This window comes from Caulobacter sp. FWC2, assembly GCF_002742625.1.
Classification (GTDB): domain Bacteria; phylum Pseudomonadota; class Alphaproteobacteria; order Caulobacterales; family Caulobacteraceae; genus Caulobacter.
The window spans coordinates 4,775,167-5,000,847 of record NZ_PEBF01000001.1; the positions used below are offsets into that span (position 1 = coordinate 4,775,167).

Annotated in this window: 213 protein-coding genes, 1 tRNA gene, 1 other RNA gene and 5 pseudogenes (1 of these 220 only partly in view); 122 read left to right on the forward strand and 98 right to left on the reverse strand. The window is 67.8% G+C overall.

The window, feature by feature from the left end:
• The 4 genes from CSW62_RS22510 to CSW62_RS22525 all read right to left on the reverse strand — a co-directional run.
• Positions 1-498 carry the 5' portion of a hypothetical protein gene (locus tag CSW62_RS22510; RefSeq protein ID WP_143324447.1) on the reverse strand. It extends 1,668 nt beyond the left edge of the window, so only the first 498 of its 2,166 coding nucleotides appear in the window; it begins with the start codon at positions 496-498; its stop codon lies beyond the left edge, outside the window.
• 117 nt (positions 499-615) lie between these two features.
• Complete coding sequence (locus CSW62_RS22515; RefSeq protein WP_099581723.1) at positions 616-2,013, reverse strand: efflux transporter outer membrane subunit; 1,398 nt, start codon at positions 2,011-2,013, stop codon at positions 616-618.
• Positions 2,014-2,180: 167 nt separating this feature from the next.
• Positions 2,181-5,360, reverse strand: a complete 3,180-nt coding sequence (locus CSW62_RS22520; RefSeq protein ID WP_099581724.1) for an efflux RND transporter permease subunit — start codon at positions 5,358-5,360, stop codon at positions 2,181-2,183.
• 177 nt (positions 5,361-5,537) lie between these two features.
• Positions 5,538-6,716, reverse strand: a complete 1,179-nt coding sequence (locus tag CSW62_RS22525) for an efflux RND transporter periplasmic adaptor subunit (RefSeq protein WP_099581725.1) — start codon at positions 6,714-6,716, stop codon at positions 5,538-5,540.
• Positions 6,717-7,142: 426 nt separating this feature from the next.
• On the opposite strand from CSW62_RS22525, the gene CSW62_RS22530 reads away from it, so the two are divergent.
• Positions 7,143-7,784, forward strand: a complete 642-nt coding sequence (locus CSW62_RS22530; protein ID WP_099581726.1) for a TetR/AcrR family transcriptional regulator — start codon at positions 7,143-7,145, stop codon at positions 7,782-7,784.
• On the opposite strand, the gene modB is transcribed toward CSW62_RS22530, so the two are convergent.
• Both modB and modA read right to left on the reverse strand, forming a co-directional pair.
• Positions 7,781-8,461 carry a molybdate ABC transporter permease subunit gene (gene modB, locus CSW62_RS22535; protein WP_099581727.1) on the reverse strand — a complete coding sequence of 227 codons (681 nt, stop codon included), beginning with the start codon at positions 8,459-8,461 and terminating at the stop codon, positions 7,781-7,783. The two genes, CSW62_RS22530 and modB, sit on opposite strands and share 4 nt — an antisense overlap.
• 2 nt (positions 8,462-8,463) lie before the next feature.
• Positions 8,464-9,222 (reverse strand): molybdate ABC transporter substrate-binding protein, encoded by a 759-nt coding sequence (gene modA / locus CSW62_RS22540; RefSeq protein WP_099581728.1) that lies wholly within the window; start codon positions 9,220-9,222, stop codon positions 8,464-8,466.
• A gap of 69 nt (positions 9,223-9,291) precedes the next feature.
• On the opposite strand from modA, the gene CSW62_RS22545 reads away from it, so the two are divergent.
• Positions 9,292-10,062 carry a TOBE domain-containing protein gene (locus tag CSW62_RS22545; RefSeq protein ID WP_099581729.1) on the forward strand — a complete coding sequence of 257 codons (771 nt, stop codon included), beginning with the start codon at positions 9,292-9,294 and terminating at the stop codon, positions 10,060-10,062.
• On the opposite strand, the gene CSW62_RS22550 is transcribed toward CSW62_RS22545, so the two are convergent.
• Positions 10,059-10,607 (reverse strand): GNAT family N-acetyltransferase, encoded by a 549-nt coding sequence (locus CSW62_RS22550; RefSeq protein WP_099581730.1) that lies wholly within the window; start codon positions 10,605-10,607, stop codon positions 10,059-10,061. The two genes, CSW62_RS22545 and CSW62_RS22550, sit on opposite strands and share 4 nt — an antisense overlap.
• A 25-nt stretch (positions 10,608-10,632) precedes the next feature.
• Positions 10,633-11,325, reverse strand: coding sequence for a monofunctional biosynthetic peptidoglycan transglycosylase (gene mtgA, locus CSW62_RS22555; protein WP_099581731.1), 693 nt, complete (start codon positions 11,323-11,325; stop codon positions 10,633-10,635).
• A gap of 106 nt (positions 11,326-11,431) precedes the next feature.
• Between mtgA and CSW62_RS22560 the strand changes: the two genes are divergently transcribed.
• Positions 11,432-12,094, forward strand: coding sequence for a nitroreductase (locus tag CSW62_RS22560; RefSeq protein WP_099581732.1), 663 nt, complete (start codon positions 11,432-11,434; stop codon positions 12,092-12,094).
• 25 nt (positions 12,095-12,119) lie between these two features.
• Here CSW62_RS22560 and CSW62_RS22565 read toward each other — a convergent pair whose 3' ends face one another.
• Positions 12,120-13,166 (reverse strand): WD40 repeat domain-containing protein, encoded by a 1,047-nt coding sequence (locus tag CSW62_RS22565; protein WP_099581733.1) that lies wholly within the window; start codon positions 13,164-13,166, stop codon positions 12,120-12,122.
• 263 nt (positions 13,167-13,429) lie between these two features.
• Here CSW62_RS22565 and CSW62_RS22570 point away from each other — a divergent pair, with 263 nt between their 5' ends.
• Positions 13,430-13,879, forward strand: coding sequence for a biopolymer transporter ExbD (locus tag CSW62_RS22570; protein WP_099581734.1), 450 nt, complete (start codon positions 13,430-13,432; stop codon positions 13,877-13,879).
• Between the two features lie 240 nt (positions 13,880-14,119).
• Here CSW62_RS22570 and CSW62_RS22575 read toward each other — a convergent pair whose 3' ends face one another.
• Positions 14,120-15,229, reverse strand: coding sequence for a GTP-binding protein (locus CSW62_RS22575; RefSeq protein ID WP_099581735.1), 1,110 nt, complete (start codon positions 15,227-15,229; stop codon positions 14,120-14,122).
• Between the two features lie 58 nt (positions 15,230-15,287).
• Positions 15,288-15,917: a hypothetical protein gene (locus tag CSW62_RS22580; protein WP_099581736.1), complete on the reverse strand. Its 630-nt coding sequence runs from the start codon at positions 15,915-15,917 to the stop codon at positions 15,288-15,290.
• Between the two features lie 201 nt (positions 15,918-16,118).
• Between CSW62_RS22580 and rplU the strand changes: the two genes are divergently transcribed.
• The 3 genes from rplU (at position 16,119) to CSW62_RS22595 (ending at position 17,720) form a co-directional block, all read left to right on the forward strand.
• The gene (gene rplU / locus CSW62_RS22585; RefSeq protein ID WP_099581737.1) at positions 16,119-16,691 is read left to right on the forward strand and encodes a 50S ribosomal protein L21; all 573 of its coding nucleotides are present in this window, start codon (positions 16,119-16,121) and stop codon (positions 16,689-16,691) included.
• Between the two features lie 31 nt (positions 16,692-16,722).
• Entirely contained in the window at positions 16,723-16,992 is a 270-nt protein-coding gene (rpmA, locus tag CSW62_RS22590; protein ID WP_099581738.1) for a 50S ribosomal protein L27, read from the forward strand.
• Between the two features lie 194 nt (positions 16,993-17,186).
• Positions 17,187-17,720, forward strand: coding sequence for a GNAT family N-acetyltransferase (locus CSW62_RS22595; RefSeq protein WP_099582418.1), 534 nt, complete (start codon positions 17,187-17,189; stop codon positions 17,718-17,720).
• A gap of 15 nt (positions 17,721-17,735) precedes the next feature.
• Here CSW62_RS22595 and CSW62_RS22600 read toward each other — a convergent pair whose 3' ends face one another.
• A complete protein-coding gene (locus CSW62_RS22600; RefSeq protein ID WP_369827561.1) occupies positions 17,736-18,662 on the reverse strand; it encodes a hypothetical protein in 927 nt (308 codons plus the stop codon).
• A 249-nt stretch (positions 18,663-18,911) separates the two neighbouring features.
• Between CSW62_RS22600 and obgE the strand changes: the two genes are divergently transcribed.
• The 10 genes from obgE (at position 18,912) to CSW62_RS22650 (ending at position 28,027) form a co-directional block, all read left to right on the forward strand.
• The gene (gene obgE / locus CSW62_RS22605; protein WP_099581740.1) at positions 18,912-19,976 is read left to right on the forward strand and encodes a GTPase ObgE; all 1,065 of its coding nucleotides are present in this window, start codon (positions 18,912-18,914) and stop codon (positions 19,974-19,976) included.
• A complete protein-coding gene (gene proB, locus CSW62_RS22610; protein WP_099581741.1) occupies positions 19,973-21,103 on the forward strand; it encodes a glutamate 5-kinase in 1,131 nt (376 codons plus the stop codon). Before obgE ends, proB begins: the two co-directional genes overlap by 4 nt.
• Before the next feature lie 21 nt (positions 21,104-21,124).
• Entirely contained in the window at positions 21,125-22,654 is a 1,530-nt protein-coding gene (locus tag CSW62_RS22615; RefSeq protein ID WP_099581742.1) for a UbiD family decarboxylase, read from the forward strand.
• 42 nt (positions 22,655-22,696) lie between these two features.
• Positions 22,697-22,963, forward strand: a complete 267-nt coding sequence (locus CSW62_RS22620; RefSeq protein WP_099581743.1) for an AbrB/MazE/SpoVT family DNA-binding domain-containing protein — start codon at positions 22,697-22,699, stop codon at positions 22,961-22,963.
• A complete protein-coding gene (locus CSW62_RS22625; RefSeq protein ID WP_233206761.1) occupies positions 22,960-23,274 on the forward strand; it encodes a type II toxin-antitoxin system PemK/MazF family toxin in 315 nt (104 codons plus the stop codon). The genes CSW62_RS22620 and CSW62_RS22625 overlap by 4 nt, the downstream gene beginning before the upstream one ends.
• A gap of 29 nt (positions 23,275-23,303) precedes the next feature.
• Positions 23,304-25,133 (forward strand): M14 family metallopeptidase, encoded by a 1,830-nt coding sequence (locus tag CSW62_RS22630; protein WP_099582420.1) that lies wholly within the window; start codon positions 23,304-23,306, stop codon positions 25,131-25,133.
• A gap of 85 nt (positions 25,134-25,218) precedes the next feature.
• The gene (locus CSW62_RS22635) at positions 25,219-25,620 is read left to right on the forward strand and encodes an MAPEG family protein (RefSeq protein ID WP_099581744.1); all 402 of its coding nucleotides are present in this window, start codon (positions 25,219-25,221) and stop codon (positions 25,618-25,620) included.
• Positions 25,621-25,665: 45 nt separating this feature from the next.
• Positions 25,666-26,997, forward strand: a complete 1,332-nt coding sequence (locus CSW62_RS22640; RefSeq protein WP_099581745.1) for a TldD/PmbA family protein — start codon at positions 25,666-25,668, stop codon at positions 26,995-26,997.
• Complete coding sequence (locus CSW62_RS22645; protein ID WP_099581746.1) at positions 26,994-27,773, forward strand: 3'(2'),5'-bisphosphate nucleotidase CysQ; 780 nt, start codon at positions 26,994-26,996, stop codon at positions 27,771-27,773. Before CSW62_RS22640 ends, CSW62_RS22645 begins: the two co-directional genes overlap by 4 nt.
• A gap of 20 nt (positions 27,774-27,793) precedes the next feature.
• Positions 27,794-28,027 carry a DUF4170 domain-containing protein gene (locus tag CSW62_RS22650; RefSeq protein ID WP_199170677.1) on the forward strand — a complete coding sequence of 78 codons (234 nt, stop codon included), beginning with the start codon at positions 27,794-27,796 and terminating at the stop codon, positions 28,025-28,027.
• Positions 28,028-28,161: 134 nt separating this feature from the next.
• On the opposite strand, the gene CSW62_RS22655 is transcribed toward CSW62_RS22650, so the two are convergent.
• Entirely contained in the window at positions 28,162-28,827 is a 666-nt protein-coding gene (locus CSW62_RS22655) for a tyrosine-protein phosphatase (RefSeq protein WP_099582421.1), read from the reverse strand.
• Positions 28,828-28,971: 144 nt separating this feature from the next.
• Between CSW62_RS22655 and CSW62_RS22660 the strand changes: the two genes are divergently transcribed.
• The 5 genes from CSW62_RS22660 to lpxK are packed head-to-tail and all read left to right on the forward strand — an operon-like array spanning position 28,972 to position 34,781.
• Entirely contained in the window at positions 28,972-30,792 is a 1,821-nt protein-coding gene (locus tag CSW62_RS22660) for an ABC transporter ATP-binding protein (protein ID WP_099581748.1), read from the forward strand.
• Positions 30,789-31,487 (forward strand): lysophospholipid acyltransferase family protein, encoded by a 699-nt coding sequence (locus CSW62_RS22665; RefSeq protein WP_099581749.1) that lies wholly within the window; start codon positions 30,789-30,791, stop codon positions 31,485-31,487. The genes CSW62_RS22660 and CSW62_RS22665 overlap by 4 nt, the downstream gene beginning before the upstream one ends.
• 31 nt (positions 31,488-31,518) lie before the next feature.
• Complete coding sequence (locus CSW62_RS22670; RefSeq protein ID WP_099581750.1) at positions 31,519-32,520, forward strand: cation diffusion facilitator family transporter; 1,002 nt, start codon at positions 31,519-31,521, stop codon at positions 32,518-32,520.
• Positions 32,521-32,529: 9 nt separating this feature from the next.
• Complete coding sequence (locus CSW62_RS22675) at positions 32,530-33,777, forward strand: 3-deoxy-D-manno-octulosonic acid transferase (protein ID WP_099581751.1); 1,248 nt, start codon at positions 32,530-32,532, stop codon at positions 33,775-33,777.
• Positions 33,774-34,781 carry a tetraacyldisaccharide 4'-kinase gene (gene lpxK / locus CSW62_RS22680; RefSeq protein ID WP_099581752.1) on the forward strand — a complete coding sequence of 336 codons (1,008 nt, stop codon included), beginning with the start codon at positions 33,774-33,776 and terminating at the stop codon, positions 34,779-34,781. Before CSW62_RS22675 ends, lpxK begins: the two co-directional genes overlap by 4 nt.
• A 1-nt stretch (position 34,782) precedes the next feature.
• Here the strand turns inward: lpxK and CSW62_RS22685 are convergent, their stop codons facing one another.
• The 3 genes from CSW62_RS22685 to purD all read right to left on the reverse strand — a co-directional run bounded on the left by CSW62_RS22685 (position 34,783) and on the right by purD (position 38,509).
• Entirely contained in the window at positions 34,783-36,069 is a 1,287-nt protein-coding gene (locus CSW62_RS22685) for an amidohydrolase family protein (protein WP_099581753.1), read from the reverse strand.
• A gap of 6 nt (positions 36,070-36,075) precedes the next feature.
• A complete protein-coding gene (locus tag CSW62_RS22690; RefSeq protein ID WP_099581754.1) occupies positions 36,076-37,158 on the reverse strand; it encodes a phosphotransferase in 1,083 nt (360 codons plus the stop codon).
• Between the two features lie 67 nt (positions 37,159-37,225).
• On the reverse strand, positions 37,226-38,509 hold the full coding sequence (gene purD / locus CSW62_RS22695; protein WP_099581755.1) for a phosphoribosylamine--glycine ligase: 1,284 nt from the start codon (positions 38,507-38,509) through the stop codon (positions 37,226-37,228).
• Positions 38,510-38,621: 112 nt separating this feature from the next.
• Here purD and CSW62_RS22700 point away from each other — a divergent pair, with 112 nt between their 5' ends.
• Together CSW62_RS22700 and CSW62_RS22705 are read left to right on the forward strand one after the other, a co-directional pair.
• On the forward strand, positions 38,622-39,305 hold the full coding sequence (locus CSW62_RS22700; protein ID WP_099582422.1) for a hypothetical protein: 684 nt from the start codon (positions 38,622-38,624) through the stop codon (positions 39,303-39,305).
• Between the two features lie 23 nt (positions 39,306-39,328).
• Entirely contained in the window at positions 39,329-40,141 is an 813-nt protein-coding gene (locus tag CSW62_RS22705) for a LytTR family DNA-binding domain-containing protein (protein WP_099581756.1), read from the forward strand.
• 31 nt (positions 40,142-40,172) lie between these two features.
• On the opposite strand, the gene CSW62_RS22710 is transcribed toward CSW62_RS22705, so the two are convergent.
• The 7 genes from CSW62_RS22710 to CSW62_RS22740 form a co-directional block, all read right to left on the reverse strand.
• Complete coding sequence (locus CSW62_RS22710; RefSeq protein WP_099581757.1) at positions 40,173-42,086, reverse strand: methyl-accepting chemotaxis protein; 1,914 nt, start codon at positions 42,084-42,086, stop codon at positions 40,173-40,175.
• 490 nt (positions 42,087-42,576) lie between these two features.
• Positions 42,577-43,269 carry a phosphate regulon transcriptional regulator PhoB gene (gene phoB / locus CSW62_RS22715; RefSeq protein ID WP_099581758.1) on the reverse strand — a complete coding sequence of 231 codons (693 nt, stop codon included), beginning with the start codon at positions 43,267-43,269 and terminating at the stop codon, positions 42,577-42,579.
• A gap of 19 nt (positions 43,270-43,288) precedes the next feature.
• On the reverse strand, positions 43,289-43,981 hold the full coding sequence (gene phoU, locus CSW62_RS22720) for a phosphate signaling complex protein PhoU (RefSeq protein ID WP_099581759.1): 693 nt from the start codon (positions 43,979-43,981) through the stop codon (positions 43,289-43,291).
• Between the two features lie 16 nt (positions 43,982-43,997).
• A complete protein-coding gene (pstB, locus tag CSW62_RS22725; protein ID WP_099582423.1) occupies positions 43,998-44,840 on the reverse strand; it encodes a phosphate ABC transporter ATP-binding protein PstB in 843 nt (280 codons plus the stop codon).
• Positions 44,841-44,898: 58 nt separating this feature from the next.
• Positions 44,899-46,197 carry a phosphate ABC transporter permease PstA gene (pstA, locus tag CSW62_RS22730; protein WP_099581760.1) on the reverse strand — a complete coding sequence of 433 codons (1,299 nt, stop codon included), beginning with the start codon at positions 46,195-46,197 and terminating at the stop codon, positions 44,899-44,901.
• Positions 46,190-47,623 (reverse strand): phosphate ABC transporter permease subunit PstC, encoded by a 1,434-nt coding sequence (gene pstC / locus CSW62_RS22735; RefSeq protein WP_099581761.1) that lies wholly within the window; start codon positions 47,621-47,623, stop codon positions 46,190-46,192. The genes pstA and pstC overlap by 8 nt, the downstream gene beginning before the upstream one ends.
• A gap of 344 nt (positions 47,624-47,967) precedes the next feature.
• Positions 47,968-49,380 (reverse strand): cell wall metabolism sensor histidine kinase WalK, encoded by a 1,413-nt coding sequence (locus tag CSW62_RS22740; RefSeq protein WP_099581762.1) that lies wholly within the window; start codon positions 49,378-49,380, stop codon positions 47,968-47,970.
• Between the two features lie 163 nt (positions 49,381-49,543).
• Here CSW62_RS22740 and CSW62_RS22745 point away from each other — a divergent pair, with 163 nt between their 5' ends.
• The 9 genes and pseudogenes from CSW62_RS22745 to dapD all read left to right on the forward strand — a co-directional run bounded on the left by CSW62_RS22745 (position 49,544) and on the right by dapD (position 59,944).
• Positions 49,544-52,804: an autotransporter domain-containing protein gene (locus CSW62_RS22745; protein WP_099581763.1), complete on the forward strand. Its 3,261-nt coding sequence runs from the start codon at positions 49,544-49,546 to the stop codon at positions 52,802-52,804.
• 362 nt (positions 52,805-53,166) lie between these two features.
• The gene (locus CSW62_RS22750) at positions 53,167-54,627 is read left to right on the forward strand and encodes an OprO/OprP family phosphate-selective porin (RefSeq protein ID WP_099581764.1); all 1,461 of its coding nucleotides are present in this window, start codon (positions 53,167-53,169) and stop codon (positions 54,625-54,627) included.
• 87 nt (positions 54,628-54,714) lie between these two features.
• Positions 54,715-55,752: a sulfate ABC transporter substrate-binding protein gene (locus CSW62_RS22755; RefSeq protein ID WP_099581765.1), complete on the forward strand. Its 1,038-nt coding sequence runs from the start codon at positions 54,715-54,717 to the stop codon at positions 55,750-55,752.
• Between the two features lie 283 nt (positions 55,753-56,035).
• Positions 56,036-56,677 (forward strand): annotated as a pseudogene (locus CSW62_RS22760) (sensor histidine kinase); the annotation flags it as partial.
• A 15-nt stretch (positions 56,678-56,692) separates the two neighbouring features.
• Positions 56,693-57,157: a response regulator gene (locus CSW62_RS22765; RefSeq protein ID WP_099581766.1), complete on the forward strand. Its 465-nt coding sequence runs from the start codon at positions 56,693-56,695 to the stop codon at positions 57,155-57,157.
• Positions 57,157-57,429: a SemiSWEET family sugar transporter gene (locus CSW62_RS22770; RefSeq protein ID WP_099581767.1), complete on the forward strand. Its 273-nt coding sequence runs from the start codon at positions 57,157-57,159 to the stop codon at positions 57,427-57,429. The genes CSW62_RS22765 and CSW62_RS22770 overlap by 1 nt, the downstream gene beginning before the upstream one ends.
• An 87-nt stretch (positions 57,430-57,516) precedes the next feature.
• A complete protein-coding gene (gene argB / locus CSW62_RS22775; protein WP_099581768.1) occupies positions 57,517-58,431 on the forward strand; it encodes an acetylglutamate kinase in 915 nt (304 codons plus the stop codon).
• Positions 58,428-59,093 carry a pyrimidine 5'-nucleotidase gene (locus tag CSW62_RS22780; protein WP_099581769.1) on the forward strand — a complete coding sequence of 222 codons (666 nt, stop codon included), beginning with the start codon at positions 58,428-58,430 and terminating at the stop codon, positions 59,091-59,093. The genes argB and CSW62_RS22780 overlap by 4 nt, the downstream gene beginning before the upstream one ends.
• Complete coding sequence (gene dapD / locus CSW62_RS22785) at positions 59,090-59,944, forward strand: 2,3,4,5-tetrahydropyridine-2,6-dicarboxylate N-succinyltransferase (protein WP_099581770.1); 855 nt, start codon at positions 59,090-59,092, stop codon at positions 59,942-59,944. The genes CSW62_RS22780 and dapD overlap by 4 nt, the downstream gene beginning before the upstream one ends.
• Positions 59,945-60,081: 137 nt before the next feature.
• Here the strand turns inward: dapD and CSW62_RS22790 are convergent, their stop codons facing one another.
• Positions 60,082-60,438, reverse strand: a complete 357-nt coding sequence (locus tag CSW62_RS22790; protein ID WP_099581771.1) for a cell surface protein — start codon at positions 60,436-60,438, stop codon at positions 60,082-60,084.
• Between the two features lie 115 nt (positions 60,439-60,553).
• Here CSW62_RS22790 and fmt point away from each other — a divergent pair, with 115 nt between their 5' ends.
• Positions 60,554-61,480 carry a methionyl-tRNA formyltransferase gene (fmt, locus tag CSW62_RS22795; protein WP_099581772.1) on the forward strand — a complete coding sequence of 309 codons (927 nt, stop codon included), beginning with the start codon at positions 60,554-60,556 and terminating at the stop codon, positions 61,478-61,480.
• A complete protein-coding gene (gene truA / locus CSW62_RS22800) occupies positions 61,480-62,223 on the forward strand; it encodes a tRNA pseudouridine(38-40) synthase TruA (RefSeq protein ID WP_099581773.1) in 744 nt (247 codons plus the stop codon). The genes fmt and truA overlap by 1 nt, the downstream gene beginning before the upstream one ends.
• A gap of 120 nt (positions 62,224-62,343) precedes the next feature.
• Here truA and CSW62_RS22805 read toward each other — a convergent pair whose 3' ends face one another.
• Both CSW62_RS22805 and dapE read right to left on the reverse strand, forming a co-directional pair.
• Positions 62,344-63,264, reverse strand: coding sequence for a glutaminase (locus tag CSW62_RS22805; protein ID WP_099581774.1), 921 nt, complete (start codon positions 63,262-63,264; stop codon positions 62,344-62,346).
• 15 nt (positions 63,265-63,279) lie between these two features.
• Complete coding sequence (gene dapE / locus CSW62_RS22810) at positions 63,280-64,440, reverse strand: succinyl-diaminopimelate desuccinylase (RefSeq protein WP_099581775.1); 1,161 nt, start codon at positions 64,438-64,440, stop codon at positions 63,280-63,282.
• A 64-nt stretch (positions 64,441-64,504) separates the two neighbouring features.
• On the opposite strand from dapE, the gene CSW62_RS22815 reads away from it, so the two are divergent.
• Together CSW62_RS22815 and CSW62_RS27160 are read left to right on the forward strand one after the other, a co-directional pair.
• On the forward strand, positions 64,505-64,984 hold the full coding sequence (locus tag CSW62_RS22815; protein WP_099581776.1) for a cupin domain-containing protein: 480 nt from the start codon (positions 64,505-64,507) through the stop codon (positions 64,982-64,984).
• Positions 64,985-65,608: 624 nt separating this feature from the next.
• Positions 65,609-65,694, forward strand: a pseudogene (locus CSW62_RS27160) (hypothetical protein); the annotation flags it as partial.
• A 35-nt stretch (positions 65,695-65,729) separates the two neighbouring features.
• On the opposite strand, the gene def reads toward CSW62_RS27160, so the two are convergent.
• The 7 genes from def to ffs form a co-directional block, all read right to left on the reverse strand.
• A complete protein-coding gene (gene def, locus CSW62_RS22820) occupies positions 65,730-66,251 on the reverse strand; it encodes a peptide deformylase (protein ID WP_099581777.1) in 522 nt (173 codons plus the stop codon).
• Between the two features lie 8 nt (positions 66,252-66,259).
• Positions 66,260-67,531: a DNA recombination protein RmuC gene (rmuC, locus tag CSW62_RS22825; protein ID WP_099581778.1), complete on the reverse strand. Its 1,272-nt coding sequence runs from the start codon at positions 67,529-67,531 to the stop codon at positions 66,260-66,262.
• A gap of 70 nt (positions 67,532-67,601) precedes the next feature.
• The gene (locus tag CSW62_RS22830) at positions 67,602-67,754 is read right to left on the reverse strand and encodes a hypothetical protein (protein WP_099581779.1); all 153 of its coding nucleotides are present in this window, start codon (positions 67,752-67,754) and stop codon (positions 67,602-67,604) included.
• A 113-nt stretch (positions 67,755-67,867) separates the two neighbouring features.
• Positions 67,868-68,470 (reverse strand): recombination mediator RecR, encoded by a 603-nt coding sequence (gene recR / locus CSW62_RS22835; RefSeq protein WP_099581780.1) that lies wholly within the window; start codon positions 68,468-68,470, stop codon positions 67,868-67,870.
• Positions 68,471-68,596: 126 nt separating this feature from the next.
• Positions 68,597-68,926 (reverse strand): YbaB/EbfC family nucleoid-associated protein, encoded by a 330-nt coding sequence (locus CSW62_RS22840; RefSeq protein ID WP_099581781.1) that lies wholly within the window; start codon positions 68,924-68,926, stop codon positions 68,597-68,599.
• 151 nt (positions 68,927-69,077) lie between these two features.
• A complete protein-coding gene (locus CSW62_RS22845) occupies positions 69,078-70,934 on the reverse strand; it encodes a DNA polymerase III subunit gamma/tau (protein WP_099582424.1) in 1,857 nt (618 codons plus the stop codon).
• Positions 70,935-71,020: 86 nt separating this feature from the next.
• Positions 71,021-71,121, reverse strand: an RNA gene (ffs, locus tag CSW62_RS22850) — signal recognition particle sRNA small type.
• Positions 71,122-71,212: 91 nt separating this feature from the next.
• Between ffs and nudC the strand changes: the two genes are divergently transcribed.
• The gene (nudC, locus tag CSW62_RS22855) at positions 71,213-72,154 is read left to right on the forward strand and encodes an NAD(+) diphosphatase (RefSeq protein ID WP_099581782.1); all 942 of its coding nucleotides are present in this window, start codon (positions 71,213-71,215) and stop codon (positions 72,152-72,154) included.
• A 79-nt stretch (positions 72,155-72,233) separates the two neighbouring features.
• Positions 72,234-73,472, forward strand: a complete 1,239-nt coding sequence (locus CSW62_RS22860; protein WP_099581783.1) for an acetyl-CoA C-acetyltransferase — start codon at positions 72,234-72,236, stop codon at positions 73,470-73,472.
• A 155-nt stretch (positions 73,473-73,627) separates the two neighbouring features.
• Here CSW62_RS22860 and CSW62_RS22865 read toward each other — a convergent pair whose 3' ends face one another.
• Complete coding sequence (locus CSW62_RS22865; RefSeq protein ID WP_099581784.1) at positions 73,628-75,082, reverse strand: AMP nucleosidase; 1,455 nt, start codon at positions 75,080-75,082, stop codon at positions 73,628-73,630.
• A gap of 320 nt (positions 75,083-75,402) precedes the next feature.
• On the opposite strand from CSW62_RS22865, the gene CSW62_RS22870 reads away from it, so the two are divergent.
• Together CSW62_RS22870 and CSW62_RS22875 are read left to right on the forward strand one after the other, a co-directional pair.
• Positions 75,403-76,659 carry a dicarboxylate/amino acid:cation symporter gene (locus CSW62_RS22870; protein ID WP_099581785.1) on the forward strand — a complete coding sequence of 419 codons (1,257 nt, stop codon included), beginning with the start codon at positions 75,403-75,405 and terminating at the stop codon, positions 76,657-76,659.
• A gap of 149 nt (positions 76,660-76,808) precedes the next feature.
• Entirely contained in the window at positions 76,809-77,231 is a 423-nt protein-coding gene (locus tag CSW62_RS22875) for a DUF6491 family protein (protein WP_099581786.1), read from the forward strand.
• Positions 77,232-77,235: 4 nt separating this feature from the next.
• On the opposite strand, the gene CSW62_RS22880 is transcribed toward CSW62_RS22875, so the two are convergent.
• Together CSW62_RS22880 and CSW62_RS22885 are read right to left on the reverse strand one after the other, a co-directional pair.
• Complete coding sequence (locus CSW62_RS22880) at positions 77,236-78,108, reverse strand: 2-dehydropantoate 2-reductase (RefSeq protein ID WP_099581787.1); 873 nt, start codon at positions 78,106-78,108, stop codon at positions 77,236-77,238.
• 155 nt (positions 78,109-78,263) lie between these two features.
• Positions 78,264-79,304 (reverse strand): ribonucleotide-diphosphate reductase subunit beta, encoded by a 1,041-nt coding sequence (locus CSW62_RS22885; RefSeq protein ID WP_099581788.1) that lies wholly within the window; start codon positions 79,302-79,304, stop codon positions 78,264-78,266.
• A 136-nt stretch (positions 79,305-79,440) separates the two neighbouring features.
• On the opposite strand from CSW62_RS22885, the gene CSW62_RS22890 reads away from it, so the two are divergent.
• The 6 genes from CSW62_RS22890 (at position 79,441) to CSW62_RS22910 (ending at position 83,617) form a co-directional block, all read left to right on the forward strand.
• Complete coding sequence (locus CSW62_RS22890; protein WP_199170678.1) at positions 79,441-80,112, forward strand: glutathione S-transferase family protein; 672 nt, start codon at positions 79,441-79,443, stop codon at positions 80,110-80,112.
• Positions 80,113-80,184: 72 nt separating this feature from the next.
• Positions 80,185-80,517: a hypothetical protein gene (locus CSW62_RS22895; protein ID WP_099581789.1), complete on the forward strand. Its 333-nt coding sequence runs from the start codon at positions 80,185-80,187 to the stop codon at positions 80,515-80,517.
• Between the two features lie 10 nt (positions 80,518-80,527).
• Positions 80,528-81,598 carry an AraC family transcriptional regulator gene (locus CSW62_RS22900; RefSeq protein WP_233206762.1) on the forward strand — a complete coding sequence of 357 codons (1,071 nt, stop codon included), beginning with the start codon at positions 80,528-80,530 and terminating at the stop codon, positions 81,596-81,598.
• Positions 81,599-81,641: 43 nt separating this feature from the next.
• Positions 81,642-82,352, forward strand: coding sequence for a CPBP family intramembrane glutamic endopeptidase (locus tag CSW62_RS22905; RefSeq protein ID WP_099581790.1), 711 nt, complete (start codon positions 81,642-81,644; stop codon positions 82,350-82,352).
• 43 nt (positions 82,353-82,395) lie between these two features.
• Positions 82,396-82,473, forward strand: a complete 78-nt coding sequence (locus tag CSW62_RS26260) for a hypothetical protein (protein ID WP_143324468.1) — start codon at positions 82,396-82,398, stop codon at positions 82,471-82,473.
• Between the two features lie 97 nt (positions 82,474-82,570).
• On the forward strand, positions 82,571-83,617 hold the full coding sequence (locus CSW62_RS22910; protein WP_099581791.1) for an aspartate-semialdehyde dehydrogenase: 1,047 nt from the start codon (positions 82,571-82,573) through the stop codon (positions 83,615-83,617).
• A 123-nt stretch (positions 83,618-83,740) separates the two neighbouring features.
• Here CSW62_RS22910 and CSW62_RS22915 read toward each other — a convergent pair whose 3' ends face one another.
• A complete protein-coding gene (locus CSW62_RS22915) occupies positions 83,741-84,667 on the reverse strand; it encodes a LysR family transcriptional regulator (protein WP_099581792.1) in 927 nt (308 codons plus the stop codon).
• Between the two features lie 96 nt (positions 84,668-84,763).
• On the opposite strand from CSW62_RS22915, the gene CSW62_RS22920 reads away from it, so the two are divergent.
• The 5 genes from CSW62_RS22920 (at position 84,764) to CSW62_RS22940 (ending at position 89,603) form a co-directional block, all read left to right on the forward strand.
• The gene (locus CSW62_RS22920) at positions 84,764-85,930 is read left to right on the forward strand and encodes an MFS transporter (protein ID WP_099581793.1); all 1,167 of its coding nucleotides are present in this window, start codon (positions 84,764-84,766) and stop codon (positions 85,928-85,930) included.
• A gap of 37 nt (positions 85,931-85,967) precedes the next feature.
• A complete protein-coding gene (locus CSW62_RS22925) occupies positions 85,968-86,738 on the forward strand; it encodes a sulfite exporter TauE/SafE family protein (protein WP_099581794.1) in 771 nt (256 codons plus the stop codon).
• 127 nt (positions 86,739-86,865) lie between these two features.
• Positions 86,866-87,549 carry a hemolysin III family protein gene (locus tag CSW62_RS22930; RefSeq protein ID WP_099581795.1) on the forward strand — a complete coding sequence of 228 codons (684 nt, stop codon included), beginning with the start codon at positions 86,866-86,868 and terminating at the stop codon, positions 87,547-87,549.
• A gap of 9 nt (positions 87,550-87,558) precedes the next feature.
• On the forward strand, positions 87,559-88,821 hold the full coding sequence (locus CSW62_RS22935) for a patatin-like phospholipase family protein (RefSeq protein ID WP_099581796.1): 1,263 nt from the start codon (positions 87,559-87,561) through the stop codon (positions 88,819-88,821).
• Between the two features lie 146 nt (positions 88,822-88,967).
• Entirely contained in the window at positions 88,968-89,603 is a 636-nt protein-coding gene (locus tag CSW62_RS22940) for a DUF2799 domain-containing protein (RefSeq protein WP_099582426.1), read from the forward strand.
• Positions 89,604-89,609: 6 nt separating this feature from the next.
• On the opposite strand, the gene CSW62_RS22945 is transcribed toward CSW62_RS22940, so the two are convergent.
• From CSW62_RS22945 to CSW62_RS22990, 9 genes are all read right to left on the reverse strand, one after another.
• The gene (locus CSW62_RS22945) at positions 89,610-89,951 is read right to left on the reverse strand and encodes a hypothetical protein (protein ID WP_099581797.1); all 342 of its coding nucleotides are present in this window, start codon (positions 89,949-89,951) and stop codon (positions 89,610-89,612) included.
• Positions 89,952-90,057: 106 nt separating this feature from the next.
• Positions 90,058-91,044, reverse strand: coding sequence for a lipid A-modifier LpxR family protein (locus CSW62_RS22950; protein WP_099581798.1), 987 nt, complete (start codon positions 91,042-91,044; stop codon positions 90,058-90,060).
• Positions 91,045-91,234: 190 nt separating this feature from the next.
• The gene (locus CSW62_RS22955; RefSeq protein WP_099582427.1) at positions 91,235-93,124 is read right to left on the reverse strand and encodes a ribonucleoside-diphosphate reductase subunit alpha; all 1,890 of its coding nucleotides are present in this window, start codon (positions 93,122-93,124) and stop codon (positions 91,235-91,237) included.
• A 499-nt stretch (positions 93,125-93,623) separates the two neighbouring features.
• A complete protein-coding gene (locus CSW62_RS22965; RefSeq protein WP_099581799.1) occupies positions 93,624-94,847 on the reverse strand; it encodes an OmpA family protein in 1,224 nt (407 codons plus the stop codon).
• Positions 94,848-95,184: 337 nt separating this feature from the next.
• A complete protein-coding gene (locus tag CSW62_RS22970; RefSeq protein WP_099581800.1) occupies positions 95,185-96,348 on the reverse strand; it encodes an ABC transporter permease in 1,164 nt (387 codons plus the stop codon).
• A complete protein-coding gene (locus tag CSW62_RS22975; RefSeq protein WP_099581801.1) occupies positions 96,345-97,280 on the reverse strand; it encodes an ABC transporter ATP-binding protein in 936 nt (311 codons plus the stop codon). Before CSW62_RS22975 ends, CSW62_RS22970 begins: the two co-directional genes overlap by 4 nt.
• Positions 97,277-98,290 (reverse strand): HlyD family secretion protein, encoded by a 1,014-nt coding sequence (locus tag CSW62_RS22980; protein WP_099581802.1) that lies wholly within the window; start codon positions 98,288-98,290, stop codon positions 97,277-97,279. The genes CSW62_RS22975 and CSW62_RS22980 overlap by 4 nt, the downstream gene beginning before the upstream one ends.
• Positions 98,287-98,928 (reverse strand): TetR/AcrR family transcriptional regulator, encoded by a 642-nt coding sequence (locus CSW62_RS22985; RefSeq protein ID WP_099581803.1) that lies wholly within the window; start codon positions 98,926-98,928, stop codon positions 98,287-98,289. Before CSW62_RS22985 ends, CSW62_RS22980 begins: the two co-directional genes overlap by 4 nt.
• A gap of 53 nt (positions 98,929-98,981) precedes the next feature.
• Positions 98,982-99,815, reverse strand: a complete 834-nt coding sequence (locus CSW62_RS22990; RefSeq protein ID WP_099582428.1) for a class I SAM-dependent methyltransferase — start codon at positions 99,813-99,815, stop codon at positions 98,982-98,984.
• Positions 99,816-99,887: 72 nt separating this feature from the next.
• On the opposite strand from CSW62_RS22990, the gene CSW62_RS22995 reads away from it, so the two are divergent.
• Positions 99,888-100,310 (forward strand): helix-turn-helix domain-containing protein, encoded by a 423-nt coding sequence (locus CSW62_RS22995; protein WP_099581804.1) that lies wholly within the window; start codon positions 99,888-99,890, stop codon positions 100,308-100,310.
• A 41-nt stretch (positions 100,311-100,351) separates the two neighbouring features.
• Here CSW62_RS22995 and CSW62_RS23000 read toward each other — a convergent pair whose 3' ends face one another.
• Both CSW62_RS23000 and CSW62_RS23005 read right to left on the reverse strand, forming a co-directional pair.
• Complete coding sequence (locus CSW62_RS23000; protein WP_099581805.1) at positions 100,352-102,151, reverse strand: cation:proton antiporter; 1,800 nt, start codon at positions 102,149-102,151, stop codon at positions 100,352-100,354.
• A 17-nt stretch (positions 102,152-102,168) separates the two neighbouring features.
• On the reverse strand, positions 102,169-102,432 hold the full coding sequence (locus CSW62_RS23005; RefSeq protein WP_099582429.1) for a helix-turn-helix domain-containing protein: 264 nt from the start codon (positions 102,430-102,432) through the stop codon (positions 102,169-102,171).
• 71 nt (positions 102,433-102,503) lie between these two features.
• Between CSW62_RS23005 and ybaL the strand changes: the two genes are divergently transcribed.
• From ybaL to CSW62_RS23085, 16 genes are all read left to right on the forward strand, one after another.
• Complete coding sequence (gene ybaL, locus CSW62_RS23010; protein ID WP_099581806.1) at positions 102,504-104,171, forward strand: YbaL family putative K(+) efflux transporter; 1,668 nt, start codon at positions 102,504-102,506, stop codon at positions 104,169-104,171.
• Between the two features lie 84 nt (positions 104,172-104,255).
• The gene (locus CSW62_RS23015) at positions 104,256-104,660 is read left to right on the forward strand and encodes a DUF2946 family protein (RefSeq protein WP_099581807.1); all 405 of its coding nucleotides are present in this window, start codon (positions 104,256-104,258) and stop codon (positions 104,658-104,660) included.
• A 68-nt stretch (positions 104,661-104,728) separates the two neighbouring features.
• A complete protein-coding gene (locus tag CSW62_RS23020) occupies positions 104,729-106,774 on the forward strand; it encodes a TonB-dependent receptor family protein (RefSeq protein WP_369827525.1) in 2,046 nt (681 codons plus the stop codon).
• A gap of 11 nt (positions 106,775-106,785) precedes the next feature.
• On the forward strand, positions 106,786-107,307 hold the full coding sequence (locus CSW62_RS23025) for a YcnI family protein (protein WP_099581808.1): 522 nt from the start codon (positions 106,786-106,788) through the stop codon (positions 107,305-107,307).
• Between the two features lie 13 nt (positions 107,308-107,320).
• Positions 107,321-107,815 carry a copper chaperone PCu(A)C gene (locus CSW62_RS23030; protein ID WP_099581809.1) on the forward strand — a complete coding sequence of 165 codons (495 nt, stop codon included), beginning with the start codon at positions 107,321-107,323 and terminating at the stop codon, positions 107,813-107,815.
• 208 nt (positions 107,816-108,023) lie between these two features.
• Positions 108,024-110,144 (forward strand): M13 family metallopeptidase, encoded by a 2,121-nt coding sequence (locus CSW62_RS23035; protein ID WP_099581810.1) that lies wholly within the window; start codon positions 108,024-108,026, stop codon positions 110,142-110,144.
• Positions 110,145-110,390: 246 nt separating this feature from the next.
• A complete protein-coding gene (locus CSW62_RS23040; protein ID WP_099581811.1) occupies positions 110,391-111,449 on the forward strand; it encodes a DegT/DnrJ/EryC1/StrS aminotransferase family protein in 1,059 nt (352 codons plus the stop codon).
• A 115-nt stretch (positions 111,450-111,564) separates the two neighbouring features.
• Complete coding sequence (locus CSW62_RS23045) at positions 111,565-112,575, forward strand: ketoacyl-ACP synthase III (protein WP_099581812.1); 1,011 nt, start codon at positions 111,565-111,567, stop codon at positions 112,573-112,575.
• A gap of 10 nt (positions 112,576-112,585) precedes the next feature.
• On the forward strand, positions 112,586-112,810 hold the full coding sequence (locus CSW62_RS23050; protein ID WP_099581813.1) for a phosphopantetheine-binding protein: 225 nt from the start codon (positions 112,586-112,588) through the stop codon (positions 112,808-112,810).
• A 2-nt stretch (positions 112,811-112,812) separates the two neighbouring features.
• The gene (locus CSW62_RS23055; protein WP_099581814.1) at positions 112,813-113,901 is read left to right on the forward strand and encodes a 3-oxoacyl-ACP synthase III family protein; all 1,089 of its coding nucleotides are present in this window, start codon (positions 112,813-112,815) and stop codon (positions 113,899-113,901) included.
• Positions 113,898-114,659 carry an SDR family NAD(P)-dependent oxidoreductase gene (locus tag CSW62_RS23060; RefSeq protein WP_099581815.1) on the forward strand — a complete coding sequence of 254 codons (762 nt, stop codon included), beginning with the start codon at positions 113,898-113,900 and terminating at the stop codon, positions 114,657-114,659. Before CSW62_RS23055 ends, CSW62_RS23060 begins: the two co-directional genes overlap by 4 nt.
• 13 nt (positions 114,660-114,672) lie before the next feature.
• Positions 114,673-115,293 carry an acetyltransferase gene (locus CSW62_RS23065; protein ID WP_158235480.1) on the forward strand — a complete coding sequence of 207 codons (621 nt, stop codon included), beginning with the start codon at positions 114,673-114,675 and terminating at the stop codon, positions 115,291-115,293.
• Complete coding sequence (locus CSW62_RS23070) at positions 115,290-116,315, forward strand: Rieske 2Fe-2S domain-containing protein (protein WP_158235481.1); 1,026 nt, start codon at positions 115,290-115,292, stop codon at positions 116,313-116,315. Before CSW62_RS23065 ends, CSW62_RS23070 begins: the two co-directional genes overlap by 4 nt.
• Complete coding sequence (locus CSW62_RS23075) at positions 116,315-117,763, forward strand: hypothetical protein (RefSeq protein ID WP_099581817.1); 1,449 nt, start codon at positions 116,315-116,317, stop codon at positions 117,761-117,763. Before CSW62_RS23070 ends, CSW62_RS23075 begins: the two co-directional genes overlap by 1 nt.
• 47 nt (positions 117,764-117,810) lie before the next feature.
• Positions 117,811-118,971, forward strand: a complete 1,161-nt coding sequence (locus CSW62_RS23080) for a helix-turn-helix domain-containing protein (protein WP_099581818.1) — start codon at positions 117,811-117,813, stop codon at positions 118,969-118,971.
• 40 nt (positions 118,972-119,011) lie between these two features.
• Positions 119,012-120,478: a S41 family peptidase gene (locus tag CSW62_RS23085; protein ID WP_099581819.1), complete on the forward strand. Its 1,467-nt coding sequence runs from the start codon at positions 119,012-119,014 to the stop codon at positions 120,476-120,478.
• 31 nt (positions 120,479-120,509) lie between these two features.
• On the opposite strand, the gene CSW62_RS23090 is transcribed toward CSW62_RS23085, so the two are convergent.
• On the reverse strand, positions 120,510-121,187 hold the full coding sequence (locus CSW62_RS23090) for a hypothetical protein (RefSeq protein ID WP_099581820.1): 678 nt from the start codon (positions 121,185-121,187) through the stop codon (positions 120,510-120,512).
• A 180-nt stretch (positions 121,188-121,367) separates the two neighbouring features.
• On the opposite strand from CSW62_RS23090, the gene CSW62_RS23095 reads away from it, so the two are divergent.
• From CSW62_RS23095 to CSW62_RS23110, 4 genes are all read left to right on the forward strand, one after another.
• Positions 121,368-121,763, forward strand: coding sequence for a MerC domain-containing protein (locus tag CSW62_RS23095; RefSeq protein ID WP_099581821.1), 396 nt, complete (start codon positions 121,368-121,370; stop codon positions 121,761-121,763).
• Positions 121,764-121,828: 65 nt separating this feature from the next.
• On the forward strand, positions 121,829-122,296 hold the full coding sequence (locus CSW62_RS23100) for a DUF418 domain-containing protein (RefSeq protein ID WP_255408401.1): 468 nt from the start codon (positions 121,829-121,831) through the stop codon (positions 122,294-122,296).
• 893 nt (positions 122,297-123,189) lie between these two features.
• Positions 123,190-123,243 (forward strand): hypothetical protein, encoded by a 54-nt coding sequence (locus CSW62_RS27545; protein WP_143324469.1) that lies wholly within the window; start codon positions 123,190-123,192, stop codon positions 123,241-123,243.
• A gap of 341 nt (positions 123,244-123,584) precedes the next feature.
• The gene (locus CSW62_RS23110) at positions 123,585-124,211 is read left to right on the forward strand and encodes a glutathione S-transferase family protein (RefSeq protein WP_099581823.1); all 627 of its coding nucleotides are present in this window, start codon (positions 123,585-123,587) and stop codon (positions 124,209-124,211) included.
• Positions 124,212-124,638: 427 nt separating this feature from the next.
• Here the strand turns inward: CSW62_RS23110 and hisG are convergent, their stop codons facing one another.
• The 3 genes and pseudogenes from hisG to hisS form a co-directional block, all read right to left on the reverse strand.
• Positions 124,639-125,595 (reverse strand): ATP phosphoribosyltransferase, encoded by a 957-nt coding sequence (gene hisG / locus CSW62_RS23115; protein ID WP_099581824.1) that lies wholly within the window; start codon positions 125,593-125,595, stop codon positions 124,639-124,641.
• A pseudogene (locus tag CSW62_RS23120) lies at positions 125,592-126,766 on the reverse strand (ATP phosphoribosyltransferase regulatory subunit). Before CSW62_RS23120 ends, hisG begins: the two are co-directional and overlap by 4 nt.
• Positions 126,726-128,210, reverse strand: coding sequence for a histidine--tRNA ligase (gene hisS / locus CSW62_RS23125; RefSeq protein WP_099581826.1), 1,485 nt, complete (start codon positions 128,208-128,210; stop codon positions 126,726-126,728). Before hisS ends, CSW62_RS23120 begins: the two are co-directional and overlap by 41 nt.
• Positions 128,211-128,513: 303 nt before the next feature.
• On the opposite strand from hisS, the gene CSW62_RS23130 reads away from it, so the two are divergent.
• The 3 genes from CSW62_RS23130 to CSW62_RS23145 all read left to right on the forward strand — a co-directional run bounded on the left by CSW62_RS23130 (position 128,514) and on the right by CSW62_RS23145 (position 133,984).
• On the forward strand, positions 128,514-130,037 hold the full coding sequence (locus CSW62_RS23130) for an ATP-dependent endonuclease (protein WP_099581827.1): 1,524 nt from the start codon (positions 128,514-128,516) through the stop codon (positions 130,035-130,037).
• A gap of 1,353 nt (positions 130,038-131,390) precedes the next feature.
• Positions 131,391-131,675 carry a hypothetical protein gene (locus tag CSW62_RS23140; protein WP_099581828.1) on the forward strand — a complete coding sequence of 95 codons (285 nt, stop codon included), beginning with the start codon at positions 131,391-131,393 and terminating at the stop codon, positions 131,673-131,675.
• Between the two features lie 200 nt (positions 131,676-131,875).
• On the forward strand, positions 131,876-133,984 hold the full coding sequence (locus tag CSW62_RS23145; protein ID WP_099581829.1) for a TonB-dependent siderophore receptor: 2,109 nt from the start codon (positions 131,876-131,878) through the stop codon (positions 133,982-133,984).
• A 15-nt stretch (positions 133,985-133,999) separates the two neighbouring features.
• On the opposite strand, the gene pgi is transcribed toward CSW62_RS23145, so the two are convergent.
• Positions 134,000-135,619: a glucose-6-phosphate isomerase gene (gene pgi / locus CSW62_RS23150; protein ID WP_099581830.1), complete on the reverse strand. Its 1,620-nt coding sequence runs from the start codon at positions 135,617-135,619 to the stop codon at positions 134,000-134,002.
• A gap of 106 nt (positions 135,620-135,725) precedes the next feature.
• Between pgi and CSW62_RS23155 the strand changes: the two genes are divergently transcribed.
• Together CSW62_RS23155 and CSW62_RS23160 are read left to right on the forward strand one after the other, a co-directional pair.
• Complete coding sequence (locus CSW62_RS23155; protein ID WP_099581831.1) at positions 135,726-136,220, forward strand: hypothetical protein; 495 nt, start codon at positions 135,726-135,728, stop codon at positions 136,218-136,220.
• An 84-nt stretch (positions 136,221-136,304) separates the two neighbouring features.
• Positions 136,305-137,036, forward strand: a complete 732-nt coding sequence (locus CSW62_RS23160) for a DUF1353 domain-containing protein (RefSeq protein ID WP_199170679.1) — start codon at positions 136,305-136,307, stop codon at positions 137,034-137,036.
• A gap of 9 nt (positions 137,037-137,045) precedes the next feature.
• Here the strand turns inward: CSW62_RS23160 and CSW62_RS23165 are convergent, their stop codons facing one another.
• Positions 137,046-139,205: a protein-disulfide reductase DsbD gene (locus CSW62_RS23165; protein ID WP_099581832.1), complete on the reverse strand. Its 2,160-nt coding sequence runs from the start codon at positions 139,203-139,205 to the stop codon at positions 137,046-137,048.
• A 197-nt stretch (positions 139,206-139,402) separates the two neighbouring features.
• On the opposite strand from CSW62_RS23165, the gene CSW62_RS23170 reads away from it, so the two are divergent.
• Entirely contained in the window at positions 139,403-139,795 is a 393-nt protein-coding gene (locus CSW62_RS23170) for an acyl dehydratase (protein ID WP_099581833.1), read from the forward strand.
• Positions 139,796-139,879: 84 nt separating this feature from the next.
• Here the strand turns inward: CSW62_RS23170 and CSW62_RS23175 are convergent, their stop codons facing one another.
• Together CSW62_RS23175 and CSW62_RS23180 are read right to left on the reverse strand one after the other, a co-directional pair.
• Complete coding sequence (locus CSW62_RS23175; protein WP_099581834.1) at positions 139,880-140,689, reverse strand: SapC family protein; 810 nt, start codon at positions 140,687-140,689, stop codon at positions 139,880-139,882.
• A gap of 315 nt (positions 140,690-141,004) precedes the next feature.
• Positions 141,005-143,059, reverse strand: coding sequence for a TonB-dependent receptor (locus tag CSW62_RS23180; protein WP_099581835.1), 2,055 nt, complete (start codon positions 143,057-143,059; stop codon positions 141,005-141,007).
• Positions 143,060-143,205: 146 nt separating this feature from the next.
• On the opposite strand from CSW62_RS23180, the gene CSW62_RS23185 reads away from it, so the two are divergent.
• Positions 143,206-144,030 carry a phosphatase PAP2 family protein gene (locus CSW62_RS23185; RefSeq protein WP_099582432.1) on the forward strand — a complete coding sequence of 275 codons (825 nt, stop codon included), beginning with the start codon at positions 143,206-143,208 and terminating at the stop codon, positions 144,028-144,030.
• Here the strand turns inward: CSW62_RS23185 and CSW62_RS23190 are convergent.
• The 4 genes from CSW62_RS23190 to CSW62_RS23205 all read right to left on the reverse strand — a co-directional run bounded on the left by CSW62_RS23190 (position 144,027) and on the right by CSW62_RS23205 (position 149,180).
• Positions 144,027-144,554 carry a GNAT family N-acetyltransferase gene (locus tag CSW62_RS23190; protein ID WP_099581836.1) on the reverse strand — a complete coding sequence of 176 codons (528 nt, stop codon included), beginning with the start codon at positions 144,552-144,554 and terminating at the stop codon, positions 144,027-144,029. The two genes, CSW62_RS23185 and CSW62_RS23190, sit on opposite strands and share 4 nt — an antisense overlap.
• The gene (gene aguB / locus CSW62_RS23195; RefSeq protein WP_099581837.1) at positions 144,551-145,429 is read right to left on the reverse strand and encodes an N-carbamoylputrescine amidase; all 879 of its coding nucleotides are present in this window, start codon (positions 145,427-145,429) and stop codon (positions 144,551-144,553) included. The genes CSW62_RS23190 and aguB overlap by 4 nt, the downstream gene beginning before the upstream one ends.
• Positions 145,429-146,430 carry an agmatine deiminase family protein gene (locus tag CSW62_RS23200; RefSeq protein ID WP_099581838.1) on the reverse strand — a complete coding sequence of 334 codons (1,002 nt, stop codon included), beginning with the start codon at positions 146,428-146,430 and terminating at the stop codon, positions 145,429-145,431. Before CSW62_RS23200 ends, aguB begins: the two co-directional genes overlap by 1 nt.
• A gap of 158 nt (positions 146,431-146,588) precedes the next feature.
• Positions 146,589-149,180, reverse strand: coding sequence for a TonB-dependent receptor domain-containing protein (locus CSW62_RS23205; RefSeq protein WP_099582433.1), 2,592 nt, complete (start codon positions 149,178-149,180; stop codon positions 146,589-146,591).
• A gap of 187 nt (positions 149,181-149,367) precedes the next feature.
• On the opposite strand from CSW62_RS23205, the gene CSW62_RS23210 reads away from it, so the two are divergent.
• On the forward strand, positions 149,368-150,945 hold the full coding sequence (locus CSW62_RS23210; RefSeq protein WP_099581839.1) for a glycosyltransferase family 39 protein: 1,578 nt from the start codon (positions 149,368-149,370) through the stop codon (positions 150,943-150,945).
• 115 nt (positions 150,946-151,060) lie between these two features.
• Here CSW62_RS23210 and CSW62_RS23215 read toward each other — a convergent pair whose 3' ends face one another.
• Together CSW62_RS23215 and CSW62_RS23220 are read right to left on the reverse strand one after the other, a co-directional pair.
• On the reverse strand, positions 151,061-151,702 hold the full coding sequence (locus tag CSW62_RS23215) for a 3-oxoacid CoA-transferase subunit B (protein WP_099581840.1): 642 nt from the start codon (positions 151,700-151,702) through the stop codon (positions 151,061-151,063).
• Complete coding sequence (locus CSW62_RS23220) at positions 151,702-152,412, reverse strand: CoA transferase subunit A (RefSeq protein WP_099581841.1); 711 nt, start codon at positions 152,410-152,412, stop codon at positions 151,702-151,704. Before CSW62_RS23220 ends, CSW62_RS23215 begins: the two co-directional genes overlap by 1 nt.
• On the opposite strand from CSW62_RS23220, the gene CSW62_RS27175 reads away from it, so the two are divergent.
• Genes CSW62_RS27175 through CSW62_RS23230 form a run of 3 tightly spaced genes read left to right on the forward strand, consistent with a single transcriptional unit; the run spans position 152,315 to position 155,027 of the window.
• Positions 152,315-152,521, forward strand: a complete 207-nt coding sequence (locus tag CSW62_RS27175) for a hypothetical protein (RefSeq protein ID WP_233206764.1) — start codon at positions 152,315-152,317, stop codon at positions 152,519-152,521. The two genes, CSW62_RS23220 and CSW62_RS27175, sit on opposite strands and share 98 nt — an antisense overlap.
• Positions 152,521-153,117: an NAD(P)H-dependent oxidoreductase gene (locus CSW62_RS23225; RefSeq protein ID WP_099581842.1), complete on the forward strand. Its 597-nt coding sequence runs from the start codon at positions 152,521-152,523 to the stop codon at positions 153,115-153,117. The genes CSW62_RS27175 and CSW62_RS23225 overlap by 1 nt, the downstream gene beginning before the upstream one ends.
• Before the next feature lie 5 nt (positions 153,118-153,122).
• Positions 153,123-155,027: a monovalent cation:proton antiporter-2 (CPA2) family protein gene (locus CSW62_RS23230; RefSeq protein ID WP_099581843.1), complete on the forward strand. Its 1,905-nt coding sequence runs from the start codon at positions 153,123-153,125 to the stop codon at positions 155,025-155,027.
• 17 nt (positions 155,028-155,044) lie between these two features.
• Here the strand turns inward: CSW62_RS23230 and CSW62_RS23235 are convergent, their stop codons facing one another.
• The 4 genes from CSW62_RS23235 to CSW62_RS23250 all read right to left on the reverse strand — a co-directional run bounded on the left by CSW62_RS23235 (position 155,045) and on the right by CSW62_RS23250 (position 159,320).
• Positions 155,045-156,076, reverse strand: coding sequence for a helix-turn-helix domain-containing protein (locus CSW62_RS23235; protein ID WP_099581844.1), 1,032 nt, complete (start codon positions 156,074-156,076; stop codon positions 155,045-155,047).
• Between the two features lie 328 nt (positions 156,077-156,404).
• Positions 156,405-157,406, reverse strand: coding sequence for a sterol desaturase family protein (locus CSW62_RS23240; protein ID WP_099581845.1), 1,002 nt, complete (start codon positions 157,404-157,406; stop codon positions 156,405-156,407).
• A 53-nt stretch (positions 157,407-157,459) separates the two neighbouring features.
• The gene (locus CSW62_RS23245; protein ID WP_233206806.1) at positions 157,460-158,518 is read right to left on the reverse strand and encodes a fatty acid desaturase; all 1,059 of its coding nucleotides are present in this window, start codon (positions 158,516-158,518) and stop codon (positions 157,460-157,462) included.
• 118 nt (positions 158,519-158,636) lie between these two features.
• Positions 158,637-159,320 carry an OmpA family protein gene (locus CSW62_RS23250; RefSeq protein ID WP_099581846.1) on the reverse strand — a complete coding sequence of 228 codons (684 nt, stop codon included), beginning with the start codon at positions 159,318-159,320 and terminating at the stop codon, positions 158,637-158,639.
• A 179-nt stretch (positions 159,321-159,499) separates the two neighbouring features.
• Between CSW62_RS23250 and CSW62_RS23255 the strand changes: the two genes are divergently transcribed.
• The gene (locus tag CSW62_RS23255) at positions 159,500-160,435 is read left to right on the forward strand and encodes an isopenicillin N synthase family oxygenase (protein ID WP_099581847.1); all 936 of its coding nucleotides are present in this window, start codon (positions 159,500-159,502) and stop codon (positions 160,433-160,435) included.
• 54 nt (positions 160,436-160,489) lie between these two features.
• Here CSW62_RS23255 and CSW62_RS23260 read toward each other — a convergent pair whose 3' ends face one another.
• A complete protein-coding gene (locus CSW62_RS23260; protein WP_099581848.1) occupies positions 160,490-162,367 on the reverse strand; it encodes a TadE/TadG family type IV pilus assembly protein in 1,878 nt (625 codons plus the stop codon).
• Between the two features lie 142 nt (positions 162,368-162,509).
• Here CSW62_RS23260 and trmD point away from each other — a divergent pair, with 142 nt between their 5' ends.
• The 8 genes from trmD to CSW62_RS23300 all read left to right on the forward strand — a co-directional run bounded on the left by trmD (position 162,510) and on the right by CSW62_RS23300 (position 171,191).
• Positions 162,510-163,247, forward strand: a complete 738-nt coding sequence (gene trmD, locus CSW62_RS23265) for a tRNA (guanosine(37)-N1)-methyltransferase TrmD (protein WP_099581849.1) — start codon at positions 162,510-162,512, stop codon at positions 163,245-163,247.
• 2 nt (positions 163,248-163,249) lie between these two features.
• Positions 163,250-163,657 carry a 50S ribosomal protein L19 gene (rplS, locus tag CSW62_RS23270; protein WP_099582435.1) on the forward strand — a complete coding sequence of 136 codons (408 nt, stop codon included), beginning with the start codon at positions 163,250-163,252 and terminating at the stop codon, positions 163,655-163,657.
• 392 nt (positions 163,658-164,049) lie between these two features.
• The gene (gene leuC, locus CSW62_RS23275) at positions 164,050-165,486 is read left to right on the forward strand and encodes a 3-isopropylmalate dehydratase large subunit (protein WP_099581850.1); all 1,437 of its coding nucleotides are present in this window, start codon (positions 164,050-164,052) and stop codon (positions 165,484-165,486) included.
• On the forward strand, positions 165,486-166,094 hold the full coding sequence (gene leuD, locus CSW62_RS23280; RefSeq protein WP_099581851.1) for a 3-isopropylmalate dehydratase small subunit: 609 nt from the start codon (positions 165,486-165,488) through the stop codon (positions 166,092-166,094). Before leuC ends, leuD begins: the two co-directional genes overlap by 1 nt.
• A gap of 136 nt (positions 166,095-166,230) precedes the next feature.
• On the forward strand, positions 166,231-166,533 hold the full coding sequence (locus CSW62_RS23285) for a putative quinol monooxygenase (RefSeq protein WP_099581852.1): 303 nt from the start codon (positions 166,231-166,233) through the stop codon (positions 166,531-166,533).
• Positions 166,534-166,551: 18 nt separating this feature from the next.
• The gene (leuB, locus tag CSW62_RS23290; RefSeq protein ID WP_099581853.1) at positions 166,552-167,604 is read left to right on the forward strand and encodes a 3-isopropylmalate dehydrogenase; all 1,053 of its coding nucleotides are present in this window, start codon (positions 166,552-166,554) and stop codon (positions 167,602-167,604) included.
• Between the two features lie 94 nt (positions 167,605-167,698).
• The gene (locus CSW62_RS23295; RefSeq protein WP_099581854.1) at positions 167,699-169,507 is read left to right on the forward strand and encodes a methyl-accepting chemotaxis protein; all 1,809 of its coding nucleotides are present in this window, start codon (positions 167,699-167,701) and stop codon (positions 169,505-169,507) included.
• Between the two features lie 64 nt (positions 169,508-169,571).
• The gene (locus tag CSW62_RS23300) at positions 169,572-171,191 is read left to right on the forward strand and encodes a long-chain fatty acid--CoA ligase (protein WP_099581855.1); all 1,620 of its coding nucleotides are present in this window, start codon (positions 169,572-169,574) and stop codon (positions 171,189-171,191) included.
• A 7-nt stretch (positions 171,192-171,198) separates the two neighbouring features.
• On the opposite strand, the gene CSW62_RS23305 is transcribed toward CSW62_RS23300, so the two are convergent.
• A complete protein-coding gene (locus CSW62_RS23305; RefSeq protein ID WP_099581856.1) occupies positions 171,199-171,630 on the reverse strand; it encodes an acyl-CoA thioesterase in 432 nt (143 codons plus the stop codon).
• Between the two features lie 20 nt (positions 171,631-171,650).
• Positions 171,651-171,920, reverse strand: a complete 270-nt coding sequence (locus CSW62_RS23310) for a zinc-finger domain-containing protein (RefSeq protein ID WP_099581857.1) — start codon at positions 171,918-171,920, stop codon at positions 171,651-171,653.
• A gap of 155 nt (positions 171,921-172,075) precedes the next feature.
• On the opposite strand from CSW62_RS23310, the gene CSW62_RS23315 reads away from it, so the two are divergent.
• The 4 genes from CSW62_RS23315 to CSW62_RS23330 all read left to right on the forward strand — a co-directional run bounded on the left by CSW62_RS23315 (position 172,076) and on the right by CSW62_RS23330 (position 175,063).
• Positions 172,076-173,038: an ABC transporter ATP-binding protein gene (locus CSW62_RS23315; RefSeq protein ID WP_099581858.1), complete on the forward strand. Its 963-nt coding sequence runs from the start codon at positions 172,076-172,078 to the stop codon at positions 173,036-173,038.
• A 4-nt stretch (positions 173,039-173,042) separates the two neighbouring features.
• Entirely contained in the window at positions 173,043-173,474 is a 432-nt protein-coding gene (locus CSW62_RS23320; RefSeq protein ID WP_099581859.1) for a hypothetical protein, read from the forward strand.
• Positions 173,475-173,583: 109 nt separating this feature from the next.
• A complete protein-coding gene (locus CSW62_RS23325) occupies positions 173,584-174,906 on the forward strand; it encodes an NCS2 family permease (protein ID WP_099581860.1) in 1,323 nt (440 codons plus the stop codon).
• A gap of 80 nt (positions 174,907-174,986) precedes the next feature.
• A tRNA-Arg gene (locus CSW62_RS23330) sits at positions 174,987-175,063 on the forward strand.
• 39 nt (positions 175,064-175,102) lie between these two features.
• On the opposite strand, the gene CSW62_RS23335 is transcribed toward CSW62_RS23330, so the two are convergent.
• The 4 genes from CSW62_RS23335 to CSW62_RS23350 all read right to left on the reverse strand — a co-directional run bounded on the left by CSW62_RS23335 (position 175,103) and on the right by CSW62_RS23350 (position 178,387).
• A complete protein-coding gene (locus CSW62_RS23335) occupies positions 175,103-175,558 on the reverse strand; it encodes a response regulator (protein WP_099581861.1) in 456 nt (151 codons plus the stop codon).
• Positions 175,555-176,631 carry a sensor histidine kinase gene (locus CSW62_RS23340; protein ID WP_233206765.1) on the reverse strand — a complete coding sequence of 359 codons (1,077 nt, stop codon included), beginning with the start codon at positions 176,629-176,631 and terminating at the stop codon, positions 175,555-175,557. Before CSW62_RS23340 ends, CSW62_RS23335 begins: the two co-directional genes overlap by 4 nt.
• Positions 176,632-176,899: 268 nt before the next feature.
• Entirely contained in the window at positions 176,900-177,496 is a 597-nt protein-coding gene (locus CSW62_RS23345; protein ID WP_099581863.1) for a polysaccharide biosynthesis/export family protein, read from the reverse strand.
• 102 nt (positions 177,497-177,598) lie between these two features.
• Positions 177,599-178,387, reverse strand: coding sequence for a metallophosphoesterase family protein (locus CSW62_RS23350; protein ID WP_099581864.1), 789 nt, complete (start codon positions 178,385-178,387; stop codon positions 177,599-177,601).
• A 292-nt stretch (positions 178,388-178,679) separates the two neighbouring features.
• Between CSW62_RS23350 and CSW62_RS23355 the strand changes: the two genes are divergently transcribed.
• Positions 178,680-179,483 carry a transglutaminase-like cysteine peptidase gene (locus tag CSW62_RS23355; protein WP_233206766.1) on the forward strand — a complete coding sequence of 268 codons (804 nt, stop codon included), beginning with the start codon at positions 178,680-178,682 and terminating at the stop codon, positions 179,481-179,483.
• 151 nt (positions 179,484-179,634) lie between these two features.
• On the opposite strand, the gene CSW62_RS26480 is transcribed toward CSW62_RS23355, so the two are convergent.
• Positions 179,635-179,787, reverse strand: a complete 153-nt coding sequence (locus CSW62_RS26480) for a hypothetical protein (protein ID WP_158235482.1) — start codon at positions 179,785-179,787, stop codon at positions 179,635-179,637.
• 291 nt (positions 179,788-180,078) lie between these two features.
• Here CSW62_RS26480 and CSW62_RS23360 point away from each other — a divergent pair, with 291 nt between their 5' ends.
• Positions 180,079-180,636 (forward strand): sugar transferase, encoded by a 558-nt coding sequence (locus tag CSW62_RS23360; protein WP_369827528.1) that lies wholly within the window; start codon positions 180,079-180,081, stop codon positions 180,634-180,636.
• On the opposite strand, the gene CSW62_RS23365 is transcribed toward CSW62_RS23360, so the two are convergent.
• The 11 genes and pseudogenes from CSW62_RS23365 to hrcA all read right to left on the reverse strand — a co-directional run bounded on the left by CSW62_RS23365 (position 180,630) and on the right by hrcA (position 195,580).
• Positions 180,630-182,564 carry an O-antigen ligase gene (locus tag CSW62_RS23365; RefSeq protein ID WP_099581867.1) on the reverse strand — a complete coding sequence of 645 codons (1,935 nt, stop codon included), beginning with the start codon at positions 182,562-182,564 and terminating at the stop codon, positions 180,630-180,632. The genes CSW62_RS23360 and CSW62_RS23365 overlap by 7 nt on opposite strands.
• Entirely contained in the window at positions 182,554-184,779 is a 2,226-nt protein-coding gene (locus CSW62_RS23370) for a polysaccharide biosynthesis tyrosine autokinase (RefSeq protein ID WP_099581868.1), read from the reverse strand. The genes CSW62_RS23365 and CSW62_RS23370 overlap by 11 nt, the downstream gene beginning before the upstream one ends.
• A 45-nt stretch (positions 184,780-184,824) precedes the next feature.
• Positions 184,825-186,087 (reverse strand): outer membrane beta-barrel protein, encoded by a 1,263-nt coding sequence (locus CSW62_RS23375; RefSeq protein WP_099581869.1) that lies wholly within the window; start codon positions 186,085-186,087, stop codon positions 184,825-184,827.
• A 67-nt stretch (positions 186,088-186,154) separates the two neighbouring features.
• Positions 186,155-186,751, reverse strand: coding sequence for a hypothetical protein (locus CSW62_RS23380; protein WP_099581870.1), 597 nt, complete (start codon positions 186,749-186,751; stop codon positions 186,155-186,157).
• Positions 186,752-187,106: 355 nt separating this feature from the next.
• Positions 187,107-188,229 (reverse strand): annotated as a pseudogene (locus CSW62_RS23385) (methyl-accepting chemotaxis protein).
• Between the two features lie 134 nt (positions 188,230-188,363).
• Positions 188,364-190,829, reverse strand: a complete 2,466-nt coding sequence (gene gyrB, locus CSW62_RS23390; protein WP_199170680.1) for a DNA topoisomerase (ATP-hydrolyzing) subunit B — start codon at positions 190,827-190,829, stop codon at positions 188,364-188,366.
• Positions 190,826-191,989, reverse strand: coding sequence for a DNA replication/repair protein RecF (gene recF / locus CSW62_RS23395; RefSeq protein ID WP_099581872.1), 1,164 nt, complete (start codon positions 191,987-191,989; stop codon positions 190,826-190,828). The genes gyrB and recF overlap by 4 nt, the downstream gene beginning before the upstream one ends.
• Before the next feature lie 36 nt (positions 191,990-192,025).
• Positions 192,026-192,397, reverse strand: a complete 372-nt coding sequence (locus CSW62_RS23400) for a VOC family protein (protein ID WP_099581873.1) — start codon at positions 192,395-192,397, stop codon at positions 192,026-192,028.
• Positions 192,398-192,581: 184 nt separating this feature from the next.
• Complete coding sequence (gene dnaN, locus CSW62_RS23405) at positions 192,582-193,700, reverse strand: DNA polymerase III subunit beta (protein WP_099581874.1); 1,119 nt, start codon at positions 193,698-193,700, stop codon at positions 192,582-192,584.
• Between the two features lie 155 nt (positions 193,701-193,855).
• The gene (gene grpE / locus CSW62_RS23410) at positions 193,856-194,491 is read right to left on the reverse strand and encodes a nucleotide exchange factor GrpE (RefSeq protein WP_099581875.1); all 636 of its coding nucleotides are present in this window, start codon (positions 194,489-194,491) and stop codon (positions 193,856-193,858) included.
• A gap of 12 nt (positions 194,492-194,503) precedes the next feature.
• Complete coding sequence (gene hrcA, locus CSW62_RS23415) at positions 194,504-195,580, reverse strand: heat-inducible transcriptional repressor HrcA (RefSeq protein WP_099581876.1); 1,077 nt, start codon at positions 195,578-195,580, stop codon at positions 194,504-194,506.
• A 149-nt stretch (positions 195,581-195,729) separates the two neighbouring features.
• On the opposite strand from hrcA, the gene rph reads away from it, so the two are divergent.
• The 3 genes from rph (at position 195,730) to CSW62_RS23430 (ending at position 198,356) form a co-directional block, all read left to right on the forward strand.
• Positions 195,730-196,446, forward strand: a complete 717-nt coding sequence (gene rph, locus CSW62_RS23420; protein ID WP_099581877.1) for a ribonuclease PH — start codon at positions 195,730-195,732, stop codon at positions 196,444-196,446.
• A gap of 116 nt (positions 196,447-196,562) precedes the next feature.
• Positions 196,563-197,540, forward strand: a complete 978-nt coding sequence (locus tag CSW62_RS23425; RefSeq protein WP_099581878.1) for a S1C family serine protease — start codon at positions 196,563-196,565, stop codon at positions 197,538-197,540.
• A gap of 30 nt (positions 197,541-197,570) precedes the next feature.
• Entirely contained in the window at positions 197,571-198,356 is a 786-nt protein-coding gene (locus CSW62_RS23430; protein WP_099581879.1) for a TIGR02281 family clan AA aspartic protease, read from the forward strand.
• Between the two features lie 22 nt (positions 198,357-198,378).
• On the opposite strand, the gene CSW62_RS23435 is transcribed toward CSW62_RS23430, so the two are convergent.
• The 4 genes from CSW62_RS23435 to CSW62_RS23450 all read right to left on the reverse strand — a co-directional run bounded on the left by CSW62_RS23435 (position 198,379) and on the right by CSW62_RS23450 (position 199,787).
• Complete coding sequence (locus CSW62_RS23435) at positions 198,379-198,702, reverse strand: hypothetical protein (RefSeq protein WP_099581880.1); 324 nt, start codon at positions 198,700-198,702, stop codon at positions 198,379-198,381.
• Between the two features lie 84 nt (positions 198,703-198,786).
• Complete coding sequence (locus CSW62_RS23440) at positions 198,787-199,026, reverse strand: helix-turn-helix transcriptional regulator (RefSeq protein WP_099581881.1); 240 nt, start codon at positions 199,024-199,026, stop codon at positions 198,787-198,789.
• A gap of 16 nt (positions 199,027-199,042) precedes the next feature.
• On the reverse strand, positions 199,043-199,576 hold the full coding sequence (locus CSW62_RS23445) for a DUF2975 domain-containing protein (RefSeq protein ID WP_099581882.1): 534 nt from the start codon (positions 199,574-199,576) through the stop codon (positions 199,043-199,045).
• Positions 199,577-199,670: 94 nt separating this feature from the next.
• Positions 199,671-199,787, reverse strand: coding sequence for a hypothetical protein (locus CSW62_RS23450; protein WP_099581883.1), 117 nt, complete (start codon positions 199,785-199,787; stop codon positions 199,671-199,673).
• A gap of 235 nt (positions 199,788-200,022) precedes the next feature.
• Here CSW62_RS23450 and rdgB point away from each other — a divergent pair, with 235 nt between their 5' ends.
• The 10 genes and pseudogenes from rdgB to CSW62_RS27550 form a co-directional block, all read left to right on the forward strand.
• Positions 200,023-200,625, forward strand: a complete 603-nt coding sequence (rdgB, locus tag CSW62_RS23455; protein ID WP_099581884.1) for an RdgB/HAM1 family non-canonical purine NTP pyrophosphatase — start codon at positions 200,023-200,025, stop codon at positions 200,623-200,625.
• Complete coding sequence (gene hemW, locus CSW62_RS23460; RefSeq protein WP_099581885.1) at positions 200,618-201,772, forward strand: radical SAM family heme chaperone HemW; 1,155 nt, start codon at positions 200,618-200,620, stop codon at positions 201,770-201,772. Before rdgB ends, hemW begins: the two co-directional genes overlap by 8 nt.
• Before the next feature lie 36 nt (positions 201,773-201,808).
• Positions 201,809-202,681 carry a 16S rRNA (cytidine(1402)-2'-O)-methyltransferase gene (gene rsmI / locus CSW62_RS23465; protein ID WP_099581886.1) on the forward strand — a complete coding sequence of 291 codons (873 nt, stop codon included), beginning with the start codon at positions 201,809-201,811 and terminating at the stop codon, positions 202,679-202,681.
• Positions 202,681-203,088 carry a YraN family protein gene (locus CSW62_RS23470; protein WP_099581887.1) on the forward strand — a complete coding sequence of 136 codons (408 nt, stop codon included), beginning with the start codon at positions 202,681-202,683 and terminating at the stop codon, positions 203,086-203,088. The genes rsmI and CSW62_RS23470 overlap by 1 nt, the downstream gene beginning before the upstream one ends.
• 1 nt (position 203,089) lies before the next feature.
• Complete coding sequence (locus CSW62_RS23475; RefSeq protein WP_099581888.1) at positions 203,090-203,905, forward strand: SirB1 family protein; 816 nt, start codon at positions 203,090-203,092, stop codon at positions 203,903-203,905.
• A gap of 73 nt (positions 203,906-203,978) precedes the next feature.
• Complete coding sequence (gene gshB, locus CSW62_RS23480; protein WP_099581889.1) at positions 203,979-204,932, forward strand: glutathione synthase; 954 nt, start codon at positions 203,979-203,981, stop codon at positions 204,930-204,932.
• Between the two features lie 108 nt (positions 204,933-205,040).
• On the forward strand, positions 205,041-206,585 hold the full coding sequence (locus CSW62_RS23485) for a YifB family Mg chelatase-like AAA ATPase (RefSeq protein WP_099581890.1): 1,545 nt from the start codon (positions 205,041-205,043) through the stop codon (positions 206,583-206,585).
• A gap of 36 nt (positions 206,586-206,621) precedes the next feature.
• Positions 206,622-208,169, forward strand: a complete 1,548-nt coding sequence (locus CSW62_RS23490; RefSeq protein WP_099582437.1) for a response regulator — start codon at positions 206,622-206,624, stop codon at positions 208,167-208,169.
• A gap of 34 nt (positions 208,170-208,203) precedes the next feature.
• Positions 208,204-209,889 carry an MFS transporter gene (locus tag CSW62_RS23495; protein WP_099581891.1) on the forward strand — a complete coding sequence of 562 codons (1,686 nt, stop codon included), beginning with the start codon at positions 208,204-208,206 and terminating at the stop codon, positions 209,887-209,889.
• Positions 209,890-209,898: 9 nt separating this feature from the next.
• Positions 209,899-209,984, forward strand: a pseudogene (locus CSW62_RS27550) (hypothetical protein); the annotation flags it as partial.
• An 11-nt stretch (positions 209,985-209,995) separates the two neighbouring features.
• Here the strand turns inward: CSW62_RS27550 and CSW62_RS23500 are convergent.
• The 6 genes from CSW62_RS23500 to CSW62_RS23525 form a co-directional block, all read right to left on the reverse strand.
• Positions 209,996-210,829 carry a serine protease gene (locus CSW62_RS23500; protein WP_099581892.1) on the reverse strand — a complete coding sequence of 278 codons (834 nt, stop codon included), beginning with the start codon at positions 210,827-210,829 and terminating at the stop codon, positions 209,996-209,998.
• A gap of 25 nt (positions 210,830-210,854) precedes the next feature.
• On the reverse strand, positions 210,855-211,283 hold the full coding sequence (locus tag CSW62_RS23505; RefSeq protein WP_099581893.1) for a DUF350 domain-containing protein: 429 nt from the start codon (positions 211,281-211,283) through the stop codon (positions 210,855-210,857).
• 110 nt (positions 211,284-211,393) lie between these two features.
• On the reverse strand, positions 211,394-212,608 hold the full coding sequence (gene rlmN, locus CSW62_RS23510) for a 23S rRNA (adenine(2503)-C(2))-methyltransferase RlmN (RefSeq protein ID WP_099582438.1): 1,215 nt from the start codon (positions 212,606-212,608) through the stop codon (positions 211,394-211,396).
• 218 nt (positions 212,609-212,826) lie between these two features.
• Positions 212,827-213,627: an SDR family oxidoreductase gene (locus CSW62_RS23515; RefSeq protein ID WP_099581894.1), complete on the reverse strand. Its 801-nt coding sequence runs from the start codon at positions 213,625-213,627 to the stop codon at positions 212,827-212,829.
• A gap of 177 nt (positions 213,628-213,804) precedes the next feature.
• Positions 213,805-214,413 carry a flavodoxin family protein gene (locus CSW62_RS23520; RefSeq protein ID WP_099581895.1) on the reverse strand — a complete coding sequence of 203 codons (609 nt, stop codon included), beginning with the start codon at positions 214,411-214,413 and terminating at the stop codon, positions 213,805-213,807.
• A 170-nt stretch (positions 214,414-214,583) separates the two neighbouring features.
• Positions 214,584-215,024, reverse strand: a complete 441-nt coding sequence (locus tag CSW62_RS23525) for an Rrf2 family transcriptional regulator (protein ID WP_099581896.1) — start codon at positions 215,022-215,024, stop codon at positions 214,584-214,586.
• Positions 215,025-215,224: 200 nt separating this feature from the next.
• Here CSW62_RS23525 and CSW62_RS23530 point away from each other — a divergent pair, with 200 nt between their 5' ends.
• The 4 genes from CSW62_RS23530 (at position 215,225) to CSW62_RS23545 (ending at position 219,683) form a co-directional block, all read left to right on the forward strand.
• Positions 215,225-217,246 (forward strand): potassium transporter Kup, encoded by a 2,022-nt coding sequence (locus tag CSW62_RS23530; protein WP_099581897.1) that lies wholly within the window; start codon positions 215,225-215,227, stop codon positions 217,244-217,246.
• A 13-nt stretch (positions 217,247-217,259) separates the two neighbouring features.
• A complete protein-coding gene (locus CSW62_RS23535; protein ID WP_099581898.1) occupies positions 217,260-217,622 on the forward strand; it encodes a hypothetical protein in 363 nt (120 codons plus the stop codon).
• Between the two features lie 95 nt (positions 217,623-217,717).
• Positions 217,718-218,944, forward strand: a complete 1,227-nt coding sequence (locus CSW62_RS23540) for an argininosuccinate synthase (protein WP_099581899.1) — start codon at positions 217,718-217,720, stop codon at positions 218,942-218,944.
• Positions 218,945-218,948: 4 nt separating this feature from the next.
• The gene (locus CSW62_RS23545; protein WP_143324449.1) at positions 218,949-219,683 is read left to right on the forward strand and encodes a hypothetical protein; all 735 of its coding nucleotides are present in this window, start codon (positions 218,949-218,951) and stop codon (positions 219,681-219,683) included.
• A gap of 9 nt (positions 219,684-219,692) precedes the next feature.
• On the opposite strand, the gene CSW62_RS23550 is transcribed toward CSW62_RS23545, so the two are convergent.
• A complete protein-coding gene (locus tag CSW62_RS23550; RefSeq protein ID WP_099581901.1) occupies positions 219,693-219,893 on the reverse strand; it encodes a KTSC domain-containing protein in 201 nt (66 codons plus the stop codon).
• Positions 219,894-220,084: 191 nt separating this feature from the next.
• Between CSW62_RS23550 and CSW62_RS23555 the strand changes: the two genes are divergently transcribed.
• The 3 genes from CSW62_RS23555 to CSW62_RS23565 all read left to right on the forward strand — a co-directional run bounded on the left by CSW62_RS23555 (position 220,085) and on the right by CSW62_RS23565 (position 221,859).
• Positions 220,085-220,492: an MAPEG family protein gene (locus CSW62_RS23555; protein WP_099581902.1), complete on the forward strand. Its 408-nt coding sequence runs from the start codon at positions 220,085-220,087 to the stop codon at positions 220,490-220,492.
• 43 nt (positions 220,493-220,535) lie between these two features.
• Positions 220,536-221,168: a LysE family translocator gene (locus tag CSW62_RS23560; RefSeq protein WP_369827563.1), complete on the forward strand. Its 633-nt coding sequence runs from the start codon at positions 220,536-220,538 to the stop codon at positions 221,166-221,168.
• A gap of 97 nt (positions 221,169-221,265) precedes the next feature.
• On the forward strand, positions 221,266-221,859 hold the full coding sequence (locus tag CSW62_RS23565; RefSeq protein WP_099581903.1) for a hypothetical protein: 594 nt from the start codon (positions 221,266-221,268) through the stop codon (positions 221,857-221,859).
• Between the two features lie 126 nt (positions 221,860-221,985).
• Here CSW62_RS23565 and CSW62_RS23570 read toward each other — a convergent pair whose 3' ends face one another.
• On the reverse strand, positions 221,986-222,768 hold the full coding sequence (locus CSW62_RS23570; protein WP_099581904.1) for an SDR family NAD(P)-dependent oxidoreductase: 783 nt from the start codon (positions 222,766-222,768) through the stop codon (positions 221,986-221,988).
• A gap of 55 nt (positions 222,769-222,823) precedes the next feature.
• On the opposite strand from CSW62_RS23570, the gene CSW62_RS23575 reads away from it, so the two are divergent.
• Positions 222,824-223,234 (forward strand): YkvA family protein, encoded by a 411-nt coding sequence (locus CSW62_RS23575; protein ID WP_099581905.1) that lies wholly within the window; start codon positions 222,824-222,826, stop codon positions 223,232-223,234.
• A gap of 14 nt (positions 223,235-223,248) precedes the next feature.
• Positions 223,249-223,734, forward strand: a complete 486-nt coding sequence (locus CSW62_RS23580; protein WP_099581906.1) for a hypothetical protein — start codon at positions 223,249-223,251, stop codon at positions 223,732-223,734.
• Here CSW62_RS23580 and CSW62_RS23585 read toward each other — a convergent pair.
• Positions 223,731-224,252, reverse strand: a complete 522-nt coding sequence (locus tag CSW62_RS23585; RefSeq protein ID WP_099581907.1) for a GNAT family N-acetyltransferase — start codon at positions 224,250-224,252, stop codon at positions 223,731-223,733. The two genes, CSW62_RS23580 and CSW62_RS23585, sit on opposite strands and share 4 nt — an antisense overlap.
• A gap of 129 nt (positions 224,253-224,381) precedes the next feature.
• Here CSW62_RS23585 and CSW62_RS23590 point away from each other — a divergent pair, with 129 nt between their 5' ends.
• Positions 224,382-225,563 carry a cyclopropane-fatty-acyl-phospholipid synthase family protein gene (locus CSW62_RS23590; protein ID WP_099581908.1) on the forward strand — a complete coding sequence of 394 codons (1,182 nt, stop codon included), beginning with the start codon at positions 224,382-224,384 and terminating at the stop codon, positions 225,561-225,563.
• Positions 225,564-225,681: the final 118 nt, after the last annotated feature.

Sequence of the window (225,681 nt, forward strand, 5' to 3'; positions counted from 1 at the left end):
CAGGCCATTGGGCACCTGGTCGGTCAGGATGGTGTTGATCAGGCCCGCCGCCGGGGCGAAGCCGAAGATCTCGCCATAGGCCTTGGTCGCCGCGGCGGCCAGGTCCAGCGCGCCATAGGCGGCGTTGAAGGCGTCCTTGCCCGCGCCGTTCTTGCCCAGATTGACCGCGAAGTTGATGAAGCGGTTATCGGTCGAGAACGACTGGTAGTAGGCCGAGTTCAGGTTGTTGGCGTTCCCGCCGTTCGGCGAGATCAGATAGTCCAGGCCGACCGCCGTCGGCGTCGCCCCAGTGAAGAAGTTGTACGAGAGATTGGCCACCGTCGTGGACGCGATCACCAGCTTGCCGATCTCGATCCGCGCATCGGCCAGGCTCAAGGTCGCGGCGTCGACGCGCCCGGCCAGGGTCTGCAGGGTGGTCAGGTCGGCCGCCGGGATATTGGCGAACGGCAGACGCGAGACGTCGCTATAGGCGGATTTCAAAAATTGAAGCGTAGCCATAACTCAACCTCCGGCACATGTCGCCAGGATTGGTATTGAGTTTGCTGTACATATGCAAGCGGAGCCGTGAAAAATAGTTCGCCCCGGTCGCGAAACGGCCGGGGCGAACCTTTGGTGTCAGGCTTTCCAGCCGCCGCCCAGGGCCTTGTAGATGGCCACGACGTCGGTGTTGACGCCGGTCTCGGCGACGCTGAGGCTGTCCTCGGCGGCCAGCAAGGTGCGTTCGGCGTCCAGCAGCACCAGAAAGTCGATGCCGCCTTCCTTGTACTGGATCCGCGCCAGCTCGGCCGCCCGGCGCGAAGCGGCGGCCTGGTTGGTCAGGCTGACCAACTGGGACTGCTGCTGACGGTAGGAGACCAGGGCGTTCTCCAGGTCCTCCAGCGCCCGCAGCACCGTCTGGTCGTAATTGGCCAGGGCCGCGTCGTCGCGGGCCCGCGCGGCGCGCAGGCGGGCGTGGGCGCTGCCCAGGTCCAGGGCCGGCCAGCTGACGCTGGGGGCCACCGACCAGGCCTTGCTGGCGCCGTTGCCGAAGCCGGCCGAGGTCCCCGACAGGAAGCCGACGAAGCCGGTCACCGAGACGCGCGGGAACAGGTCGGCCGTGGCCACCCCGACCTGGGCGGTCTGCGCGGCCAGGCGACGCTCGGCCGCCTGCACGTCCGGGCGACGGCGCAGCAGGTCTCCCGCGTCGCCGATCGGCAGGGCGGTGATCAGCGGACGGACGTCGGCCTCCCGCGCGACGAGAAGCGCGTCCAGCGCGCCGGGGCGCTGACCCGTCAGGACCGCCAGGCGGTAGTTGGCGCGCTTCTCGGCCGTGATCAGGACCGGGATCGCCGCCTCGGTGGCGTTCAGGCGGGCCTGGGCGCTGGCGACGTCGATGGGACTGCCGGCCCCGGCGTCGAACCGCACCTTGGTCAGGCGCACGGTTTCGCGCTGGGTCTCGAGGTTGCGGTTGGCGACCTTCAGCCGGGCCTGGGCGCCGCGCAGCTCGAGGTAGTTGCGAGCCACCTCGGCGGCGACCGTGACCTGGGCGTCGCGCAGCTCGGCCTGGGCCGCGCCGGCGTCGGCGCTCGCCGCTTCCACGCCGCGACGGACGCGGCCGAAGAGGTCGATCTCCCAGCCGGCGTCGAAACCGGCCTGGTAGGTCGAGCTCTCGACGCGCCGGCCGTTCGAGCCGGGCTGCTGCTGGTCGCTCTTCACATAGGTCCCGTCGGCCGTGACGTGCGGCAGCAGGTCGAGCTTCTGTTCGTTGAACAGGGCCCGGGCCTCGGCGACGCGCGCGACGGCGATCTTCAGGTCGAGATTGGCCAAGAAGGCTTGGCCGACCAGCTGGTCCAGCACCGGGTCGCCGAACGCCTTCCACCAGTCCGCTTCCGGATTGGCGGCGGTGAACACGGCCGGATCCGCGTTCTGGAAGGCCGCCGGCGGGGTCGCCGGCGCCTTGTAGTTCGGCCCCACCGCGCAGGCGGCGGCGGTCAGGGAGACGCCGGCGATAAGGGCGAGCTTGAGAATGGTCATGGGAGACCTCGACGATCTCCCTTCCCCCTTTGATGGGGGAAGGGCGGGGATGGGGGTTAAAGAGGTTCCAGAGGTGGCGCGGCCGAGCTGAAGCCCGCCTGCGCTGTCATCCCCACCCCTGCCCCTCTCCCATCGAAGGGGGAGGGAGGTGGACGTGCGGGCGCGCATCAGTGGCTCTCCACCGGCGTGGCCGCGATCCGCGCCGCCTTCAGCGCGGCCCGGCGGGCCGTGTTGCGGCGGATGACGTAGTAGAAGATCGGGGTCAGGATCAGGCCGAAGACCGTGACGCCGAGCATGCCGGAGAACACCGCCACGCCCATCGCCTTGCGCATCTCCGAACCCGCGCCGTGGCTGACGACCAGCGGCCACACGCCCATGATGAAGGCGATCGAGGTCATCAGGATCGGCCGCAGGCGCAGGCGACAGGCTTCCAGCACCGCTTGCAGCGGCGTGTCGCCATGTTCCTCGCGCTCCTTGGCGAATTCGACGATCAGGATGGCGTTCTTACAGGCCAGCCCCACCAGCACGATCAACCCGATCTGGGTGAAGATGTTGTTGTCGCCATGGGTCAGCAGGACGCCGGCCAGGGCGGACAGCAGGGTCATCGGCACGATCAGGATGACGACCAGCGGCAGGCTCCAGCTTTCGTACTGGGCGACCAGCACCAGGAAGGCCAGCAGCACGCACAGCGGGAAGATGTAGACCGCCGAATTGCCGGCCAGGATCTGCTGGTAGGTCAGCTCGGTCCACTCGTAGCCCATGCCGTTGGGCAGTTCCTTCTTGGCCAGGTCCTCCAGCGCCTTCTGGGCCTGGCCCGAAGAGTAGCCGGGGGCCGGACCGCCATTGATCTCGGCCGTGAGCACGCCGTTATAGTGGCTCTCGCGATCGGGACCGGTGGCTTCCTTGAAGCTGACGAAGCTGCCCAGCGGGATCATCTGGCCAGAGCCATTTCGCGTCTGCAGGCGCAGCATCTGCTCGGGCTGCAGGCGGAAGCTCTGGTCGGCCTGGACATTGACCTCGTAGGTGCGGCCAAAGCGGTTGAAGTCGTTGACGTACAGCGAGCCCAGATAGACCTGCATGGTCTCGAAGAGGTCGGTCAGCGACACGCCCGAGGCGCGGGCCTTTTCGCGATCGATATTGGCCTCGATCTTCGGAACGCTGACCTGATAGGTCGAGAACACCCCGACCAGGGCCGGATCCTTGCGCGCCTTGTCGATCAGGTTCTGGGTCTGCTTGTTCAGCTCGTCAGGACCCAGGCCCGCCTTGTCGACGATCTGCATGCGGAAGCCGCCGATCGTGCCCAGACCCTGCACCGAAGGCGGCGGGAAGACCGCGATCTGGGCGTCGGGGATGGCGCCGAACTTGGCGTTCAGCTCGCCGACGATGGCGTTGGCCGACATCGTCTTGCCGGTGCGCTCCTTGAAGTCGGCCAGCGGGAAGAACACCGCGCCGGAGTTGGGGCTGTTGATGAAGCCGTTGGCCGACAGGCCGGGGAAGGCCACCGAGTGCTTGATGCCCGGCACCTTCATGGCGATGTCGCCCATCTGACGGATGACGGCTTCGGTGCGGTCCAGCGACGCGGCGTCGGGCAGCTGCACGACGGCGACAACATAGGCCTTGTCCTGCTGCGGCACGAAGCCGCCCGGGGTCTTGGCGAAGGCGCCGAACGTCAGCAGCAGCAGCACGCCGTAGATGATCAGGCCGGCGGTCGACCTGCCCAGGCTCTTGGCCACGCCGTTGACGTAGCCGTTGGAAGCCTTGGCGAAGAAGCGGTTGAACGGGTTGAACAACCAGCCCAGCGCCGCGTCGATCATCTTCTGGAAGCGGTCCTTCGGCGCGTCATGCGAACGCAAGAGCACCGCGGCCAGGGCCGGCGACAGGGTCAGGGAGTTGAAGGCCGAGATCACCGTCGAGATGGCGATGGTCAAGGCGAACTGACGGTAGAACTGGCCCGACAGGCCGGTGATGAAGGCGGTCGGGATGAACACCGCGCACAGCACCAGGGCCGTGGAGATGATGGGTCCCGTGACCTCGCTCATGGCCTTGCGGGTGGCCGCCGCCGGTTCGAGGCCGTTGGAGATGTTCCGCTCGACGTTCTCGACCACGACGATGGCGTCATCGACGACGATGCCGATGGCCAGGACCAGGCCGAACAGGGTCAGGGCGTTCAGGCCAAAGCCCAGCATCAGCAGCACCGCGAAGGTGCCGACCAGCGACACGGGCACGGCGATCAGCGGAATGACCGAGGCGCGCCAGCCCTGCAGGAACAGCACCACCACCAGGACCACCAGGATGATGGCCTCGATCAGGGTGTGGACCACCGAGTCGATGCTCTCCTGCACGAAGGCGGTCGTGTCGTAGATGATCTCGTAGTCGACGCCTTCGGGGAAATCCTTCTTCAGCTCCTTCATCGTCTTCTTGATGTCGGCGGCCATTTGCAGGGCGTTCGAACCGGGACGCTGGAAGATCGGCATGGCCACGGCCGACTTGTTGTCGAGCAACGAGCGCAGGGCGTAGTTGTTGGCGCCCAGCTCCACGCGGGCCACTTCGCCCAGGCGGGTGATCTCGCCGTTCTCGCCCGAGCGGATGATCACGTCGCGGAACTGCTCCTCGTCGGTCAGGCGGCCAGGGGCGTTGATCGACAGCTGGAAGTCCGCACCCGTGTTGGTGGGCGGCGCGCCCAGCTGGCCGGCGGCGACCTGGACGTTCTGCTCGCGCAGCGCTTTCACCACATCGCCGGCGGTCATGTTCAGCGAGGCCAGCTTTTCCGGGTCCAGCCACACGCGCATCGAGTATGAGCCAGCGCCGAAGATCTGCACGTCGCCCACGCCATCGACGCGCTTGAGACGGTCGCGGACGTTCAGCTGCGCGTAGTTGCTCAGATAGAGCATGTCGTAGCGGTTGTTGGGCGAGATCATGTGCACGACCAGCGTCAGGTCGGGCGAGGCCTTGTCGGTGGTCACGCCGATGCGCTGCACCTCCTGGGGCAGCTTCGGCAGGGCCTGGGCGACACGGTTCTGCACCTGCACCTGGGCCTTATCGAGATCGGTCCCGAGGGCGAAGGTGACGGTCAGGATCATCGCGCCGTCGGAGGCCGACTGCGACGACTGGTAGATCATGCCCTCGACGCCGTTGATCGCCTGCTCCAGCGGAGCGGCGACGGTCTGGCCGATAACGGAGGGGTTGGCGCCCGGATAGGCCGCCCGCACGACCACGGTCGGCGGCACCACTTCGGGATATTCGCTGATCGGCAGCTTGGGCAGGGCCACCAAGCCGGCGATGAAGATGATGATGGAGAGCACGGCCGCGAAACGCGGTCGGCTCACGAAGAATTTCGAGAAGTTCATGGCGGTCGTTCCGGGGAGGAGACGTGTTTCGAAACCCCTCCCGTCGGCGGATGGGGGAGGGGCAGGGGTGGGGGTGGGGGTGGTCGCTGAGGGGGATGGCGAACGCGGCGCTAAGCTTTTGACGCCGAAGTCACCCCCATCCCCGCCCTTCCCCCATCAAGGGGGAAGGGAGATTGGTTAGTTCTGGCCGGCGGAGCGCCCGACGGCGATCTGGCGGCCGCCGACTTCCAGCTGGGAAAGGTCGGCGAGGTCGGTCTTGACCTTGACCGGGGCGACGGTGTCACCCGGCTTGACCTTCTGCAGGCCGCCGACGACCACCCGGTCGCCAGGCTTCAGGCCCGAGCGGATGATGCGCAGGTTGCCGGCCAGCGGACCCACCTCGACCGGGCGGTACTCGGCCTTGTTGTTGCCGTTCACCACCACGACGAAGCGCTTGCCCAGGTCGGTCGCGACGGCGCGATCGGGGGCCAGGGCCACGACCTGGCTCTCGGCGCTGACCAGGCGGATCCGCGCGAACAGGCCCGGCGTGAAGCGGCCGTCGGCATTGGCGAAGATCGCCCGGCCGTTGATGGTGCCGCTCTTGGCGTCCAGGGCGTTGTCGATGAACGACAGCTTGCCCTCGTGCGGATAACCGTCCTCGGTGATCAGGCCCATATAGACCGGGCTGCCCTTGCCGCGTTCGGCCGAGGCGTACTTGAGGAAGGTCTGCTCGTCGGCGTTGAACTCGGCGTAGATCGGGGTGTCGGACACCACGGTCGTGAGCAGGGAGGCCTGGGTGACCAGGTTGCCGCGCGTGATGATGGTCTTGGAGATCCGGCCGTCGATCGGCGAGGTCACCTTGGTCCATTCCAGGTTCAGGCGGGCGGTCTGGTAAGCCGCCTGGGCCGCGGCGACATTGGCCTGGGCCGCGCGCTCTTCCGAGGCGAGGCGGTCGAACTCGCTCTGGGCCAGGGCGTTCTGATCGATCAGGCGACGACCGCGTTCGCGGTTGATGCTGGCCAGGTCCAGCTGGGCCTTGGCGCGCGACACCTCGGCGGCGGCGCGGTCGGCCTCGGCCTTGTAGGGGCGCGGGTCGATCTGGAAGAGCACCTGGCCCTTACGGACGCGCGCGCCCTCGGCGAACTGCGCGCCGTCGATATAGCCGGAGACGCGCGGACGGATCTCGACGGTGTCGATCGGTTCGAGTCGGCCGGTGAAGTCGTCCCACTGGCGGAGCGACTTGAAGGCGACGTCGGCGACGGTGACCTGCACGGGCGGCGGGGCGGCGGCTTCCTGCTTGGCCTGGGCCGAGCAAGCGGCCAGCACGGCCACGGCGGCCAGGCCGGCGAAGGACGTGATGACGGGTTGGATACGCATGGGGGAGGACCCTGTCGGGAGATGAAGCGGGGAGGCGGAAGGGGAGGTTCTTGTTGTCATTCCCAGACTCTCGTCACTCGAAGACGGGCCGCCGTGCGGCGCGTCGGGTGCTTGAGGACCAGGTGTCACCTAAGGCGCGGACGGTGGATTGACCCATCCAGCGCCGATTGGGACCGGCCTGAGATTTAAAAAAGCCGAGCAAACCCTTTGCTGGCTCGGCTTGGGGCGCGGCGTCGTAAACGTTTGTTTGCGGTGGCATTGGCGCGCGCTCCTTTTTGGGGTTTAAGAAACTGAAATGTCGCAGGGGCTGTTACTTGACCCGGGCGACCGGAAGGACGATTTAGGATGTGACGAGACCGTTCGGTATCATCGACAAGCCGAGAGATACTGACCGGTAACTCGCACGTCAAGGAGAGCACTGCCAAAATGGCGACGAGAAATTCTGGGGACGTTGTCGGGGGCGACACGGAAACCGCTGTGGGGGCAACCCCAAGCGTGGCCGTATCCAAGCGTCCCGCGCGGGACCGGATCTTCGAGACCGCCCGCGAGCTGTTCTATCAGCACGGCATCCGCGCGGTCGGCGTCGAGACGATCGCGTCCGAGGCCGACGCGACCAAGATGACGCTGTATCGCAACTTCCCGTCCAAGGACGAGCTGGTCGCCGAGGTGCTGCGCGAGCAGGAGCGCGACTACTGGGCCTGGTGGGAAGAGGTGACGTCGTGCTGTTGCACCGAGCCGCGCGCCCAGCTGGAGGCGATCTTCGACGCCTTCGAAACCAAGGCCTGCAACGCCGACATCCACGGCTGCCCGCTGTCGAACGCCGCCATCGAGCTGCACGAGGAGAACCACCCGGCCCAGGTGGTCTCGGTCAACTACAAGAAAGAGCTGCACCGCCGCCTCAGCGACCTCACCCGGCGCGCCGGCGCCAAGGACGACGACCTGGCCGACTCCCTGATGCTGCTTATGGAAGGCGCCTACATCTCCCGCGTCACCCTGGGCGTGTCGGGTCCGGTGCGGGCGGTGGCGCGATCAGCGCGGACGCTGATCAAGGTGCATCTGGACGCCTAAAGCGTCCGCCCCTTGGGATCGAGGACTTTTGAACGGGCCTCGATCCCCAACAGGGTCAGCAGGACGATGAAGGCGAAGGCCAGCAGCATCAGCGATAGCTGGTGCGCTCTGCCCCACTCCATGCCCTCGACCAGGCGATAGATCTCGGTCGACAGCACGCTGGTCTCGCCCGGGATATTGCCGCCCAGCATCATCACCACCCCGAACTCTCCCACAGTATGGGCGAAGACGAGGATGGCGGCGGCGACATAGCCCGGGATCGACAGTGGCAGGGCCACCCGCCAGAAGCGCTGCCAGGGCGAGGCGCCCAGGGTGGCGGCGGCCTCCATCGGCTCGTCGCCAATCGCCAGAAACGCGTTGCGCAGCGGCTGCACCGCGAACGGCAGCGAATAGATCAGCGAGCCGATCACCAGCCCCTCGAAGGTGAAGGCCAGGGTGCGGATCCCGAACGGCTGCAACAGCGCCATCAGCGGACTCTTCGGCCCCAGCGCGATCAAAAGATAGAAGCCCAGTACGGTGGGCGGCAGCACGATCGGCAAGGCCACCAGCGCCGTCACCGGCGTACGTAACGCCGAGCGCCCGCGCGCCAGCCACCACGACAGCGGCGTGGCCAGGATCAGCAGCAGGACGGTGGTCAGCCCCGCCAGCTTGCCCGTCAGCCACAGGACCTCCGCCATGCTCAGCGGACCTCGTAGCCGTAGCGCTTGATGATCGCCTTGGCCTCGCCGCTCTTCAGGAACTTGAGGAAGGCCTTGGCCGCCTCGCTGTTCGCGCCGGTCTTCAGCAGCACGGCCTGCTGGTCGATCGGCGTGTGGTCGCCCGCCGGCACGACCCAGCGCGAGCCGCCCGGCTCTGTGATCACCTGCGACAGGGCCACGAAACCCAGCTCGGCCGCGCCCGTCTGGACGTACTGGAAGGCCTGAGTGATCGACGCCCCCTGCACGATCCTGGGCTTAAGGGCGTCGTAGAGCTTCAGCCTGGTCAGGGTCTCGACAGCCGCTTGGCCGTAGGGCGCGGCCTTGGGATCGGCGATCGACAGCTTCTCGAACTTGCCCCTGGAGAGCACAGCCCCCTTCCCGTCCACGAGGCCGGGGGTCTTGCTGAACAGCACCAGGCGGCCGGTGGCGTAGGTGAAGCGCGAGCCCGGAACCGCCAACCCCTCGGCCTCGGCCTTTTGCGGCCGCTCGGCGTCGGCCGACAGGAACACCTCGTACGGCGCGCCATTGGCGATCTGGGTATAGAACTGGCCCGAGGAGCCGAAGCTCAAGGTCGCCTCATGGCCGGTCCTGGCCTTGAACCTGGCGGCGATCTCTCGGGCGGCCTCAGTGAAGTTGGCCGCCACGGCCACCTTGGTCTCACCCGCCAGGGCGGCGCCGCCCAGGACCAGCGAAAGCGCCCCCGAAAGGGCGGCGATCAGCATCGGACGACGGGCGATCATCTGGTATTCCTGGGGCGGCGCTAGGGTTATGCAGATCAACTACATAACGATGAAATCGAGAACAGGCCAGTGAGCGACGACACCGCCTTCACCGCCTCCCTGATCCTCAAGCGCGGCGGCCTGGCCCGCGTGGGGCTGGAGCGCATCGCCCTTCTCGAAGCCGTCGCGCGGCTGGGCTCGATCAGCGCCGCAGCCAAGCAGGTCGGGCTCTCGTACAAGGGCGCCTGGGACGGGGTGCAGGCGCTGAACAACCTGTTCGACTCGCCTCTGGTCAGCGCCGCGCCGGGCGGCCGCAGCGGCGGCGCGGCCGAGGTCACGGCGCGCGGCCAGGCGGTGATCCGCGCCTTCCGCGCCGCCGAGCGCGAGGTCGGCGCGGCCTTGACGCGGCTGGAGGCCGACCTGTCGGGCGACGCGGAAATGCTCTGGAGCCTTGGCCTTCGCACCAGCGCCCGCAACGCCCTGCGTGGGGTGGTCTCCGAGATCCAGGGCGACGGCGTCACGGCGACGGTAATCCTGGCGTTGGGCGGCGACCTCTCCCTTCGCGCCTCGATCACCCAACGCAGCGTCGAGGACCTGGGCCTCGCGCCGGGTCGGGCGGCGATCGCCCTGATCAAGTCCAGCTTCGTGCGGATCGCGGAAGGCGACGGCGAAAATCGGCTCTCCGGCGAGATCGTCGATCGCGACGACACCGAAACCTCGGCGGAAATCATGATCGATCTGTCGGCGGGAAAGTCCCTCACCGCCACCTTGCGGCCAAGCGACGCCGCCTGGTCAACGCCCGTCGGCGCGAAGGTCGAGGCGCGGATAGCGGCGTCCGATGTGATCCTGGCCGTCGACTAGAGGGCCCGCCGCGCGCGCCACTCTGCCGCCGTCTGTCCCCAGGCCTCCACCTTCGAGGTCTCGTAGGGCGCGGGCAGGTTGCTCGGACCACGGTTGATCGAACCCAGTCGCTCGGCCACCTTCTGGGACGGGGTGTTCGCCGGGTCGATCAGGTGAATGATGTCGGTCCAGCCCAGGGACTCGAAGGCCCAGTCCATCGACGCCTCGGCGGCCTCGATCGCGTAGCCCTTGCCCCAGGCCGACGGATGGAGTCCCCAGCCGACTTCGGTTCCCGGCCAGCCTTCAGGAACCCACGGGCCAATGCGGCCGACCCAGGCGCCCGTCGCCTTCTCGACCACCGAGAACATGCCAAAGCCGTTCAGCGCCCAGGAGCCCGCCACGGACGCCAGGCCCCGCCACGCCTCGGAACGCGCCTGCACGCCGCCGATGAAACGCGCGGCGACCGGGTCGGCCATCATCTCCGCCCATCCATCGAGATCCGTATCGGCGGTGGGCCGCAGGATCAGACGCTGCGTCTCTAATGTCGGCCCCGGTGCGATTCCCATGGCGTTCTCCCCGTCCTTGTCTGTTCTAGTCGATCACGCACCCCGCCAGGCCGTCGCGGCGCACCGCGCCCGAGGCCTTGCCGATCTTCTGGGTCCGCTTGGCCACGTACTTGCCCGGCTTGATCACCCGCCACTTCAACGGGCTGGGCAGGATGGCCGCCAAGCGCGAGGCCTGGGCCTGGGTCAGCTTGTCGGCGTCGACGCCGAAATAGCGCTGCGAGGCGGCCTGGGCGCCGTAGATGCCCGAGCCGAACTCGATGGAGTTCAGATAGACCTCCATGATCCGCTCCTTGCCCCACAGCAGCTCGATCAGCACCGTGAACCAGGCCTCCAGGCCCTTGCGGACGTAGGAGCGCCCCGGCCACAGGAAGACGTTCTTGGCCGTCTGCTGGCTGATGGTCGAGCCGCCGCGGATCTTCTTGCCGGCCTCGTTATTGGCATAGGCCTTCTGCAGGGCGTTGAAGTCGAAGCCGTGGTGCTCGCAGAACCGGGCGTCCTCGGCAGCGATCAGCGCGCGCGGCAGCGCCGGCGCGACCTTGTCGATCGGCCTCCAGCGATGATCCAGCCCCCGCCCCTCGACGGCGCGGATGACCATCAGCGGCGTCACCGGCGGCGGGATGAAGCGATAGAGAATCACCGTCACCACCGGCCCGGCCACCAGCACGATGAACAGAGCCAGCGCGATATTCCGCAACAGCCGCCGCACGAAATCCCCCAAGAAGCGTCACTGAGAAGTCTACTTGTCTTGACCTTGCGGACGGATGCTAACCAGACGCATCGCCGCTGTCGCGCGGCATAGATACACCGGTTTAAGGGAGCCTTCGATGGACGTGATCGACGCCGTCAACCGCCGCATGTCGGTGCGCGCCTTCAAGCCTGATCCGGTCGAGGGCGCCGTGGTCCGCGAGCTGCTGGAAGCCGCCGCCCGCGCGCCGTCCGGCGGCAACCTCCAGCCCTGGCGCGTCCAGGCGGTGGCCGGCGAGCCGCTGGAAAAGCTGAAGACGACCATGCTGGCCCGCGTGGCCGCGCCCGACCCCACCGAGTACGACGTCTATCCGGCCAATCTGTGGGAGCCGCTGCGGACGCGACGCTTCCAGGTCGGCGAGGACATGTATGGCGCGCTGGGCATCCCGCGCGAGGACAAGCTGCAGCGCCTGCAGTGGTTCTCGACCAACGGGCAGGGCTTCGGGGCGCCGGTGCAGCTGTTCTTCTCGATCGACCGCCGCTGCGGCCCGCCGCAGTGGAGCGACGTCGGCATGCTGATGCAGACCTTCATGCTGCTGGCGGTCGAGCGGGGCCTGGACACCTGCCCGCAGGAGTTCTGGTCGCACTACAACAAGATCGTCGACGACCACGTTGGCCTGCCCGAGGGCTGCATGCTGTTCTCGGGCATGGCCCTGGGCTATCGCGACGAAGCCGCGCCGGTGAACAACTTCCGCTCGCGACGCGCCCCATTCGAGGAGTGGGGCGAGCTGAAGGGGTTCTAGGCCCGCGAACTCTACCCCGCGAACTTTACCCCCCGAACTGGCGCGGCCCGCTCAGGTCCGGGATCTCCAGAACGCCCGCCTCGCCGCTCTCGTCGCCCCAGGCGAAGAAGCGGCCGTCGGCGCTGGTCGAGAGGGCGCTGATCGGCGCGCCCTTCTCGGCCTTCAGGGTTTCGATGCGGCCGTTGCGCATGTGGGCGGCCCAGATCTTTCCGTTGTCCTGGGCGGCCAGGCAGACCGGCTGGGCGTCAATGCCCGCCACCCGCACGACCATCGAATCACGGGAGAAGCCGATCTCGGCGGCTTCCTTGCCCATGGGGCCGCTGGCGCCGGCGAACGGCCAGATGACCGCGCCCGAGGCGCCGGCCGTGGCCAGCAGGTTACCCTTGTCGAAGAAGGCCACGCTCTTGATCTTGGACGGATAGCCGCCCATGCGCATGTCCTTGCTGTCCGACAGCCGCCAGCCGTGCAGCTGGTTCTCCTGCATCGACGAGATCAGGAACTTGCCGTCCGGGCTGAATTCCACGGCGATGTGGCTGCCGGCCCACTTGAGGATGGTCGGCTTCTGGTCGGCGATGCGGGCGTACCACAGCTGGGCCCCGCCATAGGTGGCGCTGGCCAGACGGCGGCCCTTGGGCTCGAAGGCCAGGCCCGACACCGTCTTCTCGTGCGTGAAAGTCCGGGCGAAGGCCGGGTCGGCGGCGTCGCGGACGTGGACCTCCTTGCCGGCCGTGAAGGCGATCAGGCCCGAGGCGGCGCTGGTCGCCACGTGCTCGATCCACCGGTTCTTCACCTCGGCGATCAGGGTGGCGATGACCTCCCCCGTTCCCTTTGGACCGCCCTCGATTCGGCTCCAGACCACCTTGCCGTCGTCGCCGCCGGTGACGATGCCGACGCCGCTGGGGTGGACGGCCGCGGCCAGGACGGCGCCGCCCATCGCGCCGCCATGGGCCTCGACCGTGACGAATCCCTCCTCGGTCTGGAGGCGGACGGTTCCGTCGCCCAGGGCGAACATGGCGCGGCCCGAGCGGTCGAACAGGGCTTCGGTGACGAAGGCGTCAAAAGAAAAGATCATGCGCGCCAGATAAGGCGCCGGCCCCGCGACGACCAGACTCTTTCAGAAAGCCCGCCGCCGAGGCGCAATTCGCGCCTCAGGCGAAGCCGAGGGCCGCAAGCTGCACGTTCGAACGGCGTTCGGTCAAAAAGAGTCGAAAAGGGGGTTGCCATTGCGATGCGTCGTCGGGCTTTACTTCCGCGCCCGTCTACGCCAGACGTGGCGAGGTAACGACATTTCAGGCGCGCCTGTGTTGGCGCGGCCTTCTGGGAGACAGTCAGGCTATGGCGGCTAAACTTGCTGGCGGCGGCGGTGGCCGTTATTCGCTGGGCCAGAATTCCGAAATCAACGTCACGCCCTTCGTGGACATCCTTCTGGTTCTGCTGATCATCTTCATGGTCGCCGTGCCGATGGCCGTGACGTCCATCAAGATCGACCTGCCCCCGGCGGTTCCGCCGCCCCCGAACGCGCCGAAGCCGAAGGAACCGGTCTTCATCTCGATCCAGAAGTCGGGCGCGATCTTCATCGCCGAGAAGCAAACCAGCCTCGACGGCCTGGAAGCCGATCTGAACGCCAAGTTCGCCGCCAACGGCCAAGCTGGCCCGAAGGACGACCAACGCGTGATGATCCGCGCCGACGCCGACGTGCTGTACGCCGACTTCATGGGCGTGCTGAACCAACTCCAGACCTCGGGCTGGTTCAAGGTCGGCCTGATCAACGAAGACCTGCACTAGGCTCTTCGGCGACAGCCAAGAACACGAAAGCCCCGGAGCGCGAGCTCCGGGGCTTTTTGTTTGGCTCAGAGATTCCTTCTCCCCTTGCGGGAGAAGGTGGCCCGAAGGGCCGGATGAGGGGTCGCGCAGACAGAAACGCCGCGACGGCGGTGAAGCCTGTCGCGGCGGTTTCGTTCTTCAACCCCTCACCCGACCCACTGCGTGGGCCACCCTCTCCCGCGAGGGGAGAGGGACTGGTAACTACGCCGCCGTCGCCTCGAAGCCCTTGCGCAACTCGGCTTCGTCCAGGTCGCGGCCGATGAACACCATGCGGCTGTAGCGCTTGTCCTTGTCGGTCCATTCGCGCTGGAAGTCGCCTTCCAGGATCATATGGACGGCCTGGAACACGAGGCGCTTTTCCTCGCCCTTCACATCGATGATGCCCTTGGCGCGCAGGATGTCCGGGCCGCGCTTGGCCAGCAGGTCGTTGAGCCAGGCGGTGATCTTCTGGCCGTCGACCGGCTTGTCGAGGGTCAGGGAGATCCCCTTGACGCCATCGTCGTGGATGGCGCTGGCGTGGCCGTGATCATGGCCGTGGTGATCATGGCCGCAGTGTTCGTCGTGAACGTGCCCGTGATCGTGATCATGATGATGGTGATCGTGGCCGCAGTGCTCGTCGTGCACATGGCCCGCCTCGCCGTGGGCCGGGTTCAGGAACGACGGCTCCAGCTCGGTAATCCGCTCCAGGTCGAAGCTGTGCTTGCCCAGGATGGCGTCCAGCGGGACGTTGGAGCGCTGGGCGCGGTGGATCGGGGCCAGCGGGTTGATGCGGCGGATACGGGCCTCGACGTGGCGTAGGTCGTCTTCCGAGACCAGGTCGGTCTTGTTCAGCACGATCTGGTCGGCGAAGGCGATCTGCTCGACCGCTTCCTTGCTGTCGCCCAGGCGCAGCATGATGTGCTTGGCGTCGACCACGGCGGTGACCGAATCGAGGGCCGTGCGGGCCTTGACGTCGTCGTCGACGAAGAAGGTCTGGGCCACCGGGCCAGGATCGGCCAGGCCGGTCGTCTCGACGATGATGGCGTCGAAACCGCCCTTCCGCTTCATCAGGCCTTGCAGAACTCGGATCAGGTCGCCGCGCACCGTGCAGCAGACGCAGCCGTTGTTCATCTCGAACACTTCCTCGTCAGCCCCGACCACCAGGTCGTTGTCGATGCCGACCTCGCCGAACTCGTTGACGATCACGGCGTAGCGCTTGCCGTGCTCCTCGGTGAGGATGCGGTTGAGCAGCGTGGTCTTGCCGGCGCCGAGATAGCCGGTCAGCACGGTGACGGGGATCTTGCCGGAAGCGGCGGGAGCGTTCTGGGTCATGGCCGCTATTTAGGAGCGTGGAGGCCCCAACGGAAGCGGCTTACGGCGTGAAGCCCGTTTAGGTCTTCAGGAACGCCACCGCGAGGCCGACCAGGATCAGGGCCACGCCCAGGATGGTTTCCTCGTAGCGCTCGACCCATTGCAGGCCCAGGCGCTTGAAACCCGCCAGCGACAGGCTGGTGAAGATCAGCATGCCGGCCGAGGTGGCGGCCATCAGCACCGCGCTCAGCACCAGGAAGGCCTGCCAGCCGTGCTGCATCCCGGCCAGGTAGTAGGGCAGGAACGCCTCGCAGGGCGACAGGGTCAGCAGGGTGACCAGGGCGATGATCGCGGCGCGATCCGAGGTGTAGCTGCGCCGCCCGGCCTCCGGCAGGGCGTGGTTGTGACGCCCGCGCGCTATATAGAAGAGGCCCACGGCCACCATCAGGCCGCCCACAACCCAGTGGAACAGCCCGCCCAGCCTGGGTTCCAGCGCCAGGCCGGCCACTACCAGCCCCAGGCCAAGGGCGATGGTCAGGCCCACGTGGCCGAGGCCCGCCAGCAGGGTCACGCCGAGGGTTCGGCTCGTGGACCACTTCTGGGCGCGGCCGACCAGCACGAACGGCAGCCAGTGCGTGGGCAGCGCCGCATGCAGGAAGGCCACGGCGAAACCGGTCACGGCGATGGAGGTGAAAAAGGTCGAGTTCACGTCACGGCCTATAGCGCGTTATAAAGTAACGTCCCAGGGGGCGTGTCCGCCTAATCGCACTTAAGCGCCGTGTCGTCGGATTCCGGCCCAACGGCGTTGACTCCCGCCCTTCTGGCTGTATAAGTCGCGCCCTCATCGCCCGCCGGGTTTCCGAGCGGGCGTTCCCTATTTTGCGAACGCACGTTTTTAAGGCGCTAACCTATGTACGCGGTGATCAAAACCGGCGGCAAGCAGTACCGGGTTCAAGCCGGCGACCTGCTGGTTGTCGAAAAGCTCGAAGGTGAACCCGGCGCTGCCGTGGCCTTCGGTGAAGTCCTGATGCTTGGCGAAGGCGAGGCCGTGACGGTCGGCGCCCCTACCGTGGACGGCGCTGTCGTCTCCGGGACCCTGCTCGAAACCCGCAAGGGTGAGAAGGTGAAGATCTTCAAGAAGATCCGTCGCCAGGGCTATCGCCGCACCCGCGGCCACCGCCAATTCGAATCCGTCGTGCGCGTCACGTCGGTCGTCGGCGCTGGCCTGGAAGCCAAGTGGGAAGGCGCTATCGACCTGACCCCGAAGGTCATCCTGAACGCCCGCGCTCGCGGCCTCGGCGACGCCGCCGTGCCGGCGACGATCCCGACCGGCTCGACCGAAGCGGCTCCGGCTGCTCCGAAGAAGGCCGCCAAGGCTCCGAAGGCTGCTGACGCCGCCATCGAGCCGGCCGCCGAAGCCGCCCCGAAGAAGAAGGCCGCCCCTAAGAAGGCAGCCGCCACCACGGAGGAAGGCGAAGCCTAAGGGCGACGCCTTCTAAAGGTAGGAGAGCAAGATGGCTCACAAGAAATCAGGCGGCTCGTCCAGCAACGGTCGCGACTCAGAGTCGAAGCGCCTTGGCGTGAAGAAGTTCGGCGGCGAGAAGGTTCTCGCTGGCAACATCCTCGTGCGTCAACGCGGCACGAAGTTCTATCCGGGCGCCAATGTCGGCATCGGCAAGGACCACACCCTCTTTGCCCTCGTGCAAGGCGCCGTGGGCTTCGTGACCAAGAAGCATGACCGTACGTACGTGACGGTGACCCCGGCCGCTCAACCGGCCGAGTAAGCACGAACCAGAGTTTCTTCGGATCGTGCTTCTCACTCAGAAGACGATCCGGACAGACGATCTCTAGCGGGGAGTCCGGAACGCCGGACTCCCCGCTTTTGTTTTGTCTCGCCGCCCAGGAAAAGCAAAAGCTTCGCCATGGCGGCGTCACGGTCTCCAATCAGAAGGGGCCGGAAGAACTCTGGGAGGCGCCGATGTGCGTCATCGAAGAAAGACCTGTCATCGACACCCAGCGGCTGACGCTGCGCGCGCCGGCCAAGGCCGACGTCGAGCGCGTGGCGGCCTTCTGCGTCGATCATGATGTGGCGCGCATGACCACCCGCATGCCCGCGCCCTACACCCGCGCTCACGCCGAGGATTTCGTGGCCCGCTGCGGAACCCAGGACCGGTCGCGCGACAACACCTTCGCCATCGAACTGGCCGACGAGGGCCTGATCGGCGTCATCGGCATGTTCACCACGCCGGACGGCCAGGTCGAGTTGGGCTACTGGATCGGCCGCCCCTACTGGGGTCGCGGCTACGCTACCGAGGCGACGCGCAGTGCGCTGGACTGGGCCCGCTCGGCCTGGAAGAAGCGCTATGTCGTGGCCGGCCATTTCGCCGACAACGACGCGTCGGGCCGGGTGCTGGTCAAGGCCGGCTTCCTGTACACCGGCGTCGTCGAGCACAAGCCTTCGATCGCGCGCGGCGAACCGGCGGCGACGCGGATGATGGTGTGGCTGGCTTAGAGCTGTAGAGCGCCCCTAAGCCGCCCGGTGCGTGTGGATCACCTTCTGCGGCCCCTCACGGAAGCGCCGCTCGGCCGTGATGATCCGCTCGCACAGCGCGTCCAGGTCCGACAGCAGCGAGTAGGTCGCGTAGATGGGGATCTCCATCAGCGCCACCTGCGCGCGCGGCATGAACTCGGTGTACTTCTTCCATGAGACGTGGGCGTCGCGCGCGCTCGTCGCGCGCTGGCCCAGCGGGTTCCACAGGTCCAGGTCCATCAACTCGTCGCGGCACTGCTTCATGACCGGCAGGGCGATGTAGAGGAACAGGAAGGTCGGGGTCGCGGCGCGGCCGAACTGCGGCTGCACCTGCAGGTGCCAGATCCGGTAGGCCTCGAAGAAGCCCGCCTTGCGCGCCGGATCCGGCGGCAGCCAGGTGGCTTGATCGTTGATGAGGTCGTTGGCGGTGCTGGACCGCTTGACCAGTTCGTCGGCGGACGTACCGGCCGGCATGGTCTTGGACAGGGCCGAGACCGGGATGGCCAGCTTGCGGGCGACGTCGGTGAAGGCCACGGCCCGGCCGGCCATCGGCGTGAACTGGCCGAACGACGGCGCGCCGGGCGTGCTGGCGCGTTTGGCGGCGGCGGTCTTGTGCAGCAGCAGCTGTTCTTCGCGCTGCTGTTCCGCGCGCAGGCGGTCGAATTCGATCTCGTGGGCGGCCTGTTCCTCGGCCGTCATCCATTTGGCGCGCCCGGGGCCATAGGTGCGCTCGTAGCGATTCAGCAGGACCAAGGTGTGGTCGCTGGACGGCCGCAGACCGACTTCGGCGACGAAGGTCTTGAACTCGCGCCACTGCGGCGCGATGCCCGTGCCGCGCCCGATCAAGATGTTGCGGTGGACCGAGGCCTCGACGCTATACTTGCGGTGAAGGTCCTGCGTCGACAAATCGCGCAGGTCCGTCATCAGTATCGCGTTGCTGTCTTCTGCCGTAGCCAAGGTCAGCCTCCCACTCCGCCGAGAAAAACGGCGGTCACGCTGCCAAGACACTTTGTCGCACTAGGTGTTTTAACATTTCGTCACGATGACGAACAGCAGTGGCGCTTTTCACGCGACGAAGCGTCACGGTTTGAAAAGCCGGTTTGGCGGGCCGGTGTGAAGGCCGTGAGGCCATTTTGGCTCGACGCGCGGGACGCCTTGGGACTAAAGAGCGCCATGAAATTCTTGGACCAATGCAAGATCTACATCCGCTCGGGTAACGGCGGCGGCGGGTCGGTGTCGTTCCGCCGCGAGAAGTACATCGAGTACGGCGGCCCGGACGGCGGTGACGGCGGTCGCGGCGGCGACGTGTGGATCGAGGCCGTCGAAGGCCTCAACACCCTGATCGACTACCGCTACCAACAACATTTCAAGGCCGGCACGGGCATCCACGGCATGGGTCGCGCGCGCCACGGCGCCGCCGGCGACGACGTGCTGCTGAAGGTTCCGGTGGGCACCGAGATCCTCGAGGAGGACAAGGAAACCCTGATCGCCGACCTCGACCACGCGGGCGCGCGCCTGCTGCTGGCCAAGGGCGGCAACGGCGGCTGGGGCAACCTGCACTTCAAGGGCCCGGTGAACCAGGCGCCGAAATACGCCAACCCCGGCCAGGAAGGCGAGGAACGCTGGATCTGGCTGCGGCTGAAGCTGATCGCCGACGTCGGCCTGGTCGGCCTGCCCAACGCAGGCAAGTCGACCTTCCTGGCGGCCGCCAGCGCCGCCAAGCCGAAGATCGCCGACTATCCGTTCACGACCCTGACACCGAACCTCGGCGTCGTGGACCTGTCGAGCGACGAGCGCTTCGTCATCGCCGACATCCCCGGCCTGATCGAAGGCGCTTCGGAAGGCGCGGGCCTGGGCACCCGCTTCCTGGGCCACGTCGAGCGCTCGGCCACCCTGATCCACCTGATCGACGGCACGCAGGACGATATCGCCGGCGCCTGGACCACGATCCGGGGCGAGCTGGAAGCCTATGGCGAGGATCTCGCCGACAAGTCCGAGATCCTGGCCCTGAACAAGATCGACGCCCTCGACGAGGAAACCCTCGCCGAGAAGGTGGCCGAACTGACCGCTGTGGCCGGCATCAAGCCGTTCCTGGTCTCGGGGGTCTCGGGCAAGGGCGTCACCGAACTGCTGCGCGCCGCCTATCGCCAGGTCCGCATCCGTCGCGGCGATCTCGAGGAAGAGATCGACGATGACGAAGACCATATCGAGGAGACCCCTGGGGGCTGGACGCCGTGAGCCAGGCCGCCGAGGCGTTTTCCAGCGCCCGTCGCATCGTCTTCAAGGTCGGCTCGGCCCTGCTGGTTGATGCCGAGACCGGCCGCGCCAACCACGCCTGGCTCGAGGCGTTCTGCGCCGACGCCGCCGCCCTTCGCGACGCGGGCAAGCAGGTGCTGGTGGTCTCGTCGGGCGCGGTCGCCCTGGGCCGCCGTCGCCTGGGCCTGACCGGCCGCAAGGCGACCCTGCCGGAGAAGCAGGCCGCCGCGGCCGCCGGCCAATCCCTGCTGATGCGCGCCTGGGAAGAGGCCTTCGAGCCGCACGGCGTCGGCGTCGCCCAGATCCTGCTGACCCGCGACGACACCGAGATGCGCCGCCGCTGGCTGAACGCCCGCGCGACGACCGAGACCCTGATGGGCCTGGGCGTCGTGCCGGTGGTCAACGAGAACGATACGGTCGTCACCGAGGAAATCCGCTACGGCGACAACGACCGCCTGGCCGCCCGCGTGGCCCAGATGGCCAGCGCCGACCTGCTGGTGCTGCTGTCCGACATCGACGGCCTCTACACCGCCGATCCGCGCAAGAACCCGAACGCGGCGCACATCCCGCTGGTCAGCGAGATCACCCCCGAGATCGCCGGCATGGCCGAGGGCGCCAACGCCGCGGCGGGCGTCGGGACGGGCGGCATGGCCACCAAGATCGCCGCCGCCCGCATCGCCCGCGCCGCCGGCTGCGCCACGCTCATCACGCTGGGCTCGCGCCCGCGTCCGCTGGCCGCCATCGCCGACGGCGAGAAGGCCACGCTGATCGAAGCCAACGCCTCACCCGCCGCCGCCTACAAGGCCTGGATCGCCGGCTCGCTAGCCCCGCAGGGCTGGGTGACGGTCGACGCCGGCGCCGCCAAGGCCCTGGCCTCGGGCAAGAGCCTGCTGTCGGCCGGGGTCCGCGCCATCGAGGGTCCGTTCGAGAAGGGCGACGCCGTCCGCGTGCGCGACGAGACCGGCCGCGAGGTCGCCCGTGGCCTCGTCCGCTATGACAGCGCCGACGCCCACCGCATCGCCGGCCTTCGCTCCGACGCCATCGAGGCCGAACTCGGATTTACCGAAGGTCCGATGATCCACGCGGACGATTTGGCCGTAGCTAACTAGACCGCACGCACGAGTATCCCCATGGCCTACCGATCCCTCCGCGAATTCATCGACGTCCTGGAGGCCAAGGGCGAACTGGTGCGCGTCACCGAACCGGTCTCCAGCGTCCTGGAGATGACCGAGATCCAGACGCGCCTGCTGGCGACTGGCGGCCCGGCCGTGCTGTTCGAGCACGTGCTGCTGCCCGACGGCTCGCGCTCGTCGATGCCGGCCCTGGCCAATCTTTTCGGCACGGTCAAGCGCGTGGCCATGGGCGTCACCCTCGGCGGCGAGCCGCGCACCACCGCCGGCGAACTGCGCGAGGTGGGCGAACTGCTGGCCTTCCTGCGCCAGCCCGCGCCGCCGAAGGGGCTGAAGGACGCCCTGGACATGCTGCCCCTGGCCAAGACCGTGATGGCCATGCGGCCGGGCACGGTGAAGAAGGCCCCGGTGCAGGAAATCGTCCTGACCGGCGACCAGATCGACCTGACCAGGCTGCCGGTCCAGACCTGCTGGCCGGGCGAGCCCGCGCCGCTGATCACCTGGCCGCTGGTCGTCACCAAGGGGCCCGGCAAGGACCGCGAGGATGACTTCAATCTCGGCATCTATCGGATGCAGGTGCTGGGCAAGGACCGCTGCATCATGCGCTGGCTGGCCCACCGCGGCGGCGCCCAGCACTACGCCCGCCACAAGAAGGCGGGAAACAAGGACCCCCTCCCCGCCTGCGCCGTGCTGGGCGCGGATCCCGGCACCATCCTGGCGGCCGTGACGCCGGTGCCCGACACCCTGTCGGAATACCAGTTCGCCGGCCTGCTGCGCGGCGCCAAGGTCGACCTGGTGCCGGCCAAGACCGTGCCGCTGATGGTGCCGGCCCACGCCGAGATCGTCATCGAGGGCCATGTCCTGCTCGACGAGTACGCCGATGAAGGCCCCTACGGCGACCACACCGGCTACTACAACAGCGTCGAGAAGTTCCCGGTCTTCAAGGTGACCGCGATCACCATGCGCAAGGACCCGATCTATCTCACCACTTTCACCGGCCGGCCGCCGGATGAACCGAGCGTGCTGGGCGAGGCGCTGAACGAGGTGTTCGTTCCCCTCATCCGCCAGCAGTTCCCCGAGATCGTCGACTTCTGGCTGCCGCCGGAGGGCTGCAGCTACCGCATCGCCGTGGTCTCGATGAAGAAGGCCTATCCCGGCCACGCCAAGCGCGTGATGTTGGGCGTCTGGAGCTATCTGCGCCAGTTCATGTACACCAAGTGGGTGATCGTCGTGGACCACGACATCAACGCCCGCGACTGGAAGGACGTGATGTGGGCGATCAGCACCAAGATGGATCCCGCGCGGGACATCACGGTGATCGAGCACACCCCGATCGACTATCTGGACTTCGCCAGCCCCGAGAGCGGCCTCGGCTCCAAGATCGGCCTCGACGCCACCGACAAGTGGCCGCCCGAGACCAAGCGTGAGTGGGGCGAGGAAATCCGCATGGACCAGGCGGTGATCGACACGGTCAGCGAGAAGTGGGCGCGGCTGGGGCTTCCGGGGGATGGCAAGCCGATCTGGAAATAAGGGCGCGCCCGTGTTATCACTTCGTTATAACGAGGTGACGCCATGCGTTCGTCTGTCCGGAAGATTGGCAACTCCGCCGGCTTGATCCTGCCCAGGCCCGTCCTGGATGGCCTGGGCGTCGAAGTGGGCGACCCGCTGGAAATCACACTCAACGGCGACGAGGTGGTCGTGAAAGCCAGCAAGCGAAAGGTGCGCGAGGGCTGGGAAGAGGCCGCGAAGCAGATCGCTGCTCATGGCCTCAGCGAGGAAGAGGTCGAATGGCTGGAAGCGCCATTGACGGCTGAAACCGACGAGGATTGGACGTGGTGAACCGCGGAGAGGTCTGGCTTGTCCGCCTTGACCCGGCCGAGGGCGGCGAACTCCAGAAGACGCGTCCATGCGTGGTCGTGTCTCCGTCGGACCTGAATCCCTTCCGGGTATCGACGGTCGTGCCGCTGACCAGCGGCGGCTTTGCAGCGCCGTTCCGGCCGCCCGTGACCTATCAAGGACGCGACGGGTACGTTCTGACCGATCAGATCCGCACCGTCGCAAGGTCTCGCATGCTGCGACGACTTCCAGACATTGATCCTAAAACCCTGTCGGCCACCCTGGCGGCGCTAAGGGAAATGTTTGAGGAGTAGGCGTCGCACCGCCTTCGCCCGTGACCGAGATGCAGCATGCGTTCACTTGCCCTCGCCGTCGCCTTTCTCTGGGAGCCCCCGCCATGTCCCAAACGCCTCAGTCGAAAGCCCCTTGGGATCAGCCCTTCCTGCCGCCGGCCCCGCACTGGCAGGGCGCCAGCCAAGGCCTGATCCGCGACACGTCCGATCCTTGGGTCACGGCGTTCGAGGCCGACGCCGAGCATGACTTCTCGCCCAACTATGTCGACACCCGCGCCTGGTTCGACCGCCTGGACAAGGCCAGCAAGCTGATCCGGGTCGAGGACTTCGGCGTCTCGCCGCAGGGCCGCGCGATCTTCGCGGTGATCGCCAGCAAGGATGGCGAGACGCTTGACCAGAAGAAGCCGCTGCTGCTGGTCCAGTGCGGCATCCACCCCGGCGAGATCGACGGCAAGGACGCTGGCATGATGCTGCTGCGGGACATGGCTTTCCACGGCAAGGACGACCTGCTGGACAAGGTCAACCTGGTCCTGATCCCGATCCTGTCGGTCGACGGCCACGAGCGGGCGAGCGCCTATTCGCGCCCCAACCAGCGGGGGCCGCGCATCCAGGGCTGGCGCAACACCGCCACCAACCAGAACCTCAACCGCGACTTCATGAAGCTGGACCAGCCGGAGATGCAGGCGCTGAAGCGTCTGCAGGCCAAGTACAGGGCCGATCTCTATGTCGACGTCCACGTGACCGACGGCCTCGACTACCAGTACGACGTCACCTACGGCTTCAATGGCGAGAACGGGGTCTGGAACCGCTCGCCGGCCATCGCCCAGTGGCTGGACGACGTGCTCAAGCCGACCATGAACGCCAGCCTGGAGGCCGAGGGCCACATCCCGGGCGAGTTGGTGTTCGGCGTCGATGACCAGGACCCCAAGGCCGGCTTCAACGACGGCGGCCTGGGCGAGCGCTTCTCGAACGGCTGGGGCGCGGCCGCCCACGTCCCGACCATCCTGATCGAGAACCATAGCTTGAAGCCCCATGCGCAACGGGTGCTCGGGACCTATGTCTTCATCGAGACGGCCTTGAAGCTGCTGGCGGAGAAGGGCGAGACCTTGCGCGCCGCCATCGCCGCCGACAGCGCCCTGCGCCCCGCCGAGATCCCGGCCAACTTCGTCTCCGACGACCAGCCCAGCTATACGCGCCACTTCAAGGGCATCAGGTACGAGACCTATGACAGCCCCGCTTCAGGCCGGAAGGAGATCCGCTGGCTAGGCGAGGCCGATCCGGAGCTCTGGCAGGCGCCGTTCTACGGCTCGCACCCCACCCTGACCCTGACACGGCCCTCGGCCTACTATGTGCCGAGCTACCGCGCCGACCTGATCGAGCGGCTGAGGCTGCATGGCGTGACGCTGGAAACCCTGACCGAGGACAAGACCCTCGAAGTCGAGATGATCCGCCTGGTCGATCCCAAGCTGGCCGACCGCGCCAACGAGGGTCACGTCCAGATCAGCGTCGACAAGGTCACCACGGAGACCCGCGCCTGGATCTTCCCGAAAGGCTCGATCCGCGTGCCGACCGACCAGCCGCTGGGCGACCTGATCGTGCTGCTGCTGGAGCCGCAGTCGGGCGAGAGCTTCTTCGCCTGGGGCATGGTCCCCGAGGTGCTGAGCCGCGTGGAATATATCGAGTCCTACGCCATCGCTCCGCTGGCCGAGAAGATGATGGCAGCCGATCCCAAGCTCAAGGCCGAGTTCGAAGCCAAGCTGGCCGCCGAGCCCAGGTTCGCCGCTGATCCGGAGGCGCGTCTGGCCTGGTTCTACGAACGCACGCCCTTCTACGACGACCACTACTTGCTTTACCCGATAGCCCGCGAAATCGCGCGATAGGCGGGTCGGGTTGCCGAGACCGATCGGAAGGCTTCATATGCCCCCCTTCGCCGGGGGCGGGATAGTTACTAGGGCTTGAGCTACCATGGATACGATTGCTTCGGGCCACGCCGCCGCCCTTTGGGCCGGCCTGCACCTTTTCCTGCTGCTGATCCTTTCGCTGCTGGTCGTGCGCCTGCGCCAGAAGCACAAGGTGGCCCTGGGCGACGAGGGCATCCCTGAGCTGGCCCGCGCCATCCGCGCCTTCGGCAACGCCACCGAATATGTGCCGACCGGCATCGCGGCCCTGGCCGTGCTGGCCGTGGCCGGCGCCTCGCCGCTGGCCATCCACGTGGTGGGTTTCATTCTCTTCGCCGGCCGCGTGATCCACGCCGTCGGCCTGTCCACCAACGGCGGCGCCTCGATCGGGCGATCGGTCGGCATGGTGGCGACCTGGCTGGCCTACATCTTCGCTGGCGTGGCCCTACTGCTGTCGGCGATAGGCTGAATTGACGCGCTTGCTCCTTCGGGGGCCGGTCGTCCATAAGACCGCATGGACGATAATCTGCTGCATGACGTGGTCGCCGCCGCGCGCAAGGCCGGGGCGGACGCCGCCGAAGCCGTCTTCGCCGAGCGCCAGTCGCTCTCCGTCTCGGTCCGCCTGGGCGAATTGGAAGAAGTCGAGCGCGAGGAGGCCCGCGACCTGGGCCTGCGCGTCTTTATCGGGGCCCGCAGCGCCACCGTTTCCGGCTCCGACGTCTCGGCCGAGGCGCGCGCCAAGCTGATCGAACGCGCCGTGGCCATGGCCCGCCTCGCCCCAGAAGACCCCTATGCCAGCCTGGCGCCGCACGACCGCCTGGCCAGGGGTCCGTTCCCCGAGCTCGACCTGATCGACGCCTACGAGCCCACCGCCGAGACCCTGGAAGCCCAGGCGCGCCTGGCCGAAGAGCACGCCCGCGCGGTCAAGGGCGTAACCAATTCCGACGGCGGCTCGGCCACCTGGTCATCGTCGAAGTGGAGCCTGGTCACCACCGCCGGCTTCCACGGAACCCAAGCGGCCACCGGCCACTCGATCTCGGCCTCGGCCATCGCCGGCGAGGGCGCGGGCATGGAACGCGGCGGCGAAGGCCGCTCGGCCCGTCACTTCGGCGACCTGCCGGCCGCCGGCGACATCGGCATGGAAGCCGGCCGCCAGGCGGTCGCGCGTCTCAACCCGCGCAAGATCGCCACGACCACCGCCCCGGTGATCTTCGAGAACCGCCTGGCCATGAGCCTGATCGGTCCTCTGCTGGGCGCGATCTCGGGACCGGCAATCACCCGCGGCGCCTCATTCCTGAAGGACAAGCTGGGCCAGCAGATCTTCGCCAAGGGCGTCAATCTGCTGGAAGACCCGCACCGCGTACGCGGTCTGGGCTCGGCGCCGTTCGACGACGAAGGCGTGGCGACGGAAGCCCGCGCCCTGATCGACGACGGCGTGCTGACCACCTGGCTCCTGAACAGCTCCTCGGCCAAGCAGTTGGGCATGGTCACCACCGGCCACGCCTCGCGCGGCCTGGCCGGCCCCTCGGGCGTCTCCACCCACAACCTGACGCTCCAGCCGGGCGCGCGGGACCTGGCGGGCCTGATGCAGGACGCCGGGACGGGCCTGCTGGTCACCTCGATGTTCGGCCCCTCGCTGAACGGCAACACCGGCGACTGGTCGGTGGGCTGCTCGGGCGTCTGGTTCGAGAACGGCGAGAGCACTGGCCCGGTCACCGAGATCACCGTGGCCGGCAACCTGATCGACATCTACGCCCGCCTCGTGCCCGGTTCGGACCTGCAGTTCCTGGGCGCCAGCAACAGTCCGTCGATCCTGGTCGACGCCTTGGCGATCGCGGGCAAATGAACGACCTGGACCTGATCCTGAGAGCGGCCAGGGAAGCGGGCGAGCTGGCGCTCTCGGCCCGCGAGGGCGGCTTGAAGATCTGGTCCAAGGAGGGCGGCTCGCCGGTGACCGACGCGGACCTCGCCGTCGACACCCTGCTGAAGACCGGGCTCGGCGCGGAGCGCCCCGGCTACGGCTGGCTGTCGGAGGAGACGGCCGACGATCCGGCCCGCCTGACCACCCCACGCCAATTCGTCGTCGACCCGATCGACGGCACGGCGGCCTTCATGAAGGGCAAGCCGTGGTTCGCCGTCTCGATCGCCGTGGTCGAGAACGGCCAGCCCGTCGCCGGCGTCGTCCACGCGCCCGCCCTGAACGAGACCTACCTGGCCACGGCCGACGGTCCGGCGACCCTGAACGGCGCCGTCATCGAACCCAGCGCCACCGCTCACCTCGAAGGCTCGGCCATGCTGGGCGACGCCAAGATGTTCGCCCATCCGGCCTGGCGCGAGCCGTGGCCGGACATGCGGATCGAGAGCCGCAACTCGATCGCCTACCGCATGTGCCTGGTCGCGGCCGGGACCTTCGACGCCGCCATCGCCCTGTCGCCCAAGAGCGAGTGGGACGTCGCCGCCGCCGACCTGATCTGCCGCCGCGCCGGCGCCTGGCTCAGCGACCACAAGGGCCGCGATTTCGCCTATAATCGCCCCGTTCCGCTGGTTCCGAGCCTGGTTTGCGCCAATCGGACGCTTGCGCCATTGATCCTGTCACGCGTCGGGCATATCGAGCTGCCATAAAACCAATTCCTCGCAGGAACTTGCCCCAAATGCCCGATAAGCAGCTTCTTCATATCGTCGTCGGTGGCGAACTCTCGGATGTGGCTGGTGTCGAATTCCGGGACCTGTCCAAGGTCGAGTTCGTCGGCGCCTATCCCAGCTACGAAGACGCCCACAAGGCCTGGAAGGCCAAGGCCCAGGCGACCGTGGACAACGCCCACGCCCGCTACTTCATCATCCACGCGCACAAGCTGCTGGATCCGAGCGAGGGCTAAGGCCGCGCCAGCCCCCACCTGACCTCGCTTCGCGAGGTCTGTCCGCCCCCAAAGGGGTGGCGGAGAAAATCTCTCCTCCCCCTTTATGGGGGAGGGGGACCGCCGAACGGCGGTGGAGGGGGTCTGCGCCGCCCCTACTCCCGCCGCAGGATCTTGTCCGTCAGCACCTTCCCCAGCATCCCAGCGCGGAAGGTCTTCTTCATCGCGACGGGATCGTAGTCGTCGCTCTCGACCCATTCGCTGAACGTCAGCCCCTTGGGTTCGCCGACCTCCAGATATTGCTCGAACACATAGTCCAGCACGCCGGTGTTGCCGTGCTTGATATGCAGGTAGCGCGGCGACAGCTGCTCCATCGCCTCGCGGATCGGCAGGCCCAGGCGGTAGTGGGCGTAGAACACGCTCATGATCCCCGCCCGGTCCGCGCCCGACTTGCAGTGCATCAGGGCCGGATATTCGATCGTCTCGAACAGTTCCTTGGCGCCGCGCACCCGCTCGCGGATCGGGACCTCGCGCGAGGTGATGGTGAAGTCGACGAAGTTCAGGCCCAGGCGCTGGCAGGCGTCCTTTTCCAGCGCGTAGAAGCTGCCGTCAAAGCCGCCGCGCAGGTTCACGATGGTCTTGATCCCGCGCCGCTTCCACCAGGCCAGCTGGAATGGCCAGGGCTGGTTGGCGCGGACCAGCTCGGGGCTGATCCAGTGGGCGTTCGAAAAGCCCAGCCGCAGATAGGCGTGGTCGTTCCACAGATAGTGGAGATAGGTCTTGAACCGGCCCAAGGGCGTGGCGAGGTCGAACTTGGCCAAGGCGATGGGATCCTTCGGAAACTCGCCGCCTAAGTAGGGGTATCGGCCCCGAAAGGCAAAAGCCGCCCTCATGGTGTCGCTTTTCCCGGACACTGCGTCCGCCACGTCCTTGACAGCCCCGCCCACAAATCCGACCCCTCCGCCATGACCACGCCGGACACTCAACCCTCGAACCGCGCCTTGATGGGCCGGATGTGGCGTGAGTTCCTGAAAGCCCGCTGGAAGGGCCTGGTGGTTTCGGTCGTCAGCGCCGCGATCGTCGCCGCGCTTTCTGTGAAGCTGGCCAAGATCATCGAGCCGGCCATCGACCAGCTGATCACTCATCCCCGCGCCGGCGCGATCTGGACCATTCCGTTGACCATCGCCGGGCTAGCGCTCGCGCGCGGCGTCTTCCAGGTCATCCAGGCCAATGTCATCAACCGCATCGGCAACGGCGTCGTGGGCGACATGCAGGTGCGGCTGTTCGGCCGCCTGATCCGCTCGGACCTGCAGCGCCTGCGCGGCGCCCATTCCGGTTCCTACGTCGCCTCGGTGCTGTATGACGCCGGCCTGATCCGCGAGGCGGCGACGACCGGCGTGGTCAACTATGTGCGCGAAGGCCTGACCGTGATCGGCGCGTTGCTGGCGATGTTCAGCCTGGAGCCGATCCTGGCGGCCGGCGTGCTGGTCGTCGCGCCGCTGGCCAGCCTGATCATCCGCGGCTTCTCGAAGAAGACCACCAAGGCCGCCAAGGGCGCCATGGGCGAGACCTCCAATCTCTCGACCGCGATCATGGAGAGCCTGGACGGAGTCAAGATCGTCAAGATGGAGAACCGCGAGGCCTATGAGGAGGCGCGGGTCGCCGCCGTGGTCGCGCGCCGCCAGCGCCACCTGATGAAGGGCAGCAACGCCCGGGCCATGGCCGCGCCGGCGACCGAGACCTTCACGACCTTCATCGTGGCCGTGGTCTTCGCCTATGCCGGCTGGCGGGCGACGACAGGCGCCCTGACGCTGGGCCCCTTCGCCCTGGCGCCGCTGACGGCCGGGGTGTTCTTCGCCTTCATGACCAGCCTGCTGATGGCCGCCCAGTCGCTGCGCCAGGTGGCCAACCTGCAGACCGTGTTCGCCGAGGGCCTGACCGCCGGCCGCCGCCTGTTCGCCGCCCTCGACGTCGCGCCGGCCATAATCGACCCCGCCGACGCCAAGGCCCTGCCGGCCGGCGACAGCGCCATCGCACTGGATCATGTGACCTTCTCGTACGGGTCCGAAATCCCGGCCCTGTCGGACGTCTCGATCGCCGCGCGCAAGGGCGAGACCGTCGCCCTGGTCGGCCCGTCGGGCGGCGGCAAGAGCTCGATCCTGAACCTGATCCCGCGCTTCTACGACGTGACGGCTGGGGCGGTGACCATCGACGGCCATGACGTGCGCTCCGTCACCCTGGCCTCCCTGCGCGACCGCATCGCCCTGGTCACCCAGGAGCCGTTCCTGTTCGACGACAGCATCCGAGCCAACATCGCCTATGCCCGTCCCGGCGCCAGCCAGCTGGAGATCGAGGCCGCCGCTCGCCAGGCCGCCGCCCACGACTTCATTCTTGAGCTGCCCGAGGGCTACGACACCGCCGTCGGCGAGGCCGGGGCGCGACTGTCGGGCGGTCAGCGCCAGCGCATCGCCATCGCCCGCGCGTTCCTGAAGGACGCCCCGATCCTGCTTCTGGACGAGGCCACCAGCGCGCTGGACACCGAGAGCGAGGCCCAGGTCCAGGCGGCGCTGGAGCGGCTGATGGCCGGCCGCGCGACGATCCTGATCGCCCACCGCCTGTCTACCGTGAAGAACGCCGACCGCCTCTACGTGATCGAGAAGGGCCGCGTCGTCGAGACGGGGACCCACGCCGAGCTGGTCCGCGCCGGCGGCCTGTACGCCCGCCTGGCCAAGGCCCAGGACCTCGACCACGTCACGGAGGCCCCCGCCCTGGAGAAGGACGCTTGAGACCTCTGCGTTCGCCTTTCGTGACCTGGCTGCTGTCCTCGCTGTTCGCCGGCTATTCCAAGGCGGTCTACGCCACGCTGCGGATGACCGAGGAGGGCCGCGAGCAGGCCGAGGCCGTCTGGGCGCAAGGCCGCGAGACCGGCGTCGGGGCGATCCTGTGCTTCTGGCACTCGCGCATCCCGATGTCGCCGCTCAGCTGGCCGCAGGACCCGGCCCGCCAGGACATGCGCGCCCTGATCTCGCGCTCCAGCGACGGCGAGTTCATCGCCCGCACGGTCGAGAAGCTAGGCTTCCCCGCCATCCGCGGCTCGTCGGCCAAGAAGACGGATCTGGCCAAGAACAAGCATGGCGAGCAGGCCTTTCGCGACATGGTCCAGTGGGTCAGGGGCGGCGGCGGCATCGCCATCACCCCCGACGGCCCGCGCGGCCCGGCCGAGCACATGGAGAAGGGCACGCCCTCCCTCGCCCGCGTCACCGGCGCGCCGGTGATCTTCGTGGGTCTGGCCGCCAAGCCGTGCCTTCGCCTGGGCTCCTGGGACCAGACCGTGATCCCCCTGCCCTTCGCCAAGGCCGCCATGGTCTGGGACGGCCCGACCGGGGCCGGACGGGGCGACGACGTCGACCAGCTGGTCGAAAGCTGGGCCGATCGCCTTTCGGCCGTAACCCGCCGCGCCGAACAGCTGGTGCAAGATTGATCCGACCCGCCCTTGGTGGGATGTAGGACCCATGCCGCACGATCACTCCGGACACGCCCACGACCATAAGCACGACCATGATCACTCTGATCATGATCACGGGGGCGGTCACGACCATCACCACGGCCACAGTCACCACGGCCACAGCCACGCGCCCAAGGACTTCGGCCGCGCCTTCGCCATCGGCACGGCGCTGAACCTGGGCTTCGTGCTGGTCGAGGCCGGCGCCGGCCTGATCACCCATTCGCTGGCCCTGCTGGCCGACGCCGGCCACAACCTCTCGGACGTGCTGGGCCTGCTGCTGGCCTGGGGCGCGGCCGTGCTGGCCAAGCGCGCGCCAAGCGCGCGCCGCACCTATGGCCTGCGCAAGGGCACCATCCTGGCCTCGCTGGGCAACGCCGCCCTGCTGCTGGTCGCCGTCGGGGCCATCGCCTGGGAAGCCATCCGCCGCTTCGCCACGCCCGAGCCGATCCAGACCGGCCCGGTGATGATCGTCGCCGCCATCGGCATCGTCATCAACACCGCCACGGCCCTGATGTTCATGAAGGGCAGCAAGGACGACCTGAACGTCCGCGGGGCCTTCCTGCACATGGCCGCCGACGCCGGCGTCTCGGCCGGGGTGGTGGTCGCGGCCTTCGCCATGGGCGTCACCGGCTGGATGTGGCTGGACCCCGTGGTCAGCCTGGCCATCGTCGTGGTCATCGTGCTGGGCACCTGGGGCCTGCTGCGCGACTCGCTGGACATGGCCCTGGACGCCGCCCCGCGCGGGATCGACACCGGCAAGGTCCGCGCCTGGCTGGCCGGCCGCCCCGGCGTCAGTGAGGTCCACGACCTGCACATCTGGGCGATGAGCACGACCGAGACGGCCTTGACGGCTCATATTGTCCGACCGCTCGGCGACGACCACGACCAGTTCCTGCACGACGCCTGCTCGGAGCTCGCCAGCAAATTCAAGATCGGCCACGTGACCATCCAGGTCGAGACCAGCCACGGCGCTCACAGCTGCGCCCTGGCGCCTGCCGATGTCGTTTAGGGGCGTGGTGTGATCCGGCCGTCCGCCCTGGCGCTCTACCGGGCCGCCACGGGCCTTCTTGAACCGCTCGCGCCCTCGCTGCTCGCTGCCCGCGCCCGCAAGGGCAAGGAGGACCCGGCCCGGATCGCCGAACGGCTGGCGAGGGCTCCGACGACGCGTCCCGACGGACCGCTGGTCTGGCTGCACGGCGCCAGCGTCGGCGAGAGCCTGTCGATCCTGCCGCTGGTCGATCGCCTGCGCGCCGAGCGCCCAGACGTCGCGGTGCTGGTCACCTCGGGCACCACCACCTCGGCCGCCCTGCTGGCCCAGCGCCTGCCGGCCGGTGCGATCCACCAGTACGTGCCGGTCGACGCCCCCGGCGCGGCGCGGCGGTTCATCGACCGCTGGAAGCCGAGCCTGGCCGTCTTCGTCGAGAGCGAGCTGTGGCCGAACCTGCTGCTGGAGGCCAAGGCCGCTGGTGTGCGCCTGGCCTTGGTCTCGGCCAAGCTGTCGGACCGCAGCTTCGCCAGTTGGCGAAGGCGCCCCGACGCGGCCCGCCTGTTGCTGTCGAACTTCGACCTGATCCTGGCCCAGGACGCCCGCGCTCACCAGCGCTTCGAGGCCCTGGGCGGCCAAGTCGCCGGCGAGGCCGACCTGAAGTTCGGCGCCGCGCCGTTGCCGGTGGACGAGGCCGTCCTAAATGCCGAGCGCGCCCGTTTCGCCCGTCCGCCCCTGCTGATCGCCAGCACCCATCCGGGTGAGGACGAGATCGCGCTGGACGCCATAGCCTCCCTGCCCGACCGGCCGCCGGTCGTCCTGGCCCCGCGCCATGTCGAGCGCGGCCCGGCGATCGTCGCCTTGGCCAAGGCCCGAGGCCTGTCCGCCGCCCTCCGCAGTCAATCCCGCGACACCGCCGACGTCCTCGTCGCCGACACCCTTGGCGAGATGGGACTGTGGTTCCGCCTGGCCGGGACCTCGGTCATCGCAGGCAGCCTGGTCGAGGGCATCGGCGGCCACAACCCGCTGGAGGCCGCGCGGCTGGACCGCCCGGCGATCAGCGGCCCGTTCGTCGACAACTGGAACTCGGCTTTCGCCGGCCTGGACGCGGTCGGCGGCGTGGTCATGACCTCGCCCGAGGGCCTGGGCGATGCAATCGCCACCGACCTCGCCGATCCCATCGCCGCCAAGATCCGCGCCGCCCGCGCCCGGAGCTTCGTCGACATCCGCGACGCCGAGGCCCGCGTCGGCCTGTCCCGCATTCTTGAGCTGGTTCCATGAAACTCGGCACGCCCCGCTGGTGGTACGTCAAGACCGGCGGTCCCGCCCCGCTGACCCGCGCCCTGCTGACCCCGTTGTCGTGGATCTGGTCGGACGCCACCCGCCGCCGCATCGCCCGCACCACGCCCGCCATCGTCGGCGCGCCGGTGATCTGCGTCGGCAATGTCACCATGGGCGGGGCGGGCAAGACGCCGATCGTCCGCGAACTGCTGCTGATCCTGACCCGGCGCGGCGTCGAGGCCCACGGCCTGTCGCGCGGCTATGGCGGCAAGTCCAAGGGTCCGACCCGCGTCGACACGGCCCGCCACACCGCCAAGGACGTCGGCGACGAGCCGCTGATGCTGGCCCAGGACTTCCCGATGTGGGTGTCGGTGGACCGCGTCGCCGGGGCCCGCGCCGCCGCCCGGGCCGGGGCCCAGGCCGTGGTCATGGACGACGGCCACCAGAACCCCACGGTGCGCAAGGCCCTGTCCCTGGTGGTGGTCGACGGCGAGACCCGCAATGGCGAGTGGCCGTTCGGCGATGGCCGCGTCTTCCCCGCCGGCCCGATGCGCGAGCCGCTGAAGGTGGGGCTGTCGCGCGCCGACGCGGTGATCGTGCTGCTGCCGCTCGATGTCGCCCAGCCCGACTTCGACCTGCTGGTCGAGTTCGGCGACATGCCGGTGCTGGTCGCGAGGCTGGAGGCCGCCGCCCCCGTGCCCAAGGGTCCGCAGGTCGGCTTCGCCGGCATCGGCAAGCCGTGGAAGGTCGAGAAGGCCCTCACCGCCGCCGGCTGCCAGCTGGTCGACTTCGCCCCGTTCCCCGACCACGGCGAGTATGACGAGGCGACGCTGAAGATGCTGGAAAGCCGCGCCGAAGCCTATGGCGCGGGCCTGGTCACCACCGAGAAGGACTGGGTCCGCCTGCCGGCCAAGTGGCGCGAGAAGGTCACGCCGTGGCCCGTCCGCGCCCGCTTCGATGACGAGGCCGCCGTCGGGAAACTGCTGGCGAAGGCGGGGCTTTAGCCTACTTGTAGACCACCCCGCCCTTGATCACCGACGTCACATGCTGCAGCACCGTCACGTCGCTCAAGGGGTCGCCCTTCACCGCGATCAGGTCCGCCGCCTTGCCGGGGGCCAGGCTGCCTATCTCATTCGACAGCGAGAAGTGATCGGCCGCGTTGACCGTCGCCGTCTGGATGGCTTCCAGCGGGGTCAGGCCCGCCTTGACCAGCAGCGCGAACTCGCCAGCGTTGTCGCCGTGGGCCGAGACGCCCGTGTCGGTGCCGAAGGCGATCTTGACCCCGCCTTCGTGGGCGCGGCGGGCCATGGCCAGCATCTTCGGGCCGGCTTCCAACGCCTTGGCCGTCTGGTTGGGGGTCAGGAAGTTGTTCGGACCCGAGGCGATCCGGTAGACGAAGTCGCCGGCCATCAGGGTCGGCACCAGATAGGCGCCGTTCTTCTTGAACAGGGCGATGCTGTCGCCGTCCAGATAGGTGCCGTGCTCGATCGAGTCGCCGCCGGCCCGCAGGAAGCTGTTGATGCCGTCGACGCCGTGGGCGTGAGCGGTGACCTTGCGGCCCATGCGGTGGGCGGCGTCGACAATGGCCTTCAGCTCGTCGTCGGAAAATTGCTGCGAGAGGCCCGCGGCGGTGTTGGAGAGAACACCCCCCGTGGCGGTGATCTTGATGATGTCGGCGCCCAGCCAGACCTGCTCGCGCGTGGCGCGGCGGCAGTCGTCGGCGCCCGAGCACACCGAGGTCGGCCGCAGCACGTGCATGACCTCCTCGCTATAGCCGTTGACGTCGGCATGGCCGCCGTGGATCGACACGGCCGAGCCGGCGGCGATGATCCGGGGACCGGGCACGTCGCCGCGCTTGATGCCGTCGCGCAGGGCGAAGATCGCCTTGTTGTCGCCGCCCAGGTCGGCGACCGTGGTGAAGCCGGCCATCAGCGTCTTGCGGGCGAAGCCGGCCCCGACCATGGCCTCGTCGGCGGGGCCGCGCGTCACCGCGTTCAGGCGCGAATTGGGGCTCTGTTCGTGGGTCAGGTGGACGTGGCTGTCGATCAGGCCCGGCAGGACGAAGCTGTCCTTCAAATCCACGACCTTGCCGCCCGGCTCGGCGACATAGCCGTCGACGATCTTGCTGACCTTGCCGTTCTCCAGCACCACGGTCTTGGCCGTCTCGACCTTGCCCGCGGCCGGATCGGCCAGCAGCTTGCCGGCCTGCACGAAGACCGTTTCAGCGCAGGCGACGCTGGACAGCGCCCCGGCCAGAGCCAGGGCGCAGACGCCCGTCAGCAGCTTCTTCATCGGTCGCTAGGCCCCCGCCTTCTGCGCGAACGACCAGGCCCCCTTGGCCAGGATCGGCACGCGCGCCTCCATCAGCTGCGCATGGGCGCTGGCGGCCGTGCCGTCACGGACGCGGCCGACGATGCCCTGGCAGATGCCGGCCAGTCTGAAGAGGTTATAGGCGAAATACCAGTCCAGCTCGGGCAGGCCGTCGCGGCCGGTGGCCTTGCAGTAGCGCTCGACCGCCTCGGGGATGGTCGGGATGCCATAGGTCGTCAGGTCCTCGACGCCGGACAGGCCGCCCCGCTGGTCGGACGGCATCACCCAGTTCATCAGGAAATAGCTGAAGTCGGCCAGCGGATTGCCCAGGGTCGACAGCTCCCAGTCCAGCACGGCGATGACGCGCGGCTCGGTCGGATGCAGGATCATGTTGTCGAGGCGGTAGTCGCCATGGACGATCGAGGTCTTGTCGTCGACCGGGCAGCTCTTGGGCAGCCAGTCGATCAAGTGGTCCATCTCGTCGATCTTGGTCGTCTCGGACGCCCGGTACTGCTTGGTCCAGCGGTCGATCTGGCGGGCGAAATAGTTGCCCGGCTTGCCATAGTCGGCCAGGCCCACGGCGGCGTAGTCGACAGTGTGCAGGGCCGCCAGGGTGTCGATCTGGGCCTCGTAGATAGCCCGGCGCTCGGCGGGCTGGTAGTCGGGCAGGGTTCCATCCCACAGGATCCGGCCCTCGACGTTCTCCATCACGTAGAAGATCGTGCCGATGACGTCCTCGTCCATGCACAGGGCGTAGGCCTTGGCGACGGGGAAGTCGGCCTTGTTCAGGCCCGAGATCACCTTGTACTCGCGGTCGACGGCATGGGCGCTGGGCAGCAGCTTGCCCGGCGGCTTGCGGCGCAGGACGTACCGCTTGCCCGGCGTGACCAGTTGGTAGGTCGGGTTCGACTGGCCGCCCTTGAACTGGCGGACCTCCAGCGGACCGGCATAGCCCTCGACGTTGGCTTCCAGCCAGGTCGCCAGCTTGGCCTCGTCGATCGCATGGCGCGGGTCGACCGGCTTGGTGCCCGAGTTCATGTCCTGGGCGGACTGTTCGGCGGCTTCGGCCATGGCGCTTCTCCCCAACGCTTGTTTGAACAGGGAGTTTAGAGGGTGAAGCGCGGGGCGCAAGCCACCACTAGTGTGTCTTCAGCGCCCGCCAGCCGATGTCGCGGCGATAGAAGCCGCCTTCCAGCGAGACGGTCCCCAGCGCCGCATAGGCCACGTCGCGGGCCTCGCTCAGGGTCGCGCCCAGGGCGCAGATGTTCAGCACCCGACCGCCCGAGGCGCGCAGGCTCCCCTCGGCGTCGCGGGTCGTGCCCGCGTGGAAGACCACGGCCTCGTCGCCGAAGTCGGCGTCGGCGCCCTGGATCAGGCCGCCGGTCTTGGGGGCGTCGGGATAGCCCTCGGCGGCCAGGACCACGCAGATCGCCGCTTCCTCGCGCCACTTGGGCGGCTCGGCCGAGGCCAACTCGCCCTTGGCGGCCGCAAGCAGGATCGGGACGATGTCGCTTTCCAGGCGCAGCATCAGGGTCTGGCACTCGGGGTCACCGAAGCGGGCGTTGTATTCCACCAGCTTCGGACCCGTCGGTGTCAGCATCAGGCCGGCATAGAGCACGCCGACATACGGATTGCCCTCGGCGGCCATGCCCTCGACGGTCGGGACGATCAGCTCGCGCCAGGCCTGGGCGATCAGGGCGTCGGTCAGGACGGGCGGCGGGGAATAGGTGCCCATGCCGCCGGTATTGGGCCCTTCGTCGCCGTCATAGGCGCGCTTGTGATCCTGGGCCGCGCCGAACAGCACGGCGGTCTTGCCGTCGGACAGGGCGAACAGCGAGGCCTCCTCGCCGTGCATGAACTCCTCGATCACCACGCGCGCGCCGGCCGAGCCGAAGCGACCGCCCAGCATGTCGACCACGGCGGCGTCGGCCTCGGCGCGCGTCGCGGCGATGACCACACCCTTGCCGGCCGCCAGACCGTCAGCCTTGATCACGAACGGCGCGTCCAACGTGTCGAGGAAGGTCCCGGCCGAGGCCGCGTCCTCGAACACACCGTAGGCCGCCGTCGGCAGGCCATGGCGCTGACAGAAGTCCTTGGTGAAGGCCTTCGAGGTCTCCAGCTGCGCCGCGCGCTGGCTGCCGCCGAAACAGGGGATGCCGACCTCTGCGAGCTTGTCGGCCAAGCCGACCTCCAGCGCCGATTCCGGCCCGACCACCACCAAGTCCGCGCCGATCTCCCGGGCCAGGGCCACCAGGCCGTCGGCGTCCGTAACCTTCACCGCGCGCAGCTCGGCGACGGCTTCGATGCCCGGGTTGCCCGGCGCGGCGACGAGCCGGCCGCACAGCGGCGACTGGGCGATCTTCCAGGCCAGGGCGTGCTCGCGCCCGCCGGACCCGACGAGGAGGATGGTCAGCTTTTCCATGAGCGCGGGGTGTGGCGCGCGCGGGGCCTGGGGTCAAGCGGTTCGCCCCTCCGCGCCGTCGTTCGCCCCTCGCCGATGGCGCCGTGGCGGCTCATCGGCGCCCATGGCCGCCATGGACAAGCTCTTCCCCCCCGCCCTGGCCCTGCACATCGGCTGCGGCTTTCTCCTGGTCGCCATCGGCCTGGTTCCGATCCTGACCCGCAAGGGCTCGCGCCTGCACCGATGGTCGGGGCGGGCCTTCGTGATCCTGATGAGCGTGCTCCTCGCCGCCGCCTGGGTGATGACGGCGCTGCGCTTCAACGCCTATTTCGCGGCCCTGTCGGCGACGGCGACGATGACGCTGTTCTCCGGGATCCGGGTGCTGGGGCGCAAGCGGCCGGACCTGGATCCGCGCCAGCGGGCCAGACCGCTGGACTGGGCCGTCACCCTGGCCCTGGTCGGGATCGGCGCCTGGGTGCTGCTCCTCGTCGTCACCGGCAAGACCGGGAACAAGGCGGCGGTCAGCGCGGCCCTGGTCTATGCGGCCTTCACCTATGGCGGCTGGGACCTCTGGCGCTTTCTCCGCCCGACGGCCTGGCCTTTTTCCGCCGATCTGTGGACCTATGAGCATCTGGTGAAGATGCTGAGCGCCTATGGCGCCGTGCTCAGCGCCTTTTCGGGTAACTTCGTGACCTTCCTGCCGACGCCCTGGAGTCAACTCTGGCCGACCTTGCTGTTTCAACCGATGGCCGCGATCTGGATCACGGTCCTGGTCCTGCGCCGCCGCCGCCTTCTGGGCGCGCTAGAACCCGGCTGAGCGGGATCTCGACGGCCGCCTGGATGTGGGCGTTCACCGCCTATGCCTGGGCGATGACCACGGTCTGCGCGGCCTGGTTCGCCCGGCGGTTCGGGTCTGACCGGGGCCACGACGTCAGCGTGATCGACTCGCTGGTCTGGCAGGGCGGGATCTACGCCGCCTGGCTGCCGGCGGCGGGGATCGTCTGGTTGCTCATGCGGCGCTATGGCGTTGGCGCGATCAGCCTGCTGGTGCTGTACCAGGCCGGCGTGCTGGTCGTGCCGCTGGAGGCCCTGGTCTCCAGCCTGATCGACGGAGCCTTTTCGCCGACCGATAACCTGCCGGCCCGGATCCTGGGACGGATGCCGGTCTGCCTGCTGCTGTACACCGCCATCATCGCCAGCGGCCTAGCCGCCGCCAACCACCAGCGGGTCCGCGACGAACGGGCCCGCGCCCGCGCGCTGGAGATCGCGCTGTCGGAGGCCCGCGAAGCCCTGGCCCGGGCCGCTCTGGACGCGCCGGAGCGCACGGGCAGGCGGCTGATGGTCATGGCCGGGTCTCGCCGAGTGCCGGTCGCCGTGGACGAGATCGAGTGGTTCGGCGCGGCCGACAACTATGTCGTCGTCCACTGGGCCGGCCGTGAGGGGCTGCTGCGCGCGACCCTGCAGAGCCTGGAGGGCCGGCTGGACCCGCGCGTCTTCGCCCGTTGCCACCGCTCGACCCTGGTCAACCTGGCCCGCGTGCGCGAGACCCAGCCGCTGTCGGACGGCTCCTGGCGCCTGATCCTGGACAGCGGCGCGGAGGTGGTGACCAGCCGGACCTACCGCGACGATCTCCTGGCGCGGCTTGGTCGCTGATTGACGCTTGCGGTCCGCCGCATCAGGCCCGCTAGGCGGCGTAGTCCTTGAACTGGGCGTCCTCGGCGTCTGGCCCGCCGTGCGCCAGGTCCAGGGCGAAACCCTTCACCCGGGCCTGGCGGGCGGCGACCGTCTGCCGCGCCGCAGGCTTGGCCGGGGCCTTGCGGACAGGCGCGGAGGGGCGCTTGGCGGCAGGGCGCGTCTCGCCGCGAGACCGGTCTCCTTCAATGCGGAAGTAGGCGATCGAGGCCTGCAGTTCATCGGCCTGGGCGGCGAGCTCTTCCGACGTCGCCGACATCTCTTCCGAGGCGCTGGCGTTCTGTTGCGTGACCTTGTCCAGTTGCTGGATGGCTTCGTTGATCTGCGAGGAGCCGATGTCCTGCTCGCGGCAGGCGGCGCTGATCTCAGCGACCAGTTCGGCGGTCTTGCGGATGTTCGGCACCAGGCTGGTCAGCATCTCGCCGGCCGATTGGGCGGCCTTGACGGTGTCGGACGACACCGCGCTGATCTCAGAGGCGGCGGTTTGCGACCGCTCGGCCAGCTTGCGCACTTCCGAGGCGACGACCGCGAAGCCGCGACCATGTTCGCCGGCGCGAGCCGCTTCCACCGCCGCGTTCAGGGCCAGCAGGTCGGTCTGGCGGGCGATCTCCTGCACGATGGTGATCTTCTCGGCGATCGTCTGCATGGCGTCGACGGCCTTGCTGACGGCGGCGCCCGAGGTCTCCGCGTCGATCGCCGACTGGCGGGCGATCTTCTCGGTCTGGGTGGCGTTGTCGGCGTTCTGCTTGATGTTGGCGGCCATCTCTTCCATCGAGGCCGAGGCCTGTTCGGCGGCGGAAGCCTGCTCGGTGGCGCCCTGGCTCATCTGCTCCGAGGTCGCCGAAAGCTCCTGGCTGCCGGCCGACACGTTCTCCGAGGCCGTGATCGCGTCGCCGACCACCCCGCGCAGCCGCTCGATCATCCGTTCCAGCGCCAGACCCAGCGTATCCTTGTCCGATTGGGGGGCGGCCTCGACGGTCAGGTCGCCATCGGCGAGCTTGTCGGCCAGTTCGGCCGTGCTCCTCAGGTTGGCGACCATCCCTTTCAACGAATGGCCCAGGACGTCCTTGTCCGACATCGGCGTGATCTGAACCGACAGGTCGCCGGCCGCCACCTGGTCCGCCAGGCTCGCCGTGGCGCGCAGGTTCGCGGTCATGCGGTTGACCGTGTCGACGAGGTCCTTGATCTCGTCATTGGTCTTTACGTCCACTTTCTGATCCAGGTCGCCCAGGGCCACCGCGTTCGCCAGACCCCCGATCTTGGCGAACCCCTGGGCAATGGTGCGGGCGATCCAGATCGCGGCGCCGGCGGCCAGAAGCACGGATACCGAGATCACGGCCAGCAGCACGTTGCGCGACAGGATGGCGGCCTGGGTGCTTTCGGCGTCGGCGGCGGCCAAACGCCTGTCCTGCACGTCCACCAACCCGTCCACGAGGGCGGTGATGTGGTTGGTGATCTGGCGCTGGCTGGTGCGCATCTGCACGATCGCCTCGTCGCGACGTCCAGCCATCAGCTCACGCCGAACCGCGGCGTCGCTCTCGGAGAACACGTCCCAATCGCGCGCCAGCGCTTCCCACTTCGGCCTTCCCTCCACGGTGGCCTGCGAGAGACCGGCTTCCAGCAGCGTGGCGACCCTCTCCTTGCTGACGTCCGCCTTGGCGTTCTGCATGTTCAGCTCCCCGGCGTCGTCGGTCAGGGCCATGTTCTTTTCGGCGCGGATCAACTGGAGGAGCGCGATGCCGATGGCCTGACTGCGCTGCAGCTGTGCGACCGGCCCTTTGATCATGGCCTTCTCCGCGCGGTTCAGGGCCGCAAGCTCGCTGATGGCGAACATCGTGGCGAGCGTCATCATCAGGATGAGCGCCCCGAAGGTGAGGGCCAATTTGAGCTTGATCGTCATGCGCATGGAAGACTCCCGCCCGGTTCAGGCCTGGGGTTAGGAATTGGAAAAGCCACTGGAAGAATTTTCCATTCTTCTTTTCAGCAACACGGTTACACTCAAAGATCGATAAATCTTGCCAGCTCATCGAGATTTAGAATGGCGCCTCCGCTCACTTGACGCCCAAAGCGCGCGGTAATGACGCGGTAGACCTAAGAGAACTTACACACGGTTCATTAAGCACGACCTTTTCGACCGGGCTGGATACGCCAAGGACCTGAGACGATTACTCTCTCAGGGTCGGTCGCGCCTCGTTAATGGGTCATGAATCAGGCAACCCACAGGGTAGCGACATTCTGCCTCACCACCTTCTGGGGAAGTCGTGACGTCGTTGCGCACTCATGGCCGCCCGGGCGAGGCGTCAGGCGCGGCCCGCGCAAAAATGAAAACCGCGCGCCGAGGGTACGGCGCGCGGTCATTTGGTCTCTTGATGTCAGGCGACGGTGAGGATGAACCGTCAGGCCGCGTCCAGATCCAGCGAGTAGCCCGCCGAACGGACCGTGCGGATCGGGTCGCCGTCCGCCGTGCCGTTCAGCGCCTTGCGCAGGCGGCCGATATGGACGTCGACGGTGCGGGCCTCGACATAGACGTCCGAGCCCCAGACGGCGTCCAGCAGCTGTTCGCGGCTGAACACCCGGCCCGGATGCTGCATCAGATAGTCGAGCAGGCGGAACTCGGTCGGGCCGAGGTGGATCTCCTTGCCGTTCCGCTTCACGCGGTGGGCGACCCGGTCGATGATGATGTCGCCGACCGTGATGCGGTCGTCGGCCAGGCCCGGACGGATGCGGCGCAGCACCGCGCGGACGCGGGCGGTCAGCTCGACCATCGAGAACGGCTTGACCACATAGTCGTCGGCGCCGGTGTCGAGGCCGCGGATGCGATCGCTTTCCTCGCCACGCGCCGTCAGCATGATGATCGGCACATTGCGGGTTTCCGACCGGCCGCGCAGCCGACGGCAAACCTCGATGCCCGAGACCTTGGGCAGCATCCAGTCGAGGATGACCAGGTCCGGGGCCCGCTCATTGGCCATGATCAGGGCTTCCTCGCCATCTCCGGCCACGCCGACGCGATAGCCTTCCTTGTCGAGGTTGTAGTGCAGCAGCGTGGCCAGGGCGTCTTCGTCCTCGACCACCAGAACGTACGGAGTCACTTCGGGCCGCCTCTAGGTATTATTGCGAGAGCACGTCCAGCTTCGGACGTTGCGAGATCAGCTCGTCGCCCGTCAGCTCGAAGTGGATGATTTCGGCGATGTTGGTGGCGTGGTCACCGATGCGCTCGAGGTTCTTGGCCACGAACAGCAGGTGGGCGCAGGCGTTGATCGTGCGCGGGTCGCCCATCATGTAGGTGAGCAGTTCGCGGAAGATCGAGTTGTAGTGCTCGTCGACTTCCTCGTCGCGGCTCCACACGCCGATGGCGCGCTGCAGGTCCGAGGTCGTGTAGGCGTCCAGGACATCCTTCAGGCGGCTCTGCACCAGCTTGCCCATGCGCTCGATCGAGCGGGTCAGGGCGGTCATCGGGTCGGCTTCGGTCAGGATCATCGCGCGCTTGCCGATGTTCTTGGCCATGTCGCCGCAGCGCTCGAGGCTCATCGAGATCTTCAGGGCGGCGACGGCGTGGCGCAGGTCCACGGCCATCGGCTGGCGCAGGGCGATCAGCTTGAAGGCCTTGCGCTCGATCTCGGCCTGGAGGATGTCCAGGCGCTCGTCGCCGGCGACCACGGCCTGGGCCAGCGGCCCGTCGCGGCGGGCGATGGCGACGATGCAGTCGGCCACCTGGGATTCGACGAGGCCGCCCATGCGGGTGACCTCGGCCGTGAGGTGGGCCAGTTCTTCGCCGTACGACTTGACGGTATGTTCGGTCATCTCTTGATCCCCCCGCTTAGCCGAAGCGGCCGGTGATGTAGTCCTGCGTGCGGCTGTCGCGAGGATTGGTGAACATCTCCTCGGTCGGGCCGCTCTCGACCAGCTTGCCGAGGTGGAAGAAGGCCGTGCGTTGCGAGACGCGGGCGGCCTGGGCCATCGAGTGGGTGACGATGACGATGCAGAACTGGCTGCGCAGCTCGTCGATCAGTTCCTCGATCTTGGCGGTGGCGATCGGGTCGAGGGCCGAACAGGGCTCGTCCATCAGGATCACTTCAGGCGACACGGCGATCGCGCGCGCGATGACCAGACGCTGCTGCTGGCCACCCGACAAACCCGTGCCAGGTTGGTGCAGACGGTCGGCGACCTCGTTCCAGAGACCGGCCTTCTTCAGGCTGCTCTCGACGATGACTTCCAGCTCGGCCTTGCCGGTGGCCAGGCCGTGGATGCGCGGGCCGTAGGCGACGTTCTCGAAGATGGTCTTCGGGAAGGGGTTCGGCTTCTGGAACACCATGCCGACGCGCGAGCGCAGGACCACCGGATCGACGCTCTTGGCGTTGACGTCCGAACCGTCGATCTCGATCACGCCTTCGACGCGGGCCGAGGGGATCGTGTCGTTCATGCGGTTGATGCAGCGCAGGAAGGTCGACTTGCCGCAGCCCGACGGGCCGATGAAGGCGGTGACCGACTTGGCCGGGATGTCGATGTTCACATCGAACAGCGCCTGCTTGTCGCCGTAGAAGACCTTGACGTCGCGCGCCTTGATCTTGGCCTCGCCGACCGGGCCGGCGGCCTGGGCTTGCGGGACGCTGGTTTGGATCACCGGCGAGCGGGCGGAGTCGTCGGGGCTTTGGACGGTCATGGCGTGTCCACGGAGAAGGGGCGAAGCGTTGAGGTTCAGGATCAGGGTCATGTGAAACCTACCAGCGGCGTTCGAAGCGACGGCGCAGGATGACGGCCGCGGCGTTCATGACGATCATGAAGACGAGAAGGACGATGATGGCGGCGGCCGTGCGTTCATGGAAGGCCCGCTCGGAAGCGTTCTCCCAGATGAACACCTGGACGGGCAGCACGGTGGCCGCGCCGGTGAAGCCTTCCGGCACGCCGGGCACGAACGAGACCATGCCGATCATCAGCAGCGGGGCTGTCTCGCCCAGGGCGTGGGCCAGCGACAGGATGGCGCCGGTCATCACGCCGGGCATGGCCAGCGGCAGCACGTGGTGGAAGACCGTCTGGGTCTTCGACGCGCCGACGCCGAGCGCGGCTTCGCGGATCGAGGGCGGCACGGCCTTCAGGGCCGAGCGGGTGGCGATGATCACGGTCGGCAGGGCCATCAGGGCCAGCACCAGGCCGCCGACCAGCGGCGAGGACCGCGGAACGTGCAGCCAGTTGATGAACAGGGCCAGGCCCAGCAGGCCGTAGACGATCGACGGCACGGCCGCGAGGTTGTTGATGTTGACCTCGATGATGTCCGTCCAGCGGTTCTTCGGAGCGAACTCTTCCAGGTAGGTCGCGGCCATCACGCCGACCGGCACGGCGATCAGGGCGGTGATGATCAGCATCATGGCCGAGCCGACCACCGCGCCCAGCACGCCGGCCTGTTCAGGCTCGGTCGAGTCGGAGTGGGTGAAGAAGGCGAAGTTGAAGCCCGACTTAACCGAGCCGTCCTTCTCGAGCTTGTCCAGCCAGTCCAGCTGTTGGTTGTCCAGCTTGCGGTCGCCCTCGGTGGTCGTGCGCTTGATCTCGCCCTTGAAGTAGAGGTCGGCGTCGGCCTTCAGCGGGCCGGTGACGGTGACCGTCTTGCCGATCAGCGACTGGTCGGCCTTCAGCATGTTCAGCAACTGGAAGCCGAAATCGCGCGACAGCAGGTCCTGGACCTTGCTGGAGGTGGTGCCCAGGTCGTCGTCCTGCACGCCCAGCTTCTTCATCATCGCCTCGGCGACGATGTAGTCGTAGTTGACGCCGGAAAGGTCCGAGCGGTCGATACGATCCGGGTTCAGATAGACCGGCACGCTGAGCGTGTGGGTTTCGAACGTCGTGTAGCCCTGGGCCACGATGCGGCCGACCAGCACGACCAGGAACACCAGCGCGACGATGATCGCGGTCAGGCCCTGGGCCTTGAAGGTGCGTTCGGCGGCATGGCGCTTCTTCAGCCGGGCTTCCATGGCTGTCGAGGCGGCGGAGCGCGGGGCGGCCGCGCCGAGGGTCGCGTCAGTCATATTGTTCCCGGTACTTCTGGACGATGCGCAGGGCGATGATGTTCAGGCAGAGCGTCACCACGAACAGGGTGAGGCCCAGGCCGAAGGCCGACAGCGTTTTCGGGCTGTCGAATTCCTGGTCGCCGGTCAGCAAGGTGACGATCTGGACGGTGACCGTGGTCACGGTGTCGAGCGGGTTGACGGTCATCTTGGCCTGCAGGCCGGCGGCCATGGTCACGATCATGGTCTCGCCGACGGCGCGCGACATCGCCAGCAGCATGGCCGCCATGATGCCCGGCAAGGCGGCCGGCAGGACGACCTTCTTGACCGTCTCCGACTTGGTGGCGCCCATCGCATAGCTGCCGTCGCGCAGGGATTGCGGCACGGCGTTGATGATGTCGTCCGACAGCGAGGAGACGAACGGGATCAGCATGATCCCCATCACCACCCCGGCCACCAGGGCCATCTGGTTTTGGACTTCCATAAGGTAGGTGGCCAGCGGGCCGGGCGGCAGGGCCGCGCCGATGGCGTTGATGCCGGCGCGGAACAGAGGGCCCACCGTCAGGGCGGCGAAGAAGCCGTAGACCACGGTCGGGACGCCGGCCAGGATCTCCAGCAGCGGCTTGACCACGCCGCGGACGGTGCGGCTGGCGTATTCCGAGAGGTAGATCGCCGAGTAGAGGCCGACCGGGGCCGCCACCAGCATGGCGATGAACATGATCAGGAAGGTGCCGGCGAACAGCGGCACGGCCCCGAAGGCGCCCGCCGAGGCGACCTGGTCAGCCCGCATGGCGATCTGCGGGCTCCACTCGGTGCCGAACAGGAACGACAGCGGATTGACGCTCTGGAAGAAGCGCCAGCTTTCCCAGACCAGAGAGAGCACGATGCCCAGGGTGGTCAGGACGGCGGCGACCGAGCAGCCGATCAGCAGGATGCTGGTCCAGCCCTCCACCCGGTTGCGGGCGCGGAAGTCGGCGTTGATGCGCGGGAAGGCCAGCAGGAAGCCGGCCAGGGCCAGCACGCCGGCGCCGGCCAGCATGCCGACGTTCAGGATGGTCTCGATGCGCTTGGCCTCGGCGACCTTGGCGTCCAGCGCGACCTTCAGGTCGCCTTCATAGGCGACTTCCGACGGCGCCTGCTTGGCGGCGATGGCGTGGGCGTCGCTGAAGAAGACGTTCTGACGGTCCGGGTCCAGGGCCGAGACGGCCGCCGGGCGGGTGGTCTTCAGCATCGCGTCCTCGACGCGACCCCCGAAGGCCGTCCCCAGCAGCAGCAGAAGCGCGGCGGGAATGCCGGCCCACAGGGCCGCGTAGGTCCCGTAGTAGTCCGGCAGGGAGTGGAGGACGCGAGCGCGGCCTCCGGCGGCGGCCACGGCGCGACGACGCCCGGCGGCGAAAGCCAAGCCGGAGAAGAGCGCCAGGACGATAAGCGAGAGCCAGGTCAGCATGCGTGAGGCTAATCTTGCGCGAAGTGTGTCGAAGGCTCCGCAGGATCGCGCGCCTTCCCCCGACCCGGTCTATGCCGGACAGGCGCGGAGCTTATGCGACAGATGTATGACAGTTTGACGACAACGCTCGGCCCGCGGCGCGTGACTCTTCGGCTGGAACGCCGCCCAACGCCGCTTCGCGGCTGGTCGCGACCATTCGCCAACCCGGGAGCGGTCGCCATTTTCTAGATGAATTCAAACGCTTGGCCGCGACGACCTGGGCTGCGGACCTGAGCTGTCGGAAGCGCGGACCGACCCGCGTCGCTTTATTCAGCCGCGTGGCGGGAATTACTTGAGTCTAGAATTCAAGCCTCGGCGGTCACGATCGGCGAGGGCGACGGCGCGGCGCCCGCCTTGGCCATCGGCAGATAGACCCCGAAGGTAGCCCCTTCGCCCTGGACGCTCTCGACGGTCAGCCCGCCCCGGTGGCGGTTCATGATGTGCTTGACGATCGCCAGGCCCAGGCCCGTGCCCGAGCGGTCGCCGCTCTTCTGGCCCTCCACCCTGTAGAAGCGCTCGGTCAGGCGCGGCAGGTGCTCGCGCGCCAAGCCGGGACCCCGGTCGGTGACCCGCATTACGGCGTAGCGCTCGACCATGTCGTGGTCGGGGGTCAGCAGCGACATTCGCGCGGCGGCCGGATCACGCGCGGCCGCGGCGGCCTCGGCGGACAGGCCGGGGAAGATCTCGACCCGCACGGTCCCGCCCCTGGGCGTATATTTGATGGCGTTGTCGACCAGGTTCTGGATCACCTGGATGATCTGGTCGCGATCACCGTCGACCACCGCGCCGCCGCGCGGCGGCAAGATGGGATCGAAGGCGACCTCCTTGTCGCGGGCCTGAGGCGCCAGGGCGTCGATCACGTCGACGGCGGCCATGGCCAGGTCGACTCGGCCCAGCGGCGCGATGTGCTCGTTCAGCTCAATCCGCGACAGGCTCATCAGGTCGTCGATCAGGCGCGACATCCGCTCGGCCTGGGCCAGCATGATCCCCAGGAACTTGTCGCGGGCGCCCGGATCGTCCTTGGCGTGACCGCGCAGGGTCTCGATGAAGCCAGACAGAGAGGCCAGCGGCGTGCGCAGCTCGTGACTGGCGTTGGCCAGGAAGTCGGCGCGCGTGCGTTCGCTGCGGCGGGCGTCCGTCTCGTCGCGCAGAGCCAGAAGGGCAAGCCGCGAGCGACCGCCGGTCTCGCGCAACGGCCGGGCATAGGCCAGCCAGGACCGTCCCTGGGTCCCGCCGGTCTCGAACTCCACCACGCCCTCGATGCCGCCGAACAGCGCCTCGTCCACGGCCTCCAGCACGCGCGGATTGCGCACAGCCGTGACCAGCAGCCCGCCCTGGGGCTGGATCTTGAACAGCTCGCGCGCGGCGGCGTTGGCGAACAGGAAGCGGCGGCCGGTCAGGTCGTCGGCCTCTTCGGCGGCGATGACCATCAAGGGATCAGGCAGGCGGTCGAGGATGGCGGCGAACGGCGGCGCGTCCTCGGCGGCGGTGAGCGACTGCGCCACTCCGGAGGCCGGCAAATCCAGGACCCGGCCCAGTCTGCGCAACATCATGAACCCGGCCAAGGCCGTCACCGCCGACGCCAGCACCGCCGGCCCGGGCTGGGCGACGCCCGCGAAGGCCAGGCCCAGTATGGCCAACGGACCGACAATTACGGGCCAGAAGACACGCAGCGAGCCGCTAGGTTGTCCGTCCGGGGGCGTCTGCGCCAGCGGCATGAGGAAGACTCTTCGGTTCAAGCGAGAGGCGATTCGTCGATCCAGATATGGCGCCCCGCCATGCCATGCGATAGACGGTTGGCGCCTTAGTACGTGTCGCGAGCGGGACTCACCGCAATTTCGCCGCATCATGACATGAATTAGTGGCGCCGGTTTCTATGGGGTGTCGTTCGTAATGCAGCGCAAGGTCCTGGTCGCGACGGTCGCGGCCGCTCCTCTCTTGGCCATGGGTTTCGCCGCTTTGGCCGAAACCACGGTCACCACCGCGCGGACGACGCCGATCGCCACCAGCACAGCTGCTGGCGCGACGACCGCCGACGACGTCCGGATCACCGCCGACGGCTCGATCAAGCCGACCACGGCGGGCGCGATCGTCACGCTGGACAGCAACAATAAGGTCGTCAACGCCGGCACCTTGCAGACCACGGGCGTCAACGACAGCGTCGGCGTGCTGGTGATAGGCGGCAAGACGGGCGCGCTGACCAACTCGCTCGCGATAACCTTGGACGAGGACTACACGGCGACCGACACCGATTCGGATGGCGACATCGACGGCGCCTTCGCCCAGGGCAATAATCGCTTCGGCATCCGCCTGACCAACGCCGGGACCTTCACCGGCGACATCATCAACGACGCCACCAGCACGATCACGATCGAGGGCAACAACTCGGCCGGCATCCTGCTGGAAGGTCCTGTGCTGGGTAACGTCACCCACCTGGGCTCGCTGGGCGTGGTCGGCGACAACAGCTACGGCGTGCGGATCGCCGCGCCGGTCACCGGCAAGGTGACCATCGGCGGCACGTCCAACGTCCAGGGCGCCAACTCCGTCGGCGTGGCGCTCGACTCGAACATCACCGGCGCGGTGAGCCTGCAAGGCAGCGTCTCCGCAACCGGCTATCGCTACACCTCGCGCCCGACGACGACCGACGCGCTGGGCAAGCTGGACGCCGACGATTTGCTGCAGGGCGGCGCGGCCGTCCGCATCGCCGGCGACGTTACCGGCGGCGTGCTGCTGCAAGGCTCCAACTACTCGTCCAAGGTCGGCACGGACGGCAACACCGTCACGACGACCATCACCTCCAGCAGCACCGGCTCGTCCAGCATCAGCGCCTTCGGCGCGGCGCCGGCGCTGCAAATCGGTTCGGCGACCCAGAACGTCACACTGGGCGCGGTCGGCGCCGGCGACCTGGCCTATGGCCTGGTCGCCAAGGGCGCGATCGCCGCGGCCGGCGTCTATAACGGCGTCACCGCCACGGGCGTCTCGATCGGCGCGGGCGGCGGCAAGACCACCACCCTGACCAACGGCCTGCGTAACGACGGCACCGTCACGGCCACGACCTATGAGGCCGACTCCACAGGCCTGATCCTGAATTCCGGCGCCAGCGTCGGTGAGATCCTGAACCGCGGCTCGATCACGGCCACCGCGTCCTCGTACGCCAGCTCGGGCGTCACCGCCACGGCGCGGGCCGTGGTGCTGAGCGCCGGCTCCAACACCACCGCCATCAACAACAGCGGCGCCCTGGTCGCCACGCGCACCGGCGAGACCGGCGACGCCGTGGCCGTCCTCGACCAGGCCGGCACACTGAAGACCATCACCAACACCGGTTCGATCCGCGCCACCTTGTCGGCGCCCGGCTACAAGGCCGACGGCACGGCCGTGACGGTCACCACCGCCGGCCAGACGATCGCGTTGGACCTGCGCGCCAACAATTCGGGCGTGACCTTCACCCAGAAGGGTCCGAACGACTACGCCTCGACCACGACCTTCCCCAGCACCGACACCGTCACCAGCGCCGACTCCACCAGCACCACCCTGTCGCCGGTCACCATCGGCGACGTGCTGTTCGGCGGCGGCAATGACACCCTGAACCTGTGGAGCGGCACCCTGGTGGGCGCCATGTCGTTCGGCGCCGGCCAGGATCGCCTGTCGATCGACGGCGGCGGCGTGGCCCTGGGCAAGCTGACCGATAGCGACGGCAAGCTCGACATCGCCGTGGCCAACGGCAGCTTGGGCATCGTCAACACCGACACCATCAACGTCAGCAGCCTGACGGTCGGCGACAAGGGCAAGATCCTGTTCTCCGCCGATCCGGCGGCCGGCCTGAACACCAAGCTGGTGGTGTCGGGCGCGACCAACATCGCCACCGGCGCCGAGCTGGGCATCCGCCTGGCCAACCTGGTCAAGCAACCCACCACCTTCACGGTGATCCAGGGCAGCAACCTCAATGTCGGCTCGATCGGCAGCGGCCTGCTGGCCCAGGCGCCGTTCATGTACGTGGCCACCAGCCGCGCCGACACCAACAACGTCTATATCGACGTCCGCCAGAAGACGGCCGCCGAGATCGGCCTGAACCGGTCGGAGACCTCGGCCTATGACGCCGTCTACCAGGCGCTGGGCAAGGATTCGGCCCTGGCCGGGACGTTCCTGAATCAGACGACGCGAGACGCCTACCGCGACCTCTACGACCAGATGCTGCCCGACCAGGGCGAGGGCCTGTTCTCGGCCCTGCAGTCGGTCAACCAGCAGATCTCGCAGGCCACCATGTTCCGCCCCGATCCGGGCGACCGCTATGGCCCCGATAGCGTCTGGGTGCAGGAGATCAACTCGCTGACCCGTCGCGACACCAGCGACACCCTGGGGTCGGACACCCAGGCCTTCGGCTTCGTGGCCGGCTATGAGGCCATGGGCGACGCCGGCGGCGCGCTGGGCCTGACCCTGGCCTATACCAGCCTCGAGGAACACGACACGGTCGCCAAGGTCGGCGAGCAGACCACCGCCTCGTTGATCCAGACCGGCGCCTACTGGCGTCGTTCGGTGGACGGCTGGCGCTTCAACGCCGGCGGCGGCCTGGGCTATGGCTTCTTCAAGGGCGACCGCCGCTTCATCTCGCCGGACGACAACGCCGACGGGGTCGCCGATCTGATCCTGAAGAACACCGCCGACTGGAAGGGCCTGACCGCCAACGCCTTCGCCGGCGTCGCCTACGAGCAGAAGTTCGGCCGCTTCTTCGCGCGCCCGGAAGGCCGCGTGGACTATGTCTGGCTGCGTGAAGGCAAGCGCGCCGAAAGCGGCGGCGGCGACGGCTTCGACCTGACGGTCGCCAAGCGCACCTCCAGCAACCTCTCGGGCGAGCTGGGCGTGGTGGTCGGCGCCGACTTCGGCAAGAACGTCTGGTGGCGCCCCGAAGTGCGGGTCGGCTATCGCCAGACCCTGGCCGGTTCGGTCGGCGACACGGTCGCGGCCTTCAACGGCGGCAACCCCTTCACCCTGGCCGCGCTCAACGACAAGGACGGCGCGTTGACCGCCGGCTTCGCACTGCGGGCCGGCACGCCGATGTCCTACCTGGGCATCGAGGGCGGCGTCGAAGCCACCAAGAAGCAGAAGCGCTACAACCTGCGCCTCGCCGGCCGAGCGATGTTCTAGAGCGCGTTGGGCGAAAGTGTGGGCGGTTTCGCCCGCCAAAACGCGCTCCAAATGTTTGAATCTAGAGCCTGTCGTGTCTGAACACGACAGGCTCTAGGGTCCAGCGGACCCTCACCCTTCTCTGCGAAAATGTTGCAAGCCGTCGCGGGAAACCGCGGCGGCTTTTTCCGTGAACGGAACATTTACAGATTTAAATGTCTGATAAGGCTGAAGATTCGCAGCGTATTTCGCGACACTTTGCCGCGCCTGCAGAAAAACTCACGGCCGGTTTTCCTAAATCTCGATTCCGCAGCTAGGAATAATCGTCTTCCCTAGCTCGGCAGGTCGGCCCGCCCAGCGGCGCCGAAAAGGGGACAGACACGATGACCAAAACCTGTAACGCATTTCGCGTGGCGCTGATCGCCGGCGCGTCCTTGCTGGCCACCGCCGGCGCCGCCTCCGCCCAGGACGCCGCGCCGCGCTCGCCGGCCGAGGCCGAGGCCCGTATCGCCGCGCTCGAAGCCCAATTGAACACGCTGGCCCAGCAGGTCGCCGACCTCAAGGCCGCCACCGCCGCCAGCCTCAAGGACGTTCGCGCCGCCCAGAGCGCCACCACCGTCAGCATCGCCGCCGGCAAACCGACCATCGCCTCGGGCGACGGCGCCTTCAGCGCCACGATCCACGCGGTGATGCAGCTCGACGCCGCCCAGTACTATCAGGACAAGGGCCTGCCGGCCGTCCTGGGCAACGCCCGCGACCTGAACAGCGGCGCCAACTTCCGCCGCGCCCGCATCGGCGTCGACGGCAAGTTCTACAAGAACTTCGAATACAACGCCCTGCTCGACTTCGGCGGCGCCGGCACGGATGGCCAGGGCACGCTGCAGGAGCTGTGGGTCCAGTACAACTACGCCCCGTTCAAGGTCCGCGTCGGCGCCTTCGCGCCGAACCTTGGCCTTGAGGACGCGGCCTCGACCAACGGCTCGCTCTTCGCCGAACGCCCGTCTGGCTCCGAGCTGGCGCGCGGCCTGGCCGGCGCCGACAAGCGCATCGCTTTGCAGGGCCAAATCCTGCGAGAGCGCTGGCTGCTGTCGGGCGCGATCACCGGCGCCAAGGCCGGCGACGGGCAGACCTTCGACGAGCAGCTCGGCTATCTGGGCCGCTTCGCGTTCGTGCCACTCAAGGGCTACGACTGGCTGGTCCATGTCGGCGCCAACGCCAGCAAGGTCGTCACTCCGGCCCAGACCGCCGTCGGCGGCGCCTATCCCGTTACCGTCAGCGACCGTCCGGAACTGCGCGTCGACGGCACGCAGCTGATCACCACCGGCGCGATCGACTCGACCGGCGCCCGCCACTACGGCTTCGAGGCCGCCGCCCAGAAGAAGAACTTCCTGATCCAAGGCGAGTATTTCGACATCGCCATCGACCGCCGCAGCCCGGCCGCCGGCGTCAGCGATCCGAAGTTCAAGGCCTGGTACGTCGAAGGCTCGTGGGTGCTGACCGGCGAGGCCCGCCGCTACAACGTCAACAACTTCGCGTTCGACGCCCCGTCCATCGAACACCCGTTCGACCTGAAGAAGCGCCAGTGGGGCGCCTGGGAACTGGCGGCGCGCTACTCGGTCGCCGACCTGAACCATCACGAGCAGGCCACTCTGGCCGCCGACCGCGTTCGCGGCGGCGAGCAGAAGATCACCACCGTCGGCGTCAACTGGTTCCCCAACCCGGTGACCAAGTTCTCGCTGAGCTACTACGACGTCTCGATCGATCGCCTGGACCCGGCCGGCGGCCTCGTGCCGCTGAGCCAGGACTACCAGGTCGTCAACCTGCGAAGCCAGTACGCGTTCTAATCAGGCCGGCGCGGCGTTTTCAGCGCCGCGCCGGCTCCCCATATCCTTGGCCATATCCTTGGAAGACCTCCAGAAAGGACCGTCTCGATGAGCGACTTCACCCAGGCTCCGACTCGCAGAGGTCTTCTGGCCGGCGCCGGCGCGGGCGCCGCAGCCCTCGCCGTGGGCGGTTCGGCTTTCGCCCAGGCCAAGCCCATCACGCTGCTGAACGTCAGCTACGATCCGACGCGCGAGCTCTACAAGGACATCAACGCGGCCTACGCCAAGTACTGGAAGGAAAAGGTCGGCCAGACCCTGGTGATCAACCAGAGCCACGGCGGCTCGGGCAAGCAGGCCCGCTCGGTGATCGACGGCCTGCAGGCCGACGTCGTCACCCTGGCCCTGGCCTATGACATCGACGAGATCGCGGCGAAGGCCAGGCTGTTACCGGCCAACTGGCAATCGCGCCTGCCGCAGAACTCCACGCCCTACACCTCGACCATCGTGTTCCTGGTCCGCAAGGGCAATCCCTGGAAGATCAAGGACTGGGGCGACCTGGTGAAGCCGGGCATCGACGTGATCACCCCGAACCCCAAGACCTCGGGCGGCGCCCGCTGGAACTACCTGGCCGCCTGGGCCTGGGCCCTGAAGCAGCCAGGCGGCAACCCCGCCAAGGCCGAGGCCTTCGTCAGGACCCTGTTCGAGCATGTGCCGGTGCTGGACACCGGCGCCCGCGGCGCCACCACCAGCTTCACCCAGCGCGGTCTGGGCGACGTACTGCTGGCCTGGGAGAACGAGGCCTACCTCGCCCAGGACGAACTGCCCGGCAAGTTCGACATCGTCTATCCGTCGCTCTCGATCCTGGCCGAGCCGCCGGTCGCCGTGGTTGACAAGAACGTCGATCGCCACAAGACCCGCACGATCGCCGAGGGCTATCTGAACTTCCTGTACAGCCCGCTGGCCCAGGAGTTGATCGCCAAGAACTACTACCGCCCGCGCAACGCCGACGTGGCGGCCAAGTACGCGGCGCGCTTCAAGAGGATCCCGCTGGTGACGATCGACGACACCTTCGGCGGCTGGAAGAAGGCCCAGGCCACGCATTTCAACGACGGCGGCGTGTTTGACCGGATCTACCAGCCCAAGTAACGCCTCTTCCGACAGCCTGCCTGCTCCGGGAAGCGCGGGCAGGTCGTCGGACCGCGCGGCGGCTGTCCTCCCCCTGCTCGCCGCGTCTTCGACGGCGGGGATCCAGCCATCGGATCTCCGCCGCCTCACTTTTCCGATACCGCTATGTTGGGAACGCGACACGATCAGGTACGTTGAGCGTCGACGGGGTGGTCGGAGCTAAGCCTTACACATGGAAGACATTCCGGAGCCGGCGCGCGACACGGATCAAGTCGCGGCCCGCAGTCCAGAAGACCTCGAGGCGATCATCGAGGAACGCACCCGCGCGCTGACCGAGGCGCTGGAGCAGAAGACCGCCCTGCTCCACGAGGTGGACCACCGGGTCAAGAACAACCTTCAGCTCATCTCCAGCCTGCTGCTGCTGCAAAATCGCCGCGTGGCCGACCCGGCCGTTAAGGCCTCGCTGCGCGGCATGCTGGGCCGGGTCAACGCCATCGCCACGGTCCATCGTCGCCTGTTCCAGAGCGAGGACGTCGAGCGCTTCGACGTCTCGGCCTTCATTCGCGACATGGTCGCCGACCTGATGGGCTCGGCCCAGCGCGACGACGTCCGCATCGAGCTGGATCTGGAGCGGGTCGAGATCCCCGCCGCCAAGGCCGCCCCCTTCGCCCTGGTGGTCAACGAACTGCTGACCAACGCCCTGGGACACGGCTTCCCGCCAGGTCGCGGCGGTCGGATCTTCGTGGGCGTCCGGCGAGAGAATGGCGATTTCCGGATCGAAATCGCCGACGACGGCGTTGGAATGGACAAGGACACCACGCCATCCGGCTTCGGCCTCACCATTGTTCAGCTGCTTTGCCAGCAGCTCAAGGCCAAGAGTGAGACCACCGACGCGGATCCTGGCACACGAATAGTCATTTTGCTGCCCGTGAACGGGACGCACTAAAGGACAGGTTTCAGTATGACCGGGCGTACGCTCGATGTGTTGATCGTTGAGGACGAGATGCTCCTCGCGATCGAACTCGAATATCTTGTCGAGGAGGTGGGCTGCCACTCCCTCGGCTGCGCCATGAGCTCGGAGGAAGCCGTAGACCTCGCCGAGAAGCTCCACCCCGACCTCGCCCTCGTCGACGTCCACCTCAGCGACGGCCCGACCGGCGTCGAGGTGGCCCGCAAGATCTCGCGCGACTGCGGCGGCGTGGCCCTGTTCATGACCGCCAACGTCAAGCGCCTGCCCGAAGACTACGCCGGGGCCTGCGGCGTGATCGGCAAGCCCTATTCCGAGCATGGCGTGCGGACCGCCCTGTCGTACCTGACCTACTGCCTTCAGGAGGGCCATGCCCCTGGCCCCGTCCCGGTGGGCCTCACCCTGGCGCCGGACTACGCCCAGCTCTGGGGCCTCGGCAACCTGCCCCGCACTGCCTGATGGCCGTTTCGCCGCTCGCTGCTTTCGTTGGCACGGCCGCCGCCCTGCTGTCGATCACCAGCTTCGCCCCACAGATCGTCAAGATCTGGAAGGAGAAGGACGCCTCGTCCGTTTCCTTGCGCACCTACATCGTCACCGTGACGGGCTTCGCCTTCTGGATCACCTACGGGATCCTGATCAAGGCCTGGCCGGTGATCGCCTCCAACACCGCCTGCCTGCTGATGTCCGCCGCGGTGCTGGCCATGAAATGGCGGTTCGACGCGAAGACCTGAGGCGCCGTTTTTAATGACAGGGATGACGGGGTCCGCTATCGAGGCCCGCCTAATTCCGCATCTCAATCCGCTTGAGGGACAGTTGCCTTGACCGAAGCCGCCGAGGAAGCCGGCTGGGCCACCGCCAAGACCCTGGCCGAGGCCCTGCCCTACATCCAGATCTACGACCGCGAGACGGTCGTGATCAAATACGGCGGCCACGCCATGGGCCAGGAAGAGGTCGCCAAGGTCTTCGCCGCCGACGCGGTGCTGCTGAAGCTTCTGGGCGTCCACCCGGTGGTGGTGCACGGCGGCGGTCCGCAGATCAGCCGCATGCTGGACAAGGCCGGCGTCAAGTCGACCTTCGTCGACGGCCTGCGCGTCACCGACGAAGCCACCATGGAAGTGGCTGAGATGGTCCTGTCGGGCGCGATCAACAAGGAGATCGCCAACTGGATCACCCTGGCGGGCGCTGAAGCCGACGTGCGCGGCGTGGGCCTGTCGGGCAAGGACGCCCGGATGATCACCGCCGAGAAGGTGACCCGCACCAAGCGCGATCCCGACAGCAATATCGAGCAGGTCGTCGACCTGGGCTTCGTGGGCGAGCCGACCAAGGTCGACCCGCACATCATCCAGGCCCTGCTGACCTCGGAAACCGACTACATCCCGGTGATCGCCCCGATCGGCGTCTCGACCGAGGGCCAGACCTACAACATCAACGCCGACACCGTCGCGGGCGCGCTCGCGGGCGCCTTAAAGGCCAAGCGGATGCTGATGCTGACCGACATCGCCGGCGTGCTGGACGGTGAGGGCAACCTCATCCGCCAGATGACCATCGAGGAGGCGCGCGGCCTGATCGAGAGCGGCGTGGCCAGCGGCGGCATGATCCCCAAGCTGGAAAACGCCATCCACGCCGTGGAATCGGGCGTCGAGGCCGTGGTCATCCTGGACGGCCGCCGCCCGCACGCCATGCTGGTCGAGCTGTTCAGCGAACACGGCGCGGGTACGCTCATCTCGCGATGAGCGCCGACCTCTCCCACGTCGACACCTGGCTGTTCGACCTCGACAACACCCTGTACCCGCTGGAAAGCGAGTTCATGGGGCTGATCGAGGTCAAGATGACCGACTTCGTCGAGCGGATAACGGGCCTCCCCCGCGAGGAAGCCCGCCTGCTGCAGAAGAAGTACTACACCGAGCACGGCACCACCCTGGCCGGGTTGATGATGAACCACGGCCTGGAGCCCAAGGCGTTCCTGGACGAGGTGCACGACGTCTCGATGGATCGCCTGGTTCCCGATCCCGAATTGCGCGAGGCCATCGCCCGCCTGCCCGGCCGGCGGATCATCTTCACCAACGGTTCGGTCGGCCACGCCGAGCGGGTGCTGGCCCACCTGAACCTGCGCGACCTGTTCTCCGAAGTGTTCGCCATCGAGACGGCCGACTATGTGCCGAAACCCTCGCTGAGCACCTTCGACAGGATCAGCAAGCTGCACGCCATCGATCCGCCGATGACCGCCTTCTTCGAGGACAGCGAGAAGAACCTCGTGCCGGCCGCTCGGATGGGCATGACCACCATCCTGGTCGGGCCGCACGCCAAGGACTCGACCTCCGAACACGTCCATTTCCGCACTAACGACCTGCCCGGGTTCCTGACCTCGGCCCGCCTGCAAGGAAGCTCTTCATGACCGCGAACGCCTCCATCTCCCTGGCCGACCTCCAGACCGAGATCGAAGCCGCCTGGGAAGCCCGCGCCGAGGTCTCGGCCACCACCACCGGCCCGGTCCGCACCGCCGTCGACGAAGCCCTGCTGCTGCTCGACAGCGGCAAGGCGCGCGTCTCGGAGAAGGTCGACGGCGAGTGGGTGACCCACCAGTGGCTGAAGAAGGCCGTGCTGCTGTCGTTCCGCCTCAACCCCAACACCGTCATGCGCGCCGGCACGCTGGGCGGCGCCGTTGGTCCGTGGTGGGACAAGGTGGCCAACAAGTTCGACGGTTGGGACGCCCCGCAGTTCGAGGCCGGCGGCTTCCGCGCGGTGCCCGGCGCCATCGTCCGTCGCGGCGCTCACATCGGCAAGAACGTCATCCTTATGCCGTCGTTCGTGAACATCGGCGGCTATGTCGACGAAGGCACGATGGTCGACACCTGGGTCACGGTCGGCTCGTGCGCCCAGATCGGCAAGAACGTCCACCTGTCGGGCGGCGTCGGCATCGGCGGCGTGCTGGAGCCCCTGCAAGCCAACCCGACCATCATCGAGGACAACTGCTTCATCGGCGCCCGCTCGGAAGTCGTCGAGGGCGTGGTGGTCGGCGAAGGCAGCGTGCTCTCGATGGGCGTGTTCATCAGCGCCTCGACCAAGATCGTCGACCGCAAGACCGGCCAGATCCACATCGGCAAGGTCCCGCCCTACAGCGTCGTGGTCCCCGGCAACCTGCCCGACCCGAACGGCGGCCCGGGCCTCTACTGCGCCGTGATCGTCAAGACCGTCGACGCCCAGACGCGGTCGAAGACCAGCATCAACGACCTTCTGCGGGACTGATTTGTAGATCCTCCCCCGTGACACGGGGGAGGTGGCCTGGAGGGCCGGAGGGGGCCAACACGGCCGACTTCCAGCGAGCCCCCTCCGTCGGCTCCGCCGACACCTCCCCCGTGACACGGGGGAGGATCTATATGGCCCTACTTCGTCGCTTCGTGGACCTGGCGCTTGCTCTCCGCAGCGCCTTCCTTGGCGTCCCTCTTCAGGTCCGAGCCGGCTTCCTTGGCCTTGTCGCCGGCCTTTTCGCCCAGTTCCTGAGCCTTGTCGGTGGCGTCTCCGGCGGCTTCCTTCAGTTCCGCGCCGGTCTCCTTGGCGCTTTCCTTGATCGCCGCGCCGGCTTCCTTGACGTCCGGGTCGTTGGCGATGTTGTGGGCGGCGTCCTTGATGTCGGAGGCGGCGGCCTTCGCGCCTTCCTTCACCTCGGTGGCGTGTTCCTGCGAACAGGCGGCGAGGGTAAGGGCGACGGCGCAGCTGGCGACAAACAGGATCGAACGCATGGTCGTGCTCCTTCAAATAGGTCGGCAGCATAACGGCAGCCCAAGGCCAAGGTTCCGTCTTGGTCCCATGGCTCCGGGCTTTGCGCGAAGCCGCCAAGACGTCTAAACCCCCGGCATGCGCATCGCTTTCCTCGGCACCCCCGACTTCGCCGTGACCTGCCTGGCCGAACTGGTCGCCTCGGGCCACGAGATCGTCGCCGTCTACTCCCAGCCGCCCGCCCCGCGCGGGCGCGGCCAGGACCTGAAGCCCTCGCCCGTCCACGCCTTCGCCGAGGGCTTAGGGTTGCCGGTCCGCACGCCGGTCTCGATGAAGACGGCCGAGGAGATCGAGGCCTTCCAGGCGCTGGACCTGGACGCCGCCGTCGTGGTCGCCTTCGGCCAGATCCTGGTCAAGGCCGTGCTCGAAGCGCCCACCTACGGCTGTTTCAACCTGCACGCCAGCCTGCTGCCCCGCTGGCGCGGCGCCGCGCCCATCCAACGGGCGATCATGGCCGGCGACACGGTCACCGGCGTCCAGGTCATGCGGATGAGCGAGGGCCTGGACGAGGGTCCGATCCTGATGTCCGAGCAGGTGCGGATCGACAAGCTTGAGACCGCCGGCACGCTGCACGACAAGCTGGCCGCCGTCGGCGCCCGCCTGTTGCTGGTGGCCCTGGCGGCCGTCGAGCGCGGCGGCGCCCGCGAGACGCCGCAGGTGGAAGAGGGCCTCACCTACGCCAGGAAGATCAAATCGGCCGAGGCCCGCATCGACTGGACCCGCCCCGCCGCCGAAGTTGACGCCCATATCCGCGGCCTCTCGCCCTTCCCGGGCGCCTGGTTCGAGGCGCCGTCGGACAAGGGGTCGGTGCGCGTGAAAGCCTTGCTGTCACGCCAGGAAGACCAGGACGGCGCCCCGGGCATGGTTCTGGACGACAGCCTTCTCATCGCCTGCGGTGAAGGCTCCGTGCGCCTGCTCAGGGCCCAGCGCGAAGGCAAGGGTGTCCAGGACGCCGAGACCTTCACGCGCGGCTTCCCGATCTCGGCCGGAACCGTGCTGGCCTGATGCCCCGCTACCGCCTCCTCGTCGAGTATGACGGCCGGCCCTATAACGGCTTCCAGGCCCAGGCCGTGCTGCCGTCGGTGCAGGGCGCGATCGAGGCGGCGGTGAAGGCGTTCAGCGGCCAGGACGTGCGCATCGCCGCCGCCGGCCGCACCGACACCGGCGTCCACGCCACCGGCCAGGTGGTGCATGTCGACCTCGACAAGGACTGGCCGGCCCAGACTGTGCTCAACGCCCTAAACGCCCACCTGACCCGCGAAGCGGTGTCGATCCTGTCGGCGGAGATCGCCGAGGGCGACTGGCACGCCCGCTTCTCGGCCAATGAGCGCCGCTACCTCTACCGGATCCTCAACCGCCGCGCCCCGCCGGCCCTGGACAAGGGCAAGGTCTGGCACGTGAAGAAGGATCTCGACGCCGAGGCCATGCACGCCGCCGCGCAAGCGCTGATCGGCCTGCACGACTTCACGACCTTCCGCGACATGCACTGCCAAGCCAAGAGCCCGGTGAAGACCCTCGACGTCGCCCGCGTGCGCCAGGTCGGCGAAGAGATCCATCTGGACTTCGAGGCGCGCAGCTTCCTGCACCGGCAGGTGCGGTCGATGACCGGAACCCTGGTCGAGGTCGGCGCCGGGCGCTGGACGCCGAACGACGTCAAGGCCGCGCTGGAGGCCAAGGACCGCCGCGAATGTGGGCCGGTGGCTCCGGCCGATGGGCTGTATCTGGTGGGCGTGGGGTACGGCGAATAGATCCTCCCCCGCGACGCGGGGGAGGTGGCCCGGAGGGCCGGAGGGGGCCAACGCGGCCGATATCCAGCTCGCCCCCTCCGTCGGCTCCGCCGACACCTCCCCCGTTTCACGGTGGAGGATCTACAGCACTGAGCAATTCGTGATCTGGCTGAACGCCTCCAGGGCCGCCGTGCCGACCACCGACGTGCCGAAGCGGTCCAGCTCCGGCGACCACACCGCCACGGTCGCCTTGCCCGGGATTACCGCGACGATGCCGCCGCCCACCCCGCTCTTGGCCGGCAGGCCGACGCGATAGGCGAAGTTGCCGACGCTGTCATAGATGCCGCAGGTCAGCAGCAGGGAATTGAGCCGCCGGGTCAGCCGCTCGGGAAACACCGTCTCCTGGGCCACCGGCGAGAAGCCACCGGCCGCCAGGGGCAGGAAGGCCCGCGCCAGCTGGCGGCAGCTCATGGTCAGGGCGCACTGGCGGCAATAGGCGGCCACCACGCCCTCGGGCTCGTGGGTCAAGGTGCCCTTTCCGCGCATCAGGCTGGCGATGGCCCGGTTCTGCCAGGCGTTGGCCAGTTCGGACGCCGCCACCGTCGGATCGATCTCCAGCCGCTCGTCGCAAAGGAAGCCGGCGAAGTCGCGGACCAGGGCCGCCGGGTCGCGGGTGACGTCCATCAGCACGTCGGTGATCGCCAGGGCGCCCGCATTGATGAACGGGTTGCGCGGCACCCCGCCCTCGGCTTCCAGCAGGGAGAGGTGGTTGAACGGCGTGCCCGACGGCTCCTTGCCGACCCGGGTCCAGGTCTCGTCGCCCAGGCGGTTGAGCGCCAGGCCCAGGGCGAAGACCTTGGTGATGCTCTGGACCGAGAAACCCTCGTCGGCGTCGCCGATCACGTGCTCGCCGCCGTCGACCGTGCGCACGGCCATGCCGAACTTGCTGCCCGGCACATTGGCCAGTTCCGGGATGTAGTCGGCCGGCCGGCCCTTGCCGAAGTGAGGCTTCACCAGCACCGCCACCTCGGCCAGCACATCGGGGATCGAGAGCGCCTTCATGTCGACGCGCCGGCTCTAGGCGAAGGCCGCGAAATAGCGGTTGATCAGCGCCTCGTAGGCGCCCGCCAGCTGGCGGATCTCCTCGACCGGGACCCGCTCGTCGACCTGGTGCATGGTCGAGCCGACCAGGCCGAACTCGACCACCGGGCACAGGGCGCGGATGAAGCGGGCGTCGCTGGTGCCGCCGGTGGTCGACAGTTCCGGCACGCGGCCCGTGGCGTCGCCGACGGCGGCCACGATCACGTCGGTGAAGGCGCCCGGCTCGGTCAGGAAGGCCTCGCCGCTGATCTTGCACAGCGCCTCGACGCGGCCGGAGAAGCCCTCGGCCGCCTCGCGGCACTCGGCCTCGATCCAGGCGGCCAGGTCCTTGCCCTTGTGGGCGGGATTGAAGCGGATGTTGACGCGCGCCTTGGCGCTGGCGGGAATGACATTGGTCGCGGTGTTGCCGACGTCGACCGTGGTCACCTCCAGGTTCGACGGCTGAAAACCGGTATAGCCCTCGTCCAGCACCCGGCTCTGCAGGCGAGAGAGGATGTCGACCAGCACCGGGATCGGGTTGGCGGCGCGATGCGGATAGGCCACGTGGCCTTGCTTGCCGTCCACGGCGATCCAGGCATTAATGCTGCCGCGCCGGCCGATCTTGACCATGTCGCCGAGCAGGTTGGCCGAGGTCGGCTCGCCGACGATGCAGTGGTCGATGATCTCGCCCTCGGCGGCCAGGGCCTCGACGACCTTGACGGTGCCGTCCTCGGCCACGCCCTCCTCGTCGCCGGTGATCAGGAAGCTGATCGAGCCCGGATGCTCGGGAACCTTGCCCACGGCGGCGACGAAGGCGGCGATGGCCGACTTCATGTCGACCGCGCCCCGGCCAAAGAGCACCCCGTCCTTGATCTCGGCTTCGAACGGCCCGGCGGTCCAGGCGGCGTCATCGCCCACGGGCACCACGTCGGTGTGGCCGGCGAAGCAGAGGTTCGGCCGCGCCGTCCCGCGCCGGGCGTAGAGGTTCTCGATCTCGCCGAACGTCATGCGCCGGCAGGTGAAGCCGAGCGCCTCAAGCTGGCGCTGCAGCGTGTCCATCGCGCCCGCGTCGGCCGGGGTCACCGACGGGCGGCGGATCAGGGCTTGAGCCAGTTCGACGGGGTCGATGCTGACGGAAACGGGCGCGGGGCTGGTCATGATCCGGGGTTTAGGCTTCCCTCCGGCGGGACGCAAACCCGGCAAGCTTCTTCCAAGGTCCCCGATGCCAAAGATCGATATCGCCTCGGCCCCGACCCGCGTCGGCACGGCCTATCCCGCGCCGTTCAACGCGCCCTGCCTGCAACGCCATCGCACCAAGCTGGGCGACGCGGTGGGGCTCGATCAGTTCGGGGTGAACCTGCTGCGCCTGCCGCCCGGCGTCTGGTCCAGCCAGCGCCACTGGCACACCGCTGAGGACGAGTTCACCTGGGTGGTCGAGGGCGAGGTCGTCCTCGTGGAGAACGACGGCGAGACGGTGCTGAGAGCCGGCGACTGCGCGGGCTTCAAGGCCGGGGTGGCGAACGGCCACTGCTTCCAGAACCGCTCGGATCGCGATGTGCTGCTGCTGGAGGTGGGGTCGCGGCGACCGGATCAGGACGGATGTGACTATCCGGATATCGACCTGGTTCTGCGGGATGGGGAGACGGTTTACCGGCATCGGGACGGGACGCCGTATGAGACGGAGACCGGGCGGAAGCGGTAGGGGGGGCAAGGTCGGCTGGGGTGTGCGGATGCTAGTAGATGGTGCGGCGACCCAAGCTCCGAGCATCAGCCTCTCGAACACGGTAGCACTCGGCGCATATTATCTTGATGCCGCCGGGGACATCGACCCCATCGTCCGTCCACTCTCCACCGTGTGACATGAGGTATTCGTGACAGCCGTCACACCAAGCATCCCGAAGTTCGGCTTAATTCTCCGGCGCTCCGGATACGAAGCCAACCGACTGGCCACGGCGTACGGCGACGATATAGCCACAAACAAATGTGATGTGCTGGGTGCCGTGGTCGGCGCAGACGCAAGTATCGTCGTCGTTAATCATGCCGCGACAATACCTGTATCTCGCAACTAACGACTAGGGGCGAAACCCGACCGCCGGTCGGGTGAGATCCTTAAATCTCTTGGAGGCTGCAGCGTGCAGGGCTGATCAGATCAGTCAAGGATCGCCTCCGGCGACCGCGTCGCGGCGACGCGGAGCGTCGTCCTTGAGTGACCTGATCAGCCCTGCGATCGTCTCGCCGTGAGATGGAAGGAGAGCTCCTTCTCGGGGAGAAGGATTTCTCACTTCACCTACACACCCCGTCATCCCGCGCTTCATGCGCGGGACCCATGGTTCAGCTTTCACGTGAGAGCCCATCCTGCTCCGCACTTGCGGCGGACGGATGGGTCCCGCGCATGAAGCGCGGGATGACGGCCGACTTTGATTTCTGGAGACTAAGCCAGCCGCCCCTTAAGCCGCCCGGCGCGCCTTCTTCACCTTGGTGATCGCGCGGTCGCGGCGCAGGCGTGAGAGGTGGTCGATGAACAGGACGCCTTCCAGGTGGTCCATCTCGTGCTGGATGCAGACGGCAAACAGGCCCTCGGCCTCCTCGACGACAGTCTCGCCCTGGTAGTTCATGTAGCGGATGGTGACCTTGGACGGGCGCTCCACCTCGTCAAAATATTCCGGCACCGACAGGCAGCCTTCCTCGTAGCCGAGGGTGTCTTCCGAGGTCGACAGGATCTCGGGATTGACGAAGTAGCGCGGGGCCGGCTCCTCGCCCTCGCGGGCCAGGTCCATGGTGATCACCCGCACGGGCTCGCCCACCTGCACGGCGGCCAGGCCGATGCCCGGGGCGTCGTACATGGTCTCCAGCATGTCATCCATCAGCGCGCGCAGCTCGTCGGTGACGGTCTCCACCGGGGTGGAGATCTTCTTCAGCGTCGCCAGGTCGGCGGCGTTATCGACGGTGAGGATGCGACGGATAGCCATGATGCCACTCAGGTAGTGGGGGCATTTCCGAGCGTCAAGGTGGGAGATTGCCCCACTTCAAGCTTGGTAATGGGACGGACGGCCGTTTCGATGGCCTCCAGTTCGTCCATCGGCTTGCCATGGTCGACCTTCAGCTTCTCGAACTCGCGGGCCTTGGGCAGAACGCGGCTCTCCAGCGACCCGACGAAGGCGTTGTACTTGTCGACCGCCGCCGAAAGCGACCGGCCGACGCCAGCCACGTGGCCGCCCATGTCGGCGATGCGCTTGTAGAGTTCGCGCCCCAGAGCGGCGACCTCGACGGCGTTCTTGGCCTGCTCCTCCACCCGCCAGCCATAGGCCACGGCCTTGCACAGGGCGAACAGGGTCGAGGGCGTGACGATGATCACGCGCTTGTCCATCGCCTCGGTCATCAGCTCGGGCGCGCGCTCCAGGGCGGCGGTCAGGATGCCGTCGCCGGGCACGAACATGGTCACGAAGTCGGGCGAAATCTCCAGCGCGTCCCAATAGGCCTTGGCCGACAGTTGTTGCACATGGGTGCGCAGGCTGGCGGCGTGGCGGACATAGGCCGCCTCCCGTGCGATCTCGTCGCTGGCGTCCTGGGCTTCCAGATAGGCGGTCAGCGAGCACTTGGCGTCGATTACGAAGGCGGCGTTCTTCGGCATCCGCACCACGACGTCGGGGCGCAGGCGGCCGGAGTCGAGCTGGACCTGCTCGGTGAAGTCCACCCCGTGCTTGAGGCCGGCCATCTCCAGGACGTTGCGCAGCATCTGCTCGCCCCAGCGCCCCTGGACCCCGGCCCCGCGGCGCAGGGCGGCCGACAGCTTGCGGGCCTCGGTCTGGGTGGCGGTCGAGGCTTCCAGCAGTTGGGCGATCTGGGCCTTGAGGCCGCCGGTCTCTTCGGCGCGGGCCTTCTCGACGGCGGTCACCTGAGCCTCGAACTTGGCCAGGGTCTCGGCCACCGGCTTCAGCTGGGCCTCCAGGCGGGCCTGGGTGAGGTTGTCGCGGCTCTTGGCGTTCTCGTCGGCGCGTCTGATCAGCTGCTCGGCGATGGCGTTGGCGCTCTGGGCGGCCTGGGCCTTGATCAGCTCGATCTGGGTGGCGGTCTGGTCTTCGAGGAGGCGTCCACGCTCCTCGGCCTGGACGACCTTCTCGTTCAGCATCCAGGCCTGGGCCTCGGCCTTGGCGGCACGGCGCTGGGCGGCGAACGCCCAAAGGGCGCAGGCTATCGTCGCCAGGGCGAAGACGATGGTCAGGATCAGAAACGGATCGGAAAAGTTCATGCTCCGTTCTTAGCGGGGTTCAGCGCCGAACGGAAGGCGGCCGGGCGCTTCGCCCGGCCGTTTCGCGAGATCAGTCGTCGCCGTCGGCGAGGTCGGCGATCAGGCCGTTGATCGGCTCGCCGGCGAAACCGGTGACGTTGTGGCCCTTGTCGACGACGCCGACCTTGGCGACGTGCGGGGCTTCGGTTTCGGCTTCGGGAGCCTTGTCTTCGGGCGTGCTCATGTAATCAGTCCCTCCACGGACGCGTCGGCGGCTCGCCGAACGCGGCGGGGCGGAGATTGGCGCGGGACGGCCAAGCTGTCAGCCGGATTCCGGCGCGATCCCCAGGATTCCGCTCAGGCGGGTCGTCTGGCGCGCAAGGCTTGGGCGATCGTGCCGTCGTCGAGCCAGTCGAGGTCGCCGCCGACCGGCACGCCGCGCGCCAGCATGGTCACCGGCACGTTGGTCCGGGCCAGGCGGTCGGCGATGTAGTGGGCGGTCGTCTGGCCATCGACCGTGGCCGGCAGGGCCAGGATCACCTCGGCCACCTCTCCGTCCGCGACCCGGGCCGCCAGTTCGCCGATCCGCAGCGCTTCCGGCCCTACCCCGTCCAGGGCCGACAGCAGGCCGCCCAGCACGTGGTAGCGCCCCTTGAACGAGCCGCCGCGCTCCATGGCCCAGACCGAACCGACCTCCTCGACCACGCACAGCAGGCGCACGTCCCGCGTCCCGTCTGAGCAGATGGCGCAGGGATCGGTGACGTCCAGCGAACCGCAGACGCCGCAGGTGCGGACCTTGGCCTGGGCCTCGGCCATGGCCAGGGCCAGCGGCGCCAGCAGGGTGTCGCGCTTCTTCAGCAGAGCCAGGGCCGCCCGCCGGCCCGAACGCGGTCCCAGGCCCGGCAGCTTGGACAGCAGGGCGATCAGGCGCTCGATCTCGGGTCCGGCGGAGGCGGCCATCAGGTCCTTTGCGGAGGCGGTGCATAACCCACGCCCTTCGACAGGCTCAGGGTGAGGGTGATTGTCGGTTCAGTAGATATCCTCATCCTGAGCTTGTCGAAGGACGTGGATATCGGTTCCGCCAGCCTAGAACTTCATGCCCGGCATGCCGCCCATCAGGCCCGCCATCGGGCCGGCGGCGTCCTGCATCATCTGGGCCTGCTTGGCGTCGAGCTTCTTCTTGGCGTCGGCGTGGGCGGCGACGATCAGGTCCTCGATCACTTCGCCTTCGCCCGGCGCGATCAGGCTTTCGTCGATCCGCACCTTGGCCAGTTCGCCCGTGCCCTTCAGCACGACCGTGACCATGCCGCCGCCCGAGGCGCCCTCGACGGTGCTCTCGGCCAGACGCGCCTGGGCGTCCGCCAGTTTCTGCTGCATGGCCTGGGCCTGCTTCATCAGGCCGCCGAGGTCTTTCATCGCGTCGTCTCCAGTCTGTTCACGTTCCCCTCCCCTCGATGGGGAGGGGGCAGGGGGTGGGGTGATACGGCGGTAGATGCAGCGCATGGCCGCCACCTCAGCAGTCACCCCCATCCCTACCCTTCCCCCATCAAGGGGGAAGGGAAATGGTTCAGCCCTCTTCCTCGTCCGGCTCCAGGGGCGGGGCCTCCGGGGTGAGGAGCTTGCGGATCTCGACGATCTCGGCGCCCGGGAAGGCCGACAGGACCGAGGAGACGAAGGGATCCTTCTTGATCTCTTCCAGCGCCTCGCGGTCCTCGCGCTTCTGGCGCTCCATCAGGCTTTCGGCCCCGCCGCCGCCCTCAGCGGCGACCAGCCAGGGCTGGCCGGTGTGCTCCTTCAGGAAGCGGACCAGCCGGCCCGCGAGATTGCCGGGCGCGCCGGGAGCGGCCTCGAAGGTCAGGGCGCCGGGGCGGAAGCTGATCGGGCGGACATATTGCTCGACGTCCAGCCGCAGGCCGATGTCGCGACGGGCGGCGATCAAGGCCATGACGTCTTCGAACGAGGCCAGCACCGGCATGGCCTGGGCGCCGGGCGCGGCCATGGTCATCGGCGCGTGGGCGGCCGAAGTCGCACCGCCAGCCAAGCCGCCGCCGATAGAGCCTCCGCCACCCGGACCGCCGCCACCGCCGACGGGCGTCCCGTCCCGCAGGGCCTTCAGGGCCTCTTCCGGACCGGGCAGGTCGGCGGCGTAGCACAGGCGGATCAGGGCCATCTCGGCCGCCGCCATGGCGTCGGGCGCGCGGCGTACTTCCTCGTGGGCCTTCAGCAGCATCTGCCAAAGACGCGACAGGGTTCCGGCCGAGGTGTGGGCCCCGATGGCGGCCAGGCGGGCGGCCTGCTCCTTGGGCATCGACAAGGCGTCGGGCCCCAGGGCCTTGGACACCGCCGAGCCGTGGCAGTGATCGAGGACATCGAGCATGACCACCGCCGGGTCGGCCCCGAAGCCCCACAAGGCGCGGAAGCCCTCCAGCGCGTCCTTGGTCTTGCCGGCCATGACGTTTTCAAAGAGAGCGATGGTCTGGCCGCGATCGGCCAGGCCCAGCATGTCGCGGACCACGGTGGCGGTGACCGTGGCCCCGCGATCGGTCTGGACGATGGCCTGGTCCAGCAGCGACAGGCCGTCACGCACCGAACCCTCGGCCGCGCGGGCGATCAGGGCCAGGGCGTCCATCTCGATCCGCGCGCCTTCCTTGGCCGAGATCTTGTCGAAGTGCTTGACCAGCACGTCCGGCTCGACCCGGCGGAGGTCGAAGCGCTGGGTGCGCGACAGGATCGTCACCGGCACCTTGCGGATCTCGGTGGTGGCGAAGATGAACTTGGCGTGCGGCGGCGGCTCTTCCAGCGTCTTCAGCAGGGCGTTGAACGCCGCCGTCGACAGCATGTGCACTTCGTCGATGATGTAGACCTTGTAGCGCGCCTCGACCGGGGCGTAGCGCACCCCGTCCAAGAGCTCGCGCATCTCGTCGACCTTGGTGCGCGAGGCGGCGTCGAGTTCCAGCACGTCCATGTGCCGGCCCTCGATGATCGAGCGGCAGTGATAGCCCTCGACGGTCAGGTCGACGGACGGGCCCTTGACGGTGTCGGTCTCGTAGTTGAGCGCCCGGGCCAGCAGGCGCGCGGTCGTGGTCTTGCCGACGCCGCGGACGCCGGTGAGCATGAAGGCGTGGGCGATGCGGCCGGTCGAGAAGGCGTTGGCCAGGGTGCGGACCATGGCCTCCTGGCCGATCAGGTCCTCGAAGGTGCGCGGACGGTATTTCCGCGCCAGAACCGTATAGGCGTCGCCCTTCTCGCTCTCGGGCGGGGACTCGACCACGGGACGCGCCTGCGCGACCGGCGCAGGCGCGGCCGCCGGCGCATCGCCGAAGATGTCGGCGGTGTTCTCGTCGCGCTCGGCCAAGTCTTCCTTGGGGGGAGCTTCGTCCCACGGCGGCGCGGAATCGGGCGAGAGATCGTCGAGGTCGGCCATGGGCTGAGTGTAGTGGCGCGAAGGGCGCAGCAAAAGGCCCGGCCCGAGCGGACCGACCATCTGCTGACAGATTTCAGGAAAAGGGGAAGGGTGGAGACCGACAGCGACCCAAAGCTGATCTCGTTGTGGCTGCTGCCTCTCGGCCCTGACCAGGTTGGCGAGGACTCCGTCCGCGCCGATCTCCGAGGCCTATATCGCGACTCATCGCGGCGGATGCAAGGCGCATGACGCGAATGCGACGTCGTGACGAACAATCACGCTCGCGCTAGAGAGTCGAAATGGCTCTGTCGATCATTACCAACACCTTCGCCGGCAACCCCCTGAACCGCGACAGCGAGCGTCGCGGCGACGAGGCCTTCATCGCCGAAAAGCTGGCCGACCCCGAATCCCTGGCCGTGGCGCTGTGGAACGGCAAGCCGCTGGTCGAGGACGTCCTCGGCGAGGATGGCAAGCCCACCGGAGTGCAGATCGCCTATCTGCGCGCCGACATGGCCCAGGACCTGGCCGGCGGGAACGAGAAGCTGCTCTATATGGGCCTGTGGAAGGACATCGCGGTTTTCGCCGTCGATATCGACACCGCCGCCGACCCGGCCGAGGGGCCGCTGCAGGGCCTGGGCCGATTCGAGGAACTGCGCGGCGCGGCCGCGACCCTGCCGCCCGCCGACGCCGGGATCCTGGCCACCGCCAAGTCGATGTTCGAATGGCGCCGCCGCCATCGCTGGTGCAGCAACTGCGGCCAGAAGAGCGAGGTCGCCGACGGCGGCTGGAAGCGCGTCTGCCCGGCCTGCGAGGCCGAGCACTTCCCGCGCACCGACCCGGTGGCGATCATGCTGGCGGTCTATGAGGGCAAATGCCTGCTGGGTCGCCAGGCGGCCTGGCCCAAGGGCATGTTCTCGGCCCTGGCCGGCTTCATCGAGCCCGGCGAGACCATGGAAGAGGCCTGCGCCCGCGAGCTGAAGGAAGAGGCGGGACTGACAGCGACGTCCGTCCGCTACCACTCCAGCCAGCCCTGGCCGTGGCCTGGCTCGCTGATGCTGGGCCTGATCGCCGAGGTCGACAGCGCCGACGCCGCCCCGGACCAGACCGAGCTGGAGGAGGTGCGCTGGTTCTCGAAGGAAGAGACGGCGCAACTTCTGAAGGGCGAACTGGAAGGTGTGTTCTGCCCGCCTTCCCTGGCCATCGCCCATCAGCTGATCAAGGCCTGGGCCGAAGAGGCCTGAACGGCTCCGCCTAAAAAGACACTGGACTGCCCCAGCGGCGCCCTCGGTTCACTCCTGCCAACAACAGGAGGAAACACCGATGGGCGAAGCCTGGATCATCGACGCCTGCCGCACGCCGCGCGGCATCGGCAAGGTCGGCAAGGGGGCGCTGGCCGACATCCATCCGCAGCAGTTGGCGGCCAGCGTGCTGAGCGCCCTGGCCAGCCGCAACAACCTCAACACGGCGGACGTCGACGACATCCTCTGGGGCACCTCCACCCAGCGCGGCAAGCAGGGCGGGGACCTGGGCCGGATGGCGGCGCTGGACGCGGGCTACGACGTCAAGGCCAGCGGCATGACCCTGGACCGCTTCTGCGGCTCGGGCATCACGGTCGCCAACCTGGCCGCCGCCTCGATCATGTCGGGCATGGAGGACCTGGTCATCGCCGGCGGGACGGAGATGATGTCCTACACCGCCGCCACGGCGACGCCTGGCGCGATCCCGATGATGGACAATGGCAACCTGCGCCTGCGGGCTCGCCATCCCCAGTCCCATCAAGGCGTCTGCGCCGACGCCATCGCCACGCTGGAAGGCATCGACCGCCAGGCCGTCGACGACCTGGCCCTGGTCAGCCAGCAGCGCGCCGACGCCGCCATCCGCGAAGGCCGGTTCAGCAAGAGCCTCGTGCCCGTGTTCAAGGAGGATGGAAGCCTGGCCCTGGACCGCGAGGAGTTTCCCCGTCCGCAGACCACCGCCGAGGGCCTCGCCGGCCTGAAGCCCGCGTTCGCCGCCATGGCCGAGTTCGCCCTGGATGAGGCCGGCACCACCTATGGCGGCCTGATCCGGCAGGTCTATCCGGACCTGGCGATCGAGCACATCCATCACGCCGGCAATTCGTCGGGCGTCGTGGACGGCGCGGCGGCGATCCTGATGGCCTCGCCCGACTATGCCCGCAAGCATGGCCTCAAGCCCCGCGCCCGCGTGCTGGCCATGGCCAATGTCGGCGACAGCCCGACCCTGATGCTGAACGCGCCGGTCCCAGCCGCGCGCAAGGCCCTGGCCAAGGCCGGACTGAGCGTCGACGACATCGATCTTTGGGAAATCAACGAGGCCTTCGCGGTGGTCGCCGAGAAGTTCATCCGCGACCTCAAGCTGGACCGCGACAAGGTCAATGTGAACGGCGGCGCCATGGCGCTGGGCCACCCGATCGGCGCGACGGGCTCGATCCTGATCGGCACGATCCTGGACGAACTGGAGCGACGCGACCTGAAGCGCGGCCTGGTGACGATGTGCGCGGCGGGCGGCATGGCCCCGGCGATCATCGTGGAGCGGATGTAGGGCGGCGCTGACCCCCTCCACCGGCTCCGCCGGTCCCCCTCCCCCAAGAGGGGGAGGAGAGCAGGCGCCCGGCGAGAGGGGGCAGGCTTCCTCTCCGCCCCGCTTGGGGGCGGACAGACCTGCGTAAGCAGGTCAGGTGGGGGCCTGTGCTGAGCTTACCGGAACGGCGGCTCGTCGAAGGCCCGCAGCTTGCGTGAGTGCAGGTTCGGGCCTTCGGCGTGCAGCAGCTTGCAAGTCAAAATCCCGATCTGCAGGTGCTGGCTGATCGCCCGCTCGTAGAAGGCGTTGGCCTGGCCCGGTAGCTTGATCTCGCCGTGCAGGGGCTTGTCCGACACGCACAGCAGCGTCCCGTAAGGCACCCGGAAGCGATAGCCCTGGGCCGAGATCGTCGCGCTCTCCATGTCGATGGCCACCGCCCGGCTCTGGTTGAAGCGCAGGGCCGAGAGGCTGTGGCGCAGTTCCCAGTTGCGATCGTCGGTGGTGACGACGGTGCCGGTGCGCAGGCGCTTCTTCAGCTGGTCGCCGCTGTCACCGCTGATCGCCTTGGCCGCGTCGTAGAGGGCGCGCTGCACCTCGGCGATCGAGGGCACCGGGATTTCCGGCGGCAGCACGGCGTCCAGAACGTGGTCGTCGCGCAGATAGGCGTGGGCCAGGACGTAGTCGCCGATGGTCTGGGTGTCGCGCAGGCCGCCGCAGTGGCCGATCATCAGCCAGGCTTGAGGACGAAGAACAGCCAGGTGATCGCAGATGGTCTTGGCGTTGGACGGGCCGACGCCGATGTTCAGCAGGGTCACGCCCGCGCCGCCCGGGGCCATCAGGTGGTAGGCCGGCATCTGGTGCTTGCGCCAGCTCGACTCCGCGATCACCTGTTCTGGATTGTGCGTGTCGGCGGTGATGGTCACACCGCCCGAGCACGACAGGGCCGTGTAGGGGCTGTCAGGCTGCTGCAGCTGCTCGATGCCCCAGCGGACGAACTCGTCGACATAGCGGTGATAGTTGGTGAACAGGATGAACTGCTGCACGTCCTCGGCCGGGGCGCCGGTGTAGTGCTTCAGGCGGGCCAGCGAGAAGTCGGTGCGCAGGCCGTCGAACAGCGACAGCGGACGCGTTTCCTCCAGGGCCGGGTTCCAGACGCCGTCTGCGATCTCGTCGCCGATGAAGGCCAGGTCCGTGGTCGGGAAGAACCTGGCGATGTCCTCGCTGCGCACGTCGGCCTGGTTCAGGTCGATGGTGGCGTCCAGCACGTAGGGATAGGGGATCTCCTGGTTGGAGCGGTCGACCTCGATCTCGACGTCGAAGTCGTCCATCAGCAGGCTGAGCTGCTCGACCAGATAGTCCTTGAACTGGGCCGGCTTGGTCACGGTCGTCGAATAGACGCCGGGACGGCTGACGCGGGCGTAGGACCGGGCCAGCTTGGGCGGCAGGGCCTCCGGGTCGTAGGTCAGGCGCAGCTCGGGATAGGCGAACGTGCCGTCGAACCGCGTCTGCGGGTCCGGGCGGGTTCCATTTTCGAGATAGGCGCGCAGGGCGGTCCGCAGAGCGTCGACGGCGCGTTCGTATTCGTCATTCAGCCGTTCGACGACGGCCATTGCTTTTTCTTGGTTTGACATGGGTCCTTATAGCGACGTTTTGCGACGTTGGCGAGACGCCGGCCCGGCGAAATGGGAACGATTTATTACTTAGCAAAGGTGTGGGTGAGGGTGAGGAAGCAGAGCGCGCTTCCGTCTATGGGATGAGCCTGTTTATTCGGCGTGGCTCGCCCGAAGCCAGGCCGGACCACTTCAAGGGCATGGACGAACCCGCGCCGGTCGGCCACAAGGGCTGAAATGCTCAAGGAGGGGGCAGATGGCGGCGCGAGCGTTCTCGCACGTCGTTCCTTCCGAACACCAGAACAAGGCCGTCGACGTCGCGACTGACGCCAGGGGGATTCATGAACAAGCGCTTCGCCTATCTGATTATCGCGTCCATGATCCTGGGGGTCACAGTCGGCTGGGCCTGTAATCAGTTCCTCGACCCGGCCCAGACCGAAGAAGCGGTCAAGTGGTTCAAGATGGGAACTGACCTCTTCCTGCGGCTGATCAAGATGATCATCGCCCCGCTTGTGCTGACGACGCTCGTCGCGGGCATCGCCCACATGGAGGACGCCGCCGCCGTAGGCCGGATCGGCGCCAAGACCATGGCCTGGTTCATCAGCGCCTCGGCCGTATCGCTGCTGCTGGGTCTGCTGATGGTGCACCTGCTGCACCCCGGCGCGGGCCTGAACCTGACCGAAGTCGCCAGCACCGCCAACGCCCCTGCGGCCTCGACCGAAACCTTCACCCTGCAGGGCTTCCTGACCCATCTGGTGCCGGCCTCGATCTTCGAAGCCATGGCCAAGAACGAGATCCTGCAGATCGTCGTCTTCAGTCTGTTCGTCGGCACCGCCGTCGCCTCGCTGGACAACAAGGCCCCGCACATCCTGGAACTGGCCGAGCAAGGCGCCCAGGTGATGCTGAAGGTCACCGGCTTCGTCATGAAGCTGGCCCCTCTGGCCATCTTCTGCGCCCTGGCCTCGACCATCGCCACTCAGGGCCTGTCGATGCTGGCCGTCTACGGCAAGTTCGTGCTGGGCTTCTACGCCACCATGGGCACGCTGTGGCTGCTGCTGTTCGTCGCCGGCTTCCTGGTGCTGGGCAAGCGGGTGATCCCGCTGTTCGGCGTGATCCGCGAGCCGGCCCTGCTGGCCTTCTCGACCGCCTCGTCGGAAGCCGCCTATCCGCGCATCCTCGACAGCCTGCCCAAGATCGGCGTGCGCCGTCGCATCGTCTCGTTCGTCCTGCCGCTGGGCTATTCGTTCAATCTCGACGGCTCGATGCTGTACTGCACCTTCGCCACCGTGTTCATCCTGCAGGCCCACGGCGTGCATCTGACGGTCCAGCAACAGATCTTCATGCTGCTGCTGCTGATGGTGACGTCCAAGGGCATCGCCGGCGTGCCGCGCGCCTCGCTGGTCGTCATCATGGCCACCCTCACCTATTTCGGCCTGCCGGAAGCCTGGATCGCCCTGGTGCTCGGCGTCGACCACCTGCTCGACATGGGCCGCTCGGCCACCAACGTCGTCGGCAACAGCGTCGCCGCCGCCGTGGTCGCCAAGTGGGAAGGCGAGCTGGACGAGATCCGGCCCGACGCGGAACCCGCGAAAGCCTGAGCCCCTTAGCCTGCAACGGCTAGCGAACAGCCCGCCTCCCAACCAGGAGGCGGGCTTTTTCGTGTACAGTTTCAAATGTACAGTAAAAACTTGACAAGCCCCTGGCGAGGTCCAATCTCTTGAGCCGAGGGGCTTTTGAGGACGACGTCATGAGCAAGATCACCCACATCGCGCGCGCGGCGCTGATCGGGCTGGCTGTGGCCGGCATGGGCGCCTCGGCCGCTTCGGCGGCTCAGGGCGACGCGCCGACCAAGGCCGTCAAGCCCGCCCGCCAGTGCTTCTACCTGTCCGACTGGCGCGGCTGGACCGCCCCGGACAAGAACACCCTGTACATGAAGGTCCGCGGCCGCGACGTCTATCGCGTCGACCTGGCCTGGGGCTCCAACCAGCTGACCTGGCCCGGCACGCATCTGGTGTCGGTCGTGCGCGGCCCCGACAGCGTCTGCGGCCCGCTGGACCTGGACCTGCGTGTCGGCGACGGGATGGGCATGCCCATCCCGATCCGGGCCAAGACAATCACCAAGCTGACCCCCGACGAGATCAAGGCGATCCCGAAGAAGTATCAGCCGTAAAAGGCTAACCCGCCGCTGCGTTCAGCAGGGCCACGATCATGCTGTTGGCGGGCGTCGGGATACCGTGCGCCGCGCCCCGCCTGGCGATGACGCCGTTGCGGGCGTCCAGCTCCATCGGCCGACCTGACTGACGGTCGGCCAGCAGCGAGTTGACCATGTCCGGCGGACCCTGGCGGTAGCCGTCGACGACCTGGTCGCCCAGGTCGTCCGGCAGGATCGCGCCCTGGGCCCGGCCCACCGCCACGCACTCGGCCACCAGCGCCTTCATGACGCTGGCCGCGCCCTCATCGTGCGCCACGCCTGAGGGCTTCAGGGTCATGGCGTTGACCGCCCCGGCCGCGTTCAGGGCCAGCTTGCGCCAGGCCACCGAGACGAAGTCGTCGGTCGTCGCCACGTCGATCGGCGTGTGAGCGAACAGCGCCGCGAAGGCCTCGCCCGCCGCGCCTTCCTCCACCCGGATCCAGCCATAGCGCCGCTGGCGGAACACGCCTGGCGCCGGCCGCTCGGCCGGGAAGTCGACGATGACCGGCACGAGGTTCTCATCGGCCACCCGCCCGGCGAAAGCCTCGCGGTGCTCGACGCCGTTGCGGATCACCGCCACGCGGGTCTGGGGGCCGACCAGCGCCTTCAGCCACGGCGCGGCGGCCACGTCGTCATAGGCCTTGGTCGCCACCAGCACCCAGTCGACCGGCGCCAGGCCCTCAGGCGAGGTCGCGAAACGCGGCGTGGCGATCACCTCGCCGTCCGGGGTTTCCAGCACCAGCCGCTCAACCGGCGTCCGCACACAGACGGTCAAGTCGAGGTCGTCGCGCTGCCCCAGCCACGTCGCCAGAGTTCCGCCGATGGCGCCGGGGCCGATCAAGGCGATGGTGGTCATGCTGGAAGCTCCTCAAAACAAAACCCTCTCCCCTTGCGGGAGAGGGTGGCCCGCGAAGCGGGTCGGGTGAGGGGTCGCACGGACGCGCCGAGAACCCCCTCATCCGTCATCCTGCGGATGACACCTTCTCCCGCAAGGGGAGAAGGGATCAGACCTTACTGCGCCGGGGTCAGGTCCGTGCGCTTCTTCATCATCTCGTCGAAGCTGGTCCAGACGCCGTCCGAACCGTGCCACTGGCCCTTGGTGGCGGCCTTGGAGTACTCGGTCGCCCGGGCCTCGAAGAAGTTGGCGTGCTCGACGCCCGACAGCAGCGACTGCAGCCAGGGCAGCGGGTTTTCCCTCACGCCGTACACTTCCGGCAGCTGCAGCTGGCGCAGGCGCCAGTCGGCGATGAAGCGGATATAGGCCTTGATGTCCTCGGGCGTCATGCCCTGGATGTCGCCGGCCTCGAAGGCCAGGTCGATGAAGTTGTCTTCCATGCCGACCACGGTCTTGCAGCAGTCGACGATGTCGTCGGCCACGCTCTTGGTCACCGCGCCGGTTTCCTTGTTGAAGGCGTGGTACAGCTTGATGATGCCGTCGCAGTGCAGGCTCTCGTCGCGGATCGACCACGAGACGATCTGGCCCATGCCCTTCATCTTGTTGAAGCGCGGGAAGTTCATCAGCATGGCGAACGAGGCGAACAGCTGCAGGCCCTCGGTGAAGCCGCCGAACATCGCCAGGGTGCGGCAGATGTCGGCATTGGTCTCGACGCCGAACGTCTGCATGTAGTCGTGCTTGGCCTTCATGGCCTCGTATTCCATGAACGCCGAGAACTCGGTCTCGGGCATGCCGATGGTCTCGAGCAGCAGGGCGTAGGCCGCGATATGGATCGTCTCCATGTTCGCGAACGAGGCCAGCATCATCTTCACTTCGGTCGGTTTGAACACCCGGCCGTAGCGCTCCATGTAGTTGTCCTGCACCTCGACGTCCGACTGGGTGAAGAAGCGGAAGATCTGCGTCAGCAGGTTCCGTTCCTTGTCGTTCAGCTTGACGGCCCAGTCCTTGAGGTCCTCGCCCAGCGGCACCTCTTCGGGCATCCAGTGGACCTGCTGCTGGGTCTTCCAGAAGTCGTAGGCCCACGGATAGCGGAACGGCTTGTAGCCGCCCGACGGGGTCATCAGGCCGGGCAGGATGAGCGACGACGGAGCAGACATGGCGGGCCTCGGGAGCGAGAATCGAGCGGACGGGGTAGGCTTAAGGCTACGGCAGGCCGACGCCCGACGCACCCTGATAGTGACCCACTACATTTAGTGTGACAATGGGTCACGCCCACAACATAGGGGATGATTTGTGGAGAAACCGTTCACGATTTTCAGCGCCCTCGGCTCGGGCGGCGTCCCCGTCGAGGCGGCCATGACCTTGATCGGCTTGCCTTTTGAGGTGATCGAGGCCCCGACCTGGGAGGGCGAGGCCGAGCAGGCCAAGGTCGCCGCCATCAATCCCCTTAAGCAGATTCCCGCCATGGTCACTCCGGACGGCGAGACGATCACCGAGAGCGCCGCAATGCTGATCTGGCTGGCCGACCGCTATCCGGCGGCGCGGCTGGCGCCGGGGATCGACGACCCCGCGCGGGCCCAGTTCCTGCGCTGGATGACCTTCATCCCGGCCTCGATCTATTCGCTGTTCTGGGTGCGGGATGACCCGTCGCGCCTGGTGGGCGAAGACCCCGAAACCCAGGCCCGCGTGAAAGCCGCCACCGCCGAGCGCATCCTCGACTGCTGGCGAATGATGGAGAGCCAGCTGACGCCGGGTCGATATCTGCTGGGCGACGAGCTGAGCGTGCTGGACCTCTACGTCACGGTGGTCAGCCGCTGGGGCCCGCGCCGGGTGCGGTTCTACGAGGCCGCGCCGAGGATGAGCGAGGTGGTGAAGCGGGTGGACGCCGATCCGAGGCTGACGGGGTTCTGGGAGCGGCGGTTTCCATTCTTCGAAGGCTGGGAGCGACTGGGGCAGCAGGCGTGACGCGTCCATCGCGCGCTAAGCCTTCGAAAACCAACCCTGGGTTACGGTCGGCCGTCCACTCCGGAGGGTCGCATGGAATTCCTGCTGACGATCATGGGCGTCATGACCCTTTGCATGCTGCGTCCGCACTACAACGAGTTCAAATCCGGCAAGTATCGGCCAAGCAAGAGCGTCTGGCTGGTGGTGATCCTGGTCGTGTTCAGCGGACTCAGCTGGGTCGGCGCCCTGGCCTGGGACCACAGCCTACCGCCCTATCTGTCGCAAGGCTTGCCGGGCGTGATCACCGGCTCGTGCGGCGCCCTGACCTTCGCGGCGCTGTTCGTCATCCCGGCCCTACTGTCCGCGCTGCTGGCCCAGACCCTGACCGGGACCTGGTGGATAATCCGCGGACGTCCCTCGGCCTGAGCACCCGGTGATGGAGCAGCTCGACGTCGTCGTCCGCGTCGCCGGCGCGACCCTGTTGCTGTTCCTGGCGGCCTTGCTGGCGCGGGAGCCGCGCACGCGGCGGCTGGCGGTCTATTTCGCGCCGATGGCCGTGTGCCTGGCGGGCTTCCTGGCCGGCAATACGCCGGACCCGGCGCTGCGCCTCGGCGGACCGTTGGGCCACATCGGCGCGCTGATCGCCGGCTATGCGGCCGCCTTCCTGTGGTGGTTCTGCCTGGCCAGTTTCGATCCGACCTTCCGGCCGCGCGGCGGGGTGCTGGCGGCGGGCCTGGCCTGGATCGCGATCGCCAGCGCCGATCGCGGCCTGCTGGGTCCGGCGGTCGAGGGCAAGGGCCTGTCCTGGCTGCTGATCGCGCTGGGCCTGTCGATGATCGGCTACCTGGCCTGGCGGCTGGTTCGCGACCGCGAGGGCGACCTGGTCGAGGAGAGCCGCCGCGCCCGGGTGCTGGTCGTCGTGCTGCTGGCCGGACAGCTGCTGGCCGACTTTCTGGTGGATCTGGTCATGGGCCTGGACTGGGGGCCGCCGGCCTTCACCATCGTCCAGAACGCCGTCTTCCTGGCCTTCAGCGCCTGGCTGGCCCTGCGCCTGCTGCCGGTCTCGCCGCCCCTCGCCGCGCCCGCGCCTGTGGTCTTGCCCGCTGCCCTGCCCGCCTCCGGGGACGAGGCGCGACTGGCCGAGCGCCTGCGGGTGTTGATCGAGGTCGAGCGGGTCCATCTTGAGCCCGACCTGACCTTCGCCGACTTCGCCCGCCGCATGGGCGCGCCGGAGAAGACAGTGCGGGCCTTCATCAACCACCGCCTGGGCCACGACCACTTTCGGGCCTTCCTCAATGTCCCCCGCGTCGCCGAGGCCCGCCGGCGCCTGGCCGATCCCGCCCATGCCGGCGACAAGCTGATCACCATCGCCCTGGACAGTGGCTTTGCCTCCCTGGCCTCGTTCAACCGCGCCTTCCAGGCCGTCGAGGGCCGGCCGCCCAGCGCTTTCCGCGCATCTGGCCGGGTTCCGAGGAACGATCCGCCGCCTTCTGAGGAGCCGGCCTGAGCCGCCGCCGCTAGAGCCCTCTCATCATCTGCGGAGGGGTTTCATGGACGGACTCATGGGGATCGGCCTGGTGCTGGCGCTGTTGCTGGGCGCGGGCGGCTTGATCGGGCTGCTGGGACGGCGCGAGCAGTTCTCGCCGCGCTGGTTGCTGGCGGCGGCCGGGCTGGTGCTGCTCAACGATGCGCTGCTGACCCGCTTCTATGGCCGCCTGCCCGACCTGATCCCCGGCCATTGGAACTGGGAGGGCAAGCTCCTGGCCTTGCTGGACACGCTGGCCGTGGCCTCCCTGCCCGCCCTGGGGTGGACGCGCAGCGGCCTGACCCTGCGCCAGGCCGACCTGAAGGCCCCACTGATCGTCGCCGGGCTATATGGCCTGCTGTTCGTCGGCCTGGCCCTGGCCTTTCCCAACGAGCCCAACACCGCCGAGACCCTGGCCTTCCAGCTGACCATGCCGGGCCTGGAGGAAGAGGCCTTCTATCGCGGCGTCCTGCTGCTGGTCCTGGGGCAGGCCTTCACCGGCCGAGTGCGCGTCCTGGGCGTCGACTGGGGCTGGGGCGCGCTGCTGTCCTGCGCCCTGTTCGGCCTGGCCCACGCGCTGGGGGTCTCGCACGGCAAGGTCGGTTTCGAGCCGCTGATCTTCGCCCTGACCGCCGGTCCCTCGCTGATCGCGGTCTGGGTCCGCCTACGCACGGGGAGCATTTTATTGCCCGTTCTGATGCACAACTTTGGCAATGCGGCATCATTGTTCCTCTAAAGCGGCTTTACGTGGCGGCGCTTCCTCGCTAGAAGCGCCGCCGATGACCTTCGCCGCGACTAAAATTATTACCCGCAAAACGACCCGCTTCGGTGGGGCGGCGGGTATGCGCGCGATCTAAGCGGCATCCTCGAACCAGCCCCGCCGATGCGCGGGGCCGGCTCTCACTCACGAGACTGAAAGCTCCCCGCGCTCCCCACACCAGGAGACGTAGACCCGTGAGCTTCAAGTTTTCCCGTACCAATCCGCCCCACGTCGGCGTCGTCGGCGCCACCGGCCTCGTCGGCGGCATGATGCGCGAACTGCTGGCCGAGCGGGACTTCCCGCTGGCCGGCCTACGCCTGTTCGCCTCGGCCCGCTCGGCAGGGACCAAGATCGACTTCAAGGGGACGTCAGTGGTGGTCGAGGACGCCGCGACGGCCGACTTCGCCGGCCTGGACATCGTGTTCTTCTCGGCCGGCGGCGAAACCTCGCGCGTGCTGGCCCCGAAGGCGGCGGCGGCCGGCGCCGTGGTGATCGACAACTCCTCGGCCTGGCGCTCGGACCCCGACGTCCCGCTGGTGGTGGCCGAAGTCAATCCGCACGCGCTGAACAACATTCCCAAGGGCATCGTCGCCAACCCCAACTGCACCACCATGGCCGCCATGCCGGCCCTGAAGCCGCTGCATGACAAGGCGGGCCTCAAGCGCCTGACCGTCAGCACCTACCAGGCCGCGTCAGGCGGCGGGGTCGAGGGCATCCAGGTGCTGTCCGAGCAGCTGCGCGCCGGCGCGGCCGGGGATCTCGACGGCCTGGCCCAGTCGCCGAACGCCGCGCCCCTGCCGGAAGCCCGCAAGTGGGCCGTGCCGCTGGCCTATAACGTCGTGCCGCTGAACTATGTGCTGGGCGAGGACGGCTATACCGAGGAAGAGCTGAAGCTGCGCGACGAGAGCCGCAAGATCCTCGAGCTGCCCGGCCTGCCGGTCAGCGGCACCTGCGTGCGCGTGCCGGTGTTCACCGGCCACTCGCTGTCGATCAACGCCGAGTTCGAGCGCCCGCTGTCGGTGGCCGAGGCCACGGCCCTGCTGGCCGCCGCGCCGGGCGTCGTGCTGGACGACGTTCCCAACCCCTTGGCCGCCACCGGCCAGGATCCGGTGTTCGTCGGCCGCATCCGGCCGGACCCGACCGTCGCGCATGGCCTTGCACTGTTCGTGGTCGGCGACAACCTGCGCAAGGGCGCGGCCCTGAACGCGGTGCAGATCGCCGAAGTGATGCTGGACGCGTAGGGCTCGCTGAGGGGCGGGCGGCTAGAGCATTTTCCGATCCAACTGGATCGGAGAAATGCTCTAGCGTTTTGTTTTGACGCATTTTCTAACGACGAACCGGTATCCACTTCGTCGGAAAATGCTCTAGACCGCTCGCCCCATCGGCCAGTCGACATCGACCTCCGCCGCCAGGAAGTCGATGAACGCCCGCACTCGGGCCGGCAGCGGACCGGCATGGCCGACATAGACGGCGCTGACCGTCTCCAGCTCGCCGGAATTGAAGTCGTCCAGCACCGGGACCAGCCGGCCCGCCCGGATATGGTCGACGATGTGGAAGATGCCGAGCTTGGTGATCCCCTGCCCGGCCAGGGCCAGGTGCGTGGCGCTCTCGCCGTCTCCGACCATGGCCCGGCCGAGCGCCGGATAGCACACCCGCTCGCCCTCGATCTTAAACGGCCACTCGTCGCACTGGCGCGAGAAGTTGAAGGTGATCAGGTCGTGATCGGCCAGGTCGTCAGGATGCTGCGGCGTCCCGCGTCGCGCCAGATAGTCGGGCGAAGCGACCAGGACGGTGCGGCTGTCGCCCAGCTTCTTGGCGACAAGCTGCGAGGGCCGCATCGGCCCGACCCGGATCGCCAGCTCGGTCCGCTCGTCCAGGAGGTCGATGATCTGGTCGGTCAGGGTCACGTCGACCTGGACCTCGGGGTTCAAGGCCGTGAACTTCGGGACCAGGGGCAGCAGGTGATGCAGGCCGAACGGCACATTGGCGTTGATCCGCAGCCGGCCGCGCGGCACGGCGCAGGCGGCGACCGAGCGCTCGGCCTCGTCCAGGTCGGCCAGCACCCGCAGGGTTCGCTCGTGGAAGGTCAGGCCCTCGGCGGTCAGCTGCAGCTTGCGGGTCGACCGGTTGATCAGCCGCGAGCCGAGCCGCGCCTCCAGCCGCGCCACCAGCTTGCTGACCGCCGACGGGGTCATCGACATCGCCTTGGCGGCGGCCGTGAAGCCGCCTTCCTCGACGACGCGGGCGAAGACCTCCATCTCCCCCGAGCGATTGATCTCCGAGCGCGCCATTGTGCCCTCATTTCACAAGTAAAGTTCCTTCATCCAATCTAATTCATCGAACATGCCGGCGCTATCTGGGGGTCCGAACCCAATACGAGAGCCGTCATGCCCCTCGCCCTCTATGCCCTGACCGTCGGCGCCTTCGGCATCGGCGTCACCGAATTCATCATCATGGGCCTGCTGATGCAGGTCTCCGCCGATCTCGGCGTCTCGATCCCCACCGCCGGCCTGCTGATGACCGGCTACGCCCTGGGCGTCTTCGTCGGCGCGCCGATCCTGACCATCGCCACCCGCCGCCTGCCGAAGAAGACCACCCTGCTGGTGCTGATGGCGATCTTCACCCTGGGCAACATCCTGGCCGCCATCGCCCCTACCTACGGCATCCTGATGGGCGCGCGGCTCGTGACCGCCCTGGCGCACGGCACGTTCTTTGGCGTCGGATCGCTGGTCGCCGTCTCGCTGGTGGCGCCCGAGCGCAAGGCCTCGGCGATCTCGATCATGTTCACCGGCCTGACCCTGGCCACCCTGCTGGGCGTGCCGTTCGGCGCGTGGCTGGGCCTGGCCTTCGGCTGGCGGATGGCCTTCTGGGCCGTGGCCGGCGTCGGCGCCCTGGCCTTCGTCGTCCTCGCCGCCTTGGTCCCGAGCGCAAAAGAGACGGCCGAACCCGCGCCGCTGCGCGAGGAGTTCGCCGTGCTGGCCCGCCGGCAGGTGCAGCTGGGCCTGGCCATGACCGTGCTGGGCTTTGGCGGCGTGTTCGCGGTCTTCACCTATATCCAGCCGATCCTGACAGAGCTGGCCGGCTTCTCGCAGGCCGCCGTCTCGCCGATCCTGCTGGTGTTCGGCGCGGGCCTGGTGGCCGGCAACCTGGCGGGCGGCCGCTGGGCCGACAAGAGCCTGAACGCGGCCCTGGCTGGCACGCTGGTCCTGCTGACGCTCGTGATGGGCGCCTCGGCCTTCGCCTTCCATAGCCAGGTCGGTGCTGTGATCGCCGCCTTCCTGCTGGGCGCGGCCGCCTTCGCCACCGTCTCGCCGCTGCAGATGCGGGTGCTGAGCCAGGCCGGCGGCGCGGGCCAGGGCCTGGCCTCCAGCCTGAACATCGCCGCCTTCAACCTGGGCAACGCCTTCGGCGCCTGGCTGGGCGGGGCGGTGATCGACCACGGCCCGGGCCTGTCGGCCGTGCCCCTGGTCGCCGCCGTGGTGCCGTTGTCGGCGCTGGCCCTGGCCGCCTTCAGCCTGCGCCTGGAGCGACGGACGGGTCCGGTCCTGGCCTGAATAGGCAGGGGCCGGGCTTGCTGCTAAGCACCGGCCCATGCTGACCGATCCGTTCTTCTACGCGGTGGCGATTCCCGCCGTGATCCTGCTGGGCCTGGCCAAGGGCGGGTTCGCCGGGATCGGCGTGGTGGCCGTACCGCTGATGGCCCTGGCTGTCTCGCCGGTCGTGGCCGCCTCGATCACCCTGCCCATCCTGCTGGTCCAGGACGTGGTCAGCGTCTGGGCCTTCCGGAAGAGCTGGGACAAGGGCCTGCTGATCCTGATGCTGCCGGCCGCGGCGTTGGGGATCTTCCTGGGCTGGGCCCTGGCCGCCTTCGTCAAGGAGGCCGCCGTCGAGCTGGCCGTGGGCCTGATCTCGGTCGCCTTCGCCCTGCAGCGCCTGTGGGCCGAGCGCGCCGTCAAGGCCGCCGCCCAGGTCGAGGCGGCTCCAGACCGGCCCTGGCTGGGCGCGATCTGCGGCGCGGCGGCCGGCTTCACCAGCCAGATCGCCCACGCCGGCGGCCCGCCCTTCCAGATCTACGTCCTGCCCCGCCGCCTGCCGCGCGACGCCTTCATCGGCACCAGCGCCATCTTCTTCGCGGTCGTCAACTGGATGAAGGTGCCGGCCTACATCGCCCTGGGCCAGTTCACGCCCAAGGTGCTGGCCACCGCCGGCGTACTGCTGCCCCTGGCCATCGCCTCGACCTGGGGCGGGGTCTGGGTGGTGCGCAAGGTGCCCGCCGAGGGCTTCTACAAGGTCATCTACGTCCTGCTGGTCGCGGTCGGCGGCAAGCTGGTGTTCGACGGGGCCAGAGGTCTTTTCTTCTAAGGCCCGGCGTCGCTGATTTTCCCGCGATCGTGTCGCCCACGCCCTTTCGCGGCCACGAAGATCGACGCTTATATGTCACGGAACGATCCTACCGTTCGGACGTACTGAATTTCGCATTGGGCGGGACATGACGACCACCACGACCGACATCATCGCTGCCGAGGTCGCGACGCATTATCCGACCCCGGCCGCCAAGTGCGCCGACCTGATCGTGCACCTGGCGGGCCTGGCCTGCGCCCTGCTGGGCGGCGGCATCCTGTTGGGCCTGGCCTTCGGCGCGGGCAACCTGAAGCAGGTCGCCGCGGTCAGCGTCTACACCGTGGGCCTGATCCTGATGCTGTCGCTGTCGACCGCCTACAACTTCGCCAAGGCCCGCTGGCGGCCGCTGCTGCGCCGCTTCGACCACGCCGGCATCTTCGTGATGATCGCCGCTTCGTACACGCCCTTCACCACCCAGAACCTGCACGGCTGGTGGGCCATCGGCATGACCACGGCGGTGTGGACCGTCGCCGGCGCCGGCGTGCTGGCCAAGCTGTTCCTGCCGGGCCTGGACAAGCGCTTCTGGGTCGGCCTCTACCTCGCCCTCGGCTGGCTCGTTTTGGTCGCCATCAAGCCGATGATCGAAGGCCTGTCCTGGGTGGCCCTGCTGCTGCTGGCCATCGGCGGCCTGGTCTATTCCACCGGCACCATCTTCTACCTGATGCGCCGCCTGAAGTTCCGCCGCGCCATCTGGCACGGCCACGTCATCGGCGGCGCGGGCCTGCACTACGCGGCCGTCCTGGTGGGCGTGGTGCTGGCCGGCGCGCGCTAGAGGACAGCCTTGGACAAGGACCCGAACGGCAAGATCAGCCTGCAAGGCTTCTTCAAGGACAGGAAGGCCACCGATCCGCTGCGCGGCAAGCGCCTGCCCGCCCCGACGTCCGAGCGCCATGTCGAGGCCCTGGGCTTTCCGGGCGTGCGGCTCTCGGTCGACCAGGCCGACGACGCCCTCAAGAGCGCCGCCGACCGCCTGGCCCCGCTGCGCTCGCTGATCGGCCGCGACGAGTTCAACATCCTGGCCCTGTCCGGCGGCGCGTCCGGCGGCGCCTATGGCGCGGGGGTGCTGACCGGCCTGACCAAGGCGGGCCGCCGCCCCGACTTCGCCATCGTCACCGGCGTCAGCACCGGGGCGCTGATCGCGCCCCTGGCCTTCCTGGGCTCGGACTGGGACGAGCGCCTGACCGACGCCTATGTCGGCGGCCACGCGGCCGAGCTGCTCAGCTTCCGCCGCCTGGGGACCGCCCTGGGTCCCAGCATCTTCAAGGGCGAGAGCCTGGACGCCCTGGTCGAGGCCTTCGTCGACCAGGAGATGGTCGACGCCGTCGCGCTGGAACACCTGAAGGGCCGTCGCCTGCTGATCGCCACCACCAACCTCGACAGCCAGCGGGCCGTGGTCTGGGACATGGGCGAGATCGCCAACCACGGCGGCGACGAAGCGCTGAAGCTGTTCCGCACCCTTCTGGTGGCCTCGTCCTCGGTGCCGGGGATCTTCCCGCCCAAGCTGATCGACGTCGAGGTCGACGGCCGCCATCACCAGGAGATGCACGTCGACGGCGGGGTGGCCGCGCCACTCTTCCTGATGCCCGACGCCCTGCTGCACTGGCGCAACCTTGGCCCCCGCTTCCGCCGCGGCCGGGTGCACGTGATCGTCAACACCGTGCTGGATCCCTCGACCCAGTCGACCCCGCCGGGCGTGGCCTCGATCATGGCTCGCAGCTTCGACACCATGCTGCGGTTCTCGTACCGCCAGGCGCTGAGTCTGGCCGCCGGCTTCTGCTCTCGCCACAACCTGCCGCTCTCGGTGGCGTCGATCCCCAACAGCTTCGAGGGGACCAACCTGCTGAAGTTCGAGACCGACCTGATGCGCCGCATCTACGACGCTGGCCATCAGCAGGCGCTGGACGGCACGGTCTGGACCAGCGCGGTGGAAGAGCAGAGCCTGTGGCGCGGCCTCTTCAAGAGACAGTCGAATGCGGCGGGCGCCGGGGTGATCATCCGCGACGAACCCGGCCCTGTCGGCATAGAGGCTCCGCTGGAGCCTTAGCCGCCCCGACCGCCGAACATCGTTCAGCCACGGTTCATACGGCCAAGCTCTAAGCTCCCTGACACTTTACGCATTTTCTGACGACGAACCGGTACCCACTTCGTCGGAAAATGCTCCAGGGGAGCTTTCCAATGCCGAGCCTATCGATGCGAAGCCTTGTCGTCGGAGCTGTCGTCGCCGGCGCGCTGACCACGGTCGGCTGCGCCACCCTCAGCAAGGAGCAATGCCTGAGCGGGAACTGGGGCGCGGTCGGCTATGACGACGGGATGGACGGCCGGCCGATGAGCCGCCTAGACGACCACGCCAAGGCTTGCGCCAAGGTCGGGGTGACGCCGGACCCCGTTCCCTATTTCGCGGCGCGCGCCGACGGGCTGAAGCGCTACTGCACCGAACCGAACGGCTTCCGGGTCGGCCGCGAGGGCAAGCGCTATGCCGGGGTATGCCCGCCGCCGGTCGAGGCTGAATTCCTGGGGGGCTACGCGGACGGCGAGCGGGTCCACGCGGCGACGCAACGGCTGGAGTCGGCGCGGTCGGATCTCAGCTCGGCCGACGCGCGGGCTGACAAGCGCGCCCGCCAGGCCGACGGGGTCGAGGACGAGTTGCGCAATCCCAAGCTCACCGACGCGCAGATTCGCGAGCTGCGGGACCGCCTGAACCGACTGCGTCGCGAACGTCGCGAGGCCATCGAGGACGGCCGCCGCGCCGACGCGGCGATCCGCGACGCGGAACGCGAGGTCGACGACCTCAGAGCGCTGTTCTCGCCCCGCTATGGCGGCTGGTGACGACCTCTAAGCCTTCTTCAGGTGCCGGGCGCGCAGCTTTTCGAGGTTCGGCGGATCGGCGCGGAAGTCCGAGGCCAGGCCCAGGCGGGCGTTGCAGGAGGGGCAGCGGACCGAGTCTTCGTCGGCCAGTTCGGCCGGCGGATCGAAGCGCGTGCCGCAGGGCTTGCACTTCCAGTCGCCGGTCGGCGGCGGGGCTGGCGGCGGAGGCGGGGCGGCGGCCTGGGGCGTGAACACGGTGGCGCGGGCCGACGGCTTGACCATGCGCTCGAGCGGCGGCGGCCCGCCAGGGGCGGCGACCGCGCTCTTGAGGCTCAGGGTCTTGCGGCGCGGGGGCTCGCTATCGCTCATGATCTCGCTTGGCGGCTGGTGGAAGAGACGGCGCTAGCTGCATGAAAGCGGCCCGGAACACAAGCCTAATAGGCCTTTGGTCCGCTCGCTAGCAGCTTGAGCGCGCCTACCACTGGGGCTTGAGACTGAACGACAGGGCTACCACGTCGTCCTTCTGGGTGGCGAGACCCATGATGCCTTCCCGGGCCTTGATCGCGCGGTGGATATAGCCAAGCGACGCCTGCATCGGGCCGCGGCGCCAGGCGACGCCGGCCTGGCTGTCGCCGATCAGCTTGCTGGTGGTGTCCTGGGTCAGGCCCGCGCGGCTCCAGTCACCGTTCTGGCCGCGCAGCATGTTCAGGCCCACGGCCCGGCCGCTGGCGGCGGCGAAGATGTACCAGCGCCCACGATCGCCGAAGCTCGCGCCGTCCTGGACACCGAGCGCATTGGTCACCCGGTCGCCCATGTTCTTCTTCTTGCCCAGGCGCACGGTGGCGCCGGCCTCGGCCGAGCCGCCGGCGGCGCCATAGCCGAGCCCGGCGTGCGGGGTGATGTCGAGGGCGAACGTGCGGCCGTTCAGCGCCACGGCCGAGGGCCAGCCGCGCGTCACGGTCACGTCAACCTCGCGCAGGGCATAGGCGTCGTCGTTGTCTGGGCGGGCCAGGGTCAATGGGGCGTAGGCGGCGGTCGGGGCCGTCCCGGCCATCGAGACGCGCACCGAGTCGATCGGGCCGCCGGCCTGGGACTGGTGGCTGAAGGCGTTGGAGCGCCAGGTCACGGGACCCGCGCCGGCATAGAAGCGATCGGCGTCGAGGATGCGGGCGTCGCCGGCCAGGGCGGCGGCAGGCGACAGCGCGAAACCGCCCCCGACCTCACCCTCGGGCTCGTCGAGATCGCGGACCGCGAAACCCGTAGCGCTCGCGGGATCCAGCGGACGCAGGCTTTCGGGCTTTACCTGGAAGGATATGGGCTTTGCGGGCTCGGGCGTGGCTGCGTCAGCCTTGGTGGCCTTGCCGGCCTTCACAGCCGCGCAGGCGACGCCGGCATGGCCAGCCGCCATGGCCGCGATCACGGCCATCAGGCAGAAAACGGTACGCTCCCCAGCGACCCGCATCACGGATTCCCCATCCTATCGGACACCCAGCCTACGCCCGTTTCGCCGCGTGTCCATCGCGGCGAAAACGCACAGGCTCTGAACCCTTCGTGACAGACTTGGGTTCCCGGAACGTGAAACGGCGGCGCGATATCTCGCGCCGCCGTCATGTTCACAGGTTCTGGTCGCCGGACTTACCGACGGGCCAAGCCTACTGACAGGCGAGGCACTCGTCGTAGTCGGTCTTTTCCGGGACGTCGAAGCCGCCCGCGCCCGGGACCGCCGCGACCTTGTCCTCGGCGCCGGCATAGGCCGCGCGTTGCACCGACTTGGAGCGCAGGTAGTACAGCGACTTCACGCCGCGCTCCCAGGCCTGCCAGTGCAGCATGTGCAGGTCCCACTTGTCGACATCGCCCGGCAGGAAGATGTTGACCGACTGGCTCTGGCAGATTTCCGGCGTGCGGTCGGCGGCCAGCTCGACCACCCAGCGCTGATCCAGCTCGAAGGCAGTCTTGTAGACGTCCTTCTCGTCCTGGCTCAGGAAGTCCAGGTGCTGGACCGAGCCTTCCTGTTCCAGGATAGAGCCCCACACCGCGTCGGTGTTGTGGCCCTTTTCCTCGAGCAGCTTCTCCAGATAGGGGTTCTTCACCGCGAACGAGCCCGACAGGGTCTTGTGGGTGTAGATATTGGCCGGGATCGGCTCGATGCCGGCGGAGGTGCCGCCGCAGATGATCGAGATCGAGGCGGTCGGGGCGATGGCCAGCTTGTGCGAGAAGCGTTCCTTGGAGCCCCGATCGGCGGCGTCAGGGCACGGACCCTTTTCCTCGCCCAGCGCCAGGCTGGCCTTGTCGGCCTCGCGACGCAGGTGCTTGAACATCCGCATGTTCCAGCTCTTGGCCAGGGCGCTCTCGAACGGAACGTTCTGGCTTTGCAGGAAGCTGTGGAAGCCCATCAGGCCCAGGCCCACCGAGCGCTCGCGCATGGCGGCGTAGGCGGCGGTCGAGGCCGCGTCCGGGGCGCGGTCGATGAAGTCCTGCAGCACGTTGTCGAGGAAGCGCATGACGTCCTCGATGAACGTCGGGTGGTCGCGCCACTCCAGATAGGTCTCGGCATTGACCGACGACAGGCAGCAGACGGCGGTGCGCTCCTGGCCCAGGTGGTCGGTGCCGGTGTGCAGCATGATCTCGCTGCACAGGTTCGACTGGCGCACCTTCAGGCCCAGCTCGCGCTGGAACGACGGCATGGCCTTGTTCACGGTGTCGGAGAAGATCAGGTAGGGCTCGCCGGTCTGCAGACGCAGCTCCAGGACCTTTTGCCAGAGGGCGCGGGCGTCGACCTCGCGCAGCACTTCGTTGGTCTTGGGCGAGCGCAGGCCGAACTTAGTCCCGTCGCGCACCGCGTGCATGAAATCGTCGGTGATGGACAGGCCGTGGTGCAGGTTCAGGGACTTGCGGTTGAAGTCGCCCGACGGCTTGCGGATCTCGAGGAACTCCTCGATCTCCGGGTGGTGGATGTCGAGATAGACGGCGGCCGAGCCGCGACGCAGGCTGCCCTGCGAAATCGCCAGGGTCAGCGAGTCCATCACGCGGATGAAGGGGATGATGCCCGAGGTCTGGCCCTGGCCCTTGACCTTCTCGCCGATGGAGCGGACGCCGCCCCAGTAGGTGCCGATGCCGCCGCCGTTGGCCGCCAGCCAGACGTTCTCGTTCCAGACGCTCAGGATGCCGTCCAGGCTGTCGTTGACGGCGTTGAGGAAGCAGCTGATCGGCAGGCCGCGATCCGCGCCGCCGTTCGACAGCACCGGCGTGGCCGGCATGAACCACAGGCGGCTCATATAGTCGTAGACGCGCTGGGCGTGCTCGGCGTCGTCGGCGAAGGCCGTCGACACGCGGGCGAACATGTCCTGATAGGACTCGCCCGGCAGCAGGTAGCGGTCTTCCAGGGTGGTCTTGCCGAAATCGGTCAGCAGGGCGTCACGCGAGCGATCGACCTGCACCTTCTGCACTAGCGCCAGCTGCGGGCGCTTGGCGGGCTTGATGGCCGCCAGTCGGGCCTCGTTTCGGACGCTCGTCTTCGCCGCTTCACTGCCGTTCATGACCAAATCCATTGCTCAATCAGCGTGGTCCGGAGAAGGGAATGCCCCGGCTCAGCCGCTATATCTTGTGGCTGAGGAGCCCCCTCAACCCACATATGGGGCCACAGTGGTGAATGACTCGTCAACGGCCCGAGCTCGAGTTTTTCGTTAACAACCTGTGAACGGGCGCAAGTTGCGTAGGCGGGACAAGGGGTTGCCTAGCCGAACTTTTTTCACCCGCGACAGGACGCCGCAAGACGCTCCAGGACATCCGCCCCCGGACAACAGCGTTCATTAACAGGAGGGCCACAAGGGATAGTGGCCCGCGGTGGAGGGCGCTCGCGCGCTCGCCTCTCGCGCGACCACCGCGAAAGCCCCGGAAACCGGGCCTTCGGGTCAGATATGGGGTCGGCCGCCCCGCCGCCAAGCGGCGCCAGACGGCTCAAATGAAGCAGGCCAGGCGCCGACATAGAGAAAGGGCCCGGCGTCGCCGCCGGGCCCTCCCAAGTCTTCAGTCGATTCGATCTTAGAAGTTGATCGAGATCGTGGAACGGCGGTTCAGCGGTTCCTTCACACCGTCGCCGGTGGCGACGGCCGGAGCGCTTTCGCCCTTCCAGTCGACGCCGAGCACGGCGGCCGGGACACCTTGCGAGACCAGGGCGTCAGCGACGGCCTTGGCGCGGCGTTCCGAGAGCTTGGCGTTGTACTTCGGCGAACCCGACGTGTCGGTGTGGCCGACGACGACGATCTTGGTCGCGTGACCATCGTTCGAGTACTTCGCGGCTTCCGAAACCACCGACTGCGCTTCCGTCGTCAGGACCGATTGGTCGAACGGGAAGTACACGATGAACTCGCGGGCCTCATACTGCGGCGGCGGCGGAGGCGGCGGCGGCGGGGGAGGCGGGGGAGGCGGCGGCGGGGGAGGCGGCGGGGGCGGCGGGGGCGGCGGCGGCGGGGGCGGCGACGCGAACGAGTAGCGCAGACCCACGGTCAGCGACTGGTCCTTGTACTGGCCCTTGAAGGCGCCCGGCTGGATGAAGTTCGAACCCGTCGACGACCAGTTGTGCTGAGCGCCGGTGATGTAGCGGTAGGTGACGTCGATCTTCAGCTTGTCAGTCGCCTTGATCGAGGCGCCGGCCAGACCTTGGTAGGCGAACGCGACATCGTCGTCGTCAACCGTCAGGTTCTGGATCGCCGGGTTGGTCAGGCCGCTGGCAGGCGGGAAAGCCGCAACGGTCGGGACGTTGCTGAACTGGCCCAGGGCCTTGACGTCCAGACGGTTGATGCCGACGCCGACGCCGACGAAGGGGTTCAGCCAGGCGTCCGGAGCAAAGTCATAAATGACGTTCGCCATCAGGGTCCAGGCGTCGATCGAGCCGCTCGGCGAGCCGCAGGTCGGGGCAGCCGGGGTGCGCGACACGCCGGGGGTGCAGAGGCCGATCGGCGAACGCACGGCCGGGCCGCGGACGCTCACCAGATCGCCGGGGCGATAGCCGCCTTCGACTTCAGCGCGAACGTGCGGGTTGAATTGGTAGCCAAGGCGGACGAAGCCGGTCCAGTCCTTCTCGGACTTCCACGACCAGTGAGCGAATTCGCCATCCGGCAGCGTCTGGCTCGACTGCGAGCCGAGCGCTTGCGGCCAGTGGTAGCCGAGGTCGACCGCGCCGTACCAGCCGGTCTCTTGGGCCGAAACGCCCGACGCGGCGAACACCGCGACCAGAGCAGCTCCTGCCAGGAGGTTGAGTTTCATCGTTGAAGAGCCCTCTATTGCCCTGCCCAGGCCGGATACCGACCGAGCACTGTTATACCAAGGCGAACGCCACGGGAAAGTGTCAGCAAAGACACACTCGTCAGGTTTCGCCCTCCTGCCCTTTGCTCAGGAAAGCCAAACAAGACCGCCCCTCAGAAATCTACTTCCGAGCGTGCCCACCGACATCCACTGCAGATAAGCGTCAGCTTCGTTGGGTTCGCACGTGAACAGGTCGCGCGCAAGGGCTTCAAGGCGGGAAACAGTCAAGCATTCGCGAAGCGTCGCCCAAAAACCGCACATTTTAACCTCTTGCGTCAGGTCATCGACCAACTTGACCCTAGTCCAGAGTGGTTCGGTACCGCGCCATGGCCAGACCGGCGATCACCACGACAAACAATCCGAGCGCGGAGAGACTTGGCCATAGCTGCGCTGCGTCCAGTCCCTTGAGCAAGGCGCCGCGCACCACCCTGAGAAAGTGTGTCACCGGTATCACGCTGCCCAGGGCCTGGGCCCAGGCCGGCATGCCCCGGAAGGGAAACATGAAGCCCGACAGCAGGATCGAGGGCATGATGTAGAAGAACGACATCTGCATCGCCTGCAGCTGGGTCCGGGCCACCGTCGAGATCAGGAAGCCCAGCGCCAGCGACCCGACGATGAACAGCAGCACCCCCAGAGCGAGCGCGAGCCAGCCGCCCGCCATCGGCACGGCGAATAGCGCCTTGGCCAGGACCAGGATCACCACCGTCTGGATCACGCCCACGGCGACATAGGGCGTCAGCTTGCCGATCATCACCTCGACCGGCCGGGCCGGCGTGGCCAGCAGGCTCTCCATGGTGCCACGCTCATATTCCCGCGTGACGCCCAGGGCGGTCATCATGACCAGGGTCATCGACAGGATCACGCCCAGCAGGCCCGGCACGATGTTGTAGGCGGTGATGGCTTCAGGATTGTAGCGGCGGTGGATCACCACCTCGAACGGATCGCCGCCCAGGCCTCCCTGGCTTTTCGAGGCCACGGCGCCCACGAGATCCCGCGACAGCGCCGTGCGCGGCAGGCTGGCCAGGGCCGCGATCGCGCCGCCGGTGGCCACAGGATCGGAGGCGTCGGCCTCGACCAGGATCTGGGCGTCGTCGCCGCGCACCACGCGCCGGGTGAAGCCGGCGGGAATCGTCAGGGCGAACTGCACCTGCCCGCTCGCCACGGCCGCGTCCAGTTCCTGGGGAGACGTCGCGGTGCGGACGATCTCGAAATAGCCGCTATTGACCAGGGCCGACAGGGTCGAGCGCGCCATCGGCCCCTGGTCCTGCACCAGCACCGCCGTCGGCAGGTTTCGCGGGTCGTTGTTGATGGCGTAGCCGAACAGCAGCAGCTGCACGATCGGCATGACCAGGATCATGGCGTAGGTCAGCCGGTCGCGGGTGAGCTGGATGAACTCCTTGATCAAGACCGCCAGGATGCGGGCGCCGGAAAGACCCCTCCCCCCGCCGCCTCGGGCGCTCATTGGAAATTGTCCGACGACTGGTCCATCAGCCGGATGAATACGTCCTCCAGGGTCGGCTGGACCTCGGTCCATTCCAGCGGCGGCTTGCGATAGGGCGCGATGGCCGCCTCCAGCGCCGCGCGGTCGGTCCCGCTGACGTGCAGCGCCGCCCCGAACGGCGCGGCCATCAGCACGCCGGGGGCCTTGGCCAGGTCCTGGGCCAGGCGATCAGCCCCCAGGCCATCGCCGGTCTGTCCTTCCGCCCGGAAGGTGACGAGGCCGCTCCCTGCGATCACCTCATCGGCGGTCCCCCGGGCCATCAGCTTGCCGTAGGCGATATAGGCGATGTCGTGGCAGCGCTCGGCCTCGTCCATGTAGTGGGTCGAGACCATCACGGTCAGACCCTCGGCCGACAGGGCGTGGATCTCGTCCCAGAATTCGCGCCGCGCCTTGGGATCGACCCCGGCGGTCGGCTCGTCCAGCAGCAGCAGCCTGGGTCCGTGCAGGATGGCGGCGGCCAGGGCCAGGCGCTGCTTCCAGCCGCCGGAAAGACTGCCGGCCAGCTGCTTCTTGCGCGCGGTCAGGCCCAGGCGGTCCAGGCTGTCCTTCACCCGCTGGCGTCGGCCGTCCAGCTCGTGGACCCGCGCCACGAAGTCGAGGTTCTCCTCGATCGACAGGTCCTCATAGAGCGAGAACTTCTGGGTCATGTAGCCGGTCTGCCGTTTCACGGCCTCGGCGTCCTGCCGGAAGTCCAGGCCCAGCACCTCGCCCTCGCCGCTGTCGGGGGTCAGCAGGCCGCACAGCATCCGCAGGGTGGTGGTCTTGCCCGAGCCGTTGGGACCGAGGAAGCCGGTGATCTTGCCGCGCCCGACCTGGATCGCCAGGTCCTGGACCACGTGGCGCGGACCGAACGACTTGTTCAGCCCCCGGACATCGACGGCCAGGTCGGTCATGGGCCGCCCACCTTGGACATGTCCTCCAGCGGGACGATGTCCACCGGCTGTCCGGGCGCCAAGGCCGGACCGGTCTCCGGCCGCGCCTCGACCAGGAACACCAGCCGCTGGCGGGCCTCGCGGCTGTAGATCACCGGCGGGGTGAACTCCGACCGGGGGCTGACATAGTTGATCCGCGCCGCGCGCTCGGCGCCGCAGCCGTCGCAAGAGAAGCGGATGGCCGCGCCGACCCGATACCGCGCCACCTCGGCCTCGGGGACGAAGAACCGCAGCCGAACGCGGTCATCGGACAGCAAGGCCACCACGGGCTGGTTGGCGGCGGCCCATTCGCCGGGCTGGTAGAAGACGTCCTGCACTCGCGCCGCGACCGGAGCCTTGGGGCTGATCTGGTCCAGCCGCGACTGGGCGGCGACCAGAGCCTCCTGGGCCGAGGCGACGGAGGCTCGCGCGGCGTTCACCGCGTCCGGCCGCGCGCCCAGCGTCCCGACATCCTTGCGCCGCGCCACGGCGGCGGCGGTGGCGCGGGCGGCGTCCAGCGCGGCCTTGACCTGATCCAGCCGGGCCGGGGCGTAGATGCCCTTGGCCACCAGCGGCGCGATGCGGCCATAGTCGGCCTCCGCCTGGCGGACCTGAGCCTCGGCCGCGGCGCGCTCGGCGTCATAGACGGCCAGTTCCTGCGGGCGCTGGCCCTTCTCGGCGTCGCTCAGCTGGGCCTGCGCGACCGCCACCTGGGCGGCGGCCTGGTCGCGGGCGGCGGTCAGCTGGGCGGCGTCCAGGGCGAAGAGCGGCTGGCCCGCCTTGACCCGGTCGCCGCGCTGGACGGCCACGGCGCTGACCAGGCCCGCGTTCGCGGCGCCGACATACAGCGTCTCGCCCTCGACATAGCCCGACAGCCCGTGCGGCCGATGGGCGTCCGGACCCAGCAGCCGCCAGCCGAGGAACCCGGCCAGGCCGATGCCCGCCACCACGGCGACGATGCGGCCAAAGGGCGGATGGCTTGCGGGCGTCATGGCAGCATGACGACCTGGGGCGCCAGACCGGCCAGGATCGTTTCGCGGTGCTGCGTTATCAGGCCGTGCACATCGAGCGGCGGCGCGCCGATCGGCGCGAAGGTCTCCTGCCAGATCATGCCCATCAGGATCGGCCCCATAATGCTGAAGGCCTGCAGGTGCGGGTCGCCGATCCGGACCTCCCCTCTCGCCTGAGCTCTCGCCAAGGCCTTGGTCAAGGCCGTCAGGGCGCGACTGACGACCTCGTCGTGCCAGACGCGCGCCAATTCCGGGAAGTTGCGGGACTCGCCGATGACGAGCTTGGCCACCGCGCCGATCCGCGAGGCCTGGATCATCAGGGCCAGGCGGACGAACAGCATGCGGAGCAGATCGGGGAACGGCATGGCCGCGTTGTCGAGGGTGAACTCGACCGCATCGAGATTGGGCACGACCGCCTCGCGGACCACAGCGCGGAAGATATCCTCCTTGGTCTCGAAATAGAGATAGAGCGCGCCCTTCGAGATCCCGGCCCGGGCGGCGATCTCATCCAGCTTGGCCGCGGCGAAGCCCTTTTCCGCGAACACCTCGAACGCCGCCTGGACGATCTCGCCCGGCCGCGCCTCGGCGCGTCGACGCCACCTGGGATTTCCGGCCTGCATGGTCGCTCGCCTCTAATGACCCAGAAGTCATTAGAGGCGAAACGGCGGGAAACTCAAGCCTTGGCCGTCACCAGCCAACAGGCCGAGTTCATCGCGGCGACGCCGTCCTGCACATATGAGGCCAGCGCCCGCGTGACCGCGTCACGAACCGCTTCGCGCACGGCCTCATCCTGCCCGGCCAGGATCGGGTTCAGCGGACCGACGCGCAGGCTCATGGTCAGCAGTTCGTCGGCGCTGACCGGGGTCGGGTCGTCCAGCGGATCAATGACCACATCGCGCCAGCCGCTCTCGGCCAGGATGGCGCGCACCCGGTCGGGATCGGCGAAGCCGAAGCGGCCTGGCGCGTCCTTCTGGAACCTGGGGATCTCCGGCAGGAACGGCGCGGCGGCCTCCAGCGGAACCGTGGCGATGGCGTTATCCTCCGGCCCGCGCCAGCAGGCGAAGGCCAGGCGGCCGCCGGGCTTCAGGGCCGAGCGCAGATTGGCGAAGGCCACGACGGGATCGGGAAAGAACATCACCCCGAACCGCGAGACGACGGCGTCGAACTCGGCCGTGAAGGCGTGGGTCTGGGCGTCGGCGTGAAGGAAGTCCACGCCCTCCAGCCCGTCCGCGCCCGCCCGATGGCGGGCCAGCTCGACCAGGGCCGGCGAGATGTCGACGCCGACCGCCCGTCCCGTCGGCCCCACGCGCCACGCCGCCTCGAAGGTCGTCGCGCCCGAACCGCAGCCGACGTCCAGCACCGCCTCGCCATTGCGAAGGTCGGCGGCCTCGACCACCGCCCGGGCGATCGGCTGGTAGATCCGGTCCAGCAGCCCCTGCTGCTCGACCCAGACCTTGCCCGCCCGGTCCCAATAGGCCGCCATGTCGCGTTCGGGGGTGGTGCTCATGATCGTCTCCGTCGTTGCCAGCATCGGCCTTGCCGCGCATCCTGCAAGCTCAAGCGCACTTGAGGTCAAGCCGTGTTCGACATCGATATTTCCGAACTGGCCAGGGCAACCGGCGTGCGCGCCTCGACCCTGCGGTTCTACGAGGAAAAGGGGCTGATCGCCTCGACCGGGCGGCGGGGCCTCAAGCGCCTGTTTTCGGCGACCGTGACGGAGCGCCTGTCGCTGATCGCTCTGGGCCGCGCCTCGGGCTTCTCACTGGACGAGATCGCCGCGATGCTGGGCGGCCCAAATCCCAAGGTCCAAGACATCGACCGCACACGCCTGCGGGGCAAGGCCGCCGAGCTGGACCGCCGGATCGACCAGCTGACCCGCATGCGCGACGGTCTAACCCACGCGGCCGACTGCAAGGTCCCACAGCTGATGGACTGCCCGCACTTCCTGCGGATCGTGAAGGTCGCCGGAGCGCGGCGGCGGTATCGGGCCGAGGCGGTCTGAGCAACAGCACGGCTGGCCAGCGCGCCGTGAGGATGCCCGCCCTACCGCAGCGTGGCGTCGCGCAGACGGCGGCGACGTCCGCCCAGGGCGTCGGGACGGTTCAGCTTCTTGCGGTACTCGTCGCGGCGCTCGTGGATCGAGGCGATGACCAGGCCCATCGGCACGCCGATATCGACCAGCACGGCTTCGGACAGCTGCAGCGAGGCCTCGATGGTTTCCGGCACGGCGTCGGTTGCGCCCAGCTCGTAGAGCCGCGCGGCGTGGCGGGCGTCGCGGGCGCGCACCACGATCGGCACGTCCGGCCGGGCCCCGCGCGCGGCGGCGACCACCGCTTCGGCCACCTCGAAGGCGTCCATGGTCACCACCACCGCCTTGGCCGTGGCCAGGCCGCAGCGTTCCAGAAGCTCAAGCCGCGAGGCGTCGCCATAATAGATGCGGTCGCCGTTGCGCCGTCCCTGCTCGACCAGGCGCGCGTCGCGCTCGACGGCGATCCACGGCAGGTCATGGCGGCCCAGCATGTCGCCGACCAGCTTGCCGACCCGGCCATAGCCGATGACGAGCACTTGGCCGGCCGGCTCGGGACCGACACGGTCCGGCTCGCGCGGCGTCGAGGGCGGGGTCTCGCTGATCGGCAGCGGCGCGCTCTTGCGGCCCAGATAGCCGCCCAAGGCCGCCAGCGACGGGATCAGGAACATGGTGAGGGTGGCGGAGACCAGCACCGCCTGGCCCAGCGGCCGCGACACCACCTCGGCGTCGATGGCCTTGTCCAGCAGCACGAAGGCGAACTCGCCGCCGGCCGCCAGGATCAGGCCGGCCTCGATCGCCGCGCGCCGGTTCAGGCCCATGGCCAGGCCGGCGACGAACACCACCGCCGTCTTGAGCAGCATCAGGCCGACCGCCGTGGCGAGGATCGCCACGGGCTGAGCGGCCAGCAGGGAGAGATCCAGGCGGATGCCCAGCGAGACGAAGAACAGGCTCAGCAGCAGGCCCTTGAACGGCTCGATCTTGACCTCGACCTCATGGCGATACTCGGTCTCGGCCAGCAGGATGCCGGCGACGAAGGCGCCCAGCGCCATCGACAGGCCCGAGAGCGCGCTGACCAGGCCCGCGCCGATGATCACCAGCAGGCAGGCGGCCATGAACATCTCTTCGCTCTTGGCCTTGGCGACGGACTTGAGCATCGGCCGCAGGGCCAGGCGCCCGACCAGCACGATGGCGCCCAGGCCCAGGGCCGCCGGCGCCAGGGCCAGCAGGTCCTTGACCTGGAACGATCCATGGCCGCGGCCCAGGATGGCCAGGGTGATCAGGATCGGCGCGACGGCCAGGTCCTGGAACAGCAGCACCGAGAAGGTGGCGCGGCCGGCTTCGGAATGCAGGCGGCGGCGCTCGGCCAGCACCGGCACGGCGATAGCGGTCGAGGACAGGGTCAGGGCCGCGCCCAGGGTCAGGGCCGCCACCGGGTTCTGGCCCAGCAGCATGGCGCCCGCGCCCAGGCCCAGCGAGCAGCCGATCACCTGGATGGCGCCCAGGCCGAACACCCATCGGCGCATCAGCCGCAGGCGCTCCCAGGAGAGCTCCAACCCGATCATGAACAGCAGGAAGACGACCCCGAACTCGGCCAGCTGGGCGATTTCGGCGGGGTTGTCGACGGTGACGTAGTCCAGCCACGGGGCGTAGGGGATGAACCGGCCCAGGCCGAACGGCCCCAGGATGACCCCGGCCAGCAGATAGCCCAGGATCGGATTGATCTTCAGGCGCTTGAAGATCGGCGCGACGATGCCGGCGGTCGCCAGGAACAGGACCAGGTCCTTGTAGCTCTCTGGGGAAACCTCGTGCGCCACGCGCCCTCCTGCGTTGTTTAAGTCGGTCTCGTGAAGCGCACGCCCGGCCCCGCCGCAGCCCCGTCGGTCGCATCCGCCGAGATCAGGGACACACCGCCCGCTTCGATCGCGTCGATCAGGAGGCGCTCGGTGCTATGGTGCAAGGCGTGGCGTTCGGTCTCGAAGTCTTTGACCGTGCTGCGGGAAACGCCTGCCCGATCAGCGAGTTCACCTTGGGACCAATTGATCAGTCCGCGAGCGGCCCGGCATTGCGCCGGGAGGAGAATTTTTGCGTGTGGCATCTGGCGCACCTGGGTTTCGGCACCCATATTGGTTGAGTACGCCCGAAAAAGTGGATCGTCAAGGAGAGCCTTTGCACCATACGTCGCTGATCGCCACCATCGTCGCGGGCCTGGGCCTGGCCTTCATCTTCGGCGCTATCGCCAATCGCCTGAAGCTGCCCGTGCTGGTCGGCTATCTGCTGGCCGGCGTGGTGGTCGGGCCGTTCACGCCAGGCTACGTCGCCGACCAGGAGCTTGCGCCGCAGCTGGCCGAGATCGGCGTGATCCTGCTGATGTTCGGCGTCGGTCTGCACTTCTCGCTGAAGGATCTGATGGCGGTGAAGAACATCGCCATCCCCGGCGCGGTCGTGCAGATCGCGGGGGCGACGGCGATGGGCCTGGGCCTGGCGGTCGCCCTGGGCTGGAGCGTCGGCGCGGGGATCGTGTTCGGCCTGGCCCTGTCGGTCGCCTCGACCGTCGTGCTGCTGCGCGCGCTTCAGGAGCGACGGCTGATCGAGACGGGACGCGGCAAGATCGCGGTCGGCTGGCTGATCGTCGAGGACCTGGCCATGGTGCTGGCGCTGGTGCTGCTGCCCGCCCTGTCCGGCGTCCTGGGCGGCGAGGCGCCCGCCAACCAGGCGGGTGGCGGCGTCCTGGGCGCCTTCGCCATCACCATCGGCAAGGTCGTGGCCTTCGTGGCCCTGATGCTGATCGTTGGTCGCCGCGTGATCCCGTGGATCCTGCACCGCATCGTCCACACCGGCTCGCGCGAGCTGTTCCGCCTGGGCGTGCTGGCCATCGCCCTTGGCGTCGCCTTCGGCTCGGCCGCGCTGTTCGGCGTGTCGTTTGCCCTGGGGGCCTTCTTCGCCGGCATGATCATGGCCGAGAGCGAGCTTTCCCAGCAGGCCGCCAACGAGACCCTGCCGTTGCGCGACGCCTTCGCGGTGCTGTTCTTCGTCTCGATCGGCATGCTGTTCAACTATCAGGTCCTGCTGGAGCAGCCGCTGGCGGTGCTGGCCACCGTGGCGATCATCGTCATCGGCAAGTCGATCTTCGCCCTGGGCATCGTCCTGGCCTTCCGCCGCCCGATGAGCACCGCCCTGACCATCTCGGCCAGCCTGGCCCAGATCGGCGAGTTCTCGTTCATCCTGGCGGGCCTGGGCGTTTCGCTGAAGCTGCTGCCGCCCGAGGGGCGCGACCTGATCCTGGCCGGGGCCATCCTGTCGATCCTGCTCAACCCGCTGCTGTTCGCCCTGCTGGACCGCGTACTGCCCAAGATGATCGCCAAGGAGCGCAAGGCGGCCGGCGAACCGCCGATCCTGGCCGCCGCCAAGCCGCACGCCTTGCTGGTCGGCTACGGCCGCGTCGGCAAGCTGGTGGCCGAGGGCCTGAAGGCCAAGACCCCGCTGGTCGTCATCGAGGACGACCCAGAGCGCGCCGAGGAGCTGCGCAAGGCCGGCTACGAGACGATCGGCGGCAATGCGGTCAAGCCCGAGGTCCTGCTGAAGGCCGGCCTCGACAAGGCCACCCACCTGTTCGTCGCCGTGCCCAGCCCGTTCGAGGCCGGCCGCATCATCGAGCAGGCCCGCGCCGCCAACCCCCGCTGCGAGATCGTCGCCCGGGCCTATACCGACGCCGACGTGACGCTTCTCAAGCAGATGGGCGCCACCCACGCCCTGATCGGCGAGGAAGAGATCGCCCGCGGCATGCTCCTGCGCGCGCCGAAGAAGAAGCCGGCGGCGCAGGCGGGAGGGCACTAGTCCCCCTTAAGTAGCGGCGGACGATGATGGCGCGGCGCGGTCGCGTTGACCGCGTGGCGGCCAGCTTCTAGGTCTGCGCGCATCATGACCACCCGCCTGGGACAGTTCCGAGTCTTGCTCGCCGCGCTCGCGGCGATGCTGGCCGTGTTCGTCCAGGCGCTGACGCCCGCCGCGGCCATGGCGCACGACCTGCGCGAAAGCGGCTCGGCCATCGTCATCTGCTCGGCCGAGGGGTCCAAGGTCGTCATCCTCGAGGAGGACGGCTCGGTCCGCACGGCCCCGGCCAAGGACTTCATGGGGCTGAAGTGCTCCAACTGCGTCGCCCCGACCCTGGCGGTGACGATCGATGCGCCTGTTCCGGCCATCGCCCCCGTCCAATATGCCGAGTTCGTGGAGACCCCCGTCCAGCGCGTGCTGGGCGTGCGCGGCCACGCCCGCGCCCCGCCGCGTCCGCCCAGCCAGGGCCCGCCCGCCAACCTGAACGCCTGACCTTTTTGCCGCCGCGCCGCGCTTGAAGACGCCGCGCGCCTCGTCACGCCTTCAGGATACCCATTGTCATGTCGACCTTCCGCCGCGCCCTGCTGGGCGCCGCAGCCCTCAGCTGCCTGACCTCGGCCGCACTCGCCGCCAACGATCAGACCGACGTCTCCTCGGTCATCGTCACCGCCCGCCCCAATCCCGAAGATCCCCAGGTCGTCGCCGACGCCCGCAAGCGCCTGTCGGAGACCCCCGGCGCGGTGTCGGTGATCTCCCAGGAAAGCTACATCAACCGCCAGACCCTGGCGCTGGACGACATGCTGCGCGACGCCCCCGGGGTGTACGCCCAGCGTAAGTGGGGCGGCGACATCCGCATCTCGATCCGAGGCTCAGGCATCGGCAACGCCAACCACAACCGCGGCCTGCTGCTGGCCCAGGACGGCGTGCCGCTGAACGAGGCCGACGGCTATGGCGACAGCCAGGTCGCCGACCCGCTGAACACCCGCTACGCCGAGGTCTATCGCGGCGGCAACGCCCTGCGCTTCGGCGGGGCGCTGCTGGGCGGGGCGATCAACATGGTCACCCCGACCGGCAAGGACGCCGGCTTCGCCAACCAGGTCCGCATCGACGGCGGGTCCTACGGCCTGCTGCGCGAGCACGTCGCCTTGGCCCGCCAGTCCGGCGACTGGGATGTCTATGCCGCCGCCACCAACCAGACCGGCCAGGGCTGGCGCTCGCAGAGCCAGCAGAACATCCAGTTCGGTTCGCTGAATATCGGCCGCTCGTTCGGCCAGGACCGCGAGGTCCGCTTCATCGTCAACGGCTCGAACATCAACCAGGAGATCCCCGGCTCCCTGACCCTGGCCCAGTTCCAGGCCGATCCCCACCAGTCGGCGGCGGGCAACCTGGCCGGCGACCAGGGCCGCAACCAGCGCGGCGTGCGCGGTTCGCTGCAGACGACCTGGCGGCTCTCAGACCAATTGGTGTTCGAAGGCGCGGTCTATGGCGTCTGGAAGGATCTCGACCACCCGATCTTCCAGGTCATCGACCAGGAAAGCCGCAACTACGGCGCCTTCGGCCGCTTCGACTGGGACGGCGAGCTCGGCGGCAAGCGCGCCGACGCCTTCTTCGGCGCCTGGTACCGCCAGGGCGACCCGGACTCGCACTTCTACATCAACAACCGAGGCGCCCACGGGGCGCTGCAGTCGATCTCGTACCAGAACGCCAAGGCCATGGACCTGTTCGGCGAGGGCCGGCTGTTCGTCACCGACCGCCTGGCCTTCGTCGGCGGCGCGACCTGGGGCCAGGCCGAGCGCGACTACGCCAGCGTCGCGGTTCCGGGCGTGAAGAGCACCTTCAACCTGGACGCCTCCAAGACCTACACCTGGATCTCCCCGCGCGTCGGCCTGCTGTGGCAGGACGAGACCGGCGACCAGCTGTTCGCCAACCTGACCCGCTCGGTCGAGCCGCCGAACTTCAGCGCGATGAGCCCGACCAATACCGGCTTCGCGCCGGTGAAGGCCCAGAAAGCCTGGACCGGCGAGGTCGGCGCGCGCGGCCATCGCGGCCCGTTCACCTACGACCTGACGCTCTATCGCGCCGAGCTGAAGGACGAGATGCTGCAATATGCGGTGACCTCGTCGATCCCGGCCTCGACCTTCAACGCCGACAGGACCGTGCACCAGGGGATCGAAGCGGCGCTGGACTGGGCCGTGGCCCCGCATTGGCGCATCCGCCAAACCTGGACCCTGTCGGATTTCCGCTTCAAGGACGACGTCCAGTTCGGCGACAACCGCCTGCCGATCGTGCCCAAGACCTTCTACCGTTCGGAGGTCCGCTACGACGACCCGCGCGGCTGGTTCGTGGCCCCGTCGCTGGAGTGGTCGGCGACCGACCAGTGGATCGACTACAAGAACACCCAGAAGGCGCCGGGCTATGCGATCCTGAACCTCAACGCCGGCTGGAAGGTCACGCCCGCCGTGTCGCTGTTCGTCGATGCGCGGAACCTGACCGACAAGGCCTATGTCTCCAACACCCAGGCGGCCGTCGCCTGGACCGCAGCCACCGCCACCCTCTGGCCTGGCGACGGCCGGTCGGTGTTCGGCGGCGTCACGGTGAACTTCTGAGGAGAATGCCGATGAAGACCCCCCTGATTGCTCTTCTCGCGCTCGTGGCGACCTCTTCGCTGGCGACGGGAGCGGCGGCCCACGTGGTCGCCGCGCCCGACGCGGCCAAGGCCGGCTCCTACGCCGCCATCGCCTTCCGCGTCGGCCATGCCTGCGCGGCCGGCGACACCACCCTGAAGGTCCGCATCGAGATCCCCGACGGCGTGGCCTCGGCCCGGCCGCAGGTCAAGCCGGGCTGGACCTACACGCTCGAGCGCGGCCCCGACCCGAAGGCCGCGCCCACGGCGATCACCTTCGAGGGCCGCCTGCCCAACGAGGCCTTCGACGACTTCGCGGTGCTGATGAAGCTCCCCGTTTCCGGCGACCGCCTGGTCTTTCCGGTCATCCAGACCTGCGAGAAGGGCGAGAGCCAGTGGACGGAAGTGGCCGATCCCGCCCGACCCGACGAGAAGCTCAGCCGGCCCGCCCCGGTCGTCACCCTGATCCCTGCCCCCAATCCGACTGGCGCGGCGCCCGCCGCCCACCAACACTGACAAGGAGCGCCTCATGTCGCGTCCGTTCGCTATCGCCCTGGCCGCCATCCTGGCCGCCGCCGTCGCCGCCCCGCTGGCGCAAGCCGGCGACTACAAGCTCGGCGCCCTGACCATCCGCCAGCCCTGGAGCCGCCCGGCCCAGGCCGGCATGAACGGGGTGGGCTTCATGACCATCGCCAACGCCGGCAAGACCCCGGTGACCCTGCAGCGCGTCGAGACCACGGCCGCCGGCTCGGTCGAGATCCACCAGTCGGCCATGGTCAATGGCGTCATGACCATGCGCGAGCAGGACAAGGGCGTGGTGATCCCAGCCGGGGGCCAGGTCGCCTTCGCCCCCGGCGGCTACCACCTGATGATCCTGTCGCTGAAGGCGGCCCAGGGCGTGGGGCAAAAAGTTCCGGTGACCCTGGTCTTCGACAACGGCCGCAAGGCTCAGGTCGACCTGACCGTGCAACTGACCCCGCCGGCCGGCGGGCAGGCGTCTACCGCGCCCGAGCACCGTCACTGAAGAGTCAAAAAATGGGCTACATGAACTTTTTTTAAGGGAGCAAATTTTCCGCGTCCGTGCAGATTGCCGCCAGAGCCTGTCCGGTTCCGATGAAAATCGGAAACGGATAAACAGGCTCTGCCTCAAACTCTTGGAGCGTGGCGGCCGCCGAAACCGCTCACACTTTCGGCTGCCACGCTCCAGCTCACACCAACGGATGCGACTTTCCATGAAACGAGTTTGGTTCGGCGCTGCAGCGATCGCGGCGTTGTCTCTGTCGGCCTTCGGGGCGCAAGCCCACGAAGAGCACCCCTGCGTCAACGACGCCTGCACGGTGCAATCGCTGCTGCCGGCTCTGGCCGAGGGCGTCGCCTCGGGCGACGTCACCTCGCTGGAGTCGCCGCGCTACGGGACCTGGGGTTTCGACCTCTCGGGCATGGACACCTCGGTGAAGCCGGGCGACGACTTCTACAAGTTCGCCAACGGCGCCTGGGACGCCAAGACGGTGATCCCGTCGGACCGCACCCGCTACGGTAACTTCGACAAGCTGGCGGAACTGTCGGAAGCCCGCACCAAGGCCCTGATCGAAGCCGCCGCCGCCGACAAGGCCGCCACCGGCGACAAGGCCAAGATCGGCGCCGCCTACCGCGCGTTCATGGACGAGGCGACGATCGAGAAGCTCGACGCCGCCCCGATCAAGCCGTGGCTGGCCGGCGTGCAGAAGGTCAAGACCAAGGACGAGTTCACCGCCCTGATGGGCAAGAGCTCGACCACGCCCTATTCGGCCCTGATCGGCCTGGGCATCTCGACCGACGCAAAGAGCCCGAACGCCTACGCCGTCTACGCCTCGACCGGCGGCCTGTCCCTGCCCGACCGCGACTACTATCTGGACGCCAAGTTCGCCGACAAGAAGACGGCCTACCTGGCCTATGTCGAGAAGATGCTGACCCTGGGCGGCTGGGAAAAGCCGGCCGAGAACGCCAAGGCCGTGGTCGACTTCGAGACCAAGCTGGCCGAGGCCTCGTGGAGCCGCGTCGAGCGCCGCAACCGCGACAAGACCTACAACCCGGCCACCCTGGCCGAGCTGCAGGCCCAGACGCCCGGCTACGACTGGAACCGCTACCTGGTCGGCACCGAACTGCCGAAGGTCGACCGCATCATCGTGACGACCAACACCTCGTTCCCGAAATACGCCAAGATCTATGCCGACACCCCGATCGAGACCCTCAAGGCCTGGCAGGCGTTCAAGGTGATCGACGGCGCGGCCCCGATGCTGTCCAAGCGCTTCGTCGACGCCAGCTTCGAGTTCCGCAACAAGACCCTGTCGGGTCAGCCCGAGCAGCGCCCGCGCTGGAAGCGCGGCGTCGCCCAGGTCAACGGCCTGCTGGGCGAAGCGGTCGGCAAGGAATATGTCGCCGCCTACTTCCCGCCGGCCTCTAAGGCCAAGATGGTCGCCCTGGTCGGCGACATCCGCACCGTCCTGAAGACGCGCATCGACGCGTCGGACTGGATGGGCGCCGAGACCAAAGCCAAGGCCCAGGACAAGCTGGCCAAGTTCACCGTCAAGATCGGCTATCCCGACAAGTGGCGTGACTATTCCAAGCTGGAGATCAAGGAAGGCGACGCCTACGGCAATTCCATGCGCGAAGCCGCCTGGGACTACCGCCACGACGTCGAGCGCCTGAACCAGCCGGTCGACAAGTCCGAGTGGGGCATGACCCCGCAGACGGTCAACGCTTACTACAACTCGGTCAACAACGAGATCGTGTTCCCGGCCGCCATCCTGCAGGCGCCGTTCTTCCATCCGGACGCGGATCCGGCCGTCAACTATGGCGGCATCGGCGGCGTGATCGGCCACGAGATCGGCCACGGCTTCGACGACCAGGGCCGCAAGTCCGACGGCGACGGCGTGCTGCGCGACTGGTGGACGGCGGAAGACGCCGCCAAGTTCGACGTGCAGAAGAACAAGCTGGGCGCCCAGTACTCGGCGTTCGAGCCCTTCCCGGGCATGCACGTCAACGGCGACCTGACCATGGGCGAGAACATCGGCGACCTGTCGGGCCTGGGCTTCGGCCTCGACGCCTACCACGTGTCGCTGCAGGGCAAGCCCTCGCCGGTGCTGGACGGCTTCACCGGCGACCAGCGCGTCTATCTGGGCTGGGCCCAGGTGTGGCGTCAGAAGTCGCGCGACGACGCGCTGAAGCAACAGATCGCCAGCGACCCGCACTCGCCCGCCGTCTACCGCGTCAACGGCACGGTCCGGAACCAGCCGGGCTGGTACTCGGCCTTCGACGTCAAGCCGGGCGACAAGCTGTATGTCGCCCCCGCTGACCGCGTGAAGATCTGGTAGGTCTTGTGACCTATCGCTAACGGGAAGGGCCGGTGGAAACACCGGCCCTTTTTCGTGGCGGCGGCGTCAGTCGGTCGCACCTCGGAAACGTCGCGGGCAACCCTCGATTAACCATCGTGGCGCTTACTCGAACCTTCCGGCAACCTTGAGCGATCCGCTTTCGTGCATTCGTCCGCTCTCCTCTCAACCGTTGAGGCTTCGGCCCCGTCACCGCAGGACGCGCCCGTCCCGGTGGCGCGGCCATTCATGCCGTCGGCCGAGGCGATCCTGCCCTATCTGCAGCGGATAGACGCCAAGCGCTGGTACTCCAATTTCGGCCCCATGCTGATCGAGCTGGAGGCCCGCCTGGCGGCGAGGTTCGCGCGGCCCACCCTGGCCTGCACCGCCGCCAACGGCACCCAGGCCCTGACCCTGGCCCTGCTGGCGCTGAACGCCAAGCCGGGCGGCCTGTGCGTCATGCCGGCCTGGACCTTCGTCGCCACCGCCCACGCCGCGATCCAGGCGGGGCTGGTCCCGTGGTTCGTCGACGTCGATCCCGTCACAGGCGTGCTGGACGCCGACCATGTCCGCGCGCGCCTGGCCCACGCGCCCGGCCCCGTCTCGGCGGTGATCCCGGTGGCCGCCTTCGGCCAGCCGCTGGATCCCGCGCCGTGGGCCAGGTTGCATGAGGACACCGGCCTGCCGGTGGTCATCGACGCGGCCGCCTCGTTCGACAGCGTCAGCGCCGCCCCGGTCCCGACCATGGTCAGCCTGCACGCCACCAAGTCGCTGGGCGTCGGCGAAGGCGGCTTCATCGCCTCGGAGGATCCGGCCTTCATCGACCGCTTCCGGGCCCTGACCAGCTTCGGCTTCATGGGCGACCGCGAGGCCCGGTTCGCGGCCAACAACGCCAAGCTCAGCGAATATACCTGCGCCATCGGCCTGACCGCCCTGGACCAGTGGCCGTCGACCCGCACGGCCTACATCATCACCGCCCAGCGCCTACGCGTGTCGCTGCTGCATACGCCCGCCGTCCGCTTCCAGCCCGGCTGGGGCCTGGACTGGACCTCCAGCACCTGCGTCGTCGCCCTGCCCGAGGGGGCGACCGGCGCCGTCGAGGCCAGCCTGAAGGCCCAAGGCGTCGACAGCCGCCGCTGGTGGGGCCTGGGCTGCCACCGCGCCCCGGCCTTCGCCCACTGTCCGGCCGATTTCCTGCCGGTCACCGAGCGCCTCGCCGCCTCGACCCTGGGCCTGCCCTATTTCGCCGACATGGACGTCGACCAGGTCAACCGCGTCGCCCTGGCGCTGGCCCAAGCCCTCGGCTGAGCCTCGAAACATCCTCGCTGCGACGCCGCGCCGCATCAGCGGGAGCTTATGGTTAACCGGTCTTTAGAACTTGAAACCCTAGTCTCAGCCGTCGGTTGAGGAGCGTCAGCGTCAGGTGGGCACCAGCGGAAAAATCGTCGCGATCGCCAGCCACCTGCCCGAGCAGGTGCTGAGCAACGACGACCTGGCCGCCCTTTATCCCAGCTGGCCGGCCGACAAGATCCTCGACAAGACCGGCGTCCAGACCCGCCGCATCGCCGCCCCCGGCGAGACCGCGGTCGACCTGGCGGAGGCCGCCGCCAAGGCGCTGTTCGCCCAGGGCCGGGTATCGCCGAGCGACATCGACTACCTGCTGTTCTGCACCCAGGCGCCGGATCACATCCTGCCGACCTCGGCCTGCATCCTGCAGCAGCGGCTGGGCCTGCGCACCGACATCGGCGCGCTGGACTTCAACCTGGGCTGCTCGGGCTTCGTCTACGGCCTGTCCATGGCCCAGGCCCTGATCGCCAGCGGCCAGGCGCGGCGCGTGCTGCTGCTGACCGCCGACACCTATTCCAAGCTGATCCACCCGATGGATCGCGGCGTGCGCAGCCTGTTCGGCGACGGCGCGGCCGCCACCCTGATCGAGGCCGTCGAGACCGATGCGCCGGCCCTGGGCCCCTTCGTGTTCGGCACGGACGGATCGGGGGCCGAGAACCTGATCGTCCCGGCCGGAGGCTTCCGCCAGCCGCGCACGGCGGAGACGGCCGTGGTCACCGAGGACGCCTCGGGCAACCTGCGCTCGGCCGACCATCTCTACATGAACGGCGCGGCGATCATGACCTTCACCCTGGGCGCGGTCCCGGCGGCGATCGACAAGCTGCTGGCCCGCGCCGGCGCTGCGCTGGACGACTACGACGCGGTGGTGCTGCACCAGGCCAGCGCCTTCATCCTGGACCGCCTGCGCCGCAAGCTGGCCGTGCCCGAGGACCGCTTCGTGGTGGCCCTGCGCGACTGGGGCAACACCGTCTCGTCCACCATTCCCATGGCGCTGGAGCCGCTGGTCAGGGACGGGCGTGCGCGCCGCGTCCTGCTGGTCGGCTTCGGCGTCGGCTATTCCTGGGCCGCCGCCCAGGCCCTTCTCTAGGAGCACAGCAATGCAGACCCTGTACGCCGGCCTGGCCGAGATCTTCGAGATCGACACCGCCGAAGTGACCGCCGACACCGTCCTGGCCAACCACAACTGGGACTCGCTGGCCATCGTCTCGACCATCGCCCTGGTCGACGAGATCTGCGGCGAGCTGCTGGACGGCGCGGCCCTGGCCGAGTGCGTCACGGTCAGCGACATCGCCGCCCTGATCCCGCAGGCCAAGGCGGCCTGATCATGACGACCACGGCGCCTGCCTCGCCTGCCAGCGACTCTGAAAAGGGGGGCCGCCGTCGGGGCGGCTACGCCCTGTCCGGCGTCGCCCTGCGCGGCGTGGTCTGCGCCGTGCCCGGTCCGCCGATCCCCAATTCGGTGATCGCCCAGACCCTGGGCGACCAGGCCGTCGCCGACGTCGTCAAGATGGTCGGGGTCGAGACCCGTCACTGGGCCGCGCCGACCCAAACCAGCGCCGACCTCTGCGCCGCCGCCGCCGAGCGGCTGCTGGAACGGCTGGGCTGGGCGCCCGACAGCATCGACGCGCTGATCTTCGTCACCCAAACACCCGATCATCCGCTGCCCGCCAGCGCCTGCCTGCTGCACGGCCGCCTGAAGCTGGCCAACGACTGCCAGGCCTTCGACGTCAATCTGGGCTGCTCGGGCTATGTCTACGGCCTGTGGCTGGCGTCCAGCCTGATCCAGAGCGGCTGCCAGCGCGTGCTGCTGCTGGCCGGCGAGACCAGCAGCCGCCTGGTCGATCCCAGCGATCGCGGCACGGCCGTGCTGTTCGGCGACGCCGGCTCGGCCTCGGCGCTGGAGCACGACCCCGCCGCGTCGGCCATGAACTTCCGCATGGGCACGGACGGCGCCGGCGCGGGCGCGCTGATGGTGCCGCAGGGCGGCTTCCGCCCCGTCGATCCCGACCGCGCCTTCACCCTGGACCCGACCCGCCTGCACATGGACGGGGGCGAGGTGTTCACCTTCACCCTGCGCGAAGTGCCCAAGCTGGTGGCCGCCACCCTGGCCGACGCGGGCATCACCGGTGACAAGGTCGACGCCTACCTGCTGCACCAGGCCAACCGCTTCATGCTGCGCCATATCGGCAAGAAGATCGGCGCCACGGACACCGACCGTCTGCCGATCAATATCGACCGCTATGGCAACACCAGTTCAGCGACCATACCCCTGCTGCTGGCCGACGACATGGCCCGGCGCCTGACCACGGGCTCGGCCCAGCTGATGCTGGTCGGCTTCGGCGTCGGCCTGTCGTGGGGCGCGGTGCTGGCCGAGTTCGGCCCCCTGGCCTGCGCCGAAGTGATCGCCGCATGACCTTTTCGCCAGACGCCCTAAAGGACCGGACCATCCTGGTCACCGGCGCCTCCTCAGGGCTGGGCCGCGCCACCGCAGCCCTGATCGCCCAATGCGGCGGCCGGGTGATCGCCACCGGCCGCGACGAGGCCCGCCTGACCGCCACGATCGAGAGCCTGGCCGGCGAGGGCCACACCGCCTTCGCCGCCGAGCTGAACGACGCCGACGCAGTCGCTGATCGGATCAGCGCCATCGCCACCGAGGCCGGCGGCCTGGACGGCGTCTTCCATTCGGCGGGCAGCGAGCTGATCCTGCCGGCCCGCCTGACCAAGGCCAAGCAGATCGACGGCGTGTTCGGGGCGGCGGTGCATGGCGCCCTGGGCCTGGGCCGCGCGGCCGGCAAGGCCAATGTGATGAAGGCCGGCGCGTCGATCGTGCTGATGTCCTCGGCCTCGGCCCAGCGCGGTCGCGCCGGCATGATGGCCTATTCCGCCGCCAAGGCCGCGATCGAGGGCCTGACCCGGTCGCTGGCCTGCGAGCTGGCCCCCAAGGACATCCGCGTCAACGCCATCGCCGCCGGCGGGGTCGAGACCGAGATGCACGCCCGCCTGGCGCGCGGCCTCTCCGACGCCGGCATGAGCGCCTATGAGGCCCAGCACCCGCTGGGCTTTGGCCAACCGGACGATGTGGCTTCGGCCGCCGTGTTCCTGCTGTCGCCCGCCGCCCGCTGGGTGACCGGCGCGGTGTGGGCCGTCGACGGCGGCTACCTGGCCAGCTGAGGGATTTGGCGCGATGACGGACTATGTGCTGGTCGGCGGCGGGGCCTTCGCCCGCGAGATTCACGACTGGTTCGCTCCGGGCCTCTCCGGCGGCGACCGCTTCGTCGGCTATCTGGACGACGGCGACCAGCCGATGGCCGCCTTCGGCCGCGACCTGCCACAGCTGGGCGACACCACGGCCTACGCCCTCGCACCCAACCAGCGCCTGGTGATGGCCGTCGGCGATCCGGCCGGCAAGGTCGCCCTGGCCGGACGGCTGGGCGGCCCGCAAGCCTTCGCCACCCTGATCCACCCCCGCGCCTGGGTCTCGGCCTCGGCCGGGCTGGGCCACGGCGCCGTGGTCGGTCCGTTCACGGACGTCTCGGCCGACAGCAAGGCCGGCGACCTGCTGACCCTCAACGCCTATTCCAGCCTGGGCCACGACGTCGCCGTCGGCGACTTCGTCACCCTCAGCGGCTATGTCGACCTGACCGGCGGGGTGACGGTCGGCGACCGCAGCTTCTTCGGCTCGGGCGCGCGGGTGCTCCCAAGGCTGACCATCGGCGCCGGCTGCATGGTCGGGGCCGGCGCGGTCGTGGTGCGCGGCTGCGAGGACGGGGTGACGCTTTACGCGGCGCCGGCGAGGCGGCTTTGAGTCCCCTCGACCAGACCCTGCTGACCACCTGGTGGCACCTGGTCGCCCACCGGAGCGAGCTGGCCGAGTCGGGCGCCTTCCTGCGGCTGGACTGGGCCCTGGGCGACCTCGTTCTGCACAATGACGAAGGCCAGATCATCGCCTTCGACAATGTCTGCCCGCATCGCGGCGCGCGGTTCTTCGTCGAGGACCATGGCGTCGGCCGGGCCGTCTGCCCCTATCACGGCTGGAGCTATCGCGGCGGCCAGGTCCGCGTGCCCCTGGCCAAGACCTTCCCGCCCGGCGCCCTGGACAAGGTCGGCCTGCGCCGCTTCCAGACCGCCTGGTGCGGCGACTTCCTCTTTGTCGGGATCGAGCCCGCGCAGGACCTGCCAACCCAGCTGGCCGGCGCCTTCGCCCCGCTGGCCGAGGTCTCGACCCGGATCGCCGGCCGCCGCGACTTCAACGCCTTCGAATTCCAGTCCGACTGGCGCGTGGCGGTCGAGAACGCCCTGGAGAGCGACCACGTCAATCCGGTCCATCCGCGCACCCTGGCGCCGCTGGGCCTGCAGGATGACGCGATCGTCTTCGACGGCCCCAACACCACCTATGCCGCCCACATCACCGACAGCCGCACCCTGCGCGGGCTGAAGACGATGGGCCGGTTCTTCGAGGCCGAGGGCGCCTATCGGGGCTACTGGACGATCTACGTCTTCCCATTCGCCATGGTCTCCTCGACCTTCGGCTATTCCTATTCGCTGCAGACCTTCCTGCCATCGGCCACGCCGCACCGCGCCCACTTCTGCAGCCGGCAGCTGGCCGGCAAGGTGAAGCCCGGCTACGAGGCCGCCGTCGCGGCGTTCCTCGACTCCAGCGCCCGGGTCAACCGCCAGATCTTCGACGAGGATCATGCGATCTGCGCCCGCGTCAGCCCGCACTACGACCTGACCTCCGCCGACCGGGTGTTCTCGCCCGGTGAAGCCCGCGTCGCCCGCCTGCACGCGATCCTGACGGCGATGACCAACCAAGAGGACCTGCCCTGATGGCCCTGTTCGATTTCCTTCAGGAAGGCGCTCAAGAGCGGTACCTGCCGTCGATCAAGATCATCGCCGATCGCTGGGACATCATGCTGGGCGAGAACGCTCTGGATGGCGTCGACGACTACACCTTCGTCGAGGAGGTGATCAGCCTGCTGGAAAGCGGCCGCTACACGCCCGACATCATCCTGCAGGTGATCTCCGACCTGGGCTCGATCGCCTGGTGGCGCGGCCCGCACCTGGGCGACGCCCACGCCGGACGCGTCGCGGCCCTGGCGCGCCGCCTGCACCTGAGCAGCGCCGACGCCCTGACCCTGCCGCCGCGCGACATTCCCCTGGGCGCCGTGCGAGAGGCGCATGTGGTCTTCGCCGGCGACCTGATGGGCCCCTTCCACTCGCCCTCGCGCGGCGCGATCGACTATGTCGCCGCCCTGGCCATGGACCCGACCATCACCCGGATCGACCTGCACCACGGCGGCGAGACCCTCTCGGCCAACATGCAGGCCTATATTGACGAGCGCCTGGGCCACATCCCCCACGAGCGCGGCGTGCGGCTGATCTCCACGGTCGAGAACCCCGACTATCTGGTCGACGCAATCCGCAAGGGACCGAGCACCTATCACTTCTGGTGCGAGCCGATCATGGCCCCGCAGATCACCATCGCCAGCCGCCTGGGCCCGACGGTGATGTTCACCTGCGGCGACGAGCCCCCGCCGCAGTACGCCGACGTCTTCTGGTACTTTCACGAGCCCCAGCACATGGCGCCGATCTGGAAACGCCGGGGCGCGCCGGCCAGCTATATCCGCAACTACGTCCAGAGCCTGTCGGGCCCGTTCTATGACGAGGGTCCGCCCGCCCCGCGCGCCCGTTCCGAGGTCGGCTTGCCGCAGGACGCCTTCGTCATCGCCACGGTCGGCAACCGCCTGGCGGTCGACCTGGACGAGACCTTCGTCACCGGGATCGAGAAGATCCTGCGCGACCGGCCCAACGTCATCTGGCTGGTGGTGGGCGGCCTGCCCGACAACCTGCTGAACGCCTGCGAGACGATCCTCGGCGACCAGTTCCACTACATCTACCAGGACCAGGAACTGGCCCGGCTGATGACCACGGTCGACGTGTTCGCCAACCCGTTCCGCCAGGGCGGCGGCAACAGCGCCATGATCGCCCTGACGGCCGGCGCGGTGCTGCTGACCACCAATGACGGCGACGTCGCCTCCATGGCCCCGCACGACCATCGCGCCAAGGATCCCGAGGACTATTTCGCCCGCCTGGCGACGCTGATCGACACGCCCGGGGCCCTGGACGACTGGCGGGGCCCGCAGCAGGAACGCCGCCGGCTGATGAACGACCAGACCCACTTCCTCAGCGCGCTGAAGGCCATGGTCGACCTGGCCCACCAGCGCTTCGAAGCCCGCCAGGGCCGCACCCTGACCTCGGTGGTCAACGAGGGGTGAGGGGCGATCGCCTTCCGCTGAGCCGTCGGACCGCTTAGCGTCGGCGCATGGCGGATTGGGGACTCCTTTTCGGATGGCGGACGGCGCTGCTCGGCGTCGCGATCCTGCAATGCGTGCTGCTGGCCGGCGCCCTGGCGCGGAGCGGGCCCAACCGGGCGGCCAACCGCTTCCTCGCGGTCGCCCTGGTGGTCGTCGCCGGGATGCTGACGCCCTATGCGATCGGTTTCGCCGGCGCCTATGACCGTTTCCGCTGGCTGACCTTCGCCCCGTTCGCCATTCCCCTGGCGTTCGGGCCGCTGCTGTACGGCTACGCCCACGCGCTGGCGGACGGGACGGCGCCGCGTCGGATGCGGCTGCACCTGCTGCCCGCCCTCGCCCAGTTCGCCTATCTGGCCTTGTGTTTCCTGATCCCCGGGGACGCCAAGTGGGCGTGGTACACGGGCGGGCACCGCGCCATCGTCTCGCCCGTGCTGGACGTGATGGGCCTGGTGAGCCTGGCGGCCTATGCCTACGCCATCGGCGGGCTCTTGCGGCGTCAGCGCAAGCGGCTGGCCGACCACCGCAGCGACGACGAGCGCTTCTCGGCCCACTGGCTGGGTCGGGTCCTGACGGTGATCCTGGCGGGCCTGGGCCTGAAGGCCGGCTTCTGGCTGTGGTCGCTGATCGCGGGCGGGATCGACTTCTTCCAGGAGACCGGCCTGTACCTGGCCCTGGCCGGGGTCGGCGTCTATCTGGGCGTAGCCGGCTGGCGACAGGCCGCGCTTCCCGTGCCCTTGGCCGCCTCGGACCCGATCAGCGCAGAACAGGAGCCCTCGCGCTCCCCCGACTGGCCGTCCATCGCCGCCGAGATCGCCGACCGCACCCGCGACGCCGGCTGGTGGCGCGAGCCGGACCTGTCGCTGGCGCGCCTGTCCCGGCTTCTGGGCACCAACAACGGCCGCCTGTCACGGGCCATCAATCTGGGCCTGGGCGTGAACTTCTCCAACTTCGTCAACGGGCTGCGGGCCGAGGGCGTGGCGCGGGCGCTGGAGGCCGGTTCCGACGACGACCTGCTGAGCCTGGCGCTGGACATGGGTTTCGCCTCCAAGGCCAGCTTCAACCGCGCCTTCAAGGCCCGGTTCGGCGTCTCGCCCTCGCGGTACCGGCGGCAGGTCTCAGATCCTGCCTTTCTGCCGGCCGACGCGGAAATGAGGCGCGCCGCGCCGTGAGCCGAGGCATGGGCTGGGCTCCGTTCGTGAGGATCCCTCCATGCCCTTGAATCGTCGTCGCCTGTTGCAGCTTTCGGGCGGCCTGGCCCTTGGCGCCGCCCTGCCCGCCTGGGCCGACACCGTCACCGACGACTGGAGCGGCGACGTCGCGATCCTGCGCCAGGCCTGGGAGACGATGCATCCCGGCGTCTATCGCTACAGCACCCCGCAGGAGATCTCGGCCCGGCTGGACGGCCTGGCTCGCGCCTGGGCCGCGCCGGGGACGTTCCGCGACCGCTTCCTGGCCCTGACGCGCGTCACCGCCTCGCTGAAGTGCGGCCACACCTATCCCAGCCCCTACAACAGCAGCGACGCGACCGTGGCGCGGATCTATCCGGACCGGTCGCTGGTCCCGTTCCTGTTCCGCTGGATCGATGGCCGGATGGTGGTGATCCGCGACGACAGCGGCGCGGCCCTGTTCCCGCGCGGCGCGGTGATCACCGCCATCGACGGCGTCGCGACCCAGGACCTGCTGGAGCGCCTGATCCCCCTGGCCCGCGCCGACGGCTCCAACCGGGCCAAGCGCGTCAGCCTGATGGAGGCGCGCGGCGAGGATCGCTTCGAGACCTTCGACATCCACCTGCCGCTGGTGCTGCCGCTGAAGGACGCCGCCGCCTTCACCCTGGCCGACGGCCGCGTCGTTCGCGCGCCCCTGCTGACCCTCGCCGATCGCCGCGCCGGCTTCTCCCCCACGGTCGAGGTCGCCAAAAACGCCAATCCCTGGACCCTGAGCAAGGGCGATGACGGCGTGCATCGCCTGACCATGCCCGGCTGGGCGCTCTATGAGTCCGACTTCGACTGGCGGACCTGGCTGGGCGGGGTGATGGACGATCTGACCGGCGATGGCGCGCGCGGCCTGGTCGTCGACCTGCGCGGCAACGAGGGCGGCATCGACTGCGGCAATGTCATCATCAGCCGTCTGATCGATCGCGACCTGCCGCTGTCGCGCGACCAGCGCTGGACCCGCTATCGCACCGCGCCCGAGGCCTTGCGGCCGCACCTGAAGACCTGGGATCGCAGCTTCCTGGACTGGGGCGAGGCGGCCGTCGCCTCCCCGGAGCGGCCCGGCTACTATCGACTGACGCGCGCCGGCGACAACGGCAAGTCCGGCCTGATCCAGCCGGCCGGGCGTCGGTTCAAGGGGCGGGTGGCGGTGCTGTGCGACGCCTCCAACAGCTCGGCCACCTTCGGCTTCGACCAGACCTGCAAGGACAACGGCCTGGCGACGCTGGTCGGCCAGACCACCGGCGGCAACCGGCGCGGCATCAATGGCGGGGCCTTCTTCTTCCTGCAGCTGCCGGCGTCGAAGCTGGAAGTCGACCTCCCCTTGATCGCCAGCTTTCCCGCGACGCCCCAGCCGGACGCGGCCATCGAGCCCGACATCGCCGTGGCCACGACGGCCAAGGATATCGCCACGGGTCGGGACCCACAGATGCTGGCGGCGACGGCGCTTATCCTCGGACGATGATCCGCAGCCGGCTCTTTGGGCCGGCGACCGCTCAGGCCGCCGCGCGCGCCAGTCCGGACAGCCGCTCGTCGTCATGCGCGTCGGGCCAGGTGGTCCGACGGGCGCGGCCCCGCGACAGGAACAGCAGCGGAAGCTTCAGGGCCAGCAACTCGCCGTGCACGAACCCGTCGACCGCGCGCTCGTACCCGTTCGCCTGCCGCCGGCCATGGTCGGCCAGCCAACCGTCATAGGGCGCCCAGTGGCTGGGCTCGTCCTGTTCGATCACGCGGAAGATCTTGGTCAGGGTCGCGTCCTGCCGAACCCAGGGATTGCGCAGCAGGACCTCGACCTGCCGGTGGCCCCGCTTCTCGGTCAGGGAGATGATCCGGCAGAGGCGTTCGAACAGGTCTTCGCGGCCGATCAGCGCGGGGTCCAGGGCGTCGATCGGCGAGCCGAACATGATCTCGACGAAGCGGTCGATGTGGCCGCAGGCGCGATCGACATCCAGCGGCATGACGCCCCGCCGTTCGAACCAGCGCCGAAACATCATGTAGTGTTTGCGCTCGTCGGCGCGGTGCTTCTCGATCAGGTCGATCAGCCTGTGATCGTCCGGCCAGCTCGACCGCACCGCCCACAGCATGCGGTCGATCGCCGTGTAGCCCCGGTGCTCGTTGTAGATGTAGATCGAGCAGAGGAGATCGAGATAGCGATCCCTGAACGCGCCAGCCATGGGCTCAAACCTTGATCGACCGGTTCGGGTTGGCGCCGCCACCGCCGTGAACCTTGACCAGAACGGTCGGCCGGCGCGCCTGTTCCCAGGGCTCGAAAAGGGTGACGCGGCGGGTCGCCCTCTTGTGTTATATTATATCACCCCTAGATATGAGCCGACCCAGCCCCAGGAGCCGCCTTCATGCCCCCCACCCTCGCCAAGGCCCTGGACGCCTCCGCCGTCGGCCTGTCGGCCCTGTGCCTGGTCCACTGCCTGGCCTTGCCGGCCTTGGCCCTGCTGCTGCCGGTGCTGGGCCTGTGGGCGCAGGCCGAGTGGGTGCACGTGGTCTTCGTGTTGATCGCCGCGCCGGTGGCCGTGCTGTCGTTCGTCGACCCGTCGACCCGCCGGCCGCGCTCCCGGCCCCTGGCGACGTTAGCGGTCCTGGGTCTTGGCCTGATGATCGCCGGCGCCCTGGAGTTTCCGTCCGCCGCCGACGAGCGCGTCCTGACCGTGCTGGGCGGCCTGCTGCTGGCCGGCGCCCACCTGACCAACTGGCGCCGCCGCCATCACGACGCCCACTGCGCGGCGTGTGAATGAGGCTGCGAAGCCGGCGGTGAGCGGCGTCCGGATCTCCCGGTCAGTCAGCTTAACGGATCGCCCTGATCGGCTACGGCTTTGGCCTGCCCGTCCGGGTGTTCAACCTGGCCTGGATGGCGCGAACGGGCTTTGAGCTCGATCCCCATCGGCTGGTCCCCGCCGTGTCCGCTCTACGGTCGTTTCTCTATGAGCCCGCGCGGCTTGGCGTGACCATGGGTCACCTCGCCGTCGCCACGCTGCTGTTCAGATACGGCGTCTTGGGTGAGGCGAAGATCCTTCGCGCCCTGGGAAGGATGTCGCTGACGACCTACAGCCTGCAATCCATCCTGACGTCGCTGCTGTTCTATGGTTTTGGACTTGTCGGATCGATCAGCTTCTCGGGACTGATGCTGACCTCCGCAGCGATCTGGGCGGTCACCGGAGCCATGGCCGTGCTCTGGCTCCGCAAATTTCCGATCGGTCCCGCCGAATGGCTGATCCGCGCCGCTGCCTACGGTCGATGGAGATCAAGGCTTCCCGGTGCAGGGGCCTGATCGGCGAGCGGAGGTGGCCCTCGCTCCGATGGCGCCAGGAAGCAGACCTTCGTAGCGACTATTTGGCTGACCAACTTCCCGCGTGAGGTCGCCGAGGCGGCGCTGGTCCACACTGTGGGACCGACGTGGAGCAGGCCTACCGGCGGGGCGACGCCTTGTTGAAGCGACGGAAGCTCATGGAGGCGTGGGAAACCTTCTGCGAGCGCCCAGCAACCGCTATACTGAGATTTATTGTTGCCCAACCGTTTCGTTTGCTTTCTTCATGGCCCTTATACCTGTAGAGACGTACTTTATCTGCAGCGCGCATTGAACAGGACGCTCTAGATATTTCACATCTTCCCACTTGAAGAGCCTGACGGACCTATAGGCCGGGTTGTACATTAGAACGCCCCTCTCCACTGCGGCGATGTACTTTCCGCAATACCTGTGTGGTCCGTATGTTAGGAGGGTGTTGCTATTCGAGAATGCAACAGCAGCGCCGGCAGCCGAGCCCACTGCGAATGAAGCAACGATAAGCGTCATCCCCCACATAACGGACAAGTTTATAAAATGAGGAATTCGGCCAACTACGCTCAAGTTAAAGCACTGGATACCAAATATAACCAGCACCCCGGCACCATAGGTCCGCAGAACGTAGCCTAAAGCGTTGCCTATAAAATTGTTCGCATCGAAGTATAGAAGAACCCCGAAACAGGCGAACAAAAGACCCACAATTACGATTAAAAACCTAACTCGGTTAGGCTCCTTCTCGATAGCTCTCGCTAGCATTCCGATCGGCGCATCTAGAAAATTCTTATCCGTTGCGATGGTATGGGTCTGGAGAATGTAGGTCAGCGGAAACGTGATCAAAAACAACGGTAGTATGGGCCAAGCGCGGGTGATCACGTCTTTGACTGAGAACATCGAAATCCACTCGCCGCCGACTACGCTCAGAAAACCTTCAGTGAAGATCATGGCTGCCGTCAGTGTGGCGGCAGTAGCGAGCGGAAGCGCGCCTAGAAACATTTCGAATAAAGGCTTTCCGGTCATTTCTCGCGACGTCATGCCACCCTCCCCGAGCCCTTATGCTGCACGATAGTTGAACAGTGTGGTCACGATCAATTGCCGCTAGAGGGTGCCATCCATCCCACTAAATTATCTTGACCGCGCTTGAAGCCAACTTCCGACTAGGGTCGGCGCCTACCGTCGGCGTCGTGCCGACGCGCCGACCCTCAGTCGCCACACAAAGCTTGAGCCCCACGGTCGGATAAGGTTCGACCCTCATCCACCCCCCGGAAAGGACCCGCGCATGATCACCGTTTGGGGCGGACAGACTTCGCGATCGATGCGGGTCGTGTGGGTGCTGGAGGAGATGGACCTGCCCTATCGCGTGCGGCAGGTGGACATGCTGGCGCCCGAGCAGGACCCCGAATTCCTGGCGATCAACCCCGCCAACTACATCCCGGCGATCCAGGACGGCGAGGTCGTCATGGTCGAGTCGATCGCGATCATGGAGTACCTGATGGCTCGCTATGGGCCGACGCCGCTGGCGCCCGCGCCTCGGGATGCCGCCTTCCCCGCCTATCAGCAATTTCTGCACCTGGGCGAAGCCGGCCTCGCGACCCTGATGATGCCCGTCGTGGTCAGCCGCTTCATCGCGCCCGAGGCCGAGCGCGAGAACTGGGGCGCGACCTGGTGCCTGCGGTCGTTCCAGAAGCGGCTGCAGCTGGTCAGCCAAAGGCTTGCACACTCGCCCTACCTGGCCGGCGAGGCCTTCACGGCCGCCGACATCTCGGTGACCTACGCCCTGAACCTGGGCCAAAGGACCTGCGGGATCACCCTGGGCGAGGTCGAACAGGCCTATCTGGCCCGCACCACGGGTCGCGACGCCTATAAGAGGGCCGTGGAGCGTTCGCACGAAGGGGTGAACACCTGACGCCCGCCTCCTAGGTCGAGACACGCGTGATCGGCGTTCTGCGGGAACGTCCGGCCATCCGGGGCGTCGGAGCATTGTGTGACGATTTCAGGCTAGAAAGTCTTTTTGACTCTTCCGTCAAAAGACTTCACCAGGGCCCAGATACACCAAACCCGCCGCGGGGGATAATCGCGACGGGCTGGCTATTTCTCGATCATTCGATCTAGGCGGGCGTTTCCTCCCCGAAACGCCGAAGAACGGGAGCTCTCTGTTGGGCTCGTTTCGTCCTTGCATCCTGTAGAAACGTCAAATTCATGACGGTGTCAACGCGGCAAATCCCTTTTTCGCAAAGGTTCCGCCGAATTTTTGACGCGAGTGGCGTTGTTTGGACCCGAAAGTCGATTTTACCTCGTGAATCGATGTTTTATTTTGACTATCTCGTCAAAACTTAACGAACGAGCGCGGCCGTGAAGCGGTCCAGCACGGCCGAGCGCGACTCGAACACATAGTCCGGACGCGACACGGTGACGGGCTCGACCCCGGCGGCGGCCAGGGCGGCGGCGGCGTCGAACAGGTCGCCGGTCGCCAGCAGGGCGCCGTTGGCCCGGCGCGAACCGCCCTTGGCGACGAAGGCCGCCACCGCCGCCTGCCCCGCCGCGTCCTGCTCGGCCGGCCAGACCAGGGTCGCCAGCTTGCCCGCCCGCCCCTTGGCCTCGACCACGGCCAGCAGGCGCTTGAGGCTTTCGAGCTGCTCCGGCGTCCAGGCGGTGATCAGCGAGGCGGTCAGTTGGGCCTGGCTCTTGAGGATCACGCCGTCCGACAGGATCTTCAGGCCATTGGCGGCCAGGGTCGCGCCGGTGGTGGTGATGTCCACGACCAGCTCCGCCGCGCCGGCGGCCGGAGCGCCCTCAGTGGCGCCGCTGCTCTCGACGATGCGGTAGTCGGCGACGCCGTGGCGGGCGAAGAAGGCGCGGGTCTGGGTGACGTACTTGGTCGCCACCCGCAGGCGGCGGCCGGTCTTGGCCAGGTGCAGGTGCCCGACCTCGTCGACATCGGCCATGGTGTCGACGTCCAGCCAGTTCTTGGGCGCGGTCACCACCAGGTCGGCGCGGCCAAAGCCCAGGGCCCGCAGCAGCATGACCCGGCTGTCCATGTCGTCGCCGCGCTCGCGCAGCAGGTCCTCGCCCGTGACGCCTAGGTGCAGGTCGCCGCTGTCGAGGCCGGCGGCGATGTCGCCCGCCGACAGCAGACGCACCGAGACGCCCGGCAGGCCGGCCAGCTCGGCCGAATAGCCGCGCGCGCCGCCGGTCATTTCCAGCTTGAAGCCGCAGTCGGCCAGCCAGGCCTCGACCTGGTCCTTCAGGCGGCCTTTCGAAGGGATCGCGAAGATCATGGAGCCGCTCATTCGCCGCCTCCCGCATAGGCGCGCGCCGGACGGACCATGCAGCCCACCGCGCCGGTGTTGGTGGTCACGCCCAGCTTCGAGGGCAGGCCGTCATAGCGGCCGCCGGCGGCGACGGGCCGCTCAGCGCCAAGAGCAGCCGAATGCACTTCGAACAGGTAGCCGTCGTAATAGCCGAAGGCCCGGCCGAAGGCGGCGGCCAGGGTGGCCTTGTCCAGCGGGACGCCGCGTTCGGCCATGCCCGACAGGCGCGCGCGCCAGCCGGCGATGGCGGCCTTCAGGCTCGCGTCGTTGGGTCCCGCCAGGGCGGCGATGGCGTCCAGCGCCGCGTCCGGACGATCGGAGACGGCGAGGAAGGCGCGGACCTTGTCGGCCTGTTCCGCGTCCAGACGACCGGCCTTGGCGGCCTCGGCTTTCTCGACCAGGCGGTGGGCGATCTCGGCGGGGCGGCGGCCGCCGACGGGCTCGACGCCGGCCAGGGACCACAGCTCCTGCAGCACGGCGGAAGCCTCGCTCTCGGGCAGGCCGGCCAGCAGCGAGGCGATCCGCGACTGCTCGCTGGAGAGAGTGGAGACGTCGCCGTCCAGCTCGGCCTTCAGCTGGCGCGGCTTGGCGAAGGCGCGCTTGAGCCGGGCGGCCAGCGGCGGCGCCAGGTCCAGGCTGTCGACGAAGGCGGCGAACAGCGAGACGTCGCCGAGGATCATCGACAGGTCCGACCGGCCGCCAGCGACGGCGCTCGCCCAAGCAAGGGAAGCGATCTCGGCGTCGGCGGCCACGGGGTCGCCCGCCTCGAAGGCCTCGACGCCCAGCTGCAGGAACTCCTCGGCGCGGTCCGAGCCGCGCGGGGCGACGCGGAAGGCCTTGCCCTCATAGCGGCGACGGGCCGGCTCCCCGCCGTTCTCGAAGTGCTGGCGGGCCACGGCGACCGTGAAGTCCGGCCGCAGGCAGGCCTCCTCGCCGCCATCGCCGGAGACGACGAACAGCCGCGAGCGCATGGCCTCGCCGGTCAGATCGAGCAGCAGGCCCAGGGGCTGCAGCACCGGGGCGTCGGTCAGGGCCGCGCCGGCCAGCAGCAGGGGCGCGCGGATGGCGTCGAGCGCCTCCGCCGGAATGGAACGCTCGAGCCTCATCAATTAGCCCTCGATGATCTTGCGCACGGCGGCGACGAGCTCACCGCGCGGAATGGTCTGCTGGCCCGGACGCTCGGCCTTCCAGGCGGCGTTGTCGGTCACCCCCTCGGCGGCCTGACGGCCCGCGTCGAGGTCCTTGATGGTCACGGTGCCGGCGGCGATCTCGTCCCCGCCCAGCATGACCACGGCCGGCGCGCCCCGGCGGTCGGCATATTTCATCTGCGGCTTCATGCCCGAGGTCCCGAGATACACCTCGGCCGCAATGCCCGCCGCGCGTAGCTGTCCGACCACGGAGAAGTACTCAGCCATGTGCGCCTGGTCGAAGGTGATCACCACCACCGGCCCGCGCGCCACGCCGCCCGGCTCGCGTCCGGCCGCCCGCAGCGCCGCCGCCAGGCGGGTGACGCCGAACGAGAAGCCCGTCGCCGGCGTCGCCGTCCCGGTGAACCGCGCCACCAGGTCGTCATAGCGCCCGCCGCCGCCGATCGAGCCGAACGAGACCTTGTTCCCCTTCTCGTCGGTGGTGCTGAGCAGCAGCTCGGCCTCGAACACCGCGCCGGTGTAGTATTCCAGCCCCCGGACGATCGACGGATCGATGAAGGCCTGGTCGTCGGCTATCCCTAAGCTGGTCAGCGCCGCGTCGATCCGCGACAGCTCCAGCAGGCCCTCGTCGCCCTCGGCCGAGCCGCCGATCACCTTGGCGATGTTGTCCAGCGTCGCGCTCCGGCCACCGGCGCCCGCCGACACGAAGTCCAGCACCGAGTCGATCGCCTTGCCCTTGAGGCCCGCGCCCTTGGTGAAGTCGCCGCTCTCGTCCAGGCGGCCCTCGCCCAGCAGCAGGCGGACCCCGTCCACGCCAAGACGGTCCAGCTTGTCGACCGCGCGCAGCACGGCCAGCTTCTGGCCGGCGCTTTCCGCCCCCGCCGAGGTCAGCAGGCCGTTGAGCAGCTTGCGATTGTTGATCTTCAGCACCGCCGCCCCGCGCGGCAGGCCGGCCGCTTCCAGCCCCTCGACCGCCATGGCGATGATCTCGGCGTCGGCCTCCGGACGGGCCGAGCCCACCGTGTCGGCGTCGCACTGGATGAACTGGCGGAAGCGCCCCGGCCCCGGCTTCTCGTTGCGCCACACCGGCCCGAAGGCGTAGCGGCGGAACGGCTTGGGCAGGGTCTCCCAGTTCTGGGCCGCGAACCGCGCCAGCGGCGCGGTCAGGTCGTAGCGCAGCGCCATCCACTGGTCGTCGTCGTCCTGCAGCGCGAACACGCCCTCGTTGGGCCGGTCGCTGTCGGGCAGGAACTTGCCCAGGGCGTCGGCATATTCGAACGCCCCGGTGTCCAGGGCCTCGAAGCCGTAGCGCTCATAGACCGCCGACACCGCCTCCAGGATCGCCCGCTCGGCCCGCAGGTCGCGAGCGCGCTTGTCGGCGAAGCCGCGCGGGGCGCGCGCCTCGGGGCGGAAGGTTTCGGCGGTGTTCGTAGAGTCGTCGGTCATCGTCGGTCCTTAGATCTTCAAGGCTTCGACGGATGGCGCTTATGCCAAGCCCCATCCGCTAGGCGGGGCTCTGGCTGGGTCGCTCGGCTTAGAGCGCGCGGACCCGGCCGATCCCGCGAGGCGAGTTCGGATGGTGGTGGCAGCCGTGGTGGTGCGGCAGGCGGGTCATCGGGCGGGGGTGTAGCGGAGATGGGGCGGTGGGGGAAGGGGTGAGCTTCGCAGCAAGGCTTGGCCTCGGGCAAACCGCACCCGTTGCACTATCCACGCCCGCGCCATAACAATCGCAGGTCGAGGGAAAAATCCATGCCTTTCAAGAGCGAAGTCCGCGATAGCACTATCAACGCCCTTCTAGAAAAAGCGCGCGATAGAAACTATCGGCAGTATCTAGCAAAATTAAATCTCAAAAAGATCCGAGGATTTACAGACGAGCCAATATCTTTTGACTTCCCTGTGACCGCAATTATTGGACCTAATGGTGGCGGGAAGACAACCGTACTGGGATCAGCCGCGATCATCTACAAGGACATACCGCCTCGAGCGTTCTTTTCGAAAAGTGGAAAGTACGACGGCGGAATGCAAGACTGGTCAATTGAGTATGAAATAATAGACCGTGACATAGCCCCACGCGCATCTGTTCAGAGAACAGCGAGCTTCAAGAGCCTGAAGTGGAACCGCGATGCGATGCGGCGCCCAACATTACTGTTTGGCGTTTCGAGGACTGTTCCAGCTAGTGAGAGAAAGGAACTTCTTAGCTGTACATCGCGAAAGTTTTCAGTTCCCGACAGCCGCATAGTGTCTTTCTCCGCAGAGATTAATGAAGCTGTATCTAGGATTCTTGGAAAAGACGTATCCGGATTCAAAGAAATCCAGGTACACGCCACCGGCGCGGTAACGTTACTCACCGGAAAAACGTCCCTAGGGGTTGGTTATTCTGAGTTCCACTTCGGCGCTGGCGAATCCAGCATCATCAGAATGGTTGCTGCTATTGAAAGCGCGCCCGATCAAGCCCTAGTCTTAATTGAGGAAATCGAGAACGGCTTGCATCCCGTGGCAACAATTAGACTTGTTGAGTACCTTATATGGGCAGCAGAGCGAAAAAAGATACAGGTTATATTCACTACACATTCCAATGAAGCCCTACACCCACTTCCCAGCAAGGCTGTTTGGTCTGCCACTAAAGACAAGCTATTCCAGGGAAAATTAGATGTAGCGTCCCTAAGGGCCATCACAGGTCAAATTGAAACTGCGTCCGTAATTTTCGTTGAGGATGATTTCGCCAAAACCTGGATGGAAGCAATACTAAGGCAAAGTTCGCGCGCCATAATCGACCACTTCCAAGTTCATGCGATGTCGGGAGACGGGACGGCGGTTGCGATGAACAACTATCACAATACAAATCCCGCAATTACCGTCCCGTCAGTTTGCGTAATCGACGGCGATTCTCGCCAATCGGACGACGAAGCACAGAAGATTTTCCGCCTACCAGGAGGATCACCCGAGGCCTACGTTTTTGACTCCTGCATGGACGAATGGTCGACGATCGGCGGGAAACTCTCTGTCGCGCTCCTCCAAAAGTTTGAAGATAGCGAGAAAGTTCGAGAAATTTGCGAGGATGTTCGAAGAACCAATAAAGACACTCACCTCTTGTTCTCCCAGATAGGGGAGCGCCTCGGCTTGGTACCCGAGAGAACAGTGGCATCTGCCTTTACGACACTTTGGGCGCAGGCCCACCCCGAGGCGGTCCAAGATCTACTCGCGAAAGTCTCCAAGGGGGCCAAAGCCCTTGGAAGTGCAGAAGCGGATAGCACAAAGCCAAAATGGTCTTAACCTCGCACCTCACGGCGAGACAACCTCAGTGCCGATCTCGGGGAGGTCGGACGGCGCTAGAGGCTGGAGCGCAGACCATACTCTTCCTCCCGTCATTCCCGCCACAAGGGCGGGAATGACGGGGGTGGGGTGGCGAGGCGGCGCGGGGCGCTGGCCCCCTCCACCGGCGTTCGCCGGTCCCCCTCCCCCAGGAGGGGGAGGAGAGCGGAAACGTCCAACGGCTTGCCCCAGGGGTCGCCAGCCGACCTTGGTCGGGGCGAGCCTTTCATCTCTTGGAGGCTGCAGCGTGCAGGGCTGATCAGGTCAGTCAAGGACGGCCCTCCGGGCCGCCGCGCGCGGTGGCGAAGCCATCCTTGAGTGACCTGATCAGCCCTGCGATCGTCTCGCCGTGAGATGTAAGGGGGGCTCCGACCTCGGGGGTCGGATGGCGGCGAAGGGAAGAGGTCGCGCACCGGAAACCCTCTCTCATGGAGAGAGGGAGGGGCCCGCGCCGGAGGCGTGGGAGGGTGAGTGGGTAGGCGAAGCCCCTGGACGATCTTGGCGCTGTTAGGGATTCCGTGCCGGCACGCCGGCTGAGGGTGTAACCACTCACCCTCCCAAGCTCCGCTTGGGCCCCTCCCTCTCTCTAAGAGAGAGGGTTTCAGAACGCGCCCTCGCGGGGATTGAGCGGCCTCTATCCCCGGCGTTCGCGGCGCCGAACCCCACGAAATCAACCGCTTCCCACTTTTTCGCGCCCCCGCATCATCGGCGTTCAGCACCGCCGCATACTCAGAGCTGTCCCCGTCGCGGGGGAGGGCGTTTGGATCCGGCCCAAAACGGCGGCGGGGGTAGGTTGAGCGGGGCCGCTGGCGGTTCCCGGCGGAGCCTTCACGCCACGTCGCTTACTCTTTAGGAGCGCGTACGGGTGACGGGATCGTTGGGGCCAGAGCCATCAGCGGAGCGACAGGGCGGTGATCGTACAAGCCGCCTATCGTGGATCGTCGGGGTCGAGACGGATGTAGCCGATCGACTTGGTCCGCGCCCGTCCGGGGGCTAGTGGGGTCCCGAGCTGAAATACGCTCACGCCCCCCATCCTCACGGGCAAGAACAACCTGGCGGAGCGGTCTGCGAGCCGAAACACAAACAAACCTCACGGTCCCCGGGTTCGCCCGGCCGCTCCGTCGCCTCCCCAACACCCACTCGCAGCCGCACGGCGCGAGGTCGATGAAACACGTTCCCTCCCCCTCGATGGGGGAGGGGCAGGGGTGGGGGTGACCACGGCGGTCGATGCCGCGCACGGCGGCCAGCTCAGCAGTCACCCCCATCCCCAACCCTTCCCCCATCCAGGGGGAAGGGGGCAGACAGGAGAACCCCATGCCCAAGTCCAAGCCCCCGCGTCGCAAGCGTCCGCGCCATGTCGTCTCGCGCACCCGGTCGCTGCTCGACTTCTATGACGACCTCGAACGCATCACCGCCCAGGCCGAGCGCGAGGCCGAGGCGCTGGCCGACAAGGTCCCGGCGGCCGAGCTGGCGGTCATGCGGGCGACCTGCGCCGAGAACCGGCGGATCTTCGCCGAGGGGCGGGCCGAGCTGCTGGCCCCCAGCCGAACGCCGGTGCTGGATCGCCTGGCGACCGAGGCGCGCCGACGCGGCAAGTAATCACTGTTCAGGCGGACGCTTTCACCTGGCCGTAGAGCTCTTCTTAAGTCAAACCCCAACCGCGCCCAGACTTATCCACACGCCCGCCGGTATAGCAACATGAACGTCCTGTAATATAACTCAGAAGTAATGCACATTTCGGTCTTGTAACTTGAGGCTACGAGCCCACGCCGTCACAGCTTCCCGCACAGAGGGGAACGTTGATGACCAAGACCATGCTGATGGCCACCGCGGCCATGCTTTGCCTCGCCGGCGCGGCGCACGCCGGCGACGCGGACAAGGCTCCGACCGCTCCGGTTCCCGCTGGCCAGGAGGCCGCCCAGACGCCCGTGCCGACAGGCCCGACCGACAAGGCGCCGCTGGACGACAGCAGCCAGCGCGGCGTGCTGGTGTTCCAGCCGGAATTCTTCGCCGCCCAGCGCCCCAACACCGCCCTGGACATGATCAACCGGGTGCCGGGCTTCATCGTCAACGACGGCACCGGGGCGCGCGGCTTCGAGGGCGCGGTCGGCAACATCCTGATCAACGGCGACCGTCCGGCCTCGAAGAACGACGCTGGCTCGAACGTCATGAACCGCACGCCGGCCAGCCAGGTCGAGCGCATCGAGCTGATCCGCGGCGGCGCCCCGGGCATCGACATGCAGGGCTATTCGGTGGTGGTGAACGTGATCCTGAAGAAGGGCGCCAGCCAGCAGTCGATCCTGACCTGGAACGCCATGATCTTCGACGGCGGCCACGACATCTATGGCGGCAGCTACCAGTTCAACAACACCAACGGCGACAAGACCTGGAGCATCACGCTCAGCGACGGCATGGGCAGCAGCGACAGCAACGGCCCGGGCGTGAACGTGCGCCGCGACGGGACCGGCAAGGTGATCCGCGACGAGAAGTACCTGAACGACGGCTATGGCGGCGGGCGCGGCATTCGCGGCAACTTCTCGACCCCGTTCAAGGGCGGCAAGCTGGAAGGCACCGCGCGCTATGGCGTCAACGACTGGCAGCAGTGGCAGGAACTGACCTCGGCCACGGCCCTGCGCCGCAGCGACTATGCCGAGGAGAGCCACACCACCGAGCTGGGCCTGACCTACACCCGCCCCCTGGCCCCGAAGTGGAGCCTGGAGACGCGGGCGATGTTCACGGGCGAGAACTTCGACAACGCCTCGACCAGCGACGAGACCCTGAACGGGACCAAAAGCGCCCAGCAGCGCTTCACGGCCGATGGCGACAGCACCGAGGCGATCCTGCGCGGCCTGCTGCGCCACGACTTCTCCAAGGCCCTGACCATCGAGGCCGGCGGCGAAGCAGCCTACAACATGCTGGACGTGAAGCAGGCCTACAGCGTCGGCGGCGCGGCCGTGCCCCTGCCCTCGGCGTCGGTCAAGGTCGAGGAGCTGCGCGGCGAGGCCTTCACCAAGGCGACCTGGCGCGTGAACCCCAAGCTGACGCTGGAGGGCGGCCTGCGGCTGGAGAAGTCGACGATCAAGCAGTCGGGCGACGCCGACAACGAGAAGAGCTTCTTCTACGCCAAGCCCCGCTTCCTGGCGACCTGGACGCCGGTGGCCGACAACCAGGTGCGGGTGCGCTTCGAGCGCGAACTGGGCCAGCTGGACTTCGAGGACTTCGCCGCCTCGTCGGACCTGGAGGACGAGACCGTCTATGGCGGCAATGTCGACCTCAAGCCCGAGCAGCGCTGGATCAGCGAGATCAGCTACGAGCGCCGCTTCTGGGGCCAGGGCATCGTCTCGATCGGCTATCGCCACGACGAGATCATCGGCGTGATCGACCGCCTGCCGCTGCCGAACAACCTGTCGGCCACCGGCAATATCGGCGACGGCACGCTGGACCGCCTGTCGCTGAACATCGTGGTGCCGACCGACAAGCTGGGCATCCCGGGCGGCCGCTTCACGTTCAAGAACGACTGGAACGAGACCCACGTGAAGGATCCGACGACCGGCAAGGATCGTCCGATCACCCGGGTGCGCCCGACCCAGGCCAATATCGGCTTCCAGCAGGACCTGCCCAAGCACCGCATCCAGTGGGGCGTCAACTGGCTGCCGCTGCTGGGCCAGGGCACCTATGACGTCGACCAGACCAATGTCTGGCGCGGCGCGAACTACTACGAGTTCTTCACCGAATATAAGCCGACCCCGACCCTGGCGATCCGCGCCCAGCTGAACCTCTGGGACGACTACACCATCCGCCGCACGGTCTTCGCCAACCGCGCGCCGGAACGGGCCGTGGCCTATGTCGAGGACCGCGCGATCGACCCGCGCACCTTCGTCAGCTTGCGGGTGCGCAAGACGTTCTGATGCGGGATCGGGCGGCTACTTGCGTAGCCGCTGGATCAACGCCGTGGTCGACGGGTCATGCTGGCCCGTCGCGCCGCTCTCCAGCTCGGGCAGGATGCGGTTCGCCATCACCTTGCCCAGCTCGACGCCCCACTGGTCGAAGGAATTGATCCCCCAGATCACGCCTTCGACGAAGGTCTTGTGCTCATAGAGGGCGATCAAGGCGCCGAAGGTCTGCGGCGTCAGGCGCTCCAGCACCACCAGGGTCGAGGGCCGGTTGCCGGCGAAGGTGCGCTGCGGGGCCAGGGTGGCGATCTCGCCTTCCGAGACGCCCTTGGCGGTCAGCTCGGCGACGACATCCTCCGTGGTCCGACCGACCATGAAGGCCTCGGCCTGGGCCAGCAGGTTCGACAGCAGCTTCTCGTGCATCCCGGCCGGACCTTCGTCCGACCTGGCGATGCCGATCAGCTCCATCGGCGTGATGTCCGTGCCCTGGTGCATGCATTGGAAATAGGCGTGCTGGACGTTCGTCCCCTCGTCACCGAACACCACCGTGGCCGTGCCGCGCTTGGCGGGCTGGCCATCGGGGCCGACCGACTTGCCGTTCGACTCCATCTCCAGCTGCTGCAGGAACGACGCCAGGCGGCGCAGGCGGTGCGAGTACGGAACAACCGAACGGGCGCGGCGGTCCAGGCCATTGCGATTGAAGATCTGGGCCAGGGCCACCAGCACCGGCGCGTTCTTGTCGAGCGGCGCGGAGCGGAAGTGCTCGTCCATGGCCGCGCCGCCATCCAGGAAGCCCTGGAACGCGTCCCAGCCAGCCGCGACGGCCACCGACAGACTGACCGACGACCACAGAGAATAGCGGCCGCCGACCCAGTCCCAGAAGCCGAACACGCGCTCGTCGGGCACGCCAAAGGCGGCGGTCTTGTCCAAGGCGGTCGAGATGGCGGCCAGGTGCTGGTTCGCCCCGTCCTCTCCCAGGGCGGCGGCCAGCCAGGCGCGGGCCGCGCCGGCATTGGCCAGGGTCTCCTGCGTCGTGAAGGTCTTGGAGACGACGATGACCAGGGTCTCTTCCGGGTCCATATCGGCCGTGGTCAGGGCGAACTCGGCGCCGTCGACATTGGCGATGAAGCGCAGGTCGATCTGGGCCTTCACCGGACGCAGGGCGTCCCACAGCAGGCGCGGGCCGAGGTCCGACCCACCGATGCCGATATGCAGGATCGCCTTGAACGGCTTGCCGGTCGCGCCCTTGATCTCGCCCGAGCGGACGGCGTCGGCGAAGGCCTTCATCCGCTGGCGGACGGCGTCGACCTCGGCCATCACCGGCTGGCCCAAGGCCTTAACGTCGGCGTCCGCCGCAGCCCGCAAGGCCGTGTGCAGCACCGCGCGGCCCTCAGACGAATTGATCGCCTCGCCGCCGAACATCCGGGCGCGAGCGCCTTCGACATCGGCCGCGTGGGCCAGGTCGAGCGCGGCTTCCAGGCCGGCCTCGTCCCACGCCTGCTTCGACAGATCCAGGTGCAGGCCGGCGACGTCGAGGGTCAGCAGATACAGGCGGTCCGGCTCGGCCGCGAAGAAGTCGACGATGCGCTGTTCGCCCGCGGCCTTGGCGGCGGTTTCCAGGCGGGTCCAGGCGGCGTCGAGATCGGCCATCGGTAGTCCTCTGAATCTTGGTAAATCGGCGTTTACGAAACCGGGCTTATCAAACACCTGCCGCCACGTCATGGCGGACCAATGACGTTTTTTGCGGGAGTCCCCCATGTCCTGTGACGCCGTCGCCTTTTCCGCCATGCTCTGGATGGCTTCGTTCAATCCTGGGCAGGCTGCTGGGCCAGGTCCAGCGGTCCTGCAGCAGCCCGCCGCCCCACGGTCCGTGGCGGGCGAGCCGCTGTTCCTCGACATCGTCAGGCGCGCCAAGCAACTGAAGGCCGAGACCGAAGCCTACCGCCAGACGCTGGCCAAGGCCGGCCCGGCCGGCGCGGCGCTGAAGCTGAAGGGCTTCGACGCCTTCTCGGGCCGGATCGGCGACCTGTCGGCGCTGGACATGAAGGGCCACGTGACCCTGAAGGAACGCGGCGCGGTCGACGACCTCAAGTGCATCCTGCGCGGCATCAGCCAGGATCTGCCCGAAAAGCTCACCGCCGTCGGCGCGGCCACGACGATCAAGGCCCAGGACCTGGCCCTGCGCGACATGGCCTATCTGCTGAACGACAATGTCGAAGTGATCACCGCCCCGCCCCAACCGGCGGCCTAAGCCGAAACTTCGCCATGGTCGCTTGATACCTGACCGCTGGGCGCTCAGAAGATCGTCCTGATCCTCTCTGCTCTCCCTGGCTCGATGTCCCGCACCAAGACCCTCGCCGCCGTCGTCGGCTCCGGCCTGCTCCTCGCCGCCTGCGCCAGCGAGACGAACACCACCGTCTTCGTGCCGGTCGTCGCGCCGGTGCTGCCCAGCTCGCTGACGCCGCAGCCGATCATGCTGTTCAACCAGACCAAGGACGGCCGCAAGCTGTTCACTCTGGACGCCGAGTTCCCCTATTGCGACGTCGAGACCGGCAAGGTGATCGTGGTGCCGCGCTGGTACGTGACCGACTTCGCCAGCGTGCCCTGGTACGGCCAGAGCTTCGTCGATCCGCAAGGGCCGACCGCCCGCGCGGCCATCGTCCACGACTGGCTCTACACGATCGGCGAGCCGGGCAAGCGCGAGGAGGCCGACGCCATCTTCCTGCGGGCCATGCTGAAATACGGCGTCACGCCGTTCCAGGCCAACCTCGCCTATCAGGCCGTGCGGCTGGGCGGCGAGAAGGGCTATGGCCTGCCGACCGACTGGCGCTTCGTCGATCCCAAGCGTCAGGAGTTCACTCAAGCCCCGCCGTTCGCCAAACCGCGCACTGGCATGGTTCGCTACCTGCCCAAGTGCCAGGGCTTTACCGCCCTGATCCAGACCGGCTGGCGCGCCTATCCGGTGAAGACCGCCGCGCCGGTGATACCGCCGCCGCTGGTCGTGACCAAGACCCCGCTGGACAAGGTCAAGGACAAGCTGCCGTTCGGGAACGAGAAGAAGAAGTAGCGGGCGCTCCTAAGCTCCCGCCTTCTCGATCGCCTCGATGACCATCCCCTCGGTCAGCAGCTGGGGCAGGATGACCGGCGCGCCGCCGTTCTTCGGATAGACCACGTACAGCGGCACGCCGACGCGGTTGAACTCCGCGAGAGCCTTGGCGATGACCGGATCGCGATTGGTCCAGTCGGCCTTCAGATAGACGGCGTTCCTGGCCTTGAAGGCGTCGGCGACCTTGGAGCCGGACAGCGCCACCTTCTCATTGACCTGGCAGGTCACGCACCAGGCGGCGGTGAAGTCGACCAGGATCGGCCGGCCCTCGGCCTGCAGCGCCTTGACCTTCTCCGGCGACCAGGCCTCGGCGGTCAGGCCGGGCCCCAAGGGCGTGGCCTGGCCCGTAGCAGCGGCGACGGCGGTCGGCGGCTGGGCGGCCAGCGCGGCCGAAGCGGCCAGGGCGATGGCGCCGGCCACGGCCAGCAGGGCGATGATCATCGAGACCATGCCGCCCTTGCCGGCGGCGCGACGGTTCTGGGCGACGCCGTAGAGCCAGGCTCCAAAGGCGGCCAACACGCCGGCGGTCAGCAGCTGGCCGAGAGCGATCGGGCCGGACTGCTGGGCGAACACCCAGGTCAGCCACAGGGCCGCGCCGTACATCGGGAAGGCCAGGCCCTTCTTCAGCACGTCCATCCAGGCGCCGGGACGCGGCAGCAGCCTCAGGAGGCCCGGCATGAAGGCCACCGCCACGAATGGGGCGGCGAAACCCAGGGCCAGGGCCAGGAACACCGCCAGCGAGACGAGGGTCGGCTGGGTCAGGGCGTAGCCGAGAGCCCCGGCCATGAACGGCGCGGTGCAGGGCGCGGCCACGACCACGGCGAGGGCGCCGGTGAAGAAGGCGCCGGTCGCCCCGCCCTGGGCCGAGGCGCCCGAGCCGACATTCTGCACCGAGGCCCCGATCTCGAAGACGCCCGACATGTTCAGGGCGACCAGCAGCATCAGCAGGCCCAGGCCCGAGATGACCAGCGGCGACTGCAGCTGGAAGCCCCAGCCCACCGCCGCGCCGCCGGCCCGCACCGCCAGCAGCAGACCGGCCAGGGCCAGGAAGGTCGTTACGACGCCCATCAGGAACACGAGGCCCTGCAGGCGGGTCTTGCCGGCGTCATGGGCGTGGCCGGCCAGGCTGGCGGCCTTCATCGACAGCACGGGGAAGACGCACGGCATCAGGTTCAGGATCAGCCCGCCGACGAAGGCGAACAGCAGGGCGCCGGCCAGGCCGCCCGAGACCTTCCCGTCAGGGGCGGCCTTCTCGGCGGGCGGGGGCCCCATTCCGGCGGCGGTCGCGGGCGGTTCGCCCGGCGTCGCGGTGATCTCCCAGGCCCCGGCCTTGGTCGAGATCACTCCGGCCACCTCGGCCGGCGCGGTCCCGCCGCCGACGAAGTCGTAGCCCGGCTTCAGCGACAGGGTCAGGCCCTCGGGCCCGCGATCAACCACCTGGTCGGCGGCGTGCTCGATGGCCTTGGGCGAATAGGGGAAGAAATAGGCCCCGGCCATGTCGGCGCCCTTCAGCGGGCCGCCGGTCACGGCCAGCTTCAGGCTGGCGCCGTCCAGCTTGAACACCGCCTTCAGACCGGCCGGCTTGGGCGCCTTGGCCAGGACGTCGCCGACGACCGCGCCCCACTTGGGATCGGCGGCCGGCGCGGCCACGACCGGCAGCAGCAGGGTAAGCTTGGCCTCCTCCGGCACGCAGACCTGCTCGCAGACCAAGTAGAAGACGTCGGCGGTCAGGCTGATCGTGGTCCCCACCTGGGCGTCGGCCGCCGCAGTGATCGGCACGGGGATGAAGACCTCGCCCTCGTAGGCGTAGTCGAGCAACGGACCCAGCTTGGCGGTCTTTGGCGTCGGCCAGACCATGTCGCCCGCCTTCCAGCCGGCTGGCAGGGTCCAGGTGATCTTGGTCGCCTCGCCGGCGTCGCCAGGATTGCGCCAATAGGTGTGCCAGCCCGGAATGATCTTCTGGCGCAGGGCCACATAGACTGTGCCGCCCGGCGCGATGCCCGTCTCCTGCGCGACCAGCTCGGACTCGATATGCCCGGAATTGACCACCGGCCCGGCCAGGGCGGCTCCGGCCAAAAGGCTCGCGGCCAGCAAGGCTTGCAGGGCGAGGACGGCTCTCTTGAGGAACATGCGCAGACCTGGGGGAAGAAACGACGGCGGACGACACATGGCCCGTCCATATCGGCTCGACAATGCTCAAGTCGCGACTCACAGTCGAGAGTGTGCCTGGCCGTTTTGGGTGATTCACCCGAAACGGACGAACAGGCTCATTCCTTGGTTCGGAGACTGGCTTGCGCCTTCTCTGGCGAAATCAACTGGAGCCGCCCATGCCCGCCGCGTTCGACGATATCGAGATCGGCCAGGTCGTGAACCTGGGCTCGCGGGCCGTGGACGGCAAGGCGCTGGACGCCTTCATCGCCGCCTTCACCCCTGGCTGGCCGGTCGAGAACGGCGCCCCCGACGGCATGGTCTTCGCCATCTGGACCCGCCTCGACGGCGAGGCCAGCGCCGCCTGGCCGCAGACCAAGCGCCTAGGCGTCGACGCCCTGCGCTGGATGCGCAATCCGCCGGTCGGCGAGTTGCTGCGCGGCCGCATGACCGTTATGGGCAAGGATCCCGTCGGCGAGGGCAAGGGCATCGTCATCGCCCAGCACGACCTGCTCGACGAGGCCGGCCGCTTGGTCTTTTCCTGCCTGACCCGCAGCATCTTCGCGCGATAGCCGAAACCAGAGATAGCCGAACCAAGAAAAAGGGCGGCGGAGCTTAAGCCCCGCCGCCCTCTTGTCTTCAGCGCTGGCCGAACCTTAGTTCAGGTTCGCGGCGGCGGCTGCGGCGGTCTCGGCTTCGACCTGACGCATCATGGTCTTGTTGACCAGACGATCCCAGCCGAGCAGCGACACCAGGTGCGCATAGATCTGGGCCAGCGCGCCGTTTTCCTGCAGCTCCTTCAGCTTTTCAGCCGACAGCTTGTTCAGCTTCTCTTCCGAGACGCCGTAGTACTCGGCGACGGTGACCGGCTCGCCCGCAGCGGCGCCGGTTTCGTCCTGCGGCTGGAAAGTGGCCTTCTTCAGCTCGAACAGGTCCAGCTCCTTCAGCAGGGCGATGAACGAGTCGGTGCGGCGACGCTCCAGCTCGAAGTCATCGCAGAACTTGATGCACTGCTGGGTGTATTCGGTCGGCTCGCCCTTGGCGTCGAACAGCGGGGTCTGGCCTTGCTCGCTCAGCAGTTCCGAACCGCGGTCGATGCAGACGATCAGGCGGTCTTGGCCGTCGTCATTGGCCAGAACGAACGGATAGCGGCGGATATAGGCCGGGATGTAGACGTTCGGCTCGACCGAACCGTCGGCGCCGATGAACAGGTTCTCGGCGTTGTTCAGGCCCATCACGGCCAGCGGCACGCGATCGTCGCCGGCGAAGATCACCGGGAAGGTCAGGGCGGCCGGGCCGAATTCCGAGACCGTCAGCGGCACGGCGGTGCCGGCGGCGGCGAAGGCGTACGGCTTTTCCTTGTGGACCAGCGCCAGCTTCGCGTGTTGCTCGCGGTTCAGCGGCTCCGGCGACTTGTAGAACAGGACGTTGCCGGAGATCTCGCCGGTGGACTGGGTCGTTGTCATGAACAGCTCTACGACAGAATAGGAAACGGACGCTCGAACGCTTCAAGACGACCGCAAAGGGTCCGGCGTTCTAGCCGATCCCGGGGGAACCGGCAATCTGGACCGCTGTCATAGCGAGACTCGACGACCGTTATTCACCGGGCGCGCGAGCGGGTGGGCTTGATACGCCCGTGAGGCGGGCCGCAGTCCGGGACCCGGCTTAAGGGCCAGGTCCCGGCGCGCGGCGGGCCTCTCTGGGGCTGATCGAGAGACCCGCGCTTCGCGTGACGCTTGGAAGCGCCAGGCGAAGGTGCGAGCGGTTTCGCGCCTGGGGGATCAGAAGCGCCAGGCGAAACCGGCGCGGACCGAGCGGCCCGGCGAGGGGGCGAAGTCCTTCAGGAACGAGACGTGCTCGCGAATGGTCTCGTTGGTCAGGTTGCGGCCGTCGAGGAACACGCGAAGGCCGGAGTCGGCGATCGGCTTGTAGGTCACCATGGCGTTGACTTGCGTGTAGCTGTCGGTCGGCAGTTCGAACGCGGCGACGCGATTCTGGCTGGCCACGCGGCGAACCTCGCCCTGAACGTCCAGGCGGCCGGTGCTCCAGATGGCGCGGCCGGTCACGGCCCACGGCGGCACGCGGGCCGGCACGCCCAGATCGGTTGAGCCGCGCACCCAGTCGTACGAGCCTTCCAGCTTCAGCGAGCGCTCGCCGCTGCGCCAGGCGACATAGGAGGCCTCGGCCTCGGCGCCGTGGAACTTGGCGTCGGTCTGGCTGTACTGGAACACCGGCAGGCCGTCCTCGACGGCGCCCGTGCGGCCTTCCTCGATGAAGCCGTTATACTGGGCGCCCCACAGGTGGGCTTCGGCGCGCAGGCGATCGCCGGTGTAGCGATAGGTCGCCTCCACCGAGACCACCTTCTCGGACTTCAGGTCGGCGTCGCCCACCTCGTAGCCGCCGGTGCCGGGGTGCGGGCCGTCGGCGAACAGCTCGGCCTCGGTCGGGGCGCGGCCGTTGCGCGACACGGTCAGGGCCACGAACTGGTGCTCGGCCGGCTTGTAGAACACGCCCAGCGAACCCGAGACGTTGTCGAAGGTCTTGTCGGCGAAGCTGGTCTTCAGCTCGCGGCTGTCGAAGCGCAGCCCCGCGTCGATCCCCCAGTCGCCCTTGTCCAGACGTTGCAGGGTGAAGACGCCATATTCGGTGATGTCGGTCGAGGGCACGAAGGCCTCGTCGCCTATGGCCTCGAAGTGGCGCTTCAGGGCCTGGAAGCCCACGGCGCCCTGCCAGCCGTCACGCGCCTTCTGGACCAGCTCGAGGCGGCCCTCGGTGCCGTCGGAGAGGAAGCGGGTTCCGACCTCGCCGCTGCCGACGCCGATCTCGGCGTGCTCGTACTTGGCGTGGCCGACCGACAGGCGGACCTTGTCGAACGGGCCGAGGTCGACATCCTGCTCGCCGCGCACGTCGTAGCGGGTCTGCTGCAGGTGGATCGAGACCGGGCCTTCGGCGTCCGGATCGATCGGGGCCAGGATCTGCTCGTAGGGCACGCCGTAGGTCGTATCGATCTTCTTGACCGAGATCCCGAAGAAGCCGCTGTCGTGGACATAGGAGACGCCGGCCCCGTAGGCGTCGACCTCAACGTCGGCGTTCTTGACCTTCTTGTCCGGATCGACGGTCAGGCCGTCCGCCCTGGCCAGACGGGCCGAGACCGGGGCGGTCGGGACGTCATAGTCGCTGCTCTCGCGGTGATCGGCGTCGATGGCGAACACCAGCGGACCCTTGCCGAACTTGGCCGAGCCGTTGATCGACTTGCCGTCGTCGACGGACGAGACCGAGCCGGCCAGGCGGCCCTCGAAGCCGTTGGCCGGAGCCGACGAGGGCACGCGGTCGTCGATGATGTTCACGACGCCGCCGATGCCCGAGCCGCCATAGGCCAGGGTCGAGGGGCCGCGCAGCACTTCCACCCGCGACGCCTCGCCCGGATCCGAGGCCACGGCGTGGTCGGGCGACAGCGACGAGGCGTCGACCTGGCCGACGCCGTTCTGCAGCACCATCACCCGCGGCCCCGACAGGCCACGGATCACCGGACGACTGGCGCCGGGACCGTAGAAGGTCGAGCGCAGGCCCGGCTGGCCGTTGAGCATGTCACCCAGACCGGCGGGTGGGAGGACGTCCAGCTTGTCGCGGGTGATGACATTGACGCTGCTGGTCACCGTATCCAGCGACACCGCGTAGGGGGCGGCGGTGATGACGACCTTGTCGACCTGATTGGCCGCCTGGTCGCCTTCCGAGGCCGGGGGCGTCACAGGCGCGGCCGGGGCGTCGGCGTGGGCGGAAACAGCGGCGGCGAGCGCGATGAGGCTCGCGGCGGAGAAGGCGACGCGACGGAGCATGGGCGGTCCTGAAACGACTGAAACTTGGCCGGGGGAGCGGCCGCGACGAAGTGTTATGAAATAACATATCTAGTCGTCAATCCGCTTTCGCTTGACGCACGAGTTTCCCGCCGCTCTGTGGGCGAATGACCATACGGATGCATTCGATGACCCGTTTCGCGCTCGTCGTCGCCGTCACCTCGGGCCTGGCCCTGACCGGCTGTTCGGCCGTCGACGGCCTGCCCAATCCCTTCGCGCACAGCGCGGCTCCGGCGGCGAAAGTGGCCACGACCCCGCCCTCGGCCGGTTGGGCGAAGCCGCCGCCCGGCTACCTCGGCGGCAATGGCGGCATCGACGCGGCGACCATCATCGGCCCGCCGCCCGCGCCGGACAGCCCGCGCGGCAAGGCCGAGCGCGCCCAGTTCGAAGAGACCCGCAAGCTGGCCAATACCGAGACCTGGAGCCGGGCGATCGCCGACGCCGATCTCGCGGGCAAGAACGGCATGAAAGCCTTCTCGTGCGCGGCCAGCGTCACGCTCAGCGCCGAGGCGACCCCGACCCTGGCCAACATGCTGCTGCGACTGACCGACGACGCGGCCAAGATCTACCAGCCGGCCAAGGCGATCTATCAGCGCCCCCGTCCGCCGGTCGGCAACACCGCGCCGATCTGCGTGCCGCGCGAGGCCTGGATCAGCACCGACGGTTCCTATCCGTCCGGCCACGGCCTGATCGGCTGGGCCTGGGCCTCGGTGATCGCCGAGCTGGTCCCGGACAAGGCCAGCCCGATCCTGGCGCGCGGCAAGGCGTTCGGCGACAGCCGCATCGTCTGCGGCGTCCACTTCCAGAGCGATGTCGAGGCGGGGCGCTATCTGGGCTCCGCCCTGGTCACGCGGCTGCACGACGATCCGGAGTTCATGGCCGATCTGGCCAAGGCGCGGGCGGAAGTCGCGGCGTCGCGGGCGAAGGGCGCGCCGGAGGGCTGCGGGGCTTAGGCTTTCGCCACGAACACCACGTGGGCGCGCAGCGGATCGCTCTCCGCCAAGCCCGGATGGTCGAAGTCCCGCGTCTGGTCGTACCCCATGCCGATCCGGCGCATGACGCTTTGTGAGGCCAGGTTCGTGCGCGCCGTGAAGGCGATGATCTCGGTCAGTCGCAGAGTCTCGAAGCCGTAGGCCAGCGCCGCCTTGGCCGCCTCGGTGGCGTAGCCCTGGCCCCAGGCCTCGGGATGGAAGCGCCAGCCGATCTCGACCGCCTTCGGCATGGCCATCTCGGGCGGAACCCACCAGAGGCCCGTCATGCCGACCACGCGCGCGTCGGCCTGGCGGTCGACCACCCAGAAGCCGAAGCCATGCTCGGCCTGATGGGCCTGAACCCGGTCGACGAAGGCGTCGCTCTCGGCCCGGCCGCGCACGCCGCCCAGCCAGGCGCCGACCCGCGCGTCGCCGTTCATGGCGGCGATGGCGTCGCGGTCGGCGTCGACCGCCGGGCGCAGGACCAGGCGGTCGGTGGTGATCATGCAGGGCGGCCGGCAGCCAGGCCGGCGTAGAGCTCAGGGCGACGATCGCGGAAGAAGCCCCAGGCGGCGCGGTGGGTCGTCAGGAAGTCGAGGTCGAAGGTCGCGTTGACCAGGCCCTCGTCGGCGCGGCCCAGCTCGCTGACCAGGTCGCCGCGATGGTCGGCGATGAACGACGAGCCGTAGAAGGTCTGGCCGCCGTTCGGATAGCCGTCCCACGGTTCGAAGCCGATCCGGTTGGCGCCCACCACCGGGATCACGTTCGAGACCGCGTGGCCCTGCATGGCCCGCCGCCACGGCAGGGCGGTGTCCAGGCTGGCGTCATGCGGCTCGCTGCCGATGGCGGTCGGATAGAACAGGGCCTCGGCGCCCATCAGGGCCATAGCGCGGGCGGCCTCCGGGTACCACTGGTCCCAGCAGATGCCGACGCCCAGACGGCCAAAGCGCGTGTCCCAGACCTTGAAGCCGGTGTCGCCGGGCCGGAAATAGTACTTCTCCATATAGCCCGGACCGTCGGGGATATGGCTCTTGCGATAGACGCCCAGCAGCGAACCATCGGCGTCGGCCATCACCAGGCTGTTGAAGTAGTGCGGCCCCTCGCGCTCGAAGATCGAGATCGGGATCACCACGCCCAGCTCGCCGGCCAGAGGCGCGATGGCCTTGACCACCGGGTGCTCGCGCCACGGATGCGCCTCGGCGAACCACCGTTCTTCCTGGGCGACGCAGAAGTACGGGCCCTGGAACAGCTCCGACGGCAGGATGACCTGGGCGCCCTTGGCGGCCGCTTCACGGATGAAGTGCTCGGTCTTCTTGATGTTGGCCTGCAGATCCATGCCGTACGAGGTCTGGATCGCGGCGACGTTGAGCGTGCGGGCCATTAGACGGGCTCCTGCTGGCTGATGCAGTGGAACGAGCCGCCGCCGGTCAGGATGGCGGTGGACGGCAGGCCGATCACCTGGCGCTCGGGGAACAGGCCCTTGATCACCTCGACGGCGAAGGCGCCGGACTCCTCGGCGTAGATCGGCACGATGACCGCCTCGTTGGCGATCAGGAAGTTCATGTGCGAGGCCGGGATCGGCTCGCCGTCCTCGTCCAGGATCAGGCCCGGCGAGGGGATGCGGGCGACCTGCAGCGGCGAGCCCCGGCTGTCGGTCATGCCGGCCAGCAGCCTGGCGGTGTCGGCATAGACCTCAGCGTTCGGATCATTGGCGCCAAAGCCCATCGGGCAGGCCACCACGCCCGGCGCGACAAAGCGGGCCAGGTTGTCGACATGGCCGTCGGTGTGGTCGTTCAGCAGGCCATCACCCAGCCACAGCACCTTCTTGGCGCCCAGGGCGTCGGCCAGCGCGGCCGTGGCCGAGGCCTCGTCCCAGCCGGTGTTGCGGTTGGCGTTCAGCAGGCACTGGCGCGTGGTCAGGATCGTGCCGTTGCCGTCGTGGTCCAGGGCGCCACCCTCAAGGATGAAACCGTTGCGGACCAGCGGCGCGCCCGAGGCGGCGGCGATCTGCTCGGCGACGATGTCGTCCCCCTCCAGGCTGTACTTGCCGCCCCAGCCGTTGAACTGGAAGCCGGCCGCCGAGGCCGAGCCGTTACGGTCGACGAAGATCGGGCCGGTGTCGCGCAGCCAGATGTCGCCGAACTGGCCCCGGACGATTTCGACGCTCGTGTCGGAGAGGCGGGCGCGGGCGGCGGCTTCGGCCTCATCGCCCACCACCATCAGGCGCACGCGCTCGCCGCCCGGACCGGCCAGGGCGCGGGCCAGATCGGCGACTTCCTGCTGCGCCTGCTCCAGATCCTCCTGCCAGAGGTCGGCGTGGCTGGGGAAACCCACCCACATGGCGCGGTGCGGAGCCCACTCGGCGGGAACGGTGACGGTCATTCGAAAGCCCATGAAGCGTTCGGGAAAAACGAAGGGGGCGCAGATGGCCCCTCGGGAGGCTGGGGTCAAGCGCCGCCTAACTAGCAGGCCTAGATGACAAAGAAAAAGGGCGGCCCGCGAACGGACCGCCCTTCTCCCTCGCGGAAAGTCTGCGTGACTTAGAAGTCGACGCGGAACGTCACCTGCGCCGTGCGCGGCGCGCCGATGTAGGCGTTCGGCTGGTTGGTCACACCATACAGGGCCTTGGTAGCGGCCGAGGCGGCGGTGATCTGGGTGCCCAGGCTGCCGTAGTATTCCTTGTCGAACAGGTTCCAGACGTTCAGCTGGACGTACGAGTTCTTCAGGACGGCGTCGAGCTTGTAGCGGACGTCCAGGTCGAACACGGCGTAACCGTCGACGGCCAGGTCGTTCAGATCGGTGGCGTAACGCTTACCGGTGTACTTGCCTTGGACGCCGAACGAGAACGGACCGTCTTCATAGTTGATCCGGCCACCGAACATGATCTTCGGGGTCTCGACCAAGCGCTTGCCGTTGATCGGGGCGAAGACGTTGGCGCGGATTTGCAGCGGATCCTGGTACTTCGCGTCCGTGTAGGTGGCCGAACCGGCCAGCGACAGTTCGTTCGTGATGCGGCCGCCGACTTGAGCTTCGACACCCTTGATGTCGACAGCGCCCACGTTGCGTTCGCGGTTGGTGTCGGTGTCGGGGTCGTAGGTGCTGACGACGCGGTTCTTGAACTCGGTCTTATAGGCGCTCAGCGTGCCATAGTAGCCCGGAGCGTTGAAACGGTAGCCGATTTCGGTGTTCTTGGTCGCTTCCGGATTGGCGTTCAGCGAGCCGATCGAGCCGTTGGCCTGGCGTTGGACGGTGTAATAGCTGTCCGTACGCAGAGCCGAAATCTGCTCCGAGTAGCTCGCGTAGAACGTGTTGTGGTCGTCCATTCGGAACGACACGCCGACGTTCGGCAGAGTCTTCTTGACCTTCGCCTTGTAGGAGAACGGCGCGATGTACTCGTTGGCGGCGTTCTGGCTGGCGAACTTGACGTTGCCGTTAGCCAGCGTCGAGGACGGCGCTTCGGTCGTGCAAAGGACGTTGCTCGTGCCGTTCTGCGTGTAGCAGAACTGGTTCAGCTCACGGCTGAATTCCTTGTGTTGGACGCCCAGCGTGATGTCGAGCTTGTCGTCGAAGAAGCGGCCGCGATATTCGGCGGCGACTTGCTGCAGCTCAGCGATCGAGAAACGGTCGCGGAATCGCAGCAGAGCGCCGTCGGCGCCCAGGATGCGGTCGCCGCCCCAGGTTTCCTTGCCGCCGAACCAGTTCTTCATGAAGCCGGTGTTCTGGTCGACGTAACCCGCTTCCGAGGTCTGACGGTGACGACCGCGGTCGAACGTGTAGGCCAGGCGGAAGGTGTTGTCGTCGTTCAGGCGCCAGATCAGCGAGGTGTTCAGGCCGTAGCGACGGGTGTTGGTGTTCGAGGGCGACATGTAACGGACCGAGTCCATGCAGTCGCCGTCGCCGTTCAGGTCGACGCCGCGGTTGGTCGTGCCGATCGTGCCGACCTTGCAGCTGGCGAAGGTCGTGGCCTTGCCGACCAGCTTGGCGTCGTATTCGTTGATCGCAACCTGCTGGGTGCCGCCATTGGCCATCACGTACTGGAACGACGGGTCGAACGTGAAGATCAGGTTGTCCATCAGCGAGAAGCGCGACTTCAGGCGGATGTTGCCGGTGTTCGACGGGTTGATACGGCCGCCCCACCAGGTGCTGGCGTTGGTGTAATCGCTCAGCAGGCCCGTGACCGGGTTGATCGCGCGCACGCCATCAATGTCGCGCGAGCCAGCGGTGACGGTCGGCTTGATCCAGTCATAGATGCCGCCCGAAGAGCCCGGCACGACGGTATTGCGGAAGTCGAAACCGTAGCCGAACTGATCCGCTTCCGGGATCAGCGTCAGGTCGGCGGTGCCGAGATTGACGGTGTTGTAATTGAAGTTGCGGTTCAGGTTCCAGTGGCCCGACAGAGCGATGTAGTCGCCCTTCGAACCGATGTCCTGCCAGATACGGGCGTTGAACTGCTTCTTCTCGAGATCGCCCTCGCCGCGGAACTTGTCGTACTTGGTGTACGAGGCCGAGGCCCAGGCCTTCGTGCCCCACGGGCCGAATTCGCCGGTCTGGATCAGGCCGAAGAAACGGCGATAGTTGAAGCTGCCGTACGAGGCGTCGACGGTCGCGCCCATGTCCTTGGTCGGCTTCAGGGTCGAATAGTTGATCACGCCGCCGGTGGCCGAGATCGTCGGGGTGTCGACGTCGGTCTGGCCGGTCGTGACGTTGGCTTTGTCGATCAGTTCCGGGTCAAGCTGCTGGTTCGAGTACAGCGCGTAGTTGCCGGTGTCGTTCGTCGGGATACCGTCAAAGGTCAGCGAGATGCGGTTACCGTCGAAGCCGCGCAGGCGGATGTTGCCGCCGCTGTTGCCATACGGGTCGTTGTTGGTGAACGACAGGCCCGGGACGCTGTTGAGCGTCTGAACGATCGTCTGACCGGCGGCCTGGCGGCCGATGAATTCTTGAGTGATGGTCGAGCGCGACTTCGGCGAAGTCTCGGCGACAACGGCGCCGTCGATCGACTTCTGGCCGGCCGCCGTGACAACGACCTGTTCAATAGCGTCCGTACCCGTGGATTGCGCCATCGCGGCGCCGCTGGCCATCAGGCTGCCGACCAGCGCGGTCGTCGCCAGGGCGAAATTTCTCATATTCATCTTGAAGATCCCCTCATTATTCGACACGCCTGCCGAAGACGGCATGGATGAGCATCGTTGAGCGCCGTTTAGCGAAAGTTTTAGAAGGTTTGGTGACGGAAAGGCCACGCCCTCCCCCAAACTGTCATAAACGGCGGATATCGCGGAAGAATTGGTCATAATTTTCTTACTTGGCTAATTAGGCGTCATGGCAACCGCACACGAATCTTCGACAATTTCGATCGAGTCCCGCGCCTGGCGCCTGACCCTGATGATGGTCGCCGCGCTCACGCTCGTGCGGCTGATCGCCCTGTTTTCAACCCCTCTTGAGCTGTACCCGGACGAAGCCCAGTACTGGCTTTGGTCGCGCGAACTGGCGTTCGGCTACTTCTCCAAGCCGCCGATGATCGCCTGGCTGATCTGGGCCACGACTCATGTCGGCGGCGACGCCGAGGCCTGGGTGCGGCTATCCGCTCCGCTCCTGCACGGCATGACCGCCCTGGTGGTTCACCGCATCGCCCGCAAGCTCTACGGCGGCTGGAGCGGCCTGGTCGCAGCGGCGATCTACAGCCTGATGCCGGGGGTGGTGCTGTCGTCGGGCCTGATGGCCACCGATGCGCCGCTGCTGTTCTTCCTGTCGCTGACGATCTGGGCCTATGTCGCCCTGGCCGAGGAAACCGCGCCGCGCCGCTACTTCGTCGCCGCCGGCATGGGCGTTGCCCTGGGCCTGGCCTTCCTTTCCAAATACGCAGCCGTCTACGCCCTGGGCAGCATCGTCATCCACTACGCCATCTCGAAGCCGGCCCGCGATCGGTGGTGCATCGCCGCCGCGGTGCTGTTCGTCACCGCCTTCGTGCTGACCCTGGCCCCCAACTTCGCCTGGAACGCCAGCCACCATTTCGCGACGGTCAAGCACACGGCCTCCAACGCCAACTGGAATTCGCACCAGCTGTTCAACTTCCGTGAGCTGATCGAGTTCGTCGGCTCGCAGTTCGGCGTGTTCGGTCCCCTGCCATTCGCCGTTCTGCTGGGCGGCTCGGTCTGGCTGGGGGTGAAGAAGAAGCTTCAGTCGCCGGACCTGCTGCTGCTGTGCTTCTGCGCCCCGCCGCTGATCATCGTCGCCGGCGAGGCCTTCGTCTCGCGCGCCAACGCCAACTGGGCCGGGGCCGCCTTCGTCGCGGGGTCGGTGCTGTCGGCCGGCTGGCTGCTGCGCTGGAACGCCCGCCGCTGGCTGATCGCGGGCCTGGCCTTCGAGGCCCTGTTCGCCGCCTTCTTCGTGGTCTGCATGGTCAATCCCAAGGCCGCCGACGCCGTGGGCCTGTCGAACGGCTTCAAGCGCGTGCGTGGCTGGGACCAGACCGTCCGGGCGATCATCGAGCGCTCGCGCGAGGAGCAGGCCCTGCGCGGTCCGCTCAGCGCCGTCGCGATGGACGACCGCTTCGTCTACAACGCCGCCGCCTATTACGGCCGCGACTATTTCGGTCAGCCGGGCGCGCCCCCCTTGCGGATGTGGGTGCACGAGGCCCATCCGCAGAACCAGGCCGAGACCGAGGCGCCGCTGGACGCCGACTACGGCCGTCGCGCCCTGATCGTCAGCCTGGAGGGCGGTTACCGGCCCGAGATCGCGCAGGACTTCAAGGCGACATCCGGCATGCAGATCAGCCGCGTGCGCCTCGACAAGAAGCGCTCGCGCCGGATCGACCTGTTCATCGCGGAGGGTTTCGCGCCCCTGCCCCGCGATCCCGTGACGGGCCTGCCGCCGGAGCCACGGAAAACGGCGAAGTAACGCCACGGACCTCGCCCTTCGACAGGCTCAGGGTGAGGTCCGAATGCTGGCGCCGCGATAGCCGGCAACCTCATCCTGAGCTTGTCGCAGGACGAGGTTGCCGCGCCACCGCCCTCTAAACCGCCACCTCGAACGCCGCCTCGGTCTTCGACTTCACCTCATCGACGCTCACGCCCGGGGCCAGCTCGATCAGCTTCACCGGGGTCTTGCCGCGGTTGATCTCGAAGACGCCCAGCTCGGTGATCAAGAGATCCACGACACCCGCGCCGGTCAGCGGCAGCGAGCACGACTTCAATAGCTTGGGCGCGCCGGACTTCTCGCAGTGGTCCATGACCACCACAACGCGCTTGACGCCGGCGACCAGGTCCATGGCCCCGCCCATGCCCTTGACCATCTTGCCGGGCACCATCCAGTTGGCCAGATCACCGCTCTCGGAGACCTGCATGCCGCCCAGGATTGACAGGGCGATGTGGCCGCCGCGGATCATGGCGAAGCTGTCGGCCGAGCTGAAGTACGAGCTCGAATCCAGCTCGGTGATCGTCTGCTTGCCGGCGTTGATCAGGTCGGCGTCCTCTTCGCCCTCATAGGGGAAGGGGCCCATGCCCAGCATGCCGTTCTCGCTCTGCAGCGTCACGGACATGCCCTCGGGGATGTAATTGGCCACCAGGGTCGGAATGCCGATGCCCAGGTTAACGTAGAAGCCGTCCTGCAGCTCCTTGGCGGCGCGGGCCGCCATCTCATCGCGGGTCCAGGCCATTACACGGATTCCTTGGCACGGGTGGTGACGCGCTCGATGCGCTTCTCGAACTTGGCGCCCTTGACGATGTTGTCGACATAGATGCCAGGCGTGTGGATGGCGTCCTTGTCCAGGGCGCCGATCTCGACCAGCTGCTCGACCTCGACGACGGTCTTCCTGCCGGCCGTGGCCATCATCGGATTGAAGTTCCGGGCCGTCTTTCGGTAGATCAGGTTGCCCTCGGCGTCGCCCTTCCAGGCCTTGACGATCGACAGGTCGGCGGTCAGGCCGCGCTCCATCACGTACATCTCGCCGTCGAACTCGCGGACTTCCTTGCCCTCGGCCACCAGGGTGCCGTAGCCGGTGCGCGTGAAGAAGGCCGGGATGCCCGCCCCGCCCGCACGAATGCGTTCGGCCAGCGTGCCCTGCGGATTGAACTCCAGCTCCAGTTCGCCGCTGAGGTAGAGCTGTTCGAACAGCTTGTTCTCACCCACATAGGACGAGACCATCTTCTTGATCTGGCGGTTCTCCAGGAGGATCCCCAGGCCGAAGCCGTCGACGCCGCAATTGTTGGAGACGACCGTGAGGTCCTTCGTTCCCGCCTCGCGGATCGCCGCGATCAGGTTCTCCGGAATGCCGCAGAGGCCAAAGCCTCCGGCCATGATGGTCATGCCGTCGAACAACAGCCCGGCGAGGGCCTCGACGGCGTCCTTCTTCACCTTGTCGACCATGGTGTCTCCCTGTTCCGAACCTTATACGTCCGGTGTTTGGCGAACCGTGTCGCCCGAGCCGCGAATAAATTCAACCCTTGATGAATTATTTTCCAGAAGGGTCGCCTGATGACCGACGCTAGCACCGGCTTCGTAGCGCCCGCCACCTCCGGAGTGCTTCTCGTGCTGGCCCATCCGGCGCTTGAACGGTCTCGCGCCAATCGCGCCCTGGCCAAGGCGGCCAAGGGCCTGTCGGGCGTCACCTTCAAGGACCTCTACGAGATTTATCCGGACTTCGCGGTCGACATCGAGGCCGAGCAGGCGGCTCTGCTGGCTCACGACGTCATCGCCCTGCAGTTTCCGCTCTACTGGTACTCGACCCCGGCCCTTATGAAGGAGTGGCTGGATCTGGTCTGGCTGCACGGCTTCGCCTATGGCGAAGGCGGCGAGGCCCTGAAGGGCAAGAAGCTATTCGTGGCCTGCTCCACGGGCGCCAGCGCCAAGGCCTACCATATGCACGGCTACAACCGGTTCAGCATGGACGAGTTCCTGCGGCCGCTGGAGCAGACCGCCCACCTGTGCGGCATGGAGTGGGAGACCCCGTTCGTCGTTCATGGCGCTTCCGTGAAAGACGACGCGGCCCTGAAAGCCGAGGCTGAGCGCTACAAGGCGCGGGTGGCCTCGCTGCTGCCGGCGTCGCGGGTTTCGAACAAGGCGGAGACTTAAGGCGCATGGAGAACTTCCTCACCCAGACCCTGGTCTATCTGGGCGCGGCCGTCGTCTCGGTGCCGATCGCCAAGCGGCTGGGGCTCGGCTCGGTGCTGGGCTATCTGATCGCCGGCGTCGTCATCGGCCCGTTCGCCCTGGGCTTGGTCGGCGAGCAGGCCGACGTCATGAAGTTCGCCGAGTTCGGCGTCGTCATCCTGCTGTTCCTGATCGGTCTCGAGGTGCAGCCCTCGATGCTGTGGGACATGCGCAAGGCGATCTTCGGCCTCGGCGGCGCCCAGGTGCTCGGCACGGCCTTGGCCATCGCCGCCGCTTCGCTGGCGCTGGGCCTGCCCTGGCAGACGGCCCTGGCCGTGGGTCTCGTTCTAGCCATGTCTTCGACCGCGATCGTGCTCCAGACCCTGGACGAGAAAGGGCTCAGGCAAGGCCCGGTCGGCCGCGCCGCCTTCGGGGTGCTGCTGCTGCAGGATCTGGCGGTCATCCCGATGTTCGCCCTGTTGCCCCTGCTGGCCACGGGCGCGGCCGGCCATGCGACCGACGGCGGCGGCCATGGCGGCGGGAGTCTCGTGGCCCACCTGCCGATCTGGGCCCAGACCCTGTCGGTGTTCGCCGCCGTGGGCGGGGTGATCGGCGGCGGCCGCTATCTGGTCCAGCCGTTGTTCCGCTTCATCGCCAAGGCCCGCCTGCGCGAGATCTTCGTCGCCGCCGCCCTGCTGATCGTGGTCGCGGTCGCCAGCGTGATGCAGATCGTCGGCCTGTCGCCCGCCCTCGGGGCCTTCCTGGCCGGGGTGGTGCTGGCCGAAAGCGAGTTCCGGCGCGAGCTGGAAAGCGATATCGAGCCGTTCCGGGGCCTGCTGCTGGGCCTGTTCTTCATCACCGTGGGCGCCGGCGTGAACCTGCCGCTGGTGGCCAGCCGGCCCCTGCAATTGCTGGGGATCGTCGTCGGCCTGATGGTGCTGAAGTTCATCGTCATGTACGGCATCGCCCGCCTGTTCGGCGCGCCCAAGCGCGGGGCGATGGCGGTGGCCACGGCCCTGGCCCAGGGCGGCGAGTTCGCCTTCGTGCTGCTCAGCTTCACGGTCGGCGCGGGGGTGATCGGCGTGCAGTTGGCCGCCCTGCTGACCGCCGCCGTCGCGGTCTCCATGGCCCTGACGCCGGTGGCGATGATCCTCTACGAGCGGGTTGCGGCCCTGATGGACGCGGCCATTCCCGATGTCGTCCCCGACACCGGCGACTTCGACGAGGGCGAGCCTGACATCATCATCGCCGGCTTCGGCCGCTTCGGTCAGATCACCGGCCGCCTGCTGCAGGCCAACGGCTTCAAGTCGACGGTGCTGGACAGCGACATCGAGCAGATCGAACTACTGCAGCGCTTCGGCCGACGGGTGCACTATGGAGACGCCACGCGCCTGGATCTGCTGCGCGCCGCCGGCGCCGAGCGGGCCAGGATGCTGATCGTCGCCGTGGACGACCGCGAAAAGACCGTCGAACTGGTCGAGACGGCCCGCAAGGCCTTCCCGAACCTCGTCATCCTGGCTCGCGCCTGGGACCGCCGTCACGCCTACGACCTGCTGGCCAACGGCGCCGACGCGGTCGAGCGCGAGACCTTCGAGTCGGCCCTGGCCCTCGGCGCCACCGCCTTGCAGAAGCTGGGCTTCCGCGCGCACCGGGCGCACCGGGCGGCCGCCTTCTTCCGTCGCCACGATCGCCGGGTGTTCGAGGAGCTGCGCCCGATGTGGGGCCAGGAGGAGGCCTATATCCTGGCCTCGCGCGACGCGGCCAAGACCATGGACCGCCTGCTGGACGCCGACCTGCACCGCATGCGCCCCGGCGACGCCGGCGGGGCCTGGGACACGGCCAGCCTGGACGAGGAACTGCGCGAGCGGGCCGAGCAGGAGGGGGCGGGGTAGAGCCTGTCCCGCCCGGATCAAGCCGCGTCCAGGGCCTTCAGCCAGTCCGGCAATCCGCCGGTCGCCGCCTGCTGCACGCTGACCTTGGCCGCAGCGGCGGCGCCTTGGCCGCGGGCCTCGCCTGGCGTCATGCCGAACCGCGCCTTGAACGCCCGGCTGAAGCTGGACCAGACGGTGAAGCCGTAACGCTCGGCCACCTGGGTCATGGCCAGAGGCTGGGCGGGGTCCGACAGGGACTCGAACACCCGACGCAGGCGCCGGTTGCGGATGTGCTCGCTGACCCCGCCCAGCGGCGCGAACAGCCGATAGAGCGAGGCGCGAGACACGCCGAAACGGCGGCACAGTAGCTCCGCGTCCAGGGCCGGGTCATGCAGGTTGGCGTCGATGAACCGCCGCATCCGGGCGCGCTGGGTGTCGGCCGCCGCCCGCCGCGTCTCCTCGGCGCGGTGGCCCAGGGTCAGGCCCGCCAGCAGGTCGGTGGTCGCCCGGCCGACGCCATAGGCCTCCTCCGGCCGCAGGTCGGGCGCCACCCGCATCAGGCTTTCGGCATGGGCCCTCAACAGCGCGGCCCCTGCGGTCTCGCGGCGCAGAACCAGGCCGTGAAGCGGGTCCAGGTCGATGTCGCGGGCGTCGAAGGCGTCGCGCGGGACGGCCAGATTGATGTTGGTGCAGTGCGCCGCCTCCGACTGGAAGGTGCGGGTCAAGTCCAGCAGGCAGACGTCGCCCGGCCGGGTGGCGACCTCGCCCTGGCCCGCGCGCCGGCGGTCTTCGCCATCGACGATGATCTGCACCAGGACGAGCTCCAGCCCGGTGGCGGCGATCTTCCGCGCGTCGCGGCCGTAGCCGAACACGCCCCCGCTCATGTGGGCCTGCCCCAGCAGCATCGAACCGATGTTGAAGCTGTTGATGCCCAGGTCTGGTCCCGGCCCGGCCACGTCGCGCAGGCGGATGTCGAACACCGGGGCGATGGCCTGGGCATAGGCCTCGGCGCCTTCGCGGCCCGGGGTGATCCGGGTGCCGGCCTGGAACTGGGGTAGCGAAGACGGCATTCAAGCAACTCGAACCGACGATACGCGAGCCTCGAGCCAGAGCCCGAATGGGGTCAGCCGTCAATGTCCTGCGTCAACCGCGGCGCGGAGTCTCAAAATCATGACCCGCCGTCTCAAAGGCGGCAGCCGCCGTTGCTCCGTCCATGACCGGACTCTACGGGTCTGCCTGGCACGAAGGCGACGTATCCATTCCCTTGGCGGCGCGCTCGTGCTGAGCGGTCAGGTCCGATCGACCCCATGGTGGGGACTTCGGGTCGGTCGGACCACCGCGTGAAGACAACCCGACCTCCAAGCGACGCGTGATCCCGCCGATCCCGCGTCGCTTCCTTTATTCGGCCGCCTGCAGCGTGGGGCTGGCGGGCGGACGGAACGCCTCGACGAATGGCGTCGCGAAGCCGCCGGTCAGGCTGTGCGGATCGACGGCGACCGCGCCGAAGGCAAGGTTCCGGGGCCGCTGGCCCGGCACGTAGAGCGTGCCGAACATCCGGTCCCAGATCGCCAGGCAGCTGCCCAGGTTCTTGCCGAAGTGGGCGGGGTCGGCCGAGTGGTGGATCTGGTGGTGGGCCGGGCTCATCACCCAGCGACCCAGCGGCCCGAAGGTGATCCAGACGTGCGAGTGTTGCAGGTGGATGATCGTCAGGGCGAAGACCACGAAGATCGCGTTCTCGTCGAACAGCCTCGGCGCATGCCAGGCCGGCCCAAAGGCCCAGGCCAGCAGGCCGCCGACGCCGCCGGTGGCCAGGGCCAGGATGTTGGCGAACTTCAGGGTCTCCATCGGATGGACCCTGAAGGCCGTCATCGGCGTCAGGGCCTCGGCCGTGTGGTGGCTCTTGTGGAACGCCCACAGGAACGGGACCTTATGGCTCAGCCAGTGGTCGAGCCAGTAGCCCAGTTCATAGGCCAGGAAGCCCAGGACGGTCCCGATGACCGCGACCGGCGGCCAGGGCGCGTGGGGAAATAGCGCCGGTCCCGCGTTCTGGACCAGCCAGCCGCCGACCGCCTTGGCGACCGCCCCGCCCGACAGCATGGCCGCGCCGATCAGCAGGCCCACGCACCAGACATTGAACACGAAGAAGACGAGGTCGGCGCGGTTTGAGGCTGTCAGCCAGACCTTGCGGGGAAACATCGCCCGCAGCAGCAGGCGCGGCGAGGTCTTGCGACCCCGCGCCCGGCGGGTCAGTACGATATGGGCGGCGGCGATCAGCAAGGCGCTGCTCAGCGACACCAGCGAGAAGGCCGAGCCCAGCGGCAGCAGCAGCTTGAGCACCGGCGCGATCAGGCGATGGCCGGCGCCGGGCAGGTCGATTAGAGACGCCAGATCAGCCGGCATTGCGGCCCCCGTGAAACAGGGACCCTTCCTAGCAAAAAGGCCTCAACCGCCGCTTAATGCGCCGGCTGGCCGCCCACGGTCTTCTTGGCGGCGTTCTTCTGGCCCACGCGGCGGAACAGGTTGGCCAGGGCCTCGAACAGACCCGGTTGAGAGGCCTGATGATAGTGTGAGTCCGCCCCCAAAGCCTCGGCCAGGCGCGCGTGGGCCTTGCCCAGGTTATGGTACGGCAGGCGCGGCAGCAGGTGGTGCAGGGCGTGGTAACGCAGGCCGACCGGGGCCCACAGCGCCGAGGCCAGGTTCGGCGGCGGCACATTGACCGAGTCGAGGAACTGCTCGTCCAGGGTCATCTTGTCGCCCTCGTTGTCCCAGTGGTGGGCGACCAGGGTGCGGGCCTGGTTGAGGAAGGTGGCCAGCGAGAAGATCAGCAGACCGGTCAGCAGGGCGCGCAGCGGCAGCACGCCGGCGACCGTGGCGGCGATCACCGCCCACGACCACAGCCAGCAACCGATGTCCTGCAACACCCAGGCGGTGCGCCAGCGGTTAAGGTCCTCGCGCACGAAGTCGGGATTGATGATCAGGGCCGACAGCTTGGTCTTCAGGTAGCGGCGCAGCGGCGGGACCACGAACGACAGCGGGATCAGCACCACCGAGCGCAGGATCACGCCCAGCGGCGCCAGCAGCGCGACGAACAGGAACCCGGCCAGACCCAGCGGCGTGAAGCGCGACAGCGGCAGGTATTCCGGATCCAGCGCCGTGCCGAAGCGGTCCTTGATGTGGTGGATGTTGTGCACGCCCTCGTACATCAGCGAGGGGGTCATCAGCGGCACGCCGACCAGGATGTTCCAACCGATGCGGAAGCCCGGGGCCTCGTCGTCGCGGATGTGGGTCAGCTCGTGAATAAAGCTCAGGGCGCGATAGAGGGCCAGCACGCTGACAACGCCGGCGCCCAGGCCGATAGCCAGGTTGGCCGTCGTCGCGGCGACGTAGAGCCCCCCCCACATCAGGACGACCGAGACAATCATGTCGACCCAGTAGATCGCCGCGTTCGGCGTCATCAGGTCGTCGGCCAGCGCATAGGCCTGCTTGGTCAGACTGACGCCCTGGCTCGTCAACTTGTTCACTTAGACCTCGCGCCGTCCACAAACCCGTAAGAGGCATGCGAATTGGCGACGACGCGAGGGAAAAGCAACCGTTTGGATCAAAGGCGCGACAATTCCGCGCCCTTAAGCGTCACTGGGTGAGAGGCCGCAGGATGATCTCCACCCGGCGGTTCTGGGCGCGGCCGGCGGCGGTGGCGTTGTCGGCGATCGGCTGGCGCGAGCCCATGCCGGCCACGAAGACGCGGTCCGACAACACCCGGCCCTGGCGGGTCAGGTAGTCGGCCACCGCGCTGGCGCGGCGCTCGGAAAGACCCTGGTTGTAGTCGGCGCCGCCGCTGCTGTCGGCGTGGCCCACCACGTCGATCGTGGTCTGCGGATAGGCGTTCAGCGTACGGGCCACGTCGTCGAGCACGCGGGTGAACTGCGGCTGCACGTCCGACTTGTCGACGGCGAAGGTCACGTCGCTGGGCATCACCAGCACGATCTGATCGCCGTTGCGGCGGATCAGCACGCCCGAGGACTCTAGCCCGCGACGCAGATCGGCCTGCTGGCGGTCCATGTAGTTGCCGACCGCGCCACCGGCCAGGGCGCCGATCCCCGCGCCGATCAGCGCGTTCTTGCGGCCCTGCTCACCCTTGTTGGTGTTGGTCAGGTAGCCCAGCAGCGCGCCGCCCGCGGCCCCGGCGAGCACGCCCGTGCCGGTGTTGTTGCGGACCGGCATGCCCGTATAGGGGTCGGTGGTGGTGCAGGCGACCAGGGCGGTGGCGCCCATCAGTACGGCGACCAAGGCGGTCTTGCGCCCGAGATATGGCATGTGTCGCAACCCTTACGGCTTTGTTGTAGATCAACGTCAGACGGGCAAACGCCCTTCTTATGGTCAAGTTCCAACATCGCACCTGACGCCAGGATGAACGGTCTTCGTTTCACCCCTGGCTCGGTGTAGTAAGAAGGAACTTACTCATCTCCCATTCCGCTGTCTCAGGGCTCGAAGAAGTGTCTACCTCCGCCATCGAACCGATCTCGTTCTCCCTCTACAGCAAGGATTTCCAGCGCTTCGCCCAGGAGCTGGGCGCATCGTTCGAGCGTTACGGCTTCGCCGTGCTGTCGGAATACGACATTCCGCAGGACCGCATCGACGCGGCCATTTCGGACACCAAGGCCTTCTTCGCCCTGCCCGAAGAGACCAAGAAGCAATATGCCGGGATCAAGGGCGGCGCGCGCGGCTACATCCCGTTCGGGGTCGAGACCGCCAAGGGCGCGACGCACCACGACCTGAAGGAATTCTGGCACATGGGCCGCGACCTGCCGCCCGGCCACCGCTTCCGCGCCACCATGGCCGACAATGTCTGGCCGGCCGAGATCCCGGCCTTCAAGCATGACGTCAGCTGGTTCTACAACGCCTTGGACACCATGGGCGGCAAGGTGCTGGAGGCCATCGCCACCTACCTGAAGCTGGACCGCGACTTCTTCAAGCCGACCGTCGAGAACGGCAACAGCGTGCTGCGCCTGCTGCACTATCCGCCGATCCCGCAGGACGCCACCGGCGTGCGCGCCGGGGCCCACGGCGACATCAACACCATCACCCTGCTGATGGGCGCCGAGGAAGGCGGGCTGGAGCTGCTGGACCGCAACGGCGACTGGCTGCCGATCAACCCGCCCCCGGGCTGCATCGTCATCAATATCGGCGACATGCTGGAGCGGCTGACCAACCACGTCCTGCCCTCGACCATTCACCGCGTGCAAAACCCGCCGCCCGAGCGCCGCCACATCCCGCGCTACTCGACGCCGTTCTTCCTGCACTTCGCGTCGGACTACGAGATCAAGACCCTGCCAAACTGCATCACGCCCGACAATCCGGATCGCTATCCGGAGTCGATCACGGCGGACGAGTTCCTCCAGCAGCGCCTGCGCGAGATCAAGCTGGCCTGAGGGCTTTTCGAATCGAAGACGAGAAGGGCGACGGCGCGAGCCGCCGCCCTTTTTCTATTTCGCGATCCGCAGGTCGGAGATCTCCTGGGCGATAGCCTTGAACGAGGATTTCAGCTCCGAGCCGGTCGCCGGGAAGAACGCCTTGGAGGTGTCGCTGGCGCAGGACGTCAGGAAGCTCTTGGCCGTGGCGTCGGAGCCGACGTCGAAGCCCACCGTATAGAGCGTGATGTCATTGGCGCTGTTCTTGATCGCCGTGCACAGCGCTCTGGCCTGGGTGAAGGGGTCGCCGTTGGTGGCGTTGCAGTTGATGTGGTCGCTGGAGTTGCCGCTGCCGCCGCCAGCGTCACTGGCGATAACGCCGTTGCAGTACGGCGTGTTGAACGCGCCGTCGGTCATCATGATGACGACCTTCATCAGGTCCTTGGTCTTATAGGCCGCCGGCTTCTGCGACGCGTTGGGCCACAAATAACTGAAGTTCGGCGCGATCATGTACCAGCCCCAGGCCAGGCCGATCTGGCCGGCCGTGGAGCCACCCGCCGCGAGGGTGCCGATCTGGGCCTTGAGCGCTGTCTTGTCACTCGAAAGAGGCATGATCGTCGGGGTCGGGCACGGGTTTGCCGAGTTCGTGTCTCCCGAGTCGGAAGGATAATTGGTCCCGACATACGACGTGCTGGGCGCGGCGTCGGTATAGGCGTTGGTCCCGATCCGCTCGCTGACGCAGTTGGTGATGTCGCGCACCTCGGCGGTGTTCGAGGCGCTGGTGTAGGCCAGTCGGTAGCAGCCCGGCACGGTGCTCTGCTGGCAGGTCGCCGCGCCACCGCTGGTGTAGGCGCCGGTGTTTGAATCGCCAACCACGCGGGTGTCGAAGGTCGTGGCGGTCAGGTTGGTGATCGTCTGGGTCGTGCCGTTCAGCGAGGTCAGCCCCCCCATATTGGCGAAGCTGATCTGGTCGTCGGTGATGAAGCCGTGGGCCGTAGAGGTGGTGACGACGATCGTGCAGGAACTGGTCAGGCACTTCCGCGCCACGCCGCCGCCGCTGTTGTAGTTCTTGGTCGTGGTGACACCGTTGAGCGAGAAGCTGTTCGAGTTGACCTTGGTGATCGTGTAGGTCGCGCCATTCAGCGAGGCGTCATTCCCGGTGATGCCGGAGATATAGACCTTGTCGCCGGTCGCGTAGCCGTGATTGCTGACCGTGACGACCGCCGGGTTGGCCTTGGTGATCCCCGTGATCGTCTGGGCCGAGGCCAGCCACCCGGCGCCGGAGATCGAGCGCACGGGCACAGGCCCGCGCGCCGCGTCGGCATAACTCCCGACATTGACGCCGGCGGCGTACGGCACCAGAGCCACCTTCGAATAGAACGGGGTCTGGGCGTCCTTGACGATGATGTCGACCAGGTCGGAAGCGGCGGTCTTCAGGTCGGCGATGCGCGTGCCGCTCATCGAACCGGTGATGTCGAGCACCAGCGAGACTTCCAGGTCCTTGGACGAGCGCACCACGTCCGACACGGCGGTGACCGTGATGTTGCCGCTGTTCCAGAGATTGGCGATGACCGGCTGCAGCGTCGCCGTGGCCGTTCCGATGACGTGGTTGTCCGCGCCCATCTTGAACGTGGCGCTGGAGGCGGTGAGTCCAAGGTTCATCCCCGCTACCTCGGCCAGGAAGGCAGGATCGCCGACGGCTTCCAGGCCGGCGTCGGTGACGGCGGTCGAGCGCGCGGCGATCAGGGTGGCGGCGTCCAGGGCGTCCTGCATCTGCCGGCGCTGCAGGCTGATGCGGCTGACGTCCACCAGGCCGAACACCAGCACCGCCAACGGCAGCGCCAGCAGGGCGAACTGCACGGCGATGGCGCCGCGTTCGTCGCGCCGCAGACGGCGAGCGAAGGCGGCGAAGCCCTCGGTCAGGCGTCGGAGGAAGCGGCTCTGCGTCGGCATGGTCTGATCCCAGGCGTGGTTTTTCGGCGTGACCTTCGCCGATGAGGGTGAACAAGCCGAAAACGCCGCTGGTGAACGGCGATCAAGACCCCCTTCGACTCTCCCCTTCGACTCCGGGCGCGCCTGCGGCTAAAGAGCCCGGATGCCGTTCACCGCCACCGTCCTGACCATGTTCCCCGAAGCCTTTCCAGGCCCGCTCGGCGTTTCGATGATCGGGACCGCCTGGACCGAACAGGACCTGTGGCGTCTGGAAACGCTGGACATTCGGGCCTTTTCCAAGGATAAACGCGGCTTCCTCGACGACACCCCTGCGGGTGGCGGCGCGGGAGCCGTGCTCAAAGCGGACGTCATCGCCTCTGCGCTCGACAGCGTGGAGCTGAATGGTCGGCCGCTTTTGTACATGAGCGCCCGGGGCAGGCCCCTGACCCAGGCGCGCGTAAGAGAGTGGTCCAAGGCGCCCGGTATCGTGGTGCTGTGCGGCCGCTTCGAGGGGGTGGACCAGCGGGTGCTCGACGCCCGGGGGTTCGAGGAGATCTCGGTCGGAGACGCCGTCCTCGCAGGAGGAGAAACGGCGGCGATGGTCGTGATCGAGGCGTGCGTTCGACTTGCCCCGGGTGTTCTGGGGAATATCGAGAGCACGCTGGAAGAAAGCTTCGAGGACGGCCTCCTCGAGCATCCGCAGTACACGCGACCGCGGACGTTCGAAGGATTGGATATCCCCGAGGTGCTGCTGTCGGGCGATCACAAGCGGATCGACCAATGGCGCAAGAGTATGCGTGAAGAAACGACCCGCGAGCGGCGTCCAGATCTCTGGGAAGCGCATCTCGCCAATCAACAGGCAAAAGGCGGCCCGAAAACGGGTAAGCCCAAGGAGAAATGATCATGGCGATCAACATCATCAAGCAACTCGAGCAGGAAGAGTCCGCTCGCCTGCTGGCCGTCCGCGCGATCCCGGAATTCCGTCCCGGCGACACCCTGCGCGTCAACGTGAAGATCAAGGAAGGCGAGCGCGAGCGCGTTCAGGCCTACGAAGGTGTCTGCATCGCCCGCGCCGGCTCGGGCGTCCATGAGAGCTTCACGGTCCGCAAGATCTCGTTCGGCGAAGGCGTGGAACGTCTGTTCCCGCTGCTCTCGCCGAGCATCGACAGCATCGAAGTGAAGCGTCGCGGCGTCGTCCGTCGCGCCAAGCTGTACTACCTGCGCGACCGTCGCGGTAAGTCGGCCCGTATCGCCGAGCGTTCGAACAGCAACACCAAGGCCTCGGCCGCTGCGGCTTCGTCGGAAGACTAAGTCTCGCGCGGAAAGCGTATGGCTTTCGGACGTGAAGGAGGCCCTGGCGGAAACGCCGGGGCCTTTTTCTTTGGCGGCGGGGGCGTCGACACCGGCGCGTCCACTGCAGCCAAGCTTTAGTGCGATCGCACGTTACTTGACAAACCGCCGTTCCGTGAGATGGTTAACCCACCCCCGGCTTCGGCCGGGCTTCCAGACCGTCTCCTTTCTAGTGGACGGCCCTTTCCGGGCGGAGCCATCGGCCCCCGGAAGCAAAGAATGATGCTAGGGCGCGCCGAAACCACTGGCGCGCCCTATGTCTTTCGCGGCGAGCCCGCCACAGAACGCAAGAAATTGTCGCGGGGACCGCCCCCCACTGGATTTCGGCGCACGATCCGCCCTATATCCCCGCCATGTCCGCCAAAACCCTCTACGACAAGATCTGGGACGCCCACGTCGTCAGCGAAACCGACGGCGAGGCCATCCTCTATATCGACCTGCACCTCATCCATGAGGTCACTACCCCGCAGGCCTTCGCAGGGCTTCGCGCGGCCGGCCGCAAGGTGCGCCGGCCCGATCGCACGCTGGCCGTAGCCGACCACAACATCCCAACCGAAGGTCAGGCCCTGGGCGTCGACGCGGTGGCCGACGAGGAAGCGCGCCTGCAGCTCAAGACGCTGGCCCGCAACGTCGCCGACAACGGCATCCAGTTCTTCCCGATGGGCGACATCCGCAACGGCATCGTCCACGTGGTCGGTCCCGAGCAGGGCCGCACCCAGCCGGGCATGACGATCGTCTGCGGCGACAGCCACACCTCGACCCACGGCGCCTTCGGGGCGCTGGCCCACGGCATCGGCACGTCCGAGGTCGAGCACGTCCTGGCCACCCAGACCCTGCGCCAGAAGAAGGCCAAGAACATGCTGGTCCGCGTCGACGGGAGCCTCGGCCCCGGCGTGACCGGCAAGGACATCGCCCTGGCCGTGATCGGCGAGATCGGCACGGCCGGCGGCACCGGCTACGTCATCGAGTTCGCCGGCCAGGCCGTGCGCGAGCTGTCGATGGAGGGCCGCATGACCCTCTGCAACCTGACCATCGAGGGCGGCGCCAAGGCCGGCCTGATCGCGCCCGACGAGAAGACCTTCGCCTATATCCAGGGCAAGCCCGCTGCCCCCAAGGGCGCGGCCTGGGACATGGCGGTCAGCCACTGGAAGACCTTCTTTACCGACGAGGCCGCCGTCTTCGACCGCACCGTGGTCATCGACGGCTCGGCCCTGGTTCCGATGGTCACCTGGGGCACCTCGCCCGAGGACGTCGTGCCGGTCACCGGCAATGTGCCGGATCCGGAAAGCTTCGCCACGCCCGACAAGCGCGCGGCCGCTCACCGGGCCCTGGACTATATGGGCCTGACCGCCGGCCAGCCGATCTCGGAAGCCCGCATCGACCGCGTCTTCATCGGCTCGTGCACCAACAGCCGTATCGAGGACATGCGCGCCGCCGCCGCCGTGGTGCAGGAAGCCTTCCTGCACGGCCGCCTGGTGGCGCCGCACGTCAAGGCGATGGTCGTGCCCGGCTCCGGCCTGGTGAAGGAGCAGGCCGAGGAAGAGGGCCTGGACGCCATCTTCAAGGCCGCCGGCTTCGACTGGCGCGAGCCCGGCTGCTCGATGTGCCTGGCCATGAACCCCGACAAGCTGGCCCCGCAGGAACGCTGCGCCTCGACCAGCAACCGCAACTTCGAAGGCCGCCAGGGCCGCGCCGGCCGCACCCACCTCGTCTCCCCCGCCATGGCGGCGGCGGCGGCGATCGCCGGCCATCTGGTCGATGTCCGCACCTTCCTGGAGGAGACCGCCTGATGCGCGCCTTCACACGCCTCGACGGCCGCGCGGCTCCGCTGGAGCTGGCCAATATCGACACCGACCAGATCATCCCCAAGCAGTTCCTCAAGACCGTGGAACGCGAGGGCTTGGCCAAGGGCCTGTTCTACGACTTCCGCGTCGACGGCGAGGGCAACGAGATCAAGGACTTCGTGCTCAACAAGCCGGAGTACAAGAACGCCTCGGTGCTGATCGCCGGCGACAATTTCGGCTGCGGCAGCTCGCGCGAGCACGCGCCTTGGGCCCTGATGGACTTCGGGATCATGTGCGTGATCTCGACCAGCTTCGCCGACATCTTCAACAACAACTGCTTCAACAACGGCCTGCTGCCGGTGGTGGTCAGCGCCGAAGACCTGGCCCTCCTGATGGACGAGGCCAAGGGCGGCAACCACATGGTCAGCGTCGACCTCGAGACCCAGACCGTGGTCTCGCCGTCGGGCAAGGCGATCGGCTTCGACATCGATCCCGTGCGGAAAGAGAAGATGCTTAAAGGCCTCGACGCCATCGGCGAGACCCTGATGCACGGCGGCGACATCGACGTCTATGAGAGCAAGCGCGCGATCAGCCAGCCCTGGCTGGAGGCGTGAACCGCCTCCCCTCCCCTTGATGGGGAGGGGTAGGGGTGGGGTGATGCGGCGGTTCGACCGCGCCAAGACCCTGAACCGCTGCCACCCCCATCCCCGACCCTTCCCCCCTCGAAGGGGGAAGGGGGAGAACGTTGAGATGACCATCATCCTCGCCGGCACGATCCGCCTCGCGCCCGACCGCCTGGCCGACCTGCGCCCGCACCTCCGCGCCCAGGTCGAGAAGAGCCGGGCGGAGCCGGGATGCCTGGACTACGCCCTGACCGAAGACCCGCTCGACCCCGGCCTGATCCGGGTCTACGAGCATTTCGTCGACGAAGAGGCCCTGGCCTTCCACCGCGCCAGCTCGCACATGGCCGCCTGGCGCGCCTGCTGGCCGGAACTCGGCGTCGGCGAGCGCCGCATGTCGTCGTTCGACGTCTCCGCCTACCGCGAAATCTGATCCAAGAGAGAGCCTTACATGTCCACCCTGCTCCTCCTGCCCGGCGACGGCATCGGCCCGGAAGTCTGCGCGGAGGTGCGCCGCGTGGCGGCCGCCCTCACCCCGGATCTCGAGGTCTCGGAAGCCCCCTATGGAGGGTCCAGCTATGACGCTCACGGTACGCCGCTGCTGGACGAGGTCCGCGACCAGGCCATCGCCAGCGACGCGGTGCTGATGGGCGCCGTCGGCGGTCCGCAATGGGCCAGCGTCCCGCGCCACCTGCGCCCGGAAGCCGGCCTGCTGAACCTGCGCAAGGCCATGGACGTCTACGCCAACCTGCGCCCGGCCTACTGCTTCGAGGCCCTGGCCGGCGCCTCCAGCCTGAAGACCGAACTGGTCTCGGGCCTGGACATCATGTTCGTGCGGGAACTGGTCGGCGGCGTCTATTTCGGCGAGCCGCGCGGCATCGAGACCCTGGCCGACGGCCAGAAGAAGGGCTTCGACACCGCCGTCTACACCACCAGCGAGATCGAGCGCGTCGGCCGCGTGGCCTTCGAGCTGGCCCGGGGCCGGACCAACAAGGTCCACTCCGCCGAGAAGTCGAACGTCATGGAGTCGGGCCTGCTGTGGAAGCAGGTCATCACCGAGTTGCACGCCCGCGAATATCCGGACGTCCAGCTGGAGCACATCCTGGCCGACAACTGCGCCATGCAGCTGGTCCGCGCGCCCAAGCAGTTCGACGTCATCGTCACCGACAACCTGTTCGGCGACATTCTGTCGGACGCGGCGGCCATGCTGACCGGCTCGCTGGGCATGCTGCCCTCGGCCGCCATCGGCGACCCGAGCAAGCCGGGCCTCTACGAGCCGATCCATGGCTCGGCCCCCGACATCGCCGGCAAGGGCCTGGCCAATCCGCTGGCCGCCATCCTGTCGTTTGAAATGGCCCTGCGCTGGTCGCTCAAGCAGGTCGAAGCCGCCGACGCGCTGCTGGCCGCGGTCAAGGCCGCGCTGGACGGCGGCGCCCGCACGCGCGACCTTGGCGGGGCCATGACCACCGCCGAAATGGGCAGCGTCGTTCTGTCGCACCTGTAAAAGCGTTCCGCTGGGGCAATCGCCCCCGCGGACAACTCAAGTTTAACGCCTGGCCCCCATACGCTTAACCATATCGAGGGCGTTTGGGGCGGGCATGAACTTCCAGAATCTAAAGATTTCCACCAAGCTCACGGTCGCTTTCGGCGCCTTGATCCTGGCCTTCGTGGCCTCGGCCGTCGTCGTCCTGCTCAGCCTCAACGAGATCCAGGAGGCCTCCACCTCCAGCCAGCGTTCGCTGACCCTGGCGGCCCAGGCCGAGGCCATGGCGACCCTGGCCGAAGAGCAGCACGGCGCCCTGCGGGGCTATGTGCTCACCAGCGACCCCAAACAGAAGCAGACCTACGAGGCCGTCGGCAAGACGTTCGACGACGCCCTGGACGCGTTCGAGGCCAAGACCACCCAGGCGGCCCAAAAGAAGCGTGCTCAGGCGATCCGCGCCGCCATGAGCGCCTGGCGCCGTGATGTCGCCTCCCCCACGCTCGCCGCCATGAACGACCCGGCCGGCCGGGAACAGGCGGTGGCCATCGTCGGCGCTCCGTCTCTGAGCAAACTGCGCGCGCTGCAGGAAGACATGCGCGCCGCCGCGGTGGCTCGCGTGTCGATCCGCACCAAGGAACAGGCCGGCGCCCTGTTCATGGCCAAGACGTCGATGATCGTGGGCGGCCTGGCCTCTCTGGCCATCGCGGGCCTGATGGGCTGGCTGCTGTCGGCCACCATCGGCGCGCCCGTCAATCTGATCACCAGCATCATGCGCCGCCTCGCCTCGGGCGACAGCGGCGTCGAGATTCCCGCCATCGGACGCAAGGACGAGGTCGGCGAAATGGCCGACGCGGTCGCGGTCTTCAAGGACGCCGCCATCGAGAAGCTGAGGGTGGAGGCCGAGGCTGTCGCCCAACGCGACGCCGCCGAAAGCGAGCGCGCCGCCAACGAGGCCGAGAAGGCCGAGATCGCCCGCAGCGACGCCATCAACATCGCCGCGCTCACCGAGGCGCTAGACCGCCTGGCGGCCGGCGACCTGACCCACCGTATCACCATCCCGTTCTCGCCCAAGGCCGAGAGCCTGAAGACCAATTTCAACGCCGCCGCCGCCCGCCTGCAGGACGCCCTGCGCGGCATCAACGGCGCCACCGGCGGGATCAGCGCCGGCTCGGAAGAGATCGCCCAGGCCTCGGACGACCTGTCGCGCCGCACCGAGCAGCAGGCGGCCAGTCTGGAAGAGACCGCCGCCGCCCTGGACGAGATCACCGCCACGGTCCGCCGCACCGCTTCAGGCGCCGTGGAGGCCTCTCAGGTCGTCGCCCAGACGCGCGCCGGCGCCGAACGCTCCGGCCAGATCGTCGAGCAGGCCGTCGCCGCCATGAACCAGATCGAGACCTCGTCCGCCCAGGTCGGCCAGATCATCGGCGTCATCGACGAGATCGCGTTCCAGACCAATCTGCTGGCCCTGAACGCCGGCGTCGAAGCTGCGCGCGCGGGTGAGTCCGGCAGGGGTTTCGCCGTCGTCGCCCAGGAAGTCCGGGCTCTCGCCCAGCGCTCGGCCGACGCGGCCAGGGAGATCAAGACCCTGATCTCGACCTCCAGCCAACAGGTCGAGGCCGGTGTCGGCTTGGTGGCCCAGACCGGCGAAGCCCTGCGCGCCATCGTCGGCCAGGTCGCCTCGATCGACAGCCTGGTCAAGGAGATCGCCGCCTCGGCCCAGGAGCAGTCCACCGGCCTTCACCAGGTCAATGTCGCGGTGAACCAGATGGACCAGGTCGTCCAGCAGAACGCCGCCATGGTCGAGGAAGCCACCGCCGCCACCCACTCGCTGAAAGGGGAGGCTGGCGAGCTGGCCGTGCTGGTCGGGCGGTTCCAGGTCGGGGACGGCCAAGCGACCCCCGCCCGGCGTTCGCGGGCGGCCTAGCGCCTTTCCCTGAACGCCTTTCGCCTCCTACACTCCTCCCAACGACAAGAGTTGGGAGGGACCGATGATCGCGGGCCTGATGCAGACGACGCCGCTGATGATCAGCGGCATCCTTACCTATGCGGCCCAGGCCCACGGGACGCGCGAGATCGTCTCCAAGCTGATCGACGAGCCGCTCTGGCGCTACGACTATGCCGGTCTTGGCCACCGCAGCGCCCAACTGGCCCATGCCCTCCAGCGCCTGGGCGTGAAGGCCGGCGACCGGGTCACGTCCCTGGCGTGGAACACCCACCGGCAGCTGGAGCTGTTCTACGCCGTCCCCGGCCTCGGCGCGGTGCTGCACACGGCCAATCCCCGTCTGTTCGACGAGCAGATCGTCTACACGATCAATCACGCGGAAAGCGGCGTGCTGTTCTACGAGCGCGGCTTCGCGGCCCTGGTCGAGCGCATGGCCCCCCAGCTGACCACGGTGAAGACCTTCGTCATGCTGTCCGATCCCGAGCGGACCATTCCCGGCGAGGTCGGCGCGACCAGCTACGAGACCCTGATCGCCGGCGAGGCCGAGGCCTTCTCCTGGCCGGTCTTCGATGAGAACGCCGGGGCCTTCCTCTGCTACACCTCGGGCACGACCGGCGATCCCAAGGGGGTGCTCTATTCGCACCGCGCCGTGGTGCTGCACGCCATGGCCGGCGGCCTGAACAGCGCGTTCGGCTTCACCGCCTTCGACGTGGTCATGCCCTGCTCCAGCCTCTACCATGCCACCGCCTGGGGCCTGCCGTTCAGCGCCCCGATCTGCGGCGCCAAGCTGGTCCTGCCGGGCGACAAGATGGACGGCGCGTCCCTGCACGCGCTGATCCAGGGCGAGGGCGTCACCTTCACCGGCGGCGTGCCGACCATCTGGACGATGTATCTGGACTGGCTGGAAAAGACCGGCCAGCGACCGGACAGCCTGAAAAGGGTCGTCATAGGCGGCAGCGCCGTGCCGCGCGCCATGGCCGAGGCCTTCAAGCGGCTCTACGGTGTCCAGACTCTGCAGATCTGGGGCATGACCGAGACCTGCCCGATCGGCGTCGTCTCCACCCCCACGCCCGCCCTCGCGGCCCTGGGCGAGGACGCCATGGACGAGGCCATCTGGACCCGGCAGGGCCGGCTACAGTTCGGCATCGAGCTGCGGGTCGAACTGGACGATGGGACCGAGGCCCCCCACGACGGCGAGACCTCCGGCGCCCTGCTGGTGCGCGGCCCGTGGGTGGTGCGGCGCTACTTCCGCAAGGACGAGGACGCCGCCCGCGCCGACGGCTGGTTCGACACCGGCGATATCGCCACGCTGGACGCCCACGGCTTCATGCGCATCACCGACCGCCAGAAGGACGTCATCAAGTCCGGCGGCGAGTGGATCAGCTCGATCGACCTGGAGAACGTCGCGGTCGGCTGCCCCGGCGTGAAGATCGCCGCCGTGGTCGGCGTGCCGCACCCCAAGTGGGAGGAACGTCCGCTGCTGGTCATCGAGGCCCACGAGGGCTCGGCCATCGGCAAGGTCGATGTGCTCGACTATCTGGCGCCCAGGATCGTCAAGTGGTGGACGCCCGACGACGTGGTCTTCGCCGTCGTGCCGCTCACCGCCACGGGCAAGATCGACAAGAAGGTCCTGCGCGAAGCCTGGAAGGGCCACCTCACGACCTAGATCTGCCCTAGACCGGCAGCGGCCTCGGCTTGCGGTCGTCGCCGATGGCCACGAAGGTGAAGACGCCTTCGGTCACCTTGTGGGCCTGCTCGCCGTCACGGCGGCGGCGCCAGGCCTCGACCTGGACCTTCAGCGAGGTGCGGCCGGTGTGGACCAGGCGCGCGAACAGGCTGACCTCGTCGCCGACGAACACCGGACTGATGAAGGTCATGCCGTCGATGGCGATGGTGGCGCAGCGGCCGGCGGCGCGGTGGAAGGCCACCGAGGCCGCCGCCAGGTCCATCTGCGACAGCAGCCAGCCGCCGAAGATGTCGCCTTCGGGATTGGTGTCGGACGGCATGGCGATGGCGCGCAGCACCGGCGCCTCGTGCGGCCATTCCAGCGCTTCCCAGGCCTTGGCCAGGGTTTCGGCGCGGTTCGAGGCGGCTTCGTCGGTCACGGAACTGGCGCTCAAGGGGGTCAGTGCCCGCCAGCGCCTTCGTAGACGCCCGGCGCCAGGATCTCGTCCTCGTCGCCGACGGCGGTCGAGGCCACGAAGCGGCGGTCGCAATAGGAGCAGTCGACGAAGCCGGCCGCGCCCATCTCAAGCCACACGCGCGGATGGCCCAGGGCCCCGCCGACGCCGTCGCAGGCGATGCGGTGCGAGCGGACCGAGATCGTCTCCGGCGCGGCGCCGGCGATGGCGTCGACGTCCATGGCGGTCGGAGCGGTGGCGGGGGTCTTGGCCATATTGGCGAGTCCTTAAAACGGAACGCGGCCTTGGCGCGGCGGCGAACGAGGCATACCTATGCGACCCTGAAAGGCGCCGTCAATCGACGGGCGCCCGAAACGACGTTTCTCGCCGCCCCGGCTATCGATCTGGCCCGTCTCTGTCTGGAATGCCCATGGACCTGCCCGCCTACGCCATCGAAGCCGAAGGCCTCTACAAGACCTATGCCGCCACCAAGACCGGGCCTGAAAAGCGCGCCCTGAACGGCATCGATCTGAAGATCCCGCGCGGCTCGATCTTCGGCCTGCTGGGTCCCAACGGCGCGGGCAAGTCGACCTTCATCAACATCCTGGCCGGCCTGGTGCGCAAGAGCTCGGGCACGGTGAAGATCTGGGACCGCGACATCGACCAGCGCCCGCGCGACGCCCGCGCCGCCATCGGCGTGGTGCCCCAGGAGCTGGCCGCCGACGTGTTCTTCACCCCGCGCGAATCGATGGAGGTGCAGGCCGGCTTCTACGGCGTGCCCAAGAACGAGCGCCGCACCGACGAGCTGCTCAACGCCCTGGGCCTGGGCGACAAGGCCAACGCCTATGTCCGCCAGCTGTCGGGCGGCATGAAGCGGCGCCTGATGGTGGCCAAGGCCATGGTCCACCAGCCGCCGGTGCTGATCCTCGACGAGCCGACCGCCGGGGTCGATGTCGAGCTGCGCCGACAGCTCTGGCACTATGTCACCGGCCTGAACGCGCTGGGCGTCACCATCGTGCTGACCACCCACTACCTGGAAGAGGCCCAGGAGCTGTGCGACGAGATCGCCATCATCAACCGTGGCGAGGTGGTGGCCTGCGAGCCGACCGCGACGCTGCTCAGCCGGATGGACAGCCGCAACGTCGTGGTGACGCCGGAGGAGCCGGTGCTTGTCGCCCCGGACCTGGTCGGATTCGACACCAAGCTGCGGGCCAATGGCGCCTTCCAGGTCAGCTATCGCACCGGCCAGTCCAGCGTCGAGCAGGTGCTGGCCGCCGTGCGCGCCAACGGCCTGAAGATCAAGGACATCGCCACCGAGGACCCGGATCTGGAAGACGTCTTCCTGGCCCTGACCTACAACGACCCGAACGCCGCCGATCCGACCAAGGACTGAGGGCATGACGAGCAAGCCTGCCGCGCTGCGGCGCCTGATCGACCTCCCCGGCGTCAAGGACCTGGAGTACCGGGCGCTGCTCAAGCGCGACTTCGCCGAGCCCGAGGCCCGGGCCGAGTTCCCGGAGATCGACGCCTGCGTGCTCGCCTTGTTCGGCTTGACCGCCGACGCGGCCGAGACGGTGGAGCGACCGGCCGACTGGGACGATGTCGAAAACCAGTCGCCGGCCGCGCAGGTCGCCGCGTTCGAGGCCGAAGGCTGGGACGTCACCGACGACAAGCGTCGGCCGCTCCGCGTCCTGGGTCACTTTTCCGCGCCGCTCTGGCTGGCGCTGCGCGGCGTGGCCGGGACCCTGCCCTTTCAGCCGGAAAGCACCGAGCCGGAAGCCTGGATGTCCAAGTTGGAGGCCGAGGCCAAGCGTTTTCGCAAGCGCTAGGACCTTTCGGGAGCATCGATAGGCTGGCGCCAAGCTAAGGCTTGCGTTCCAGGTCTCGCTGGCCAAACTCGCCCCGACCTGTTTTGAGCGCGCGTCGGGGGCGCATCGCATGACCTTTCTAGAGCGGCAGTTCGGGCTTTCGGCCCAGGGCACGAGCGTGCGCACCGAGGTGCTGGCCGGCTTCACGACCTTCCTGACCATGGCCTATATCGTGATCGTCAACCCGGCGATCCTGGGCCAGACCGGCATGCCGATCGCCGCCGTCGCCGCCGCCACCTGCCTGGCCGCGGGCTTCGGCTCGATCCTGATGGGACTGATCGCCAACTACCCGATCGCCCTGGCCCCCGGCATGGGCCTGAACGCCTATTTCACCTTCACCGTCGTCAAGGGCATGGGCCTGCCGTGGGAAACGGCGCTGGGCTGCGTCTTCCTGTCGGGCGTGGCCTTCCTGATCCTGACCGTGGCGGGGATCCGGCAGCTGATCGTGGGGGCGATACCGCGCCCGCTGTTCTCGGCCGTCGCGGCGGGCGTGGGTCTGTTCATCGCCTTCATCGGCCTCAAGGAAGCCGGCATCATCGTCGCCAATCCGGCCACCACGGTGGCCCTGGGCGACCTCACCCAGCCGACGGCGGTCCTGGCCATACTGGGCCTGGCCGTCATGGGCGGGCTGATGGTCTGGCGGGTAAAGGGCGCGATCCTGATCGGCATCCTGGTCGCCGCCGCTGCCGGCTGGGCCCTGGGCCTGGCCAAGGTCGTTCCCGGCGAGTCGGGCCTGGCCGCCCTGACGGCCACGGCCTTCAAGCTGGACGTACCCGCCGCCCTGCACCTGAACGGCGGAGCCGGCATGGCCATCGCGGAAGTGATCTTCGTCTTCCTGTTCGTCGACCTGTTCGACAATGTCGGGACCCTGGTGGCGGTGACCAAGAAGGCGGGCCTCGTGCAGCCCGACGGCACGATCCCGCGCCTGAACCGCATCCTCACCGCCGACAGCATCGCCACGATCGGCGGCTCGCTGGCCGGCACCTCGACCGTCGTCAGCTATATCGAGAGCGCCTCGGGTGTCGCGGCCGGTGGCCGCACGGGCCTGACCGCCATCGTGGTCGGCCTGCTGTTCCTGCTGACCCTGTTCTTCGCGCCCTGGGTCCAGGCGATTCCGGCCGCCGCCACGGCCCCGGCCCTGATCATCGTCGGCTCGATGATGATCGGCGCTCTGGCCGATATCGACTGGGAGGATCCGGGCGTGGCCATCCCCGCCTTCCTGACGGTGATCGCCATCCCGCTGACCTTCTCGATCGCCAACGGCCTGGCGTTCGGCATCACCGCCTTCGCCGTCCTGAAGCTGGCGCGCGGTCAGGCCAAGCCCGGCGACTGGCTGCTGTTCGTCCTGGCGGCCCTTTTCGTGGCGCGGTTCATCTACATGGGGTCAGCCTAGGAAGGCGACTATGAACCCGTTTGCCCTTGAGCCGCCTTTCGGCTAAGACCCGCTTCCGCCCTGGTCAGCCAGGGTCGCGCGCACCCGTAGCTCAGCTGGATAGAGCGTTGCCCTCCGAAGGCAAAGGCCATAGGTTCGAATCCTATCGGGTGCGCCATTTTTCCCAATAAGATCAACTTCTTGCTTACAGCACACCCTAGGCTGCGGGCGCGAGATCGAAGCCGGCCTCGTCAAACACTTCAAGCCTGCTCGGCTTGGGCAGGGACGCGTCGCCATGCAGGCGCGCCAGCAGATAGGCCACCGCCAACACCATGTCAGCGGCGTCATAAGGCTTGGGAAGCGAGCCGATCGCCACGGTCTTGGCGGAACTCGCTCGGCTGACCTGGCCGCTGATCAGCAGGACCGGAATTCCCAAGGCCTTCAGGTGCTCGGCCAGCTCGATGCCGTCGTCACGCCCGGCGAGCCGGATGTTGACCAGCGCCAGGTCCGGCTTTTCAGCCTCAGCGACCTTCAGCGCATCGGCGTGTCGGTCGGTCAGGTCGAGCACCCTGTATCCTGCGTCGTGCAACTCGTCCCGGAGGAGTATCGCCACCAGCGCTTCATCCTCGACAATCATCAAGGTGGCGGTCTCGTCGGCTAGGCGCGCGCTCATGATCGTTCCTCCATTCGCAAGCCCGCCGAAACCGGCGGCTCCTCGGCCATCACAGGCGGCTGGCTCGCCGTCTCGGGATCGTCCTGAACCAGGGCGATCTGGGTGTGCTTGATGGAAACCTGGGTGCCGGGTTGCTCCGGCGTGACCTCGACCGAGGCGTTCAACTGCCCGGCCAACGCCCGGACAATGCTCGTGCCCAGGCCTGTTCGAAGCGGCGCCGTCAACGGCATGCCGACGCCATCGTCGCGGACGCAAAGAATCCAGTTTGGCCCGTGGAAATCGTAGTCGACCGTGATCTTGCCAGGCCGGCCATCGGGGAAGGCGTGCTTGAGCGCGTTGATGACGAGTTCGGTGACGATCAGGCCCAGGCTGACCGAGACCCTGGCCTCGACGACCCCATGGCCGCCCTCCACGGCCAAGGTGATGCGGTCGACCTCGCCGATCATCGAGGCCGCGATGTTTTCGCAAAGGCTTGTGAAATAGGTCCGCACCTCGATGTCGCCGCTTTCGGACGTCGACAGCATGCGTTCGAGGGCGGCGACGGACATCACCCGATGGTGAGCGTCCTTGAGATGTCCCCGCGTCTCGTCGGAGGTGGTCTTTCGCGCGTTCTGCAAGAGCACGCTGGCGATGATCTGCAGGCTGTTGGCGACCCGGTGCCGGACCTCCTGCAACAGCACGCTGCTTTCCGCCAGCGCGCGCGCCTTCGACGCCGCGTCGGCGAGCGAGTCGGTGATGTCCGACACCGCCACGAGGATCCGCGTTTGATCGAGATCCAGATAGGTCAGCCGTCTGGCTTGCACGACCAAGTGACGAACCCGCTCCAGGGGCCGATTGAGATCGATATCCCGGGCGCCCGGCGCGCTTTCCCCCGACACGGTCGCTATCATCAGGGATCGCAGTTCGGGGCTGTCCCATTCACCCCCGTCCAAGGCGTAGAGGGACTGCCCCGTCAACGCGGCCAGGTCGACGCCGAAGAGGTCGCAAAACGACGTGCTCGCCGCGATCACAGTCTGCTGGCCATCCAGGAGAAGAAGTGGCCCGGGCGACGACGTGACAATGGCCAACGCCAAGCTCAGGTCCACATCTTCGGAACTATGTCGTCGGGCAGGCATGGCGAGCCTTCGGAAAACCGGAGGCTCGCGGAGAGAAAGCCAAAGGCCGGGGAGTCGCGAGGACCATGATGGACGTCAAACGACGCTCGTGGGGTCGACCGCGTTCTTCGTAACGGTTTCAAGCCGGCTAGGTTGCACAGTGGGGCCTCATGATTTTCCCGTCCTGAAACGACGAAGGCCCGGCGGTCATCCCGCCGGGCCTTGTCTCGTTCAGCCGCGCTTCGGATCAGAAGAAGCGCTCGCCGATCCGGATCGTGTCGCCCGGCGCCACCGTGGTCGACGGGGCCAGCCCGCCCTTCACCTCGGTCGTTTCGCCGTTGTGCTTGATGTAGACGCTCTTCTTGTCGGCCCGGTAGGTGAAGCCGCCGGCGGTGGCCACCGCGTTCAGCACCGTCAGACCCGCCGTGTAGGGATAGGTGCCCGGCTTCTCGACTTCGCCCAGGATGTAGAATGGGCGGAAGGTCAGGACTTCGGCGCTGACGCGGGGCTCCTTCAGATAGCCGTCGCTGAGCGACTTCTGCACGGCGTCCTGGAACTGGCCGACCGTCAGGCCGCCCGCCTTGATCTCGCCGACCAGCGGCAGCGACATCAGACCGCTGCCCGTGACGAAGAACTCGCCCGACAGGGTGGGCTCGCCATAGACGGTCACCCGCACCTTGTCGCCGGCGCCGAGCAGATAGTCCATCGACTGCGCCGCCGGCACAGGCGTGTCGCTGACGATCGGCTGCTGGGCGCGCGCGGCGCCGCCCCCGCCGAGGCCGGCGATGCAGACGACCAGCGCCAACATCGAAAAGAGGCGCGAGAGTTTCGAAACACCGATCATCGCGAAGCGTCTCACCTTGGACGTTTAAAACCTGGGAACTTGTCAGACTTGGAAAACGAAATGCCACATCGCATGTGACCGTGACATGAACAAGATCAAGACTCAGGTCGCGCGCGCTTTACTAAACTGAATGATCTTAGGTTCGCCGCCATCAAGTCTAACGGCGGTCAGGACGCCGGTCGCATAGGCGCCGGTGTCGACATTGATCCGCTGGCGCCCCACGAAAGCCTCCTCCACCGGCGTGTGGCCGTGGACGACGGTGGCCTTCAGACCGTGCGGGTTGTCGAGGAATTCGTTGCGGATCCACAGCAGATCGGCAGGGACCTGGCGCTCCAGCGGCACGCCTGGACGCACGCCCGCATGAACGAAGACGTAGTCGCCATAGACGACCACAAGCTCCAGCTGGCGCAGGAACGCCTCGTGAGCCGACGGGAAGGCGGCGCGGAAGGCCTGGCGGGCCTGCTCCCAGGCCTCGGGTTCGGCGCGGCCCACGGGGCGCTGCACGCCGTAGGACATCAGCGTCTCGCCGCCGCCGTATTCGACCCAGGACGGTCCGGCCATCGGATCATCGAGGAAGTGCAGCAGCGTCTCTTCGTGATTGCCCATCAGGGTGCGAAATTCGAAACGCCCCTCGGCCGCCTGCGCCTTCAGCAGGATCAGCCGGTCGATCACCGCCGAGGACTGGGCGCCGCGGTCCACATAGTCGCCCAGCATGACCAGCACAGGCGGGTCTTCGCGCCCCGTGTCGCGATAGTCCTCGGTCACCGCCCCGATCAAGCCGTCCAGAAGGTCGAGCCGACCATGAACATCCCCCACGGCGTAAACCATCCGACCGCCCGTGGACGACGCGCGGCGCGACTGGGGCTTCGGACGAAAAAGGGACTTGAACATCGAACTCGCCAGGACGGCGACAGGCGCCGGAACCAAGAACTTTGATTTTGCCTCAGCCAGCGGCGTAGTTCAACGGCGCTCACGAGCGTTTACTCGCAATTCACCACGCCCGTTTCACTTCAATTTACTAAGTATATTTCCGTCTCATTGTAGTTAATTCTAGAATTACCACAGTTAAACATCCAGATTATACCATCTAAATTCAGCTCAAATTTGCGGCCCAAATGAATACTGACCCCACGAACACAGCGGGGTCAGCATGTTCAAGACGCGTAACATTGTTCTGGGGCTCGTGAGCGCTATCGCGATGATGGCCGGCGGCAGCGCTCAGGCGGGCTCGATGCCGTTCATGCCACGCGGCGAAGGCGTCGGCGCCCCGATGGGCTTTGCTGACCTGTGCCACCGCGACGCCAGCGCCTGCGGCGTCCCCGGCAACCAGCTGGCCCTGCTGGGCGGCGTGTCCGGTCTGGCTCCGACCTCGTCGGTCGGCGCGGTTTCACAACACCAGTTCGACGCCACCGGTTCGGCCGTCTCGCCCGACGACAACGCGTTTGGCCTGATCATGGTGGAGACCGTCGAGGCCTGGAAACCCGCCGCCGTGGAGGATTTCGTCCCCGCCGGCCAGGCGCGCCCGGTCACCGCCGCTGTCATCGCAACGCCCGCCCCCGCCCCGAGCGAGCCCATGACTCTCGCCTGGACCACCCGCACGGACCGCGAGCAAATGAAGCTGCTGAACCAGGTCAACCAGCTGGTCAATCGCACAGTCAAAAAGGCCACGGACCAGGATCTCTACGGCCAGGCCGAATACTGGTCGCTGCCGCGCCTGGTGAACGGCAAGCTCTATGGCGACTGCGAGGACTATGCGCTGGAAAAGCGCCGCCAGCTGATCGCGGCCGGCGTGCCGGAAGCTGCCCTGTCCATGGCCGTCGCCTTCACGGCGCGTGGCGAGAGCCACGCCGTGCTGATGGTCTCGCTGCAGAGCGGCGACTGGGTGCTGGACAACCTGACTCCCTGGGCGACGCCCTGGGAAGACCTTAACTACCACTGGGTCGAACGTCAGATCCCGGGCACGGCGCTGTGGACCACCGTCGCCTGATCCGAAGCCGCCCCTCTGAATGCAACAAACCCCGGGCCTGACGGTCCGGGGTTCTTTCGGTCTAGGCATCGGCGTGAACAACAACGCCCGCTCGATCTTGAGCGGGCGCGACGACGGGTCTTCAGACGAACTGATAGCGTCGGCGGTTGAGCTAGAGGAGGTGGGAAACGGCCAGCGCCAGGGCGCTCCAGAGGCTCACCGAGATAACAGCGCCCATACCCAGCCCCAATAGCGGCGGAAGACGCTTGGCGGGCGCGGGCTGGGCGGCGTCGACTTGGTCAAACGAGATCTTCGCTTCAATCATCGATCACACTCCTGATGCGATCAAGTGTAGTGCGGCGCGGCTAATCGCCCGTGAATGAACAGAGTCTACGTGCGTTAAGCATATATGCGGGGGCTGTGGATTTTTCCCGGCGACGCTGTGGAGAGTTTGGGCTAACTTGAGACCGTCCGAACTGGAAACCAGTCGTGACGTGGTGGGGAATTAGAGGGTTATCTGGTGGACGGGGGATCGTATACCGGGCGCATCTCGCCGAAATTGCATGATCCGTTGCCGAAGGTTGCGACGGATCCTTACAAGCGCGCGTTCGATATCGTGTCATCCGGCCTGTTGCTGCTGCTGTTCGCGCCGCTGCTGCTTCTGGCGGCCTTGCTGATCAAGCTTGAATCGCCCGGCCCCGCCCTGTTCCGACAGATGCGGGGCGGCTTGGGCGGCGCCAAGTTCCAGATCCTCAAGCTGCGCACCATGCGCTGCCGCGAGGACGGCCCGGAACTGATCCAGGCGCAGCGTGGCGACGACCGCGTCACGCGTATCGGCCGCCTCCTGCGCGCCAGCAGCATCGACGAGCTGCCGCAGCTGCTGAACGTGCTGCGCGGCGACATGTCTCTGGTCGGTCCTCGCCCGCACGCCGCAGCCCACGACGACTATTACGGCACGCATATCCCCGACTACCACGCCCGCTATCAGGCTCGCCCGGGCCTGACGGGTTGGGCGCAGGTCAAGGGCCTGCGCGGCGGCACAGACACGGTCGACGCCATGCGGAAGCGGGTCGAGGCCGATATCGACTACATCCGGACCTGGTCGATCCTGAAGGACGCCCAGATCGTGCTGCTCACCATTCCCAGCCTGCTGATCGCCGAGAACGCCTACTGAGCCTTTGCCTGGGCCCGAGATAGGCGTTCGGAGACCATCAGGAACGCGAGCGCAAGCCGGCCCGAAGGATTGCGGACGCCGCCGACCACGCTCATCAGACGCCGCTCGCCGTCAGGCCGGCCAAACTCGATACGCGCCTGATAGACGGCCTGGTCGCGCACGCCCGCCGACAGCTCGGGCCAGTGCTCATAGGCCAGGAGCGTTCGGCTCCTGAAAAGGCTGGTTTGCAGTGGAGCGACCGCGAAGGAGTGGCTGAGGGCGATATTGGCCGCGGCGATGTCGCTCCGCTGGAAATCGACGGCCGCCTTCCGAAGCCACGCGGCGCCGGATCCGGGACGAAGGGCGACTTCGCGACGGCTGAGGCTCTCCAGGCGCGCCCGCGTCGTCGAGTCCGCCGGGGAAGTGAGACCGCCCTCGATGCTGCTCGCCAGCACCTCCGCCGAAGCCGTCGGGATGGTGGAAAGGTCGCCGCCGAACCTTGACGCCGCCAGAGGAAGGGCGAACAGCAGCGAAGCGACGAGGGCCAGACCCGCGAAAGCGGTCGTTCCCCAGTCCGCCTTGCGCTCGACTCCCGCACGGCGCGGCGCCCCGGTCGCCGTCATCGCGCCAAGCCCCACGGCGAAGAGCGCCTGCAGGGCCGGGACCTGAACGGCAAAATCCGAAAGGCCATGCAGGAGGACGACGACCGTGGCGGCGATCGTGGCGCGCGCCAGCGCACCCACCGTACCCGGCCTGATCGCGTCCTGTCCGACACGCCATAGCGCGGCGAGCAGCCAAGCCAGCATGGCGACGGAACCGACCATCCCGGTCTCCTCCAGCCATTGGAGGTAGAGGTTGTGCGTGGCGCGCACGTCATGCAGGACGTTCAGGTTTTCGGTCGTCGTGATCAGCTGATTGACGATCGGGAAGGAGCCCAGCCCGTAGCCGAACCAGGGCGAGGACTGAAAGGCCTGCCAGTGCGCGTCGAAGATCGCCTTGCGGGTGGCGACGTCGCCGTCCAGGTGCTCAAGCCGTGCGGCGGTCAGCTCGGCGCTGCGCATGGCGACGCCAATGACGACCAGCAAAACCGCCGCGCCGCCGACGATCGCTATGGCGCGAACTCGCCGTCCCTGAGCCAGCACTTGCCACGTCAGCAGCACCGCAAGACCGACCACGGTGGCGAAGATTCCGCCCCGAGAGGCCGTCAGCGCCAAGGCGACCGCGAAGACCGCCGCCGCAGCCAAGCTCAGGCTGGCGCTCAGGTCCATCCGGTCGAGGCGCAAAGCGCCGCCCGTGCGTTGGACCGTCTGGGAGAAGAACATCGCGGCGAAGATCGCCCCTACGCCCATCAGCGTCGCGGCAGTGTTGGGGCTGAACAGGGTCGCCGTCAGGCGTCGTCCGGCCCGTAGGCTCACATGGTCGACGATCGCGACCGCGGCGAAGGCGGTCAGGCCCAGCAGCAGCCACCAGACTAGCGCCCGGCGCCGTGTCTCGGACGCACCGATGATCCGCGCGGCCAGGAACAGGCAGGCCAGGCCGACGAGACGCAGCAGGTTGAGGATGAGTGAGGAGCGATCAACGGTGATCGCGCCGCCATTGCGGTCCAGATAGCTCCAGACCGGATGCGCGCCGCCCGGGCCGAACGGGGTCAGAGACCAGGCCGCCGCGACCAGAACGCCGGCGAACAGCAGCCCGGGCCAAGGCGCGGTCAGAACGCTGGGGACCTTCTGAGCCCACCTGCACGTCGCCAGCAGAACCAGCAGGAAAGCGGCCTGAAGCACGCCGAACACCGTCGCCACGGCGACGTCGCTGGCCCCGAACGCGACAATCTCGGCCAGGATCAGAGCAACGAGAGCGCCGATGGCGGCGCCCTCGGAGACTTGCAGCTTTCGCGTCCTGGCCGCCCCGGGCGAGGACGCCCCCCCGCCCCCGCGCGTCCTAGTCCGCATAATACTTTCGATAGTTGGCGTAGTAATAATAGGAGTCGCCGTAGCCGTAGCGGGACTGGGCCTTGAGATCCATCTGGGTCAGGGCCACGCCGGCGATAAAGGCGCGCGTGCCTTGCAGCAGGGTCAAGGCCGACTGCACCGCCTTAACCGGCGTCTTCTTCCAGCGCACCAGCATCACCACGGCGTCGGCGTGCGGCGCCAGGATGCGCGTGTCGGCGATGGCCAGCAGCGGCGCGGTGTCCAGCAGCACGATCTCATAGCGCGCGCGAAGATCCTGCAGCAGCTTGTGCATGGCCGACGAGCCCAACACGTCACGCGGCGTATAGGCCGACTTGGCCAGCGGCAGGATGTGCGCCCCGCTTTCGTCCGTGACCACGGCCTGATCCAGGGTTGCGACGCCGTTCAGGACCTCCAGCAGACCCACGGAGGCCGGCTCCTTCAGGAACTGGCTGATCGCGCCTTGGCGCAGGTCGCAATCAACTACCACCACCTTGGCGCCCGAGCTCGCCAGGGTGCGGGCCAGACAGAAGGTCGTCGTGGTCTTGCCTTCGCCCGGGAGAGACGAGGTGACCGCGATGACCTTCACGGGCTCGCCGACCTTGGAGAACAGGATCGACGCGCGCAGCTTGCGCAGGCTTTCGGCGAAGCTGGAGAGGGGCTTGGCCAGCAGGTAGTCGGACGGCGTCATGCCCTTCAGCGTCTTGGCGTCGTCCACCGTGGTGCCCAGGGTCGGGACGGCGCCGAGATACGGCAGGCCCAGCCGCCGCTCGACCTCGTCCTCGGTGAACAGGCCCGCCATCAGAATCTCGGCCAGGACGATCGCGGCTACGCCGGCGCCCAGCGCCAGAACCAGACCCAGCGCCAGGTTCAGCGAAGGTTTGGGATAGCTGGGGCCGGTCGGAATCTTGGCCGGCGAAACCACCCGGGCGTCGGCTTGCTCGATCCCATCCGACGTCGTGGTCTGCTTGAAGCGGCCCAGCAGGCTCTCGTACAGAGTCTTGACCGATTGCGCCTTACGCTCCAGCTCGGACAGGCCGATGCTGGCGCGGTTGTTGCCGGCCAGAGTCCCCCTCGAGGCTGACACGCTGGACGCCACCGAACCGGTCCGCTGACGCGCGACCTGGGCCTGGGCTTCCAGGTTGGAGATGATGCGGCGGATTTCGGCCTGGATCTGGCTGTCGATGTCGGCCAGCTCGCGCTTGGCCTTCAGCAGGTCCGGGTGACGATCGCCGTAGCGGCCGCTGAGATCGGCCACCTGAGCGCTCTTCTCCGCCCGTTGCTTGCGCAATTGCTGCACGACCGGCGAGTTCAGGGACTCGCCAACGTCCTCGCCCGTGCTGCCGCGCGCCAGCTGCTGGCGAGCAATGTTCAGGCGCGCGTCGGTCTCGGCCTGCGCGGCGCGGCTCAGGGCCAGCTGCTGGTTCAGGCCGGAGATTTCCTGCTCGGTCAGGGTCGCGCCTTCGGCGCTCAGCAGGTTGTTTGCGATCTTGTACTGCTGAACCGCCGCGTCGGCCTGCTGGACCTGGTCACGCAGCTCGCCGACACGAGTGTCCAGCCACTCATTGGCCTTCTGGGTCGCGTCGAACTTCGCCTCGAGCTGTTCGGTCAGGTAGAGGTTGGCGAAAGCGTTGGCCAGTTCGGCCGCCCGCCTCGGATCGGTGTGGGTATAGTCGATCGCGATCAGATAGGTCAGACCGGCGCGGCGAACCTTCAGCCCGCCCAGCACATTGTCGACAATGCGTTCGCGTAGGCGCTGTAACTCGATCGGATCCGTCGGCGCGCCCGTCGTGGGTGACGCCGCCTTCTTCAACGATGAGAACCAGGCCTTGGCACCCTTGGCCTTCGCGAGATTAGGGTTGAAGTAGGGGTCTTGCTCAAGCTTCAGGTCCTTGACGACACGCGCCGCCAGCGACCGCGACTTCAACACCTCGACCTCGGTATCGACCACGGAAGAATCCGCCGGCAGGCCCGAGAGCACCGCGCTCATATCAGTGACCTGTTCCTTGCGGACATCCAGCATCACCTGCGCCGTCGCCGTGTAGCGGGGTGTCTGCTGCAGGGTGAACAAGACCACCGCCGCAAACACGACCACCGCCACCGCCGCGAAGAGTCGGAAGCGTCGCCTGAACGTCGCGATCACGACGTTCAGGTCAAAAGACAACGCTCCGGTGTCATTCACCGGAGCGTTCGAAGTTTCAAAACCGGAGCCGTCCATGGGTACTCTCAGTAATCGGCAAACCTTGCCGTTTCGTGGACGTCGCTAGAACTGCAGCGCCACGGACGCAATCAGCTTGTTGTCCTTGAACGAAGATGCCTTGGCCGCGCCAGACGAGTCTTGCTTCAGGTAATTGTACGTCAGGAACAGGCCGACGCGACGGTTCAGCAGATAGGCCGCCGTCGCCGAGACGTTGTCGCGCTTGTCGCTGCGATCCACGCCCTTGTAGTTGTCCTTGCCGTGGGTGTAGGCGCCAGACAGCAGGACGTTACGCAGCAGTTCGTGGTCGATCGTGGCGCCGATATTGTTGGAAATGAAGCCCGCCGAACCCGTGGCGGTCGACTCTTCGATCGTGCGCGAACCGTTCAGGCCGACGGTCGTCAGCTGGGTCGGAAACCACTCCAGGCGCCCCGCCGCGTTGAAACCGCTGATGCTCTTGTAGAGCGCACTCTTGTCGTAGGACTGCTTCATGTAGCCGACCTGGAGGTCACCACGCACCAGATCGGACGCCTCGAAGTTGGCGCCGACACCCACAACATAGCCGTCCGACGAGCGATCCGTGGCGCCTTTGATGTCGTAGTCGCGCTTGTTGCCCGTGGCCGTCGCATAGACCGCCGTATCCGGACTGACCGCGTACTCGGCCTTGGCGCCGTAGGACAGTTCGTTGCGATCCCGCGTGTTCTGATTGAATGCAGCGCCCTGATCTTTGTAGTTGAAATCCTTGTCGTCCAGGCGGCCCGTCAGGCGCAGACGATTGAATTCCTTCACCGCGGTCAGGTTGGTGGTGGTGATGTTGTACTTGACCGGCTTGGGCGTCGCACCGGCGGGTGTACCAGCCGTGATGGCCGAACGCGGTTCGATCAGATTCTGGTACTGGGCAGAGCCCGAAACGTTCGAGCCGCGCACCACATCAATGCGGCCGTTCGCAGCGAGTGTGTATTCTTGGGTGTTCTCGGTCTTTTGATCGCCATAGCGAACCACATTGCCGCCGGCGAAGAAGCCGAGCGCGTTGCGCGACCAGTTCGAACGAACGGCCAGCTCCGGCTTCACGCGCCAGATGTTGTCGTCAATCTTACCCGCCGCCACGGCGTAGATATTGTCGTTATGTTCGAGATCGACGGTCACGCGCGGGTAAAGCGTGAAACCGCCGGCCTTCTGACCGCTCGCCTCGTAGTCGGGTCGCGGGCGCTGACGAACGGAAACGTTCTTGTCGCGCTTGAAGTTTGAACCGAGATCCTGCGCCTGAACAGCTTGTGGCGCGGTCAACGCGATACAGGCCGCAATGGCCGAGCACGTCAGAAGTCGCATAGCTTAATCCCCACCAGCAGGCGGTCGCCGCGCGTCGAGGCGCGCCAATCCGCCCGAATTTCAAATCTTAGCCGCAATAGGTCGCGATCACGCCCGCACAAGGGTCGAACACCGCCGGGGCAACCGTCGTCTGACCGCCCGAACCCGGAGGATTTGCCGTCGGAGGGTTGACCAGGTTGGGCGCGTCGCCCGTCGTCGTCGACGCGGTGATGATGGCGTTGATCTGCGCCACGACAGCGGCCCCAACCGCCGGCGGAACGGCGCCCGCCGCAACCGCGTCGTTGAGCGCGGCGCTGACGATGGACACCGGCGCCCCTGCGGCGATTGCCGCCTGCATGGCGGCCGCGACGGCGCTTTGGAGAATCGCGGACTGCTTCGCCTTGGCGGCGTCAACCTTATCCTGCGCGGCCTTTTTCTGGGCGGCGGTCGCGTTGGCTGGAAGCGCGTTCAAGGCGGCCTGAGCATCAGCGCCTTCCTTCTGAGCATCCACGAACGGTTGCGACTTGGTCGCATCCGTCACGGCCTTGGCGATCTGCGCTCGCACTTCAGCCCGCGTCGGCGCGGCGGCGTTCGCCACCGACAGGATGGTAATCGAACCCATCGAAAGCGGGGCAATCGCCATGATGGCGCCAAGCATCAAGGCGCGGATGCGGTTAGAAGCCATGATTGCTCCCTCCAATTGAACGGCGTCCCTTAGGACAACGTATATAAATGCTCTAGCCCGGATAAGGTGGTTTCGCCTTTTCCCGGCTACACCGTTCCCCGGAGATCACACTCAAGATGCGATCTAAACGTGAACACCACCTGGCCGATGGTTAGACTAGGAATGTGACGCGCGTATCGCTGTGCAGCAGACACACAGATGATCTGCTGAGTGTATGGTTAGGCTTAAACAACCATGTGCAGGCGCTAATGGCAATGCTGCACTGCGAGAATCTATGGATAATGCCGAGAATCTGACCGCTTTCGCGCAGCACGCGACTAAGTCGTCCGAATATTCCGCAGTGATCGGATCAAGACTAGGCGGCGGCGACCGCTACGACGGGAACTTGCCGCCGCTGAACCAGACATCCGTACCAGCCCAGGCCGGCATAGGTTTCGTAGCCGGGCGTCAGCGCGTAGCCGACCGTGATGTCGCCGTCGGCGTAGCTGCCCATCGCGCCACTGGAGATATCCAGCGGGAAGATCTCGGTCAGGACGCCGTGATTGTCGGAAGAGGCCAGGACTCGGCCCTTCTGGTCCAGAAGCAGGACACGCGAGCGGCCGCGCTCCTCGGACGTCAGGCGAACCCCATCCACCACGGCCTGGGCCTGGGGCCGCCAGTCGAAATGGACGCCTAGCACGCCCAGGATCTTGCCCTTGGCCTGACCGCCCTCGCGAATGGCCGTGGCGTAGGTGGCGACAGGCGCGTCGCCCAGGGCGCGGGCCTTTTCGATGTCGCAGGCCACGAAGTCGTCGCCGGTGGAAGTGCGCATGCCATCGCGGAACCACTTGGCGTCGGCGACGGACTGGCCGATGACGCCGGGATACTTGCCGGGCCGGCCGTTGGCGACCACTCGTCCCTTGGTGTCGCAGATCCATAGGTCGAGATAGACGGTGTAGGCGTCGAGGATCACGCCCAGGCGCTCGCTGGCGTAGCGGCTGGCGCCGGGATCGGCGTCCGCCAGGCAGGCGACCACGGCGGAGTCCGTCGCCCACCAGCGGACGTCGCAGGTGCGTTCATAGAGATTGCGGTCGACGATTTCGATGGCGTTCAAGGCCAGATCGGCCAGGCGCTGGCCGCGCATGTGGCCCAGGATCGCTCCGCCGATGGCCGACAGCTCGTCGAGATCGGCGCGCACCTGGCTCTCCAGGGCGGCCGCCACGGCGTCGATTTCGGTGGAGATCTTTTTGAATTCCTCGGCGACGATGGCGAAGCCCTTGCCGGCCTCCCCGGCGCGCGCCGCCACGATCAGCGCGTTGATCGACAGCATCTTGGCCGCGCGATTGACCCGGGCGATTTCACCGATCTTCTCGCCCGCCACACTGGACAGACGCTCAGACAAATCCAGGATCCGTTCAGGACGAAGACTGGCGTCTTGTTCCATCACAGGTAAGCCCCCACGCAAAACTTCCGTCTAATCGACTCACTCTACGCAAGATGACGCCCTCGTCATCGTCGCGCGATGACACCCTGGGCCACACCCAAACCGCGACGGGCTTCGGTAACGAGAAAACGCCGGAACGCCCGTGATTTGGGCGCCCGGCGCTTAAAAAGCATCGCCTTCTATTGCGACCTAGACATCGACCTCGGCGTCCAGGGCGTTTTCCTGGATGAACTCGCGGCGCGGCTCGACCAGGTCGCCCATCAGGCGACTGAACATCTCGTCGGCGTCGTCGGCGTGGTTGACGCGAACCTGCAGCAGGGTGCGGGCCTCGACATCCAGCGTCGTCTCCCACAGCTGGTCGGGATTCATCTCGCCCAGACCCTTGTAGCGCTGGATGCTCAGCCCCTTGCGACCGGCGTCCATCACGGCGGCGATCAGGTCCATCGGCCCCCGGACGGTGGTCGACTTGTCCTTGCGGCGGAACACGGCCCGGCCCGAGAAGATCTCGGCGAGAGCCCCGGCCCGCTCGGCCAGGCGACGGGCGTCGGCCGCGTGCAGCAGACCGTCGTCCAGCACCACGCTTTCAGTGACGCCGCGGCGTGTGCGCTTGAAGACAAAGGCCGTGTCGTTGCGTTCGCCGGTCCACGGGCCATCGCCTTCCTCGGCATAGAGGTCGAGGCGGGCCGCCGCGGCGGCGATGTCGGGCGTTTCGCCCAGCAGGCCCGCCAGGGCCGACTGCTCGATGGCGAACGACGGCGCGCGGGCGGCCAGGCGATCGATATTGCCCTTGGCCTGGCGGCACAGCTGCACCAGGGCCAGCAGGTCCTGGCCGGTGCGGCGCTCGCCCGAGGGCAGGTCCAGCTCGGCCCCGTCGACGCCCTCGTCGATCAGGAAGGCGTCCATCTCGCTGTCGTCCTTCAGATAGCGCGAGGACTTGCCCTTGGCGGCTTTGTAGAGCGGCGGCTGGGCGATGTAGATGTAGCCGCGCTCGATCAGCTCCGGCATCTGCCGGTAGAAGAAGGTCAGCAGCAGGGTGCGGATGTGGGCGCCGTCGACGTCGGCGTCGGTCATCAGCACGATCTTGTGGTAGCGCACCTTGTCCGGGTTGAAGTCGTCGCGGCCGATGCCAGCCCCCAGGGCCGTGATCAGCGTGCCGATCTGGTCGGACGACAGCATCTTGTCGAAGCGGGCGCGCTCGACGTTCAGTATCTTGCCGCGCAGCGGCAGGACGGCCTGGTTGTCGCGATTGCGGGCCTGCTTGGCCGAGCCGCCGGCCGAGTCACCCTCGACGATGAAGATCTCGGACTTGGCCGGGTCGCGCTCGGAGCAGTCGGCCAGCTTGCCGGGCAGTGACGTAATATCCAGCGCGCTCTTGCGGCGAGTCAGTTCGCGGGCCTTGCGGGCGGCTTCGCGGGCCGCGGCGGCTTCGGCGATCTTGGAAACGATAGCCCGGGCTTCGGCCGGATGCTCCTCAAACCACGTGGCCAGGCCTTCTTGCACCAGGCCTTCGACGGCAGGGCGCACTTCGGACGAGACCAGCTTGTCCTTGGTCTGCGAGCTGAACTTCGGGTCCGGCACCTTGACCGACAGCACGCAGGTCAGGCCTTCGCGGGCGTCTTCGCCGCCGACGCTGACCTTTTCCTTCTTGGTGATGCCCGAGCTCTCGGCATAGCCGGTGATGATCCGGGTCAGGGCCGCGCGGAAGGCCGACAAGTGCGTGCCGCCATCCCGCTGCGGGATGTTGTTGGTGAAGCACAGCATCTGCTCGTGGTAGCTGTCGTTCCACCACAGGGCGAGGTCGACCTCGACCTTGTCCTTGACGCCGCGCACCGAGATCGGGGCCTTGAGAAGCGGGGTCTTGACCTTGTCCAGGTGGCGGACGAAGGCCTCGATGCCGCCGTCATAGTGCAGCTTTTCTTCCCACGGCTCGGCGTCGCGCAGATCGCGGAAATAGATCGTCACGCCCGAATTCAGGAAGGCCAGCTCGCGCAGCCGGTGCTCCAGGGTCTTCCGGTCGAATTCGATGAACGCGAAGGTCGATCGCGACGGGAAGAAGGTCACTTCCGTGCCCGACAGCAGTTCGCCGGCCTTCGGCCCGTCCTCGCGCATCGGCGAGTCGCCGGTGACCTTCAGTGAGGTAACCGCGTCGCCGCGCTCGAAGCGCATCTGGTGGGCCTTGCCGCCCCGGTGAATCTTGAGCTCCAGCCAGTCCGACAAGGCGTTGACGACCGAGACGCCGACGCCGTGCAGGCCGCCTGAGACCTTGTAGCTGTTCTGGTCGAACTTACCGCCGGCGTGCAGCTGGGTCATGATGACCTCGGCCGCCGAGACGCCTTCGCCTTCGTGCATGTCGACCGGGATGCCGCGACCGTCGTCGGTGACCGTCACCGAGCCGTCGGCGTTGAGGATCACCTGGACCTTGGTGGCGTGACCGGCCAGGGCCTCGTCGATGGCGTTGTCGACCACCTCGTAGACCATGTGGTGCAGGCCCGAGCCGTCGTCGGTGTCGCCGATGTACATGCCAGGGCGCTTGCGGACGGCGTCCAGGCCCTTCAGGACCTTGATCGAATCCGCGCCGTACTGGGCGGCGGCTTCTTCGGTGGTCATTTCGGGGGCCGACACTTCGGGAACTTGGTCTTCGGTGTTCTCGGTCATTCGTCTTCCAGGGTGGTCAGGCCGGCATCGCCCACGCGAACGCCTAGCGCCCGACCCTTGAGATGGTCGAACAGCGACTCGTCCGTGCCGGTGAGGAAGGCCTGGAGCTTGAGCGCTGTGAGTTCGTCGGCCAGGGCTGCTCGACGGGTAAGGTCGAGATGCGCGGCGACTTCGTCGAGCAATATTACAGGATTCGGCGCGGATTCCGCACGCGAAAGTCGCGCTGCTTGGGCCAAAACCAGGTTCAAAATCAGGGCTTTTTGCTCCCCGGTGGAGCATTCCGCAGCCGGACGGTCCTTCTCGACGTGGAAGATGGCCAGATCGCCTCTGTGAGGGCCGGTCAAGGCGCGTCCGGCGGCCCCGTCGCGGGGGCGTGCGGCGGCCAGGGCGGCGGCCAGACGCTCCTCGATTTCCGCGAACGGGACCTCGTCCAGCGCCATCTTCTCCCACTCGCCGGTGAGCGTCAGGCGAGCCTGCGGGAACGGCCGGTCGCCGCGTCCGTCGATCTCGTTCTGCAGGGCCAGCAGCGTGCGAGCGCGGGCCTGGCTCAGCAAGGCGCCGGACTCCGCCAGCCGGGCCTCCAGGGCGTTCAGCCAGGTTGCGTCCGGCGCGCGACCGGCCTCGGCCGCATCGGTCAGCAGCCGCATGCGCTCGCGCTGGGCCTTGTCATAGGCGTTGGCGTTGGCCGCATGGCCAGGCTCGCCAGCGAAGACCAGCCGGTCGAAGAACCGCCGACGCTCGGAGGCGGCTTCCAGAAACAGGCGATCCTGGGCCGGCGTCAACCAGATCGGCCGGACGAGGTCGGCCAGGCGGCCGGGCGAGACGGTCTCGCCCTCAATACGCACGGTGCGGCGGGCGGCCCCACCCTGTTCCACGCCGGTGCCGATGCGGAGGGGAGCATCCTCACCGGACTCGACCTCGGCGGCCACGGCCCAGGCGCGGCCGACGGTCTCGCCGGGCATCCGCCGGCCGACTTCGGCCATGCTGGCGCCTCGCAGCCCCTTTCCGGGACTCAGCAGGCTGATCGCCTCGAGGAGGTTGGTCTTGCCGGCCCCGTTAGCCCCGAACAGGTAGACGCTACGCCCCTCGGTCTCGAGGCTGGCGCGCTCGTAGGAGCGGAAGTCCGTCAAGGTCAGGGAAAGCAAAGCGGCCGACGCCATGGCGCGTTCTTAAGCGGTGTCGCCGGCCGAAGCTACTCAGCCCATCTTGTAGCCGCAGAGCTTGTTGCCATCCAGGTCGCGGAAATAGGCGAAATAGACCTTGGGCATCCGCGCGCCCGGCGCGCCCTCGTCCGTGCCGCCCAGCTCCAGCGCCTTGGCGTGGAAGGCATCGACCTCCTCGACCGTATCGAAAGCGAAGCCGCCCATCATGCCGTTGCCGATGCAGGCCGGATTGCCGTCGTACGGACCCAGCACCCCGAACATGCAGCCATCACCACGATAGAGGCGGCCGCCGGACGGGTGCTCGAACAACGGCTTCATGCCGATCGAGCCCAGCAGGCCGTCATAGAAGGCCTTGGCCTTCTCCAGGTCGTTCGAGCCGACCGTCACGTAGTTAATCTTAGCCATGAGCACCTCCCGTTTTCTTGGAAAACGGACATTAGCGCGCTTATAACCAATCGCAATATGACCCTACGGCAGAGGGCGTCGTGGGCAATGTCGACCCCCGCCCCACGATGCCTCCGCAGTGCGCCAGACAGCAGAACGGGCGCCGAAGCGCCCGCTCTTCGTTCCTCAGGACTCCATCGCGAGATCAGACCCGCAGCGGCATCAGCACGTACTTCACGCCCGGGTCGACCGGATCGACCACCAGGGTCGGGCTGGCCGGGTCGGCGAAGCGGAACTCGGCGATCGGTCCGCCGATCTGGCCGCAGACGTCCAGCAGGTAGCGGGCGTTGAAGCCGATCTCGAAGGGCTCGCCGTCGTAATCAACCTCGACCTCTTCCACGGCCTGGCCGGCTTCCATGTTGCGGACGGTCAGGGTGATGCGGCCCGGCTCGATGGCCAGCTTCACAGAACGGCTCTTCTCGGCCGAGATGGTGGCCACCCGGTCGACAGCCTTGGCGAACAGGTCGTTGTCCAAGGTCAGGATCTTGGCGTTGTCGCGCGGGATGACGCGCAGATAGTCCGGGAAGGCGCCGTCGATGACCTTGGACGTCAGGGCGGCCTGGCCAAACTCGAAGCGGACCTTCTGGGGCGAAAGCTGCAGGTCGACCGTCTCGCCGGCCGATTCCATCAGGCGGCGGGCTTCTGCGATGGTCTTGCGCGGGATGATCACGCCCGGCAGGCCGGCAGCGCCTTCCGGCGCCGGCATCTCGGCCAGGGCCAGGCGGTGGCCGTCGGTGGCCACGGCGCGCAGCTTGGTCTCTCCGCCTTCATTGACCGTGTGGACGTAGAGGCCGTTCAGGTAATAGCGGGTCTCTTCGGTCGAGATCGCGAAGCGGGTCTTGTCGATCAGGCGGATCAGCTCGTTGGTGTCGACCGCGATCCGGCTGGAGAGGCCGTCGCTGCTCATCACCGGGAAGTCGCCGGCCGGCAGCACCGGCAGGTTGAAGCGCGAGCGGCCCGCCTGGATCACCAGGCGCGGATCGTCGCCGCTGAAGCTCAGCGAAACGTCGGCGCCGTCGGGCAGCTTGCGGACGATTTCATACAGGGTGTGGGCCGGCGCCGTGATCTGGCCGGGCACGTCGATCTGGGCGAAGCCCTCGTCGATGATCTCCATGTCCAGATCGGTGGCCGAGAAGGACAGGCGATCGCCCTCGGCCGACAGCAGGATATTCGACAGGATCGGAATGGTGTTGCGCCGCTCGACGACGCTCTGCACGTGACTCAGCGCCTTCAGGAGCGCCGCCCGTTCGATTGTAAGCTTCATAGTCCGGTCCAGATCGTGCGGGCTGAACGCAAGGAATCGCCCGCTACCCCCGTTGAGAATGGACCGCCGACATTATCGCAAAGCGCGGAGGGCGAAAGGGGGCGCGCCCGTCATTCGCGCGCCCCGCGGTCCGAAAAACGAAGCTTTCGGCCTCGTCAGGCCTTCTGGTCGAACGAACCGCCCGAGCTGTCGCCGTCCGCGCCGGCGCCGGCATACGGATTGGCGGCCGCCGAGGGCTCGTTGGCGGAGGGGCCGGTCGAGCCCTTAGCCGCCACGGCGACCATGGCCGGACGCACCAGGCGCCCCATCAGCTCGTAGCCGGCCTGCAGCACGGTGATCACGCCGCCGGCGGCGACGTCGGTCGCCGGCTGCTCCATCACGGCCTGGTGCAGGTGCGGATCGAACTTCTCGCCCTTGGCCGGCGCGATCTGCTTGAGGCCATTGCGTTCGAAGGCGCCGAGCAGCTCCTTCTCGGTCATCTCGACGCCGATGATGAAGTTCTTCACCGCCGCGTCGGTCGAGTCCTTGGGGCTGTGGGCCGTGGCGCGCGACAGGTTGTCGGCGACGCCCAGCAGGTCGCGGCCGAACTTCTGGATCGCGTAGGCGCGGGCGTCGTTCATCTCGCGCTCGGCGCGGCGCTTGGTGTTCTCCGCCTCGGCGGCGTAGCGCAGGGCCTGCTCCTTGAGCGCGGCCACTTCCAGCTGCAGCGCCGCGATCTCCTGCGACGCATCGCCAAAGTCTTCCGCGCCCTCGAAGGCGATGTCTTCAGCCGGCGTTTGCTCGTCGGTCATCTCGTACAGTCCTTATCCATCCATCATCCGTCCGAGCACCCGGGCGGTGTAGTCCACCAACGGAATGACTCGGGCGTAGTTCAAACGCGCGGGCCCGATCACGCCGATCGCGCCCAGCACCTTCTGTCGGCCCGTCATATAGGGCGCCGCGATCACCGAGGAACCCGAAAGCGAAAAGAGCCGCGTCTCCGCTCCGATATAGATGCGCACGCCCTCGGCGTCACGGACGTCGTCCAGCAGGCCGATCAGCTGGCCCTTCTGCTCCAGGTCGTCGAACAGCTGGCGCACGCGGTCGATGTCCTCGCGGGCCCGAGCGTTGACCAGGAGGTTCCCCTGCCCTCGCACGATCAGCGAGCGGGCGTCGCCCTCGCCGCCGCTCCAGGCGGCCAGCCCGTCCTCGACCAGGCGGGCGGCGGTCTCGTCCAGCTGGCGACGGGCGATGTCCAGCTCGCCGCCCATCTCGCTGCGCGCCTCGGACAGGGTGCGGCCGCGCAGGCGGGCGTTGAGGAAGTTGCTGGCCTCCTGAAGCGCCGAGGGCGTCACGCCGGGAGCCTGGCGCATCAGCCGGTTCTCGACCTGGCCGTCCTCGAACACCATGACCGCCAGCACCTGGCCGCCGCCCAGCGGCACGAACTCCACATGCTTGACCCCGCCTTCGCGGACGGGGGTGACGACGATGCCCGCCCCGCCGGCCAGGCCGGAGAGGATGGACGAGGCCTCGCCCAGGGCTTCCTCGAACGAGCGCCCCTTCACGGCCAGCCGCGCCTCGATGGCGCGCTTTTCCTCTTCGCCGATGTCGCCGACTTCCAGAAAGCCGTCGACGAACATCCGCAGGCCCGCGTGGGTCGGCATCCGACCGGCGCTGGTGTGAGGGGCGTCCAGCAGGCCCAGTTGCGCCAGGTCCTGCATGGTGTTGCGGATCGACGCCGGCGACAAAGCCAGGCCGCCCTTGGAAATGGTGCGCGACCCGACCGGCTCGCCGGTCTCCAGGTACGACTCCACCACCCGGCGGAAGATATCGCGGGCGCGGCTGTCCATCTCGCCAAGACCAGGCGCGGGGACGATCGGACCAGGGAAGAGATGCGTCATGTTCTAAAAGGCCATGAGGGGCGTGTCGTTTGGGACCCGGTCGGCGGACAAAAGCGGTCGGCCTCTTTCAACCGCGCCTCGCAATAGGATAAGCGGCCTGACACACACATTCAAAGCCCCTCCCTTTTCTAAAGACCGGAGTTTCTAGCATGCGTCCGTCCGAACGCGCCCCCGACCAGCTGCGCGCCGTTACGCTGGAAACTGGCGTCAACCGCTACGCCGAAGGCTCCTGCCTGATCAGCTTCGGCCACACCAAGGTGCTGGTCACCGCCACGGTCGAAGAAAACGTCCCGGGCTGGATGCGCAACAAGGGCGCCGGCTGGGTCACCGCCGAGTACGGCATGCTGCCCCGCGCCACCCACACCCGCGGCCGCCGCGAAGCCGCCGCCGGCAAGCAGACCGGCCGCACCCAGGAGATTCAGCGCCTGATCGGCCGCAGCTTGCGCGCCGTCGTCGACCTGAAGGCCCTGGGCGAACGCCAGATCAGCCTGGACTGCGACGTCATCCAGGCCGACGGCGGCACCCGCACCGCCGCCATCACCGGCGCCTGGGTCGCCCTGCGCCTGGCGGTCAACTACCTGCTGGCCGAAGGCGTGCTGAAGACCGACCCGATTCTGGGCCAGGTGGCGGCCGTCTCGTGCGGCGTCTTCAAGGACACCCCCGTCCTCGATCTCGACTACGAGGAAGACTCCAGCGCCGAGGCCGACAGCAACTTCGTCCTGACCGGTGTGGGCGACATCGTCGAGATCCAGGCCACCGGCGAAAAGCGCGGCTTCACTCGCGCCGAGTTCGAGACCCTGTTCGGCCTGGCCGAGAAGGGCATCAACGAGCTGTTCGTCATCCAACGGGCGGCGATCGAAGCCTAACGGCCGCCGTCCTTCCCGCAAGAAGAACGGGGTGGCCGCGCCATCCCGTTCGGGCCGCACTTGCCGGAACGGGGTAACGGTCCCAGATTCCAGATCCAAGGATTCAGGAGTTCTGCGTGACCACCCCGTTCGAAGGCCATGAAGTCGAAGCCCGCCTGCGCCCGTCGGCGGAGGCCTATCGCTTCGACCTGGACCAGGCGCTGGCCTCTATGGTGGCGCTGGAAGCGACCGTCCCGCCCGACGCCTATACGGCGGGCATCCTGGGGACCGAGCGCGTCGGCAATGGCGTGGTCATCGGCCCCGGCGGCCTGGTGCTGACCATGGCCTATCTGATCACCGAGGCGACGGATGTCATCCTCACCCGCAACGACGGCCGCCGCGTGCCGGCCCACGTGCTGGGCCTGGACGTTCGTTCCGGCCTGGGCCTGGTCCAGGCGCTGGAGCCGCTGGACCTGCCGGTCATGACCATCGGCAGCGCCAAGGACCTGGACACCGGCGACGCGATCATCGCCGCCGGCGCCGGCGGCCGCGCCCACGCGGTGGCCGGCAAGGTCCTGGCCCGCATGCCGTTCGCCGGCTACTGGGAATACCTGCTGGACGACGCCATCATCACCGGCCCGGCCCATCCGCACTGGAGCGGCGCGGCTCTGATCGGCCCCAAGGGCGACCTCGTCGGCCTCGGCTCCCTGACCCTGGAAGGCCGCGACAACGAAGGCCTGGCGCGGCCGATCAACATGTTCGTGCCCGCCGAGCTGCTGCCGCCGATCCTGGATGAACTGGCCCGCGGCCGCAGCCCGCATCCGCCGCGGCCGTGGCTGGGCGTCTTCGCCCAGGAGATGGACAGCCACGTCGTCATCGTCGGCATTTCGCCCAAGGGTCCGGCCGCCCGCGCCGAGCTGAAGGCTGGCGACCTGATCCTGGCCGTCGACGGCATGCCGGTCTCGACCCTGTCCGAATTCTACGAAACGATGTGGAGCCTGGGCGACGCCGGCGTCGGCGTGCCCCTGAAGGTCCTGCGCGAGGGCGACGCCTTCGAGGTCGAGATCCGCTCGATGGACCGCGCCAGCCTGCTGAAGAAGCGGCGGCTGAATTGATGCCCCTCGCCAAATGATGAGAGCCGCCCAATGAAAGGCCCGTGGGACCAACCCGACGCGCCCCCGCCGGCGGTCAGGTCAACGCCGCAAGGAGTCCCGCGTCATCGGCTCTGGCTGTGGCTAGGGCTGCTAGCCGCCATCGGCGCCTTGGCCTTCGCGCTCTGGCGCGCCTTTCCCGAGGCGATGCGGACCGGCGACGACAAGGCTGACCTCGTCTACCAGATCGGCGTCGTGGTGCTGGTCTCGACGGCGCTGCTGCGCGGCCTGCAGGGCTCGATCGGCCAGCACCTGAAATATGTCGCGATCTGGAGCGGGATCATCGCGGTCCTGGCGCTGGGCTACGCCTACCGCGCCGAGCTGGCCGAGGTCCCGCAAAGGCTCAAGCTGGCCTTCAATGTCGGCACGCCCGTAGCCGTAGGCGAGCGCACCCTGGTCGTCCCGCAAGGCGAAGGCGGCCACTATGTCGTCGACGGTCTGGTCAACGGCCAGCGCGTGCGGTTCATGGTCGACACCGGCGCGACCGAGACCGTGCTCAGCCCCGACGACGCCCGCCGCCTGGGCATTCCCCTCGACACCTTGAACTACGGCTATGAGACCGAGACCGCCAACGGCAAGGGCTATTCGGCCGCCTATGACGCCACCAGCCTGGAGATCGGCTCGATCAAGCTCGAGGGCTTCCGGGTGATGATCAACAAGGCGCCGATGAATGGCTCGCTGCTGGGGATGAGCTTCCTCAAGCGCCTGGACGCCTTCGAATTCCGCGACCGCCAGATGATCCTGAAGTGGCGCGAGGACGAGAAAGGGCGCGCCGTCTAGGCGCGCCCTCCCGCGAATTCGCCTAGCGCGGCTGCGGCGGGGCCACCCAGCCGTCGGCGTTGTCGATATAGGCCTTCCGGCTGACCTTGTCGTAGAGGCAGAGCTTGGCGTTGTTGGAGCCGCGCGAGCGGTCGGAGACCAGCACCGCGACCTTACCGACGCGGTCGTCGAAGCCGATGATCGGCGACGGCCGGGCGTTCCTGTAGCCCGAGGCGGCGACGCAGCTGCGGGTGACCCGCTGGTTGAACTCGGCCCAGGCGCCCGGGCTGGAGGCTTGGGCGGAGGCGGCGGCCGCGAGGGCGCCGACGGCGAATACAGAGGCGAAGATTACGCGAGTCACGGTCAATTTGCTGTTCCCAGGATGTCGAGGCGCCCCCGCCTCCCCCTTGAAACGCCTTGCCCCGTCGGCGGTTTCGTCGCGCGAGCCGAACTAGCCCTCGTCTTCGTCGTCATGCCCGCCAGCCGGACCATATTCGAAGGTCAGCAGGTCGCCGGGCTGGCATTGCAACTCGCGGCACAGGGCGTCCAGGGTCGAGAACCGGACGGCGCGGGCCTTGCCGGTCTTCAGGATGGAGAGGTTGGCGATCGTCACCCCCACGCGGTCGGAGAGCTCGGTCAGCGACATACGGCGGTCGAGCAGCACGCGGTCGAGGTTCACGCGGACAGGCATGCAGGATCGCTCCGGTTCAGATCGTGAGTTCGGCTTCGCGACGAAGGCGGGCGCCCTCGCGGAAGACCTCGGCCAGGACGAAGACGACCAGCACCGAGAACCAGGCGGTCAGGGTGAAGCTGTCGTCGATGACCTTGGCCTTGGGGGCCAGCCAGCGGGCCATGCCCGAAAAGACGTACCGCCCGACCTCGAGGCCCGCCAGGACGAGGCCGATCAGGCGCAGGCGGACGACATTGTCGGGGTGGAAGGGGTCGCCGGCCGTCAGGGTGGCGAAGATCTTGCGCAGGCGCTCGACAATGACCATCCAGCCGCCCAGAAGCAGCGCCCAGGCGGCCAGGGCGCCGGCGAACAGGGGTCCATCGCGGCTGATGGCCTCGACGGCGTCGCTGATCGGCAACATCGAGGCGAGAAGTTCGGGGTTGAAGCTGAACAGCAGGGCGACCAGCGTGAACAGCGACAGCAGACTGACAAAGATCCACAGGCCGACGTAGATCACGTCGAGGATGATCTTCAGAAAACTCGATACGGAGCCTGGGCCCAAGGCGCGCATGGCTGCTTCCCCCCGACAGCAACGCTAAGCAAATTGCCCCGCGTCGCGGCGGGCGTCAAAAAACCCAGTCTCGGCTCTGAAACCCTTACGCCGCCTAAAGCGTCTGCACCACGAAGGCCACGGCCGACACCGGCACGGCCACGAGAAGCGCGGCGGTGATGACGGTCATGAGGACCTTGTCGGCGATGCGGAACAGGCGGGCGGCGGACATCGGGTTTTCCAGTTTGGAGACGTGGACGGGGTCGAGCCATTTCGGCCTCTATCCACAGCTCAACAGATAGAGCGCGATTCCGGTTCCGCCAATGTCGTTTATCGAGAAACGATATTAAACTCTGGTAATGATGCACGGTCGCGCGGGACAGTTGCCGTTGGGTCACAGTGGTGTCGACGGCGGTCGTCAAGGCGCGGTAAGGAAGCGCTTCGGAGTGCGTTTAGGGAGATGTCGGATGGCGCTGAAGCTTGAACCGGGCGCGAAGCTTGTGCTGGCCACCCACAACCCCGGCAAGGCCCCCGAGATCGCCGCCCTGCTGGACGGCCGCTTCGAGATCATCACCGCCGGTCAGCTGGGCCTGCCCGAGCCCGACGAGACCGAGAGCACCTTCGTCGGCAACGCCCTGCTGAAGGCCCGCCACGCGGCCGACCGCTCGGGCTTGCCGGCCCTGGCCGACGACAGTGGCCTGTCGGTCAAGGCGCTGGACGGCGCGCCGGGCATCTTCTCGGCCCGCTGGGCCGGCCCCTCCAAGGATTTCGTCACGGCCATGCAGAATGTCGAGACGCGGTTGGAGGAGATGGGCTCCGACGACCGCGCGGCCTGGTTCACCTCGGCCCTGGCCGTCGCCTGGCCGAACGGTCCGGCCCTGGTGGTCGAGGGTCGTGTCGACGGGACCCTTGTGTTCCCCGGTCGCGGGACGCGCGGCTTCGGCTACGATCCGATCTTCATGCCCGAAGGCGAGACTATGACCTTCGGCGAGATGGAGCCGGCCGCCAAGGACGCTATCAGCCACCGCGCCCGCGCCTTCGCCAAGCTGAAGGCGGCGCTGTTTGACTGATCCCTCCAGGGCCGCGCTGGGCGTCTATGTCCACTGGCCGTACTGCGCGCGCATCTGCCCCTATTGCGACTTCAACGTCGTGCGCGATCGGGGCAAGACCGACGAGCAGGCGGCGCTGGCCGACGCCATCGTGGCCGACCTGGAAGCCCAGCGCGCCCTGACCGGTGAGCGAACCTTGCTTTCGATCTTCTTCGGCGGCGGCACCCCTTCGCTGATGGACCCCGTCCAGGTCGCCCGGGTGATCGACGCCGCCAAGCGCCTGTGGTCGCCGGTCGCCGACCTGGAGATCAGCCTGGAGGCCAACCCGACCGATGCAGAGGCCGATCGGTTCAAGGCCCTGGCCGACGCCGGGATCCAGCGCCTGTCGCTCGGCGTCCAGGCGCTGGACGATGAGTCCCTCAAGGCCCTGGGCCGCAACCACGACGCCGGCGCGACGCGGCGGGCGATCACGGCGGCCACCAAGGCCTTCCCGCGCCTGTCGATCGACCTGATCTACGCCCGCCCCGGCCAGACCGACGCGGCGTGGCGCGCCGAACTTTCCGAAGCCATCGCGCTCGGCCCCGAGCACGTCTCGCCCTACCAACTGACCATCGAGGCGGGCACCGCCTTCGACCGCGCCGTCGGGCGCGGGACGCTGGTCGTGCCCGACGAGGACCTGGCCGCCACCCTGTTCGAGACCACCCAGGAGATCCTGGAAGCCGCCGGCTTCGACGCCTACGAGGTCTCCAACCACGCCAAGGGCCAGGCCGCCCGCTCACGGCACAACCTCGTCTACTGGCGCGGCGTCGACTATGTCGGCGTCGGCCCTGGCGCTCACGGTCGCCTCGCCCTGCCCGAAGGCCGCGCGGCGACCGTCGCCCACCGCGCCATCAAGGACTATGTCGCCGCCGTGGCCGAGACCGGCGTCGGCTTCGCGCGCGAGACCCTGACCCCCGAAGAGGCCGCCGAGGAGCGCCTGGTTTTGGGCCTGCGGATCGACGACGGCGTCAGCTTCGACGAAATGACCCCGCTGGGCCTGACTCCTGACCTGCCCAAGGTCCGTGACCTGGTCGAAGCCGGCCTGCTGGTCGACGATCGCAACCGATTGCGCGCCACCCGCGCCGGCCGCCTGGTGCTGGATCGGCTGACAGGCGCGCTCGCGACCTGATATGGGTTCATTCCGCCGACCAAAGGACACTGAGCGTTGAGCCGTCAGCTACCCCCGCCAGCCCTGTCCGACGCGCCCCTGGCGCCCGGCCTCTATCTGGTGGCGACGCCGATTGGCAACCTGCGCGACATCACCCTGCGGGCGCTGGACGTGCTGGCCGCCTGCGACGTTCTGCTCGCCGAGGACACCCGCGTCACCGGCAAGCTGCTGGCGGCCTATGCCATCAAGACCAAGCTGGAACGCCACGACGAACACGTCGCCGAACGCGCCATCCCGCGCATCCTGGAACGGCTCGAGGCCGGCGAGCGGGTGGCCCTGGTCTCGGACGCCGGCACCCCGATGGTCTCCGACCCCGGCTACCGCCTGGCCAAGGAAGCGATCGCCGCCGGTCATCCGGTGATCCCGATCCCCGGCGCTTCCGCCGCCCTCGCGGCGCTCACCTTGGCCGGCCTGCCGACCGACCGCTTCCTGTTCGCCGGCTTCCCGCCGCCCAAGAGCGCGGCGCGGCGGACCTTCTTCGAGGAATTCGCCAGCACCCGCGCCACCCTGATCTTCTACGAAGGCGCCTCGCGGGTCGACGACTGCCTGGCCGACATGGCCGCCGTGTTCGGCGCAACGCGCCCGGCGGCCGTGTGCCGCGAGCTGACCAAGCTCTATGAGACCTGCATTCGCGGGCCGCTCGCCGAACTGGCCGCCGACCCGCGCTTCGCCGCGCCCAAGGGCGAGATCGTCATCCTGGTGGGTCCCGGGGCCGAGGAACTGGCCACCGCCGACGACGCCGAGGCCGCCCTGCGCGAGGCCATGGCCCGCCTGCCCCTGGGCGAGGCCGCCTCCGAGGTCGCCAAGGCGCTGGGCCTGTCCCGCAAGGACCTCTACCGCCAGGCGCTGGCCCTCAAGGAAGAGAGCTGATGGTCGCCGGCGCCCGACCGGCCAAGGCTCGCCAAGCTCGGGGTGCGGCCGCGCGCAAGCTCGGCCGTCGGGCCGAGGTGGTGGCGGCCCTGTGGCTGATGGCCAAGGGCTACCGCATCCTGGGCTTCCGCCTGGCCACGCCGCTGGGCGAAATCGACCTGCTGGCGCAACGCGGCAAGGTGCTGGCCGTTGTGGAGGTCAAGCAGAGGACGACGATCGAGGACGCCCTGGACGCCGTGACGCCGACCCAGCGCGACCGTCTGCGCCGCGCCGCCGCCCATCTCAGCGCGCACCGCCTGGCGCTGCGTGACCTGTCCGTGCGTCTCGACCTGATCGCACTGGCGCCCGGCCGCGCGCCGCGCCACCTCGCCAACGCCTGGCCCGATGGTTTTGGGGCTGGGGCGTGACATGACCCGCGACGAGGCCGAAGAGATCCTGACCAAGGCCGGCGAAGGACCCGACGCGGGCTTCCCGCTGTTCGAGGCGGCCCTGGCCTGCGCGGTTCACGACGACCCCAGCCGCGACACAGGTCCGGCGCTCGACCTGGCCCGGGACGCCGCCGAGCGTCTGCGCCGCCGGGCCGAGAACGAGTCGCCCGAAGAGGCCGTGGCCGAGACCCTGGCCGGCGACCTGCGCCTGACCGGCGACGTCCTGACCTACGACCACCCCGACAACGCCGACGTCATCGCCATCGCCGAGCGCCGCAAGGGCCTGCCGGTGGCCCTGGGCGTCTTCTACCTGCACGCCGCCCGTCAGGTCGGGCTGGAGCTCCACGGCGTCGACTTCCCCGGTCACTTCCTGCTGCGCATCGAGACCGAGGAAGGGCCGCTGGCGCTGGACCCCTTCAGCGAGGGCCGGGTGGTGCTGCCGTCCGAGCTGTCGCGCCGGGCCCTGCGGACGGGCCTGATGCCCGACGTGGCCTCGCGGCTGGAACTGCTGATGGCGCCGATCTCGGACCGCGCCGTGCTGATCCGCCTGCAGAACAACATCTTCGCCCGCGCCCAGCAGGCCCGCGACTGGCCCCGGGCCGAGCGCTCGGCCCTGCGCCGCGCCCTGCTCAACCCCGCCGACCACCGCCCCTGGCTGGACGTCGCCGCCGCCCGCGAGGGCCAGGGCGCCCTGGCCGGCGCCCTGCAGGCCCTCTCGCGCGCCCAGACTTTGGACGGCGGCGCGGCCATCGCGGCCCGGGCTCAGCGGGAACGGGTGAGGCTGCGGTTGAACTGACTTCACCTACCCCGTTGGACGGGGGAGGAAGAACGCCTAACTAAGCCGTCGCTACAGAACCCCAGGAGCCCCCATGTCGCTGCGAGTCGCCGTCCAGATGGATCCCGTCCTGGGGATCAACATCGACACCGACACGACCTTCCTGATGATGATGGAAGCCCAGGAACGCGGTCATAAGCTGTGGGTCTACACGCCCGACAAGCTGTCGCAGGAAGATGGCCGCGTGTTCGCGCGCGCCCAGTCCCTGGAGCTGTCGGCCGTCCACGGCGCGCACGCCAAGCTGGGCGAGAGCGTGATCCTAGACATGAAGGACGACATCGACGTCGTGCTGATGCGCCAGGACCCGCCGTTCGACATGGCCTACATCACGGCCACCCATTTCCTGGACAAGATCCATCCCCACACCCTGGTGGTGAACAACCCGACCGAGGTGCGCAACGCGCCCGAAAAGCTGTTCGTCACCGACTTCCCCGGCGTGCAGCCGCCGACCCTGATCACTTCGGACCACGAGGCGATCTACGATTTCCGCGCCCGCCACGGCGACATCGTGCTGAAGCCGCTCTACGGCGGCGGCGGCTCGGGCGTGGCTCGTCTGCTGGCGGATGATCCCAATCTCGACGCCCTGCTGGAACTGCACGCCATGATCGGCCGCGAGCAGGTCATCGCCCAGAAGTTCGTGCCCGCCGTCAGCAAGGGCGACAAGCGCGTCCTGCTGGTCGACGGCGAGCCGGTCGGCGCGATCAATCGTGTGCCCGCGACGGGCCAAGTCCGCTCCAATCTTCGCGTCGGCGGCCGCGCCGAGGCGGTAGACCTGACGGCCCGCGACCTGGAGCTCTGCAAGATCATCGGTCCCGAGCTAAAGCGCCGTGGACTGATCTTTGTCGGCATTGACGTGATCGGCGAGTACCTGACGGAAATCAACGTCACGTCGCCTACGGGCGCGCAACAACTCAAGCGCTTTACGGGCGTCAACGCCGCAGCGGTACTCTGGGATCGAATTGAGGAGATCCGCCGCGTCGGTGGGTAACTCTACGGAAAGGCGTTCTTTTCCCGAAACGTTCGTTTTTCGTTCTTGCTCCATTTCAGCGGCTATGCTGTGACTTGTGGATAAATCAAATATCCGCAAGGGGTTAGGATGGCGGCCAGGGTGGTCACGGTCGCGTTCGAGGGCGTGGAGGCCCGGCGCGTCGATGTCGAGGTGCAGCTGACCACGGGACAGCAGGTCTTCGTCATTGTCGGCCTGGCCGACAAGGCCGTCGCCGAGAGTCGCGAGCGGGTGCGCGGGGCCTTCGCGGGCCTTGGCCTGTCGTTGCCGGGCAAGCGCATCGTCGCCAACCTGGCGCCGGCCGACATGCCCAAGGAGGGCACGCACTTCGACCTGCCGATCGCCCTGGCGGTGATGTCCGCGATCGGCGTGATCCCGATGGACGCCCTCGACGGCTGGGCGGCGATGGGCGAGCTCTCGCTGGACGGCCGCATCGTGCCAGCGGCGGGCGCTTTGCCGGCGGCGATGGCGGCGGGCGCCATGGGCCTGGGCCTGATCTGTCCGGAAGCCTCCGGCCCCGAGGCGGCCTGGGCCGGCGAGACGCGGATCCTGGCCCCGCGCTCCCTGGTGTCGCTGATCAACCACTTCCGGGGCAGCCAGATCCTGTCCGCCCCGGCGCCCGGTCCGATCGTCGAGGGCGAACGCCCCAAGGACCTGCGCGACGTCAAGGGCCAGGAGCAGGCCAAGCGGGCGCTGGAGATCGCCGCCGCCGGCGGCCACAACCTGCTGTTCGTCGGCCCGCCCGGCTCGGGCAAGTCGATGCTGGCCCAGCGCCTGCCGGGACTCCTGCCGCCGCTGAGTTCCAAGGAGCTGCTGGAGACCTCGATGGTCCATTCGGTGGCGGGCCTGATCGCGCGCGGCGCCCTGACCCGCGACCGGCCGTTCCGCAGCCCGCATCACAGCGCCAGCATGGCCGCCCTGACCGGCGGCGGGCTGAAGGCCAAGCCCGGCGAGGTGTCGCTGGCGCACAACGGCGTGCTGTTCCTCGACGAGCTTCCCGAGTTCGGCGTCCAGGCCCTGGACAGCCTGCGCGCGCCGCTGGAGACGGGCGAGGTGATGGTGGCCCGCGCCAATGCCCACATCCGCTACCCGGCCCGGGTGCAGCTGGTGGCGGCCATGAACCCCTGCCGCTGCGGTCACGGCGGGGCCGGACGGGGCGCTTGCGGCAAGGCGCCCCGGTGCCAGCGCGACTATCAGGGCCGGGTCTCAGGCCCGCTGATGGACCGCATCGACCTGGCCGTCGACATGCCCGCCGTCACCGCCGCCGACCTTTCCCTGCCGCCGCCTGCCGAAGGCTCGGCCGAGGCCGCCGCGCGGGTGGCGAGGGCGCGGGCGCTGCAGCAGGACCGCGCCGACGCCCTGGAGGTCGCTGACGGCCTGAACGGGCGGGCCGAAGGCGCTTTCCTTGAGAAGATCACCGCCCTCGACACGCCCGGTCGCGCCCTGCTGGCCCAGGCCGCCGAAGCCGGCCGGATCAGCGCCCGTGGCTGGACCCGCACCCTGCGCCTGGCCCGCACCATCGCCGACCTGGAAGGCGCCGACGCCGTCCGCCGCGTCCATGTCGCCGAGGCCCTGGCCTATCGGCGGACCACGACGCCGGGAGAAGAAAGCTTCGCGCCGATGACCCGCGTTTGACCGCCCGTTAAGCCGCGCCCGGTAACCTTGATCTTCATGAGCGAACAGAAACCCGGCGTCACGCCCGAGCAGCTGGCCACCCTGAGCCACGAGTTCCGCACCCCGCTGAACGGCGTGCTGGGCATGGCGCGCCTGCTGGAAAACACCAAGCTGACGGCCGAGCAGCGGTCCTATGTCACCGCCCTGCGCGAGAGCGGCGACCATCTGCTGTCGCTAGTCAATGACGTGCTGCACTTCGCCCGCCTGGGCGCGGCCTCGATCGAGCTCAGCCTGACCCCGGTCGATATCGAGGGTCTGCTGCGCCAGGTCGCCGAGCTGATGAGCCCGCGGGCCCACGAGAAGGGCATCGAGATCGCCTGGGCCGTGCCGACGCCCCTGCCGACCATCCAGGCCGACGAAGGCCGCCTGCGCCAGATCCTGCTGAACTTCGCCGGCAACGCGGTGAAGTTCACCGAGGCCGGCGGCGTACTGTTGACGGCGACCGCCACCCCGCCCCCGCAGGGAGAAGAGGGGGGCCGCATCCGCTTCTCGGTCGCCGACACCGGCCCCGGGGTCGCACCTGAGGCCCGGCAGCGGATCTTCGACGCCTTCGTCCAGACCGACATCACCCACGCCACCCAGCTGGGCGGCGCGGGCCTGGGCCTGGCCATCGTGGCCACGCTCACCAAGGCCATGAACGGCGAGGTCGGGGTCGGCGGCGAACTGGGCCAGGGCGCCGAGTTCTGGTTCGAGGCGCCCTTTGAGTTGGCCGCTCCCGCCGTTCGGGCGGCGCCGCTGGACGGTCGCGCCGTCGCCATCGCCTCGCCCAACGCCATCGTCCGCACCGCCACCGCCCGCCAGATCGAGGCCGCCGGCGGCCGCGCCTTCGCCGCCGTCGACATCGCCTCGGCCCTGTCGGGCGCGCCGGCCGACGCCGTGCTGCTGATCGACGCGGCGCTGTCGGGGCCGCGCGGCGCCCTGAAGCCGCCGGCCGGCCGCAAGGCCGTGGTGTTGCTGACCCCGGAACAGCGCGACCGGATCGAGCCCCTCAAGACCGCCGGCTTCTCGGGCTATCTGATCAAGCCGCTGCGCGCCGCCTCGCTGGTCGAGCAGGTGCTGCGGGCCGGGACCACCGAGACGGCCGCGACGGAAGAGCCCGCCCACGACGACCGCATCGCCGGGGCCGTCGCCCAGGGCGTGCGCGTGCTGCTGGCCGAGGACAATCCGATCAACGCCCTGCTGGCCCGCACCCTGCTGGAGCGCGAAGGCTGCAAGGTCGACCGCGTCGCCGACGGCGAGCAGGCCGTGGCCGCCGCCTCGGCCGGGGCCTATGACCTGATCCTGATGGACCTGCGGATGCCCGGCATGTCCGGCGTCGAGGCCGCCAAGGCCCTGCGCGCCAAGGGCGTGGCCTCGCCGATCGCCGCCCTGACCGCCGACGCCTTCGACGAGGACAAGCGCACCTGCCTGGCCGCCGGCATGGACGACTTCCTGGTCAAACCCCTCACCCAAGAGGCCCTGCGCGACGCGCTCAAGCGCTGGACGACAGGGGGGGTCTCCAGCGGCTGGACGAAAACCGCGACGCGAGCCAAGGTCGCCGGCTAAAGGCGAGGGCGCTTCTCCTCGCAGGGGGATCGCCATGACAGACGCCACACCACAGGAGAAGAAGACCCTTCTCCAGACCCTCGCCTTCTTCGGCGAGCGGCGCAGCCTGGTGATGCTGGGCCTCGGCTTCGCGTCGGGCCTGCCTTACATGCTGATCTTCGACACCCTGTCGCTGTGGCTGCGCGATGCGGGCCTGTCGCTGGCCGTGATCGGCTTCTTCAGCCTGGCCACCCTGTCGTTCTCGTTCAAGTTCCTGTGGGCGCCGCTGATCGACCGCACCAAGATCCCGGTGCTGCACGGCCTCGTGGGCCATCGCCGCGCCTGGATGCTGGCCTGCCAAGCCGTGATCATCCTGGGCCTGCTGGCGATCTCCGGCATCAATCCCGCGACGAACCTGCCGCTGATGGCGCTGGTCGCGGTGATCGTCGGCTTCACCACCGCCACCCAGGACATCGTCATCGACGCCTGGCGCATCGAGGTCGTCGACACCGAGCGCCAGGGCCAGATGGCCGTGGCCGTGCAATGGGGCTATCGCGGCGCGATGATCATGGCCGGCGCCGTGCCGCTGCTGCTGGCCGAGCGCTTCGGCTGGAACATCTCGTACCTGGCCATGGCCGTGGCCATGAGCGTGGGGGTGATCGCCACCCTCATGGCGCCGCGCGAACAGGCCCATACGATCCGCGAGATCCACACCGGCGGGGTCGTCCAGCCCAAGGCCCTGGAGATCGGCGAATGGCTGGTCCGCCTGGCCATCCTGCTGGTCGGCGCCCTGCTGGTCGGCTCTGGCCTTTCGGGCGACGCCAGCCTGCTGTCGAAATTCGCGGGCGGCGAGGCGCTGGAGGCGGCCTGGAAGGCCAAGCCCAACGGCGTCTGGCTGCAGTTGGCGGGGGTGGTCGCGGGCCTGGCCGTCGTGATGATCGCCGCCTGGCCGATCCCCAAGGTTCCCACCAAGCCCGGCGTCTATCTGTCGACCGCCCTCGGCGCGCCGCTCAAGGAATTCCTGACCCGCTTCGCCGGGGTCGCCGGCCTGATCCTGGCGACGATCTGCGTCTATCGCGTCTCGGACTTCGTGCTGAACATCATGAACCCGTTCTACCGCGACATGGGCTTCAGCCTGACCGAGATCGCCGAGATCCGGAAGGTGTTCGGCATCATCGCCTCGATGCTCGGCGTGTTCCTGGGCGGGGTGATCGTCGCGCGCTTCGGCCTGATGAAGGCGCTGATCATCGGCGCCTTCGCCCAGCCGATCAGCAATCTGATGTTCGCGGTGCTGGCGATGAGCGGCCACAACACCGGCATGCTGTTCGCCTCGATCTGTATCGACAACCTGGCGGGCGGCGTCGCGGGGACGGCGCTGATCACCTACATGTCCAGCCTGACCACGGCCGGCTTCACCGCCACCCAGTACGCCTTGTTCGCCTCGCTCTATTCCCTTCCCGGCAAGCTGATCGCCTCGCAGTCGGGGCGCATCGTTGAGGGCTCGGCTGTGGCGGCCGAGCACGGCGGGATCACCGCGCCGTTGAAGGCCCTGTTCACCCGCCTGCCGCCCGAGAGCTTCACCGCCGCCGGCGCCAAACTGGGCGTCAGCGGCCCGGCCATGGCGGCGGGCTATACGGCGTTCTTCATCTACACGGCCCTGATCGGCGTCGTGGCCATCGTGCTGTCGTTCCTGGTGGCGGCGCGGCAGAAGCCGGTCGAGGCCGAGGCGACGACGGCTTAGGCATCGTGCGTGATCCTCGTCCTTCGACAAGCTCAGGATGAGGATCATGGCCGGTTCATTGGAAACCTCATCCTGAGCCTGTCGAAGGGCGAGGTTTCGGTCCCGCCTAGACCTTCAGGCACACCACCTGGGCCACGCGGAGGTCGCGGCGCAGGCCGTCGGCCACGCGGCCGTAGTTCTCGGTGGTGATCGGCTCGCTCGGCGCGAATTCGGACGGGCTGGGCCGGCGGTGCGGGCCCAGCAGGGTCTTCAGGGTCTCGGGCGCGGTCGTGTAGATGCGGCCGCGACGCGGGGCCTCGGCCACCGTCACCCCGATCACCCGCCCGGCGCCGTCGAGGGCCGGCGAGCCCGAGAGGCCGGCCAGGGTGCCCTTCAGGCTGTCGGTGCGACCGACCTCGGCCCAGACCAGCACGGGCTCGGTGCGGGCCCCGCGACCGTGGACGACCAGGTTCTCGCGGCCCAACAGGCGCGAGGCGGCCTCGCCCGGATGGCCTTGCGGGAAGCCTGGATGATAGGCGCGCGCGCCCCGGCGCAGCGGGGCGTCCAGGCCCAGCGGCACGGACGGCGCCCCGCCTTCGGTGGTCAGGATGGCGGCGTCGGCCTTGGGGTCGACATGGATCTTGGCCGCCACGCCGCGACCGTCAGCCACGACGATGGCCGCCTGCTTGCAGCCGTCGACCACGTGGCGCGCGGTCAGCCACGTGCCGTCGTCGCCGACCGAGAAGGCCGTGCCCGAGCCGGGCTCGGGCTTTTCGGGGACCTGGACCACGATCGACGGATCGAACGGCGAGGACGGCCCCAAGGGCAGCCCCTCTTCGCCCGGCACCGGCGGCGGCGGCGGCGGCGCGTCCGAGCGCTCCTGCCGGCCGACGGCGACGATCAGCAGGGCGCTGACGGCGGCGGCGTAGACCAGCCAATCGGGAAGCTTGGGGAAATGCACTGTAAGGTCCCCCGACCGTGTCGGCTCAGCCGGCCACGGCGGCGGCGAGGATCAGGGCGGTGGCCAGCTTGGCGCCGACAAGCAGGGCGGCGGCGGCGACTTCGCCCTCGTGGATCCGCTCGGGCAGGCCCTGCAGCACCATGTCGGTGACGCGGAACACCAGCAGCTGCACGGCGATGGTCGCCGCGCCCCAGATGACGATCTCGACCACCGAGGTCGAGGCGGTCAGCGAGATGGCCAGCGGAATGGCCAGGCCGACCATCACCCCGCCCAGCGACAGGGCGGCGGCCGAATTGCCCTCGCGGATCAGGGTGATTTCCTTGTGCGGGGTCAGCATGGCGTAGAGCGCCGTCCCCAGGATCAGCATGACCAGGGTCACGCTGGCATGCAGCAGGGTGACCGGAAAGCCGGTGGCGAAGGCCTGGACCTCGGGCGACTGGAGCTGGGACGGCATGGACGCGAACTACCCCGATGAACTTGCGGCCCCCTGACTAACACGGGTCGACAAGTTTTGCGTAGAGGGCGCCCGCGTCGGGGGAGTTGTCGGCGACTTTTTGGGGGCCGCTAAGCCGCCTCGTCCTCGTCATCATCCGACAGCATGCCGGCCATGGCCGCCATCGACAGCTTGCGCATCGCCGAGGCGCGAACCTTCTCGCTCTCGCTCTTCAGCTGGCCGCAGGCGGCGAGGATGTCGCGGCCGCGCGGGGTGCGGATCGGCGAGGAGTAGCCGGCCTTGTTGAGGATCGCGGCGAAGGCCTCGATCGTCGACCAGTCCGAGCACAGGTAATCGCTGCCCGGCCAGGGATTGAACGGGATCAGGTTGATCTTGGCCGGGATGCCCTTGATCAGCTTGACCAGGGCGCGAGCCTCGTCGGGGCTGTCGTTGACGCCCTTCAGCATGACGTACTCGAAGGTCACGCGGCGGGCGTTGGACAGGCCCGGATAGGCGCGAATGCCGGCCATCAGCTCGGCGATCGGGTACTTCTTGTTCAGCGGCACCAGTTCGTCGCGCAGGGGATCGTTGGTGGCGTGCAGGCTGATCGCCAGCATGGCCTGGGTCGTATTGCCCAGCTTTTCCAGCATGGGCACGACGCCCGAGGTCGAGACCGTGATCCGGCGACGCGAGATGCCGATGCCCTCGTTGTCGCTGATGATCTCGATGGCGTCGGCCACCTGGCCCAGATTGTACAGCGGCTCGCCCATGCCCATGAACACGATGTTCGAGAGCACGCGGTCTTCCTTGTCCGACGGCCATTCGGCCAGGTCGTCCTTGGCCACCTGGACCTGGGCGACGATCTCGGCGGCGGTCAGGTTGCGAACCAGCGGCTGGGTGCCGGTATGGCAGAAGCTGCAGTTCAGGGTGCAGCCGACCTGGCTGGACACGCACAGGGCGCCGGCGCGGCCGACGCCGGGGATGTAGACGCTTTCGACCTCGATGCCCGGGGCCATGCGGATCAGCCACTTGCGGGTGCCGTCCTTCGACACCTGGCGCTCGACGATCTCCGGGCGATTGAGCACGAAGGTCTCGGCCAGGCGGGCTCGGGTCTCCTTGGCGACGTCGCTCATCAGCGCGAAGTCGGTGACGCCGCGATGGTGCATCCAGCGGAAGATCTGGGTGGCGCGCATCTTGGCCTTGCCGTGCTCAACCACGCCGCTCTCGACCAGGGCCGCGACCAGCTGCGGACGCGTCAGGCCCGAGAGGTTGACCGGCGGCTTAGTGACGGCGGGGGCGGGCGCGGCGTCGGTGGAGACGCGCGACAGGTCTAGGGTGACGCTCAAGGGGGTGTCCGGATGCTCGGGGATCGAGGCGGACATATAGCAGGTCCCGGCCGGTTTTCCAAAACGAGCGGCGTGCGACAAGCGGCCCCGCCCGGAGTTTACCCGCGGGCCGACTTGGTCGGACCCGTGGGACAGGCTCAGGGTGAGGCCGACTGCAAGGCCACGGTTCCAACCGAAAACCTCATCCTGAGCTTGTCGAAGGACGAGGTTTTCGCGCCCTAAACCTTGCGGAAGCGGCTTCCCTGGCTGGCCATCAGGGCCAGGGCCCAGTCATCCGGCACGATCTTGGCGATCGCCGCGATAGCCTTGTTCGGCGCGCCAGGGACGCAGATCGAGCGGTTGGCCTCGGCGGCCTCGTAGCCCGCGGCGGCGACCTCATCGGCGCCCAGCCACATCCATTCCGGCACACCCTGACTGACTTGGCCGCGCGTGCCGTTGACGTCGTGGAACTCCGAATAGGTGAAGCCGGGGCACAGCGCCGAGACGTGGACGCCGGTCGCCAGGTTCTCCAGGTGCAGGCTCTGGGAGAACTTGACGAGAAAGCCCTTGGTCGCCGCGTACAGTGTGTGGCCGGCCGCGCCGGGGACCAGGCCCGCCAGCGAGGCGACATTGACGATGCGGCCGAACTTCCGCTCGACCATGCCGGGCAGCACCTTGTGGGTCATGCCGCAGACGCTGGTCAGCATCAGCTGCAGGAAGGCCGCCTGGTCGGCCCAGGTGGTGGAGTCGTAGGTCCCCGGCAGGCCATAGCCGGCGTTGTTGACCAGGGCGTCGACCACCCGGCCCTGCTCGGCGATGGCGGCCAGCACCGTGTCGACGCCGGTCGGCTCGGCCAGGTCAGTGGGGATGGCGTAGGCCTCGACGCCCGAACGCAGCTTGATCTCGGCGGCCAGGCCCTCAAGGCGGTCGGCCCGGCGCGCGGTCAGGGCCACGTCATAGCCGTGGCTGGCGTAGATGCGGGCGGAGGCGGCCCCGATGCCGGCGGAGGCGCCGGTGATCAGGGCGAGGCGGCGAGCCATGCTGGGGTGATCCGGAAGAAGACAAAACGTCGCCGGAGACGAGCACGGCCCGCGATTTGGTTCAAGCAGCCCTGGAATTTAGGGGGGTGGAAGAGGCGCGCCAGCTCGGCTGGGCGGCGCGCCTCTTCGGGGCCGCGGTCAGGGAGGGAGACCACCGCAGCCTTGGGGCCTGTTGGTTTAAGCGGCCTGCTCGAGCTCGGCGGCCTGGGCGCCGGCGGTCCACCGGACAGCGGCCTTGGCCACGCGCTCGCCCAGCAGGCGGGCGGTCTCGCGATCACCGGCCGGCGGGGTCACGTCGGTCGAGGCGTTATCCGACTGGGCGGCTAGGCCGATGAACGAGCCGACGCGGTTCAGGGTGTCGGGGCCACGCTCGGCGGCGGTCACGTTCGGCGGGGCGATGCCCAGGTTGATCCAGTTCATGCCGTGCTGGGCCGCCAGGATGGTCAGGCTGGCCAGGGCGTGGGCCTTGTCGCCGGCGAAGCTGTGCGAGTTGGTGAAGCCGGCGGCCAGCTTGTCTTTCCAGGCGCCCGTGAAGAAGGCGCTGGCGGTGGCGTCGGCGAACACTTTGAACACGCCCGAGACGTCGCCCATGTAGGTCGGGGCGCCGAACACGACGGCGTCGGCCTTGGTGATCTCCTCGATCAGCGGGGCGAAGTCCTGGCCGGCGCTTTCGATCTTCAGCAGAACGGGCGTCTGGCCGGCGTCGCGGACGCCCTCGGCGACCTTGTCGGCGAGGACGGCGGTGTGGCCGTAACCGGAATGATAGACGATGGCGACGGTGGTCATTGGAAATCCCCGGATCTGAGATCTGGCTTGAATGGCGGCCGTTTCGAAACTGAAACGGTAGCGATTACGTAATGCCGCTCAGCGGACTCGCTAGAGGATCAGCAACAACACCGGATGCAATTTTTCTGCGGGTCGAATTTAGCGCGGCTGATAGCCCGGGCCGACGACGCTCAGCAGGGCTCGATGGCCGCGTGGGCGCCATGCAGCAGGTCGGCGACGGTGATCTGGCCCAGGCGGTCGTGCGCCGCGCGGTCGGCGGCGGTGATGGCGGCGCGGACGGCGTCGGGGATCTTCTCGCCGACCGGGCAACCCTTGACGCCCTTGGGCGCCACGCCGAGATGGGCGCAGCCGTTGACGGCCTTCAGCACGACGTCGAGCGTAATGGTGTCCGCCGGCTTCAGCAGCCAGGCGCCGCCATTGGCCCCGGCCCGCGCGCCGATCAGCCCGGCCTTGCCCAGCATGGCCGTGACCCGGCGCACCACGACCGGATTGGTCGGGACCGAGGCGGCCAGTTCGGCGCTGGCCACGGCGCGGTCAGCCGAAAACGCCTGCTTGTGAGCCAAGTAGGCGAGGGCATGCGCTGCGACGGGAAATTTCTGGCTGTCGGACATCTCTACCGGGGAACGTAAGGTGGCCGCCCGCGCGTTCAACTGCAAATCGTTGCGAGCCCGAAGCAAATCTCGCCCAAGGCAAGAACCCGGGGCGACGTCGGGTGATGATTGTACCCGTCGCGGTTTGGGTGTATCGCGCCGCGCTTGATCGCGATATGGGTCGGCTCCAGGCGTTGTGCGTGGGCGCCCGGAGGGATTGAATGGCTTCCGAAGCCCCCGGCGCTTCCACTTCCGCCAATGCATCCGGTTCGGATTGCACGCCCGCGTCCAACGACATCCCTCATCAGGACGGCGGTCCGCCGAACGGCGGTGGTCACGGCCCTAACGTGAAGGGGCACGGCTTCTTTGCGTTGGCCCTGGGATCCATCGGTATCGTCTTCGGCGATATCGGCACCAGTCCGCTCTACGCCTTCAAGGAAGCGCTGGCCGCCGCAGCCCATGACGGGGTGACGCGCGGCGAGATCTTCGGCGTGGTGTCGCTGGCGATCTGGGCGCTGATCCTGATCGTGACCCTGAAATATGTTGTCTTCATCATGCGCGCCGACAACAAGGGCGAGGGCGGGGTGCTGTCGCTGATGGCCCTGGCTCAGCACGCCATCGGCCGGCGGACCACCCTGGTCTTCGCCCTGGGCGTCGCCGGCGCGGCGCTGTTCTACGGTGACGCGGTGATCACCCCCGCCATGTCGGTGCTGTCCGCCGTCGAGGGCCTGCGCACCATTCCAAGCCTTGAGCACGGCGTGACCAACCAGGTCGTGCTGCTGATCGCGACGGTCATGCTGCTGGGCCTGTTCTTCATCCAGAGCCGCGGCACAGCCAAGGTCGGCGCGCTTTTCGGCCCGATCTGCGCGGTGTGGTTCCTGTCGATGTTCGCCCTCGGCGCCTGGCACCTGGCCTCTTATCCGACGATCCTGCAGGCGATCAGCCCACACCACGCGGTGCAGTTCCTGGCCCATCACGGCATGGCGGGCTTCGTCGTGCTGGGCGCGGTCTTCCTGACCGTGACGGGCGCGGAAGCCCTGTCGGCCGACATGGGCCATTTCGGGCGCTGGCCGATCCAGGCGGCCTGGAACTTCTTCGTCCTGCCCTGCCTGATCATCAATTATCTGGGCCAAGGCGCCTTCGCCCTGGCCACGTTCGACGCCACCGTGGCGGTCGGCAAGCCGTTCCCCGAGCTGAACTGGTTCTTCGAAATGGCGCCGGAAGTCCTGCGCCTGCCTCTGGTGCTGCTGGCCGGCGCGGCCACGGTCATCGCCAGCCAGGCTGTGATCACCGGCGCCTTTTCCCTGACCCAGCAGGCCATCCAACTGGGCCTGCTGCCGCGCATGGACGTCCGCCGCACCTCCGAAACGCAGTCGGGCCAGATCTTCGTGCCGCAGCTCAATACGATGCTGCTGGTCGGGGTCATGGCCATCATGCTGACCTTCCAGACCTCGTCCGCCCTGGCTCACGCCTACGGGCTGGCGGTGACCGGCACCATGGTGGTCACCACCTGCATGGCCTTCATCGTCATGCGCCGCCTGTGGAAGTGGAGCCTGCCCGCGTCGCTGTGCTTCCTCATTCCGTTCATGGCGCTGGACCTGACCTTCCTCAGCGCAAACGCCCTGCGCTTCTTCACCGGCGGCTGGCTGCCGGTGCTGATCGGGGCCGCGCTGTTCACGGTCATGGCCACCTGGGTGCAGGGCAGCCAGATCCTGACGAACAAGACGCGTCGCGACAGCGTCCCGCTGGGCGACCTGATGGAGATCCTGCGCGCCCGCGCCCCGCACCGCGCGCCTGGCACGGCGATCTTCCTGACCTCCGACCCGGACATGACCCCGGTCGCGCTGATGCATAACCTCAAGCACAACAAGGTGCTGCACGAGCGCAACGTCATCCTGACTGTCCGCACGGCCGATACGCCCCGCGTCGCCGAGGACGACCGGGTCAAGATCGAGAAGGTCAACGACGACTTCAAGAAGGTCATCGTCAACTACGGCTTCATGGAAAGCCCGAACATTCCCAAGGCGCTGGCGGTCTGCCGCAAGCAGGGGCTGAAGTTCGACATCATGGCCACCAGCTTCTTCCTGGGGCGTCGCTCGATCATTCCGTCGGCCAACAGCGGCATGCCGCTATGGCAGGATCGGCTGTACATCTACCTGATGAGAAACGCCGCCAACCCGACGGACTTCTTCAAGATCCCGCCCGGCCGCGTCGTCGAGCTGGGCGCTCAGGTCACCGTCTAAGAGATATCCCGGCATGGAAACGACCCTGCGCGTGCTGGGCGACGGTCTGTCGATCGCCGCCCTGGCCATTATCGCCGCCACCGCCCAGGGCGCGTGGAAGCAGATCCCCAAGGACACCGCGATCCCGATGCTTTGGAGCCGCGATGGCAAGCCGACCGTGAGCGCGCCGAGGGCCGTCGGACTGCTGGCCATCCCGCTGGTCTCGGTCGTCGTGATGCTGTCGTTTACCGCGACCCAGGCGACGTTCACCGACGATCCGATGCAGGCGATCATCATCTTCCTGGTCCGCGCCACGCTGGGCGCCAGCCTGGCCCTGAGCCAGCTTTTCCACCTGCGGTTCGTCATGAAGACGTTGCAGGAAGAGGGTCAGCTTTAGGGGGCGGCCACGGCCACCCCTATTTGCCCTTGACCCGCGTCGCCTTTCGCCGTTGAAGGCGCGCGACTTTGTGTTTCTCCGAAAGGACCCCGCCCATGGCCGACAAGTCCGTGAAGAAGGTCGTGCTCGCCTATTCGGGCGGCCTCGACACCTCGATCATCCTCAAGTGGCTGCAGACCGAGTACGGCGCGGAGGTCATCACCTTCACGGCGGACCTTGGCCAGGGCGAAGAGATCGAACCGGCGCGCGCCAAGGCGCTGGCCGCCGGCGTCAAGCCCGAGAACATCTTCATCGAGGACGTGCGCGAGGAATTCGTCCGCGACTTCGTGTTCCCGATGTTCCGCGCCAACACGGTCTATGAAGGCCAGTACCTGCTGGGCACCTCGATCGCGCGCCCGTTGATCGCCAAGAAGCAGATCGAGATCGCCCGCAAGATGGGCGCCGACGCCGTCAGCCACGGCGCGACCGGCAAGGGCAACGACCAGGTCCGTTTCGAGCTCGGCTATTACGGCCTGGAACCCGACATCACCGTGATCGCTCCCTGGCGCGAGTGGGACTTCAAGTCCCGCGAAGCCCTGCTGGACTTCGCCGAGAAGCACCAGATCCAGATCACCAAGGACAAGCGCGGCGAGGCGCCTTTCTCGGTCGACGCCAACCTGCTGCACAGCTCGTCGGAAGGTAAGGTCCTGGAAGATCCGGCGGTCGAGGCCCCCGAGTTCGTCCACATGCGCACCATCGCTCCCGAGGATGCGCCGGATCAGCCGACCGTCATCACCATCGACTTCGAGAAGGGCGACCCGGTCGCCATCGACGGCGTGGCGATGAGCCCGGCGACGCTGCTGACCAAGCTGAACGAGCTGGGCCGCGACAACGGCGTCGGCCGCCTGGACCTGGTCGAGAACCGCTTCGTCGGCATGAAGTCGCGCGGCGTCTACGAGACCCCGGGCGGCACGATCCTGCTGGCCGCCCACCGCGGCATCGAGAGCATCACGCTGGACCGCGGCGCCATGCACCTGAAGGACGAGCTGATGCCGAAGTACGCCGAGCTGGTGTACAATGGCTTCTGGTTCACCCCGGAGCGCGAGATGCTGCAGGCCGCCATCGACTACAGCCAGCAGAAGGTCGCCGGCCAGGTGCGCGTGAAGCTCTACAAGGGCAATGTCACGGTCATCGGCCGCAGCAGCCCCTACTCGCTGTACGACCAGGACCTGGTCACCTTCGAGGAAGGCAAGGTCGCCTACGACCACCGCGACGCCGGCGGCTTCATCAAGCTGAACGCCCTTCGCCTGCGCGTGTTGGCCAAGCGCGACAAGCGCGGCTAGCGACATGGCGGCAACGAGAGACGTTGCTGCTTACCTACCGGCCGCCGCGATCGGGACGATCGCGGTGTGCCTGTCGATCGTCGGACACGAGACGATCGGCCATGGCGGCGCCTGCCTCGCGGCGGGCGGCCATGTCACTCTGCTCAATATCGTCGACTTCCGCTGCAGCCTGGCGCGGCCGGGGATCGATCTGGCGGGTACGGTCGGCAACCTCGTGCTGGTCCTGGCCGGCCTGATCCTGGCGTGGCCCCGGTCCGCCAGCGGAGCGCGCCTGCTGGGTCTGGCGCTGTTCGCCTTCAACGCCTTCTGGATCGCCGGCTACCTGATCTATGCGGGCGTGCTGAACGTCGGCGACTGGGTCTATCCGGCCGAAACCTTCGTGCCGGGCCTGCCCTGGCGGCCGATCGCGGTCGTGATCGGGGTCGGACTCTATGCCCTGACCATGAACCGCATCGCGGTCCTCACGCCGCCCGCGGCCGCGCGTCCGCTGAGAACCGCCTATGTCGCTGGAGCGATGGCCACGGTGCTGGCCGCCGCGCTCTACGCCCCGGCGCGCGGTCACGTCATCCAGGCGGCGGCGATCGAGATCGGCCTGGCGTCGCTGGGGCTATGGTTCGCCGTCCGCCGGGCGCGGGGCGCGGGCGACTGGACGTCGCCGACCTCACGGGTCTGGACCGTGGTGGCGCTGATCCTGTTCATCGCCGTCGCGGCGATCCAGGGACCTGGCCTGCCGCGCTAAGCTCGACCTTCACACCCGGTTGTACGGATAGCGATCCCGGATGATCCGCTGGAAGAACCGCCCCTTCGACGGCGCGCGCAGGAAGGCCTGGCTGATCCGCTCGGGGACGCCGACATAGACGTACTCGTCGCCGTCGTGGAACGTGACGAATAGCTTGCCGTGTTCGGGGGTGTAGTCGATCTCGGCGATCGCCGTGGAGTCCACACGCATAGCTTCAAGCCTCCGCGAATGAGGATCGTCAGACTTAGGAGCGAATGAGCGCCGGGAGGGTTCCCGGAGCGCTCCGCGCGGCGAAGGCGACGCCCTTTGCTCTAGGCGCTGGCGGGAGGCGTGCAAACTCAGGGCGAATACGGCTAGGGTTTCCCCCGAAGCGGCATGAGTCCGCGGGAGGAACACAAGAGATGCATCAGTCCCACGCGCTCGTGGCCATCGTCACCCTGGTCTCGCTGCTGGTCTATGCCTGGATGATCTTCCGGATCGGCGGGGCGCGGCGGCGCTCGGGCATCGACGCCCCGGCCATGACCGGCCACCCCGAGCTGGAGCGCCATCTGCGCGTTCAGGCCAACACCGTCGAGTGGCTGGTCATCTATCTGCCGTCGCTGTGGTTGTTCGCGATCTACTGGAACGACCTGATCGCCGCCGCGCTGGGCGTCGTCTGGATCATCGGCCGGATCGTCTACGCCCTCGGCTACGCCGCCGACCCGAAGAAGCGCGAGGTCGGCTTCATCATCCAGGCCCTGGCCACCGCCGTCCTGCTGTTCGGCGCCCTGGGCCGGGCGGTCTACGTTCTGGTGGTGATCGGGAACTAGCTTGAGCTTGGAAGGCCATGGCGCGGCGGACTATACCCGCGCCATGGACCACCTGCCCGTCGATCCCGCCCGCTATGGCGCCTTCCTGGTCGCCATGTTCGTCATGGCCATCACGCCAGGGCCTGCCAACCTGTTCGCCATCGCCACAGGCATGGAGCGCGGCAAGGGGGCGGCGCTGATCAGCGTCGTCGGCATGAACACCGCCACCCTGGTCTGGTTCACCGGCTCCGCCCTGGGTCTGGGCGCGCTGATCCTGGCCTTCCCCAAGGCGTTCCACATCCTGGCCTGGGCCGGCGCGGCCTATCTGGTCTGGCTGGGCCTGAAATCGCTGTGGGCCGGTATCAAGAACGTTGAGAGCCACGCCACGGCCACGGTGCGGGCGGGACGTTCGGCCTTCCTCGACGGCTTCATGGTCCAGATCGCCAATCCGAAGATCCTGCTGTTCTTCTCGGGGGTGCTGCCGCCGTTCCTGGACATCAAGCGGCCTCTCGCCCCGCAGCTGATCATGTTCGCCTGCGCCACGATCGGCATGGACCTGATCAGCATGTCGTCCTACGGCTTGGGCGGGGCCGCCTTGTCGACCCGGATGAACGAGCCCGGCTTCCGCCGCGGCTTCGCGATCCTGGTTGGCATCCTTCTGATCACGGCGGCCGTACTTATCTTGTCCAGAGGCTGAATAGTTTCGCCGCCGCATCAAACTGCGCCTTGGCGAAACCACAAAGCCCCGCCAGAGTTGTCCTAAGTACCAAGGACTCCGCTTGAAGGAGCAGCTCATGTCCATGAAGAAGGTCGCCATCGCCGCGGCGCTGGTCATCGCGGCCGGCCTCTCGGCCTGCGCCACGCCTACGCCATACCAACCCAGGATGTCCGCCAGCTCGACCGCCGGCGGCTTCTCCGAGCAGAAGCTGGAAGGCGACCGCTATCGCGTGTCGTTCGCCGGCAACAGCCTGACCTCGCGCGATACGGTCGAGCGCTATCTGCTCTATCGGTCGGCCGAGCTGACCGTGCAGCAGGGCTACGACTGGTTCGAGACCGCCGACCACCGCACCGACAAGACCTCGCGCTCTTACGTCGAGCCCGATCCGTTCATGCGCCCGGGCTTCGGCTACGGCTACCCGTACGGCTACTGGCGCCCGGCCTGGCGTTACTACGGCGGCGCGTACGGCTGGCGCAGCTGGGACCCCTTCTGGGGGGACCCCTTCTTCGCCGACCGCGCCCAGATCCGCACCGTCGAGCGGTTCGAGGCCGGGGCCGAGATCGTGATGCACAAGGGCAGGAAGCCGGAAGGCGACCCGCGCGCCTACGACGCCCGCGAGATCATGAGCAACCTGGCCAGCGCCATCCAGCGCCCGGTTCCGGGTAAGTAAGAAAAGCGCCCTTCCCCCTTGATGGGGGAAGGGTCGGGGATGGGGGTGATGCGGCGGTTCCGCTTCATCGCCCCTACACCCCCACCCAACCCTCCCCCATCAAGGGGGAGGGCTTTTTATTGCGCCTTAGCGCGGCGCCATGCGGATGCCGCCGTCGAGGCGCACGTCCTCGCCGTTGAAGTAGTCGTTGGTGATCATCGTCAGGGCCAGGTGGGCGTACTCCGCCGGGTTCCCCAGGCGCTTGGGGAACGGCACCGAGGCGGCCAGGCCCGCCTTCACGGCTTCCGGCGCGCCGTTCATCAGCGGGGTGTTGAAGATGCCCGGCAGGATGCAGTTGACGCGGATGCCTTCGCTCATCAGGTCGCGGGCGATCGGCAGGGTCATGCCGACGACGCCGCCCTTGGACGCAGAGTAGGCCGCCTGGCCCATCTGGCCATCTTCTGCCGCGACCGAGGCGGTGTTGACGATCGCGCCGCGCAGGCCGTCTTCCAGCGGCTCCAGGTCCAGCATGCCCTTCGCCGACTTGGCGATGCAGCGGAACGTACCGACCAGGTTGATCTGGATGATGCGGTCGAAGGCGTCGAGCGGGAAGTGCTTGGTCTCGCCGGTGGCCTTGTCGCGGCCGGCGGTCTTGGCCGCGTTGCCGGTGCCGGCGCAGTTCACCAGGATCCGCTCCTGGCCGTGGGCGGCGCGGGCCTTCTCGAAGCCGGCGTCGACATCGGCGTCGGACGTGACATTGACCTTGCAGAACACGCCGCCGATGTCCTTGGCGACGGCTTCGCCGGTGGCTTCGTTCATGTCGAAGATGGCGACCTTGACGCCTTGGGCGGCCAGGGCGCGGGCGGTGGCCTCGCCGAGGCCCGAAGCGCCCCCGGTGACGACGGCGGCGACGGTGTTGTCGAGTTTCATGGACGTTTCCCTCAGCTTTGCGTTTAGGATCGCTGTTGAGCAAGGGTTTAAACCGATGAGCCGCGACGCCAAACCGTCCCCCGACGTAAACGTCAACGAAGTCCTGGATCCGGCCAAGGCGCTGGTTCCCGCCACGGTGCAATTGAACGAGGAGCGGGTCGAGAAGGGTTTCCTGCCCAAGATCCGCCGGATGGCGACCAAGGTGCCGTTCGCCGCCGACGCCCTGTCGGTCTGGTGGGCTGTCCGCGATCCGGAAACGCCGACGGCGGCCAAGGGTATGATGCTGGCGGCGCTGGCCTATTTCGTACTGCCGACCGACGCCATTCCCGACATCCTGCCCGTCATCGGCTTCACCGACGACGCGGCCGTGATCGCGGGCCTGATCGCCATCCTCGGCAAGACGCTGAAGCCGCGCCACAAGGAGGCCGCCCAGGCCTTCCTGCAGCGCCTGTCCGACGACGCCTGAGCCCGGAATTCGCCATGCCCATACTGCCTGCCCTGATGCTCGCCGCCGCCCTGGCCCAGAGCGCGGCCCCGCCGACCGCCGACGCCGAGGACAAGGCCGTTCTGGCCACGGCCCAGGCCTTCTTCGACGGCATGGAAAAGGCCAACCCCGACGCCCTGCGCGCCCTCGTGCTGCCTAACGCCCAATTCCTGTCCGTGCGCGAGCAGGCCGACGGGAGCGTCAAGCTGAACCGCGTCACTTTCGAGGACAGCTTCGGCAAGTCCATGACCCCCGGCGTCAAGGAATGGATGTGGTCGCCGGTGATTATCCGCCGCGGCGCCCTGGCCACCGTCACCGCCCCGTACGAGGTCAGCAAGGACGGCAAGACCCTGCACTGCGGGATCGACATCTTCACCCTGGTCAAACAGACCGATGGGGCCAAGGGCGACGGCGCCTGGAAGATCGCTAGCGTCAGCTGGACGGCGGAACCCGGCGCCTGCCCGGAACTGCGGAAGCTCTAACCCACCCGAAACCGCAGCAACGAGCCGTTCCAAAGGTCGTCGTCGCGGTCCTCCTCGACGAGGTCACGGACGCCGGGATAGCTCGCCGCCGCCTGCCGCCAGAAGGCCAGGGCGCCGACGTTGCGACGAACCACCGCCGCCTCCCAGAGGCCCCAGGCGGTGCCGAACAGCGCGTGGGCGGCGGCCAGGCCCACGCCGCGTCGGCGGTGCTTGCGAACGACAAAGAACTCGGCCACCGCGCGGTCGATCGGAGTCGCCGAGTGGGCGACGTCGTTGACCAGGGCGAAGCCGACCGGCAGGCCCTTGATCCGGAACAGCCAGGCCTGGCGCGTCGGGTCGGTCCAGTAGGTTTCCAGACCGGGATAGTCGGAATAGCGACCGTCCGGCTCCAGTTCGCCCTCGACCTCGCGGTCGAACCAGAGTTCCGAGAAGTCGTGGATGTAGAGCTGCATGAGGTTGGCGACGATCGACGCCGCCTCGGGGCCGGCCTTGGAGACGACGAGATCCGCGCGGCTCACCGGGAGGTCTCGATGATCGCTGGCGGCCCGCCGTCCCGGACCTGCCCTATCGGCGTCATCACGATCGACATGGCGTTTCCTCCGTGTGCGACAGGTTGTCGCGGCCGAACTTCAGCCTAAGTTGGGAGGATGATCGAAGCCCTGCTCTCCAAAATGATCAAGACCGGCGATTTCACGGCGCACCTGCCGGGAGGTCGCGTCGTCAAGGCGGGGGACGGCACGGGGCCGTCGGTGGCCATCCGGATCAACAGCCGGGGGCTTCGCCGGCTGGCCAATCCCAGCCTGGGCCTGGGCGAAGGCTACATGGAAGGCGACATCGTCTTCGAACAGGGCTCGATCTCGGACCTCCTGACCATCGTCGGCGAAAGCGGAGGCCGCAAGCCCAAGCGCGGCTCGGCCTTCACCCGCTTGCGCAAGGCGCTGAAGCGGCGGGTGCAGCAGGTCAACGATCGCGTGGCCTCGCGCAAGAACGTCTCGCATCACTACGACCTGTCGAACGACCTCTATCGCCGGTTCCTCGACATCGACATGCAGTACAGCTGCGCCTATTTCGAGCGTCCGGACATGACGCTGGAAGAGGCCCAGGCCGCCAAAAAGGCCCTGATCGGCCGCAAGCTGCTGATCAAGCCGGGCATGAAGACGCTCGATATCGGCTCGGGCTGGGGCGGGCTGTCCATGACGCTGGCCCAGGACTTCGGGGCCCAGATGACGGGCGTGACCCTGTCGACCGAACAGCTGGCCCTGGCCAAGGAACGCGCCGAGAAGGCGGGACTGGCCGACAAGACCGACTTCCGCCTGACCGACTATCGCGACCTCAATGAGACGTTCGACCGCATCGTCTCGGTCGGCATGCTGGAACACGTCGGCGCGCCGAACTTCCGGACCTATTTCGAGACCATCGCCAAGCTGCTGGACGAGGACGGCGTGGCCCTGGTCCACTCGATCGGCAAGATGCACGGGCCGGGCGCGACCAACGCCTTCACCCAGAAATACATCTTCCCCGGCGGCTATATCCCCGGCCTGTCGGAGATCGTCACGGCCATCGAGCAGGCCGGCCTTTGGATCACCGACGTCGAGATCCTGCGCTTGCACTATGCCGAGACCTGCCGGATCTGGCGCGAGCGGTTCATGGCCGATCCGGACATCCCGACGATGTTCGACGCGCGGTTCCGGCGGATGTGGGAGTTCTATCTGGCGGGCGCCGAGCTGGGCTTCCGCCACGGCGGCCACATGGTCTTCCAGATCCAGCTGGCCAAGAAGCGGGACGCCACGCCGCTGACCCGGGACTATCTGCTGAAGGCGGCGGGGTAGCCCCCAACACCGCTTATCCCCGCGAAAGCGGGGACCCAAGCCGAGGCAGTGGACTAGGGCTGGACCGCGCCACCAACCGAAAGCCAGCTTGGGTCCCCGCTTTCGCGGGGATGAGCGG

Coding starts and splice junctions, on each gene's coding strand:
- CSW62_RS22515 (WP_099581723.1), bottom strand. CDS start 2,013: ATGACCATTCTCAAGCTCGCCCTTATCGCCGGCGTCTCCCTGACCGCC.
- CSW62_RS22520 (WP_099581724.1), bottom strand. CDS start 5,360: ATGAACTTCTCGAAATTCTTCGTGAGCCGACCGCGTTTCGCGGCCGTG.
- CSW62_RS22525 (WP_099581725.1), bottom strand. CDS start 6,716: ATGCGTATCCAACCCGTCATCACGTCCTTCGCCGGCCTGGCCGCCGTG.
- CSW62_RS22530 (WP_099581726.1), top strand. CDS start 7,143: ATGGCGACGAGAAATTCTGGGGACGTTGTCGGGGGCGACACGGAAACC.
- modB (WP_099581727.1), bottom strand. CDS start 8,461: ATGGCGGAGGTCCTGTGGCTGACGGGCAAGCTGGCGGGGCTGACCACC.
- modA (WP_099581728.1), bottom strand. CDS start 9,222: ATGATCGCCCGTCGTCCGATGCTGATCGCCGCCCTTTCGGGGGCGCTT.
- CSW62_RS22550 (WP_099581730.1), bottom strand. CDS start 10,607: ATGGGAATCGCACCGGGGCCGACATTAGAGACGCAGCGTCTGATCCTG.
- CSW62_RS22560 (WP_099581732.1), top strand. CDS start 11,432: ATGGACGTGATCGACGCCGTCAACCGCCGCATGTCGGTGCGCGCCTTC.
- CSW62_RS22565 (WP_099581733.1), bottom strand. CDS start 13,166: ATGATCTTTTCTTTTGACGCCTTCGTCACCGAAGCCCTGTTCGACCGC.
- CSW62_RS22570 (WP_099581734.1), top strand. CDS start 13,430: ATGGCGGCTAAACTTGCTGGCGGCGGCGGTGGCCGTTATTCGCTGGGC.
- CSW62_RS22575 (WP_099581735.1), bottom strand. CDS start 15,229: ATGACCCAGAACGCTCCCGCCGCTTCCGGCAAGATCCCCGTCACCGTG.
- rplU (WP_099581737.1), top strand. CDS start 16,119: ATGTACGCGGTGATCAAAACCGGCGGCAAGCAGTACCGGGTTCAAGCC.
- rpmA (WP_099581738.1), top strand. CDS start 16,723: ATGGCTCACAAGAAATCAGGCGGCTCGTCCAGCAACGGTCGCGACTCA.
- CSW62_RS22595 (WP_099582418.1), top strand. CDS start 17,187: ATGTGCGTCATCGAAGAAAGACCTGTCATCGACACCCAGCGGCTGACG.
- CSW62_RS22600 (WP_369827561.1), bottom strand. CDS start 18,662: ATGACGGACCTGCGCGATTTGTCGACGCAGGACCTTCACCGCAAGTAT.
- obgE (WP_099581740.1), top strand. CDS start 18,912: ATGAAATTCTTGGACCAATGCAAGATCTACATCCGCTCGGGTAACGGC.
- CSW62_RS22615 (WP_099581742.1), top strand. CDS start 21,125: ATGGCCTACCGATCCCTCCGCGAATTCATCGACGTCCTGGAGGCCAAG.
- CSW62_RS22620 (WP_099581743.1), top strand. CDS start 22,697: ATGCGTTCGTCTGTCCGGAAGATTGGCAACTCCGCCGGCTTGATCCTG.
- CSW62_RS22630 (WP_099582420.1), top strand. CDS start 23,304: ATGCAGCATGCGTTCACTTGCCCTCGCCGTCGCCTTTCTCTGGGAGCC.
- CSW62_RS22635 (WP_099581744.1), top strand. CDS start 25,219: ATGGATACGATTGCTTCGGGCCACGCCGCCGCCCTTTGGGCCGGCCTG.
- CSW62_RS22640 (WP_099581745.1), top strand. CDS start 25,666: ATGGACGATAATCTGCTGCATGACGTGGTCGCCGCCGCGCGCAAGGCC.
- CSW62_RS22645 (WP_099581746.1), top strand. CDS start 26,994: ATGAACGACCTGGACCTGATCCTGAGAGCGGCCAGGGAAGCGGGCGAG.
- CSW62_RS22660 (WP_099581748.1), top strand. CDS start 28,972: ATGACCACGCCGGACACTCAACCCTCGAACCGCGCCTTGATGGGCCGG.
- CSW62_RS22670 (WP_099581750.1), top strand. CDS start 31,519: ATGCCGCACGATCACTCCGGACACGCCCACGACCATAAGCACGACCAT.
- lpxK (WP_099581752.1), top strand. CDS start 33,774: ATGAAACTCGGCACGCCCCGCTGGTGGTACGTCAAGACCGGCGGTCCC.
- CSW62_RS22685 (WP_099581753.1), bottom strand. CDS start 36,069: ATGAAGAAGCTGCTGACGGGCGTCTGCGCCCTGGCTCTGGCCGGGGCG.
- CSW62_RS22690 (WP_099581754.1), bottom strand. CDS start 37,158: ATGGCCGAAGCCGCCGAACAGTCCGCCCAGGACATGAACTCGGGCACC.
- purD (WP_099581755.1), bottom strand. CDS start 38,509: ATGGAAAAGCTGACCATCCTCCTCGTCGGGTCCGGCGGGCGCGAGCAC.
- CSW62_RS22700 (WP_099582422.1), top strand. CDS start 38,622: ATGGACAAGCTCTTCCCCCCCGCCCTGGCCCTGCACATCGGCTGCGGC.
- CSW62_RS22705 (WP_099581756.1), top strand. CDS start 39,329: ATGTGGGCGTTCACCGCCTATGCCTGGGCGATGACCACGGTCTGCGCG.
- CSW62_RS22710 (WP_099581757.1), bottom strand. CDS start 42,086: ATGCGCATGACGATCAAGCTCAAATTGGCCCTCACCTTCGGGGCGCTC.
- phoU (WP_099581759.1), bottom strand. CDS start 43,981: ATGACCGAACATACCGTCAAGTCGTACGGCGAAGAACTGGCCCACCTC.
- pstB (WP_099582423.1), bottom strand. CDS start 44,840: ATGACCGTCCAAAGCCCCGACGACTCCGCCCGCTCGCCGGTGATCCAA.
- pstA (WP_099581760.1), bottom strand. CDS start 46,197: ATGACTGACGCGACCCTCGGCGCGGCCGCCCCGCGCTCCGCCGCCTCG.
- pstC (WP_099581761.1), bottom strand. CDS start 47,623: ATGCTGACCTGGCTCTCGCTTATCGTCCTGGCGCTCTTCTCCGGCTTG.
- CSW62_RS22740 (WP_099581762.1), bottom strand. CDS start 49,380: ATGCCGCTGGCGCAGACGCCCCCGGACGGACAACCTAGCGGCTCGCTG.
- CSW62_RS22750 (WP_099581764.1), top strand. CDS start 53,167: ATGACCAAAACCTGTAACGCATTTCGCGTGGCGCTGATCGCCGGCGCG.
- CSW62_RS22755 (WP_099581765.1), top strand. CDS start 54,715: ATGAGCGACTTCACCCAGGCTCCGACTCGCAGAGGTCTTCTGGCCGGC.
- CSW62_RS22765 (WP_099581766.1), top strand. CDS start 56,693: ATGACCGGGCGTACGCTCGATGTGTTGATCGTTGAGGACGAGATGCTC.
- CSW62_RS22770 (WP_099581767.1), top strand. CDS start 57,157: ATGGCCGTTTCGCCGCTCGCTGCTTTCGTTGGCACGGCCGCCGCCCTG.
- CSW62_RS22780 (WP_099581769.1), top strand. CDS start 58,428: ATGAGCGCCGACCTCTCCCACGTCGACACCTGGCTGTTCGACCTCGAC.
- dapD (WP_099581770.1), top strand. CDS start 59,090: ATGACCGCGAACGCCTCCATCTCCCTGGCCGACCTCCAGACCGAGATC.
- CSW62_RS22790 (WP_099581771.1), bottom strand. CDS start 60,438: ATGCGTTCGATCCTGTTTGTCGCCAGCTGCGCCGTCGCCCTTACCCTC.
- fmt (WP_099581772.1), top strand. CDS start 60,554: ATGCGCATCGCTTTCCTCGGCACCCCCGACTTCGCCGTGACCTGCCTG.
- truA (WP_099581773.1), top strand. CDS start 61,480: ATGCCCCGCTACCGCCTCCTCGTCGAGTATGACGGCCGGCCCTATAAC.
- CSW62_RS22805 (WP_099581774.1), bottom strand. CDS start 63,264: ATGAAGGCGCTCTCGATCCCCGATGTGCTGGCCGAGGTGGCGGTGCTG.
- dapE (WP_099581775.1), bottom strand. CDS start 64,440: ATGACCAGCCCCGCGCCCGTTTCCGTCAGCATCGACCCCGTCGAACTG.
- CSW62_RS22815 (WP_099581776.1), top strand. CDS start 64,505: ATGCCAAAGATCGATATCGCCTCGGCCCCGACCCGCGTCGGCACGGCC.
- def (WP_099581777.1), bottom strand. CDS start 66,251: ATGGCTATCCGTCGCATCCTCACCGTCGATAACGCCGCCGACCTGGCG.
- rmuC (WP_099581778.1), bottom strand. CDS start 67,531: ATGAACTTTTCCGATCCGTTTCTGATCCTGACCATCGTCTTCGCCCTG.
- CSW62_RS22830 (WP_099581779.1), bottom strand. CDS start 67,754: ATGAGCACGCCCGAAGACAAGGCTCCCGAAGCCGAAACCGAAGCCCCG.
- recR (WP_099581780.1), bottom strand. CDS start 68,470: ATGGCCGCCTCCGCCGGACCCGAGATCGAGCGCCTGATCGCCCTGCTG.
- CSW62_RS22840 (WP_099581781.1), bottom strand. CDS start 68,926: ATGAAAGACCTCGGCGGCCTGATGAAGCAGGCCCAGGCCATGCAGCAG.
- CSW62_RS22845 (WP_099582424.1), bottom strand. CDS start 70,934: ATGGCCGACCTCGACGATCTCTCGCCCGATTCCGCGCCGCCGTGGGAC.
- nudC (WP_099581782.1), top strand. CDS start 71,213: ATGGCTCTGTCGATCATTACCAACACCTTCGCCGGCAACCCCCTGAAC.
- CSW62_RS22860 (WP_099581783.1), top strand. CDS start 72,234: ATGGGCGAAGCCTGGATCATCGACGCCTGCCGCACGCCGCGCGGCATC.
- CSW62_RS22865 (WP_099581784.1), bottom strand. CDS start 75,082: ATGTCAAACCAAGAAAAAGCAATGGCCGTCGTCGAACGGCTGAATGAC.
- CSW62_RS22870 (WP_099581785.1), top strand. CDS start 75,403: ATGAACAAGCGCTTCGCCTATCTGATTATCGCGTCCATGATCCTGGGG.
- CSW62_RS22875 (WP_099581786.1), top strand. CDS start 76,809: ATGAGCAAGATCACCCACATCGCGCGCGCGGCGCTGATCGGGCTGGCT.
- CSW62_RS22880 (WP_099581787.1), bottom strand. CDS start 78,108: ATGACCACCATCGCCTTGATCGGCCCCGGCGCCATCGGCGGAACTCTG.
- CSW62_RS22885 (WP_099581788.1), bottom strand. CDS start 79,304: ATGTCTGCTCCGTCGTCGCTCATCCTGCCCGGCCTGATGACCCCGTCG.
- CSW62_RS22895 (WP_099581789.1), top strand. CDS start 80,185: ATGGAATTCCTGCTGACGATCATGGGCGTCATGACCCTTTGCATGCTG.
- CSW62_RS22900 (WP_233206762.1), top strand. CDS start 80,528: ATGGAGCAGCTCGACGTCGTCGTCCGCGTCGCCGGCGCGACCCTGTTG.
- CSW62_RS22905 (WP_099581790.1), top strand. CDS start 81,642: ATGGACGGACTCATGGGGATCGGCCTGGTGCTGGCGCTGTTGCTGGGC.
- CSW62_RS26260 (WP_143324468.1), top strand. CDS start 82,396: ATGACCTTCGCCGCGACTAAAATTATTACCCGCAAAACGACCCGCTTC.
- CSW62_RS22915 (WP_099581792.1), bottom strand. CDS start 84,667: ATGGCGCGCTCGGAGATCAATCGCTCGGGGGAGATGGAGGTCTTCGCC.
- CSW62_RS22920 (WP_099581793.1), top strand. CDS start 84,764: ATGCCCCTCGCCCTCTATGCCCTGACCGTCGGCGCCTTCGGCATCGGC.
- CSW62_RS22925 (WP_099581794.1), top strand. CDS start 85,968: ATGCTGACCGATCCGTTCTTCTACGCGGTGGCGATTCCCGCCGTGATC.
- CSW62_RS22930 (WP_099581795.1), top strand. CDS start 86,866: ATGACGACCACCACGACCGACATCATCGCTGCCGAGGTCGCGACGCAT.
- CSW62_RS22940 (WP_099582426.1), top strand. CDS start 88,968: ATGCGAAGCCTTGTCGTCGGAGCTGTCGTCGCCGGCGCGCTGACCACG.
- CSW62_RS22945 (WP_099581797.1), bottom strand. CDS start 89,951: ATGAGCGATAGCGAGCCCCCGCGCCGCAAGACCCTGAGCCTCAAGAGC.
- CSW62_RS22950 (WP_099581798.1), bottom strand. CDS start 91,044: ATGCGGGTCGCTGGGGAGCGTACCGTTTTCTGCCTGATGGCCGTGATC.
- CSW62_RS22965 (WP_099581799.1), bottom strand. CDS start 94,847: ATGAAACTCAACCTCCTGGCAGGAGCTGCTCTGGTCGCGGTGTTCGCC.
- CSW62_RS22970 (WP_099581800.1), bottom strand. CDS start 96,348: ATGAGCGCCCGAGGCGGCGGGGGGAGGGGTCTTTCCGGCGCCCGCATC.
- CSW62_RS22975 (WP_099581801.1), bottom strand. CDS start 97,280: ATGACCGACCTGGCCGTCGATGTCCGGGGGCTGAACAAGTCGTTCGGT.
- CSW62_RS22980 (WP_099581802.1), bottom strand. CDS start 98,290: ATGACGCCCGCAAGCCATCCGCCCTTTGGCCGCATCGTCGCCGTGGTG.
- CSW62_RS22985 (WP_099581803.1), bottom strand. CDS start 98,928: ATGCAGGCCGGAAATCCCAGGTGGCGTCGACGCGCCGAGGCGCGGCCG.
- CSW62_RS22990 (WP_099582428.1), bottom strand. CDS start 99,815: ATGAGCACCACCCCCGAACGCGACATGGCGGCCTATTGGGACCGGGCG.
- CSW62_RS23005 (WP_099582429.1), bottom strand. CDS start 102,432: ATGCCACACGCAAAAATTCTCCTCCCGGCGCAATGCCGGGCCGCTCGC.
- CSW62_RS23015 (WP_099581807.1), top strand. CDS start 104,256: ATGACCACCCGCCTGGGACAGTTCCGAGTCTTGCTCGCCGCGCTCGCG.
- CSW62_RS23020 (WP_369827525.1), top strand. CDS start 104,729: ATGTCGACCTTCCGCCGCGCCCTGCTGGGCGCCGCAGCCCTCAGCTGC.
- CSW62_RS23025 (WP_099581808.1), top strand. CDS start 106,786: ATGAAGACCCCCCTGATTGCTCTTCTCGCGCTCGTGGCGACCTCTTCG.
- CSW62_RS23030 (WP_099581809.1), top strand. CDS start 107,321: ATGTCGCGTCCGTTCGCTATCGCCCTGGCCGCCATCCTGGCCGCCGCC.
- CSW62_RS23035 (WP_099581810.1), top strand. CDS start 108,024: ATGAAACGAGTTTGGTTCGGCGCTGCAGCGATCGCGGCGTTGTCTCTG.
- CSW62_RS23040 (WP_099581811.1), top strand. CDS start 110,391: ATGCCGTCGGCCGAGGCGATCCTGCCCTATCTGCAGCGGATAGACGCC.
- CSW62_RS23050 (WP_099581813.1), top strand. CDS start 112,586: ATGCAGACCCTGTACGCCGGCCTGGCCGAGATCTTCGAGATCGACACC.
- CSW62_RS23055 (WP_099581814.1), top strand. CDS start 112,813: ATGACGACCACGGCGCCTGCCTCGCCTGCCAGCGACTCTGAAAAGGGG.
- CSW62_RS23060 (WP_099581815.1), top strand. CDS start 113,898: ATGACCTTTTCGCCAGACGCCCTAAAGGACCGGACCATCCTGGTCACC.
- CSW62_RS23065 (WP_158235480.1), top strand. CDS start 114,673: ATGACGGACTATGTGCTGGTCGGCGGCGGGGCCTTCGCCCGCGAGATT.
- CSW62_RS23075 (WP_099581817.1), top strand. CDS start 116,315: ATGGCCCTGTTCGATTTCCTTCAGGAAGGCGCTCAAGAGCGGTACCTG.
- CSW62_RS23080 (WP_099581818.1), top strand. CDS start 117,811: ATGGCGGATTGGGGACTCCTTTTCGGATGGCGGACGGCGCTGCTCGGC.
- CSW62_RS23085 (WP_099581819.1), top strand. CDS start 119,012: ATGCCCTTGAATCGTCGTCGCCTGTTGCAGCTTTCGGGCGGCCTGGCC.
- CSW62_RS23090 (WP_099581820.1), bottom strand. CDS start 121,187: ATGGCTGGCGCGTTCAGGGATCGCTATCTCGATCTCCTCTGCTCGATC.
- CSW62_RS23095 (WP_099581821.1), top strand. CDS start 121,368: ATGCCCCCCACCCTCGCCAAGGCCCTGGACGCCTCCGCCGTCGGCCTG.
- CSW62_RS23110 (WP_099581823.1), top strand. CDS start 123,585: ATGATCACCGTTTGGGGCGGACAGACTTCGCGATCGATGCGGGTCGTG.
- hisG (WP_099581824.1), bottom strand. CDS start 125,595: ATGAGCGGCTCCATGATCTTCGCGATCCCTTCGAAAGGCCGCCTGAAG.
- hisS (WP_099581826.1), bottom strand. CDS start 128,210: ATGACCGACGACTCTACGAACACCGCCGAAACCTTCCGCCCCGAGGCG.
- CSW62_RS23130 (WP_099581827.1), top strand. CDS start 128,514: ATGCCTTTCAAGAGCGAAGTCCGCGATAGCACTATCAACGCCCTTCTA.
- CSW62_RS23140 (WP_099581828.1), top strand. CDS start 131,391: ATGCCCAAGTCCAAGCCCCCGCGTCGCAAGCGTCCGCGCCATGTCGTC.
- pgi (WP_099581830.1), bottom strand. CDS start 135,619: ATGGCCGATCTCGACGCCGCCTGGACCCGCCTGGAAACCGCCGCCAAG.
- CSW62_RS23155 (WP_099581831.1), top strand. CDS start 135,726: ATGTCCTGTGACGCCGTCGCCTTTTCCGCCATGCTCTGGATGGCTTCG.
- CSW62_RS23160 (WP_199170679.1), top strand. CDS start 136,305: ATGTCCCGCACCAAGACCCTCGCCGCCGTCGTCGGCTCCGGCCTGCTC.
- CSW62_RS23165 (WP_099581832.1), bottom strand. CDS start 139,205: ATGTTCCTCAAGAGAGCCGTCCTCGCCCTGCAAGCCTTGCTGGCCGCG.
- CSW62_RS23170 (WP_099581833.1), top strand. CDS start 139,403: ATGCCCGCCGCGTTCGACGATATCGAGATCGGCCAGGTCGTGAACCTG.
- CSW62_RS23175 (WP_099581834.1), bottom strand. CDS start 140,689: ATGACAACGACCCAGTCCACCGGCGAGATCTCCGGCAACGTCCTGTTC.
- CSW62_RS23180 (WP_099581835.1), bottom strand. CDS start 143,059: ATGCTCCGTCGCGTCGCCTTCTCCGCCGCGAGCCTCATCGCGCTCGCC.
- CSW62_RS23185 (WP_099582432.1), top strand. CDS start 143,206: ATGACCCGTTTCGCGCTCGTCGTCGCCGTCACCTCGGGCCTGGCCCTG.
- CSW62_RS23190 (WP_099581836.1), bottom strand. CDS start 144,554: ATGATCACCACCGACCGCCTGGTCCTGCGCCCGGCGGTCGACGCCGAC.
- aguB (WP_099581837.1), bottom strand. CDS start 145,429: ATGGCCCGCACGCTCAACGTCGCCGCGATCCAGACCTCGTACGGCATG.
- CSW62_RS23200 (WP_099581838.1), bottom strand. CDS start 146,430: ATGACCGTCACCGTTCCCGCCGAGTGGGCTCCGCACCGCGCCATGTGG.
- CSW62_RS23205 (WP_099582433.1), bottom strand. CDS start 149,180: ATGAATATGAGAAATTTCGCCCTGGCGACGACCGCGCTGGTCGGCAGC.
- CSW62_RS23210 (WP_099581839.1), top strand. CDS start 149,368: ATGGCAACCGCACACGAATCTTCGACAATTTCGATCGAGTCCCGCGCC.
- CSW62_RS23215 (WP_099581840.1), bottom strand. CDS start 151,702: ATGGCCTGGACCCGCGATGAGATGGCGGCCCGCGCCGCCAAGGAGCTG.
- CSW62_RS27175 (WP_233206764.1), top strand. CDS start 152,315: ATGCCGCAGAGGCCAAAGCCTCCGGCCATGATGGTCATGCCGTCGAAC.
- CSW62_RS23220 (WP_099581841.1), bottom strand. CDS start 152,412: ATGGTCGACAAGGTGAAGAAGGACGCCGTCGAGGCCCTCGCCGGGCTG.
- CSW62_RS23225 (WP_099581842.1), top strand. CDS start 152,521: ATGACCGACGCTAGCACCGGCTTCGTAGCGCCCGCCACCTCCGGAGTG.
- CSW62_RS23230 (WP_099581843.1), top strand. CDS start 153,123: ATGGAGAACTTCCTCACCCAGACCCTGGTCTATCTGGGCGCGGCCGTC.
- CSW62_RS23235 (WP_099581844.1), bottom strand. CDS start 156,076: ATGCCGTCTTCGCTACCCCAGTTCCAGGCCGGCACCCGGATCACCCCG.
- CSW62_RS23240 (WP_099581845.1), bottom strand. CDS start 157,406: ATGCCGGCTGATCTGGCGTCTCTAATCGACCTGCCCGGCGCCGGCCAT.
- CSW62_RS23250 (WP_099581846.1), bottom strand. CDS start 159,320: ATGCCATATCTCGGGCGCAAGACCGCCTTGGTCGCCGTACTGATGGGC.
- CSW62_RS23260 (WP_099581848.1), bottom strand. CDS start 162,367: ATGCCGACGCAGAGCCGCTTCCTCCGACGCCTGACCGAGGGCTTCGCC.
- trmD (WP_099581849.1), top strand. CDS start 162,510: ATGCCGTTCACCGCCACCGTCCTGACCATGTTCCCCGAAGCCTTTCCA.
- rplS (WP_099582435.1), top strand. CDS start 163,250: ATGGCGATCAACATCATCAAGCAACTCGAGCAGGAAGAGTCCGCTCGC.
- leuC (WP_099581850.1), top strand. CDS start 164,050: ATGTCCGCCAAAACCCTCTACGACAAGATCTGGGACGCCCACGTCGTC.
- leuD (WP_099581851.1), top strand. CDS start 165,486: ATGCGCGCCTTCACACGCCTCGACGGCCGCGCGGCTCCGCTGGAGCTG.
- CSW62_RS23285 (WP_099581852.1), top strand. CDS start 166,231: ATGACCATCATCCTCGCCGGCACGATCCGCCTCGCGCCCGACCGCCTG.
- leuB (WP_099581853.1), top strand. CDS start 166,552: ATGTCCACCCTGCTCCTCCTGCCCGGCGACGGCATCGGCCCGGAAGTC.
- CSW62_RS23295 (WP_099581854.1), top strand. CDS start 167,699: ATGAACTTCCAGAATCTAAAGATTTCCACCAAGCTCACGGTCGCTTTC.
- CSW62_RS23300 (WP_099581855.1), top strand. CDS start 169,572: ATGATCGCGGGCCTGATGCAGACGACGCCGCTGATGATCAGCGGCATC.
- CSW62_RS23310 (WP_099581857.1), bottom strand. CDS start 171,920: ATGGCCAAGACCCCCGCCACCGCTCCGACCGCCATGGACGTCGACGCC.
- CSW62_RS23315 (WP_099581858.1), top strand. CDS start 172,076: ATGGACCTGCCCGCCTACGCCATCGAAGCCGAAGGCCTCTACAAGACC.
- CSW62_RS23320 (WP_099581859.1), top strand. CDS start 173,043: ATGACGAGCAAGCCTGCCGCGCTGCGGCGCCTGATCGACCTCCCCGGC.
- CSW62_RS23325 (WP_099581860.1), top strand. CDS start 173,584: ATGACCTTTCTAGAGCGGCAGTTCGGGCTTTCGGCCCAGGGCACGAGC.
- CSW62_RS23335 (WP_099581861.1), bottom strand. CDS start 175,558: ATGAGCGCGCGCCTAGCCGACGAGACCGCCACCTTGATGATTGTCGAG.
- CSW62_RS23345 (WP_099581863.1), bottom strand. CDS start 177,496: ATGATCGGTGTTTCGAAACTCTCGCGCCTCTTTTCGATGTTGGCGCTG.
- CSW62_RS23350 (WP_099581864.1), bottom strand. CDS start 178,387: ATGTTCAAGTCCCTTTTTCGTCCGAAGCCCCAGTCGCGCCGCGCGTCG.
- CSW62_RS26480 (WP_158235482.1), bottom strand. CDS start 179,787: ATGATTGAAGCGAAGATCTCGTTTGACCAAGTCGACGCCGCCCAGCCC.
- CSW62_RS23365 (WP_099581867.1), bottom strand. CDS start 182,564: ATGCGGACTAGGACGCGCGGGGGCGGGGGGGCGTCCTCGCCCGGGGCG.
- CSW62_RS23370 (WP_099581868.1), bottom strand. CDS start 184,779: ATGGACGGCTCCGGTTTTGAAACTTCGAACGCTCCGGTGAATGACACC.
- CSW62_RS23375 (WP_099581869.1), bottom strand. CDS start 186,087: ATGCGACTTCTGACGTGCTCGGCCATTGCGGCCTGTATCGCGTTGACC.
- CSW62_RS23380 (WP_099581870.1), bottom strand. CDS start 186,751: ATGGCTTCTAACCGCATCCGCGCCTTGATGCTTGGCGCCATCATGGCG.
- gyrB (WP_199170680.1), bottom strand. CDS start 190,829: ATGACCGAGAACACCGAAGACCAAGTTCCCGAAGTGTCGGCCCCCGAA.
- recF (WP_099581872.1), bottom strand. CDS start 191,989: ATGGCGTCGGCCGCTTTGCTTTCCCTGACCTTGACGGACTTCCGCTCC.
- CSW62_RS23400 (WP_099581873.1), bottom strand. CDS start 192,397: ATGGCTAAGATTAACTACGTGACGGTCGGCTCGAACGACCTGGAGAAG.
- dnaN (WP_099581874.1), bottom strand. CDS start 193,700: ATGAAGCTTACAATCGAACGGGCGGCGCTCCTGAAGGCGCTGAGTCAC.
- grpE (WP_099581875.1), bottom strand. CDS start 194,491: ATGACCGACGAGCAAACGCCGGCTGAAGACATCGCCTTCGAGGGCGCG.
- hrcA (WP_099581876.1), bottom strand. CDS start 195,580: ATGACGCATCTCTTCCCTGGTCCGATCGTCCCCGCGCCTGGTCTTGGC.
- rph (WP_099581877.1), top strand. CDS start 195,730: ATGCGTCCGTCCGAACGCGCCCCCGACCAGCTGCGCGCCGTTACGCTG.
- CSW62_RS23430 (WP_099581879.1), top strand. CDS start 197,571: ATGAAAGGCCCGTGGGACCAACCCGACGCGCCCCCGCCGGCGGTCAGG.
- CSW62_RS23440 (WP_099581881.1), bottom strand. CDS start 199,026: ATGCCTGTCCGCGTGAACCTCGACCGCGTGCTGCTCGACCGCCGTATG.
- CSW62_RS23445 (WP_099581882.1), bottom strand. CDS start 199,576: ATGCGCGCCTTGGGCCCAGGCTCCGTATCGAGTTTTCTGAAGATCATC.
- CSW62_RS23450 (WP_099581883.1), bottom strand. CDS start 199,787: ATGTCCGCCGCCCGCCTGTTCCGCATCGCCGACAAGGTCCTCATGACC.
- rdgB (WP_099581884.1), top strand. CDS start 200,023: ATGGCGCTGAAGCTTGAACCGGGCGCGAAGCTTGTGCTGGCCACCCAC.
- CSW62_RS23470 (WP_099581887.1), top strand. CDS start 202,681: ATGGTCGCCGGCGCCCGACCGGCCAAGGCTCGCCAAGCTCGGGGTGCG.
- CSW62_RS23475 (WP_099581888.1), top strand. CDS start 203,090: ATGACCCGCGACGAGGCCGAAGAGATCCTGACCAAGGCCGGCGAAGGA.
- gshB (WP_099581889.1), top strand. CDS start 203,979: ATGTCGCTGCGAGTCGCCGTCCAGATGGATCCCGTCCTGGGGATCAAC.
- CSW62_RS23485 (WP_099581890.1), top strand. CDS start 205,041: ATGGCGGCCAGGGTGGTCACGGTCGCGTTCGAGGGCGTGGAGGCCCGG.
- CSW62_RS23490 (WP_099582437.1), top strand. CDS start 206,622: ATGAGCGAACAGAAACCCGGCGTCACGCCCGAGCAGCTGGCCACCCTG.
- CSW62_RS23495 (WP_099581891.1), top strand. CDS start 208,204: ATGACAGACGCCACACCACAGGAGAAGAAGACCCTTCTCCAGACCCTC.
- CSW62_RS23505 (WP_099581893.1), bottom strand. CDS start 211,283: ATGCCGTCCCAGCTCCAGTCGCCCGAGGTCCAGGCCTTCGCCACCGGC.
- CSW62_RS23515 (WP_099581894.1), bottom strand. CDS start 213,627: ATGGCTCGCCGCCTCGCCCTGATCACCGGCGCCTCCGCCGGCATCGGG.
- CSW62_RS23520 (WP_099581895.1), bottom strand. CDS start 214,413: ATGACCACCGTCGCCATCGTCTATCATTCCGGTTACGGCCACACCGCC.
- CSW62_RS23525 (WP_099581896.1), bottom strand. CDS start 215,024: ATGTCCGACAGCCAGAAATTTCCCGTCGCAGCGCATGCCCTCGCCTAC.
- CSW62_RS23530 (WP_099581897.1), top strand. CDS start 215,225: ATGGCTTCCGAAGCCCCCGGCGCTTCCACTTCCGCCAATGCATCCGGT.
- CSW62_RS23535 (WP_099581898.1), top strand. CDS start 217,260: ATGGAAACGACCCTGCGCGTGCTGGGCGACGGTCTGTCGATCGCCGCC.
- CSW62_RS23540 (WP_099581899.1), top strand. CDS start 217,718: ATGGCCGACAAGTCCGTGAAGAAGGTCGTGCTCGCCTATTCGGGCGGC.
- CSW62_RS23545 (WP_143324449.1), top strand. CDS start 218,949: ATGGCGGCAACGAGAGACGTTGCTGCTTACCTACCGGCCGCCGCGATC.
- CSW62_RS23550 (WP_099581901.1), bottom strand. CDS start 219,893: ATGCGTGTGGACTCCACGGCGATCGCCGAGATCGACTACACCCCCGAA.
- CSW62_RS23555 (WP_099581902.1), top strand. CDS start 220,085: ATGCATCAGTCCCACGCGCTCGTGGCCATCGTCACCCTGGTCTCGCTG.
- CSW62_RS23560 (WP_369827563.1), top strand. CDS start 220,536: ATGGACCACCTGCCCGTCGATCCCGCCCGCTATGGCGCCTTCCTGGTC.
- CSW62_RS23565 (WP_099581903.1), top strand. CDS start 221,266: ATGTCCATGAAGAAGGTCGCCATCGCCGCGGCGCTGGTCATCGCGGCC.
- CSW62_RS23570 (WP_099581904.1), bottom strand. CDS start 222,768: ATGAAACTCGACAACACCGTCGCCGCCGTCGTCACCGGGGGCGCTTCG.
- CSW62_RS23575 (WP_099581905.1), top strand. CDS start 222,824: ATGAGCCGCGACGCCAAACCGTCCCCCGACGTAAACGTCAACGAAGTC.
- CSW62_RS23580 (WP_099581906.1), top strand. CDS start 223,249: ATGCCCATACTGCCTGCCCTGATGCTCGCCGCCGCCCTGGCCCAGAGC.
- CSW62_RS23590 (WP_099581908.1), top strand. CDS start 224,382: ATGATCGAAGCCCTGCTCTCCAAAATGATCAAGACCGGCGATTTCACG.